Below are 230,686 nucleotides of genomic sequence, written 5' to 3' on the forward strand. Positions count from 1 at the left end.
GATCGCCTTTACTATATAGTAGCTCAAGCACTGCAAATTCAGTTGGATTAAGTCCATAACTTTTTATATCCTCTTCAATACGCTTAGTAATTGCCTGTGCTGCCCTTGATAATGTAACAAATAACTTTAAAGATAAGCTCTCATCATTAATCACACTCATAATTACCAATCCTTTACAAGTTATCTTGAATTCGAGATTTATTATATTATCGTCTAAATATTATGTCAATCATTCATTTTAGCTTTATCAATCCATTTATAATTTATTTCTCAACATATGACATATGGAATTAGAAGAAAACAATTGTTAATATATAAGTATCTCAATTACGTTATTTCTTTTAAAGAGAGCTTGTATTCTAACGCAAGTTCTCCTTTTTTATATTCTAAATTGAATCCGGACAAAGTTCACATATTGAGTCTGCCCATGTATATGATATAGTTTTTAAACAAAGATTAGAGCCCTCCTACAAGAAGGAGAGCTCTAATCTTTCATATAAATATTCACCATTTTTATCATTGCGGGGACATCAAAACTTTAACTTGATGGGGATATGGGACTACCCCATCGCCATCAAGCTAAGATTTTGAGACACCCCCATAACGAAATTTTTCCCTTTACAGTTATTTGTGAGAATTTAGCCTCTATATAAAAAAACCACTCCTTACAATAAAAGAAGTGATATTCCTAAATTATATATTTCATTAAAATCAAACTATTATAATATAGTTCCATTCAGCCATCCGTTTATGGCAATAAGGTCCATCAATACATGTAATTCTGTACCTATTAAAGCAGAAATAAAAATAATTTTTAATGAAGAGCTCTGTTTATAAGTAAACAGTTTCATTAATCTAGGTATTGTTTTAAGACCTATCATAATTAGTAAAGTCAAAACTAAAGCGCAAGCTAGTCCACCTATAAAACTCTCATCTACCGCTCCTCCTGGTATAAGCGGTACCTTTCCAATGAACATGCTTATAGCGTCTGGAATCGCCATACCGAAAAATAAAGTTGTGATATTTAAATGTTTTTTATATACTAATCCTACAGTTGCTGTAACTACTGTATGTCCTATAACGCCAGCCATATGAATCCTCCGTAATATTTATATTATTTTTTAGTTAGTTTTCACCTTTTTTTAGGCTTATTATTTTATAATTGATAACGCTTCTAAAAACTGTGAATTATCTTTTCTACTCTCAATAATCTTTTGAAATTCTTTCTCCACTTGTACTGATTTTTTATCCTCGGTATCAACAACTCCATGATTATTTCCATAAACTTTGTTAAGTTCAAAAATTCCCATATAGGTTTCTTGTATAGGAATTTGAGTAAACATAGAATTATTGACAATTAAAATACACTGTTCATAATTCGAGTTACGATAATGCCCAAACCAAGTATTACTATCATATTTTACCGGTATTTCCTTGTCAGCAATTACTATTTTTTTTATATTTTCACTTTTTTCACCCGCGAATAACACAGCAGTATCATTTGTTATTGTAGGCATAGACTTTATTGGATCTGAAATCGGTGTAAAATGATCTTCTCCCTCTCGTAATATCCCTTTTTTTATTACGGCTTCACCTGTTTTTTGATCCATAATAAATACTGATTCTCCATTATATTGTGCTGTTTTAACTTTATATAAATCGATAGACTTAATTTCACTTTTATTTTCACTTCGTATATCTTGTAAAGCTTGTTTATCTCCTAACATCAAAATTCCATTTCTTGGTTCTTTAGGCGTGAACGCCAAGTATAAACCAAATAAGAGGGCTCCAATCATACATAGGTTAATGATTTTTCTCATTTCTAATCTCCTTAGAATTATTGTTTAAAGGTGGTTTAACTAGTTAAGATAATTGCTGCAAATCATCTATACGTATACCGTTTCTTTAATTCGTATTTGCTCCTTATATAGAATAATTGTTTTATGGAATTTTACATATTCATTTACCTTTCATTTGTATTACATTTATGTAAGGTAAAATTATTAGCAAAATACAATTATCGGAATAGCATCCTACTATTTCTATGGGCAACTGATCGCGATCCTACTCTGTTCGGCTACTATGGTTCAAATGCATCAATTACTTCTTATGAAAAGAAACAAGAACTGAGTGAATATAAGGTCATATATAGATTAAAGATTATTTTCTTCTTATTTATCAAGCCATACAGAAAAACACCTAATAGCTATCAAAGGTGTTAATTCGCCTGTTCAATCTCCTATAACAAAACGGACGAAAATCTCATTGGTATGAGAGGAAAACAGTCTTTGATATATTAGGTGTCGTTTACAATTGTACCAAGTCTAATAATTAAGCGGATTAATTAGATTTAAAAAAAGATTTCTTTTTCTTTACTCGTAATAAGTCACCTGTCCATCCTTTGAATCGCATATACATATACATCCCCCCTGTTGTGAAAATAATAAATAAGAGAGCGATTAAATAGCTATATTTCCATTCCAGTTCAGGCATGTATTTAAAATTCATACCCCATAATGCTCCTAAGGCTGTCAAAGGCGTACTCACAGCAGTTAATACAGTAAGAGCTTTCATAATTTCATTCCCACGATGAGAAGAAACAACTTCTTGCAAATGAATCATCGTGTCTAATTCTTCTTGGTACTCTTTAACAAGTTGTAATCCACGCTCTAATTTTACGTGTGTTTGTTTATAACAAAGGGTGTTTGTTAGTTTTTCTAACCAAGCTTCTTTTAGGCCTTGTAACACTTCTTGTATTAAGCGAAACACATGTGTGTTCATAAATAATTCATGACGAATATGATAAATCCTTTCTAAAACTGCTATGTTATTATGATGATAAAAATCCCATAATACATTTCTGAAATTGTTTTCAAAGTAGTCAACCTTTCGCAAATAATGAGATATAAACATTGATAAGATAGCACATAATCCTTCAGCAGAACTATTACAATTTTTTGTACCCATAGGGATATTATGTATTAATTTTTGGAAATCCTCTTCCTCCTTTTCCTGAACTGTTATCAGTATTCCATGAGCTACGAAATAATGAAGAAATTTTTGAATTTTGGCGTCCTTTTTATCTTGATCATATAAAAACGAACCATATACACAAGTTTGACTTGGTGATAACGTATAAACATATAATCCATTTTCACAAGGAGAACTTATTTTCTTTACAAATTGAGAGAAATAAGATGTTACATCACGAGGGATTATAGAAGAAAGTTTTTCAAGCTCACTAGTTTTCACATGATACCAACTCCATTTCGTCATTTTTATGCATTCCATATTATTCTTCCTTTCTAAATAGTTTTATGTTTGATCGAATCATATCCGTAATACGAAATTTGTATGTAGGTATTCATGTCTTGAAGGAAAAGTTTTTAGATCATCTAAATTACAAAATAAATGACGTAGGAGGTCTTATTCTTTTAAAAGGAAGACCCCCTATATATTAGTTATTTTTATTTTCAATTTTAAACATTTCCTCTATACAAGCACTTTTTATCTTTTCTTATAAAGAATTTATTATATGTGGAAAAGAAGCTACATAATTTGGCACGTCTATTCAACGAACTCCATTTCAGTCGTTATTATAATTTGGATTCATATGCAGATTGATTGGTGATGTCGTCAAATACTTGACTCCCAATAATGTAGTATCCATGAAGTGCAGCCTCTTTCGAAGCGTCTACCATACGGAAAGAAGAAATTTCACTTTGCATTTTTTCAATTCGTTTTTTGTGGAGATCTACTATTCCTCCTGTCCAAATGATAGTATCATACTGTTCTAACGTAAATTGTTCTTGTAATACACGTATGACGTCTTGGAAGTGTGCATCCAACTCTTTTTGAATCAAAGTATGAACCTGACTTGTCTCATGATTTTCTTCTCGACATTCATATCCTTTTTCTAATATGTTTGGCATGTCGTTAATATGCAATTGATTACTTTCACCCTCATGATTCTGCACGATATTCTTAATATTTTTCAAAGGCTTGCTACATCCTAGTTCCGTCTCATAATGATTTAAAATGAGATTCTGTTTCATATCTGTCATTTCTAATGTACGAAATCCACCATCAATAATTAAGATGCGATCTCGTTCCTGAATGATTCCCTCTTTTAAGAGATAGGCATGTAAAGCGACCGGTTGCTGAAGAATCAAAGCATTTTCCACCGTAATATTAATAAATTTCCCATCAATTTGCACGGAAGTTTCTTTTTTTAGTGCACGTTGTAATTGCTCATGCTGACTACCAAAACAAGTGATGGGAAGCCCGGTAACAACTAGAGGTAACACGACATTTTCTTTATAATCCTTTGCAATGCAACCAAATATTTGTTGTTTAAACTCTTCGCTTTCATAATAATTTTCTATTTCATCGTCAAATGGAGGAAGAAATGAAGCGTCAGATTGATGTGCTTCATTTCCCATGTAGTATGCAAAGTCTAAGTCTATAAAACTTACCTTTGTTAAATCTTCACTTTCAGCATGATTAGGTACAGGGGCTAGTGTGGAAGCTTCACTCTTGACCGTCATCTCAGAATCTACATCCTGTCGATATGCCCTTTTGGTAAAGCCAATTCCTACATCAATTGCATACAGAGATTTCATACTTTTTTCCTCACTTTCTATTTTTAGAGTTAAATCTAGGCACTCTCTTCTTTCCCTTCTTTCACATATTTCTTTTCATTTTTCGTTTTTTCCCCGTCTAAGTTCTTACTATTTTCATTTATTTCGTAATCCTTTTCACCTGTTTTCTTTTTATTATTTTCGTTTTCTGTTAAGTCTTTAATGGTAGAAATGACAACTGGTGTGGCTGTAAGCAGTTGTGGTAATGTTTGTTTTGCAACATTAGCTGCAGTTACAGAAAATTGTTTACTTGTCTCAGTTACCTTCTCCAATGTTTCCTTTATGTTTCCTTCTTGTAGTTTTTCTTTTACGCTTTTTCCTTTTGTTTGTATAGCTTTCCGATTTTCTTTTTTTAATAGGGAGACTATGACTCCGGTCGTAATTCCAATCACAGCATATTTAAATATTGTATGTTTCATTTTTCTCATCCTTTTCTATTTTTATTTTCTTCAATGCTACAACCTAAAATAATTACCTTACCTATTTATCAGATGTTGCAATCTATTAGAGAGAATGATAGTTTTGCGGCTGCCTATCACTCGCCGTTAGTGTTTCATCTGTTACTAGGAGTAAAATTCTCCCTTGATCTAGTTTTTCTTCATATAAGTTAGCTTCCTCCTTCGACAACCCCATTTCCTCCATTTGATTTCGGAGCTCGTCCCCTTTTTTGGAGAAAAAGTTGATAATACTTGTGCCCAATCCTTGTTCTTTTACTCCAATCGTATTTGTGTTTGTATCATCCGCAATCCTTTTTGTTATATGTTTTTCATGTGCTAAAACATAAATGTCATCGTGGCGAACCCCTTGCAATTCTAGCTCTTTTACTTTCATAACTACTTCCTGTTCATTTTGATATTCATAAACTACCGTTTTTCTTTCATTCGTATGCATGGTATCTTTCCTCCTTTAGATTTTTTATTTTTTTATTTAGTTGTTATGTAATATGTAATACACCTATTTTAAAGATGTTAAACCTAAATTTTCGAAAAATTTTACACAATAGGTTATTCATGTTTTTAATATCAAAGAAATGTCACAAGAACTTTGCTTTGATAAAAGCGCTCCAAATAACGATTTGTTTGGAAGGTAAGCACATTGTTTTATAGAAATCATAGAAAAATAAAAAAGCACTCCTTTTCAAAGAGTGCTAAAAAAAACATATAACCTAATAAAAATATTTCTATTTTGATTACAGAAAGAAAGTCTTTATTAAAACATATGGTTGCTAATTTAATTGCGATCTGCCTTGCACCCAAGCAGCAATATCATTTATAACATACTCAGGTATATTAGCAGGACTATAATATTCATCCGGCTTACTTATTTCCCCATCGCCCTCTGTAAAGAAATGATTTAACTTTGGATATAGTCGATAATCAACGTTATTTCGTTCTTTTAATTGTTCTTTCCAAAGAGGAATTTCGATTTTTGATTGAACTTGATAGTCTCTTTCTCCTTGAATAATAAGAAGTGGTGTCTTTTGTTCTTTTGACATTTCTGCTGCTTTAATTTTCCGAATAGAATCCCAAAATACTGCTGATCCTAAGTAAAAATCTTTTGGAGGATTCTGACCAGAGAAATTTGGATCATTTAATAATTCAAATTGCGATTTGTAGAATTTATATTGCTCCTGGTTCATTGCTCCAATAGAGAAAAGGTACTCAAATTGATCTAAAACAACGTCTTGGATCGTACGAGCTGGCCCTCCCATTACAATTGCTCCAGCAATATTTTTATTTTGGTCTTTTTCAATCATTTTCGGAAGCATCATTCCACCTTGACTATGACCCAAAATATAAATTTGATTTTTATTTATTAGAGGCTCATTTTTAAGAAATTGAGTTACAAGAAGAGCATCATCTGTTGTCTCTTTATCAACTGTATAAAAGGGACTAAATTGTGTTTTCAACCCATGTTCATAAGTTCTTTTATTATAGCGAAGGACAGCAATTCCCTTCGATGCAAGACCTTCAGCTAAATCGCGAAACGGTTTTAAAGCAAACGCTGTTTCATCCTGATCAGTTGCTCCTGATCCTTGAACAAGAATAACCGCTGGAAAAGGACCATTTCCTTTTGGAACCGACAATGTTCCTGGTAATGGAAATGCACCACTTCCAACTACTACTTCTTTATCAACAAATGATTCAGGCTTACTATATGACGGACGCTCAGCAACAGGACTAAACGACATGCTGAGTTGAAAATCGTCTATTTTTCCAGATGGATCTAGTTTAATTAGTAAAGGTACAGTCATTTTTTCAAAAACTAATTGAATCTCCACATTTGTATGAACAGGATTTGTCTCTTTTTGTGTAACCTCTCCAATTTCTATAAAAGAACCTGCTTGTAATTGAACTGGGAGTCCCTCCCAATAGCTCTTCAGCCATTCTTCGGATATTATTTTCTGTAATGACCTTGAGGTTAAATCAAATGCAGATTTATAATCTTCACTATTCATATGGCGAATAAATGAAAGAGTAGTAGATATAATAGGATTTTCATCATCACTATTGTCTATTTTTTTTATATTTGTGTTTACTTCCTTTAATTTTGAAATAAATTGGTGGTTAAATGGATTATTATATGTATTAGGATATAAATTTGTTTTCAAAATTTCCGTATTCCGTCCCTCATACAAACTTGAAGAACTCGTAAACTTTTCAGGTGAAATTACTTCCTCCGCATATGAGACTGAGGGAATTGCTATTGTAAAAATTGCACTGATAAGTAATAACTTATTACTTATTCTTCTTTTCTTACCCATACTTATTAATTCTCCCTTCAAAATTTAAAATTTCTAATACAATATGCCAACTATAAGGAAAATAAAAATTACCAAAGAGATTAATAATCTATTTTACGATCCCCCTCTCAAGTTAAAAATCTATCATTAACAAACTTCAATAAAAAACGCCTTCCCCCTCTTTTTTTATTGTTGGATTTTCCAATGACCTAGAAGCACAGCACGAAATTACATGTAACCTACCCATGAGATTCTCTGTTTCAAAAGAAAAAAGCACCCCACTAGATGCTTTCTTTAATTGTTCTCACTATCATTTATTTAGGTAATTCTCTTATTACTGTAAGATAAATTCATTCTATTTCCTAAATCTCACTTATTTCTTAATTCACTCATACCAATATAAAACCTAATAACCTACCATCAAAAAATAAAGAAAACAGGTTATTTGGCTATTCATTTCGTAAACTTAATGCTCAAATTAGTTTTTTTCACAAAGTTAAACTTTATTAAGAAAAACTTAAAGAATTTCCCTCTATATTCATAAGAACTTTTTTCTATACTCAAAAATGTAAATAGACAAAAGGAGAAACGATCATGAAGAAATTTGTAATTTGCATACTAGGAATAGGCCTCCCTATATACTTACTACCTTTCATATTACGTGGAGATTTAGACAGATTTAATCCGATTGCTGAAGAAAAAAATGTATATGCCGTTGCGAAAGGATATGGTGTTCCAGATTATCATCATAAAGGAAAAGCTATGTACTCACTAAAAGCTGTTGACGAATTAAGTAATGAAAAAGAATATACAGTTGGAACGAACACGCCTAATGATTTTATAAGAAAAACTTACTTAAAAATTCATGTGAAAGGAAAATATGTGTATTCTTACGATATTATTTCTAAAGAGGATATTCCGGAGAAAATAAGGGGACAATTGGAGATAGCAAATAAATAAAAGAGCCAATTCATACGATTTGGCTCTTTATTCTCTCTCCCATCTACCGTTTGGATAATTCTTTCGGTAGATTTATTAAATTCGTTATCATTGTTCCAATAACCATTGTTCAATTACTTTTACTGTTTCATCTCGTTGTGCTTTTGCCGTAATTAAACTCGCATTATCACCTTTTTGCTCACCATACATGCCAAAATGAGCATGATTTCCTCCTTTTATCATGTGCATAGTTGTATTCTTTGACATGAACTTTTTATTGTTCTCTATTTTTTCTACAGTTGCTAAAGCATCTACTTCCCCATAAATTGATAACATCGGAATCGATTTTGTAGAAAAGTCATCTGCAGGATACGAACCTAAGAAAATAATCCCGTCTACCTTGTCTTCATGTTGGAAGGCATACTTAGAAATCATAGCTCCTCCCATTGAATGCCCTGCAACATACCATTTTTGAACTTCCGGATACTTTTCAATTACACTGTCTACCTCATTTATTCCAAGTATCGCTAAATTTAATGGTAACTTAGGCATTACTACAAAGTGCCCATCTTTTGCAAGCGCTTCTCCTAAGTAACTATAAGCCTCAGCTTCTACTTTAGCTCCTTGATAAAAAATAACCCCTACTTTCGCATCTTTCGCTCCAAAAACGATATTATCTTCATCTTTTTTATCATCTACTAACGACAAAGCCTCTTTCGTCGGTTTATAAGTAAACTGAGACCAAGTCAAAAAAGTAAAACTTCCTATAATTAAAATAGCTAGTAAAGAGTACAGCGTAATTTTTATCCATTTCTTCACAAAGATGACCTCCATAAGATGTATATATTCCATATTTCGGATTATCATTAACACACATAAAAACTCGAGCATTTTTATTGTGCTCAAGTTTTTAGTTCCGTCTTTAATTTATACTATAAATTGTCCAAGATAAATATGTAGCAAATGCAGACCATAAAAAATATGGTATTAGCAACCATGTCGATACTTTAGATAATTTGGAAGAAACCGCTATGAGAAGTAACGTAGTAATAGCGACAAGTAAACAATCTACTGTTGCTAAAAACAAATTCTTTTGGCTAAATTGAAAATAGCTGAACGCTTGATTGAATATATAATTTAAAAGGAATAAAAACCAAAATGTTTTTGGCTTGAATCCATAGTTGTTGTAAATAATTGCAACTGATAATGCAATAAGTCCAAATAATACAGCCCATATCATTCCGATTGTCATACCAGGAGGTGTCCAAGACGGCTTTTCTAACGCATCATACCAAGTACGATCAATAGGGAATAAAACACTAGAAACATAAAACAAACCATATGTTAGTAAAAATACTATAATACTAGATTTTTTCATAAACATTCTCCTTTTTACTAGAAGATTATAGAAACTTTATATGATTAGTATGCCCTTGTAATGGATAAAATTCTAATATTTAAATTCCAAATACATATTGTTTAACCTATTTTATACAAATTCTTTCATACTTTTATATGCACAAAGGGCTCTCTCGCGTGCTGCCTTATGATCAACAATCGGATAAGGATATGTATCCCCAAGCTTTATATTGGCCTTTTGTAAAATATGCGCAGGCGCTTCCCATGGTTTATGTATATATTTATTCGGTATATCGCTTAATTCTGGTACCCATCTTCTTATATACTCTCCATTTTTATCAAACTTTTCTCCTTGTGTGATGGGGTTAAAAATACGAAAGTACGGTGATGCATCTGCCCCACTTCCAGCAACCCATTGCCATCCCATTGTATTATTTGCAATATCAGCATCTAGTAGTGTATCCATAAACCATTTTGCTCCTTCTTGCCATGGAATTAACAAATGCTTTACAAGAAAAGAGGCTACAGCCATTCTTGCCCGATTATGCATAAAACCTGTTTGCCAAAGCTCCCGCATTCCCGCATCAATAAACGGATAACCAGTTTCACCCTTCTGCCATACGCTTAATAACTCCTCTTCCTTATCCCACGGGAAATTTTCAAAGCTCTTATTAAGAGGTTTAGATACTGTAAATGGATAATGATATAGTAAATAATAAGAAAACTCTCGCCAAATTAATTGACGTATAAAGCTATTAACTTGTTTTTCAAAAAGACTACATTGTCTTTCGGTACTTTTATTTATTAAGTAATGAAACATTAGCTTTACTGATATTTGACCAAATGAAAGATACGGTGCCAACATCGAATGGACATTTTGATCTGGAAAATCTCTTCCTTCACTATAAGAGGCTAATTTGCTAGAGAAAAATTTCTTGAATGTTTTATATGCCCCTTCTTCTGTCGGATCCCATATTGCTTCCATATGAGATGTCCACGGTATAGTCGGCAACAAGTGTAATTCTGAAACAGATAAGCTTGCTGGCAAAGAGCTTCCCCACTTTATACTCTGCACTTTTCTAATAGGTTTAGGTATTACCTGCTTTTGAAATGCATTATAAAAAGGCGTAAAAACCTTATATTCAGTGTTATCCTTCTTTTTTATAATCCACGGTTCTAATAATAAATGCGAATTAAATTCCTTACAGATAATACCTTTATCCTCTAACATCATTTTCATTTTTTGATTAGATTGTACTCTGTCCGGATCATAACAAATATTCCAATATACAGCCGTTATATCTAATTGTTCTATGAGAGAAAGTATTTCTTCTTCCGTACGTCCTTTACGAATTATTAAAGTAGAGCCCAATGCCTCAAGTTGCTTCTTTACATCTTTTACAGCATGGTGTAACCACCACTTTGCCGCACTTCCTATTGAAAAAGTTTCATCTTGTATATATACCGGAAGAACCTCACCAGACTGAACAGCTTCAAATAGAGCTGGGTTATCATATAAACGAAAATCTTTTTGAAACATAACAATAATTTTATTTTGCATGGCTATCCCTTCTTACTCTTAAAACATAATAGATTCTTTATGTGAATAATCCTCTTTTTTACTTTTGCATTATTATATTAATAATTCTTTGTAATCGTAAACAAACGTTTCCATAGTTATTGGACTTCTATCTAGTAAATTCGATAAATCTGATGCGACTTTTTTAGCTAACCCTAATTTTGCAGTTGTATATATTCCAATCATAACCCAAATAAAGTCACTGTTAAGTCCCTTTTGAATCATTCTTTTTCTAAATTTAAATATACTTGGATTTGTATAAATAATATCTTTATTTATTATTTTTGAAATAATAGCAGCAACTTCATAATATGTTAATGCCTCATTTCCCGTTAAAGAATAAGCTTTAAATTCATGTCCCTCTTCGGTTAATATCTTAGCTGCAACTTCTCCAATATCCCGTACATCTATAAAACTTGTTTTCCCTTTACCAGCAGGTACTTCAATTATTTTTTCATTTCTTAATTCATCACCATGTTGTGATAATAAATTTTGCATAAAAAAACTCGGTCTTAGGAATGTGTAAGGGATCCCAGAAGCCTTTATCATAGCTTCAATTTTAGCATGAGGTACTATCGGATTTTTTTCTACACCTAATAAAGATAAAAATACAATGTGTTTTATACCTATTTCTTTTGCGGCATCTACAACAGGCTGGAAATACTTTTTTGCATCAGCTAGATGTGGTGGTCTTATTAGAAAGACTTTAGTAACACCTGTTAAAGCCGCCTTTACAGATGAAGGGTTTTCAAAATCAAAATACACTCCTTCAGTTTCTCTACTGCGCGTTGTGACTTTGAAAGTAGCATTTCTTTTTATTAGGCATTTTACAACCTCTTTTCCTACATTCCCTGTAGCACCTGTTACTAAAATCATTTTAATCACCCTTTATTTTTTTGTAAATTTTGAATCATACTTTGCAAAACTCGAACTGTATTTTCTACTTCCTCTTTAGGAATACTAGCTGTAGCATTTTTTATAACTTCATCGCTTACATTTTCTATCTCCTGTATTAATGTCTTAGTTTCATCTGTTAAAAATATTAAATGTGACCGTTTATCTTTAGGATTATGTTTTATAAGAATCCATTCTTTTTGCAATAATCTTTGTATAATTCCGGTTACTGTTGGACGGTCTGCTAAGAGCCTTTCAGCAATCATAGCTGGGGTGGTTCCATTTGGATAAAGAGATATATCCTTTAACACAGACCATTGCTGAGCTGTTATTTTATATTCTTTTAATTGATTTGATAATTCTGTTTTCGTCATTATACTTACCTTGTGTAATAAATAGCCTAAATTATTCATATAACCTCCAATATAGTTAGTACACTAATTACATAGTTAGTATACTAACTATAATGTGTAATTGCAAACTACAATTAATAGTTTATATATAAAAGATGTATCAAATTCTTATTTTGTACTATTTCATATTATATTTAAAATCTTCTTTAATCCTGTTTTGCATGTATTGTACACTCTATATACAAAGGTTATTCCTTGCTGTTACTTTAAATAAGTATTTACAATTGTATCTAGCATAGGTATTTCTTATTATCCGATTAGTCATATTTATTCTTAATTCTGCAAAATAAAAAAGAAAATGGAGCGAAAGATGAAAAAACAATTTGATAAACAATCAAACTTAAATACATTTATTGATTCAACAATCCTATGGACTTTTCAAAACAAAAATGCTATAAATACACGTTTGAATGAAGGTAAGCTTATAGCCAATCCTATTTTTGTTAGTAAAGAAGATTGCACAGCATATAAATACATTGTAAGACACATGAAACAGAAAGGTATTGACTTTACTATAGATTTCCCCATTTGGGCATGGCATTCATGCAATGGTTACCAAAAGAAGCCTACTTTTGAGACTGCAAGGGAATTACTATCAGATATTCAATTAGAGAAAGAAATATACCTCATCGAATTCACATGCCCTAATTTTTTATTTATGTTAACAAACTATAGCGGATGGTGCGACATTTATTTTAAACTCACTGGCAATCCTAAAGCAAGTGTAACAAATGATGAAGAAAAATACTTATTTAACCTTTATCCTACCATTGAGGAAGAATGGGAATATCATCATATCCAAGCAACTCTACCCTACCTAAAAAAAGAATGGATTATACAAATAACAGAAATTAGTAAGATGAATGGGTTTAACAAATAATATTGTTTATAAATGCTTTATTTAAGCATTCATAAACATAACAAATAGTCACATTAAACTAATACATTTAAAATAGCGTTTTTTTTACAATGGAACCCTAAATAAACTCGTTACTACTATGATTTTGCATACATGTAGCTTACTCATTTAGTTTTGGTCTAGTTTGTAAATATAAATTCAAATCCGGACTTGAACCGCTAATAATTATATCTCGAACAATTTTAGAAAGCACCATACTATATACTAATCCATTATCTCCATACGCATAGATAAAGTGACAATTTGGAAACTCTTCATACATTCCAATTATAGGTAAACCATCATGAGTACCACCATAAAAAGCACTTAAATAAAATTCAGGTTCAACTGTTATATTGGGAAAGAGCTTATTAAATTCATTTACTAATTTCTCTTTTTTATGGATTAATTTTGAATCTCTTTCTTGAGCAATGTTTGTATCTTCATCTAACCCACCTATAATAATCCTGTTATCTGCAGTAGTTCTCATATAAATATATGGTCTCGCAGTTTCCCAAATGAGAGTACGTTTATACCAAGAAGATAAATCTTCTACAGGATTAGTAACAACTGCATATGAGCTAATCAGTGTAGCGTTCTTTTCCTTTTTAAATTCCAACCCTTCATATCCTGCAGCCACAATTACTTTATTGGCAGTAATAGAATTGCCCCCCTTTGTATAAAAGATAGCACATTCTTTCTCTAACTTTTTGCCAACAATCTCTGTATCTTCATAAATTTGAACTCCTTTATTAGCAGCTTGTTCTAATAAACTATGTGTAAATTTATAAGGATTTATTTCACCATCATTATACGTATAAATAGCTGCACGTTTTTTAAATGGATATCTCTGTCCAATTTGTTCCTCTGATAGCCAAGTCGCTTTAAAATCATGCTTATGTAAATAATACAGTTCTTTTTCTAATTTCTTTATATCCTCTTCATAAGTTGCATAATATAAACTGTCACGTCGTTTAAAATCAGAGCAATAAGGCAAGTTTTGATCAGCATATTCAATATCATTAATAGCTTGTTCACACAATTTCATATGCTTAACTGCATACTCTTCTCCAAATGTATTTACAAGTTCAAAAAACATCTTGTCACCTAAATATTGAATAAGTGCTGTATTTGTAAGGTTACTCCCGTGTCCTACCTTTCTTTTATCAACGACAACAATATTTAAATCTGATTCACTCAAATAGTATGCTGATTGAGCACCTGAACTTCCTGCTCCTATTATTAGTACGTCACATTTTATATCTTCTTCCAACCGAGGATAAGAAGGTGTATTAGAAAAAGTTGTGTTCCAATATAATTTCCCTTTCTGTAAATCCATTTAAAGTGCACCGTCCTAAATAAAATAGTTATATCCCCATCTGTATCTCCAAATCATTCTTACTATATACTTCTTATCAAATTTATTTTTGCTACCATTAGATTATTAATGCAATATTTTGTTCACCCATATATAGTATTAAACTAGGCTTATAAAAAGTTAATAGTATATATATTATTTATTTTCATTTAGAAATTTAAGAACTTGGTTAAAAGCTTCTTCACCTGCTGAAGTGTTCATTTTAAATTGAAATTCATGTGCTAACTCGCCAGAGATATTTTTATCAAAGAAAAGTGTATCTACAGGTACTCCTTTATTTTGTAAAGTAGAAGCTAATGCTTTACCTTGCTCTTCAAATGATGCAGTATTTCCATCTGTGATGAACGTTGGTGGGTAATCTTTTGTAACGTGTTTATAAATAGAGGCGATTTCCATTTCAGGTAATGTTTCAAATTTCTTTTTCCCAAAGTAAGCCCAGCCAGTAGTACGCATAAAGTCTTGCACTTCTTTGGATGTTTCCATTTTAGCTAATGCAGGCATATTATACGGGCCGCAAAATAGCAGTATACCTTTAATTGTAGAAGGAGCAACAACAGCGTCAATCCCGGTTAATTTCGCATAATCTGGAGATGTTTGAATAGTAACAAATTGTCCAGATATTTGCGCTCCCGCAGAATCTCCTGCAAAATATAGGTCATCTAGTTTTACATTATATTTCTTTGCATTTGCTTTTATATATTCATAAGCCTCACCAAGTTGTAGTACTGGTGTAGGATACTTTCTTTTAGGAGCAAGAGCGTAATTTATATTTATCACTGTATAACCACGAGCAGCTAATTCTACTGCATAACCAGTAATGTCTGATTTATCTCCACCTACAAATCCACCCCCGTGCACCCAAAAAATAACAGGTGTTTTCCCTATAAAATTTTTGGGATAAATAATGTCTAATGTACCATCAGGAAATTTAGAATTATAATTGATATCTTTAACAATTCGTGTCTCTTTTAGAGCGTTTTTATAATTATTAGATTGAACAAACATTCCACCTTCAAATGCTTTTTTTATGAGAAACGCTTTCGGAATAGGTGAAACATTCCAAAAAACAACCCCCGCAATAATCAATCCGAAAACAATAAAAAGAGTTAGCAACATTCTTTTTTTCCATATCACTTTAGGTTTTAACTGTTTTATTCTCATAATTAAAGAATCTCCATTCTTTTTAGTAATAATCTTGAAATAAATCACAACATAAATTTTTATTTTCCGCCTGCTAATCCGTCCTTAAAATTTTATGCAAAAAGTTATATATTTTTATTATGTACATATTAGGTATCTCCTATAAAACACATTAAAAATTCAAACAAAAAGAGCAAAAGATCCCCATTTATAGAAGATTTCTTTTGCTCTTTGTAAAGGACACAAGTCCAAATAAAAGTTGCTTATCTATCGATAACTTACACATAAAAATCCATTTGTTTCAGTACTTTATTAGCAGAAACTTTAACAACCGTTTCTTTTTCACCCGTTCTATCAATTATGAAACCATGAACTTCAATATCAGAAGGTACTAATGGATGATGACGGATCATATCTATACTCTTTTCAATATTTTCACTAACATTTTTTTGTCCACTCAGCCATTGATTAAGGCTACCACTTGAAAATTCAGGCATGCAATTTTTAAAGAGATAGTCTAATTCTATATTATCTTTTATGAAATCACGTTGAGTTTGTAGATTAACTGAAGAAGTTTTTTTATCCTCTATTCCGACAACAAAAATTTCTTTAACATTTTCTTGATAAATAGCAATAATAATAGATCTCATTATATCTCCATAAGGATGTACAATTACAGAATCATAGCTGTGTATAGTCAACATGTTTTCTTGTTGAATGTTAGTTACTTGTTGGATACTAGGCTCTATTCCGTGTTCAATGTCTGTTAATAATAAAACTTTTTTATTCTTTGAATTCATATGGAGCACCCTTTCTTCATTATTGTATTTATGAAACTTTTAAGCTAGTAACAATAATAATTGTTACCAGTTTTTCCAGCTTCCCTCTGGATCAACACTTGCAAGTCTAACCCATCCATTTTGAACTTTTTCTCGAAATGTGAAATCATTATTTAACAAACGTTCTATATATTCAATAGGTGCTTGAATGACAATTAGTAAACGAAGTGGTGAATGATACGTCTCACTATCTGACTGCATAACGGATTGCCAAGGTAAGCCTGGCAACAGGTCACTAGCATTCCCTTGCATAACACCGAGACCCGCCGTTACGGTTTGGGTTGTTTTATTTCCACTACCATAATAGTGAGGAGCTACAGTTGATGCGTAATATTGTAGATTTATCCACTGCGCAACAGTTCCTGGTCCTGCAATAATATTAGCTAATATATCTCCACTTTCATCCTGTTTCCAATCATAATTATGAAGGAAAGCCCTACCTTCTAAGTCACAATCTTGAGTTAATTCACGCTTTCCGATAATAAAAGATGCATTACGCGCTAATCCCCATTCTGGACGTATTTCACTCCAATCTTCTGCAAATCGATGCGCCTCTTTACTCGGATTTTTTATTTTCGTTTTAAAATTAGGTAATTGCGTTAAACGTTCTCTATTTGCATGTTGGCTCACATTTGGCATAATCGTCTCGATACAATCAAACGCTTCTTGCGCAGTTTTCGAAAGTTCTGGGACGTAAATCCATTCCAATTCGTCCACTGTTGTTTTATGTTCAGCTGCTGCAAAAATGGTATCCTCAGGAATGTTAATGCCTTCAGCAGACAACGCCTCTCTTACTTCTGGAAGATTACATAAAGTAGCGAAAACTCTTGCATTGAATCCCCCTGCTGCGCCTCCACAAGCACCACACTCAAGTGCTGCCGCATAAGGATTGTTCGTACTTTGACTACTATGTCCACACATTACAACTAAAGGAGCAAATTTTTCTGTCAGTCCCACCATTTTTAAAGTTTGACGCACATAGTTCACTTTTTCTTCTTTCGTAAAACCGATAGGTATCTCACCTTTTGTGTCATGAACATAATTAAGCGAGAATGTTGTATCAGGTTTTTGTAACATAGTTTTACGAAGTTTACGAATGAAACCACCAACTCCTCTTGGGACAAAGCTTCTTGTCACCATCTGTAGACCAAGTAAAGGACCACTTAACTCAGGTAGCGCCATACTTGTCAGTACGTTCTGTTTCATCGTTTTAAATGTATAACGCACCGAACTGCCTACCCTCTTACGTTGCTCATAAGATTTAAATTCATTTTCATCTGTAAGCTCTTTTATTTGATGCTTCGGTTTCAGTATAACTGGCAAAGAAGGATGGCTGTCATTACTACCTAGTTCACTAGTCGCAATTGGTAACCCAAAGAAACCAGCTATTCCAAACGTTTCAAACGGACCTAGTTTTTCTAAGTGGCGACGAAACGGTTCTGAACGTACATCAATACAAAATGCTAATTGAGCTAATACACGCTTTTTATCATTGGTTGCACGTTGTTTAGAAGCAATCTTCTCTCTTAATTGCTCTGCATGCGTTTGTTCCCAAGCTTCCAGCCAAAGTTTCCTGCGAATATTTTCATCAAAACGATATGCAAATGCTAACAATTCGCTTTGTTCAGCTGCAGACATTTGTGACCATTCCCGTGTTGAAATATTCCCCCAATAGATCCAAGAAGCTATAAGTGGGACGATCGAAACTTTTTTCTCAACCTTTTGATTTTTTAAAGGTAAATAAGGTTTTGCAATAGCCAGCTCCATAGAAATTCGAACTGCTAAATATTCTATTAAAAGCCCCTGTTCCTGAATTGATTGTTGTGAGCGCCATCGTATCATTCCTGCCCACCCAGGTAAAGAAAGTAAGTGCCCTTCAAGATAAGCTTGTATGTTAGATTCAGAAATTCCTAGTTCAAATAACGCTCTCGCTAAAGCTACTTCGGCATCTTGTGGCCAATCTTTTAAAACTTTACGCTCATTTTTACTGAGCGCTGGATCAAATGTAATAAGGTGTTGCCATGCACGATAAAAACCTTTCTCTCGATTTGGCATCGTCCAACTTGATCCGGAGTCATCAAGATATAATTTACACCATTTAATGATATGATAATTAAGAATATCAGATAGGTTTTCACTATTTTGATTCTCTATAAGCGAACTTATTGGCTGCATAACAGAGGCTTTCATACTCCCTGTATTTATATAACTCATTTCGTCTGCCAGTTTATTTAATTCTGGCGATGATAATAGACTAGAAGGTAATTTTTCTAACTTTAAAGCCGCTTGGCAAAATCGCTCTGCTTTCTCTCGCGGAATATGAAAAGATTGTGAATCCAGCCAACGAGACAAACTACTTTGTAAAAATGATTCCTCAATCTCACCTTTCGCTTTTGCCGAATGAATCATGGAAGTACTAGGATACATATCCACATTACGAATTTCTTTTAACCAATTTGCGACTTGTTCAAATGATTGCTTTTCAAGTCCCATCCAAGGGTGATGAGCTGCAAACGTAGAGATAGGCCAAAGTGGTGCAATAACTCGGCTAGCAGATGCAACTAAATCATTTATATTATTTTCTTGCATATCAATGTTTGTATCTTTCTTTAATATTGACGATATGCTCATCACGAATTACCTCCCTTTGATACATAATGTTTCAGATAGCCTGGGTGACTTTCTACTGACTTTCGTCTCGCCTCACCTACTCGAACTAACCAAAGATAAAGTACAGCGAATAAAGTAGAAGATTGATGACGAGTAACGAAAGTACTAATAACACTACTAAATAGTAAAATACATATAACAAAGATAACGGCTGGAGCTGAAGGTTGAACACTTTGATAAATATCAGTATGCAACCATTTATAAAGAGAATTATGAACAGTAAAGTAAATGAGAGAACATCCAATCAAAACAATTACGCCAGCAATTCGTCCCATTCTTCCCTCTCCAAAAACAACAAGCTGTTTCCATGAAAAGTATAGTGACCAGCCTAAGATTAACGCACTAACTAGTTGATACCCCTCTCCAGAAGTCATAAACCAGAAAGTAATTGCTATAAATAATCCTAAAACACGCCCGACTATAATCCATAGATTGGCCATCTTTTCATTAGACTGATTCACTACCTCAAAACGTTGCACTGAAGAACCAGCTTGTAAAAACAGTGTAGCTTTAAACAAACCATGTAAAATTAAATGAATAATAGCCGCTAAATAAGCACCTAATGCACATTGAATAAGCATAAATCCCATTTGTGCAATAGTTGAACCTACTAGCTGACGTTTATAATCAACTTGGACTAAACTAATTCCTGTTCCGATTAAGACAGAAATACTAGAGAAAATAAGTAAAATGATATGTGCAATATCATCATGAAAAAGAGGTGAAAATCTAGTTAACATGATACCGCCAGCATTTACTAAACCCGCATGCATAATAGCTGAAACAGGAGTTGGAGCAACAGCAGACTCAATTAACCATCTTTGAAAAGGCCATTGTGCTGCTGGAATCATCACCGCTAATATAATTAATAAGTTAATTCCTGTTCTCTCCAATGTTCCATGTAGCGCTACATTTTCATTCGTTAAAACTGATGTTAATTGCCACTGTCCAGTTACTTGAAAAAGCCAAATGATAGCTGATAGCAACGCAATCCAACTTATTATAAATAAATAGCCAGAGATTTTAGTTGCTTCACTAACTACTTTCCACCCTTTATTTAGCCCTATGAGTAGAACCAATCCTATAAGCGTTGCTCCCCAACAAATGATCATGAAACGAAGATCGTCACTTAACCATGCAACCGAAGATACACCTGTAGTAAATGTAAAAAGTGCAAAGTATTTTCGATATGAGCGGTCTCCCATTAAGTAACGTACAGAAAAACGCTGAATGATTAAACCAATTGTAAGAACAAAGAAAGCCATTAACCAAGCTAAAGTATCTAGATGCCAAGGCCCCACAACTCTATCTCCATTGTTATTAACAAGTGCGAGTAAAGAAATCAATGAAGGCAAGGCAGCGATACCAATATGGATATGAACAAAACGTAAAGGCATCCTTGCATTTAAAAACAATAATCCACTTAGCCAAGAAGCACTAAGCGCCATAAAAAATAATGTTAACAGTGTTGATGAACTCAGCGAAATTAACATGTTAAATACTCCCTTCTAAGCGAAAATAGCCTATAAAAATTCCTTTTAATTACGATAGTTTTTTAAATTTCAATTTTCATTCACTCTTTTTAGTGCATCGTTTTTTCCCATAAAAAAAAACCGACAACTTCCATAATTCAATGATTTTATATCATCATTGAATTATGGAGATTGTCGGTTTCACTTCAACTAACTTCAATAAAGTTTTTTGAAGAGCTCCCATTTTATAGAGGATAGTAATGTATGTATTACTCCTATTAAAAATAACAGTATATCTCTGATCTCCTAGATTATGCAATCAATATATCAATTTATGTTATGCGCTATCTTTCAATTAAGAAACTTTTTCATTTAGTCAATATTACATATTAAAAAAATGCTAAAGCCTTAATTATAGCAAACAATTAAAATAAGCATCTATTAATTTTTTAAAACAATTATAAGATAAACTATATTAAGCAGTTTGTCAATTTATTTATCGGTTTTTTTGAGGGTTATTCCAATCAAAATTCATTATACGTAAATAATTTCAAGTTTTTAATTATTATCATGTTAATAAATTTAAATAAAGTGCAAAACTTTTAGGTTTCTTACCTATCTCTCACTAACCCTACGGTGGTTTTAATTTTTAAAATTCTCCCTCAAGATTATGAAACAATTTAAAAATCATTACTCGTTCACCAGTACGAGAGCTTATATCCGTATGAAAGCTTTTCACTTTTTCTCCAGTTAATTCTAGTATAATCTCTTTCAAATCTTCAATTCCAGATTCAACTAGCTCCGAACGATTTTTCTTTATCGTTAGCATACCGTCTTTTGTTTCGCAAACACTATATTCAGCCGGCGTTAAAACACCTTGTAAATTTACGATAATCATATCCCGTAATATATCTGTCTTAACGGATATAGACCCGCGTCCTAGGTAATCCTTTTCCCAGTGAGTAATTGCTTTACTTATCTCTGATTCAATCGAGCCTTTTGAGCTTTTCATCTATGTATCCTCCTTCAATAAAATAAATTTACAATAACAATATAATAATCCGGATTGATTTTATTTTCAATTATTGAGAAGAATTTATTGGGATTGCAAAAAAGAACTCTTATAAAATTAAGAGTCCCTTTTATATTAAATACACTTTTCCTCAGTAATGTAACGCAAAATAGCACTTAGGCATTTGTAGATTTATACAACATATTTCGAAGCAGAATACAAATAAACCCTAATACTAATGCAAACATGCCTACAAATAAAATATATTTCGTTCCAATTTGTGCAATAATTATCCCTGCGATCCCAGTACCAATTGTAGTCCCTAAATTACAAGAAGTTAAAAATAATCCATTAGCGAAATCTGGTGAATTAGGTGCTGAAGACATCATCCAATATTGATTGACATTACCACCAATCCCGCCAAAAATACCCCAAATTACAATAAAAATTGCAGTTGGTATCGCAAGATCTGATACAAAGAAAAAGGAAAAATATAATATCATTAGAGCAATGGGATAAATGATTACCGTACGGACAGGAGCTATTGTCAGTAATCTCCCTGCAAGAATATTCCCGATAATATTTGCTAACCCATAAACAAATAGCATGATACTTATCATATACGGCGACATTTTCGTAACTACATCTAAATATTCGGCTAGATAACTATAAATTCCAAATACCGCTCCATTTAAAAAAGTTACAGCAAGTATGGATAGCCATGTGATACCTTTCGTTAAAATCTTAAGCTGCGAACCATAAGAAAGCTTTTCCTGAACAGGCATAGAGGGAATAAATACGATTGTCATAATAAACGCAAAAATATTAACAAGTGCAAAAAATGTTAATGATATTTCAAGTGTGAATACATTTGCTAAAAAGTTGACAATCGGTACACCTAAAACCATACCAGCTGAAACCCCAATAAACACTTTGGCAACTGCTTTTGGAGCTTCTTTTGCACTAACTGAAGTTGCTGCTACTGATAAAGCCATCGATACGTACACTGGATGAAAGAAAGCCGGAATTACTCGTGCAACTAAAGCAATTGTAAAATTCGTTGTAAAAATTGAAATAACGTTGCCGATAATAAAGATTGCTAGTACGAACAACATAACCGTTTTTCGATTTACACCCGAAAAAACTAAAGGAAGCGTTGGAGCCGAAATGGCAATGGCGAGCGCGAACAAACTAACCATTAAACTTACCTTCGAAACACTTACATCAAAATGATCTGATAATGCCGGAAGCAAGCCAATATATCCCATTTCAGTATTAAGAATACCGAAAACCCCTACTGCTAATATAAAAATTAATACACTTTTTGAATTCTTCATAAAAAACACTTCAACTCCTCTTTCACTTCTTATCAATGCTTTTGGTAATGTGATTATAAAATGGTATTATTGAGATAACAAATACCTATATTGAATACATTCCTATAATAAATAGGCATACGAAGGAGAAGAGTTTTTTGGACATACGTGTATTACGCTACTTCATTGCGGTAGCAACGCAAGAGAATATATCTGCTGCTGCAAATGCATTGCATTTATCTCAACCTACATTATCAAGACAGTTAAACAACCTGGAAGAAGAGCTTGGAACTACTTTATTTGTACGAGGAAATCGAAAAATCACTTTAACAGACGAAGGTATGTTTTTATTAGATCGAGCAAAAGAAATTGTGGATTTAGTAGAAAAAACAGAAGCTAATTTTAACCAAAAATCTGAAATTATTAGTGGAGAAATTCATATTGGAGCTGGAGAAACAGAGGCAATGCAGTTCATTGCACAAACTATAAAAAAAGTTGTTTCCCATCACCCTAACATTAAATTTCATTTATATAGCGGCAACGCTGATGACATTACAACAAAATTAGATAGTGGTTTATTAGATTTTGGTATCGTTATTGAGCCAGCAAATAAACAAAAATATGACTACTTAAAGTTGCCAGCTACTGATGTATGGGGCGTACTTATGCGAAAAGACAGTCCCTTAGCGGAAAAAGCTTATATCCATCCAACAGACTTACTAAATAAACCTCTTATCATATCAAGACAAACGGCTGTAAGTAATGAATTATCAGGATGGCTTGGAGAGGAAATTGAAAACTTGAATGTTATAGGTACATATAATTTACTCTATAATGCATCCTTACTCGTAAAAGAAAATATAGGCTACGCACTATGTATTGATAAGCTTATGAATACGTCTGAGGAAAGTACACTTTGCTTCCGCCCCCTATCTCCTAAGCTAGAGGCTGGACTAAATATTCTTTGGAAAAAACATCAAACATTTTCAAGTGCTACAAAGATTTTTCTAACATATTTGCGAGGAGGTATGTAAATATTTTTGATAAACTGTATAGACTTATTTCTAGGACACATCTAGCTAAAAAAGAAAAAATCTTAAATTAATTCTTTTTATAGTTCGATGGTGCTCCCTCATCACCATCGAACTATAAAAAGCAAATACCCCAAAACGAAAAAACAAGCCATTGTCTGTCAAACACACACTGGATTTTCGTTCTGGGGTGCTTATAAATGTTTTAAGTTGATAGGTACGGGGGCTACCAGAAAAAGAAGCCTATACATGTACCACAAGCTTTTTATCTGTTGGCAGTTTGTTTGATCAATTCACTTTTACTATCTGTTTGCAGCATAATTCTCCCCACCGCTATAAGAATGGTAATAATTGAAGTGCAAAGAAGAATATTCATATCGTGTGATAGATTTCCCCCACCAAAAATTATTGTTTGATATCCGTCAGCTACATAAGTTCCAGGGAAAAGAGAACCGACAATTTGGTAAAAATCGGATAGTAACACTTTTGGAACAATTACTCCACAAGTAACTAATTGTACTGACAGCGATATGATATTAAACATCATACCAGCAGGACCGAATAGAACGATAAACATTTGCGTTACGCTTAAAAAAGAGAAAAAGACAAGAGTTTGGAAGATCCATGTTTCAAACAAGCTTGTATTCAATTTAACGTTAAATACGGTCATCAATAATAACGTGATAATAGCTAAAATAACAGATACGACAATATTAATAACTTGTCTTGAGAAAAATATAGACCATTTTCCGTGCGTATTTTTTAATATTGTTGCAACAATATTAAGATTTAAACTCATAAGCATCGCTCCAACCCATGAAGCAAGAACAATTAAAAATGGAATCATGGTTGCTGCAAAGCCATCTGTATTGTTTGTTTTTTCGACAGATGATTGCACAGAATCAATGTTTAATGAACTCATAGCTTTCGTAATGTTTTCTGATAACTTTTGGACCAATTCTTCTGACGGCATCACTGTACTTAGTTCGTTAGATAGGTTAGATGAAATAAGCTTTTGTTTATACGCATATACATTTTTATTAACTGTTTGCGTAATATCCTTTGCCGCGCCTTCCATAATCTGTTTTGCCAAAGATGAGTTTGCTTGATTGATGAAATAGTTAATCTCTGTAGTATTATTTTCTTTCAATAGGCTTGAGAAATTTGCAGGAATTTGAATAACCATATCTAAGTTCCTGTTATCCATATCTTTTTGGGCGTGCGTTACCGAGCTATAGCTTTTAACTTTAAAGGGTAGATTTTCCTTCAAGCTTTTTTCAATATCGGTTCCCATTTGATTATCTTCATTAACTAATCCGACTTTTAATTGGTTTACCCGATCCGTAACACCATCGTATGCAGTCATCCACACACAAAAGAAAATTAACAGAAAGGCAAATGCTGTTGCAATTCCAATGAATGTTGGAGGGAATTTAAAGAAATTTTTTAAAGTTTTCATTGTCGTACTCCTTGTTGTTTTATTATAGCAAGTACTTACTTGCATTAGGTACAAAAAAAGACCTAGGGAGTTAGCCCCCTAGAAAATAGTTGGACACTATGTTTTAAAAAAATCTCTTTTGAATTGGAAAATAAATTGTCACCAAAGCGTGAGTTAGAAAGAAAGTAACCGAAATTCATCCAAATAAAGTTCATCGCCTGAGCTTCCATATCAGTTTCAATAAGCTTTCCCTTTTCTCTCATCTCAATGAAATATGAAACCAAATTATCTTTTAATTGTTTAGGAATTAATGCAATTTTTTCTTTGAGCTCTGGAAACATTTCAGCTTCCTGAAAACTAATCAAAATTAAATCCTTTAACTTTTCTATATATGCAAGATATCCTTCTGCAATAGATAGCAAGTCATCTTCAAGATTCCAAGTCATCTCTCCAGGCATTAATTTATTCAATTCCATATCACGCGATAAAGATTCGACAGCTTTTTCCATAATATTCTTTTTGCTTCCAAAATTCCGAAAGATCGTTACTTCGTTTACGCCCGCTAGTTCCGAAATCGAGCGTGTCGTCGTTCCCTTATAGCCATGAGTGCGGAATAATTCTAAAAAAGCCTCAATAATACGTTCTGATGTATTTGTCATTTCATTCACGTTTCATCCAACTTTCACATAATCTTTATCCAAACCCAAATGTAAGTATTCACTTGCACAAGTAGAATAAACCTTTTTGATCCAAAAGTCAACTTTATAAAAAAAGACGATTTCTTTATTGTATAGGAAATCGTCTTTTGGCTTAATTATTGATTTAGTAATAAAAACACCTTTTTAAAATAACTATGTTTATACTATAGACGTTGATCTTTTTGGAAGTTTAGACGAAAATGATCCTCGTCATTATATACCCCAAATTCATACCCTTGCTCTTTATAAAATTTAATAATTTCAGGAAGAGCTTGTAATGTTTGCGCCTTTTCATGCATTAATACAACTTCAACTTCTTCTGTTGTCTGTTTCTTTACATTTTCGATAATCTGAATGGGATTATCTTTTAATTTCCAATCATTTGAATCTATCGTCCAATCCCAAACTTTTATTCCTGCTTCTACAATTTTGTTACGAATGTCCTCGCCCTTTAATCCTGGTGCAGATCCATATGGGGGACGGACTAGTTTAGGAGTTGTACCCGTAATATTATGAATAAGAACTAACGTTTCTTTCATCTCCGTTACAAATTGTCCTTTTTTGTATAGCTTATCACTATTATGTGTCATACTATGAGCACCAATATAATGTCCTTCTTTTACCGCTCGTTTTACGTTTTCCTGAAAACCTGTATTTTGTAAATTGCTACCTTGCATAAAAAATGTCGACGCAACATTTTGCTCTTTTAGTACATCTAAAAACTTCCCAGTTAATTCGCTAGGACCGTCATCGAATGTTAAATAAACAACCTTTCCTACCGGTTTTCCATCAGGTCTTTTCTGTTTTGCCGGTGGTGTTTCTTTTTTCTTTTCTTGTTGTTGCGTGTTAACTTGATTACTACTTTCGTTAGCTATTCCCTTCGCTGGGATAGAGTTCCATTTTCCAATTAAAAAGAAGGTGAAAAAGGTCGTTGCTAAAACAACTCCTAGAGATATTATTACCTTAGTTAGTCGACTTGTTTTTTTCTTACTTTGTGATTCTTTCATTATTTTTCGATCCTTTCCCTATTAATTTTTATATTCATTATTTATACAGCTGAGCATTAACTCCAGCTGATGTTTACAATAAATAGATTAATAGAGGAAGGTGAAGATAAAATGCAGATAATGTCGAATTTAGTTAAAGAATAACGTATGGCATCCACTCTTTAAAAAAATATTTGTTTCTCTACTACAGTTAAATTTGAAAACTGGATATACATCCAAAATAAAAGATACTACTCTTTCTAAACAATATTTTTATATCAAGATAACAACATACTGGTATAAAGATAAAATACAAAGATAGCCGTACTATTGAAATTCTATTATAATTTTGTAATTGGAATTCATTTGAACCAAATGAAGAACTAGAAGAAATATTATTATGTGGAGGTGCCCCGATGAACCTTGTAATTAGAGAGTTAGAAACAAATGATTTAGATAATCTCCCGGAGATTGATGACAGTTTTATAGTGAATGCTCGGTTAATTCTTTCTCTTTCCAAAGGAAATAAACGTATAGAATATACAGTAGAAGACGTTCCAAGTTATGAAAAAAGTTATTTACAAAATCAAGATGATAATGAAGAACTGGCTTACAATGAATATATAAATAAACCTAATCAAGTCATTTACATAGCACTGTTACATAACCAAATCATTGGATTAATGGTATTGAAAAAGAATTGGAACCACTATGCTTACATAGAAGATATAACGGTAGATAAAAAATATCGTACACTCGGAGTTGGTAAAAGATTAGTTGATCAAGCAAAGCAGTGGGCAAAAAAAGGAAATATGCCAGGTATCATGCTTGAAACGCAAAATAATAATGTCGCAGCATGTAAATTTTATGAAAAATGTGGATTTGTAATTGGTGGGTTTGATTTTCTTGTTTATAAAGGTTTGGATAAGACAAGTGATGAAGTTGCAATTTATTGGTATATACATTTCAAATGATAATAGTTTATAACGTAAAAAACTCAAAATAAAACCCCAATTTCTCTATACTAAAATCGAGAAATTGGGGTTAAGTTATTTAAAACAAATAACTAATTAATAATCCTGCTGACAACAAGAAGCCGAAAATCGTATTTGTCATCGCTGTTGATTTCATTGCGATGCGCATATATCCAGGATCCTTTGCCCCTTTTTGGAAACTTTGAATCGCAGAAATTGGCTTTCTCAAACCTAGGAACATAACTAATGCCCAAGGGCTTATATAACCCATTAATACAATTACGGCAATCCATAAATACGCAATGAAAAAGGCTACCGCTAGTGTTACTACAGCTTTTTCTCTCCCAAGGAGGATTACTAATGTCTTTCTTCCACCTTTAATATCTTCTTCGATATCTCGGATGTTATTTGACATATTGATTGCACCTACTAAAATTCCAATTGGAATGGAAATCAATACACTTTCAATCGTTACAGTATTCGTTTGAATAAAGAAAGCAATGAGTACAAAACATGTCCCCATTAACAACCCAGAAACTAATTCTCCAAACGGAGTGTACGCAATTGGTAATGGACCGCCTGTATATAAATAGCCAACTGCCATCCCAATTAAACCAATGACAACTAACCACCAGCTGCTATTCATACAAATATAAATGCCAATAAATGCTGCTACGACATATAATAAAAGCGCAACTGTTAACACATTTTTTGGCTTCAATCCATGACGGACAATTCCGCCACCGATGCCAACGGATTCAGCGGTATCTAATCCACGTTTAAAATCATAGTACTCATTAAATAAGTTCGTTGCTATTTGCAATGCTAAACATGCAACCATCATCGCAATAAATAACAGCCAATCAATTTTGGCAACATAAAGTGATGCCACTGTTCCTAAAATTACAGGAGAAAACGTCGCCGTTAATGTATGTGGGCGCGTCATCTTCCATATTAATTTAGCGGAACTAATTTCTTTTTCTGTCCCCATAACTCTGTTCAATCTCCCTACATTTTAAGTATAAATTACTAGCAGTATCTTTCTATCTATTTCCTGCCACGCATCCATTCATTATATCAATAAATGATTATCCTTTCTAACAAATCAACTTTTAATAAAGTAAAAATTATAAAATGAAACTTTACCATCTTCACATAATATTCTGTATTATTTCTAAGAGTGGTTTTAAAGCGATGCGATAAGTAAATGAAATACATAATAAAAAAGAGCCAATCCCCTATAAGATAGAAGATTGACTCTTTCCTTTATTTACTCCCCTGTTTCAGAAAATCGCTTTATACGTTCACCAATTTCATCACGAACACGTTGAAATTCGGACCACTCTTTTCCTGCTGGATCATCAAATCCCCAATGAACACGATTTACATGCGGCGGAGTAGATGGACAAACAGAATCCGCATGACTACACAGCGTAATGACTAAATCAGCACTATTTAAAATGTTTGCATCAATTATATCTGATGTTTGATTTGTTATGTCGATATTTACTTCGTTCATTGCTTTAAATGCATTTGGATTTACTCCATGTGCTTCGATTCCTGCAGAATACACATTCCACTTATCTCCTAAAAATTGTTTGCCCCACGCTTCTGCCATTTGGCTTCGGCATGAATTTCCTGTACATAAGAAATAGATTGTTTTTTTGTTTTCCATGTTGTTTTCCGCCTTTATTTTTAAATTTAGACTGGTTGGTCATTAAAATATTTACGTTTAAACCAAAAAGCAACGTTTACAAGTGCAATCATTACAGGCACTTCCACTAACGGTCCGATAACAGCTGCGAATGCTGCGCCTGAATGAATACCAAACACACCAACTGCTACAGCAATTGCTAACTCAAAGTTATTACTACCTGCTGTAAATGCTAACGTTGTCGTCACCGGATAGTTTGCACCAATTTTTCTTCCCATAAAGAAAGAAACAAAAAACATCACAATAAAATAAATGAGTAATGGAATCGCTATTCTTACTACATCTAGTGGTACACTAACAATCATTTCTCCTTTTAAAGAGAACATAATGATGATTGTAAATAATAATGCAACTAATGTAAGTGGACTAATCTTAGGTATAAATACCTTTTCATACCACTGTCTTCCCTTTAACTTAACGAGTACAAAACGTGTTAACATACCTGCTATAAAAGGAATTCCTAAATAGATAAATACTGATTTTGCTACTTCTATCATTGTAATATCGACAATAGCACCTTCAATTCCTAACCATTCTGGAATTACCGTTACAAACACGTATGCATAAACTGAGAAAAAGAGCATTTGGAATACCGAATTAAAAGCCACTAAACCTGCCGCATACTCTTTATCACCATCAGCAAGATCGTTCCAAACAATTACCATTGCAATGCAACGTGCTAATCCAATCATAATGAGACCAACCATGTATTCTGGTTTATCAGGAAGAAAAATAATTGCTAACACAAACATAAGTACCGGACCAATAATCCAGTTTTGTACTAAAGATAGAACTAACACTTTTACATCTTTAAATACTCGGCCCATTTCCTCATAGCGAACTTTCGCTAATGGTGGATACATCATTACAATTAAACCAACAGCAAGTGGAATAGACGTCGTTCCAACCTGTAATGTATTTAGTCCGTCTACTACACTAGGAAACACAAACCCTAAACCAATCCCAACAGCCATCGCTAGAAAAATCCATAGTGTTAAATATCGGTCTAGAAAAGATAAACGTTTCATTTTATTTCCCATCTCCTATTAACAACAAGAATTTTTAGCTACCTCATTTGAAGTCGTGCAACAAGATGACTCTTCTATTTTGTAAACATCACTATCTGCTTTTGTATAAAAGAACTCCCACTCATTACCATCGGGATCCGTTACCCAAAACTTATCTTGTACTGCATAGCAACAAGTCGTATCCATCTCATCACGCGCAAAGAAACCTTCTTTTTCTAATCGTTCTTTATGTAATGTAATTTCTTCAGCTGTATCCACTTGGAAACCAAAGTGATTTACCTGATTTCCATTCACTTCATCTCGTACGTTCAGCGTGAAATTAAGACCTGGATTTTCTAATAAAAATTTTGCATAATCCGTTTTCACTTTAACTGGTGATACGCTAAATACCTTTTCATAAAATTCAATAGACTTCTCTAAATTCGTAACGTTTATACCGACGTGAACATATCTCATACCTTATTCCTCCTCTTTATATGTCATTAATCAATTTTTTTTGATTAATAGAGTAAAATTTTAACAACAGCTACCTTTTCCTGTTTTTCTAAAGATACAGCACAATTCTTCTGATAATAAATTATTCACTTCCGCATCATTTAAATCATAATAACTCCACGTACCTTTTGTTTCTTTTACAATTAAACCTGCATCTAATAAAATCTTTAAATGATAGGACAACTTAGATTGCGTCATTTCAAAAACTTCAGTTAAATCACATACACACGTCTGGCCTCGCTGGCAAAGTTCATACATAATTTCTAAACGCTTCTGATCAGCTAATGCTTTAAATTTTTTCTCATATAACTGAAAATCTTGTGCCACTGTAGTTCACTTCCCTTCATCAACTTTTTTTGATGTTTATAGTATATACGCTAGTGAGTTTATTATGCAACTTATTAATCAAGTTTTTTGATTTAGAAAAACTTTCTCCCATTATATCTTTGCTACAACTAAAAAGGACCCTAGCCTTTTCAAAAATGAAAAACTACGGTTCTTTTTACAACTTAATAGTTACAATATTTCCGAGAAATGGAGTCTCTATAACTATTTTAAATTTTAATTTGATCATTATAAAGTAGTGCCCCATCACCATCAATCTAAGAAAAACAAATACCCCAAAATGAGAAAAATCGATATAACTCTTCGGCAAATAAAGATAATTCTTGTTTTTGGTGCATATTCATAAAAAGCACATCACCCTTTCTCATTAACATAAGAGAATAGTAACGTGCTTTTAATTTCAAAAATAGTCTAAATCCTTAAGTTGATGGTTGTGGGGCGGGCCCCAATAAGAACGGTATCTAAGATTGTATGAAAGGTGTTAGTTCCATTCAAAAGGCCTCAGCCGACGATTAACTCAAGTACCGGTTTCGGATGATTCCCATGTGATGAAGTTCGTGTCCTGCGATGCCGTACGCGAGGGCGCGTGCCGTAATGCTTAGGTTGTTGGCTGTGCCCTTACGATTCCATGCCTCAGCCGGTAGCCCGCGCAGCAATGTGATCGTTGATTGCCTTACGGCCCGGTAGTCTTCGGCCAATTGCGCGGTTGTCCAGCTTCCGAAAGGAGGTAGGAACAATTCCTGATCGAAACCGGTCAGAGGCGTCTGGTCCTCTCTTGCGAACCGGAGCAGGCGGTAGGTCATGACGCGTTCCGCGTCTGCAATGTGGCCCACGACTTCTTTCAGCATCCATTTTCCTTCCGCATACCGATATGCGGCCTGGCTTTCGGTCAACGATGCCAGGAGCTCAGTCATTTGCTTTTCCTGGGCGAGCAGAATGTTGATGATGTTACCGTCCGGCACCAAACGGATATATTCACCGGAGTTCCCGGCGTATTCTTCTTCTGACGGTCTTTGATTCATGCGTAGTCACCTCTTTATGTAAATATAGAAAATTATAGCACTCATCTATGTCTAATAAATTCGCGAAATGATAGAACTTCCCTTCTAATAATTGAGGAGAAGCAACTATTTAGTTGGTCGGTCGCCACACTATCCTGATTCGTTAGCACAATAAAAATTATCTGTTATACAATATTTCGAAGTTATTAATATATATAGGTAACCCCTTCTTTTTTTAATTTAAAGATGAATTTCCAATTATATTTTGAAATGAATTGGAGTAAAACACACTAGTCTAACTACTTTTTTATACAAGATTTTATGCGAAAAAGAATAGCGAAGATCCCTAGAATCTCCGCTATATCAATGATGTATAAAATCTTGTATAAGAGATAGATAGACATAGAGACAAAAAATTTAGTAAAAATAAGGATGCTATGAAAAACTTGCTACCGACAATGAGACGTTATGTTAACTTCAAGTGTATAAGGTATTCATACGAAGAGTAGATAGCTTCTCCCCTTTAAAAAGGTTTATTACATGGTGAAAGAGAATATTATCCATAAAAAAAGGAGTTAATTTATGAATAAAAATATATCATTTCTGACCTTATCATTATTCCTATATTTATCCGCTTGTTCGACTGAGACAAACACTGGTAGTACATCTACTACTGAACAACCAAAAGTAAAAACTGCCTCAATACAACAAGAGGAAAATCGCAAACAAATTTTCTTTCAAGGAAAGGAAATAAAGAAAATTGAGCTTATATCAACTAAGGTAAAAAATAAAAAAACAGCTATAAATCTAGAGTTTGATCAAATTATTAAATCTATGGAACATGCAGGAATAGATAAGGATCGAGAAAGAGTTATTCCTCTTTTGCTAGATGATGAGGCCAAAGCAAATATTGATTATCAAATGAATGTAAATTACCAAGATAGTTCCAGTGAAACATATTTAATTTGGCTAGAGAATAAAAAAGTTGTAATTGCTCGTCAAGACAATGAAGAACAAAAAAATCTCGAACATTATATAATAAGGGATACAGATGCTCAACAAATATTAAGTTTATTTAAGAACAATATAGAATAACTTCCAATAACGAGAATTATGTATATAAGCTGCCCATATGGACAGCTTATTGTATTTTTGCTTAGCGTGCAAAATTCTTATCTTGTTGGCGGGACCCCATTGCCATCAAGATAAGAAAAGCAAATACCCCCAAGATGAAAAATTAGTTGTTTTCTGTAAAAAATACACAAAATTTTCATCTTGAGGGTTTAAATTCTTAAGTGATGGGCACATATGGCGACCCCTAATATGAAAAATAATATAAAGATTTTAATTTGATCCTATATATTATTTACAATTCCAAAAGTAGATTCCCTATTTTTGGTATAATACACAGAGACTATATAATTTCTTATGGATATTCTTGAAAAGGGAGTAATGCTATATGAAATCAATAAATGTAAATGGCACTATATATTATATTGAATCTGTTCCTTTTGAAGATAAGAGTGAGCAGGATGAAGAGGGATATTACGAATATTTTTACAAAGGAGTCAATTTATCGTTTCACTCGGACAAAGAAATAATTACAGCCCGAATCTATGACAAGGAAAAAATAATATATTTCTTAAAAAATCCATCTCTCGCTTTTGGTAAGGATTTTGAAGCGATAAAGATATATATAATTAAAGAATTTGATGTAAATACATTCAAGATTCCAGGTGGAGAAAAAGCCTATATAGAATTATAGCCATAACCGATTTCTGTCTTTACTATAATATATAAAAAGCAAACAGTAGGTAAGTATATGCTTGATAAAACTGAACTAAATACTCATAAGTAATTGTAAAGGGATATTCTTTGTTCAGGAGGATTTTATAACCGTAGCTTACAAGTGATGTAGTGCTACACCTATTCCATCTAACTTGCAACACGTTTGCGGTATTCTTGCCCTATCCCATCTAACTTGCAACACGTTTGCGGTATCCTTATCCAAATCACAATAACCAGTAGCTTAAGACTTTTAATATAATATTAAAAAGTGGATATGCTTAAACACATATCCACTTTCAACTACGAATATTTTTCACCTTAAACATACTTTTTTCCTATTTATATACTTACCTTCGCTTCTCCAATATCCTGCTTTTTAACTAAATCTAAGTAAAAATGTGAGACAGTTGTGTTGTAATAAGGAGAAATAAAAATAAATGATAGATTAAATGTAAACATTCCGATAAATGCTGCTAATAAAAACCAACCTATAAATGATAACCAAAGAACAAATAACTTTAGCTTTTGTCCTTTCATTATTCTTTTACTTTCTCTCAATGCTTCACTTGCTGTATAATCAGGATTCTCAACTAATATGTAATACGACATGGAATAAGAAAAATATTTAATAATACCTGGAACAATAAATAATAGGCTCCATAAAAAAATAAAGATAGCTTGCATTAAACCTAACTTCATTGATTTAAACAAATTCTTCTTTTTAAATCCTGAAAATACATCGTCTACCTTAACTTCTTCTTGTTTCCCTAAGTGTAAAGTAAAAACAGAATATCCATAATTAAAGATACCTTGAATGACACTGTAAATTAGGAAACATACCCCCCATAAACCAATATAACTTAGAATAAGTGCAGCAAGTGCTACCGGATCTACTTGTGGTTGCCCACCTATTGAATAAATAAATAATGCATCAGGACCAATTATCCCGATAAACAGTACAAATATTAAATACATAAAAAAGGCGATTGCTGATGCACTTAAGGTTGGTACAAAATAGAATAAAGCTGATACTCCTATACCTACCCCCCATTTCCCATCTAACGAATTCAATGCTGCTTTCTTTAAGTTTCCGATCATACTCGTGTCCCCTTCTTTTTTCTTATTTTCCTTTACTGAAAAAATAAAAGAACTTGTAGCAAGGCCCCGCTACAAGTTCTTTTAGCCAAATACTTTAGCTCATCGAAAAATTATTTATTCTACACAATCGGGGGTAATGCCTAAAATATAGTTTGTTAACATCATTATATAACATATTTATGAATTTTTGTTAAAAATTCTATATTTTTAGACAAATCACCCTCCACTTTTTTACTTATTTTTTATTTTCATGTAGCTATCGTATTGTAAACGTAGATGACATGAGGTTCGAAAACGGAAGACAACGTAAACTAACCAAAGTTTACATACGTAAAAAGGGTTGTTTTTGTTAAACAAGCGACCTGATTAATTACCATAATCCTTCTTATAAGAAGGACACTTTAAATGTTTTTCTTATTTTTTAGTAACATATTTAATTCTTTAGCATCTTTTTTTGTATTTAAAAATGATATTAACCAAGAAAATACATATATTAAAACTATACTTTCAAGAAAATCAGCAGTTGGGAATATTTCTATCCAATGGTTATATGTAGATATAAGAAAGACAACTATAATCATCATGAAAAAATGGATTACCAAGGCGAACAAATAGCTGATTTTTTCAATATCAAAAATGAATGTAAAAATGCCTGCACAAGCTGAGATTATAAGAACACTTATTATCTCAGCTCGTGTAATAGATATGTTATAGTTTCTTGATAGTAAAACTATCATGTATATAAATGAACCAGTTCCTAAACCTGTATACAGTCGTTTTTTTAGTTTCAATAAAGTCTTTCCCTTCTTTTTTTATGATTTTAAGATAAGGTTATTTAATTTTGATTGTATATAAAATGTGTAGAATATTCCGCCAAAAAATAAACCTACAGATAGTCCACTTATGGCAGAATAAATTATATTAAACGAAATATCATCATAAAATGATGCATACATTCCTAAAGTTACATTTAAGAGATATTTTACAAAGAAATTAATCAATATAATTATTAATGGAAGGTAACATTTCTTCCTGAAAGTAACCGTCTCTTGTTTGAAGAAAATTTGATATTTTACATATAACAAATATCCAATCATAATACCTGGAAGAATGAAAATCGTATAGCTTATTAAACAATATCCTAAGTAAGAAAATTTAGTGATAATTTTATCTAACCCCCATATCATAAAAATCATGGGAACAAGGAACATTTTAGATAAATTAATTGGTCTTTCTTGAGAAATAGCAATACCCCTTTTTATTAAAATGAATAATAATATCCATACACATAATGGAGTTCTTATAAATACTTCTTTAATCATAGTATACATTGTATATCCTCCTTTGTTTTTATTAATATTTACATCAAAGGAGATATAAAGAAATGCTTTTAAACATAAGTGGTAAAAATCAATACATAAGTGGTTATCGGGAATGGTTTTTTAGCTGTTTTTTTAATGAAGAAACATATTTTCTTGATACAATTACTTTTTCTCTGTTTGAAAGCAGTGCTTCCAAATTTCCGTTTGCTTTAGCGGAGAATTTGTTTAAAAAATGAATATTGATAATTATAGTTTTTGAAATTCTAGTGAAATTATCTGGAAGTTCAGATTGTAATTTATATAAAGGACTTTTTATCTCAAATATATTTTCTTTTGTATAAACAAAAATTTTCCTTTCAAGATATTCCAAATAAATAACAGTTGAGCAAGAAATTTTTTCTTGTTCACCTTTGTGAGTAGAATTAACTATTAAATAGTTATCAGAACTATTCTCTAGTGTTGATACCATATCTAGAATAAAAGATGTTACTTTGTGAATGTAGAAGGTACAAGATTCTTCTTTAAGCTTTTCAATAATTTTAATATTTGCTTTCATTTTCTACCATATTTCCCTTTCTTTAAAATAAATTTTAATGTTTGTTTGAAACAAAGTTTAATCTAAGTCAAAATAGTATTTTATATGAATATTATTAAAAAATCTATTAACATATTTCTTCGCATATTTTTTATAAACATCGTAACATTATTTTTACCCCTCCATAATTGCCATCAATTTGAGAAATGTATTCTTCTCAAAAATGAAAATCACCCTAAGATCCTATGGACAACTATGAAAGGATGAAATTTTCGTTTTGGGGATATTTCAGAAGTTTAGCTTGATAGCGATGTGGCGGTACCCCATTGCCATCAACCTAAGCTTTTGTGATCCCCCTCATAACGAAATTTTCACCTTTTTACAATTATTTATGAGAATTCAGCTCATTTTTTCGTTTTGGGAACAATCAATTTCTTAAGTTGATGGGTATGTGATAATGCTTCCATTTGAACAAATTTTCCTTTTCCATACCGATCACACATCTTTTGTAGAGTAATAGTATCAGCATATCCCAGTTTAAGAGGTTACTTACAAAATATTTAAAATTTTTCCACGAGAATCCTCCGAAATGTAATACGGACTTTAAATATTTTCATTTATAATTCTTTATTTGTCTATACTTTTCATACCGCTGTTGTATAAGCTCTTCTGAGGATAATAGTATCAATTTTTTTAGAGATAATTCGATTACAGATTCAATCATTTTTGCCTGTGATTTTATATCATTTTGTGCTCCACCTTTAATTTCAGGAATGATTTCATCAATAATTCCTAAATGTTTTAAATCTTTTGCTGAAATTTTCATATGTTCAGCAGCTTCTGGAGCATACTTAGCGTCCTTCCATAGGATAGATGCTGCTCCTTCTGGCGAAATCACCGAGTACCATGAATACTCTAACATATGGATATGGTTACCGACACTAATGCCAAGAGCTCCACCACTTGATGCCTCTCCAATTACAATACAAACAATTGGCACTTTAAGTGTAGTCATTTCAAATAGATTTCGAGCTATCGCTTCAGAAATTCCACGTTCTTCAGACCCTATCCCTGGATAGGCGCCTATTGTATCAATAAATGTAATAATAGGGCGATTAAATTTATCAGCTTGTTTCATAAGTCTTAGCGCTTTTCTATAACCTTCTGGATGTGCCATTCCAAAATTTCTTTCTATACTTTCCTTTGTATTTCTACCTCTTTGATGACCAATAACCGTAACGGGCATTCCTTTAAATTTTGCAATACCACCTATCATTGCTTTATCATCACCATATAATCGATCACCATGAAGTTCGAGAAAGTTTGTAAACAATAAAGGTATATAGTCCAATGTCGTGGGTCGGTTACGTAGCCTTGCAATTTGAACTCGTTGAAAAGGTGTAATATTAGAATAAATTTTATCTTGCATTTTATTTAAACGTTTTTCTAATTCATGAATTTCTGACGATAAATCCACATTATTTTCTTTCATAATTTTCTTTAATTCATCAAATTTCTCTTTTAATTCAATAATAGGACGTTCAAAATGCAAACTCATTTTATCCTCCAAATGTTATGACTTACCTCACTCTAATCAAAAGACTTAGAAATAGAATCAATAAATAATTCAAAACCATCCACAACTATTTTTTGTTCTGATTCTGATAAATTATTGAGAATACTTTGATAAAATGTAATGGATTGCTCTCTTAAGCAATTAACAGTTATGTGACCTTTTTCTGTGAGGTGCAGAAAAAGTTCTCTTCTATTTTTTTCATTTACTTCACGATAAACAAGCCCCTTTTTTACTAACTTATCTACCAATCTACTTACAGTTGAAGTCTCTAATCTAAGTTTATTGGATAGTTGCCAAACAGTTAATTTTTCCACCTCTAGTTCCTCTAACGCCATCATTTGAGAAGTTGGTAAAGGTTTTTCAAATGGTCCATTGGGCAAATTTTGAGATTCAAAAACCCCAGTTATTATAATCATTTTCTTAATATCCGTTCTTAGTTTTAAGGCATCTTCTCTTTTCAAATAGGTCACCCTCCTACAACTAATGCATCATACATCAATTGTATTATACATGAATATGTTTTTTTCACAAGCTTAACGTAAGCCAATATTACAACATGGACGAGATATTTCTTCTTGTTAAAATGGTATAAGTGGATTGTTTTCTACAAATGGCAGAACATCAATTATGTATCAGGGGCCTTTATGGGGTACCGCTCATCGCCATCAAGCTAAGAAAATAAAACTACCCAAAAACGAAATTTTGTGATAACTTGTAACAAAAAACTCATAATTTTTTTGGGGAGTTCTACATTCTTAAGTTGATGGGCATGGGGTAGCACCACATGCCCATCAACTTAAGGTATATTTTTATACAAAATGCGGTCTTTCCATATAGCTTTTTATTATCTTTTATAGATTTTATAAAAGTGGGCATATCAAATAAACCCTGACAGGCTTCAATTTTTTACTATGCTACATGATGAGTAGAAGTGGTATAATCATACACAACACCCAAAATATCAAAGACTGTCTTTTTCTCATATCGATGAGATTTTCGTCCGTTGTGCTGTAGGAGGTTAAACAGACGAAGGAGAACCTTTGATAATTCTTGGGTGTTTTTGTGTAATGCTTGGTAAAAAAGTGAAAAATAATCCTTAATTATGTACATCGCTTTATATTCACTTAGCTCTTTCTGTTTCTTCCGTAACAGGAGTTCTCGCATTTTAAACATGGTAGAAGAACATAATAGAATACTAATGAGTTGCCCATAAAGGTGACATTCTAATCGTTCTTGTTTAATAGATTTACAACGATGAATTTGAAACCAAGATTTCCATATTTTAAATAACAGTTCAATTTGCCAACGTAGTGAATATAAATCATAGATTTTCTCTTTTGGTACCCATTCCGTAGGAATGTTTGTCATATATACCGTAATACCTTGTAAAAGCTTCGTACGCTCTGTATAAGTAATTCCTTTTTTCTTTTCGCGAATAGCTCGGTCACGTAGGCGTTTCTGTTTTTGCTCCTCGGTACATCTATAAACCACAATGCGAGTAGGTAGTTTGTCTTTACTCCCTACATAAACATCATGTAATTCATACACTTGGCCAGGTTGTAATTGTGTCATGATGTCTTCCAAATGAATTTGTATATATACCGGTCTCAATTGAGTGGGCTTTGTTTTAAATACAACTGTTTCGAACTTTTTTCTGTATATTTTAGTTGGTAACTTAAGACGTGATAAATAATATCCTTGCTTGTCTTGAATAGACTTAAAGTCTTGTAAACGAAAATATCCTAAGTCACGAATATATAGTTCATTCTTTTGTGCCATACCTGTTCGAGTCGCACTATATGCCTGATCACTTCGTTTTCCTGGTTCAATTTCCACATCAGAAAATTCCCCACTCAACAAGTCATACTCTAGTTGAATTTTCACACCAGCTTTATGACTGCATCCTCCGGCACCAGGATAAGTAGCTGCGAAGGTTGTAGAATCAAGGATGCGAATGCGCTCAAAGTAAGCTGAAAGAGAATGAGAAATCTTAGATAAACCTCCAATTTTAGCTTGTAGAAGTGTAGTAAATGCAGTTCGAAAGAAAGCTACAGAGGCTGAGTTAAAGCGTCGATTAAGTCCCTCCGGACTTAATAAAATTCCTGTTGAGGTTTCTAACTGACTACAAAGTTGAGTAAGAGAGGTAGTAGCGACTTGTTGATTTAACCATACACACAAAGATAAGAAATGGTGCCCATGGCACTTACGTTTTCGTTTCATCCCGCCTGCTTCTATAGCTAATTGATTAAGTGTAGCGGGAGACATATATCGATATAACTCTTCGGCAAATAAAGATAACTCTTGTTTTTGGTGGATATTCATAAAAAGTACGTCACCCTTTCTCATTAATATAAGAGAATAGTAACGTGCTTTTAACTCCAAAAATAGTCTATATACGGATTTGGAATAAAGTCACGAAGTTTAAAAAAGACGTGTTGTTTTAATAAGGTGCAACGCTTTTGCTCGAGATTACTTATCTAGAGCTTGTTTTATTGAACTACCAGGGCAGGTTACTTCAATAAAAAGAGGGGTTTTAGTGACAAAAGCTAATTCTTATTGCTATAAACAATTATATAGGGGAGTATTTACATTGATAAATTTTTTTAAATATAACTGGCAAGTAAGAGACGAATGGTTTGAATGGTGTAATCAACTATCAAATGAAGAGTTGATAAAAGAGCGAACTGGAGGAGTAGGAAGTATTTTATATACCCTTTTTCACATTATTGATGTTGAATATAGTTGGGTTCGTGGTATTCAAGGCAAAGAAGACATAGTAGTTGAATTTGCTGATTATGATACACTTGAAAGGGTTAAATCTCTTTCAGATAGATTCCGGAATGAAATAGCTGAATTTCTCAAAAAAAATTTAGATGAATTAAAAGAGAAAGCTGTATGTGTTGCTTGGGATGAAGATAAATATACTGTTGAGGAAATATTACATCATATAATTGCTAATGAGATTCACCACATTGGTCAACTCTCTGTTTGGTCAAGAGAAATAGAACTCAACCCTGTACCTGCTAACTTTATTGGAAGAAAGTTTAAATCCATTCATTCTTATTAAACTAAATGGTGCGTTAGTGGTATAAGGAAAATTAAATTAATCAGACTTTTTTATGAAAAACAGTTCTGGAAAATAAAAGAGAGCCATCGTTTTGTTCAATTACTGTTTAAAACAATGGCTTTTTATATGCATTGAAATTATGGGTTTAGAATGATTTTTTAACCAAACTTTATTTTAAACCAGCACAAAATCCTTAAGTTGATGGATGTGGGGTAGCACCACATCGCCATCAAGCTAAAATTTTATAGCACCCCCAGAACGAAATTTTGTACTATCTTGTAATAAAATGCTCATTTTTTCGTTTTGAGGTATTTGCGTTTCTTAGTCTGATAGTGATGGGGTGGGCCCCCACACAGTACGATTTTATTTCAAAAACACAACGATTTTACTACACACTTTTTATTTATCCCAAACTCTCATCTGCTAGTATTACTATTTTTCATTACTAATCTTGCCGTTTCACTCGGATGGCTAAGAGGAAAATGATGGCCATATGGAACAAAATCAACCTTACCAAGATACGATGGAGCAGAATAACCTCTGTCATAATCCCCCCAAATAATGTGAAGATTATACTTTGTTACTTCCTTGAAATCACCTTGATCTTTTTTCAGTAGTAAACTGTTAAGCTGAACCGTAGTATTTAAAATTCTAGGAGAAGTAAAACTTTTACTTATCTTTTCAATATAATGTTCAGGGATGCTCTCCGTACTTTCAAACAAACCATTACTTAATAAATAACGCCCTATCAAATTAGTAGTTGCTAATTTTAATGTCCATTTGTTCATAACTTGAGGAACATTTAGCAATTTAGCATTTTTTTTAGCAACAGGTGGCTGAAGTAAAGTGATTGAATACTTCTTATCTATGTACTCTTGTACCAATGCTTCCAGAAGAATAAACGCACCGAATGAATGACCAATTAGATGTGCACCATTCGTAGCTTTCTCCAATAACTTTTTCACTACATTCAAATAAATATCTAGAAGATTTTTCTCACGTTTAAAAGGAGAACGTCCCAAACCTGGAAGATCCAAGATCCATACAGGTTGACCAGTTTTTTCATGAAGCTCTTGTGCTAAAGGAAATAAATCCTCTCCATCACTCAATAAACCATGTAATAAAATAAACGGTTTACCCTCTCCTTGTAATTGGTAAAGGGTAGTGTTATCGCATAATGTTCGTTTAAATAAATGATTATGCTGGCCATTTTGATCTATCATTCGATAATCCAGATCAGCTACTACGGCAGGGAGAAATTTCATTACACTCGTCTTCTTAAACCAATCCCCTCCCATAATTTTTTTCGCTGAAACATTTGAAAATTTTCGTTTTGTAATAAAATTCAGTCCATCAGAAGGAATTTTTGTTATTTTACTTACTCCACTATTCATAATTGCTTTCATAAGTGGCATTGGGACAGAGATTTTTGGTGCCCTCATATTCATACTTTCTGACATAATACTTAATAACTCAGCAATGTTCTGATCGTGCTGTTTGTCTTCAACAAGTGTATATGTTTGAATAGTCGGTTGCTCTAATCTGAAAACCTGCACAATAAACTTCGCAAGCTCATCGTTTGAAATAAGTGGTAACCTATATCCCTTACCTCCAGGAATCATTGGCATGAGCCCTCTTCGCATACTCATCACAAGCAAACCTAATCCTGCTATCTGCTCTGTACTCCCTGTTTTACTACTACCGACTACAGTTGGCGGATTAATTACAGAAAGCGGATAACCTACTGCTGATGCCTGCTGACGGATATAAAGATCTGCTAAAAATTTTGTTCTCTCATATGGATTTTTTATTTTCAAATAATTATTTCCTTCTTGAAACACATCAATTGCAATCTTGCTATTTTTATCATTAAAGGGACTCATATAACCTACAACATGAATAAATTGTTGCAAGCCCTTCAATTGATGAATACTTTTAGCTAAGTCACTAATATGTTTGGCACCATGTAAAAATACGGAAGCTGCCTCTTTACTTGTCGCTTGAATATCCATGGGGCCTCCTGCGTGAATAATCACATCCGTTTTCAATACCCTCTCCTTATCTTCAGCACTTAGACCTAAATCTATTTTCGTCAAATCACCTTCAATAAAGTGCATAACTTCCTTTTTTAAGTTTCCTCTTTCTTGAAAAAGGCGTATTGCTTTACTTTTCGACCTTACTAAAAGAAGAATTTTAACATCCTCTTTGGCTAATTCTTTCACTAATTGCTGTCCAATAAAGCCTGTTCCACCAGTTAAAAATACTGTTCTCATATAAAATTCCCCTTTTAGTACTAATCAGTACTAATTTGATTTAAAAAAAATGCTTCTTTTATCGAAGCAATTTTAAAAAATGATCTGCTGTTTTCGTGATTACAGTTACATCCTTCAATGTTTCTGAAATAAATAACGCTCCTTCAAGATTTGTAATAAAAAGTGATGCAACCTCATCAATATGAATCGTATTTCTAAATTCTCCATTCTCTACCCCTTGTTTAAGTAATAGAGAAACTTTCTTTTGTAATCCTGTAAAAAAAAGACCTATTTTTTCTTTTATTTGCGTGGCCTGTTTAGGACTTTGAATATAAAGAGTAATAAATGGACAGCTCCCCTTATACTCTCTCGACTGAACTCCTTGTGATAATTGCTTTAAAAACAGTTGGATACGATCTTCAACTAAAAATTGGTTCTGAGAAAGTACGTCATCAATTGCAGATTGATACATTTCAATCCAATAATCAACGACCCCTTCTAATAATACTTCCTTATTAGAAAAGTGATAATACACATTAGACTTTGAAACTTTGCTTACACGTACTAATTCATCCATACTTGTATAAGCAAACCCTTTTTCTAAAAATAATGTTGCAGCTACTTCAATCACACGTTTTTGATTCATTAATTTTACCTTTGTCATAACTAGAACTATATAGTACTAATTTAAACATTGCAAGTATTTATGTTAATTTTTAAATTAGTTTGATTAAAAAAGTTCCACTAACATTGATTTTACTGCAAAAAAATCTTATTTTGAATAAAGTTGAACTGAACCCCGAAATTGTTAATTCACTATCGTCTAATAGAGGTCACCATACATACCCATCAACTTAAGAAAAAGAAATGCCCCCTTATTCAAGTTGCCTAGCCAAAAAATCACGTTTTAATAGACTTCTTTAGCATGCCTATCTTTCTATAAATTACCAGATATGAAACAAGGATCGTTTCATATCTAGTAATTTACTTGATTAGCTTGATGGGTATGGAGTAGTGCCCCTATAAACAAAACCCTCCAGAAACATCTAAAATCTGCCCTGTTATCCAGCGGCTATCAGCAGAAGCAAGGAATGCTACTGCATCTGCAATATCTTCAACTTGCCCTATTCGTTCGAACACAGATGAATTCGTAGCAAAATTTCGTATTTCCGGATCATCTAGCAATTTCGCATTTATATCTGTCTTCGTATATCCAGGCATAATTGTATTCACTGTTATACCTCTTTCTCCAAGATGTTTAGCTAGAGGAAGTGTCATCGTATTTAGTGCACCTTTACTTAAACCGTATGCAATGGACCCTGTAAAACCAAGTCTTACTTCCGCTGATGAAATGTTAATAACGCGCCCTTCTACTCGTAGTAACGGTAATGTTTGCTGAATTAAAAAGAATGGCGCCTTAATATTTACGGCCATAATTTCATCAAAAATTTCTTCTGTCGTATTTTCAATCGTCCCTTGTGTACCTATCCCTGCATTGTTTACTAAAATATCAATCTCTGATGTACCAACTCTTATTTGTAATTCATTCTTCAATTGTTCTACTAACTGTTTGACACCATCCATTGAATTGAGTTCTGCTTCAATTAAAAACGCTTTTCCTCCATTAGATTCAATCTCACTAATTGTTTCATCTGCAGCTGCCTTATTTCGGCCGTAGTGAATCGCAACTAATGCACCGTCGTTTGCCAATCTCATCGCAATCGCACGACCAATTCCTCGACTCGCCCCTGTTACTAACGCTACTTTCCCATCAAGATTCTTCATATATTTCCAACCTTCCTAAATTCCCTTTTGATAAATCCTATACTTATATTTTCATGCAAAAACCAAACATTTTAAATACAGATTTATAGGTAATTTAGTTCGTTCACTTATGATATTATAGTTATAATTTGTGATTCACTTTAGAAAATAAAATAAGGAGGCTACACAATGCAAAACACAGTAAAACTGGATGAAATCGATCATAAGATTATGAACTTGTTGTATGAAAATGCGAGAATTTCTGTTTCAGAAATAGGACGGATTATATCCATGACGCAACCTGCTGTAAAGGAGCGTATGAATAAACTTGAAGATCAAGGAGTTATAGCGGCTTACCGAACGAAATTTGAGCCTTCCAAAATTAATAAAAGCATTCAAGCATTCATCATGTTTAAAACGAGCCAATGCTCTGATTTCATCCAATATTGTAATGCCGCTCCTGAAGTAACTGATTTATATCGAATTAGCGGGGAATTTAATTATATGATGAAGGTCATGAGCGATTCGATGGATTCCCTCGCTGCGTTTTTAGACTCGTTAATGCAATTCGGATTATCATCTCCTTTAATTGTTTTAAAGAGTGAGTTCGAGGAGAAATTATCATTCTAATAAAGGGATACGTATTATCCTCACTAACAGTAAAATTTTCTCTTTCTTGAGAAAAACCAACAAAATCAATGACTAGCAAACAAAAAAGAACATTGATTTTTCAATGTTCTTTTTATATCTCTACTTATTAATTAGATTGCTCTTCGAAAAGAGCGCCTTAATCCCCTTACCCCTGATTCCTCTGTGCCTCCCTAAACTCCTCCTTCATCTTCTCTAACAACCCTTCTTCTGTAATTAATCGATACGCTGTATTCGCTAATGCTTTTGCCGATGTAATTAATGCTTTATCTCCTAGTTCTGAACGTGCTGCTTCTCTAAATTCATTCGTATGCGCAATTAAGTCATCTGGACCAATTTTAATGTACGGATGAATTGTCGGCACAACTTGGCTGACGTTTCCTGCATCGGTTGAACCAATCCCTACTCTTTCTTTACGATTTACATCTTCACCTAATAGTTCTAGTTCTTCCGCTACGATATCGTTATATGTTTTTGTTACGAGTAATTCATCGATTTCATTTTGGAATTGATGGATTTTTACTTTTGCACCTGTTGCTAACGCTGCTCCCTCAGCAATGTTTCTTACTTTTTCTGTTACTTCCGCGCATCTCTTTCGCGTTGCTGCACGGATGAAGAACCTAGCCGCGGCATAGTCAGGAATAATGTTAGGTGCTTTTCCGCCTTCTGTAATGACGCCATGAATTCTCACGTCTGACGGAAGTTGTTGGCGAAGTGCGTTTATACCGTTATAGAGCTGAATAACCGCATCTAATGCATTAATCCCTTCTTCTGGTGAAGCTGCAGCGTGAGCTGTTTTTCCGTAAAAATGAAAATCAAGTGGATCGACTGCTAGTGAAGGACTCGTTGTCGCTGTTTTTCCGCTCGGATGAATCATAAGCGCCGCATCAATGTCTTTAAATAAACCTGCCTTTACATAACTTGATTTCGCGCTACCATTTGGCCCACCTTCTTCTGCTGGTGTACCAAACACGACAACTTCCCCGCCAATTTCTTCAAGTGTTTCTGATAATGCAATTGCTGCTGCAACGCTAATTGTGCCAATTAAATTGTGACCACACGCATGGCCTAATCCTGGTAAAGCGTCGTACTCCGCTAAAAATGCAATTGCCGGTCCTTGTTTTCCAGAACTTTTTCGCGCAATAAACCCCGTTTCATGTCCAGCTATATTGTGCTGCAACTGAAATCCTGCACTGCCTAGCAATAAACTTAACGTCCTAGATGCGTAAAACTCTTGGTTACCAATCTCTGGATTCGCATGAATATCATGACTTGTTTCTATGTACTTTTCCTTATTTCTTTCGATACTCTCTTCAATTGTTTTTCTTTGTGACGTTACTCCTGTCGCTCCCATTGTTCTTCCTCCTTTTATTTTCACGTAAAAAAGCCTCTTTCTAAAAGATAGAAAGAGGCTTCTGTATATACAGTCAAAATGAGCTTCTTTCTTATCTTTCAAGTTACCTTGCTGGAATTGGCACAGTATTCATAACGAATCCGCTGCCGAGGTATCATAGGGCCAGTCCCTCCACCTCTCGTGATAAGAATTTTCATAAAATTATATTAAATTATTTTTTATTCTAAGTTCATTCCAAGTAAAAGTCAAGGAATTCCTATCCGAATTTACCGAATATCTAAAAATCCTTTTAATACACCAATTGTCTCAGGTGCTTGCAGTCTTGCACATACGTACGGAAATTCCGTACTACCTTCAAATATCATTTGAGATGTAAGCGGTGCGCCTGCCCAGAAGATTTCATCATCAATTACTAAGAATGGGAATGCTTTATTTTGTCTTTGTAACTTTACATTTTTCAGCGGAACTGATCCATCACTATAAACTGTTATTTGTGCATTTGTACGCATTAACGCTTGCCATACTCGTTTATCTACTTGTTTCGTACTTGGCAGTGAAATAATAATTTTTCGTTTTGCGGCTAAAATATCTTTTAATAGCCCTTTCGGCTCTTCAAGATTCATTTCCATAAACCAGCGTAAACGTTTCGAAATTTTCCGTTCCCACAATTGTCTTGATGTCGTGCGATCATACACATCTCCGTGACGTTCTATATGAGCTGTTAATTGTGATAACGCTTGTTTTCTAGAAAGATTTTTACGCATATAATGGCAATCTGATAATTGAATGAACTTCCCTCTCGCCCTTGTCACTGCTACATTGACGAGGCGATGATTTTTATGGTCAAAGAATAACACGCCAGGTCGTTCTTGCGGATAACTGTCAACCGTATCAAAGATCATCATATCTCTTTCAGAACCTTGAAACTTATGAACTGTCGCCGCTAAAACTGGTATGTTTTGATATTTCGTTCTCTGCAACATTTCTCTAATATACGTCGATAAAAAGCGTGACTGCGCCCTGTAAGGTGTCACAACACCAATCGACTGAACACCGTCTAACAATCCGATTAACATCATTTGCATCGCTACTAAACCAGACATAATGTTAAAACGGGAACCAGAAGCAGCATCTTTTAACGAAAAAGCTCCCATTTGGCTCGTATCAAATAAAACACTCGCTTCATTTGCGAACGGCTGCAATTGCGCAAGTTCTTTACGCTCTGAAACAGACGGATGATCGTATACTCTATTTTTATAAATAAACGAATTCGTAAACTTCGATATATCCGCATGCATACGTCTTTGTTCCTGCAATATAAATAGGTTTGGGTGTGCTTCTGATTTATTAACAGACTCAACAATCCCAGCATGGTAAAACATATCTTCCCCAAGCCATTTGCGAACGAGTTCATGGTTCGCCATCGCAATTGGAGGTAACTGTAAAAAGTCACCGCAAACGACGATACGTTTCCCAAGTGAAGCAGCTAATGCGATTTGCGGAACGAACGCCATACTCACTTCATCTACGACAACTAAATCGAATGTACGCTCATAAATAAGTGAATCAATGGCACATTTCGATAAAGTTGCACCAATTACTTTCGCATTTTCAATATATTCTTTTTCTACTTCTTTAATTTTCGCCTTTTGCTTTCGAAGCTCACTTTCAATCTCTTGTATACGCTTCTTATCAGCAGATGTTGCTTTATACGATAAGATTTTTTCACGAAGATCTTGGCGTGTCTCTTCTAAGTAGAGTCTTTCCTCACCCCATGATCCGTTCGTCGTTTCAACTAATTTCGATGCAAGTAACGTTCCATGATTTCGTATATGTTCATGCTGACTATAACCGTAACGAACAATTTCGCCAGGCGTCCATTTCTTTTTCTTTTCAATTTGCTTCGTTACTTCACTCATTAATACGTCTACTGCCGCGTTACTATGAGCTAACACAAGTACCGATTTTCCTTTTTGATAATGAGCCGAAATAATACGTGATAAATTGTAAGACTTCCCTGTTCCAGGTGGTCCCCATACGTACGTTGTCGGATTGTAAAATGCGCGATATGCCAGTTCATTTTTCGGATTTTTCATCTTCTCAATATGTTTCGGACTGCTCGTCCCATCAACGAGACGCTTTATACGATTACGTTTTAGCTTATCTTTACGTGCTTCTTTCAATCGCTCTTGCAGTTGCTCTAAAAGTTGCCACGGTTCACTGTATAAAACCGCTTCTCTTATTTCACCTTGTATATAATCATTTAATTTCAGTTCTATTTCTAATCCATGTACAGATAATACTTCTCCTGTCGCTTCCTCACCATCGAACTCAATTCGAATTGGTGAACCTTCAGGTAAGCTTACTTCCGAAATAAGCTGAAATACATACACTGTATTCTCATAATCTGTATATAAAAAACGACCGTTCATGATAGAAATTTTACTACCACCTATCGTTTTCCAATGTTTAATTTCATATGCTAATGCATAATGCCACTCTTTCATCGTTTCTGATAATGAAGGAGTTTGAGTAGGTGTATTCATCGTATAATCTCCTTCCTTCTCCCCAAACATACTTTCTCACTATACCATACAACACGCTAAAATTTGTAAGGTTTTTATCTTGCTTATTTTCTTAATTTTCAATAATATATTGTATATAATTTTCAGAAAGAAGGAATCTACATGCCAGTTAGAAGAATTGAACACGTAGGACTTATGGTTGCAAACTTAGAAGCATCTATCTCATTTTATGAAGAAGTAGTCGGCTTACAGCTCCTTCAACGTATGGGGCACCCGAATCCAGACTTAAAACTCGCTTTTTTAGGTGTGGAAGAATCGAAAGAAACGCTACTCGAATTAATTGAAGGCTACAATTCTTCCTTGCCAGCAGAAGGAAAAGTACATCACATTTGCTTTAAGGTAGATTCATTAGAAGATGAAATCGAGAGACTAAAGAAACACGCAGTAACCTTTTTACTAGGAGAAGAAATCGAAACATTACCAGATGGAACACGTTACATATTCTTCGCTGGTCCTGATGGGGAGTGGATTGAGTTTTTTGAAACGGAGAGATAATCTGAAGAGACTTTTTACTTCAATAAAGTATAATAAAAGCCGTAGGAGTTTAATGCCTACAACTTTGTAAAAGGATCTTGATTCACTATAAAATATCCTCTATAGGTTTATTCTTAAAATTTACTTTTAACTTGATATTGATGTGACGTAACCTTAAATATGTAGAAATTTAAAAAGCCCCCTAATATTGTTAAAGGGGCTTTACTCATACGAATGATAATTTTTATAAATAATTGCTAAATAGTGAATTTACATAAATGCTTTTAGAAGCTCTTGAACTAATGGGATTGCTCCACCTATAAATTTTAAAACTGCCATTGCGATTTCCATATTATTTCCTCCTCTTTTGTTAGTACTGGGATGTGATTAAACTTTATACACTTATTATAGTAAACGCTTACATTTGTAACAATACATTTCTGTATGCAATATTGCATATTTATACGTTTTGACAATATTTGACCTCTATTAGCCATTCTTTAATGGTACCATAACGAAGTGAGAGTCTTTAAGGGTTCGCCTTAATAGGAGGAAATATGGAAAAAGTTCAAGATATTTACAGTAATATAAAATTTAAGAGTTGGTTTAAACAAGTATTAGCTGTAGGAGGAATATTAGGATTCTGCTACTTGGTGTTATATGGTTTCTGTTTTTTAGTTGATATGTAAATATTATACAGCTACACTAGTGGAGTCTTGCCTACAGAGGTAAGACTCTTTTATTGTACTTGAGATGAACAAACTACATACAATAGTTTTCAGGTTCTTCAGATTTCTCTATATGTTTCCTTGTTCCTCTATGTTCTAGACCCACTATTTCCTATCATTGAAAATAAATAAACTTCCGTTTATATTGAAAATACAATTTTATTGATGAAAAATGTCTTTTTACTAGATACATATTAAAAAGAAAAGTATAAGTTTTATTCCATTTCGGTACAATCTTTTTATCTTTGAAAAGGACTTAAATCTTATTAATAGATTTGAGTCTTTTTGTATACGTCCATTTCTATATAACCATATAAATATAATATATTAAAAATAATTTAAATGCAAGAATACTTGTAGAGGAAGCGCCAGCACTTCGGAAAAATCAAGCTAAGCCAAAAAATACAATAAGCTGTCCATATGGGCAGCTTATTTACATAATTTTCTTTATGGGAAGTACACTTAAGGCCATTTTTAACTTAATAGGAGTCTAATATCTCAAGTTTCTTAGCTAATACCCAGCTATTTAGGCCTAAAGATGCATAAATATTGTAATAAAAATAATTCCCGTTTATCAATGTTTCCTATAATTCTTTAATATCTTCATAGAACATAGGCCAACCTTGCATTAAGATATTATATATATATTCCTTACTACAAATATGGACGGTATTATCCTTGTTGCAGTTTTAATTTTAATCAAGTCTATTGTAATTACACAGATTGAAATATCTATTCAATTTCAAAAATAGTAAAGTAAAGGGAATGTATATGAAAAGATCACTTGTCTTAGAAACAAGTGATCTTTTCATTAGATATACTGCAACTTGCTAACAGCAGGTAATTGTTATCCTATTCATCTGTTCAATAGATATTATAATACATTTTTTAGTTATATAGACGAAATTGTTTCTAATGAAATGAGACCAAAAATATTTCAAAAGGTACCATAAATTATTTAGTGCTTTAAAAATGCAATTTTGAACCTTTCGAAGCACTAAATCAGGTAGATTTTAATAAACTTCAAACTTTGTCTGCATCAGGATCTCACAATTGAGCCTGAGTAATTAATCCTGTCAACATAACAAAAAGAGTCCTGATTGAAACAAACTCTTTTATGAGTTTTTACAAGAGTAAACTTTTAAGCACATAATTACATTTCTATTATTTATTTTACCACTTGTACAGATGCTGGTTTCCACCCCTGATTCTCTACCCAATCAATATTAACCTTATATTTTTTATTACTTTGTTTATCTCGTACATTACCGTAGGCTTTATTATTACCATTATTTCCAATAAAATCGAAAATCAATTGGCTCTCTGGAACATCAACAGCATAAGAGATTGCTTTTTTCATCTCACTCCAATCTACTGTTCCTTCTTTAAATTTCATATCAGGTTTTGCTCCTTGCTCTGTACCAATTGGCTTCCATGAAGGATTAGTTTGAGGATCCTTTTCTTGAGATACCGTTTTTTCTTCCTCTTTATTTTCAGTTCCGTTCGTTTTTACCGATTTTTCTACTTTTTGTTTCCCTTCTAACTGTGCTGCTTCTTTATCTTCGCTTTTCTTTTCTTCTATCTTTGCCATTTCTTTATCTTCAGTTTTCTTCTCTTCTATCTTTGCTGTTTCTTTATCTTCAGTTTTCTTCTCTTCTATCTTTGTTACTTTCTTTTCTTGAGCAATTGCTTTCTTTGATGTATTAGAAGGGGTAAACAACTGGTATGTCACTATACCAACTGTCACTAATACCAAAGTAAATGCAATATTAAAAATTGCCTTTTGACGACGATTCTGTTGTTTTTCTTGAAATCTGCTTACTTGTCCCATTCTTCAAACCTCCGTTTTTACTTTCTCCTCTACTCTTTATGTATTATCCCTAAAATTCTTAATATTTTTATTAAACAATAGAAATAAACTACACTTTCCATACAGGATTTCATATCATAATATAATTTGTGTTTTTTCAAGTATCTGACATATGTTATTCAAAATAGTTTAATACATTAAAAATTGATAAGCTTCTGCACTTAAGAAACCTTCAATTTTATTCAAAGGTGATTCCAATTACGTCCACATTAGATCTCCTGTAGAAAGCTTTTTAACAATTAAGCCTCTTCTTCCCTTATTTATAATTTTTAAATTAAATTTCCCTCTATAGTATAATAAAGATGTTTCGTTTTCTAATGGGGTATGTCGTAAAATCAAAAGAGATTTTATCTCTTTTACCTTCTTTTCAGAGTAAATTTCACCACTAGGAAATTCTATTATTCCTAATGTAATCTTTAATTCGCTCTCATCAAAAGTCCACTCTTTATTAAGTTCTCTTATCTTTTGTATAAAGCTTCTTTTGGTTTGTCCTATATAGAGCAATGTTACATTCTTAGCATATACTCTAGAGATTGCAAATATCCCCTTCTTAGAAGCTTCTTCCCTATTATAAAAGTCATTTATACTATACATGCCATACCACTTAATATGTACTGTTTCTATGAATCTCACCTCGTTTTTAGACAATATTATAATTTCTGAATGTTCAAATTATTATAGGTACATATGCTTGATTACTTGAATTATAAATTGTGCTTTTCAATAATACATTTTATTATTACTAATTTCAATAATGAAGAAAAAATATAATACTATAGTTTAATTACAAAGCTATATAAAAAACAAAGTGATGTCGTGCCACATATTTTCTTTTTTTACAATATCAAACTATCGTGAACAAAATTTTAAAAGTTATGGAATGAAAATACAATGTGTATGTACATACATTTCTATTAATTGAAGAAACCTTCTTAATTGAGGTCGTACCCCAATTAAGAAGAAAAAGAGTAGAAATTTAATCTCTCTACGCTGTTAAAATTATTCAACTCCCAAAAAACTGTACATCTTCTAGAGATACTAATTTTCTAGTTTTGATGTTTTTATAGTGCTTGAGAGTGATATTATTCAAGTTTTTTCATTGAGAATGCATAAATACAAACAAAACCAGTAATACATCTTTTCTGTACCGTACTGGTTTTGTTTAAGATCATCTTAAATTATAGCTAGTTCACCGAGATTGCAAATTCCGATTTCGGTGCCCCAGCGAATACGATTGTTCCGTTCTTCGGAAGTTCCACCTTGTTATTGCCACTCACAATGGTGAAGTTGACGCAAACTCCCTTCTCATCATACACCGCAAATGAACCATTTGATGGCAGCGTTACGGTCATCCTTTTGTCTGTTGCCGCTTGTGGAATTGTAAACCATTTCGCATGTCCATTTGCATCCAACGTAACTTTGGATGATTGGCCTACATCAATTGGTTTTACATTAGATTCACTTACGTATAACAATCCAGCCATCTCCATATATTCATTGCCGCCTTCTGTATAGAAATGCGTTTCCGTCGTATCACGACCATTCATCACGGGTACTTGGATCTGATGCACCGCGGTGTTCGGACCTGTAATTTTTCTGCCATCCCAATAGCCTGCTGGGCCTTCCTTGCGAGTAATTTGAGTACTAAGAAGTTTCGGTTGAACGAGATATTGAATAGAACTAAATTTCTCGTTCACAAGATAAAACTTGACACCTTCCCTCTTTGCCCATGCAGCAGCGGTTTTCTTCGAAAGCACGTTGTCTTCTAGTTTCTCAGCTAAATAGTGGGTCATCACACTTTGCCCTAAACCTGGATGCGATTTATATGCGCTCTCCTTCAAATAAGTTCTTCCATTCTTCTCGGTTACGAAGTTGAGCTTGGAAGTACCCCCCTCATTAATAAAGCTTCCATCAGCAGTATATACATATTTTTCTTGTGGATTAGATGGTAAGAATAGTTCACCGTTCTTCGTAATTTCAATCTTGAAATGAGTTTCGCTATTACCATAAAATCCAGCTTTCTTTGCTACGCCTTGAGGCATTTTGACTTTGACCGGCTTGCCAAAGGATTTGTTCGGCTTGATGTCCTTAATAGTACCTTTTTCTTTAAGCGTGGCGAGTAGCAATTCAGTTGCCATTAGTTGATTTGTAGAGCTCCGTCCACCAGATGACAATACAGCCGCTGCTATTTTCTGTTCCGGAAGCACGACTAATATAGCATGTTGCAGTGCCGTATCGCCGCCCTTAGTCAAAGCTTTGATCCCATATTCACTGAATGGGTATAGTTTCACACTATCCCAGCCAAGACCATAGTTAAAAATATTATCACCATCCCCCGGCCACATTCCTTTTTTATATTCATCTTGCTCCATCGCCTTGACTACCTTATCAGAGAGGATTCCTTTTCCCTGTCCCATAAATAGTTGTGAGAATCGCACCATATCTTCTGCCGTAGAAGATATGCCTCCCGTACCAATAACATTCACCGATTCAATTGGAAGTTGTCCTTGGTACGCCGGGAAATATAGTCCAGCCCGATTTTCATCCCTCCATTTGTCCTGCGGCGTTTTCGTATGATTCATCTTTAAGGGTCCTGTAAAGCTTTGATGTAGATATTCGGTAAAGCCCATACCACTAACTCTTTCCACCAAAATTTCGGCCAGCGTAAAGCCATCGTTACAGTATACCGAGAAAGCACCAGGGTCCGCCTTCAAGTTTTGATTTGACAATTGTTGTAACAAGGTATCATGGGCATAGGTATCATTATCGTTAAATAAAAATGCATTACCTAACGTAGAACCTTGCAATCCAGAGGAGTGGTTCAATAACATACGTGGTGTAATACGTTTATATCGACCGTCTTTCATCTTAAAATCAGGAACATAGCGGACAACAGGAGCATCTAAATCGACTTTTCCTTCATCGACCAATTTCATTACAGCCGCTGTTGCATACATTTTACTGACTGAACCAATCCCATATTGAGTATCTTTGGTTAGCGGCTTTTCCCCTTCCAAATCATTCTTGCCAGCCTGACCCGACAAAATAAGTTTTCCATTATCAATTAGCGCATACTGCACGCTATTCGCTTCATAAGACTTTGTAAGTAGCTCCGCCTTCTCTGCTGCAATCTTCTTCAGTTCCTGACTAGCTACTTCTTCACCAGTTACAACTGTAGTCTCACTTTCAGAAAATGCTTTCACTCCTGTTGGTAGAATCATAGTTACCGCTAATGCAGTGGCTAACACACCAGTTAGCTTATTTTTCATCACGGAATTACCTCCTTAGATAAGTGACCGTTTTCATCATTTGTTTGTTCCACTATGAAAATATGATAAAATTTATCCGTTCTCCTCTTTGACCTACTTGCTAAATTCAGCAAGTAAAATATTTTTAAAAGGATCAGGACTATCAGCTTTAATACTGTTTAAATTGACGGCCAATGTATGCTTGCCTCCAAGTGTGCCCCCAGCAAAAGTTAAAAAGCCAGGAATGGTTCCTCCATGCCCCCATATCGATTCACCGTTTGAAAGCTTCATTTTGAAAATTCCAAGCCCGGAATCGCCAAGCTCATCTACTCCTGTAGGGACTGTTGTAAGCATTTGCTTTAGTTGCTGTTCTTTCAATAATTTGCCCCCAAGTAAATAAGAAAAGAATTTGTTTAAATCATCAGCTGTAGAAATCATATCTCCGGCCGAGCTCCCCATACTTGGGTTATAATAAGTAACATCTTTCGGCTCACTTGCTCCGTCTAATTGGATATATCCACGGGCATGCTTGGTTCCTGGAATGACGCTTGAATTTCCAGGTAAGAATGTATTCGCTAATTCAAGTGGTTCAATAATTCGATTTTCAATCTCTTCCGCATAGCTGTTCCCAGTTACTTTTTCAATAAGAATTCCTAGTAATACATATCCTGTATTTGAATACGACCAGCTCTTTCCTGGAGCAAAATCTGGAGGCATGGATATTCCCATCTTTACTAATCCTTCAGCAGTATAGGATTTTTTTGTATCCATCATATTAAAATCCTTTGACCTTGTGTAATTAGCGATACCACTTGTGTGATTCAATAATTGCCGGATAGTAATTTGTTTATCATCATATCCATTCCCTTGAATGACACCAGGCAACCATTTTTCAATAGAATCGTCTAGATTTAGGCGGTTTTCTCCTGCTAATTGAAGCACAACTGTTGCAGTGAACGTCTTTGTCACGCTGCCAATCCGAAAACGAAAATCTGTTTTCATTGCTTTCTTGTTACTCAGATCAGCTACACCAGCCGCATAACTCCATGTTTTTCCACCCTCAGAAGTTTTAGCAAGTATCCCTGGATATCCAAGTTTCAATGTATCCCGCATGGCCTCTTTGACGGAATTTCGATTTCTTTGGTTGCTTGTTTGTAACGAACTAGATACATTTTGAATGGACTCCGCTTTTACACTTGAGGTTGGAGTTGTATAAAACAGGGAACCTCCAGTTATTAAAAGGGCTAAACCTGTACATGTAATTTGACGATGCTTTTTCATCAAAATAATCCTCTCCCCTATTCATATTGTATAAATGGTTATTTGCTGTTTGGAACTAATCACACAGCTTTCTTCTTAACCCACTGCAAAAGGACGACATTGAATCTGTAATGTCTCTTTTCCTCCAAACAAGTCTTATTAATTGATTTGTTTTTTATAGAAATATATAGTATTTTTCTCCTCTCACTCTTCTTTCCATTTTCATCTTACACAAGGAAAATCTCTTTTTTCTTACCTCTTCCTTACAAATTCCTTACGTTCAAAATCACTTTTATAATTGATTATTTTTTATGTGAGCCCCCTTACCATCAATTTAAGAATTAAAAAAAGAGGGGATTATCCCCCTCCTTTTTACGCTTGCTCCAACTGTCGAAATTATTTAATATACCCACGATTCAGTTCCGTTAATTTTTCATTGATGTTAAAAATTCTTACTCTAATATCTTTAACACCAGCTGCTTCAAGTCTGCTCTTGTGCATTTCCGCGTATTTTTCAGCATCTTGTTTTTCTTCAAATATATAAATGCCTCCAGCTTCTTTTGTTTCTTCATTCTCAGTCCATATTTTCCAGTGGAATCCTTCTTCTTCGTTAATACTATTTGCTAAATCCCAAAATCCTTTTTCCATTTCTTCACCAAAAGGACCTTCAAACGGAAAATCAACTTGTAATAAATATGCCATTTTCACTCACTCCTATTTTTAATATAAAATTCATCGGGAATTCCTTTGTATAAAAATTCTTCCCATTCTTTTACTGATTATGATCCGAATGATCGTAATGTCTAAATTCGTATTGCTATTATTATTCAAGCACTAATTGGAGAATCCCCCTATTTGTAACATAATCACAAAACGATAGTAACTTGAACGCATAAAGTGAAAGTTTAATAGTTTTCAGTTATGTTTAAAAAATGTGATACAAACTTATCCCTAAACTAAGGACAAACAAAACAAGTGCAGGTATTGCTTTCTTAAAGGGATCTCTCGCTAATACAATTAGAGTTAATGCGGCTGCAAGCATCGTACCGCCTAATAACAATCCTGCTAATAAAGCTACTGTTGGAATCCAAATTCCTATCAACATTCCAATCGCTCCTACAATCTCAAAAGCTCCAGTTAAGAAATTAAAAAACGAAGGTAAACCAAATCGTTTGAATTCATCTGCCATTTTCCCGGATATAATTTTCGTTCCTGTCATTAAAAAGAACAGAAACAACACTACTTTTACAATATTGATGAAAATTAAAATAGTAATCACACCTTTCTTATTATTTGATAAAAACTCAGTATTGTTCAGGTAGTAGTCACTACCTTTACCCTATTTCCTGAGATTACCCGTATGGAAGTCGCTTCAATTTACATTACCCTTCTCAATATTAAAGGGCCGAAAATTATATGCTATAGCATATATAATACAAAAATTTGACTGGTACTAGGCAAAAAAGTGACCCTGAATCAGATATCATACAAAATAAAGTTATCTTCCCATTCGTCCAAACAAAAATTATATGCTATAGCATATGTAATACCTAAAACAAAGTTTGTTCCTTATGAATAGCGTAGCATCAATAAGGAACAAATATTAATAGTGTGTATCATACAATTTGTTTAATAACGATTGTAATACTTTAATTTCTTCCTCGCTCAAATTACTCGTAACGAAATGGTGAGCGTCTTTCACTACAGGCAAGATTGTTTTCTTTAACTCGTCACCTTTTTCAGTTAAAAATAGGTTATGTGAACGCCTATCTTGGTCATTCAAAGCCTTCTTTACAATCCCTTTTCTCTCCATTGACTGTATCATTCTAACAACAGTAGTTTGATCTTTATCAATAGCTTCCGCCAACTCTTTTTGAGTAGTGCTCCTTTGGCTACAAAGAACACTAATAATCCCCCACTGCTCTGGCGTAACTCCATAAGGCTTTAATTTCTTCGTAAAATAGTTGGTCATTTTCACATCAGTACGATGAACAAGATAGCCTATTAAATCATGTAAGTTCATATATCACCTCTATAAATTAAGATATAAAAGGATATAGCATACCAGTCAATCATTCACAATGAATGTATTTGTTTCACCATATATATGCTATGGCATATATATTAAAGTAGATTATTTTAATTGTCAAATGATTTACCTATTATTTTTCGAAAACAAAAACGTCCCCTTAGATTATAGAAGGAATGACTAATTTGACGTATTTCTCTGGCGATTTCTCCCCTGTCGTTTTATGATATGCTAATAACATTTGATAAAATATGGTATATACGGACAGTCAAAAACTTTTAAAGATACCTCGTCCAGTTTTTGCTGTTGCAAGATAAACAGCATATAATCCGTTAACCACCCACATTAGTAACGAAAACATAAAGAAAAGGCATTCCAAATATGAAACACCTTCTTTCGTTTTATAAAACCATCCAACACGCTGAACTTTTCAATTTAATATAATCACTCGTTTAACTAAAGAAATTGATTACGTGCATAACGCTCTTCTCACTTTTCTTGCAAAATTTAGTGGATCATCAACGTCTTCGATATTAACGTAAATCAAATTTGGATCATCACATAACCACTCATTGTGTATAGACGAAACGATTATTCCTTGTTTAATAATTGTCGCCACAAATTCAGTGACTTCTTTTTGTAAGAGTGCTACTCGGCCTAGGCATAATGCCCATCCAGTTTTATTGTCTCGTGATTCGAATGAAAAGGAAGTTGTTACTCTAAAACGTTTTCCTAAGATTGTTGCTCGTATTTCATCCCTGTTTATTGTTGCCACGCATTTCCCACCGGCGAATCCTTCTTGCCCGCCGATAATTCTTGCAAACTGTTGACAAATTAATTCATCATTAAACGCCATACCTTTAATCATCCCCCCTTTTACTGTTAAGTTATGAATGAATACATAGGTCTGAAACGGTAATGAATCTAATCTATTAAAAAAATGATGGCAATCTACCGAGAGCTATTAGCTCAATTATTCTTGATTATTTAAATTAACTCGGCTATATATGTTAAGACATTTTTAAAGAGCATAAAAAAGACACCTTAAGGTGCCATTCTCCGATTTGAGAATCATATCTATGTATGGAGAAATTTAGAAAAGAGAAGCTTCTAACTATAATTTATAGAGCTCTGATGCCATGAATTACTTACATATTTCCTTATTTACCAGAAGAAGAATCTCAGTTACATTATTTTCTCATTAGTCTCGTTAAAGCCATCCCAAGAAATCCAATGCCCATTCCTATTAGCCATCCAGTTTGGGCATTACCTAACATAGATCCCACTCCTCCACCAAGAAACATACAGCCAACGAATACTAATCCTCCAATTCCCCAATTCGGCCGTTCCATAATTCAATCACATCCTTTCAATAAAATATATGCGATTAGCTCCCTCAACTTTCTTCCATAGGATAGTTCATTATTTTACTTAGGTTTAGCACTTCAGGGCATTCAAAAGATACGAAGCTTGAGTCATTTATATAGATTGTAGAAGTATGGAGATTTTCCACATTTTAAAATAGTAAAGTATAAACATGAAAAAACTCCTAACAAATTTTGTTAGGAGTTTTTTCAAATAAGCGATATTTATTTAATCTTCATTATTGAGTTCTATTGTACCTGTTCTAGCACTAACTTTTAAAATATTTAACAGATTATCAGGTGTCTTGATTTCCACTTCATATTCAAATTTTGATTGTGCTAAGTTGTCATCTTCTAATTCAAATTCTTTTTTCACATTAATAATTTCTCCATTTGTATGAGCTAAAGAAATTTCACGAACTTGTTTCTCTGTGTAGTTTTCATTCTTTTTTGCATAATTGTAACCCATACCATAATATCCACCAACAATAGCAATACCACTTACTAAAATAGTAATTACACTTATAATTATTTTCTTTTTATGTTTTAACATTTTCATCCACTCCTTAATGATTAATCCTCTATTCCAAATCTTGCTTCAAGTGCATTTTCTGCTTGCTCTAATTGATCTTCCAGTATATCGTGTTCTTTTTCTTGCGTTTGATATTGCTCAACAGTTATCGTTCCAGCGTGATAATCTGCTTCTAGCTGATTATCAGATAGATCTATCTTGTCATCCAATTGGTCAATTTCTTTTTTTGCTGCTAAGTACGTATTTAAGTTATCTTCTTTTGCTCCAACTGGTTTCGTGTTATTTGCTTTTTCTACAATAGATGTGACTTCGTTTTTGAAATCTTGTGTTTGCTTCGTATCATTCGTAGCAGGCCCTATTTTGTTTGGTTCTTGTTGTAGTTGAGCAACTTCTTTTTGTAATTTATCATTTTCCACTTTCAGTTGTTGTACTTCTGTATTGTTATCAGCTTGAGTAGAACAAGCTGTTAAGAATAAACAGGACATTGCTCCAATCAGCATCCATTTTCCCATTCTGTTTTCCTCCCTTTACAGGTGCACCTTATCCTTGCCTTTATATTACTGAACAAACATTAAAGGAAGATTAATGTACAAAAAAATAAAGTGAAGGCTTTTACAGGCAGTTAATCCCTACCTACCTCGCATTCACCGAATTTTGAGGGAGTAGTCGTACTGCCCGTTAATGCGGGATAAAATGATATAATTAACTAGTTTCTAATCTTTCTTTAATGTTTTGAAATTATAGTGATACATATTAATAAGAAGAAAAGGAGAATGTTAATGCGAGTTCTTATCGTCGAAGATGAACAAGACTTACAAAATATATTGGTGAAACGATTAAATGCAGAACATTATAGTGTCGATGCATGTGGGAATGGAGAAGATGCCTTGGATTATATAAACATGGCTACCTACGATTTGATTGTGCTTGACATTATGATTCCCGGAATAGATGGTTTACGCGTATTACAAAGATTACGCGCGGACAATAATGCAACTCCTGTCTTGCTTCTTACAGCTAAAGATACAATTGATGATCGTGTAACAGGACTCGACTTAGGTGCAGATGATTATTTAGTAAAGCCGTTTGCTTTTGATGAACTGTTAGCAAGAATTCGAGTGTTAATGCGAAGAAAAACAGGAAATACATCTAATGTGTTTGAAATCGCTGACCTAGTGGTAGATTGCAATATGCATAAAGTAACAAGAGGAGACCAAGTTATCACTCTTTCCAGTAAAGAATTTGCTATTTTAGAATATATGATTCGTAATAAAGAAGTTGTGCTGACACGAGATAAAATTGAGCAACATGTGTGGAATTACGACTATGAAGGCGGATCGAATATTATTGATGTTTACGTCCGCTATCTTCGTAAAAAAATTGATAGCCAGTTTGAAACGAAGTTAATTCATACAGTGCGCGGAACTGGTTACGTATTGCGAGTAGAATCATGAAAAGACTATCAATAAAAATGAGAGTGACCCTGTGGTATACGGGGCTAATTGTAATTATTATGGCACTCGTGTTAGCTTTTATTTTAACTTCTTCAGATAAAGTTTTGCTTTTTAATATGAAAGATCAATTGAAGAGCACAGTAAAAGAAAGCATGGAAGATATCAAATATAAGCATGGGCAGTTAAAGATTGACGATGATTTTGAAACCTTAGAAGATGGAGTAAATATTAGTATTTATAGTAAACAAGGTGAGCTGTTGGTAGGACATAGTCCAACAAGCTTTAATAAAAAGATATCGCTTAAATCCGATGAAATACAAACCATTAAAGACGGCAATAAAGAATGGATTGTATATGATTTTCTCCATAATGCAGGCGGCGATGAGCAAGTCTGGGTTCGTGGAATAATGACTATGAACCAATTATCCTCAACGATGAATACGCTTATTGTGGTAACAATCATCTCATTCCCATTACTTATTCTCATTGCGGCAGTCGGGGGATATTTTATTACGCAAAGAGCGTTTCGACCTGTGCAACAAATGAGTGATTCAGCCAGTAAAATTGGTGATGGTAAAGACCTTTCGAAGAGAATTAATTTACAAGGTTCACCGAAAGACGAAATGTATCATTTAGCACAAACCTTTGACAAAATGTTTGAGCGATTGGAGACATCATTCGAAAGTGAAAAACAATTTACATCTGACGCATCTCATGAATTAAGAACACCAACATCTGTTATTATTTCGCAATGCGAATACGCTTTATCGCAGAGAAATAATCCGAAAGAAATGGAAGAATCGTTAGAAGTAATTTTAAAACAATCACGTAAAATGTCCGCTTTAATCTCACAACTCTTATTATTAGCACGAGCTGACCAAGGAAACCATAATACTTTCCAATTTGAATGTATCAATATGAGTGAATTAACGGAAATCGTTGTAGAAGAGCTTTCATTAATGGTTCAAGAAGCTTCGATTGATATAACAACTAATATAGAGGAAGACCTATTTATTAAAGCAGATCAAACATTGATGATGCGTTTATTAATGAATTTACTAACGAATGCGATTGCTTATAGTAAAGCGAGCGGAACTGTGCATATGCAACTATTCCGTGATGAAACCAACATAATAGGTAAAGTCTCCGATAATGGCATCGGCATCAGCGAGCAACATATTACAAAAATATGGGACCGCTTCTATCGAGTTGACGCAGCACGAACATCTTCAAACATCGGAAACACAGGTTTAGGATTGTCGATGGTAAAATGGATTGTCGAACTACATGGAGGAGAAATTACGGTTGAAAGTAAATTAGGAGAAGGCAGTACTTTTACATTTAAACTACCAATTGAAAAAAGAGCATAATTTATACGTGTCTGTCGCTTCAGAATAAAGATTGATTCAAAGGCTCTCTACAATCCTTATGTAAAAATAACTGACGCATTTTAAACATCATCGATTTTATCATTTTGGACAACCTATTCTGTTAAATTAATATACATGCGAAAAAACTATCAAAATAAAACCCCAGAAATCCAATGGTCTCTGGGGCTTCATTATATATTTAGCTCTTTTTGCTTTTTGTTTTGTTTATGTCTATACAGTAACTTTCGACTTATTAGAGAAATCACTAATAAGGTCAGAATTAATAAGATAAGTTGCATAAATGATAAATCAAAATATTTAGCACCTGTAACGATTAAAAGTGTAGAAATCGTGCCTTTTACAACGAAAAAAATAATAACCCATAACCCGCCTTTTTTCCAGTTCATTTTATATTACCCTTTCCTACGTTTAAATTCTTAAAATATTTAATAATAGTTCGTAAATATGACAACTTAATAGAAATCTATTATATTAACAAAAAATTCATGTCTAATTAAATGCGACGATTCTATATTAAGTGAAAATGATATTCATTGTCAATTTTATTGATTATTTGAATACTTATTCTTAATCTCTTTCTACTTTGTTTCTTATAAGCAATACACTCTTGTATTCAAACAAAAACACCTCCATTGCATTTGCACACTTAGTATGCGAATGCAAGAGGTGTTTTTTCATATACCATCAGATAAGATTTCCTGCTTTGTTTATTTCTTGATACGTAGCTATTTTCTAGTACACGATAACTGGATCATACGTGTTCAAACTATCATATACAGTTTTTGCAACATTAGGAAGAAGGTTCACACACCCACCTGATCCACCTGTTAAATAAGCATTATTTGCCCAGTCTTTTCGCCAGCCGGCATCGTGGAATCCTTGACCGCTATTTGTGAATGGAACCCAGTAATCTACTTTAACCGCATAATCAGCTTTCCCTACTGCGCTACCTCTTAGCGTGTATGGTGTTCGTTTGTATAGGACGTACCAAACACCTGGTGATGTATCTTCACCCGTGCTATGTTTACCCGTTACTACATTTGTTGTAACGACTAATTTTCCATCTTTATAAATCCAAATTTGTTGCTCTGCAATTGAAACTTCCGCATACGTGTCTCCGATGCCATTATTCGCTGTTGTTTTATAACCGATACCTTCCTTCTCCCAACCATTTCCGTGAATATTAGAAGCAGAAAGCGACTTTTCGCCTTTCTCAAAGGCTTGTTGAACTTGTTTAGTTTCTTTTTCAACATCTAGTGCCCAGCCGTATCCTTGCCCTTTTACTGATATGACTGAACCGGAATGCGTTTTAAATGAGAAATCTTTATTTAATGTTGATTTGGCATTATTAATTTCAGTAATTTTCTTCTTAATGTCACTCGCATCAATTGTAACTTTCATATCCTTTGACATAGAGGCATTTTGAATTAAATCTTTCGCTTTTAAAGGATAAACTTCATCCTGCACTTTATACTCAACAGACTGCCCAAGAAGATTCTGTAGTGCTTTCTCCTCTTTTTTGACAATCGGATCGTCTTCTTTAATAGGTTTTATGTATGCAGACTTCAGATGAATTTCGCTTTTATATTTTTGCTTATCGTAATCTTTCAGTAGACTAGTAACATCATACTGTTTTCCTTCAACACTTTTCGAGATAACAATTTTCCCTTGTTCTAGCTTCGCCATAGCATCTTGAGGCGCTTTTAATTTTTCATTCATAGAGATGAGCGTTTCTTCTACAAGTTTCTTCATCGTTTCACTACGATACTGATCTGCCTTCTCTGGTAGCAATGAATAATTTTCTCCCTTTGAGGAAGGGAAAAATGTCCACTGACTTTTTAATAGTTTCTTAACTTGAGGCAAATCTTTTTCCGTAAGTTCCGTTTTTGTATCTTTTTCATCTAAAATTTGTTGTTGATCAACATAGACTTTGTTTGCTAGTCCAGATGTCTTTAATTTCTGTATTGCCTGATCAGCGCTCAGACCACCAACTTTTGTGTCATTAATTGTAACATTCGAATTGAAGTGAGTTGCCTGATAATAACTCATTCCCCCAATAAGAAGTGCAATTACACCAATACCCGCTGCGATAAACTTCCAATTTGTATAACGTTTTTTTGATCTTACTCGTTTTTGATCAATTTCTTCAACTGATTCATTTGTTGTATTGTTGTTCATCAATCTTTCCCCCGTATGCATTAACGTCAAACGATTTTTAACTAAAATCATAGACTAGTGTACCTTATTTTTCCTAAAATTTCATTATTTCCGACCACATTTTATCGCAATTTAATGATTTAATTTAGATTTTTTAATAGTACGATGCATTGAACAGCCCTTTACAAGTCATAAAGTGAAACTTAAATTAACCGTCACACCAAGAAATTTAGCTTAATATTCTAGGGGAAAATTTTTCTCTTTACGTAAAATACGAATTATATTATCCATTTTTATGAACATCAACCCCTAATTTTGTCAAAAAATAAACGATAGTCCTTCTACATTTTTGATAAAAGGACTATCGTTTTTTCAGTTAGAGTATTTGTATAATCGTTTAACTTTTTATTTCCTGAAGGTCAAACTTGATGAAGATGATGAAATTTCATCTCATAGCCTTTAAATGAAAACATTATGTTTTTTATGGCAACCAAGTTTATTTTTATAAATTAAACCCTTAGCTTGATGCCTCCCATATATCCAGCAGCCTAAGATTAAGTAAGAGTCCATTCAACTAGATTTTTTCTAATATTTTTAGGTGCATCTTATTTCGCCTCGTCATATTTCACTAATTGAATTTAAAACACATCCGTATGCTATTTAGTAAAATTTACGATTCGAGACATAATTATTGCAGTAACCAAGATAATAATAGCGGTTATCAAGCCAGATTCTCCAATCCAAATCTCAGTTTGATATCCTGTACTTGCACGTGCGAAAGGTCCTTGAATAATGGCATTCCAAGTAGTATGGATGATAACCGAAGGCCAAACGCTACCTGTGATAAGTCGTAAATAGGCTGTAATATAACTGAAGGGCACAATACAAAAATAGATGCCAAGTACTGAAAGTAGGACAGATGATCCCTCTACATATAGACCAGCAATAACAATTGGAACATGCCACGTTGCCCAAATCAATCCACTAATAAGGATAGGCCGTGAAAACTCTGCATCGACTAGCCTTGTAAGCATATAACCTCGCCAACCCATTTCTTCTCCTAAAACTGGGATTAAGTTAAGCAAACTTCCTAAAACGCCGCTCAATACTACTAGATAAATAAAACTGAATGGTTCCGGTACATACTGAAGTCCAAGTATATTGTAGATTGGTTCTAACATACCACCTTCGGGATGCTGAAACCCCGCAATTCCGCTCAACCAGGCGATAGAATAAGTAATTCCACAAATAATCATAGGTATTAGCAGAGCAAACCCAATCCCCTTCCATATCTTTAAGTTACCGAGACTAAAAGATACATCTTTAAACCCTTCTTTCAGTATTATGCGAGTCAAAATAGAAGAAAATGCTGGGGTAAACATATATACCACAATAAGCGGCATACTTTTCGTAATTATTACTACTACATTTAGGATAATAGAAGTAATGATTAAGACACTCAAAAAGAGTTGAAGTCCTATTTTAGCACGTTGGATTTTATCTTTATTGTGGAACGATTTTGCGTGTAATATCATTTTAATCCGCCCTTCCCCTTTCATTCACTTGTTTATCGAATTTACTTCTTGTCATTTCCACAGACACAACTTAGAATAAAAATGTTTTTGTATACAGATTCATTCATCTTTAAAATCCCTCCCCAATTTATAGTCTAGTCTTACTTACGACTCATCAATGTAATTATTATTTATAAGTTGTCATAACCGATAGTACAAAAGTGTAATGATTAGTCTATGACCTGTGTCAATTAACCTTATGACAATATGTAACTAGAAAATATGATATGGAATAGATAACAATTGAATTAAGGCAATTGATTCATGCAAGTACAATGAATCAATCTTGCTTTACAAATAATTCAATTGAGGTGGAAAAAATGAATAAGAAAAGCATAATTGCAATGGTTAGTACAGCTTTATTAGTCACAGGATGCGCGGAAGTAGGAAAGGCTCAAACAGTAGCAGTCGAAAATTCAGGTCAATCAATACAAAAAAATATAGTTAAATCCATACAATCACAGGCTTACCCATTAAAAACGATAGAGCCGTCAAAATCATTTGAGGATTTAAAACCACTTAAGAAAATGATTGGGAGCGCACAATATGTAGGATTAGGAGAGAATACTCATGGAAGCTCTGAAATTTTCACTATGAAGTTTCGCCTTGTGAAATATTTGGTTACTGAGATGGGTTTTACAAATTTCACAATGGAAGAAGATTGGGGAAACGGCTTAAAACTAAATGAATATATCCAAACAGGAAAAGGAAACCCTAGGGAATTTTTAAACTTGTTATATCCTACTGATGAAATTATAGCCATGATTGAGTGGATGAAAGATTATAATGCTGATCCATCCAATAAAAAAAAGATCCAATTTATTGGGCTCGACTTAAAGGAGTTGGACCAAGGTTGCTTTAATAAAGTGATTGATTATGTAAGACTACATCGACCAGATTTGCTGGCAGAAGTAGAAGGAAATTATAAAGAATTGTCGGCTTTTAATGGAAGTACAAAGGAATATATGGACCTTGCTCCTGAAATAAAAGAAAAGTTCAAAGCAAACGCTGAGAGAGTAGCCCAATTACTAAAAGATGAGAATGGGCAAGCCAACACAGAAATAGCTTCACCCGAGTACATCTGGGCGCAAGCAACGGCAAGTGCAATAGAGAAATTTACCACAATGCTAATTCCTAACGACTATCCAAGTATGTTAAAGCTACATGAGCAATACTTGGCCGATCATGCAATGTGGGCACAAGAAACATTTGGTGGTAAAACGATGGTATGGGCACACAATATTCATATAGCTAAAGGAATTATCGATGAGAAATTATACCCTTATGTTGCGGGGCAATTTTTGAAGGAACGTTTAGACAATAATTATGTCACAATTGGTAGTACAACTACGGAGGGGAATTTTACCTTATACAGCGAATATGATCCTTCCACTGGAGGTAAGATTACAACCGACACTATTCCACAAGATGTAAAAAGTTTCAATTATACTCTCGGAAAAGTACCATATAACATGTTTTTATTGGATAACCGTCACCTTAAAGGACAAGCAGAAAAATGGGTTAAAGCAAAAAGACCATTACTAAGTATAGGGGGACAAATCTTCCCGAACGAATCGGCATACTTTGATACGTCATTGCTTGAGCAATTTGATATTATGTTTCATATTCGAAAAACAAGTCCATCTCATATTAAATAAAAGTATAAAACAATCCCGTTCTTGCATCTGCAAGAACGGGATTGTTTTATGGTGATTGATATAAGCATCTTTTTTAACCAGAAGTAGGTTACTCTCCCCCTTTTTATCATCATTTAGAAATGTCATATGACACTTTTACACTAGTGAGAATGACAAAAAAAGCAGTACAATTCGGTTATTACATAGATAGGAGCGAGAACTTTATGAAATCAAGATTCATCCAGAATGGTTATTTTTTATTGCTAACTTTCGTTACAGGATTTTTTTATTTTTGTTTTTATCTAATAGCTCTGCTATTCAGCTTCACCCTTTCATTTACGGTAATTGGAATTCCACTAGTTATACGCGTACTACAGACTACTACACCTTTTATCCAATTCGAGCGTATACAGACGAAAATTTATACAGATATTTCAACAGACCCTTATGATAGAAGTATAACAATAGATACATCGAACTGGGCTCAGGTGAAATTAGTGCTTACTGATCGTCGCACTTGGTGTGCTGTCTATTGGTTAATGCAGAAATTAGTAATTGGCATTTTCAGTCTCATTAGTGCAATCATTTTTTATGTAATGCCACTTATGTTGCTATTGGCACCACTACTGTATCAATACATTGAAATGAATATTATATTCATACAGATAGATACGTTTGCCAAGTCACTCTTTGTAATGTTTATGGGTATAGTATGTATCGCCATAAGTATTAGAATAGTAGATGGTTTGACAAAGAAATTTGGGGGCTATACACGTATCATGATTCGGCAACTAAATCGATAGAAGTTTGCAATCTGTGAGTAGTATCGCAGTTTTAAATTTAAAAGTATAATAGGCATGAAGAATTAAATTATAATATATGAAGTAAAAAGGTAGGCTACTTAGGGGGTAAATGACTTGTTAGATATGGTTAAGTATTGGTTTTGGTACGATTGGATTATGTTAGGAGTCCGTATACTTGTTAGTGTCTCTATCGCCATAACCACATTCGATTTTCAGGATAGTTTAACATTGCCACTTTGGATTGTTATTTTTTGGGAGGTTGTTGCCTTCTCGATTCCATGGGTAGCCTTACTGTTCAATTACAAATATTACTTGTTCACAGAAATACTGCTATATGGTGGACTGTGTATATATTTAACCTCTTTATTTCCGGAAGCTAACGTTACATTTCTGATATCGGCTTTTCTAATTGCTGCGAATAGTAAGCATTTGTCCTATTATTGGACAGCTCCAACAACAGTTTTTATAACAACTGGAATTCTCTATGCGGTTGCGCCAAGTAATAGCTATTGGATTTTAGTTACCTACTATGGACTTGCTTATGTAATGGGCTTCGCTTTCCATTTATTAATCGTCAATCATAAGCAAAATGAAGCGATTCGTAAACAAAACGCGGTACTTGAGCAATATATGTCTCAGATTGAACGCATTACACTGGCGGAAGAACGAAACAGACTGTCGAGTGAGCTTCATGATACAGTTGGTCACGCTTATACTTCTATTATTATGGGGATGGAAACGTTGCGTACCGAAATTGCTACTGAAATGGGTATACAGAGGCTAGATTCTCTGCTTGAAATGGGACGTAAAAGCATCGAGGATGTGAGAGGTTACTTACATCAAATGGAGTCTCCGTGTCAATCGCCTTCCTTGATTCAATCTCTACAAAATCTTGGAGTCGAATTTCAGGAGCACGCTCAGGTAAATGTAAGTTTTAGGACATTCGGAGAGGAATACCCACTGTCTCGGCAAGCGAAGATCGCATTCATTCGTTGTTTACAAGAGTCCCTTACGAATGCAGTACGTCATGGTCAGGGAACTGAAATTATAGTTTCATTGCAGTTTGAACAACAATATACGAGACTAGAAGTTCAAGATAATGGAAAAGGAAATGTAGAATGGCAGGAAGGCTTCGGTCTGAATGCGATGAAAGAACGAGCAATGAATTTACAAGGGCAATTGTCTGTATATACAAAGCCAGAGGAAGGAATGCTTGTTACATGTACCATACCGCGACAAACTGAAATAAAAGATGGACTTATTCGTTTGTTAATTGTAGACGATCAACCATTTGTTCGGGAAAGTTTGAGGACACTACTCGATAGATATGAAGATTTAAATGTAGTCGGTTTAGCTGAGGATGGCAATCAAGCCATCGATTTGTGTGGACGTCTTCAACCCCATGTTATACTTATGGATTTAGATATGCAGCACATGGATGGAGTTGAAGCAACCAAAAAGATTAAGCAACAATGGCCACATATCCGCGTATTGATTTTCACAACTTTTCAGGATACCGAACAGGCGTTGGAATCGCTTCGCAACGGTGCGGATGGCTTTTTACTCAAATCCATTGAAACATTGGAGCTAGCTAATACGATCCGACTTATTCACAAAGGTGGGACACTAATTGATCAGGGAATGTCTCACAAAATATTTGAGAAGTTTGATGCGCAAAAAGAGACACCACAATCAAAAGCAACCGCTTATGAGCTAACAGCTAGGGAGATAGAAATATTGCAGCTAGTAGCAAAGGGACTTCGATACACTACCATAGCATCAAGGTTATATTTATCGAATGGTACGGTCAGAAATTATGCTTCCACAGCTTATACAAAGTTAGGAGTCCGTAACAAAGAAGAAGCTGTTCAAAAGGCTCTAGAAATTGGAATTATTGAATAAGAAAAATGTTTTTTTGTTTCTTTACAGCAAAGTAAACTGTAGTTACAAGATGCAAATTTTCTCCTAAATTTAATCCTCTTTCTATTTACAATATATTGAACTATCCCCACTTTCACTTCGTTTAGAAGTGGGGATTCCTTCATTCTTTATAATGATAAAATAAAATAGGCGAAATGCTGGACACATCCCGTTTCATAACTGCTACTGTCAAGGTGGTTGTTATTATGCATTATCTTTTTCTTTTAGACCCACGCTTGTACTTTGGTCGGTGAAGCGCGGGTTTTTTGTTATCTTTTTTGCATTTGCTATCTTAATATGTAGGCTGAAAGCTCACGCACAACTGCTCCGGCAATTTCTTTTAAAAGTTCAAACAATAATTCCTTGTTATATCGCCTCCTTTTCTTCCGAATGGATAGAAGGGAGAATTATTTATAGGGAGAAATAATAAGTTAAAAAAAGCAATAGGTGTTTTTACTGAAACGCATTGATTACTCTTATTATTCATTACAGCAAAGTTTATTCAACTGAATATATTATGTTTTTTTATAAAATAATACAAACCCTGATACAATATGACTACACTGTATCAGAGTTAATTTTTAATGTTGCACCATCTTCTAATACATATGATAAATATAGTATAAAATGATGGAGATTATTTAGGCCAAGACCCGGTCCACGCATCGTGAGCACTTTCGGAATAATGTTACAAATAGTCTACTAACCATTCACAGCCGCGAATTGGCTGTTATACAGATTGGCGTAGTACCCACCCTGCTCCAGCAGCTGCTCATGACTCCCGCTTTCGACGACATCCCCGTCCTTCATGTAGAGGATCATATCTGCCTCACGGATCGTCGACAAACGGTGAGCGATAACGAAACTCGTTCTGCCTTCCATCATCTTCAGGAACGCCGCCTGGATACGAATCTCCGTCAGCGTATCAATGCTGCTCGTCGCTTCGTCGAGAATTAGCATAGGCGGATCAACCAGCATAACCCGAGCGATTGTCAAGAGCTGTTTCTGTCCCTGGGACAGGCTGTCGCCGGAGCCGTTGATTACTGTATTATAGCCCTTCGGCAGCCGCCTGATGAAGCTGTGGGCGTTAGTTGCCTTAGCGGCTGCTATAACCTCATCCTAGCTAGCATTCCGTTTCCCATAAGGCGATATTGTCATGGATTGTCCCACCAAACAGCCAAGTATCCTGTAGCACCATCCCAAAAGTATGGCGTAAGCTATCACGGGCCATATCGTTAATATTAATACCATCTATCGCAATCTCACCGGCATCAATATCATAGAATCGCATTAACAAATTCACTAATGTTGTCTTGCCAGCACCCGTCTGTCCCACGATTGCGACACGTGTTCCTGGTTCAACAACTAGGTTCAAATCGGTAATAAGGGGACGGTCAGGCTGGTAAGCGAACTTCACATGATGGAATGTAATCGTCCCCTGCTTAGCTGGGATATGAACTGCATCTTCAGCCTCCGGTGACTCCGCCGATTCATCAAGTACCTGAAAGATACGTTACGCCGAGGCCGTAGCTGATTGCAACTGTGTAATTACTCCGGTAATCTCGTTGAACGGTTTAGCGAACAGATTGGCATAAATCAGGAAACTCGATAATCCCCCGACCGATATTCTAGACATAATGACCATAATACTCCCAATTAAGGCGATGATTGAGAAGGTAACATTGTTCACCAAACGGGTGGATGGATTCGACAGAGAGCTGACGAATTGTGATTTTACCCCTGTGTGATACAATTTATCATTTCGCGCTGTAAACTCCGCAAAAGAGTGATCTTCATAACGGAAGGCCTGAACATCCTTCTGCCCGCCGATCATCTCCTCGACATAGCCATTCAGTCCACCCAATATGCGGGCCTGATCACGAAATAGCTGCTGGGAGCGCATCGTGATGAACCGCGCTACGAAGAAAGTCACTGGTGCAGATAACAGCACGACGACGGTCATGAGCGGATTCGTATACAACATGAGCGCAATCGTCCCTGTGAAGAGCAGTGCCTTCTGCGGAACGATTCCGATCTCACCGCGTAACTCATGTAGACTATAATTCCTTACATCAATTCCATTGACGAGTATTTGTCCAGAGGTAGCGTCATAAAATCTCGGAATCAAGTTCACAAATGTAGATTTGCCTGAACCAGTACCACCGATAATTCCCACAGTCTCGCCACGTTTTATCTCCACCGATATATCTGTCAGTGCCGGTTCACTCGTTGTACAAAACCAACATCTCTAGCAAGATCCCGTAAGGTATTTGGAGATAAAAAACTTTGAATCTCTTGAGCAAATAGTTGTAATTCGTCAGACACAGAAACAGACATAAAAAACGCCATCCTTTCCTATGATTCTACAGAAAGAATAGCGCATTTTTCATTTAAAAGGTACTATATAAAGAGACTTCACCCTTTCGACTTACCATGTACTTCAACGACTACTAGCTACTTCCTAAACGTTGTTCCTCATTTACTAATATATTTATGCTTTTTTTAAATTTGCAAAGGACCAACAATATTTTCATATTACTTATTAACCATTATTGGCTGGATTCTCTCCTGAATTCCCATCATTACTTGGTTGCATTGGCGTTCCATGACCCTCCCCATTGCTTGGTGGCTTTGTATTTCCTTCTCCACTACCGTTGTTTGGCTCACTTTGCTTTTGATCTTCTGGTTTCTTTAATTCTTCTTGTTTCTTTTGCTTTTCTTTTTGCTTATTTTCATTTGGCTGTTCAGTCGTATTGGCTATTTTCGCATTTGGAGAAGTATCACGCTTCTCACCTTTAATACGTAATTCGCTATCTTCTTGAACCACACTGTTCGGCATTTTAAATTGCGATTTATCTGTAGCAAACTTACTCATCATTTCTTTAAAAATCAATTGAGCAATTTTCGTATTTTTACTACTAATATAATCATCTTTACTATCCTTTGTATATCCGGTCCATACAGCCATCGTATATTGTGGTGTATAACCAGCAAACCAACTATCACGATTAGCACTTTCTGGTAGATTATATTGTGCTATTTGTTCTAAAGAATAGTTTGTTGTCCCTGTTTTACCGGCTACATCTAAAGAACCTATATTAGCTGCTGTACCCAATCCAGATGAAACAAAAGTACGAAGCATATCAGTAATCATATATGCTGTAGAATCCTTCATAACTCGTTTTGGCTTTTGCTCAAAGCTTTTTGATTTACCATCTGGATAAACGATTTTCTTAACAAAATGTGGTTTCGTGTACTTACCATCATTACCAAATGCCGCATAAGCGCCTGCAATTTCAGTTGGTGACGCTTCATTTGTACCAATCGCTGTTGATTCGGTCGGTGCTACATTAAATGTAATACCTAGCTTTTCAGAGAAAGCTTTTGATTTATTAATTCCTACTTCTTTTGCAGTTTTAATAGCCGGGATATTTCGGGAAGTTTTCAATGCATCACGCATTGTAATTGGTCCTAAATGCTTTCTATCTGCATTTCTAACTTCTTGTCCTGTTGAATACTTATATGGAGAGTCATCAATTTGATGGTAAGTAGCCCATTTTAAATATTCAATTGCAGGAGCGTAATCAAAAATTGGTTTCATCGTGGAACCTGCTGAGCGATTTAATTCAATTGCAATATTATGTCCTTTAAAAACAGCTTTATTTTCACCACGTCCACTACCAATTGCACGTACTTCTCCTGTTTTCGTATCCATAAATGTGAAAGCCCCTTGGAATTTCTCATTTGGATAATTAATAATACCGCTATTTAAAAGCTTGTCCGCAAAATCCTGTGCCTTTGGATCTAATGTTGTATAAATTTCTAAACCGTCAGATCCAATATTTGCATCTGGCATTTCTTTTTCAACTTCTTTCACAACCGCATCCATAAAAGCAGGATATGGCATTTCTTTTTGTTCAGTTGCTTTCTTAAGTCCTTCTGTTACTGGAATTTTTGATGCGTCTTCCATTTCCTTTTTTGTAATATAACCATGTCGATTCATTAATTGAAGTACAACATTTCTTCTTTCTGTTGCTTTTTTGATATTTTGTTCTTTCGTTGGATCATAGTTATTAGGCGCTTTCATTAAGCCAGCAAGCATTGCAACTTCTGGTAGTGTTAAATCTCTCAATTCCTTACCATAGTAATTTTGTACTGCTGTTGCAATTCCGTATGAACGGTTACCTAAGTAAACTTTATTTAAATACATTTCTAAAATTTCATGTTTTGAATACTGTTGTTCTAGCTTATACGCTAAATATATTTCTTGTGCCTTTCTCTTTGACGTTTTTTCCATCGATAAGAAATAATTTTTAATAACTTGCTGCGTAATCGTACTTCCACCTTGAGAGCCGTAATCCCCTTTTAGGCTGACTAAAACTGCACGTGCAGTACCTTTAAAATCTACGCCACTGTGCTCGTAAAAACGTGCATCTTCTGTCGCTAAAAACGCATTTTCTACTAACTTAGGAATTTGACCATACATAATATTCGTTCGTTTTTCTTTCCCATATTCATATATCAATTTCCCATCTTTATCATAAATTTTTGAGGATAACGGATTAACAAGTTTTGCTTTCTCGAGTTTTGGCGCATCCTTGATCATAACGAAAAAAGTAGCAACCCCTGTGACTAACCCTACAATACCAACTAATAAACAACTAATTAAAAACTTACGAAAAAATGATGTCTTGCCTTTTGGTTTTTGTTTTTTAGCTGCTGGCTGTTTGTTCTTTTTAACTTGTCGTCGCTCCTCTCGAGAACGATAATTTTCTGACATGCTATATTCTCCTGCCTTTCAATTCTCCTTTTGATTTACTTAAAATTATTGAAGTCACTTTAAGAAATATATTCATATTTAAAAAGGGTACTAAATAGACAATTTAAGTAATAAATTTGTTCCACTTTAAGATGAGGAAGAAATTTGAGCTTATCTGATAACGAAACAGAAACGGTAATAGTGGCACAACAAAAAAATGGAATTTCATAGAAAATCCATTTTTAGCTTGATGGGCATGTGGTGGTACCCCACATCCATCAACTTAAGGATTTAGACTATTCTTGAAGTTAAAAGCACGTTACTATTCACTTATGTTAATGAGAAAAGGTGACGTGCTTTTTATAAATATTTATCAAAAACAAGAGTTGTCTTTATTTGCTAAAGAGTTATATCGATATATGTCTCCCACTACACTTAATCAATTAGCTATAGAAGCAGGCGGAATGAAATGAAAACGCAAGTGCCATGGGCATCATTTTTTATATTTGTGTGTATGGTTAAATCAACAAACCGCTACTACCTCTATTACTCAACTTTGTAGTCAATTAGAAACTTCAACAGGAGTTTTATTAATTCCCTCAGGGCTAAGCCCTGCCGCTGCATGAAGCCCACTCATAATCGAACCAAGGAATCACTTGCCGCCCGTTGACTAATCCAAATGAAAATAGCAGCTAATTCTGATCCAGAAAACTTAAGTCTTCGCCTTATAAATCCTATTTCCCTTGCAAGTTCTTCTAAGAATACAGGTGTAACATATCGTTGTAATTATTCTGCAAATGGTAATAATTCATCTTGAATCGAGAGATTCATAAGAAAACATCATCCTTTCTAATTTAGCTTGTTTAGAAAAGATAACGTTTTTTTGATATTTGAGGGTATTAAAATCACCTGAGTTGATGGTTATGTATGGTGACCCCATAGCCAAAGAAGTAAGAAGATATTTAGAAGTGTATTAAATTTTGAGGCAGTGCTTGTGAACCGTATCATAAATAAATCAGGTTGTGTATGTTCGATTTTTAAATAATACCCGAGAAGGAGTGGGTTGCAGTTATAGTAATACTCTATTTTTTGTATTTCTATAATAGATATTTTTTTAAAAAACAGAATTATCTTGACAGTTATTAAATGGATTGATAAGGTTATAAAAAAATATTTCTTATCCAGAGAGGTGGAGGGACTGGCCTTATGAAACCTCAGCAACAGGTCTGCTTAAGTAGACACTGTGCTAATTCCAGCGGGTGATAATCCTGATAGATGAGAGCTTCCGTTTTTATTTGTCAGTAACGCCCTCTTTTTTAGAGTGCGTTTTTGTTTTTTCTGGATAGTAACTAAAGGAGAGTAGAAATGGAGAACAAAAATGGGAGAGAATTTCAAAGAAAAATGCAAGCACGTCATTTAGTCATGCTATCACTTGGTGGGGTGATTGGAACTGGCTTATTCTTAAGCTCGGGTTACACTATTCAACAAGCTGGCCCGTTTGGAACAATTCTATCCTATCTGATTGGTGCGCTAGTAGTTTATCTAGTTATGCTATGTTTAGGCGAGCTTTCCGTACATATGCCTGAAACGGGCGCATTTCATAGTTATGCAGTTAAATACATTGGACCTGGTACAGGGTATACAGTAGCCTGGTTGTATTGGTTAACTTGGACTGTTGCTTTAGGGTCTGAATTTACAGCCGCAGGATTACTTATGAAGCGATGGTTTCCATCGGTTAATATTTGGGTATGGAGTGCTCTTTTTGCCATTTTGATCTTTGTATTAAATGTCCTGACTGTTAAATTTTTCGCCGAATCCGAATTTTGGTTTTCATCGATAAAGGTTATAGCTATTGTGATTTTTATTGTTTTAGGAGTAGCGGCAATGCTAGGGTTTCTTCCAATGACTCATTCAAAAGCAGCACCATTCTTTTCTAATTTTACAAGTGGAGGTTTATTTCCTCATGGTGCTACGGCCATTATGATGACCATGCTTGCGGTTAATTTTGCTTTTTCGGGAACAGAATTAATAGGCATTGCAGCTGGAGAAACAGCGAACCCAGAAAAAATGATACCGAAGGCCATTCGAACTACTCTGTGGAGATTGATCATCTTTTTTGTAGGAACGATTGTTGTTTTATCTGCGTTATTGCCTATTTCCGATGCAGGGGTATTAGAGAGCCCTTTTGTTGCAGTTCTAGAACGAATTGGGGTGCCATATTCAGCTGACATAATGAATTTCGTTATCTTAACAGCCATTTTATCTGCGGCAAACTCAGGCCTTTATGCCTCTTCTAGAATGCTTTGGTCGCTTGCTAATAAGAATACGATATCCCCGATTTTTGGGAAAATGACGAAGCAAGGTGTTCCAATCAACGCCGTCATTTTCAGTATGATGGGTGGAGCTTTGGCTTTGCTCTCAAGTATTGTGGCACCAGATACTGTCTATATCGTACTTGTTTCCATTTCCGGTCTAGCAGTAGTTATAGTTTGGATGAGTATTAGCGCTTCCCAGTTCCTATTTCGCAGACAATTTTTGAAAGAAGGAAATTCTGAAAAGGACTTGATTTATCGCACACCACTATATCCATTAGTACCAATTGCTTCTTTTATCCTTTGTCTGGCATCGTGTATTGGAATTGCATTCGATCCAACACAGAGAATTGCCTTATATTGCGGCATACCGTTTATTTTGTTTTGCTATGGAAGTTATTATCTAACAAAAAATCTAAAAAAGAGGGGTGTAGATTATGTCGAACAAAATCAACCCAATTGATGCTATTTTATCCCAACATTCCATTATGCTTCTTGACGGAGCATTAGCTACTGAATTGGAGGCGCATGGATGTAATTTGGACGATCCCCTTTGGTCGGCACGTGTGTTACTAGAAAACCCGGAACTAATTTATCAGGTGCATTCGGACTATTTTCGTGCTGGAGCAGACTGTGCCATAACAGCAAGCTATCAAGCTACTATTAGTGGGTTTTCCGCGCGTGGAATACAAGAACAGGAAGCTTTGGAATTAATTAAGAAAACGGTGTTACTTGCAAGAAAGGCAAGAGATGATTTTTGGAAGGAAAATACGCAAACGAATAGGCCTAAACCATTGGTTGTTGCATCAGTTGGGCCGTACGGAGCTTACCTTGCAGATGGTTCAGAGTATGTAGGTAACTATGTTGTGACAGATAAAACATTAGCAGACTTTCACCGTTCGAGAATGTCTGCGTTAATCGAAGCAGGTGCAGATCTATTGGCATTTGAAACGATCCCTTGCCTGCAAGAAGCAAGAGTATTAGATACATTATTGCGTGAGTTTCCAGAAACATATGCGTGGCTTTCCTTTTCGCTAAAAAATGAGAAAGAGATTAGTGAAGGTATGAAACTAGTGGAGTGTGCACGAGTTTTTGAGAAAAGTGAACAAATTGTAGCGATAGGCATCAATTGTGCACCCGTAACTGTTGTGACTGGTGCAATCCAAGAGTTACGGGCAAACACAAAAAAACCAATTATTGTTTATCCAAACTCTGGTGAAACTTATAATCCAGAAACAAAAACATGGCATGGTCATGAACAATGTAACACGTTGGATATTCAATCTGAAGAATGGTACCAAGCAGGTGCACGTTTAATAGGCGGATGCTGCAGAACGACACCTTATCACATTGAGGAGATATCGAACAAGTGGCGTTCTTCCGAGTTTTTCTATTCGAACGAAGCAAAACAGTAATGTAATGGATGATAATCTAACTTTGTGTGTATTTTCATGATTTTTCTTGTTCAGGAATCTACAGTTACGTCTAGTGGCACAAAAAGTCTTTTTAGAGACACAAATGTGGATAGTAGCCTCGGGAATCCAGTGGACTTTTGGGTACCTTAGGTATGGAAAAGAATTAGGGAAAATAAAAACTGTTAGTTTAATAGACATGGTAGACAACATGCTGAATCTTTTAATGAAGATGTAGTTGATCCAATTGAAGGTGAAGGGGACCATTTATTCGTAATTAAAGTTAACGAAAAGGTTAATTTAGTTATTCAAAAAATAGTTCAATAACTATATGAAAATTTGTTGTAGTAGTAAATGTGGTCATATTGTTGTAAAAAAGGATAGATGTAAACAGGTATACTCTCCTGTTCAACTATCCTTTCCTTTTTACATACAATATTAAAATCCAAATTAGTTCCTTTTAGGAAGGTACCAATATAAACAAGACATTTAAATACATTTTAATCTTCTTTTGTGCAGTATTTTATATTGCAATGGTTTGTAGGATTATTTATATAAACTTTGTTCAAGATCATTTTATTCCTCCAAGCAGGAAATCTAAGATTGAACATAAACATTTATAATTAGGTATAAGGAGAGCTGTACAAGATACTCTTGATTTCCCAAGATTATGAGGATAATATTTTTGATACTGTTTAGCTTCATCTAAAATGAAGAAGAACATCACGTTTACACATTCTTTTTCTACCCAATCCATATCATAAGTTTCTATACTATAATGTTTAAAATAATCATCAATGTCATTAATGAATCTTTTTTCTCCATCCGTTCCAGTAATTCGTTTATATTGCAATTCTTTAAACGATTTCATTTCAAGTCGGCAAGTTTCTTCTAACCACTCATATCGTTGCTTAACTGCTTCCGTCTTATTTTCATACCAATCCTCATGCCCTTCATAATATTTCTTCATACATTCAGGTCTCTGTTTATTTCTTAAATAGCTTGGCAATTAAACCAAATTTACGTTATTTCTTTGCGGAAATAGGTTGAAACCAACTATCCCTATCATTTAACTGAACTTCAAAAACATATATAGGCTGTGAGAAACCTTTTGTATCAGTATAGTAATCTATATTATATTTTGTAATGAATAATGTATCACCTGCTTTGAAGGATCCTATAGGATCAAACTCTCCTTGTTTCAATTTTTGAAATGCCTCCTTTGGAGAAAGAATTTCAACATCTCGAATATGTGATTTTTTTGTACCATAATATTTGTAAACAGGCATTTTTTTCCCTTCGTCTTTTAACTGTATTGATGTTTTCATAGTAACTTGAGACATATCATTTTTTGTAATGGGATCAATAGGCATATTTCCAAATTCCTTCATTTGATACGAAATCATTATTCCTAGTGCGACGAAACTTACTGTAATGGGAAGGTATAAATATTTGATTATTTTGGTATCTGTTTGATTTTTTTTCAAAAATATAAGAACTATGTTTAACACAGAATATCCTAGCATCATGCCTAAAGTATTATGAAGTAAATCCGCTAGTTCCATACTTCCTCGTTGCAGTGTGAATTCAAGAATTTCAATCAATAAACTTGCTATAATTGAGATGATTAACATCCATTTTGTTTTTTGAAAAACCTTACTAAATAATGGGAATAAAATTCCTAAAGGAAAAAGCATACCTATATTCACAATGATATGGAAAAAGGAAGTAAATGAAAATGTATTCCATGCTTTTTTATAAACACTAAGTACGTCAAAATCAATGGTTCTTACAAAGGCCATATCATCTGAACGACCAAATGAAGTAGCTGATAATGCAAGGGAATAATATCCTGTTATTAAAACAAACAATATAATTTGTTTTACAGTAAGTTTTTTTTCTCCTTTACATATCTTTTTGTATAATACAAAATAACTAAAAACAAATAAAAGTAGTAACAAGAATGTGAGTAGAATCGTAGTAATCGCATAGCTAGCGATTAGATTAAAAATAGTGTTCATTTTACACCTCTGTTTTTATGAATATAATTTTGTACAGTGATTACTAATTCAACAATCGAGCTTTGGACCTTCAAAGGCTCGCAAAAGATATAGGATTTATTCGTTAGGGAAGTAATTTTAAACAAGGCTGAATAAGATAAAATCGTCATGCCGTTCAAAAATACGAGCTAAATTTACATAAATAACTGTCAAGAGATAAAGTTTTTGTTTTGGGGTTCCTGAAAATATTAGCTTGATGGGCATAGGGTACAGCCCAGTAATTGAAAAATCGCCTTTCTTGTTTTTCTCTCTATTTTTTTGTTGCTTACATTAGAGATGCTAAACTGTATAATGACTCATATTAAACTTATAAATAGACTTGTTAGTAACTTTTCATACTAATTATTCCTTTCTTCATGCTGTAATACTTAATAGACAACCTAAACAATAAAGTTGTTCCACATTTACAAAAAAAATAATTAAATATAAGATGAAATAGGCTACATAAGGGAGGGTTATATGTTACATACAAAAAGATGGAGATTTTTTGCGGTTCTTTCTATTCTAGGTTTGATTTTACTAATTTTATTAAAAATCAACTTCATTTCAATTACTATCGCAACTTCTTCAGCTGAAAGAGGAAAGATTTTTGATCAAAATGGTGCAATACTAGCTACAAATAAGAAAGTTAAGTCTCTATATTGCACTTCTAATAATGAAAAGCTATCGAAACAAGACACATCAAACACATTAGCTTTTTTTAATCAATTTTCAAGCGAGTTTCAACATGATATTTCTACAAAGAACATAAAATCTCAATTACAACAATCTTGTAAAAAGCAGACTATGAATGATATACCGTTATACTCTGATATAACTGAGAATGAACTTGCATTCATAAACAAAAACAAACCCAATAATGTAATAATTAATGATGAATGGATTCGATATTATCCTAAACACGAAATTGGTTCGCAGGTAATTGGGTATGTAGAAAATGACCTTAAATCAAAGCATATGCTTGTTGGAAAAAGTGGGATTGAGTTGCAATATGAAAATGATTTAAAAGGAAAACCAGGAAAAACTCTTATTTTTAAGATTGGTAATAAAAAGTTCTTCTGGAACATTCAAAACGTACAAAAAGGAAAAGATGTCCGGCTATCCTTAGACTCTAAATTGCAGCAAAAAACAGAGGAAGCATTAAGATCCCAAATTAAGAAATTACCTGATGCTAAAGGTGGTTATGCTGTAGTGAGCGATGTAAAAACTGGTGCAATTTTAACTATGGCCAACTCGGCAGTATTTAATCCAAATACATATGTATCATCTAAAAATGAAAACTTTAAATCACTTTCGCAAAATAAAACAATTCAAAAATTAAAGTATGGTGAATCTTATGTAAATATGTCCTCTACTATAAAACCTCTTACTATTTTAATTGGATTAAACGAAAAGCTTTTTCAACCTGAAGATACTTATTTAGATAAGGGTACCTTTCAGTATGATAATCAAAATAACATTTCGAATGCACCTGGAACGCCAACAGGTGAGATTACACCAAGGCAGGCTATCATTAATTCATCTAACACATTTATGACAGCAAAAGTAGCTCTGCCCTTATTCAACCAAAATAATGGGAATATAGAAAAAGTGGCACATATATGGACAGATTATTTAATGCAATTCGGCCTACGTTCTAAAACCGGGATTGATTTACCCTTTGAAGAAGACGGACAATATGAATTCCATCCATCTAATACGTTTGAAAAGGGGCTCTCCGCTTTATTAAATGCCTCTTGGGGAGAAAATGAAGTGCATACCCCCCTTCAACTCGCTCAATATGCAGCAACTTTGGCAAGTAAAGGTGATAAATATAAACCTCAAATTGTAAGTGCTATTATTGGTCAAGATGGTAAAGAAACCAAAAAGTTTAAACCCCTTTTAGAAAGTTCAAATCGTTATCCTATGGAATTTTGGAGTGTCGTGCAAGGTGGAATGGGTCAGAATATAGAGGAGATTAAAAATTTACCCTTTCATGTCGCAGGTAAAACGGGTAGTACAGGTTCTCCTAATGAGCAAGAAAGAATGATAAATCATTCTCTTTTCATTTCATATGCTCCTACCGAAAATCCACAAATCGCAATTTCTGTCGTTATTCCGGGTAGTAATTCAGAAAAAAACATCGCTGCTCTCGTTACAGCAGAAGTTTTAGAGTTCTGGCATACACTTCAATAAGAAAATAAAAACAAAGAGGAAGGTTCATTAAAGTGAACCTTCCTCTTTTACCATATAGAATCTATATTTATTATTTTCCACATACCTTCATGATCCTTTTCGAACACAAATGAATATTTAATATCCGTTAAAACATATTCTTTTTGTACATACCCAGTATTACCGTTAAATGTCGATATTTTTATATATTCCTCATTCTGTACTTTTTCTGGAATCCAAGCTTTTACCATTTCATTAGTTACTTCGTATAAAACATGTGCTTCTCGTTTTGGTTCAGCTAAAATCTTCGTTTTATTTCCAGTAACAGTTGCATATATATAATGCGCCTGCTTTGGTTGGTCACTTTCTGTCAATCCACTTGGTACTTTATATATTTGCTTTGTATCATTTGCAAACTCTCCCCCCATTGTAAGAGCGACTTGCAACTCATGAAAAATATCTTCATTAAACTTCAATTCATCCTTCTTATAACTCTTCCCTTTAAATAGAACTTCCTCATTTAATGCTCTATACAAATCATTTTCATTTTTTGAATTTGTACTTTGATATAAATCATTCATAAATTGTTTCAATGATGCATCTTGAGCAGATTCATCTTTTGTTTTCGGCTCAATTTGAGTACTACTTTGTACCGGTGATTTATTATCATCAAGCCAAGGTTGTTGAACAATGAAAAATAACATTGTACAAACCAAAACAACTACAACAGGCAATGCTTTTTTTCGAAATGGTCTCTTATATGTTACAGAATCTACTTTACTATTTTGATATACCGATTGCTTTATTTTATCAATATATTCTTCTTCATCTTTCCGATGCTCCATTGGTCCTTTTTTCAATTTACTATACCAGTCAGGATTTTTTTTACTGTTCATCACTTCTACCCTCCCCTATTAGTTTTGAAACTTTACTTCTCGCTCTACTTAATCTAGATTTGACTGTTCCAATTGACACACCTAATGTTTCAGCCATTTCTTCATAAGATAATTCATATTTTGCGTCTAATATTAGTATTTCACGGTGTTTTTTAGGTAGTTTTAATACAACATCCCACACTTCATTTAGTTCCTCTTGTTTAAAAAACTGTTGTTCTGCCGAAGAAGACTGCTTGTCGTCACTAAAAAATCCCACTAAAGATATCCTTTTAAAATAAGCGGATTTTAAATAGTTTATTGCTGTATTTCTTGTGATTTTTAATATCCACGTTTTAATAGATGAATCCTTTCGAAACGAATGCCAATGTTTAAAAACCTTTATAAAGACATCTTGTGTGATATCATCTGATAAGTGTGGATCTTTTGTAATAATAAATGAATAATTCCATACATCTTGCCAATAGTCTTTAATAACATAGTCGAGCTCGTCATGATTACATTTTTCAATAAACTTCTGTCCCATTTCTACACCTCAAACTCATTTGAATAAACATAAAACTGCCCTCACTTTTAATATGGTTTCAATATATAGACATGATACAAGTTTCATTTGTTCCATACCGCTTTTTTCTATATAGCTACGCTTTCTTTATTTCCTCTTAACGTTACGTAGCTCTTCTTGCGCCCTTTGTATTTTGGTCCTGGTGCAAAAACAACGTAAAAGAGAATAAAACATATATATTCCTAACGAAATCGTATTTTATGTTACAAGTCCATCTACTATATTATTCAATTACTTTTGTTGTCTAAGTTGCTTACTATCAGGTATGCCTTTTTCTTTTTTCAACTACTCAATTGCTATAGAATAAGCCGGATTCTTATCGATTGTTATTACACGTGGCTTCGAAACATGAAAAGGCCGCAGCGCTATATAATAAGAAAATTCCGGATTCAAACTTTCTATTTTGAGTACGTTTAATTTATAGAAAACAAATAACAACATAATTTTCTCAATAAGTAATATTCTTATTTCAATACAAAATTCTTACAATTGATGCTATACCTGTATCAAGGGGAGCGTTTTAGTTAATTAGGGAGAAAAATTGTAAAAATGATATGGGAGGAACAAAAAATGTCATTGAAAAAGAAATTAGGTGTTGGAGTGGTTTCAGCCGCTCTTGGTATGTCTTTAATTGGTGGGGGAACATATGCATATTTTAGCGATCAAGTTGTGACAAATAATACATTTGCTGCAGGTACATTGGATTTAGCTATGCAACCAACTACTTCACTTAACTTAGAAAATTTAAAACCTGGGGACAAAATATTAAAAAAATTCAATTTAAAAAATAGTGGTTCCTTAGATATTAAAGATATCATGATGAAAATAGACTATACTGTAAACGACTTAAAACAAAATAATACTACAGAAGATTTCGGTAAACATATTAAAGTACAATTTCTTTGGGATTGGGATCCTGCAAAAAGCCCTGCATACGAGACAACCCTTGCAGAACTAAAATCACAAAGTTCAGAGATTGTCTCCAAAAAAGTATTTCATTCTAAGTGGACTGAAACAGGGGGGTTAAAACCTGGGAAAATGGATTGGTTTTGGATAAAGTTTGTATTTGAAGACAACGGCACAGATCAGAACGTGTTCCAAGGGGATAGTATTGCGTTAAAAATGGAGTTCCAAGCCAATCAAACAGAGGGAAAAGAAAGATAATTTTACAAAAATATCGTTGGAAAAATGTAAAACTGAGCTTGTAATTTTTTATAATTTGTCAAATTGACCATCAAATTTCCATATAAAAAACCAGTGATACTAGTACATGTGTAGGATATCACTGGTTTTTTTGAGTTTAACATTTTGTATGTTTTGTAAAACTATTTTTCTTTCGGAAGTACAATTCTTTTATACAATTGAACTGTAATCAAGTAGTAAATCGAGTAAATCACTACGAAAATAATAATTGGTAGCCAAATACGAAAGTACGGATCAGCCAAAAGAACGCTGAACATGTTTATACCAACTAATACGTGAACAATACCCACAATTGCTGGGACTAAAAATACGAAGAATAACTCTTTATAAATCGATTGTATTAATAACTCCCTGCGAACACCGATTTTACGAAGCATTTGATAACGTGTACTATCTTTGGATGCACCGGATAGAATTTTAAACATTAAGCAGCTTGCCATCATTGCTAAAAATGCAACTCCAACGAAAAAACCCATAAATATTAGTCCGCTGGCAAAATTATGACTCACAATATACGCTTGATACTTACTATCCAATTCTTCCGCTCTCACATTTTTATATTTTGCCATCTGTAATTCATCAAGTTTTTTCCATTCTTTTATGTATGATCCAAAATCATCTGTTCTCCCCATAAACACAGTACTTTCTTTACCCTTCATACCATCGTATATGTTTTGATCTACAATTTTCATTTCATAATCAGGATACATATAATCTGGCTGGATCGTTCTGAAAGCCTGGATCCATTGTTTTGTGTTCGTCTCTCCTTGAACCCGTTTTATTGAAAATGCACCAATGGGTATTTCCTCTGAAACTTTCTCTATTTTCATACCTTGCAAGAAAGGACGATTTTTTTCTACATCTTCTTTAAGATAATAAACATACCTATCATCAACTTTGTAATGATATTCATGTTTTTCTTGAAATAAGATACCACCCAAAATTTTCTTTTCTTCCGCTGTTGGATTATGAATGACTGAATCGTAAATTCGCATTTGATCTGTCGTTTTTAGGATGTTGTTTTTAAATGCCATACCACAAGCAATTCCACCAGCACCAAGAGCCACTAAGATTGCTACTGTTGCAAGCACATTTGTTAGACCATTAATGCGGAAATTTAATTGTGCAAAAGTAAAAGCATTTAAGCCTTTTTCACTATGTTTTTTATTACTCTTTAGCTTGTTAATCATAACTGGGAGAAGTGATCCAAATATAAGGTAAGTACCAACGGTTGCTGTGATTAATCCAACGGCCATTAATCCCAAAGCAATTAGCGGATTTACATATGACATATAAATCAATGATGCATAACCAATACCCAATAAAAGAATACCAAGGAATGCAACTACAACGGTCATTTTTCCTTTTACGGCGACACGTTCAGTTTGTGCATCTGCATGTACAAGTTGCAGTACAGAAATACGCGATAATTTAATACTATTCATAATTGCTGATAATATAAATAGTACAAAGAAGTAGACGCAAGTAATAGTTATTGATGGTAGATAAAATGCTTTATAACCTTCACCAGCAAACTCGAGTTGTTTCATTAATAGTTGACCGATACCTTCTGCAAGTCCTACACCAATTGTAATTCCAATCGCAAGAGACACAGCGCCTAATACGATTGTTTCGATAAACATAAGTAATGTAACTTTATGCTTTTTTGCTCCTAACATCATATACATACCAAATTCTTTTTGACGAAGAGCTGATAAGAAAGAGTTTGCATATAAAATATAGAAAAATGTGATAACCGCTAACAAAAAGGAACCAATTTTAAAGACAGCCACAATATCCCTAATAGAAGAATTAGATTCAAGGAACGTTTTATTGGATGCTAGCGTTTGAAACATATAAAAAGTTGAAATAGAGACAATAAGACCAACAAGTAAAACAATGTAATCTTGCAACTTACTTTTTAGGCCTGACATAGAAAGTTTAAATAACATGATTGAACTTCCTTCCTTACGCTTTTTGTGTGCCTAAGTTTGCAAGCACGTCTAAAATTTCTTTATAGAATTCTTCACGGGTACCACCGCGATGAATTTCTTTATATAACTCACCATCTTGAATGAATAAAATACGCTGACAGTAACTTGCGCTGTAAGGATCATGCGTCACCATCATAATGGATACACCTTGTTCTTTATTTAAGTTTGTCATCGCATCCAGTAAACTTGTTGCATTTTTAGAATCAAGCGCTCCTGTTGGCTCGTCCCCTAAAATAATTGCTGGCTCATGCACTAACGCACGTGCTGCTGCTGAACGCTGTTTTTGTCCACCAGATACTTCAGATGGATACTTTTGAAGGATTGCTGAAATTCCTAACATATCAGCTACCTTTTCTACTTTCTGTCCAATATTTCGTGATGGGACACCCTGAAGTGAAAGTGGAAGTGCAATATTTTCGTAAATAGATAAATTTTCTAATAAGTTAAAGTCTTGGAAAATGAATCCTAATTTTTGCGAACGGAAATCAGAAAGCTCACCTTGCTTCATTTTCGTAATATCCGTACCCGCAATTTCAACAACACCGCCTGTCGCTTTATCTAACGTTGAAATTACATTTAATAATGTTGTTTTACCAGAACCAGATGGCCCCATAATTCCGACAAACTCCCCCTCATGAATTGAGAATGAAACACCTTTTAACGCGTGTGATTGGTTATCACCTTTTTTACCGTAAACTTTTTGGACGTTTTTCACGTCTACAACTGGTTTCGTCATATATATCCTCCTACGTTTGTTTTTTCATTTCTTTAAAATAAGTTGCTATTCATATTTGCTACTAACAAAATAGTCATGTTGCATCTACCTTTTCCATAAGGCTGTCACGATGTATCCACTTGGAAGCTGTAAAGAAAATTTTATTTTAATTTCTCCACTCACCTCATCGCTTTGAATACATACATGATAAACTATAAAAATTAGGAAACACCCTGAAAAAACCTTAAGAATTCTTAAGGTTTATAAAAAAAAGCTTATGGAACCTGTAATTCCATAAGCCAATCTATTCGATTGGATGTTCAACAATAAAGGATATCCAACCTTCTTTATATTCTGCATGTATATTACCATGATGAAGTTCAACAATTCTTTTTGAAATAGCAAGCCCCAGTCCATTTCCTTGATCATTTTTTCTTGCCTTATCACCCCTGAAAAACCTTTCAAACAATTTATTCGGATCGCTAACAGGCGGTTTCTCGACTTTATTTGATACTTTCAAAATTGCCTTGTTACCTATTAGTTCAAGACATATAGATAATTCGGATGGTTTCATGCTGTACTTTATCGCATTCATAAACAGATTTTCATATACACGTACCATTTTTTCTGCATCTATGAAAATAGGTATTGTTTCTTGTGTAATTGATTTTTGAACGATTAAGCGTTCCTTTTCAAATATAGGAATGTATTCTCCAACTATTTGCTCCAACAAACCTGATAAATCGACTTCATTAAGATTTAACTTAGCATCTACGCCTGATAAACGAGTATATTCAAACAGCTCATCAATTAAATATTTCAGTCTCTGTGCCTTTGAATACGTGGTTTCAAGGTATTCCTGTAATTGTGTTTTACTATTGTATTGCCCTCGTTTTAATAAATCTATATAGCCAATAATAGATGTTAACGGTGTGCGTAAATCATGAGATACGTTCGTTATAAGTTCATTTTTTGTACGTTCTAATCGTCTTTCTTGTTCAAATGTATTTTCCAATTCCTTGGACATATAGTTGATATTTTGAGCAAGTTGGGTCAATTCGTCCTTCCCCTTAATCCCAATTGTCAAACCCAGTTTTCCATTGGCAATATCATTTACATTATCCGAAATGAGCTTCAAATATACTATTTTCTTTCGAACCAATATCAAAAAAAGTATGATAAAGGTAAAGATTGCGAACGCGAATAAGAAAAACAATGCCAAATTGCCTTCAAACATACCAAATTCTTCGTGTTTTACAAATAATGGATCTATGACGTATACCAAAATGAGGATTGTTAAACCAAATGAAATAAAAAAACTAATTGCAACAGCACCAAGAAGTTTTGTAATGATCTTATTTCTGAAACTAACATTCTTCATATTTTATACCCAATTCCCCAAACAGTTTTAATGTAAATGGGATGTTTAGAATCCTCTTCAATTTTATCTCTTATTTTTGTAATATGCACCATGACGGTATTGTCTGATTTATAAAAAACCTCTTCCCAAACTGCTTCATATATTTTTGCTACACTCAGGACACTCCCTTTGTTGCGGGCAAGTAGTTCGAGAATAGCAAACTCTTTTGGAGTTAACCTTGTTTCTTTTCCTCTTATCCATACTTGACGTGTATCTGTATTCACGGTTAAGTCACCAATTTCTAGAATGCTTTTATTATGTTCTATTGATGAATTGTATTTTTTAAACCTTCTTAATTGGGATTTTACCCTAGCGATTAATTCCAAGGGATTAAACGGTTTTGATAAATAATCGTCTGCACCAGAGGCTAGGCCCTGAATTTTGTCTATATCCTCAGATTTTGCAGATAGCATAATGATAGGCATATTGCGATCTTCCCTAATTTTCATACATGCTTCAATGCCATCCATATTCGGCATCATAATATCTAAAATAATCAAATCAAAGTCCTTTTCTTCTAACAGTTGTAAAGCTTGTATAGCATCTTCTGCCTTTTGAGTTTTTAGGCCTTCATTTTCCAGATATACCGAGATAAGATTTCTAATCTCTTTATCATCATCAACAATAAGAATTTTCGACTCCATTTTATTCCTCCACATTAAATGCAATAAGTATTCAATAAAGCATATATTTGTTGTTACTTAGTTAATAAACTTAATAGAGATGGTTTCTATCTTCTTTCTTTACTTAAGACGATCTTTTGTAAAATACACAAAAAGACCGTCACAGTATTGTGACGGAAAAACAGGAAAATTTCAATAACTAATACTATTATTATTTATTTTTAGCTTTTAAGACACCCAGCGCTATTTTGGTTGCTTCTGCAATAAGCTTATCATCGTATTTAGCATCCTCTTTATCATGATTAGAAAGTATCGCAAGAACAATTGGCTTTTTATTTGGTGGCCAAATAATTGCGATATCATTTCTGGTTCCATAAGATCCCGATCCCGTCTTATCAGCTACTTCCCATCCTCCTGGAACTCCAGCACGAATTAAGTTGTCTCCCGTAGTATTCCTTTTCATCCAATCTATTAATAAATCCCGTTTCTCAGTTGAAAGTACATCTCCTAGCGCAAAAGACTGAAGACTAGTAGCTAATGCCTTTGGGGTACTAGTATCATGTACGTCTCCTGGATGCACTTCGTTTAACTCTGGTTCAAAACGTTCAGGATTTGTAACGGTATCTCCTATTTCTCTCAGTGATTTTTTGAATTCACTAGGTCCACCTAATTGTTTAAGAATAAGATTTTGCGCAGTATTATCACTATATCGAAGGGAAGCATCTGCAAGCTCTTTCAGAGTCATACCCCTATCAACATACTTTTCTGTAATTGGATTGTAATTAACAAGATCTTCACGAGTATACAAAACTCTTTGATTTAGATCTTCTATTGATTTCTTTTGTAAAAGTACTCCCACAGCTAAAGCTTTGTGGGTAGATGCGTATGCAAACCGTTTATCTGATTGATACGTAACGGTTTGATTCGTATCAGTGTCCAATGCATAAATACCGAGTTTAGCATCAAATTCTTTTTCAAGTTTAGCAAAAGAATCATTACCAGTAGTTTCTTGTTTGGTTTGATTTGTTTGTTTTGTTTGTTTAGGTAATTCAGATTGAGTATTACCATCGGAACAGCCTATAAGCGTTGCACATGAAAGAAATACTACAGGTACCATCTTTTTGTAATGTAAAATGTTAAAAAACTTGTTTAAGACTATCATACATTTTCAACCTCTTTCAAGAATATATAGTTTTTCTAGGTGTTATACATATCGATACAATTAAAGAGTGTATCGGATATCACTCTTCTTGCATCTCACTTTTCATAAAATGATTGAACTATCATGAACACCTGTTTTATACGTATACTTAATAGACAACCTAAGTAACAAGTTTGTTCCATTTTTATCAGTAGTCGTATCTAGAAACCTAAAAAAGTCCATTTAGAAGATTTAAATGGACTTTTTCACTCATATAATACTATCTATAGTTAAACAAATAAGATTAAATACATTTAAATTTTCTTGTTTTATCTAATAAACTGTTTAGGCATTTCTTTAACGTGCTTATCATCATCACGCCAATCATAGGTTTCTTTCTGCGAAAAATATAAAGTTTGATCTCCAATTCTAACAATATTCTTATTTACCCATTCAATATATGGATCGGTATCTGGATAATTCCAATATATATTTTTCTCTGAATCTGTATCAAGGTTAACTAATTCACCCCTAACAGCATCCGCACTTAATGATCCTGCATTATGAAAATAAATCTTGATGAGATATTTTCCATCTGGAGATTTCACTGTTCGAATTAATTCCCCTTTTGGAACACCTTGCAAACTAAAAAGTTTCCAATATCCAAATCCAATTATAATTACGAACATAGTAAGTATAGTTAGTAATACTTTTCTTTTTGTTTTTTTAATTTCACCTTTTGTATTTATAATACTCATTCAACTCCATTCCATAATATATCAAAAATGAAAATTCCCCTTTAAGAAAAATATAAAAAATCAGACAGTATACTTGAATTGCTCTTCGCATGAGAATATACTAATAAAGCAGGCTATGACGTTCCTTCCTTCTAACTTCTTTGGCGAAATAGGGATGTTACTTTCCTGCTAAACACATAGGCTATGACAATTCTTCCTTCTTTGTAGAAATTTCAAATTGTTTTAGAGTTGTCAATTTCCTATGAAAATAATTAGACTATAAAACCTCTTTCTTCTTTGGGATTGAATAAACTTTAGTTTATCAACCATTGATGTAGAGGTTTTCTTTTCTTAATTAACAAATTACCACTTAACAACTAAATGTTATACCTCTAATTTTTCACTAAAAAATAACTATGTATCCTCTGTGCATTTCTCTACAATTAGTGTCTTTATGCATGTAAAAATAAAAATCTACCACTGAAAGGAGGACAGTCGGACTATTCCCCCTCTTTTATAAGGAGTGAATAGCTGGCGTTCTCATGAAAAATTCTATTTACATAAGAAGAAGTTTGAAAGTAATTATAAAAAGAGAAGAAAATAAACTACCGAACATGTATTTAGCCACTGTTTTAAAAAACTTGGAAAGTTTAGGATTTATTTTTTCCGAGCCTTTAATAGAAGAGTTGCAAACACTTTCGGTTGATGCATTCACATCGTTTTACAAAGAGTTGGTAAAACATTTAAAAGAAATGGTTGGTGCACATATTCAGTTTACTCCTATGTATCCAAACTTTCCGCAACAAATGATGGATTTAAGTGACGCTGATTTATACATCAATGCCGTTATTCATTATGTGACGTTGTGCCTACCTGTATCAAAAGTAGAAGAACGACTTCCTCTTTTAGATAGCGTTGATTTGAAAGTTATTGACTTAGGAAGTGAAGAAGATTTCAATCAAATGATTTCTCAATTGATTAGTGCAAACAGCTCTATTTCCTCAACTGATAAGACAGATGTAGAATGGGCTATTACACACACTGAAGATGTTTCCTGTTTTCTACCTAATGTAATTCCTCATAAGGAAAATATGTCTTTTATACTTGGGGTTTTATTAATAAACAGAAAAATATCAGCCGATGCTGCTGCAAAGTATTTTAAAACAGCAACTGATGTTCTTCGCCTTGCAGTTGCTTTATCTGAAGGTGATGTGAGTTTAGCATCCTCCGTTCGATTCAAGAAGTTTAACCGAGTAGAAAGACGCTTCCTTTTAGGATTGTTAGAGCAATGCGGAAACATTACCGAAGATATGATTCGATACAAAAAACGTTGGATTCGTTTAGGTGAAATTCTTCATCCAGCAGAATATCATACTCGTTTCCCAAAAACCCACCGAGCATTTGAGATGCTTCGCAACAACATTAAAGTTGAAACATTTAATGGAAAAATAGAAGCAGCTTTGTTGAATCGTGATATCATGACAGCAAAAAATCTTTTAAAAACTCGCCCGGGGGAATTTGCCAGACGCTTGGATCATTTAATCCGTTTATGTAGTGATAAGTCAACAGATGTTTTCAATATTCTCGAAGATTTTCTAAGTATAATAGGAAACGTTTCTACTCCTGTATTACTTCAACTCACAGCTCATTTTAAGCATCGAAATGATAAAAATGAATTTCGTACCTTTTTTCCAAAGGGAAATGTAGCAAAAGCTATAGGTATCGAAAATACACTTCCATTTATCTCAGAGGATATTTGTTTAATGATTGTAAAAATGTGTGAAGATACTTTAAAAAATCGCTTCGCAGAACTTCCAAGTCTCGGAAAAGTATTTTTGGATGAACAGTTAAAAAATCACTTAGTTCCCTTCTCTCAACGTTCAGCCAGCAAAGCGCTTCGCACATTATCTCGAGGAAGTAAAGTAGATTTGCCAGAAGGAGATACGATTCGTTTTTTCCTATGGTGGAAAGAAGGCTATGTGAATGGACAACATACAGGACGTGTTGACATTGATTTGTCTGCTGCAATGTACGACGAAGATTGGCAATACAAAGAACATGTATCCTTCACGAACTTACGTTCAAAAAATTTCAAAGCCTACCATAGCGGAGATATTACTTCTGCACCAAAGGGAGCATCTGAATTCATTGATTTCGATATTCCGTCTGTGCTGAAATATGGTGGACGCTATGTAGTTATGACTTTGCTTTCTTACACAGACCAACCATATAAAGATTTACCAGAATGCTTTACTGGTTGGATGGTTCGTCAATATCCTGGTTCAGGTGAAGTATTTGAACCTTCTACTGTTCAAGATAAAGTGGATATTACTGCCGACACCCAAATCTCTATTCCAGTTATTTTAGACTTAAAGGAACGAAAATTGATTTGGACAGATTTGTCTCTTACAAGAGATCTAACTTATGATAATACCATCGAGGCTAATCAAAAAGGTATGATACTAGTTGGAAAGGCTTTAACTAATTTAGTTAAACCGAATTTATATGACTTGTTCCGATTACATATTGAAGCTAGAGGTGAACTCGTTCAAGAAATCGAAGAAGCAGAAAGCATTTTTTCTTTGGATAAAGGGATTACTCCTTTCGATATCGAAAAAATAATATCTGATTTTATTGCTGACCCACAAGACTAACTACATTACAAACATTGATAATGTGTGGAAAATATCCATGTATAATGTCTATGTGAAACAGGACCTGATAGATGAATATCAGGTCCTGTTTTTTATTTAGTAGATACTAAATAGTCCGGTTAATCACTATTCATCTAAATACACTATACTAATAAAGTGAAATTTATTCGAAAAAAATTCATTAGTTAATACGTAACTAATTAAGAAACATTCATATACCAGCCCAAACATCTTTTCCATATCGCCCTTCATCTTGCACACGATCCAACCAATTTCTTGCTTCTTGTTCACTGACTTCATGAATTTCTTGATACGCTTGACAAAGGGTATCTTCTACATCCGGAGCCATTTTACTTCCATCACCACATATATAAAGATGAGCTCCATTATCTAATAACGAAATTAAATTGATTCTATCTTGTTTTATTAAATGCTGTACATATGTTTTTGGATGTCCCTCTAGACGAGAAAAAGCTGTGTGTAAAGAGATTAATCCATCTCTTTCATCATTTTCTAGTTCTGTACGATAGAGATAATCTTTTTCAGGATGACGACAACCAAAATATAGATGCGCTTGTCCTAAGTTAATACCTTTTTGCTTTTGAACACGACGCGCTTGCAAGAATCCACGGAATGGTGCAATTCCAGTACCTGGCCCAACCATAATAATTGGTGTTTCTGGATCTTTAGGCAATTCAAAGTTTGATTGTGGCGTTCGAATGAAACAGATAATCTCATCTTTACTATGACGCTGAGCTAAGTAATTAGAAGCGACGCCTTCATATGTCCCTTCTCCACTCCATGCAGGCGCATTAACAACACCGACCGTAATGCTCAGACGATTGTGTGCAACGAGTGGAGAGCTTGAAATAGAATAGTAACGCGGTTTGAGCGCAGGAAGAAGTTCTAAAAAGCGTTCAAATCGGATTTCACAAGCCTCATACTTTTCAAGAAGGTCCAACATTGAAATCCGTTTCTTTAGTATTTGTTCATGGTAAACTCCTTCTTCTAATAATGCTTCCAATTCTTTTTTATGAGGAGGACATGCTGTGAATGTTACCATTTCTCGTATTTGTGCTCGAGTGGCAGCTTCTTGAACTTCAACACTATAACTAAGAAGGTCCAATAAACTAACAGGACTGTCTAAAGGTATGTGATTTATACTTCGTCCACTTGCACTCAGTATAACTTGATCCTTCCCATTTAATCCAAAACGTTTTAAAATTCGGTTGATATTTTTCTCGCTATTAACTGGCAACACTCCAAGGTGGTCTCCTTCTTTATATGTAGCGCCTTCTGGCAAAGATACCTCGATATGTCGTGTACTTCTATCACTGCTGGGTGATTGGAGTTCACGATTTTCTAGTATAGATGCATAAACTGCTTCATATGTTCGTGCAAGAGGAGATCCTCCAAGACGACTAACAAATTGCAGACTCAAAGTACTGCGCTCTTTTTCCATATTTTTGTTGAGCTCCAATCCAAATGCCTTCATCGCATCAGACCACATGTTTTGTTTCCATTGCTCAAGCTGTTCCTCGAAATCACCACTTGCATCTGCTTCTCCGCGTTTAGAAAATCTTGTTGCTCCTTTTTGAGCCATCTGCTCATCAATGTATCTTGGAATCCGTTGGTAGGTACTAGCCCAATTATGATCTCCACAACCAAAAACTGCGTATTGAACCCCTTTTAGCTCATCTGGTTTTAGTTCCTCCAACCATTGCACAAACTGCCCTGCATTACTTGGCGGTTTTCCATTATAAGAAGAAGTCACAATAAGTACCGCTCCTTCTTTTGGCAAATTTCCAATTCGATCGTTAAGAGCTACCACTTCCGTTTGAACTCCTTCTAAACTAGCTGTATCTGCTAATTCTCTTGCAATACCTTCTGCTACACCTGTATCCGAGCCATACAGAACAAGAAGTGAAAGATTATCGGCCCCAATAATAGAAGGTGTCTTCTGGACGTGCTGCTTAATTTCATCGTTTTTCAGCTTGTCCTCTGTAGGTGCAAGAACAGTAGGATGACTAATAGTTTGTTTTCGGGGTAGAATCCTAATCTTAAAATCACCGGGCTTTAGCGTTAATGTTTGTTTTACGTCCAGCTGATAGTTTTGATAATCGATTAATTCAAAATGTTGAAGAAGCATTCCCATTACAAGAGTCGCTTCATGAAGTGCAAATTGCATACCGATACATGCTCTCTGGCCATTTCCAAATGGCTTATAAGCATGATGAGGAACCTTATCCAGCTCTTCAAATCGTTCAGGTTGGAATTCTTCTACATTGTCTCCCCATGCATCTTTATCCCTATGTAGCTGTGGAATAAGAACAGAAATACGATCTTCTCCTTTCTTAATTGGGTATTTCCCGCCAATCACTGTATCTTCTTTTGCATAGAGACTGAATGCTGGAGCGGTAGGCCATAGACGTAGCGATTCATTTAAAATCATCCGTATATACTTCAGTTTCATAACTTGTTGGTATGTTGGAGTAGGATCCGTCAAAACACGGTCTACTTCTTCATAGGCTTTTTTCAACTTATCCGGATTCTTTAATAAAAAGTAAATTGCAAAAGATAACAATCCACTTGTTGTCTCATGTCCAGCTATTAAAAAAGTGATAATTTGGAAACGAATGTTTTCATCATCTAATTTTTCACCAGTTTCCGGATCCTGTACATTTAACATACGGGAAAGTAAATCATTTTCTTCCTGATTTCCACTACTTTTACGTTCAGCAATAATATTATCTACTAAAGAAAACATAGATTGGATATCATGTTGAAATTGACGTTTCGTTCTCCACATGAGTTTGTCTTCTATATCTAGCCGCTGCAATTGGTGCATCGCCTCATCTAGAGCACGGCTCATGCTAGTGATAAAAGGATGAGGGGTCTCACGATAAAAGCTATTAAATCGGTAATTAAAACCACATAGACCAATTGTATCTAACGTAAGACGAGTCATATCCTCCGGAACATCTACGTTTTCATTCGGATTAAGCCGTGCCCATTTTTGAACGAGTTGTACAGCAAGATCGACCATCATAGCATGGTAATCTTTCATTGCCCGTTGGCTAAATGTAGGCATCAAAATATTATGAGCTTTTTTCCAGTTAGGCTCGTGAGTCTCGCTAGTAAATAATCCGTCCCCAGCAAAGGCACGAACTTTTGCTAAAGCACCCTCTATACTTTTATCGAACCGTGTTTCATCACAAACTTCTGCTACCAATTCATGTCCAGAAACGACAATGATGGTATCACTTAAAGTTTGAATTTGAAAAATGGGACCATACTCTTCCGCTATCTTGATAAAGGATAGCGTCGGTTTATCTTTATCGATTAATGGGAGATTACCCAGCGGTCCATATGTTTTCGGCTGAGGAATGGCAGATACTTTTTTTTCCATTTAAAACACCCTTTCAAAAAAGCATGAAATAAAGTGAAACTTTAATCAGTGGGGGTTTTGTTCATCCCCCACTGATTATTAGTTGAACCAATCGGGCTTTTACGGGCAGTTGGTCCCCCACCTAACTTCTTTGCTTCCGCTAAATTTTGAGGTGGGGGTCTTACTGCCCGTTAATGCGGGATAACATATCCCATTTAATAAAGAAGAAATAGCAACTAATCGCCTGGGATAAAGATATGTAATTGATTACCTTATTTTATCTTTTCCCTAACTATTCATGATTATGATATTGAGTATAAGCTTGGCAATTAGATTTATAACTTGTAGAAAAATACTAAATTAAAATGAAGCGAATAAATATAATTGGAGCCTTTTAATGTTGGTGTTAAAAGATAATCTAAACTTGTAATGTTTATGAGAAATTGCAAACGGATCTCATCTCTTGTATTTGTTTATAAAAAAGATTATTTTGATTCATTTTCTTCTAAAACACCCAAAAATAGAGAAGTTGACGAGCTTAAGATTGTAGTATTCGAAAAATCAGTAGTTTAGTTAAACCAATACGATAAGCAAGTATACCTTGTTATTAATGAAAGAGGACCTGATATGAACATCAGGTCCTCTTTTACTATATAATTATTTCCCTGCTTCTTTTAGTTTTTTCTAGCTTTAAATACCGGCGCCTTAGCAGCAAAAAAACTTGTAGGAATCTTTATCTAGCGTTTTATTCTTCTCTACCGATTTAACTTCTCGACAGCCTCCGCACTTGTATCTACACGTTTAACGAAAAAAACTAATAGTAGTGCAACAACATTCATGCCAAGCGCTACATAAAATGAATATTGAATTCCAGATAATAAAGCCTTCTGAGTTACTATTGCCTTCGTAGTTTCTGTAAAGGTTGTTGGATCTATATCAGACATTAAACTTTCAGCTTTTGTTTTTGTTACAGAGTTCATAATCGTAACAAGGATAGCAGTACCAATCGAACCGGACACTTGTTGAGCTGTATTATTAACAGCTGTACCGTGCGGATTTAAACGAGTTGGTAATTGATTAAGACCATTTGTCATAAGTGGCATCATCACCATCGCCATCCCAAACATCCGCAGTGTGTAAATAAGAATAATATGTGTGTGACTAGAGTCGAGTTGCAGGTTTGCTAGCATATAAGTTGAAACAGCTGTAATGGAAAGCCCCACTATGCCAAGAATCCGAGGACCATATTTATCAAATAGTTTACCTGTAATTGGTGACATAATCCCCATTATAACCGCACCTGGAAGCATCATCAGCCCAGAGCTCAGCGGCGAAATACCACGGACGTTTTGTACATAAGCTGGTGTTAAAATCATACCCGAAAACATGGCCACCGCGTTAACAATTGCAATTACAGACGCAAGTGCAAACATTGGGTACTTGTAAACACGTAAATCCAATAACGGCTCATCCATTTTTAATTGACGAATAATGAAAGCAATTAGGGCAATAGCACCTATGATTAAGGTTGTTAAGACAACTTTATTTGTCCAACCATCGGAGCTTGCAGAACTGAATCCATATAACAAACCGCCAAAACCGACAGAAGATAATAGTAATGAGAGATAATCAAGTTTTGCATTTTTGTTTTGTTTCATGACATTCTCAGATTTCCAAATCCCTAACAGTAAGCTAATGATTGCTAACGGTAAAATCATTTCAAAAAGCAAACGCCAGTCATAATACTCTACAATATAACCTGATAGTGTCGGTCCAATTGCTGGAGCTGTAATCATAACTAGTCCAAAAATCCCCATTGCTGTTCCCCTTTTTTCTCTCGGAAAGCTTACTAGCATAATATTCATTAACAAAGGCCCCATAACTGAAGAGCCTGCCGCTTGAACCATCCGACCAGTAAGTAATAAACCAAAATTCGGCGCTACAGCCGCTAAGGCAGTACCAAGAATAAAAATCACCATAGAGGTAATAAATAGGCTTCTATTCGAGAAACGCGTTATTAAAAATGCTGATGCCGGAATTAATATACCACTTACAAGCATATACCCTGTAGAAAGCCACTGGATCGTTGAATAATCTTGAATGTCTAAATCTTTCATTATTGATGGCAAGGCTACATTTAAAAGCGAGTTATTTAGAAATGAAACAAATGCCCCAATAAAAAGAATTACAAGCATTAAATATGGTGGTTTTCTTTTATGTAATGTTTCACTCATATATTTAATTGCCCCTTCATTATAAATTTCATTGATTCGTTTAAATCGTTTACATATTTGCACAAGAAAACATTACCCTTGCAGTATTTTGCCAAACTCTTCGAATGGATATTCTCTTTTTAGCAATTCCACTTGCCCAACATAACATTTTAAAATCTTTTTGTTGATTAAACCTTTATAAAAATGTTTGTTAACGAAATTTAAATTAGGCTGAAATATATAAAAGAAGCAACTGAAAATACCCTTCTAAAATAAAGTGAAACTTTAAATCAACAAGTCCACACACCCATTCCTTTAAATACAGGCTTGTAGATCTAGTTATGTAACCATCCATAAAAAGGAATATTACATAGGCTAAGTCTAACATTACATTTTTAAAGTGAGGAGAATAAGCGTATGCACCAATATTGGTATTTGAATTCAAAGGGAAACGGGGAACAATATACTAACCAAATTTCATTATATTCACAGCCCGAAATAACTAAATCTGAGGTAATGAATGATTTGAAGCTTCCTGAGAATTGGAGTTACCGAGTCTATCCAGTTAGTTGGGATTCACCAGCCAATTATACGGGGTTCAGTCCCCAACCCCCTCCCTTCTCTTGGGGGCAGCCAATCAATTATGCAGGGATGATGCCCCAAGGACATCCCGATAATTGGACTCCACTACCAGGTCATGAAGGTTTTAATTTTCAAAAACCTTCCTTCCCCTGGGCGCAACCATTCAATCATACAGGGATGTTCGCACAAGGGCATCTTGCCGCTTTACTATCGCCGCCAACTAAGCCTTTTCATTTCAATACCAATAACTCGGGTGTTTTTGGAAACCCTCCAGGATGGGGTAGTCCGTGGGCCCCAATGGGATGGGGAAATAACGGAGGTAACGGTCAGCCAGGAATGCTTGGAAACTTACTTACAGCAGGAAAAGGCACCATGAGTGGAATAGGAATGATCAGTAGTCTAATCGGGATGGGGAAGTTCTTCTTTTAGTTAATTAAAGTGATAGAATTGGTCCGCAGCTCAGACATTCCAACAAAATATTTCATTTTCCATTGATTTAATGTTTTCAAACATGTACTCCTCAATATATTTATTGTGTGCTTCCAATACTCCATCCAAGTTCGTCTCCTTGTCTTTCAATTTATAAAAAAATCTGTTGCAACTCTTTAGACAACAATTCCAGTTCATAAAAAATCGATAAGTTCATAACAAAAACGCCATCTCTTCCTATGATTCTAGGGAAAGAATAGCGTTTTTGTTACGTAACAATTAAGTTGTTTCATTCTTGTTTATTCAATAATTTCATTGTCATTTCTCTGCATTTTTAGCCTGATAGCGATATGATCATAACCCGTAAAATGCCATTTCTTTTACTTATGCTTTGCTAAAAATTCTGTTATGCGACGATATACATATATTTCATTTTCTTTTTTTGAAAATCCATGCCCTTCATCGTCTAATACTAGGTATTCTACATCTACTCCTTGTTCTTGCAACGCGTGAAAAATTTGATCCGATTCTTCCTTTACAACTCGTGGATCATTTGCCCCTTGGATGATAAGGAGTGGTTTATTCATTTGATTTAAGTAAGTAATTGGTGAATCTTGTATAAGCTTATCTTTATCATTATTAATATCACCTATTAAATTAACTGCGAGCGGTTTCCAATTTTCAGGCATAGATTCGATAAAACTAAATAAATTGCTAGGTCCAAAAATGTCAATGGCTGCACGGAAATACTCTGAATGACGCCCGTGAAGCAATAAGGTCATATATCCTCCATAACTACCGCCCATAACAAATAATTTATCAGGAGTTGATATCCCCTGTTCAAATAACCATTCGATCCCTGCTACACAATCTAAACGCGGTGCTTCTCCCCAATCACCTTCAATCATTTTTGTAAACGTTGAACCATATCTTGTACTACCTCTAAAGTTTGGCGCAAAAATATTATATCCCTGCCTTAATAAATATTGAAATAATGCTCTGAAATCTTTCGTCTCAGCACTTTGTGGACCACCATGAGGCCAAAATATTGTATATCCGTTTTGTACTTCTCCTTTCGCCCGGAATAATAATGCTTCTATGTTTAACCCATCAAAAGAGGTATATGTTATAACATCCGGTTCAACAAAAGAAGATTCAGATAGACCAATAACATAGTTTTTTGTTAATGCTTCCCATTCTGTATCTCTATTCTTCTTGTAATAGATGTTTGCTGTTTTCGTCGCACTTTCACCTAGCAAATATAAATTTTCCGATTTTGTAATTTCAATTTGACTTATCGTATCTACCGGAGAATTCAATAGAATTAACTCTTTTTTATCCCATACAAATTTATATAACCTATCTGTAACACCTTTCGACGAAACAATGTAGCCATTTTTTGTTTCAGCATGCCATTTTATATCGGAAATATCTTCCTTCTCTATTTTACAGATTGGTTTGAATTCCTGTTTATTTAAATCAAAAGAAGCTACATAGGAAAACTCTTCTTCATAATTTGTAACGAAAATCACTGTATTTTCATCAATATAAGAAATGGAGCCTACAGTATGTTCTTTCTCAATGGAAGGTACTAAACAAATAAGTTCTTCTCCTTTTTTTACATATCCTACATTATATGTATTACTATATGACTTTAAAACAATGTAACTTGATTCATTCGGACTTACTGCCTCTACATATGTAGGTGTCTCCACACCAGTTAACAACAGCGTATCTTCTTTTGTGCGTATATTATAACAACGAGAGTTTAAGAACATTGGGTTATCTTTACTTGTGACATAGTATAATCGTTCCCCATCCTCTGTTAAATGCACAAAGTAATCCTTTTCTGTCTCTCCTGCTGGAATCAATTCAAGCAATCCACCACCCTCTGGTTTTAATGCATAAATATGATAATTTTCATCCCCATCTTTATCAAATCCAGCTAAAATAAATCGATTTAAAGAATCCATTTTAATAAAATTGCTTGATTGATTACAATATGTTAAGGGATAAGGGGATAAATTGGGTAAATCCATCGCCCATAAATTAGAATGACCATTTAAGTTTGTACTAAAAATTAATTTTCCTTCATCTTCACTAACTGTAAACCTACCAATACTATAGGATCTAAAAAATTGTTCAGCATCTTCCATAGGAAATTGAATCATCTTTCTTCCTCCACTCTACCTTATATCTAAAAATTCAGAACATCTTATATATAAAGATTCTACATTTTCCTATTTATCCCTTTTGGGTTTTATTTAGATTTACTTCTACCTTCTACTTCTTCTTATTAACATTACATAACGATGCGGAGAGTTTTTTAAACAACTCTTCTTTTAGCAGTGAATATATTCTTTACTATTTCACGATTACTTCTCATTCGATATTTCTCACTAATTATCCCTCAAAGCGAAAAATAAGCGGGGAATTAGAGAGCAAAATCTACCATATACTTTTATTCAGCTAACTTCTCACCAGTAACAATCTTCATAAAAGCAGCTGCGTCTTTCTCTGCTAATTGAGCGTACTGATTATCCCCCTCCATTATTTCTACTTTATCCTTATTAGGACTAATCCACATTTGATATAAAACAGCTTTCGCTTCTATTTTCGGATTTTTAAACTGAAAAACAAACTGATAATCAGCTGAACGAGACATTTCCACCTTTTTATTTTCAAAGTTAGTATCATTTAATATTTTCTTTACTTGCAATACTTTATTCTTGTCTGTAATTACCTTCAAATCCTCATAATGATTATCACCAGCATGTTTTTGCACTTCGATTGTTTGATTATGATTTCCTATATTATTTGAACAGCTGGTTACTACAAATAAACAAATCACGCTGAAGACTAAATACAAATTTCTAATTTGCATAGCGCTCTCCGCCTTTAGTGTATATAATAGTTCACTTCCATTACGCTTTTAAAATGTAAAATAAGAATACACCCCATAAGCCACAAATAAGATTAATAGAATAGAAATGCCGAGTGCCGTATATATAATCCATTTTAAATTTGAATTCATATCATCCTCCTACCTTTCGGTAATTCCAGTATATAACAAAAAAAGCATTGGATACCCAATGCTTTTTACACTTACGCAAATAAAGAAGTATTCGCATATAAAGCTGGTGAACCACCTGAATGTACGAATAAAATATTGTCTTCCTTATTAAATTTACCTTTTCTAATTAAGTCGATTAATCCCGCTACTGCCTTACCTGTATACACTGGATCAAGTAAAATACCTTCTGTTTTCGCAAGTAACTGAACTGCCTCTACCATTTCCGGCGTTGGTAACGCATAGCCTGGTCCTACATATTCATCAAAGCACGTAACAGCGTCGCGCGGGATAAAGTTTGGAATACCAACGTGTGCTGAAGTTTCATCTACAAGTTTTGCTACTTTCTCTTCTTGCTCAGCTTTTCCTCTACTTACGTTAATCCCGATTACAGGAATATGGCTTTGCGTTCCAGAAAAACCAGTAATTAAACCCGCATGCATACCAGCGCTACCGCTTACGCAAACAACTGAACTGAAATCAATTCCTTGCTCAAATGATTGCGCCATAATTTCTTGGGCACAAGCAACGTATCCCATTGCGCCCGTAGGGTTTGATCCACCAACTGGAATTACATATGGTGTACTACCTTTTTCACTTACTTCTTGTGCTACTTTATGCATCTCTTCCATCAGGTCTGCTCCGTTCGGTACAACAATGACGTTTTCAGCACCTAATAAGTGATATAAGAAATAGTTTCCGTTAAAGTCTCTCTTCTCTTCTGGCTCAAGCCCTTCCTCTAATACAAGAATACATTTCATTTTTTCTTTTACCGCAGCAGCAAGTGTCAGGCGGCAATGATTTGACTGAATACCACCAGCTGTAATTAACGTATCTGCACCCTTTTCCTGTGCATCCGCAACTAAAAATTCTAACTTTCTCGTCTTATTACCACCGGCTGTTAAACCAAGTAAATCATCTCGTTTAAAATAAATAGTCGGGCCACCAAGTGCTTCTGAAAAATTGTTTAACTTTTCAATTGGTGTATATGATTCTGTATATTTTTTTCTCGGGAATTTAGCTAAATTCATTGTAACGCTCCTTTTGTACTTCTTTCGCAATATATGTAACGTTACTATTATTACATGTAAAAATGGTGAAGTCATCTTTATGGGTTAAAAATGTATTAGAATTTCATTTTGATAAGTAAAACCGTATTAATGATTTTAACTTAATTACGGTACATGAAATTTATATCAACGATTTTTTAAATATATCGTTCATTACTTACAATATATCAACGATTTTTCAAATATATCGATCGTAACTTGCAGTATATCAACGATTTTCTTAATATATCGATCTATCGACAAAAAACGACAGACAGGCAACCCCTTTCTCATCAACAAAAAAAGAGCCCACACATTCAAATGCAGACTCCCTCCAATCACTTATTTACCGAAAAACGAAGTAACTGCGTTAATCCCGGCTCTAAATTCATTTCACCTTTATGACGTACGTATACAGTTTTATCTCCATCAAATTTCTGAGGATTTGCTTGACTATACGTATGCCACTCATTCGTTCCTTCTATAGAATACTCCATATATTCATTTGCACCGACAATTATATTTTTACGATCATCTGCCGTTACATTTGGTGCCATCTGCGCAATTTTTGAATCACTAATTAATAACTTCTTTATATCCTTATCACGTTTGTAATCGTAAGCTGTCACAATTACATCGTTACCATATGCTTTCACTTGTAACCCTTGTTTAAATGAATAGCCATCTGGAGCAGTTTTCTCTCCTCCATTTGGCCCTGCTGACATCCAGCCTGTTTCAATCCCGCCCGTATTTACAACAGTGAAACCTTTTTCATCTCCGCCTGTAATTTTCTTTTTACCAGCCCAGTCAGGTAAGTTTAAATCCCAATGTGTATGACTCGTGAAGAAAACAACCTGCGGATAGTCTTTTAATATATCGTACAATTTATCCACGTTTAAATAATCTTGTAAATATGGTGATTGTCTTGATCCAGATACTGTATCAGGTAAAACGTGATGAGAGAAAATAAAGATTGGCTTATTTTTATCTTTTTGACTATACTCTTCTAAATTTTGTTTTAACCAACCTAATTGCTCATCACTCATATATACTTCGTCCCACATTTTTGAATCGTGGTATTTCATATATTTTTCAGTTCCTAAAAATAAAAGTGGATAGCCATCTAATTCTTTTTTATGATATACCTTTTCTTGTCCACTAAATTGTAAGTAGCGACCAAATAGTGTTTCTTCCGTTACACCATTTGGCCATGTACTTTGAGAGAGTTTCCCATCCGCTGTCCATTTACCAGCATAAAACTCATGATTCCCAACAGTAGACCATACATTTTCTGGATGCTTATTTTTATTTAACACACGCTTTACATCCTCATATTGTGACTGTTGTCCAGTCGGCGTTATATCCCCATTCATAATAAGCGCTCTAGAAAGTGGCGTCACTTTGTTCATATCTTTTAGCACATGATCAAAATCCCCTAAATCACCTTGAATATCACTAATAACATTAAAAGTTGTAGCTGATTTTCGCGCTTGCTCTTTCCCTTCCGCATGCACTGAAAACGTCGGTAATAATGCCGCCATAACTGCTAACGAAGCAACTGTCTTTTTCATACAAATTCTCCCCCTAATAATAGAATGTACAAACTGACATGTTCTGCTTTCTCTTAGGTGCTTGTCCAATTCACATTATAAGGAGGGATTGTAAAGATAGATGGAATAAAAAATTAAGTGTTTTTTAAGAGATTTTGTCTTTTTTTCACACTCCACAATTAGTAATTCGCGCCAATCTAGCTTTCTAGTCTTTAACATTACATAAATGTAAATGAATATGATGAATCTCTTCGTTTGATATGTTGTCTTTTTAATCTTTGTTATATAACCGCCACAAAATACGCTCTCTTTTCAAGTTCTCTTCATTTAATAAACGTTACTCCCCTTCTAGTTCGCTTTAAAATTATAAATCGGCTTAATAATATGTTTAATATCAATTGTTTCTTTTGTATTCTTAATAATTTCATCCATTGGCTTATATACCATTGGTGCTTCATCTAAAGTACTTTCTGCAACAGATGTAGTCCAAACCTCTGTCATTGTATTTTGAAAATCCTCTAAGTTAAGTACTTCTTTCGCCTTCTTACGGCTCATAATACGTCCTGCTCCATGAGGGCCAGAAAAGTTCCAATCTGGATTTCCTTTACCAAATGCAATGATAGAACCGTCTCTCATATTAATTGGAATGATTACTCGTTCATCTTTCTGAGCTGAAATAGCACCTTTTCGTAGAATCATATTTTCCATATCGATGTAGTTATGAATTGTAGTGAATTGATCGGTTACATTCCAATCCATTTTAGTGACGATTTCATCAATCATTGCTTTACGATTTAACTCCGCATATTTTTGAGCAATTTTCATATCATTCATGTAATCTTTAAATCCTTGTCCTTCTAAATAAGCTAATTCTTTGCGAATCACCGGTTTCTTAATTTCACGTAAAGCTTCATGTATTTCTTGTTGTCTACCTTCTTTCGTTAAACGTTCAATGATTTCTTCTTTAATAGATTTAACGTTTATAAGTTGCTCGTAAGCAAAGTTTTGATAATACTCTGCTACCTGTTTCCCTAAATTACGCGAACCACTATGAATGACAATGTATACATTCCCTTTATCATCCTCATTCAGTTCGACAAAATGATTGCCCCCGCCAAGTGTACCAATACTTTTTTGAGCACGTTGCAATGTAAACGGGGCTCTTACACTATCAAAATCAATCATTTTTGAAAATCTATGTTCCTTATCTCGAATACGAAAACCACTTGGGACAAATTTACGTATCGTTTCGTCTAAGTGATCGAAGTTGATTTCCTCTTTTTTCTTATTAATCATAACAACTTCCATGCCACAACCAATATCGTACTTACCTCTCAGTTTCCTGAAAGAGTGGACTATACCTTCTCTACAGTCATCGAGATATGCAGTCTCTACTGTAGGCTCACCGTATTAATTATTCCTCTTCAATTCAAAATGGATGAGGAATAATTCTGTACCTTAGTCTGCTAACATGGTACAAGTCTCTGAACCATTCGATTATGTCACCATAACCACTGGCTGCTGATTGCCCTCGCCTTTTATCGTTAGGGTTCCCAGTCAATTGAGTGAGTAGTTTAAAGTCTGAGCCGATTAGTTAACCCCGACTAAATTAGGAACAATCTTATCTTGAATTGTCATTGTTGTCCCAATCGTACAACCTGCGCCCGCATGTGTATCTGGCATAATACGGATCTTGCTATCCTTTACGAATTGTTGGTTACAAAGATCAATAATTTGACCTGCTGCAGTTTTTTCTACATTCGTAGTAAACACTTTTGCTTCATTGTATTTCCCTTGTAATTTCAACATCTTCTATTTCCCCTTTCCTTTAGTTTCTACAAAACATTAATTTATAGATATTATATATTTATAATTATATTTTCCACCACTACAGCTCATTTCCTTTTTTATAAAGAAAGACACAGAGATTCCTCCCCATGCCTACTAATTTCCTACCTTTTTACCGCATGTACATAATGTACTGTCTCAAAAGCTTCTAAATAATCGTTTCGTCCTTCAAAATATAATACATCAATATCCTCTGGTGATAAATGCTCATAAATGAGTAAGCCCGCCTTCTCTAACAGTGCTTCCATTTCAGCATAAGAATAACATGATTTCATCGGTTCTCCGCCTACCGCAGCCATTTTCACCATATTTTCAACTCGATTGGACAGTCCTTTTTTCGTAAATAAGTTTTCATCGGGATAATCGAAAACGATAGAACTCCCTTCTGGAACCATAGCGAATAAACATTCTATTAAACTAGAAAACTCTTCTTTTGTTAAATAATACGAAACACCTAAAAGACTAAAGAAAGTCTTTTTATTTTCAAATCCTTCATTGCGTAACTGTTCATAGGAAAATTCTTTCGTAAAATCCATTGAAACAAAATGAAGGTTATTTGGAACTTCAAGTTCTGCTTCTTTTATTCTTTCCTTCTTAGACGCTTGCGTAGAAGGATGATCCACTTCAAATATTTCTATTTTATTTTCTAATTCTCGGTGTCTAAGACTGAACGTATCTAAGCCTGCACCGAGTATGACGTATTGTTTTGCTCCTAATGTAATTTCATGTAAGAATACTCTTTCACAATATGCCGCACGTGCTAAAGGTGTTGGTGATAACTGAACTTGTGTAATCCATTTTAATATTTCTTTTGGATTGTCTTGAAACTGCTCTGCGATATCTTTATTGAAAAAGTGTATCCCTTTAACCATGTTCGTTTCAATATCGTTACGTTCTTTTTGTGAAATGAAATCTTTAGCTACATAATCATCAAAGATTTTAGAATTATCAAAGTCACTATGATATACTCTGCTGAAAGCCGATACTAACGACGTTACACTTGCTTCACCTTGTTTCACGCACATACACTCTCCTTCATTTTCACAACAAAAATAGGGTTCCCCTGGCCAGGAGAACCCTATTATACACCTTATTTTTATATTGGTAAATTATAGCATAAATAAGTTTTTTTGTCAAGTTTTCAGCCTACTAACGCTCCAATAATTTGTGTAATCTCTAGCAGGAAGATTTCGATCTACACCGAATATTCCAGTTCATAACAACACAAATGGAGGGCGTCATGAAAAGATTAGTCATCATTACAGTTGGAAAAACACACAGTGGAAAAACTACATTTGCAAGAGCATTAGAAAAAGAGTTACCCCACTCTTTCGTTATGGATCAAGATAATCAAGCTGAATTTATTAACACGCATTACGAAAAATTACAGCCGGCTAAAGGCCCTAATACATTTAAGCACGGTCTTTCAAAATTCATTGTTGATTATGCGAAAGAACATTCAAATTTACACCTTATTATTTGTAATTCCAATCGCAGTAAAAACGGAAGATTCTATTTACTAAACGAATTATTTCCACAGAATGAATATGTACGCATATTAGTTCATTTTGCCATTCCAGATGATGTACTTTATGAAAGAGTAGGCCTTAGTAAACGAAGTACAAATATTTTTAGGGGAAACTATTCCAGTTTCAAAGAAGTACTCCATCGCCAACAAGTTAAATCACTACATGAAGACGTAGTAGATCCTATAGAAAATGGAGCTGATTATTTGTTTGTTATTCGTAACAGTAAGGATGTAAACTCTACTATATTAAAAATTGTCCATCTTGCTAAAGAGTTCTCCCCTACTCCAAAATAAGAGACTATAAAAATTACATAATCATAGATTATTATGCAAATACTTCCTCTAGACGGCGCAGATGGTATATAATGATGGAAGAATCTACTTCTATATGCTCATTTTTACACAAAACAGCTCATGCATATGAAAGAAAAGAGGTACAAAAATATGAAAACAAAACAAACAATCGCTGCGTCTACACTAGCTTTAGCAATGATTGCTGGCGCAAACTCTGCTCATGCAGAAGTAAATGATGCTACTCCTCAGCAAAGTACGGGAGATCGATTAGCTGAAATTAAGCAACATAAACAAGAGTTAGATGCGAAATTACAGCAACACAAAGAAAACGTGGATCAAACATTAAATGAACTTAACAAAGTTAAGGAAAATGTTGATACTAAGGTGAATGAACTACATGAACGTAAACAAGTTGCTGATGAAAAGATTAACGAAGTTAAACAGCATAAACAAGAACTAGATGCAAAACTTCAGCAAGACAAACAAATCGCCGAAGATAAAATTGCTGAAATTAAAGAGCATAAAAAACAAGTAGAAGATAAAGTTGCTGAAGTAAAAGAGCATAAGCAAAATATCGATAACAAAGTTAATGAGATTAAAGAACATAAACAAACTGTCGATGAAAAAGTGAATGAAATGAAGCAACATAAAGAGAACATTGATCAAAAGGTTAATGAACTTAAGGAAGTTAAAAAACAAGTAGATGAAAAATTAGCTGAGTTAAAGAAAGCGAAACAAACTGCTGAAGACAAACTCGCTGAACTAAAAGAAAACAAGCCGAATACTGGTAACACGTTAGAGGAACTTAAGAAAATTAAAGGCAATTTAGACAGTCTTTCCGCTAACTTAGAACTAGCTAAACAAGATGTAAAAAACAAACTAGCTGAATTACAAAAGGCTAGAGAAGATTTACTAAATAAAATTAACGAAATTAAACAATCGAAACAAACTGTTTCAGACGATTTAACAAAGAAAAAACAAGACTTAGATATTAAAATCAACGACTTTAAGCATACTGAGAAAAAAATTGACGACAAATTAGCTGAGTTACATACAACGAAGCAAAATGTTGATAACAAGATTAATGAAGTATCACAGTCTAAACAAACGCAAACAGATAATGGTACTAAAAGCAATAACGCTAAAGAACTTCCTAACGCTGGTAGCGAGCAATCAAACAATATGGCTCTAGGAATGCTATCTGTATTAGGCGGGATTTTATTACTTACTCGTAATAAAATTAAAACGTTATTCTCTAAATAAATCCATTAAAAAAAGGAAAACCGCACATACAGGTACGGTTTTCCTTTTTTTATATTAACTGTCCATCTCGAAGCGTCAATATACGATCACATACATCAAGCATTCTTTCATCATGTGTAATCATAATTGCTGCTTTTTGGCTCTCTTTCACTTCACGTTTCATCATTTCAACAACTTCACGTGCGCGTTTTGAGTCTAAGCTTGCCGTTGGCTCATCCGCTAATATTAAATCTGGGTTGTTCATGAACGCACGAGCAATTGCTACCCTTTGTTTTTCCCCGCCAGATAGTTGATTTGGATAATGATTCTTTCTTTCTCCTAATCCAAATGCCGCTAATAAATGATCTGCACGCTTTTCGGATTCTTGTTTACTTTCTTTTTTTAGCTTTGCAATGTAAAGTAACTGTTCTTTCACATTTAAATATGGAACAAGGTTTGCAAACTGGAAAATGAATCCAATTTTTTTCAAACGAATGTCTGTCATTTCCTTTTCTGATAGCTTCGTAATATTTTGCTCACGAATGTAAATATCTCCTTTTGACGGTGATAATAAAGCACCCGCGATCGATAATAACGTACTTTTCCCTGATCCAGAAGGGCCAACGATTCCGATAAATTCTCCAGCTTTCACATCAAGCGACATCGGATGAAGGGCTGTTACTTCCGTATTTCCTTCTCCATACACTTTACTTACTTTGTCTAATTTTAATAATGAAGTCATTACATCCCGCCTCCAATTGCTTCTAATGCATCAACTTTTAATACTTGGTATAACGAAATAAGTGTTCCTAAAATACTAATTACGATAAAAATTGCTGCGTATTGTGCAATCATCGGTGTTGTTAATAAGAACGGCATACCCGCTGGTAAAATTTGTTCTAACCCTTGTACAAGAACGATACTAATTACCATCGCAACGACTGATAAGAATAACGCCTGTACGACTAAGCTATTTGCTAAATACGAGTTCTTCGTACCAATTGCTTTTAATACACCTAGTTGCTGTGTTTTTTGCAGTGTAATGACGTAGAAGAATACACCAATTAGTAATGCAGCGATTACAAGTAAGAACGCAATAATCATCGTTAACGTTCCTTGCTCTTCTTTAAATCCTGGAATACTTTGCAGTACTTCTTTTTTATCGATAACGTGAGCATTTTTAATTTCTTTATCTGTGTTAAGTGCGATTGCACTATAATCTTTTTGGTTTGGTTGTGAAATAGCGCCCCATACGTCTTCATTTACATAAACGACTGGTGTATGGCTAAACATTTGATCTTTCGTAAATCCGACGATTTTAAATTCTTTCTTTGAAACAGGATCGATAATTGTATCCCCAATATCGATTCCTTTTTCTTTAATTGATTCATCAGCAACCATTTCGTTGTTTGCTGTACCTAACTTCTCACCTTTTACAATGTTCGGTTCTAAAAATGTATCGCGTTCACTTGAGAAAATAGCGATATCAACCTTTTTCGAACTATCTTTCTTTTCATATGTTGAAACTTTCACACGAAACGGAACTGCCTCTTTCTCGCCTACTTGACTTACTACATTATCTACATCGTCTTTCTTAATTTGTGAACGAAGTAATTTATTTTCCGCATCATCTGCTAAAACGAACTTATTTGCCTCCATATTTTGAATCGATGAAGCATTATCATATGATAATCCATTTGCTAATCCTGAAATAACAAGGACTAAAAATGATAGTAACACCATAATGAGTCCGATTAATCCGTATCTTAATTTTGATTGTTTCAATTCGCGCAGAGCTAAAAACATTTCGCTCGCTCCTTCCTCTTTCTTTCTATGCACTAATCATAAAAAAGAAATATGAACGGAATATGAACAGAAGATTACAGAGTAAAAAAATAAATTTTCTGAAAGTATTGAAAATAAATAGAATCCTTGATACAATTCAGTCAAATAATATTGACCGAGTAATTTAATTCAAGGAGTTGATCATGTTGAAGCCCGTATTAACACTAACTACTTATAGCCAACTAAAAGCATTAAGCGATCCATTACGTGCCGAAATGATGATACGTCTATGCGAACGTCCTTATACTGGACAATTACTATCTGAGAAATTCGGCATTTCAAGGGCGAAAATTCATTATCATTTAAAAGAATTAGAAAAGAATGGTCTTATAGAGATCGTTTATACAGAAGAAAAGAATGGGATTGTTCAAAAGTTTTATCAATCTGTCGCTAAAGGCTTCACCCCTGCTACAGATCTATTACCTCATTTAGAAATATTAAGCGAATCAGGTCGCCAAATCTTTTTACAAATGATAGAAAGAACGAAAAGCCAAATTCTCGCTGCACCAGAAGAAGCTTTTACATTACGAAATGCAAGTGAAGATCCAGCTAAGTGGAATTACGTTTCATCCTGCTGGGAATTTGATGCTACGCCAGAACAATTTCAAGTGTGGGTGAAAAAGTTTCATCAATTGATGGCTGAATTAAACGAAATTACAAAAGGTGCAGATAAAGATCCGAATAGTAAACCTTATTATATTTCTACTACTGCACTTCAAATCGCTGAGAGAACAATGCAGCAATTTATTAAAAAAGAAGAAAAATCGTAATACGATTTTTTTTACATAAACGGTCAAATTTATTTTACCGAATAAATTTATTATAAAGGAGTAGATAAAGTGGACATATTAAAAAACCGGAATTTCCTCTTATTATTTTTAGGAAGAATTTTCACCAACATAGGAGATAGTTTGTATTATGTAGCCGCAATGTGGCTCGTATACAAATTAAGTGGTAATCCTTTTTATTCTGGATTGGCTGGTTCCCTTACGTTATTACCTTCTGCATTACAATTTCTTACTGGTCCATTCGTTGATAGATGGTCAATAAAAAACACCCTCGTCATCACACAAGTTTTGCAATGCATTCTTATTTTAATCATTCCTATTACACACTACTTCGACCTACTAACAGTCCACCTACTACTCATCATCATGCCAATCGTAGCCTTTATTGAACAATTCGCCTATCCCGCACAATCAAAAGCTTTACCACTTCTACTGCATAAAACACAATTATTAAAAGGAAATTCACTCTTCTCATTTGCATATCAAGGCATTGATTTAATTTGTACGACTCTTTCTGGAATATTAGTAGCACTATTTGGCACCATTACTTTATATGTAATCGACTCCTTTACATTCGCGATTACTGCCCTTTTGTTCTTTTCATTAAAAATGCCAAAACAAACTGAAGCAGACACAACACTTTCAACTAAACAATATTTTACTGATTTAAAAGAAGGGTTTTCAATCGTATTTCGTTCCTTAATGGGCGTCTTCTTAATCGGTTCCGTTGTCGCTAATTTTTCAATCGGTATGACGATGGCAATACTCCCTTCTTTCGCTGATTCTTTAGGTGGTGTAAAATTATATGGTTTCTTTTTAGCCGCTATATCCGCCGGTTGTTTAATTGGAGCACTATTCAGTTCATGGGTTGGTAAACATAATGTTGGCCGTGTCTCCATTATTAGCTTTGCGACTGGCGCTTTCTTTTGGTTTCTCTCAACGGTTGTACCATTTCAATGGCTATCCATTTTTTTATTCGGCTTAGCTTGGATACCAATTGGTGCGACCAACATATTATTTGCGACTATTGGTCAAATTGTAATTCCAAACCAATATCTTGGGCGTATCAATTCAGTCACACGAAGCATGGGCACAATTGCTATGCCACTCGGCTCTTTAATTGGCGGATACACTGCGAATGTATATAGTAGCCAACTCATTTTCGCGCTTGCTAGCATTGGGATTTTATTCATTTCCCTCGTATGGCTACTTCATCCGAAATTACGGGCTTTTCCAAAAGCTGATGAAATTACAGCGGATACTTTTGAGCTTCGATTTAAGGAAGAACACGGGAAAGGTGCGGCTTTATAGCAAACCAAACATAACCCCGTTCTAAATTAGGGACGGGGTTAAAAATATAATTATTTCATTTTGGATGTAAAATACTTCACTAAAAATATAACAATAAAGTCGTTTGAATATCTAAAATTTATTCAACAATAGCACCAACTAAAAGGTTCCGTTAACGCTTTGATGGCCATGCCCCCTGCATTTTCCTTAATTGAATAATTTGGCCTGTATGATAAGCATCATGAAGCATGATGTCCAGTAATTTACCTTCAAGTGAATTTTGTTCAAGCTCTCTTTCAGAAATTGCACTTAACACCTGTCTTAAATTACGCTGAGCATTTTCAGAGCGTTCAACGACTTCCTTCCATTCCGTATCATTATTAGATTGCTTAGTAAGATAAAAGGTGTCATTACCGTCAAGATTATGTGTCCATTCACGTCCTTCCAAGTTTGCAGCAAGTCTTTCTTTGTAATAAGTGAGATGATTAACATTCTCCCAAATGGTATTTGTTGTCTCTCCAGCTGGTTTCCACATAGCCTGTTCGGCTGTAAGTCCTTCTATAGCATGTTTAAACGGTGCATACCAACTCTCTTTATCGAATGTTGAATCTAGTACGTTTAATAACAAGTCAATTCGTTTCAAAGTAATTTCCTCCCTACACAGTTCAAGTTTTAATACACTCCCTCTAACTCTGTAGAGATTCTACATTTTTAAATAAACTTCCTCCTAATCCCACTCCATAAACTCATCCGATTATGCAATTAAAATGACTCATATTTTTTCATTTTACACGTATACTAGCGACAAAAAAAGAAGAGGCTGTTCCCAAACAGCCTCTTCTATCTATTTAGGAAGCTCCACCCGAACAGTCGTCCCTTCCCCTTTCGTGCTATATACCGAAACGGTCCCTTTATGCAGTTCAACAATCTTCTGCACGATTGATAATCCTAAACCGCTACCTTCTACGTTTCTTGCCCTTGCTGTATCTACTTTGTAAAAACGATCAAAAATACGTTCCATCTCTTCTTTTTCCATTCCGATTCCGTTATCGGATATAGAGATAATGACACTAGACTCTAACTCTTCCACGAAAAACTCAATCGTTCCAGCATCGTTTGAAAACTTAATACTATTCGTAAAAATATTACTCCACACTTGATGAAGCAAGTTTTCATCACCTTTAATTGTAATGTCCGGCACATCAAACTCAACAGCGATATCTTTCTCACGCCATTTCCACTCAAGCATAAAAATGACGTCTTTAATTTGCTTCTGCAAATTGAATTCTTTTATTTGTAGAACTTTCTCTTCTTTATCTAGTGATGCAAGCGTGAGTAACTGTTTACATAAACTAGACATTCGCTTACTTTCACCCTCAATAATTTGTAAGTAATGGTTTCTTTCTTCCACGCTCATCTTTTCTGTTTGCAACGTCTTCGAAAAACCTTGTATAGAAGAAAGCGGCGACTGAAATTCATGTGAAACGTTCGAAACGAATTCTTGTCTCATTTCATCTAGTTCTTTAATACTTTTCGTCATCTTTTGGAAGCTCGTAGATAACGTTCCTATTTCATCTTTTCGTTTTACGTCTAATTCAATTTTATATTCCCCACTCGCAATTTTTTGCGTAGCCTTCGTAAATTTACGGATTGGGCGAACGATATAACCTGCTGCAATCGCTATAAAAATAATACTTAATAGTACGATAAACCCAAGTAATACCGCTAAGAAAATTCGCATTTCGCCAAATTGGTTCTGAATGTCAGGACGAATAAATAAAGCGTACTGTTTATCACCGTGTTGCACTGGTACACCGACGCTATTAATTAATTCATTATCGAAAAACCCTGTAATAAAGAGACGAGTTGGATAGGTGGAAACACCATTAAACGTTTCTCCTTGCAATACTTTATGAACAGTAGCATCGCTAATAGACGTCTTACGAAACGCATTGCCAATACGCTTTCCATTCTTTTGATCATCGACAATATAAATTTCATACCCTAACTTTGCGATAGAATGTAAGTACGCCTCTTGATTTTCTTCACTTTGCTTTTCATATAACGATTTAACTTCTTCAGTATACTTTAAAATCTTTTCACTGTTATACGGTTTTAACTTCACTTGATAATATACGTTCGTTAATAAAAAGCCGATAATACTACTAAGTAGCATAATGCCGACCGTCATAAATACAAATCTAGAATATAGTGATTTCATCTTATTTCAACTCCAACTTATACCCGAGGCCGCGCACTGTCGTAATTTGAAAATCATCCGTTCGTTTTGAGAAACGATCTCGTAGTCGCTTCACATGAACATCAACTGTTCGTTCATCTCCTTCAAAATCCATTCCCCATACTAATTCAATTAATTCTTCTCTTGAAAATGTTCTTCCAGGATAACTAGCAAGTTGTGATAATAGCTCAAATTCCTTTAAAGGAAGCAAAATTGTTTGACCGTTACACTTTACTTCCACACCTTTTCGATCAATTGTCGTTCCGTGCAACGTAATAATATCTGCACTCAGCATTTGATAACGACGTAATAAAGCTTTCATACGAAAAATCACTTCAGCTGGTTCAAATGGTTTCACAATATAATCGTCTGTACCAGAAATGAAGCCTTTTTCTTTATCCACTAACTGGTCTTTCGCAGTTAATAAAATAACAGGAATATCATGATACTTCCGTATTTCTTCACATAACGTATAGCCATCAACAAATGGCATCATAATGTCTACGATCGCAAGATGAATATTTTCCTTCTCTAATACGTCTTGCGCTACCTTTCCATCTTCCGCCTCAAAAACTTGAAATCCCTCTTTTTGTAAATGATAATGCAACAACTCTCTAATATGTTTATCGTCATCAGCTAATAAAATATGTATCATCTTCATTAAACCCTCTCTCGTTCATCCTTCTACATCACTACATTAAGAAACAATTGAATTTTTTGCAAGAAAAAGAAAAAGAATCTATTTTGAAAAAAGATTATTCAAAATAGATTCTTACGTTTTAGTATTAAGATTATTTTAATGAAAAATAATTTCTATGCTTTAGAAATATCAACGAATCCTTCTCCAAATACGTCACGAACATCGTGTATAGCGATGAACGCAGCCGGATCTGTAGTTTGAACAATCCGTTTTAGCTTCACTACTTCTTGCTTATTAATAACAACATAAAGAATTTCCTTCGGAGTTTTCGTGTAATAGCCATGACCTGAGTACACAGTAACCCCTCTGCCCATTAAGGTAGTTACCTTCCCGGCAATTTCATTCGGATTATCAGAAATAATCGTAATGGCTTTCTTCGGATTTAAACCTTCAATTACAAACTCCATCACTTTCGTTGCTACATATAACATAATAATTGTTATCATCAGTTTTTCTGCACCAATGATGAAATACGATGAAAACGCAACAATTAAATCGAAGAACAGTAGACCGTAGCTAATGCTCCATCCTAAATATTTATGTGTCATCCTTGCTAAGATGGTAGTACCTGCAGTTGTTCCGCCAACACGAATGATTAGACCAATCCCGCATCCAATAAATATTCCTCCGAAAATGGCATTTACGAGCATTTCATCCGAAGCGATCGTCCAACCTTCTGTCAAATGAAGAAATAGTGAGTTTGTAACTACAGCAATGATTGTATAAATTGTTGTAATCTTATTTAAAAATTTATAACCGGCTATTAACAAAATCGCATTTAAAATTAAGTTAACTAAACCCGGTGACCATTCAAATAAATAGTACGTAATAATCGTGATACCTGTTACCCCGCCCTCACCAAACTCATTCGGGATAACAAACAAATTGACACCTAACGCAAAAAGAAATGCACCGATAATAATAAAAATAATGTCTGTCGTTCTTTTTTTCATACAGTACCTCACTTCTTATGTAAATATTTATTCTGTCATAAACTCTCACCATTATATCGTGGAATATTCAAATCGAACAGTGGTTTGTTTTTATTTTAATATAAGATAAAAAATCAACATTATTTATTATGTACTGCAAATAAAGTTTTGATTTCACCCGTAATTTACTCTTAAAAAGAAATGCTGAACATTGACTTGCACAAATTTCAAATAAAAAAGTACCCACCTAATTGTCATACGCAATGATAATTAGATGGGTACTGCATGATACATTTAGTTTTTACATGTATTGTTTGGAGAAAATTGCAAATAACGACTTATACTCGCCTTATTAAGACCAAATCCATACATCATCATTATTTTCAACGTTCGTCTTTGCTTCATGAACTTTTTCAATATGGTCAACTGTGTTCCAGTTAATAGAACTTCCGCCCCACCCTACATACTTCATATCAATTTTCACTTTCTCACCCACATTAAATACTTGTCCCTTTGTTAAGAGAACATCAATAATATCTTTCTTCCCGTTTAGCGATGGATACTCAACTACAACATATTTAGTAGCACCGTCTCCCTCATCTTCCATCGTTCCTACTTTTGATACTTCTCCAATTACATAATCGGGCGAGCCATCTTCTTTCATGTGCATACCTAACTTGTTTGTTGTATTTTCAACTGCAGTTGCAACCATGTACTCTGTAAAATTACGCATCATAGATCCAGTAGCTTTTACTTCATCTCCTACTTTCACGTTTGAAAGTGAATCAATATACACACTAACAGGTTCCTCATATTGCTTAGATTTTACAACAATCACACCGTTATCTACTTCTACTACTCGTCCTTCTAACGTCGAGAAATTCGATTCAATAGAAGCTGCACTCGCTTTTGTTAGTTCTAATCCTGGTACATTTGTTCCTGATAATGCTGCGATCCCTAAAGCACCTGCTAAAATTATTTTTTTCATACCCATATGTAACATCTCCATTCATGATAATTTTATTTTTTTTGATTGGTATCGACCAACCTGTAATCATTATAGTTACAGGTTGTAAAAATAACAACCGTTTTCCTCATGCAATGATGCATACTGTGATTTTCAAATATAAATTTTAGCAAAAAATATTTGTAAATTATTCCTATATTCAGCACTAATACTAAATTCTCAAATTACAGCAGGTGAACTTATTGAAGGCGGAGAAACTAATGTCATGTACAATGTTCTTCAACTCTACGGTTTGTATAGCCGTAGTTCATTAAATTATATAGGAGCGGGATTCATATGTTAATAAAGCCAAAGAGATTACAGCCAGGAGATATCGTAGCAACAGTAAGTCCTTCATGGGGCGGTGCAGGTGATTCTGAAATAAGATGGCGATATGAACAAGGAGTAAAAAGATTAGAAGAAGTTTTTAGTCTTACGGTTATCCCAATGCCAAATAGCTTAAAAGGTAGCGAATACCTTTATAACAATCCAGAGGATCGTGCGGAAGATATAATGACAGCATTTAAAGATACACGCGTGAAAGCAATTATCGCGAATATTGGCGGTGAAGATAGCATCCGGTTACTTCCCTATATAGATTTTAATGTGATACGCGAAAACCCGAAAATTTTTATGGGGTACTCTGACGTTACTATTTCACATTTATTTTGCCATAAAGCAGGGCTTTCCTCTTTATACGGTCCAGCAATTTTGACCGACTTTGCCGAAAATGTAGAGATGGATCCATATACAATTGAAATGGTAAATCGTACTCTCTTTTCAAATGAAACGATTGGAGAGATTCAACCAGCTTATGAATGGACAAGTGAGCATTTAGAATGGATTGAAATAAATAAGGATACAAGACGTACGATGCAGCAAAACAATGGATATGAGCTACTTCAAGGCTCTACCACTGTACAGGGGCGCTTAATTGGTGGTTGTATTGAAGTATTGGAATTTGCAAAAGGAACGGAACTTTGGCCTGAGAAAAAACATTGGGAGAATAGTATTCTCTTCTTTGAAACTTCTGAAGATCATCCAGAACCAAGTTATATAAAATATTGGTTACGAAATTATGCAGCACAAGGTATTCTGCAAAAAGCAAAAGGAATCATTTTTGGTAAACCGAAAGATGAACAATACTATGAAGAATATAAACAGGAAATATTGCAGGTTATGAAGGAACATAACTTAGAAGATTTGCCGATTCTTTATAATTTAAATTTTGGCCATACTGAACCGAAGTTTATTTTACCTTACGGTGCAATGGCAGAAATTAATTGTGAAAATGAATCTTTCTCTATTTTGGAAAGTGGCGTGGAATGAATAAAAACACTCCTATGAGATATGTCTGTGAATTGGTACTTTTTAAAAGTATATAATTGGAGGGAGATTACGTGTATGGAAGTAACATTTACAGTAAGTAAATGGGATGAAAAACCAATTGATGATACTAGAAAAGATTTCCCTTTTAATATTGCTCATGTCGAATATGATATTGATGGGGAATTAAAAGGAAAGGCTTTTGTTGAATACTTATTATATTATTTAGACTCAAATATAAATGATGGTCACTTAGCTACTGCTAAAATTTCTGGATTTTTACACTTTGAAGGGATTTATAAGGGGCAACAAGGGACATTTACAGCTCTAGAGCAAGGAATATTTGATAAAGGAAATTTAGATTCCCCAGGAACAATTATTAAAGCTACCGGTAACTTAGAAAACCTGAGAGGATCCTATAATTATCAGTTTACAGGTCAAACTAGTAAACTAATTTTAGAGTTTGAATTTCAGCAAAATACCTTATAATTTAGTGGAAAGGACATTTCTTGTAATACTAGGAATGTCCTTTTTGTTGACGAGTTTATTCAAGTTAAAAATGAACAGAGTATATTATCAGTATTCAGCAATGTATAAAATTTCTTCATGGGGGAATTAAAAATCTACACCCTAGAGACATCATGCCCCCACCTATTCATTTCTTTTCTTACTAATTAAAGAATAATCCCCGAAAAACTCCCCTTCATAACTTCCTTTTCAAGTTGATTCCTACATATAAACGTCGCAATAATTTTTGTACGATTTTTTTCATCAGGCTCAAATTGTTCAATAGTTACGTCACAACGAATGGTATCACCACTAAAAACAGGACGTAAAAATTCAAAACCCATTTTGCGAGCTAGTACGTTATAATCACCGCCAATTTTTGTAGGCAATGTTGATGTTAACAGCCCTTGTACAACAAATCTTCCCTGCTCATCTGGTGTAACATGATGAACGCCTTCATCTTTCGATACTTCTGTAAATAACGCAACATCCTCTTTCGTAAAAGTTCGTTCAAAGGTGATTTTTTCGCCTACTTGCAATTTCATCCATACCCCTCCTCAAAAACACTTGTAAAATAAGAAAAACCGAAACTAAAAATCATTTCGGTTTTTCTAACTAAAGAAGTCTATTTATTTTAAAGAATGTACAAACAACCCGCTACGCAGTTTCGGTTCAAACCACGTTGATTTTGGCGGCATGACTTCTCCGGCATCTGCGATTGCTAATAAAGCTTCCATTGATGTCGGATATAGTGAAAACGCCACTTTATATTCACCGCTATTTACAAGACGTTCTAGTTCTTCTAATCCACGGATTCCTCCGACAAAGTCGATGCGTGAATCAGATCGCGGATCATGTATTTCAAGCACTTGGCTTAATAAATGATCTTGCAGGATAGATACATCTAAACCTCTAACAAGATCATTCGCATCAAACGTTTCCTCTTTCACAGTAAGCTTATACCACTTCTCATTTACATACATACCAAATGATTTGGGCTCATTTGGTTTATACGGAGAAACAGTTGCTTCTTCTACATAAAAGTACTGCGTAATTTGATTTAAAAACTGTTCCTCTGATAAGCCATTTAAATCTTTCACAACTCGGTTATAATCCCAAATCGATAATTCATCATGAGGGAATAGAACCGATAAGAAGAAATTAAATTCCTCTTCTCCTGTGTAATTTGGATATTGTTCTCTTCGCATAAGTCCTACTTTTGCAGCTGATGCAGAACGGTGATGCCCGTCTGCAATATAAAGATTAGGAATATCTTCAAATGCGTTTACTAAAGTCGTAATTACATCTTCATCTACAATCTTCCACACAACATGCTTAACACCGTCTTCTGCTGTAAATGTATAAATTGGCGTATGTTCTTCTTTCCAGCTCCTAATTAAATGCTTTACTTCATCTTTTGTACGGTACGTTAAAAAAATCGGACCTGTATTTGCGTCACACACATCTACGTGGCGAATACGATCTAGCTCTTTTTCATGACGTGTTCTTTCATGTTTTTTAATTGTATCATCTTCATACTCATCAATAGATGTACAAACGACAAGGCCTGACTGCGTTCTTCCTTGCATCGTCAGTTCATAAATATATAGCGCTGGCTCTTCATCTTGTATGAACACTTCTTCTCGTATAAATTGCTTTAAATTGTCGCCCGCTTTTTCATACACGCGATCATCATACGGTGACAGTTCAGGATCTAAATCAATTTCTGCTTTATCAACATGCAAGAAAGAATATGGATTCCCTTTTACAACTTCCCTTGCCTCTTCACTATTTAATACGTCATACGGTAAAGCTGCCACTTGTGCCGCTTTTTCCTCTACTGGACGAATGGCCCGAAACGGTCGTATTTTTGCCACATTCCTCTCTCCTTTACACAATCATTCGAACGGCTACAACACCTGTAATTTTGCTTATATTTTCTACAATATTCTCTTTTATTATATCATCAATTCCGTTATCGATATCAATCATTGTGTATGCCCAAGAATGTTTACTACGATTAATCATATCGGCAATATTAATATGATGTTCTGCTAAACATCCTGTAATTTGTCCTACCATGTTTGGAACGTTTTGATGCATAATTGTAATTCGTTTCTTTCCGATATACGGCAATTCTACGTTTGGATAGTTTACTGAATTACGAATATTTCCTGTCTCTAAATATTCACGTAATTGACGTGCTGCCATTACTGCACAATTTTCTTCTGATTCAGACGTAGATGCACCAAGGTGAGGCGTCGCTGTTACATTTTTCATCTTTATTACATTTTCATTTGGGAAGTCCGTTACGTAATGTGTAATAATATCTTCTTCTAATGCTTTTTGAAGAACCTTTTCATCTACAAGTTCTCCTCTAGAGAAATTAAATAGACGCATCCCTCTTTTCATCTTCTCTACAGCGTGTTCCCCAATAATCCCCTTCGTTTGATTCGTAAGAGGAATATGCAGTGTAATATAATCACACGTTGCAAAAATTTCATCAAGGCTAAATGCTCTTTGCACATGTGTAGAAAGACGCCAAGCTGTTTCAACTGAAATATAAGGATCATATCCGATAACATCCATCCCTAATGCTAACGCATCGTTCGCAACTAAAGCACCAATTGCGCCAAGTCCGATAACACCTAGACGTTTCCCTGCAATTTCTGATCCAACAAATTGTTTTTTTCCTGATTCAACAAGCTGTGGTACTTCTTCACCCTCTAAGTTTTTCGTCCAACTTACACCATTAATAATGTTACGTGAAGACATAATAAGACTGGCAATAATGAGTTCCTTTACAGCGTTTGCATTTGCCCCCGGCGTGTTAAATACTACAATTCCTTTTTCTGTACATCGCTCGACAGGAATATTATTTACACCAGCGCCAGCTCTTGCAATCGCCTTTAAGTCTTTTGAAAACTCTTCTTGATGTAAAGAGTAGCTACGAAGCAAAATCCCATCTGGGTGATTGATTTTATCCCCTACTTCATAACGTTCTTCAGTAAAAACTTGTAAACCTTTTTCTGCAATTTGATTTAACGTTTGAACACGAAACATATCCCCATCTCCCTATCTATTCTCAAGCTCAAATTCCTTCATATAATCTACTAATTGTTGTACGCCGTGTGCTGGCATCGCATTATAAATACTTGCACGCATACCGCCGACTGAGCGATGTCCTTTTAGCGTAACGAAACCGCGTTCCTTCGCCTTTTGTAAAAACTCATTATTAAGTTCTTCTGACGGTGTTGTAAATGGAATGTTCATAAGTGATCGATACGCAGGGTCAACTGGTGAAGTAAACAATTTAGATTCATCTAAAAAATGATAAATAAGTGAAGATTTCATTTTATTTTGTTCTTCAATCGCAGATACTCCGCCTTGCTCTTTCAACCACTCTAGTACAAGTTTTGTTACGTAAATACTAAAGGATGGCGGTGTATTATATAAGGAGTTATTTTTACTGTAAGTTTCATAATTTAACATTGTCGGACAAGAGCGATCTGCTCCCCCAATTAAATCTCTTTTTATAATAGCAATCGTTAAACCCGCAGGTCCTAAATTCTTTTGCGCCCCCGCATATATAAGACCAAACTTCGAAACATCATATCTCTCTGATAAAATATTTGAGGACATATCCGCAACGAGCGGCACTCTTTCTACATGTGGAATTTCCACATATTTTGTCCCCTCAATTGTATTATTCGTTGTAATATGTACATAATCTAGTTTTTCATCACTTAATAAACCGTCCAGTTTAGGAATCGTAGTAAACTTCTCTTGCTCGGAAGAAGCAATCACTTGTACTTCCCCAACTTTTTCGGCTTCTTGCAATGCCTTTTTAGACCATGAGCCAGTTAGTACGTATCCAGCTTTTTTATACGTATTCATTAAGTTCAACGGTATCATAGAGAATTGTAATGACGCACCGCCTTGTAAAAATAAAATATCATACTCATCAGGGATGCTCATTAATTCACGAAGTAAGTTACTCGCTTCCTCTATAATACTTTGAAAATAAGAAGATCGATGACTCATTTCCATAATAGACATGCCTGTCCCGTTATAATTTAATAGCTCCTTTTGCACTTTCTCTAAAACTGGCAAAGGGAGTATTGATGGTCCTGCTGAAAAATTATAGACTCTCTCCATTACCCTCATAACCTCCCTATTTCTCATTGGATTATTTTTTAAACTTTCTGAATTATAACCTAAAATATAATATGTGGTCAATTTGTTTTCTATTATTACGGCGCAAGACGCGATGGAATCGCTTGCAAGTGCAGACTTTTTTATGAACATATAAAAAAGTGTTAAGTACATAATCGTACTTAACACTCTAATAATGAAAGAATAATAGCTAATCGTTCGTAAAGAACCGATCAAAAATTTGATAAATAGCAGAGAGACCAATGAGCCAATAAATAGTGTCCACAAGCGCCGGCATAGAACCAAACCATTTCTCAACTACATTGTAATCTAACGCTACAAATAACCAATTCAAACCGCCAAGAATCACCAAAATTACTGTAAGGTAAGACAAAAATTTCATTATGATTGCCCCCTAGGTGATAAGATGGTGAAAGGCCTTTCACTAGAAATATATGTAGTAAACTTTAAAACTTACCTATTTTATAAAATTTATTTTCGGTACCACCCGTTAATAACTGCCTCTGCTTCTTTACTATGTATTTGATACGGATGTGTACTATCATTAGAGCCAATAAACCAAATTGAAAAACCTTTAAAATATGGTTTCGGTTCTAATACATCGCGGTAAGCACGCCATCCATTTAATTGTACATCTTTCGAAAACACATTTGAAACATCTGGATTCCATGGATTTTGTAATCCAAGTTCACGTGCTGGAACGTTAAATCCACCGAAGTAAACTGGCTTTCCTGTTGCATTATGTAATTGTTCCAATTGCTGAACAACATTTTGCCCACGATTATATACTGTTGTCGCAAATAAACTTTGTTTCACTTCTTCATATGTTGGATTCCTTTTTCCTGAAACTTCAAACCAACTATCTATGCTAACAATATCCACCTTTTTTAAATACGGGCGATTGATTTTTTCTTTAAACTTCGCTTCATAAGAAGAGTCCCAACTTGCTGTTAACCACCAGTTCATTTGATACAAAACATTTCCTTTATACTGATTACGAACAAAATTAATTGTATCGCTCCAGTATCCTTCTGCATACTCCATATTCACGAAATTAGAAGCAATCTTTAGTCCATACACATTGTATTTACTTGTAATGGAATTAAAAATATCTTGCAGAATAACCGTCTTCCAATTCCAGAAGAAATCATTAATGTTACTTGGGTTCCATTCTGTCTCTCCAACATTCCCCTGCTGAATATACGGGAACGGTTCCACTATAACTTGAATATTACGCTTTAATAATTCTTGAATTAAAATAATAGCTTGTTGCTTTTGCGCTTGATTAATTACCATATTCGTAGAAGTCACATTCGGGATATCCACTTGAATCGGTACATTTACTGTATTTAAATTTAAGCGCTCCACATCCGCTAATACTTTCGCTACATTTCCAACTTCCCATACTGTTACGTTTCCTGATTTGATTTTTCCAGATTGAACAGTATTTACATCTGCCTGTACATTTCCTTGAAAACAAAAAGAAAACAACATAATAAACACTCCTAAAAAACTTATTAAACTCTTATTTTTCTTCACAACTTTCCCCCTATAATTTTTGGCTTTCTTGATTATTTTATACAACGTTTCATATATATTCCACAAAAAATCCAATAAATTTTTATTGATAAAAATGCTATTCATCCTTTATTCACATCTTACTCATACTAAGCTCCTAAAAATAGTAAGATAAATAAAAAAGGAACGGATTTCTGCTCCTTTTTTATCTTTTTACGATTATCAATCCATTTCCCTTTTAGGCTCTACCAACATGATGTGGGATTCCTTTTCAGTGAAAGGTTTATGCTCAACGCCTCTCGGGACAATAAACATCTCGCCCTTAGAAATTTTCACCTGTCCATCACGGAAATCGATGAACATCTCCCCTTCAAGCACAATAAATAGCTTATCCGTATTAGGATGCTCATGCCATATAAAATCTCCATTAGCTTTAAAAAGCTGAATTTGATCATCATTCATTTCACCAATCACTCGTGGATACCAATAATCGTTAATTTTAGATAACTCGTCATTTAGTTTAATAGGTTGGTAATGGATAATAATCCCTCCTCATTTTTAACTTCCACTATATTACAATAATCTAAGTAAAAAAGTCGTCATTACGCTTAAAAAGAAAATGCTCCGGCCAGAACTTTTCATTCAGATAGTACAAAGGAGTGATTTCAATGAAAGTTCTTTCAATCCAATGTTTCCTTTAACTCTCCATAAGTATAGAACAGTGATTTTCAAATAAGAATGGACCCCTGTTGACATTAGTATGGATTATTGATGAACTTCTCGCGATATTTAGTAGGCGAAATGCCAACTCGCTTCTTGAAAACTCTACTAAAATAAAAAGGGTCTGCGATTCCAACAGCCTGCGCAATTTGTTGTACAGGCACACCACTTGTACATAACATTTTTTGAGCCATCTTTATACGATAGTTCAATACATATTCTGCTGGCCCCATACCTGCATGCTTTCTAAACACGTAAGAAAGACGATTTCGATTAACATTATTTTGTTCTGTAAGCGTATGTATTGTAATATCTTTATAATAGTATTTACGAACGTAACTAGATATTCGTTCGAATAAAGTATGCGACTCATAGTTGTTTTCTCTATTGACAACACTTAATAAAGCTTCATTCAACGCTTCGCGAAACAGCATTTCGGTCTGAAGCATCGAAATGCCTCCACGCTGATTATACACATCCCAAAGACGCATAAGTAATTCGACAAGACGAGGAGATTGTCCTGTTAATAATTCAAAATGCTGATGAGTAAAGCCAGAGTCTTCTCGTTCTGAATTGCTTATCTGATATAAAACAAGAATATATTCCCAGTTTATTTCACCAAGCATTTTATGGGCTAATGTCATTTTTGCACCCCCATGTATAACTTTTCCTGGGGAAAGGATATACGGCGTACCATTAAATTGAAATTGCGTCTTCCCTGTAAGTGGAAATACAAATCCTGGGAAAGAATCTGTAGACTCAGCACAAGGCACACCTGGATTTTTAGCATAACGATATACTCCTTCTACTCGGAAAGGATTATTGGCAAGATACTCTGCTAACTCATTCACGTCCAACTTCACAATGCACGCCTCATTTCAATAATAGTTTTCTTGTAATTCGCGAGATTAATTGGTGTACATTCTGGGCAACGCTAAACTAAAAATAGTACATACGACTTAACAAGATCTGGTTATTAACCTATAAATATATTGTTTTTCATTTATTGACAAAAGTATCCTCCCTATATTATTGATAATGATTTTCATTGTAGTTTGATAAAAAAACATTTGTCAAGTTGGATGGCGTAGAAAAATGACGAAACAAGGGGTACAGAGGGACCGTTCTGTTGCAAATAATACCTGGTCTTTGTTAACTAATTCCCCTCAAAACTGGAATAATCATGTTAATAGTTGTAATGGCTTTATTTGTTACAGCACTTGCAGCATGTGGAAATAATCGTAATCCTGAAGAAGTTGCTACAGCGTATTTCGAAGATGGAAACAGCCTACTATCAAATTAAATGATAGTAGGCTGGCTGTTAAAATTATTTAAGAACTGGGTTATGTTCTAAATGATAAGCTTTCATTATCAAAAAGATTATTACTAGTCCCTCCACAAACAAAAACACCCTATCACTTCGGTTCTAAATTTAGCACCTTCCCCTCTATTCCCTCCGTATTCAATGTAGTCGTATGATACGTTCCACTTACCCAATCATCTATTTGATCATGATACCAATCGCTTCTAAAATGTCCCGATTGTCCTGGCCCTACGATATGATAACCGTTTGACATATCTTTCGTATCAATAACAAATCGCCAAGAAGCCCCGTGATTTACAATGCCGTTATCGCCGTAACTCGCTGCTTGAACGGTAACTTGACTTCCGCCAATTGGAACTGGTTTCTCACGATTAAAAGCGAGTAACGCTAACATACTAGATGATTTCGAAATTGGATGTGTAAAAGCGAGTTGATGATAATCGCCCCACTTCCAGGCCCCAACATCGGGTCCATATTCCTTCTGCAATTTCTTCATTACATTCTCGTACGATGTATGCACAACTTTTGTGAAACCTCCGTACTTAGAAAACCATGCACTATTTTCTCCTGCTACTTGTTTCCGGATTAATTCATCCACAACTTGTGACTTCCCTTTAAATAACTCCATTACATCTTTCGGTATTTCTTTTGAAAATAACGTATTTGAAATCTCTTTCATTAATAAATGGAATATTAATGGTGCCGCTTCATCTTTACTATCGTAAAAATTCCACTTTGTTAATTGGTTTACACCTTCTTTCTCTACCTCATTTAAAGATGCTTTATTTAACTCTTTTAAAAATATAGGAGTAAACTCTTTCCCGTATAAATTCTTTTGATCCATCTGTAACTCTTCTAAATCTTTCACCGTATACTTTTCCTTCTCTTGCAAAAATTCTTGAATACGCATTTGCCTATATGGCTGTGCCCACGTATTGCTAATATGGTACGGATAATCATCATCAACAATTTTATTATTCGCAGTTGAAATAAAACCTTCTTTCGGATTTATAACTTTCGGCAGCTGATCAAATGGAATATATCCTTCCCATTCATATTCATCTGTCCATCCTGGAACAGGCAAGCTACCATCGCCTTTTTTACGCACTGGTATATTTCCATTCGCTTTATAAGCAATCGTGCCATCGTTTGATGCAAACACAAAGTTTTGCGTTGGTGTATGGAAATCTTGAAGAGCGGTTTCAAACTCCGTCCAGTCTTTTGCTTTGTTCATATTTAATACAGCTTTTAACTCAGCTGACGGTTCTAAAGCTGTCCACTTTAAAGAGAATACGGTTTTCGTTTTCTCCTTCCCCTTATTCGCAAACTCTGAAATTACTGGTCCATGCCTCGTAATTGTAACGTTATAAGGAATTGTCTTCCCGCCTTTTACTTTAATAGACTCGTCTACAACGGTAGCTTTCTCCCATTTATCGTTATACAGAAATTCATTTTCATTATTAGGATTTCTCTTCTCAATATATAAATCTTGCACATCAGGCCCTGTATTCGTAACGCCCCACGCTATTTTGTCATTGTGTCCTAATATAACACCTGGTACTCCAGCGAAAATAACGCCACTCACATTTAAACCTTGCATTTCAAGTCTCGTTTGATACCAAATAGAAGGCGTCGCAAGAGATAAATGAGGATCATCTGCTAAAATTGGCTTACCTGATGCACTCTTCTCACCGCTCACAACCCAGTTATTACTACCGTTAAACTCCGGCGGAATTATCGTTTTTGAAAAACTTTGCGCTACGTCCACATTTGTATTTTTCAGTTCAGCTAGCAATCTAGGAGCATCTTTCGGATATTTAGGAAATAGCTCATTTGCTTGCTCTTTCGGAAGGTTTTTCAGCGCCCAATATCGAAACGCCTGTCCATGCCAATGTCCTCCTAAGTCAAACGCCATATACTTCCCGATCGTTAAAGTATCAACAATTGACCACTCAGCAGGTTCATAACCTAATATAGTAAACTCAACTGGTAATTTCTTTTCCTTTTTCGCCTCACGTATAAAAGCGTTCACCCCATCAGCAAATGACTGCAGGGCATATTTTGCTTCTCCATCATATTGACTAACTGAAGCTTCTGCCGCTCGCCGTAAACCGAGTGTTCGAAACAATTTATCTCGGTCAACAGCTGCTTCCCCAACAACTTCACTTAACATACCAGAAGCTTGTCTTCTACTTAAATCCATTTGAAACAACCGATCTTGCGCTTGTACATACCCTTGTGAAAAATATAAATCATGTGCATTTTCCGATTTAATATGCGGGACACCTTTACTATCCCGCTTCACCGTAACAGCGTGTTGTAAATCCTCTAGCTTTATCGTTCCATCTATCTTTGGCATAGATTTCAGCGTATATATATTCAAAAAAATCGCAGCGGAAATAACTAACAAGAGAACGATACTACTAGCCCAAATAAAAATTCTTCTTCCCCTTTTTCGTTTCTTCTTTATAACTACCTCCATATAACCACCCCTTTCTCACACTATTCGCTTCTTTTTGAGAATGAACCTTTTAAAAACATTAAAAAACCCCCTTCATTTTCCTACCAATGAAGGGGGTCTTTCTTATCGTTTGCTACGCCAACTTTCATTATGCCCAAGATTTGCACCTGTCGCTACTTGCACATCATATAACATTTCACTAAAGAAGCGTTTATCTACTTCTTTTGGTACAATGCGTCTTTCATCATCAATTTCATCGTACTCATATGAACCACGATTTACTGTACCTGCTTTATAAAATTGAATGTCAAATACACATACATCTTCTTCATCTTCATAACCAATCAGCGCTCCGCTAAATGACAATTGCACTCCTAATCCGTTACAAGTATCTTCTTTGTAAAATGTATAATACACACCGCCATCTTGAACAGATCCACGGATCCATCCAAGCTTCGTCATCTTACCGAATAACGAACGACCATTTAGTAAAATACCACCAAATCTCTCAATAGCACTCTCATCATTCTCTTCTACTACAAACATTGGACGCTCAATTTGTAGGAACGGCTGAACAATTCCCGCACTTTCTAATTGCTCTTTCCATAATTCCTTCTCCGCCCCAGACAATTCTAACGGATGAACGAAACCAATAACAGTGCCAAATGAAAGTTCATAACTCTTCCCTTCAATTGTACAGAACACGCCACCTTCTGCATAACGGAATGCGTTCAGCAACTTCCCTTCCTTATACTCACCCCAAATGAGTGAAATAGAAAATTGCTTCATAATTGAATTATCCATAAATACAGACTTCCATGCATTATGTGACCAATAACGCTTTAACGAAAGTGCCGCTTCTAATCGTTGTTTTTGCATTGAAAGAGTAGTTCGGAGCTCCTTCTTTAAAGAGGCTAATTCTTTTTTAGCCTCTTCAGCCTTTTCTACATCATCTTTTGCATTCGGCTTTGGAAGTGACTTCATACGTTTTCCTTCCTCTGTCTCTAATTCAATTTTTGACTCTGTAGTTAAAATGGCAGTAAAACTTCGATTCCCGAAATCAATTATCTTTTCACCATGTATAGTAAAGCCAAGGTCCGGCACCAATTGATCTTCCAGCTCTTCCTCTGTTATACCACGTGTTTTCGCAGCAAGACTTAGGGCTTCTTTTGCTGCATTACGTACTTGCTTATGTTTATATTTAAATGCTATTGCATGAATAGACATAAGTGCAAGCTTAGATGAAGACAAACCTAAAGCACGAACGGCATCCGCTGCTATCTTTCCTCTCATTTGAAGCACCCATTCATCAATTTGCTTTATAAGTATGTCGACCATTTTGTCGTCACTATACATTCCGTATAACGAAAGAATTCCACGCTTCTTCACATCTGCGTCTTGAGAAATCCATATTTGATATATTGTTTGCACATATTCTTTTAAGTCCTCTTCATTTAAAGCTCTACCAATTACTTCTGCCGTTTCTTTCTTCTCAATAACAGCATCTGAAATATACTGTTGTAAATAGGCTAACGGAATTGCAGCATCAGCAATTTCATTAGAGTCACGTAAACGGATTTGTGGCTCATCCCCAATCAATTGCAGAAGTGAATTTCTTGTTTGTTCCGTTAAAATACGTGCACATAGTTCTTCGATCTTTTCTTCCTCCGTTTGAAATAAAAACGACAATTTTCCTGCGAAAGATGCATTTTTACTTTCTTGCAAAGCTTCCTGTACAAGTTTCGTATATTTTTCAAGCTTATACTCTATTAGTATTTTCATCACATTTTCACGAACAATCTTCTTTTTATTATGAAGTTCAACTGCTACATCTGCTGCAGCTTCTATATCTTTTGAAAGCAGTTTAACTACAGACTCACGCATTTTTTTAGATGAATCTCCTAAGCTTTTAATTAAAATCGGACGCATTTTAACCATGTTATCCTTTGCTAACTCTTCTAAAATATATGCTTTTGCCATAGCAGAATACTCATCAAACCGTTCAATTATATATGCTTGTTCTTTTACAATTACACAAACAAGCGCTTCCTTCGCCTTATTTCTCTCTTCACTGTAGCATGCAGCTTCTTCAACTGCATAAGCGATAAGTTTTTCCTTACTTAACCCATACGAAAGCAGATCTTCTAATACTTGTTTCGGCTCTACTCCTCTGACAGAACATTCGTAAAGAAGTTCGTATAAATTAACACTATCATCATCTCCAAACTGTAGTGTAAGTACAGCTTCCCTTTTCGCTACATCATCTATATCCCAAAGAAGCGCAACCTCTAACACCGGCATACCCCAATACATACTTCTATATTTCGGATTTTTAAGTATTTGCTCCATATCCTCAAGTGACAACTTCCCTAGTAAATAATCACAATATGTATCCCGCACTGTAGACAATTTAATTTGCAAAGCAGCAACAAAAAATTCTTCTCGCATTTTCCCTCTATTTAGCTCATATCCTTTTTCGGCTAGCGTTCGTGCGATGATGAGATAATTCATTTTACTTACATATTGCAAAGTTTGTTGAATAAATTCAGGGTTTTCCTCCAACATAAAGCATAGCAATTCATATTCATACGTCTTACAAAAATCCTCACTATTCAAATCATGTTGCCTTAGACGATGCGCAAAAAATCTTTCCTTAGAAATCCAAAACTGTGTACAAAAACTTTGAATTTCTTCATACGTTTCTCTATTTACACTACCAGTTTTTTTGTGGTTTTGAGACTGACCGAGAGTGTGACACATATAACGTGTTGCATAGTTTATAAAACCCCAAACATTTTTCTTCGCCAATATCTCAATATATCGCCTCGCAACATTCGAATGTTTATGAACACAAAATAATAGCCGCCAAATATGTTCCGGTAAATTCCCACCTATAAATACTTCACTATCATCTTCACCTTTTAAATACCGTTTAACTGCTTCAACCTTTTCCTTTTCCTTTTCCCCTAGCAGTTTCAATATAAATTCTGTATGTTCTTCTAACCTCTCATTCAATAAAGAACTATATGTACGAAACTTTTCATACTCTACATCAAACATTACGAGAAGTAATGTTAATTGCTGTTTAGTTGGTAAAGTATGTAATTGTTCCTCTATATAGTTCGGTTTCTCTTTTGTTAACTCTCTAAGAAAAACATCTGCTTCATTGACGTAACTTGAAATACTAGATAAATACCTACATGCAATTGCTACAAGTTTGTCCAAAGGTAGTGCACTTTTTTCTAAATAAACCTTCATTTTAGAAAAACTGACATGCGCAAAACGGACTACAAGAACATTTAATAATTGCTCCTCGAGTATATGATAAAATAACCGAAAGAAACCCGGATCTTGTTTATGTACTTTCCTAAAATCGTTTATAAATCGCTCCGCAAAATCGCTTCTTTTTTGATCACGAATCGTCGTTAGTTCAATATCTTTTAAAATCTCTTCTTCTTTTGTCTGTAAATATCGTAGTGATAATTGTTCCTGTTCTTCTGTCATATTAATATATTGAAACAACTCAGATGTACTAGTAGTCAAACTTTGTACCCCCCGCATCTTTTTATCTATTATAAAAATACCCTTATTTAATGGTAGTATAGCATAAAACCCACGAAAAACGAACGTACATTCTACATTAAATTAATGTAAATTAAAATACACTACTCAACATACATTTCCTTCTCTCTAAACTTCCCATTACACACTTCTCCCCACTAAAATCCTTTAACTTTTTGCTACACCAATTCCTCAAAATCCCCTTCACATAAGCTAACGTTTTCTTATTATTTTCAAACGCAATTTTAAGTGCCTCTAACACTTTCTCTCCAGAAAGTCTTTGTATCCAATTCTTCAATTCTTTCACAATATATGGGGATAAACTACTAATATTTTGTTCATAAAACTTATAAACTTCACTATTTGGAACGTTCTCTTCTATACTTTCTACCTCTTCCGCTTCTTCTTTCTCTTCAATAACTACTTGTGAACTACTATTATCCTCTTCTTTTGGCATACCAAAATGCTGCAATAATAATGGAATCGTGTATTCTTCTTCAAGGCATTTACGTAAAAAGATATGTATGAACTCATTACTTTTTACAGTCTTTAACTCACGTAATACGCACTTTTCTACATTCGTATTTGAAATAGGGTTATAGTGTAACCAGTTTATTATGAATACCTCTTTCGTTTCCGTATCATATAAAATCTTTCCATACTCAACAAACCTGTTTAGCAACTTCTCAACAGTCTCCATACTATAACCTGTTTCAAGCTCTGCCACACGCTTCGGTAATATGTAAATACCACATTGCTTCGTTTTCGTACCAGTTAACAAATATATGTAAAAATAACGCTCCTCTGGCGTTAAATCTAATATGAATTCATCTTGCCAAAAGTTCACCTGCACATTACGGTATACCGCCATATGTTTCCCTCCACTCTTTGCTAGTAAATAGGAAGATTTTAATCCTTCATTATAAAAATAGGAATGCGGGAATGGTTTTGGCATTCGAATTACAATTTTTTTTACTACTACAACGCCGGTTTCATTTTTTCGTGCTTGTTTTGTTCTTGTAGTTGTTTTTGTTTTTGTTTTTTCTTAGTGATTTATTACTTGGTAGGGACTTATGAGGGGCTTGGAAGGGCATTCTGCATTACAATCTATGAAATACAATTTGTTCTTCCTACTAAATAGGAGCTATTCCAAATTATTATTTTGGATAGCTCCTTTCAAATTCTTCTTATTTTTTACTTCTACCAATGTCAGCTTCTACATACAATTTATTCTGCTATTTGCAGGCAGTAAAACCCTCATTTCAAAATTCGGTGAATAAACTGCTCGATTGCAACGCGAGTGGCCCCACTGATTAAAGTTTTATTTTTGCATTGAATCTAACATCTTCACAATAAAAGCAGCTGCCTGACCACGAGTCGCTGTACCTCGGGGATCAAACTCATTATTTCCAACACCATTAACTACCTTTAAGCTGTATAATCGTTGAACCGATTCTTTATATGTTATTAAATGCTTATCTGTAAATGGTAATGCTACTAACTCACCTGGAATTCCTTTGTATCGTAATGCTTTGTCAATCATAATAGATACTTCTTCACGAGTAATTGGTGAGTTAGGATCAAAAACCCCTTCACCACGACCATTAATAATTCCTGCACTTGCACAACGTTTAATACCGTCATGAAGTGATGGATGTGCCTCATTAATATCTACAAATGACTTATTTCCCTCTGGTAGTTTAAGAGCATTCGAGATTAATTTCGCAAACTCCGCTCTCGTTACATTTCGATATGGCGCAAATACACCATTGCCTTCGCCTTGCATAATACCTAGACTGTTTAATTTACGAATATGCCCTTCAAACCAGCCACCTGTAATATCATCTTTTGGTTTTTGTACTTCTTCCTTAGGCTTTTGTACCTCTTCCTTTGGTACATTGTAGTTAATTTTAATCCAACTTGGGTCATAGAAAATCCATTCTCCATTACCTACTTTATACCAACCATTTTTAACCGCTAATACTTTGTAACGATCTCCGTTTGAAGCTTTACGTACAACACGATGTTCAATACCCGCATCACTACGTACATTGATGCCACTACCATTTACCACTAGTTCCATGCTAGGTTCAGCTGGATTATTTTCATTTGGATTAAATGAGTCATTTTTATCTTGTAAAGGAGTATCAATCTGCGCATTTATATTTGCATACCACTGAATTCCTTGTACGAAACCAGCCCAATTACCACGTGAAATTAAAATGTCAGGACATTTTTTCCCGCTCCATTGTTGATGCTTGTAAATATGATCTGCACCAATTCCTTCTTTGTTCATTAAATAACCCGCAAGTCGTTTTGCATTTTCTAAAGCTTTATTGTAATCACCGTCTTGGTTAACCGCGATCTCGATACCGATAGACTCCCTGTTTCCTGATCCATCTCCATCTCCTGCATGCCAACCGTTTTCGTTTGTTGGTAAGTGTTGATAAATTTGTTTATCGTCTACTGTAAAATGCCATGAAGCTGTTCGGAACGTCCCCTCTGTTGCTTGTTTATACAAATATTTCGCATGATTTTCAGCATTAGCACCAGCGGCCGTATTTGCCGTCTCATGGATTGTAATGTAACGTGCTTTCATCGGATTTGCAGGACGAATATCAGAGTTTCCTGCTGGAACAATCCACTCTACAAATGGAACTCCTGCAAGTGTTCCATATTTCTTCGTACTCGGTGCACTATATTGAATACCTCTTGGCTTTGCAACAGGTTTCATTTGACGATCAGATCCATCATTTCGACCATCTACAGATTCAAATGCCTTTTCAATATTTAAAATAGCTTCCTTTTCTGCTACTTGCCCCTTCTTTGCATCTTTCATTTTGTTTAATTCTTCTGTTTCATCATGTTTATGCTTATATTCTTCTAAAAGCATTTTTTCATTTTCAGACACTTCTGCTTCGTTAACTTGTACATAATCAGGAACTTCCAACTTGAAATTAGAATAATTTAATCCGCTCGTTCCATGTTCTCCTTGGGCAATATTTAGTTGATCAGTTTGAGCTTTGTTTATCTCTTCTGCTGATGCTGATAAAGGTACACTCCCTAAAATCACTAGACTTGTTGATAGTGCGATTACTTGTTGTTTGATTGTCTTATTCATTATTATAAATAGATATACACACATTTTCGCCGTGTATATATCTCAACCTCCTTTTGTTGTCACATTAATTTTAAAAATACAAATCTATTATGTACTTCTAATATATTTTCTTTTTATTTATATATTTAAATTATATTATTTTATGCCCGTTAAGAAAATATTTATATGTCATCCCTACAAATGAATTTCATCTAACATACTTTTTACAAAATCCGTCAACAAAAATTATTTTACAACTAATTACCAATACCGTCAAAAGCATTTTCAACAATCCACACTTTAATAGCTATAGTAAATGCTATTTCTTTCACATTATATACTATTACAAATTACCTTTAACTTGTCCGACAATTTCGTTTATCGTATTTCGATCAAACTTATCACTAATTTCGTATGGCTCACGATCTCCTACGAATTGCACGCCTACAATATCATTGCGATCCTTACCGTATTGCACTTCAATAATAGATCCACGCTCTATTTGTTTCCAAATGAGACCTACTTCATCTTTATTATCTAAAATAATGCAGTCTTCAATATTTTCATCAATCCCAATTAACTTGTTATCATCTATATATCCAATCTCGTATTGTTGCCGTTCTTTCGCTTTTCCGCTTACTAGTATACCTTTGCTACCATATGAGTAATCCGTATAGTCCTTTTTCTCCTTTTGTACCCCTTTCGGCTTTTGTGCTTCAGCTTTTTCAGCAGCTCCACAACCTGTAATAAGACTGATTGGCATAACCATAGTTAATACTACTCTAGTAAATTTCTTTATCATTTATAACTAACCTCACATACTTAATTTAAAATGCTATTTATTTCCTTATTATAAAATAACATGATAATACAGAGAAAGAGCCAAAGATAAAATATTATTTACATCCGTATTGTCCCTCCCTTTACATTAATATAGTACCCTCATAAGTATGAATAGCTAGGCTTTCAAAATTAATACGGGAATATTATAGAAAGTAGACATCCTACTCACATACGATTAGTATTAGAATTGAAAATATATAAACTAGATGATTACTTATATTAAGGAAGGAAGTGCACAGCTATGGATTTTAAAACAGTCATGCAAGAGCTTGAAGCCCTTGGTAAGGAAAGAACAAAAAAAACATACATCTCTAACGGTGCACACGAGCCGGCTTTTGGCGTAGCTACAGGTGCTATGAAACCAATCGCTAAGAAAATAAAAGTAAATCAAGAGTTAGCTGAGGAACTTTATGCTACAGGTAACTACGATGCTATGTACTTTGCAGGCATTATTGCAGATCCAAAAGCTATGAATGAGTCTGATTTTGATCGCTGGATGGACGGGGCATATTTTTATATGCTATCTGATTATGTGGTAGCAGTAACTTTATCGGAGTCAACTATCGCCCAAGACGTTGCGGATAAATGGATTGCAAGTGGGGATGAGCTACGAATGTCAGCGGGCTGGAGTTGCTACTGCTGGCTTTTAGGAAATCGCAAAGACAATGAATTTGCCGAAAGCAAAATTTCCGATATGCTTGAAATTGTAAAAAATACAATTCATGCTGCGCCAGAACGAACAAAATCTGCTATGAATAATTTTATAAATACTGTAGCAATTTCATATGTGCCACTACACGAAAAAGCAGTCGAGACTGCAAAAGAAGTTGGTATAGTTGAAGTAAAACGTGATAATAAAAAAAGCAGTTTGTTAAATGCTTCCGAAAGTATTCAGAAAGAAGTCGATAGAGGAAGAGTTGGTTTCAAACGTAAATACGTTAGATGTTAGATTATTAAAAAAGGTGTCAATCAAGAAAGATTGGCACCTTTTTTTAATGTAGAAGTAGAAAATGGACTACCTCCCTAAAAATCATTCATTTCCCTCTTTACAACTTATATGTTAGAAATTTCTTCTTTCACTTTATACACCCTATCTCTTTTCTCATCGTTTTTAACAAAAGTAAGCTTTCCTTCTGTAACAAAGCCTTCCAACGCTAAGCATACTTGTCCATATGCTTTTGGCTTATTCGTTGTAAATCTTTCGTCTGATATTTTACCAGATCGTATTAACTGTTCGCATAGCTCCAATGCACTTATTTCTTCAGAATCCATTAATTCCAATATATCTTTTTGCAATGTTGATAAAGGTGCAGGTATCTCGGCTACCTCTACCTTTTCTTGTTTATTTTCTTTTTCGTCTTCAAATAAATCTTCAAATGAAATTTGATTCATTACATCTTTTCCTTTCTCACAACGAATTTGCTTAACATGAACTGAACCCTATATGTACTAGAACTTTTACATTTAGTTATTGTTATGTAGTCCTTACCTCTTTACATAGATTTTATAACTCATGTACATTATTTTAAGTAGTATATTTCCATTATACCAAATATACGTTCTGTCATCTATTGTAGAATTCGTTATTACTGAACTGAAATCAATAGTGAATATCCGGTGCACAAATCATGCAAACAAAAAAATGCTAATCGCATTGTTTGAACTACTTCCACATGTCTATCAAGCTAAGAAAAACGAACATCCAAAATAAAAAAGCGAGGTTACTATTGTAGTACCTGAAAAGCAGGCAGTCTTTAAGGCTTAGTTAAGTAAGTATTCTATGTTGTGAATGAAAAAGGATCTGATATGAATATCAGATCCTTTTTCATTGCTTCTTTTATAAATGTAACTTTTTTATACATACATCGTTTCACACGATAACTGGTTCATACGTGCTTACATTATCATACACTGTTTTCGCAATTCTAGGAGGAAGATTAACACACCCTCCAAATCTGACTTTTTAATAGAATCAAAGTGTATTTTTACTTACCAGACTTAATTTTTTCGTTATATTCTTCTAAAGTTAACCCTTTTTCTTTTAGATAAACAGCAACTTCTTTTCCTACATAACGATAGTGCCATGGCTCATACTTAATGCCAGTAATATTCTCTTTATCTTTTGGATAGCGGAGAGTAAATCCATACTCTGCAGCATTCTTATCTAACCATTTGAATGCATCGGTAGTTTCAAATTTTGCATTTAAATCTTCTACAGTATTCTGCCATTCAACTGAAATAATGTCTAACGCTAATCCAGTATGATGTTCACTTGCACCAGGATACTGAAGATATTCCAATGCTTTAGCACTAGCTTCTTTGTCCGACAAACCTTGAGATTTATAGCTTTTAACTGAAGCATCATAATACGTTTGTTGTAATTTTATAGCTCGATAACCTGATCTTAAATAAAGATTGATTCCCTCTTTTTTTGCAGCTGCTACCATATCCTGATAGGAAGTTGCAATTCTACTATCTATTTTCATATTCGGCTTAGCATTTTGGGTAATACTTGTTAATTCAATTCCTAGTTCCTTTGATAACATATGCTCTCTATTTACAAGAATAATTCTCCAATCATTAGGATCAGAGATAGGTAAAACATCTTTTTTATTCGCATGTATCTCTTTTTTATTTTTATCGTTATTATTAGTAGTTTCCTGAGATGTTTGCTTTCCACTACAAGCAGCAAGACTCCATCCCATTGCCAATACCAATGCTAAAATTATAAATTTTTTAATTGTATCTCATTCCCTTTTTGTTTATTAGTCTTTATACCAATTTCCCAACACGTCTCTAGGAATCTCCTTGAAATCCTTCAAAGAAACGGGGCCGACAAATTTTTTAATTCCATGTTTTTTAGACTCTTCATCCGAATAATCTTTTAAAAATTGAATTTTAAATTGTTTCTTACCATCAGCGTAGTCGGTTACTGTCGGTACGATTGCCGCTTGTCGTATACCAAAAGTTTTATCTTCATACTTGACGAATTGTATATAAGATAGTCCTCCAACCAATGTTTCTAATTTTTCTTGCGCAGAAATAAGATTTCCAAGAGAATAATAGATTAGCGTTTCATGTCCATCTTTATTTTGTTTCCACTCAATTGGTTGAATTACATGTGGATGATTTCCAATTACTACATCTACACCTAAATCTGTTAAATATTGAGCAACTTCTTTTTGTTGCTTTGAAGGTGTTGAGGTATATTCTACTCCCCAATGCACCATAACAATCACCATATCAGAGCTACTCTTTGCCTTTTCCACATCATTTTGTATCGCTTTTTTATCAATTAAATTTAAAGCCCAAGACTTATCAGCTGGAATTTTAATTCCATTCGTACCATATGTATAATTTAGTAACGCAAAGCGAATACCATTTTTTGTAATCGTTTTTATTTCATTACGCTCGTTTTGACTCCCATTAATGCCTACTGGGATAACATCCGGATATTTCTTCCAGTATTCTCTTGTATTCGCAACACCTTTAATACCCATATCCATAGCATGATTTGTCGCTTGAGTCACTATATTGAATCCAGTGTCCACTAAAGATTGGCCTACTTCTTCAGGTGTATTGAAAGTCGGATATCCCTGTACTTTTAGATTATTTCCTGCAATTGGAGTCTCCTGGTTCACGATAGCAAGATCACTTGATTTAACAGCTTTTTTGATATTTTCATAAATATAGTTATAATCATATGAACCGTCTTTTTGTTTGCCATCTTTAATTACTGCGTCATGATATAAATTATCACCCGTTGCTATTAAATTCACAACCGATTTTACTTTTTTATCTTCCGTAAAATTAGGAGACTGTTGGATAGGACTCTTCTCTACCCAATTTGGTGCTTTTAATGATGTATCTATATTAGATTCAGCCGGTGGTAATGAAGCTTTAGATGTCTTAACATCTGTATTACCACAAGCAGTTAAAAGCACTAAAAAAATAAGGCATAATAAAAAAAACTTTTTACTTCTCTGTAAAGTATCTAACATGTGATCCTCTTTTCTGTTTTATTACTTATAACCAGTTCTAACAAATCATTCTTTAAAACAACGTATTTTGGTTTTACCCTTAATTATGGAAGGACACTCTGTTACATCTGCTTCGGAATATACAGATAATCATTTTCCATTCTCTAGCAATCTATCAATTCCATCAGGATGTCGACTAGTTTCATATACCTGTTCCAATTGCAGTAACTCGTTTAATCTAAACAAGATAGAAGAATAGTTCATATAGCCTCTTCTCTTGCTTTACGTTTGTGAGTGGCTCCAAAAAGAGGGGATCGTTGCTGTACCCCCTTTAAATATTATGGAATCTTTGTAACTAATTTCTTTACGTTAAGCGACAAACATTATACCGATAACAATAAGTAAGACCCAAGAACTTATTTTACCAATATACGAAAAAAGTAGCAATCTTTTGACCCATATAATGAAGCCAATTAGGAGAAATGAAAGGGAGATTCATTTTAATTAATTCCTTCCTTCATTGATTAATAAAAAAACAAGCCACCCAGCTATTGGATGGCTCTATACGATAAAGAGAATTTGTTATTGGATTACTTCAATTTCCCTTCAAAAACAATCTTCCTACCGCACGGCTCAACTACTGTTTTGCCGTCTTTCTTTACTTCATGAAAGATCGGCTCTTCCATACGACGAGACGGAGCGTAGCCTTCTTGTTCCATACGTGCTAAGCAGTCTGTAATTGTTTCATTTTCAAGTACTTCAAATTTCTTTTTATTAGGTTGTTTTGTCATGCCCTAACCTACTTTCTATTTTTCTTGATGCGAATTGATTCTTCATGTAGACCATGTATAACATTGCTAGAATTCCCATTATAATCATAACCGCAATAAAAAAGCTTGTATACTGTATTTTTTCTATAAATACGCCGCCTAATACAGGCCCCATAATACTTCCTAAACTAAAAGCGATTCCGGATAATATATTACCTGCCGGTAGTAAGTGTCTCGGTAATAAATCAGTCATAAATCCAAGCCCTAAAGAGAAACACGATCCAATAACCATACCCGCTAAAAGCATGCAGGCAAAGACGATCCAGTAATATTGATCAAATACGGCGGCAAGTAGAAAAATGCCCGTACTTATGCTAAACGTCCAGGTTAATATACGATCCCTTCCGTATTTATCACTCAATATACCGAGCGGAATCTGTGTAATAATACCCCCAACTGCAAATGCTGGTAATAAGAAGGATACATCTGAAACAGACCACCCTTTACGAAGTGCGTATACTGGTAAGTTACTATTTAACATCGCCTCAAGTACACCGTATGCAAGTGGTCCTAGTAACGCAATCCATCCTAATCCAACAACTTGTTTATAACGAGAAAATGATGATTCACTCTTCACTTCTCTTTCATCTTGCGCTGGGAATGCATTTTTTGTTGGTAATAGTAACAGCCAACCTATTAGACAAAGTATAGTAGATATAATAAATGGCGTTGCAAGACCGTACTGTACAGTGCTTGCTAAATACGGACCAACGGCAAAACCAATTCCGAAGAATACACCGTATATCGATACTTGTCTCCCTATTTTACTTGGGTCCGATGTTGTCGTAATCCATGTTTGTGTTCCGACATGAAGCATATGATCTCCGACTCCAACTAGAAATCTAAGGATAAACCATACCCAAAATGAAAATGTTTGTGTAAAAAAGAATAATGAAATAATAACGAGAAACCCACCTATAACAATAATTGGCTTCATTCCAAACCTTTGCATCGGTTTTTCAAGAAACGGCGAAATAACTAATATCCCGATGTACAATGCCGTCGCATGAATACCGTTAATACTTGAACTAACCCCTTCTTGTTCAAAAATCATTGCAATGGCAGGTAAGAGCATTCCTTGTGATAAACCAGAAATTGCTACAATCCCAACCATAATCCAAAATGTAAAACGCATTGACATCCTTTGTCCCTCTCCTTCTCACGCTTCCACTTTTCATTATAAACTGTTTCTGCAAATGCGTGTACGAATATTCGCAATAAAAAACAAGCTAAAAGAATGAATCTTTTAGCTTGTTACCTTATCCTTCCCAAACTTGTGCTTTCACATTGTTATGAAATTGCTTAAAGTATGGATGTTTATAAAAAGCAGTTTCATATAAGTATTGCTGTGCGTTAGCGATTGGTGGCTGCGGATATTGCATTTGTAAAGGAACTACAGCTGGCGAAACTTGCATATACAGCGGTTTTATCATCATTTTTGTATATGCGTAATGATTATATGGCGAATAAGCGATGAAAAATGGTTGATGCATTGATAATCTCCCCTTTAACATACAAATGTTATAGTATATGCAATACTGTTCATTTCGGGGATTATTTCTGTTCTAACCAATTCTCTACATGTTTTATAAATACATCTAAACAATCAATAAACGGCGAGTGTCCGCAATCTTCTAATACCTTCAACTCTGCATTTTGCAAATGTTTCGCTAATTCCTCACCGACTACTTGCGGAACGACATAATCTCTATCGCCTTGTATGACGAGTGTTGGCGCTTTAATACGATGAATTTGCTTACTTCCCTCTACAACCCCATTATATTCATCTGAAATATTAAATGTAATGAGCGCATAATTCACATCTACGAAATTACGTTGCGTTAACATATCATCTAAATACTTTTCATAACGGTCCGGTTCAGGTTGGTTATGCGTATATATTAATAGATTCCATACTGTACGGTAATATAGTTTGTTCATATTTTTTATCGCGTCTAATACTGGAGCGATTTGTACTGGATCTTGTGCAATTTCTTCTTTCGTCTTTACTAAACTTGATACAATCGGCTGCCCATTCGTATCTTTTTTAAAGATTGGGTAACCTTTCATTCCTACTGATTCTACTAAAATTAACTTTTCTACAAAAGTTGGGTGGTTCGCTGTAAATTGCATCGCAACGCCACCGCCCATTGACCAGCCCATTAATGAGAATTTCTCTAGCTTTAACTCGTCGATAAATAATTTTACATCTTCTGCAAAGTCTTGTAATGAATCTATCGATTGATTATACGTTGATTGTCCAAACCCTCTTAAATCAAGAGCGTAAATATGGTATTGATCTTGCAACTTTTCAATAACTAAATCCCAATGTTGTGACGATGTCATGTTCCCGTGAATGAGTACAAGAATATCTGTATTTCGCCTTCCAACTTCCTGATATGCAATCGTTTCTCCGTTCGATAGTGAAACAAACTCCATTGTTGCAGGCTTAATCATCACAAGTTCCCCCATTCTATTTAATAGAAAGAAAATTCTTTACTTAATTAAAGAATAGCACGTAGAATGTACGTTCGCAACATAAAACCTATAAGAATTTTTTACATAAATCAACATGTCTATTACTAGACAATTATTATAAAAAAGTATATAGTTAGCTAGGTAACTAATTTGAAAGGATCAAAATACATGGACGAAAAACAACATTTTTTTCACATCGTCAGCCAGACTTCTCGAAAGTTTACGAAGAAATTTAATGAACGTGTATCTCCAACAGGGTTATTTAGTGCGCAATGGGCTGTTATTTTCCGCATTAATCAAACTGGTTCTTGTACGCAAACAGAATTGTGCCAGTATTTAAATGTTGAATCACCAACGATGACTCGTACGTTAACACGTATGGAAACGATGGGATGGATTATTCGTACAGAAGGTAAAGATCGCCGTGAGAAGCTCATTTCTTTATCCGAAACAGCGATAAAGATGATTCCAATATGGCAAGAAGAAGTTGATACTTTCGAAGAAAAAACGCTAGAAGGTATTAACGAAGATGATTTACATCAAGCATTTCAAGTGTTACAACAAATTATTAAAAATTTAGATTAAATTGGAGGGATGACGATGCAAAGTGAGAAACTTTGGACGAAGGATTTCCTCGGAACTTGTTTTAGTAGTCTATTTCTCTTCTTAACATTTTACATGCTTATGACTACTCTACCTGTCTATGTAATAGACGGCCTAAAAGGAAAACCTGAGGAAATTGGTTTAGTTGCAACTGTGTTTCTTATTTCTTCTGTTTTATGTAGACCATTCACAGGAAAATGGCTCGATGATTTAGGAAGAAAGAAAATATTATTTATTTCACTTTCATTATTTTTAGCCGCTACTGTTATGTATTTCGGTGCGCAAAGTTTATTCTTATTACTTGCCCTTCGCTTCTTACACGGTATTGGGTTCGGGATGGCAACGACAGCTACTGGTACGATCGTAACTGATGTTGCGCCAGCTCATCGACGAGGCGAAGCACTTGCATATTTCGGCGTATTTATGAGTCTGCCGATGGTAATTGGTCCTTTTTTAGGTTTAACAATTATTTCTCATTTTTCGTTTACTGTGTTATTTATCGTTTGTTCCGTATTTTCATTACTTGCATTTTTATTAGGACTACTTGTAGATATTCCACACGAAGCACCTGTTAGCAAACAAAAACGTGAAAAAATGAAATGGAAAGACTTAATCGAACCATCTTCTATTCCAATTGCACTTACAGGATTTGTTTTAGCCTTTTCTTATAGTGGTATTTTATCCTTTATTCCTATTTATGCGAAAGAACTCGGTTTAAGTGAAATTGCAAGTTACTTCTTTATTTTATACGCACTTGTTGTTGTCATTTCTCGTCCATTTACAGGAAAGATTTTTGATCGCTTCGGTGAAAATGTACTCGTTTACCCTGCTATCATTATTTTCACAATCGGAATGTTCATATTAAGCCAAGCACAAACTTCATTTTGGTTCCTTGGCGCAGGTATGCTAATCGGTTTAGGTTACGGAACATTAATTCCGAGTTTCCAAACGATTGCGATTTCTGCCGCTCCAAACCATAGACGTGGTTCTGCGACAGCTACGTATTTCTCATTCTTTGATAGTGGTATTGGCTTTGGTTCTTTCATTTTAGGTATTGTCGCAGCGAAATCCAGTTATCATAATATGTATTTTATCGCAGCTATTATCGTTGCGTTCACTTTACTTTTATATTATGGATTACACGGACGAAAACAAAAATTCAAGAAACAACCTACAGACGGAAAAATTTCCGCTTAACGTTAATAAGGAAAGTAAACTTCCCCGTTTACTTTCCTTATTTTGTATTTCTTTCAAGACGAGCGTATACTTATAGTAGAAATAAAAAGGAGGGCCATATATGAAACTAAAAAAATCTCCCCTACTCTTACTTATACTAACATTCATATTTGTAATTACAGGGCTTGGGTTTACTTACTTCAAACAAAATAAAACGACCCCATCAAAACATAATGTGACAAAAGAAAACTGGTTAAATGACCCTTACTTACGTTGGTCATATACCCATATGAAAGAATTCACTTTAGTTAATAACGTAAAAAACAATCCTGACCAAACTGCTCACTTCCCTTCCGCATTGCAAAACTTAGACGATTTTGCTGTGGAGCGTAGATTCGGAAATACAACTCCTCTAAAAAAACTTTTAGACGATAACAAAACAGATGCTTTTGTCGTTGTACATAATGGACAACTTGTTTATGAACGATATTTCAATGGGTATAAACAGAATGAACCTCATGGTATGGCATCATTAGCAAAAGTCTTTACCGGGGCAATTATACAATCTCTCGCTGAAGAGAATCGTATTGATTTAGAGAAAACAGCTGACACTTACATAAAAGAATTAAAAAATACACCGTTCGGAAAAGCGACACTTCAGCAATTAATGGACATGCAAGTTTCAGCAGAATACCCGACCCACGGATATGAGCAGCCTGGGCTAGAAAATCAAGATGCACAATTATATTTAGCTAGCAATATTTTACCCCGCGGCAAAAATTACGACGGTCCGATGAAAATTTATGATATGTTACGAGAAGCCGAAGAAACTGCACCGCCTGGTTCTTCCTTTTCTTACAATAACGGATCAACAGAAACGCTCGCTTGGATTATTCGAACTATTACTGGTAAATCACTAGCTGAAAATGTAAGCGAACGAATTTGGTCTCAAATTGGTATGGAAGAAAACGCGTATTACGTTACAGATGAAACGAAAATAGAACAAGCAAGCGCTGGCTTAAATGCAACTGCTAGAGATATGGCGAGATTCGGGCAATTACTATTAAACAACGGGGAATATAACGGAAAACAAATTCTCCCTTCTTCTATTACTGGAGATATAAAAAATGTCCAAGAAGGTGAACTTGCAATTGGCCCTGGAGCTTCCATTTCTTATCATAATCAATGGTGGATTCCCCACAATGAACAGGGTGCTTTTGAAGTGTTAGGTAGTTACGGACAAACACTTTACATCGATCCGAAAGCAAATATGGTAATTGTCCACTTCTCTTCTAACGCTACGCCAAGTAATGAAATACATTCAGTTTACTCAAATATGTATGTTGATATTGCACATCATTTGGAGAAGCTTCCACGGTAGTGGAAGCTTCTTCTTATTGCGTTGTTTTATTTGAAACCACTACCCTCATCACGGTTATTCATAATGAAACTTTTTATTAGCAATCCAATAATACGTTACGAAGAGTGTCAATAAAATCCACACTATAGTTAGTAATCCAGTAATTATTGCGTTTGAATTTACTACCCCCGTGACTAACGTTTCCATTGCATACTTACTCATACCGGCTGGATTAAGCTGATCCATTATTGGATTCAAACCGACGATTACTCTGCAGGCTAAAAGGAATACAATTGAAATTAATGCAATAATACCTTGACTGTGAAAAATAGCACTTATCATTGTTGTGAAAGATACGATAAAAAGAACCCAAATTAGATAAAATAGTAATCCAGTAATTAGGTGTGCAAATGGAACGGCAGTAAAAAGAAAATTTACATATAGATAAGAAGCTACGTATCCAATTGTTACACTAAACGCTACCATTAAATAGTTTGACACTATTTTCCCACCTACATATGAAGTAACAGTAACGGGCCTTGTTAAAATAAAGGCCAACATACCATTAGCTTTATCTGTTTGAATTGCACCCATCATAGAAATCACTAGAATCATAAGTCCAAGCTGATCAAACTGGGATCCCAAAGTACTCGCTAATACTTCGCCCCCTTTTTGCGTTGCCATACTCGGATCAATGGTAATTCCCTGTCCTCCACCTAACGCTTCTAAAATTGATGGCAAATAATGAATTACTATCGGTTGTGTTGCGCCTAAAAATATAAAAACAATTGGTAGCCAAATAATCTTGAAATCACGTAACATTTGAACACATTCTTTTTTTATCAATACAATTGAGTTATTCATTTTTGCACCACCAAATTCAAGAAGATTTCTTCTAAAGTATCGTTGCTCATTTCAAATTTAACGATGTTCACTTTCTGTTCGAGTGCATTTTGCAATAACATATTTTTATTTATTTCAATACTTTCAACCTTCACTTTGATTTTAAGCCCAACCACTTCAACGTCCTTCACATACGGTAATTTTTTTACAATTTCAATCCACTTTTGATCTTTTGCTGTTATTTCAATCATTAATTTATTTTCACTATTACGATGTAAAAGTTCCGTAATCGTTGTATCTTCTATTTTTGTTCCATCTTTTATAATGACAAATCGTTCACAGATTTCTTCTGCATCGCTTAAGATGTGGGTTGATAATAAAATGGTTGTATCTTTTTTTATTTCTTTAATCAGATTCAATACTTCCCGCCGGCCGATCGGATCTAATGCGGATACTGGTTCATCCATGACAATAAGCGAAGGTTTATGCAATAATGCTTGTGCAATACCAAGTCGTTGTTTCATTCCACCAGAAAATGTACTAACCTTTGCATTTTCTTCTTCCTTTAGTCCAACTTTCTCCAACATTTTTGGAATCGACTTTGACAATTCTTCTTTTTTCAACCCCGAAAGTTGGCCCATAAAGGTAAGTGTTTCCCTCGCTGTCATCCAATGAAAAAAATTAGGATATTGCGGTAAATAACCAATTTCACTTTTCATTTTTGATATTTTTATCCCATTCAATAAAACTTCACCAGCAGTTGGATGAATAATATCCGAAATTACTTTTATTAATGTGGATTTCCCTGCTCCGTTCGGTCCAATTAATCCGACGCATTCCCCCGCTTGCAGTTCCATCGAGAAATTATTCACAGCAATTTTTCCTTTAAATGATTTTATTACATTTTTAATCTCTAATTTCATAATTTCTCACTGTCCTTTCTCCCTATAACAAAGTACAAGATAGGTCCCAATATATTAACGAAAAGAATAATTAACGTCCATACAAGTACATTTTTTCTTGTTTTCCTATGTCGATATAAATCAATGAATGCAATTAAAACTAAAAGTGCTCCCACTGCAATAACTGGTAATATAATGGGTAGAAAAGCCATAATATCAATGTCTTTAAGATCATTCAATCCATAATGTATTTTCATTGTCATCACTCCTTTTAAATCTCATTATCATTATTGATAATGATAAAATAAAAACGGATGGATTGCAATCATTATTCTCATTATTTATAATGAGAATAAAAAACAATACATAAGGTGATATAATGAGTAATAAAGTTGAAATTTTAATGCATCCGGTAAGAATGAAAATTTGCCAAGTGTTAATGAGAAATAAAGAAGATGGGTTAACACCATTAGAAATGGTAAAAATCATTAAAAATGTACCACAAGCAACACTATATAGACAGCTACAAACTATGGTTGATTCAGGTATCGTTCATGTAATTAAAGAAAAAAAGGTAAAATCTGTTTCTGAAAAATATTACGCAATCAATGAAGAAGATGCAAAAATTGAAGGAAGTGAATGGAAAGGATTATCTGATGATGAAAAGTTAAACTACATTTCCTATTATCAGTTATCACTTATGACACAATATCAAAGTTACCTTAAGAAATTAGAGGAACAAAACAGTCAAGAAGATAAGGCTACTTTTTCTGTAGTAGAATTAAAGCTAGATGAGGAACACTTTGAAAAATTTCAAAACGAACTTAACGAATTAATGATTAAATACTACAATAACCAAAGTAAAGATGACGAAATAGAGGCTCCGATTCGGACCGTTGCTATTACAATTATTCCAGAAACTTAAATTTAATCGATATAAAAATGCAAATCAATAATCTTAACTAAATCCTGAAAACAGGATACTTCTCAAAACATCTAAACCATCTGCTTCCTATATTCTCTTTAGGAGCTAGGTGGTTTAATTTTTCTTGAATTCGCACACAAATGTAGTAATGAATGTATTATTTTTGTTATCTTTTATAAGTAGAAAGCTTCATCTTTTTAATGAAGCTTTCTATCACTTTATTAAAAAGATAATAAATTAATCGTTTCCTTTAAAACACTTCCCTTACAAAGATTGTCTGTTCATATTGGTCGAAAATTTCTTCTATAGATGAAAATAAAGTTTCTTCAGGGATGATGAACTTTATTTTTTGACCATTTTGCAACAGTTGCTTTGAAGCCAGCTAGTAACCTTTCTCTATACTTATCCTTATAAGTGCTACCCCATTTCCAACCGTTTTCTTCTAGTATATTAAAAGCAGAATCTGATACAAGGCTCTATATCAACCTATCAATAAATTACCACTCTATAAATATCTGAATTTTCTTTACATTAAAGGTTATCTCCCAAACAACCTCGAATAATTTTAATACATATACATAAGGAGGTTGATCTATTTTGTTTCGTTCCTTTACAAATGGTTGCGTCGCCTTAGTGCAACGCTTCTTGCCAGAACCGTTTATTTTATCATGTTTACTAACTGTTTTCGTTATCTTCTTTGGTATGTTTGCGACTCACCAAACACCTGTAGAAATGATTAATCACTGGGGTAATGGAATTTGGGGACTCCTCGCCTTTTCTATGCAAATGGCGCTTGTACTCGTGACTGGATCTGCTTTAGCAAATGCTCCTCTTATTAAAAAAGGATTAACGAAAGCTGCCAGACTACCAAAAACGAATGGCCAAGGCATTATTGCCATTTCAATTGTAAGTTTACTTGGTGCATACATAAACTGGGGCTTTGGAATTATTGTATCTGTTTTATACGCAAAAGAAGTGGCAAGGCAACTGGACGGATTAGATTATAGACTAGCAATTGCCTCTTCTTACTCTGGATTTCTCATTTGGCATGCCGGTCTTTCTGCCTCTATCCCTCTTACGTTAGCAACAGGCGGTGAAACGTTAATTAAAACGACTGCTGGAAGTATTAAAGAGGCGATTCCGATAACAGAAACGTTATTCTCACCATACGCTCTCGTTCCAGTTATTATTTTTCTCGTTACGATGCCTCTCATTAATAAAGCGATGCATCCAGATGAAAAACATACGATAACTGTAGATCCTAGCGTGTTCCATGAAGAAGCTGCTGCTCAAGAAGTAGAAAATAATACGTTCGCTGAAAAGATGGAAAATAGCATTATTATTACACTTTGCGTTGGATTGTTAGGTCTCATTTATATTTTCAATTACTTTTATACGAAAGGTTTTAACCTTACTCTCGATATCGTGATTTTTATGTTATTAATTGCCGGTCTTATTTTCCACCGTACTCCGATTCAGTATATTCGCGCTTTTTCAGACTCTACGAAAAGTGCTTCTGGCATTTTACTTCAATTTCCGTTTTACGCAGGAATTATGGGCATGATGATTGGAGTAAATAGTGAAGGACTTTCACTTGGAGGAGCTATTTCTAATTTCTTTATTAGCATTTCAAATGAAACGACTTTTCCGCTCTTTACATTTTTAAGTGCTGGCATCGTTAATATTTTCGTTCCATCTGGTGGCGGTCAATGGGCCGTGCAAGCACCAATTATGATTCCAGCTGGCGCTGAACTTGGTGTACCTGCTGCAAAAACTGCAATGGCCATTGCGTGGGGCGATGCTTGGACAAATTTAATTCAACCTTTCTGGGCATTACCAGCATTAGCGATAGCTGGTTTAGGTGCTCGTGATATTATGGGATTTTGCGTTGTGAACTTACTATATGCAGGTTTTATCATTAGTCTATGCTTCTTATTTATTTAAACGAAAAGCTAGTTTTATACTAGCTTTTTTACATAATAAATCATTTATTTCCCATGCAATTTATAACTGTATTCCACTCTATGTCCTTAAGATGTAGTGACTCAAATGCAAAAAAATCTTCGCAAATTTTTCCAATCAGGTGTGGATGTTCCCTCAAAAAATTCCACTGTAATACTTTAGGAAGAAAATGCATTTCATATTCTTTACTTCCCCGTACTACCTCATCAACTTCTCTTTCACAAATTCCCCTTATTAAATAATCATTTCTTAACTCTATTTGAATTTGTTGAAATGTATCGCTGCATTTTTTCAATTGAAGTAAACACGTAATATACTTCCGAAAAAGTTCGTTATCATACTGACAACAGTTTATAATACGATCGACTTCATTCATAATGTACGAGCCTTTTCTTCTATTTGTAATAACCATTTTTCGCGCTTTGATACTTTACTCGTTTTCACAGATTGAAAAACTGACCGTTTTATATCACGAATGCCACAAAAACGTAAAACACCTCTCTTCATCATAATCCAATCTGCTGATCGATATAACAATGCGACGTACCATAGAGGCGAGTCTAACGTATTAATAACCCACGTTTTTTTCCCTTGCAATAATCCTTTCGGCAGAGCCCCTTCATATTTATAAGCAAATCCAGCTACGAAAATACGGTCAATAAAACCTTTTAAAATAGCTGGCATCCCCCACCACCATATCGGATATATAAAGAGAAGTGTATCTGCTTCTTCCACTAATTTTCTATACCGCGCTGTCTCTTCTTCATTTATTAAATCACGTCTTTTCTTCTCTTCATTGAATACAAGTACCGGATCAAATTGTTCCTTGTATAAATCAAGCAACGTAACCGAATGATTTGTTTCCTGTAGCCCTTTTTGCACATGCTCTAAAATTGCCCCGTTAAAACTTGAAGGATTAGGATGAGCGTATATAATCAGTACGTTCACTACAAAACAACTCCCTCTATCGTTAAAGTTATCCCTTCTTTAATAACTTCTCTACAATTTGTACGTTTTTCGAACTTTGCAACAGTCGATTTAATACAGTAAGTAACTCTTCTTTTTCTAAATCTTTCAGTTTCTCTTTAACTGCACTCTCACCAGCACCTTGAATATCATAAACAACTGCCGCCATATGTTTACAATAATTTTCATACGGACATTCGCAACTACTTTTTGAAAAATCTTCGAGATCGATAACTACTTCATAATTCCCTGCATTTCCAGTAACGAAAGCAAACACTTTTTTATCTTGTATTTCAACATCTTCTACATGTCCATCTTCATAATATTCATATCCCTTATCTACAATGTACTTTGGGATCCATTTCGTTATATCTTTTAATAAGTAAGCGTACATAATTGTACCCCTTCCTTTAATTCCCTTTTGACTTCAAAAATCCTGCATGTTATTCTAATTACTGTTAAGTAGCAAGTCTACGTGACAAAACGACTGACACCTATTCGGCGAAGGTGTCTCTTTTCATTTGCAGCCGATACGAATTGCCTCTTTCAGGCACATTCAATTTTTGACACTACACACTCAACACCATTCCCTGTATCAGGCTGCTTAAGCAGTCTTTTACTCTACATACTCCGTTATTTTAAAAAAAAGAGAGCTTAGCTCCCTTTTCTCGCCTTATAAAATACCCCTTTTTCAGTATAGAGATATTCATCAGCTAATGTAATTTTCCCATCCAGTTTCAGTTCATCTAATAGTCTTGATAAATAAAATTGATGTAACATCTTTTTCGTGAATTTTCCTTCATGATGCGAAACGATATGTTCTTGAATATCTAACAATGATATTGGCTTATCTTGCTCTATCATATATTCATAAACTGTACTACGCAGTTTTACGTATTTTTCGAGTGTCACAGCAATGCGCAACCCCTTTCTTCTTAATATAAATTTTCGTAATCGGTTTTTTTGCAACAAAAAAACCTCTCCGATAAGAAGAAGTTACGTATATATCTTCGTCTTATCTCCCAGAACAAATATGTTCTGCTGGAATTAGCACCTGCATCGCGGTTGCTGGGTTTCATCGGGCCAGTCCCTCCACCTCTCTGGATAAGAAAATATTCACTTAATTCTTACTATACGTAATTTCATTTTAATTGTCAAACAAATATAACAAATAATATTTTCTTCTTTACTGTTCATACTATACATATATGAATATGCAAGGAGGATTATGAAATGCATCAAAATGCTCGCGGATATGTACAAGATTCTTTTCAATCATTACAAGAAGCAAAACATTGTTTAGAAGAAGCACTACAGACTGTTGAAAAAGATTTTAATCGCGCTCGTATTGAGCAATCCCTTTATGCGATCGAACAAGCTATTCAACGCTGCGATTACACCGTTCACATTTTAGAACAAGATTGAAAAAACTTCCCATCATAAGGTGGGAAGTTTTTTCAAATGGCATACTTCATAATTATTGCCGTTATGATTAAAAAATATACAGAATTCACAATTTCTAAAATCCCTACTTTTATAATAGAAATTTTTTTGCCATACAATATAATGGCTCGAATGACACTTGGTATAAAAATAAGGGAGCACCACGGATTAATTGCAAATACAATGATTGTTAATAGAATATGATAACCCCAAGATATAAAACGATACTTCGGATTATTTTTCTCACGTATCATCGTTTTCACATAAAACGTACTACCTAAAAAGTATAAGAATGAAATAAGTGCAATGAATAATGCTGTATGATCGATTTGTTTCATTGAAAAATAATAACTAATTAACCCACCAACACAAAACACAATGATCGCACAAATATCATTTAATAGTGCTCTTTCATTTTTTTGACGAGCGTAATACATATTCACTATAAATAATGGAATCATTACTATTACGAATAAAAGAATTCGCCACTCATATAATAAAGAAATCATCCCAAATAGGAACGCGATAGTAAAGTAAACAATAGCAGCATGTAAAAATTCTTTTTTTCTTCTTTGCTTTATGTACGTAAGAAATGGATACGTGGCTAAATAGATAAAGAACCATGCTATAAACAATGGAATATGATAAATAGTAGGTTTCCCAAGTATGATACTTAATAGAAAAGGTATAACAAGCATAGCCCATGCACCATGTTGCTTCGGAATAACTAACTTCATTAACTATACACCTCCCTTTTGAAAAGAGTTCTCACGTACTATTATACAAATAATTTTATATAATAGCGGATGCATATTGAATCTATTTTTTGACAAAAAAATGCTCCTTACAATATGTAAGAAGCATGAAAGAGGCAAACGAATATGTAAGTCGCGACCCTACCTTATATGAGTATGCTTTTCTATGCTATGTTATGCTTATCTAATATACCGTATTTCTTTTTAAATCTTGTGAGAATCGTAATCCAAGACGTACTAAATAGTAGTAAGAAAATAACATTCGAAATCGCATGACTTAAATCAAAGTAAAAACTTGCGATGTAATACGAAATGACAGTTTCCCACGTTGCTTCTCGTATAAAACCGAGAAGGCCCCAGAAATTCATAATCCAACCAAATAAAAAACCAACAATTACTCCGTAAAGAAGTCTCCCCCATAGCTTTTTCATTAAAAATGTATTACGCAATAATCCAGCTATAAAACCAATCATACCCCATGAAAACATTTGCCACGGCGTCCACGGACCTTGCCCTAAAAAGATGTTAGACACAATCGCTGCTGTTGCACCGATCATAAAACCCGCTTCACTTCCAAACACAATTGCAGAAACGATAATAACAAAAGAAGTTGGTTGTACACTCGGTAAAATAGAAAATGGTACGCGGCTAACTGCTGCAATTGCCGCTAATACAGCGACGAGAACAATTTCACGTGAAACAAACGCCTTCCTTTCAAAACGAATATAGAAAGGTAACATAATAACAACTAATAAAAACAAACTACTTAACATGTAATAACCGTCCATAATAAGTGTAGTAAAGAGTAATGTGCCTATTATTACTGCAAAAATACCTATTATGAATGCAACATATCGTTTGGACACGCTTCGTACACATCCTCCCACGTTAATGCATATGGCAATTCTTTTCGAATGAATCGATTAATAGATGTTGTATAAAAGAAGTTACCACTAAAAAATTCTTTCGGTGCATCATTCATAATAACTGCTCCATCAAATAACATCATACATTGATCCACGTATTTCGCTGCAAACTCAATGTCATGCGTTGCCATTACAATTGTTGTACCTTCTTTTTGCAGCTCCCTAAATAGTTCTCCTACTCTTTCTTTCTTCCATGGATCTAACCCCTTTGTCGGTTCATCAAGTAATAATAAAGTTGGCTTTGATAATAATGTCGTACATAACGCAAGTAATTGTTGCTCTCCTCCGCTACAATCGTGCGGATGGCGTTCTTTAAGCGAGTACAACCAAAACTGTTTTAGCGTATCTTCTGCTATTTCTTTTCCTTGTTCTCCGTATAATTCACGTGCACGTTCATACACCTCATCCCACACTGTATCAAATGTAAAATGATAATATGGATGCTGCGATACATACCCAATACTTTTAAACCGTTCTTTCGAATCAATTTTATGTATCACTTTCCCATTCCACTTTACTTTCCCTCTTCTCACTTTTTGCAAACCAGCTAAAAGCGTTAACAGTGTAGACTTCCCTGTCCCATTCTTTCCAACGAGCGCTACCCATTTTCCTTTTTCAATCGAAACTGATAAATCACGTAAAATAAGCGGACTATTTTTTTCGTACTGGAACGAAATATGCTCTGCGCTTAAAATTACCTCTTGCTTTTCACTTTGTGCTATTAGCTCATTTACATATGATATCGCTGAAAAATTATTCATTTTCATTTGCGCCTCTCGCACCGTAAACGGAATATCTCTCACATTCCACTCTAAAAATAGCCTTGGAATTTGCGGAATAAATGGACGGAATGTTTCTACTCCCCACATATTCGTAATAACAGTTTTAGGACTACCATCATACATAATACAGCCATTATCCATACAAACAACGCGTGTTGCAAGCGGGATAACTTCATCTAAACGATGTTCACTTAAAATAATCGTAATTCCAAGTTCTTCATTAATCCGTTTTAATAATCCTAAAAACTCTTTTGCAGCAATTGGATCTAACTGCGCTGTCGGTTCATCTAATAATAGCAATTTCGGCTGCATAACTAATACCGCAGCTAAATTAACAAGTTGCTTTTGCCCACCAGATAACGTGTGAACAGATTGATGCAATAAATCTTGAAATCCTAAAAAGCTAATAAGCTCTGCTATTCGTTTTTGAATAATATGTGATGGTAACCCAATATTTTCTAAAGAAAATGCTAATTCTTGAATAACTGTATCCATTACGAGTTGATTTTCTGGATTTTGAAATACCATACCAATTTCTTGAGCAGATAACAAATCAGGTACATTTTCTAATAAAGTACCATCATAATATGTATCCCCAGTACGCTTACCAATTGGAAGTAATTCTTTTTTAAAATGTTTTAATAAAGTCGTCTTCCCGGATCCTGATCCGCCGGCAAGTGCAATAAACTCTCCTTTTTGAACAGAAAGAGAAATATGCTGTAACGCTTTTTCGTTTTCATCAGCATATACAAATGATAAATTGTTTATTTCTGCATGCGCCACCATAACCATTCCCTTCCTTCCATTATAATTGGTAAACTAATAAACATCGTAAATACGATAAACATCATCCCATCGTATTGCTGAAATAAAATAGATTCGACTTTCGGATAAATGATTAACTTTCCTCCGCCATACGTACTACATATGATAGCAATTATAAATAGAATACTTAAATAACTGAGCGTATACCAATCTCGTTTTTCCATTCTATAGCGAATATATGTCGTACGTTTCGTTACACCAAATCCACGAGCTTGCATAGAATCTGCCGTTTGCAGTGCATCTTCCAATGAACAAATTAATAATACTTGCAGCAATTGCATACCATTTTTGACGCGTTCAATTATCGAACCTGAATCTACCTGCACACCTTTCGTCTTTTGAACGAGTGTGATTTTCTTTAATCGCCTTATAAACAAAGGAACAAATCTCACTGTAATCATCGTTAACAATGCAACTTTCGGTGAAATTCTTGAAAACAAATATAAAAATTTATGACTGGAAATAATATCATTGTATGACGCAAACGTAAACATAACTGCAACTAGTAATAACCCCATTACTATTCCAAACATAATCGCCTCAAGCTTAATACGGCTATCACCTAACCAAAACAACGTAGTTCGACCTCTATGCGTTAATAACGAATTAAATAAAATTACCATAAAAAAGAAAACAATTGTGCTCGGTAGCATCTTTCTTATCTTTTCGCTATTTCCTTGCATCACATTTAACATAATAATTAATACTATTGCTCCAATTAAAAAAAGAGGATGAAGACACATCATACATAGTATCATCACCCCGATATAATAGAAAAAATTCACAAAAGGATGTAAAGAAGAAAAACTTATTTTCATAGCCCTTTACCGAATGCCTTTCTTATTGTAATACGTATACCCACTCAATTGTATCTCCTGGTTTTACCGTAGCTACACCAGCACTATGGTTTGGAAAAGCACCGTTCACACGATATTTCCAACCACTAGTATCCGAAATATCTTTTTCATATAAATCATTAATACCTTTTACATAAATACTATCTCTAGATCCGCTTGCATCAACATCTAATCCTGTACGTTGCAATACTTTATACACTGTATCGCCTTCTTGTACATCCATCTTTTTCGCACCCATTATATATCCGTTATTTCCTTTTACCGAGATTGTTACTTGTTTTGCTTGTGGTTTCGGTACTGGTACTGGATCTGGTTTTGGTGGTTCAGGTTTTGGTACTGCCGGAGTCGGTATCGTTTTCTCCGCTTTATTCGGATCAACTTTTTGCTCCTGCTTCGGTGTTTCTTTCGGCTGATTCACAACCTTTGCTTCTTCTTTTACTTCTGGTGCTTTCGGTTGTTGTTTCTCTTCTTGTGCTTGTTGCTGCTCTGGTTGCTTATTTACAGCCGGCTGTTCTTTCGGTTGTTCCTGTTGTTTCTCTTCTTTCTTTACCTCTGGTTGTGCCTGCGGCTTTTCCTCTTTCGGCTTCTCTTCTACTTTTTGTTCTTGTTTCTCTTTCTGCTCTTCTTGCTGCTTTTGCTCTGATTCAGCTTGCTTTTCTTCTGTTTTTTCTTCCGGCTTCGCTTCATCTTTTTGTTCTTCTTGTTTCGCTACCTCTTCTTGCTTCGGTTCTACCTTCTTCTCAGGCTTTACAGCTGCCTCTTCACATCCGGCAAGTAGCCCGAGCGAAAGCAGTAAAGAAATGAACCATTTCACCTTACTCATCCTATCTCTCACCTTTCATACGAAAATTAGGAGCAAATAATTGCTCCTAATTTTTTGTTAAGCTGCTTTACGTCTCCATAATACATATGCAGAAGCAATACATAATACACCCATACCTACTTCTGTTGCTGCACTATGAGAAGATGCTCCTGTTTTTGGTAGACTGTTACCGTTTCCGATTTTTTTATTCTTAACCGGTTCGTTATCTACAACTACTTTTAGATTTTCATCTTTTGTTTCTTGTTGTACTTGGTTTTGTTCTTTCGGTTCTTCAGTAACTTCTTTTTCTACTACATTATTTTCTGGTTCAACGACCTTTTCTGGCTCTTCAATCGGTTTTGGCTTAATTACATCACCAGCGTCTACATTAGACCAATCATAAATAGATTTTCCCATTTCTTTAAATTGAAGTAATGCTAAAAGAGCCTGTTCTGTAGCCATTCCGTTACCATTTTGATCACTTGGTAACCATTTAAATTCACCATTTGAAAGTTGATATGATAATAGGTTTTGCATTGCCTTATGAAGACGATTTTGATCTACATCTTTAACAAGTGATAATCCAATAATTGCTTGCGCAGTACTATTTGAATTTTCTTGTCCATCAGCTGAAAAACCGCCATTTTGCAGCTGTTCGTTATATAAATACGCAACAGCTTTTTGTATAGCTGGTTTCACATCTGATCGCTCTTGATAAGGAGCTAATGCTGATAAAACCATACCTGTTACATCAACGCTACTAGCACTATCTTTACTACCTGAACTATTATAAGTCCATCCACCGTCTGTATGCTGATTATTTAACAGTGCTTCCACTAGAGCAACTCTGTTCCATTTTGATTCAACTGGAATCTCATACTTCTTCGTATCAAATGCAAGTAAAGCAAATGCATAACCTGTAACAGAATTCACTTTATCTGACTCATACAATTTTTGAACTAAATTATGTCCACCTACATTTTTAGGGTCTGCACTCATTGCATTCATCATAATAATTGTTCTAGCTAAATCTGTCGCTGAAAAACGATTAATGCGCTTTTCTACTTTTTCAGTTACTGACTTAACATAATTTAATTTTGCCTCAATTGGCACATTCTTTCCAGAACGAGAAAGCGCTACAGCTACCCAATCACTTTCAATTCCATCTTGTAACATCTTGTCAGATGTTTTTGAGATTGCTTCCTCTAATTGCTTCGCTGGAATTTGAACATTCTCTTGCTTTGGTTGTTCTGGTTTTTTACCATTTTCACCTTCTGGTTTTGGCTCGACTGTCGGTTTACCATTTTCACCTTCCGGTTTTGGCTCGACTGTCGGTTTGCCATTTTCACCTTCCGGTTTTGGCTCGACTGTCGGTTTGCCATTTTCACCTTCCGGTTTTGGCTCGACTGTCGGCTTACCATTTTCACCTTCTGGTTTTGGCTCGACTGTCGGTTTACCATTTTCGCCTTCTGGTTTTGGTTCTTCTGTTTTACACGTTCCGAACTTATCTAACGTTTCTTTCAATGTTTCCTGGCTTATATTGCTCCAGTCTGAAACAAAACGAAAGACAACAACGTCTCCAGATTTTAATTTATAACTATCTGCTCCGACTTCTGCAGACTGATCATTTACATCATACAGCCAAGCACTTGTAGCCCCGGCCATTAAACCATCGATGCCTTTTACATATGTTCCAAACGACATCGTTTCAGATTCTACCTTGTCCCCCATGACCTTTTGCAGCAAACTTAAAGCTGTTTCTCCATCTTTAATTTGCTCTTCTTTCGGACATAACATAATGCCTTTTTGTGATTCCCCAATAATTGCAAGTTTTGCTGTATTTCCTTCAGCAAACGTAATATGTACTGTATTCGCAAAAGAAACAAATACAAGTGTCACTGCCATTAATGATGTAAGCAGCCATTTTTTCAACATTGCCATCCCAAAATTTCCTCCCTTACTACCATTTACACAAAAAAAGGCCCTTCAAGGGCGTGCGATTGACACTCTCTTTTTGTAAGTGTCGAACAAAAATGTACAACACCTCCTACCCGCATCATTCGCGGCTATATTTGTATAGGAAAAATAATTTTGTTTATGAACGTATCATTGTGATAACATTCACTTTTCTTGGCACAACTTACTCCCATTTAAGTTATCGTAAAACGATAAACCTATACATTCTGTAAATTTTAAATTTCTGTATTATTTTACTATTGACAAAGAATTTTGTCCATGCTTTATCGGATTTATTTTCTAAGAATAATAACTTATTAACTCTTAACTATGTAAACTCTTTTCACTAATAATGACGCCATCTTCATCCGCATAGACATATTCATTTGGATTCCATTCTACTTGTCCAAAGTGCAATGAAATATTTCGTTCTCCTTTTCCTTCTTTCACACTTCTATTTGGCATCGTTCCTAACGCTAAAATACCAATATTAATATTCTTTAGTTCACTAGAATCACGAACATACCCATTCACAATAATTCCTGCTAGCTTTCTTTCTTCCGCAATAGCTGCCAAATTATCACCGAGTAAAGCACAATTCGTAGACGCTCCGCCATCAACAACTAATACTGTTCCTTCTGGTAATGTTTGCAATCCTTCCTTCACTAGTACATTATCATCTTTCACTTTTACAGTTGCGATTTTCCCGCGGAATTGTTCTTTCTTCCCAAAAGACCGAAAAGACTGGCGACATATTTGTAATTCCTTTTCAAATTCATCACATAGATCTGTAGTTTTCCACATCTTGTTCCCTCTTTTCCTTTTTCTTTCTACATAACATATTCTTGGCTTATTATCGTTTCCCTGTCTAATATTGCAATAATTTGTATGTACGGGAAAGGATACAAAAACTATTGCCTTAAGAAGCTACCTTTATTATAATCTATTTCACAGATTAAATTCAGAATATTAAAAATTAACAAAGTGAAGAAGGAGGGATTTTATGCAAATACAAACTGAGGCAAAAAACAACCTAGTAAACCAAAGTTTAAAATGCCTGATGCGTACGTACTACTATTTTTTATTGCCTTACTTTGCGCCATTGCTACGTATTTCGTTCCTGCTGGAGAATTTAAAAGGGTTACCAACGGGACCGTTACAACAACAATACCAGGTAGCTACCATTCTGTTCCGCAATCACCCGTAGGATTTGTTTCTTTTTTTACCGCTATTGAAAAAGGAATGACACTTGCTGCTCCTATTATCTTTCTAATTTTATTTACAGGTGGAGCCATTGCAATTCTTGAAAAAACAGGTGCTCTTGACGGTTTAATCTATCATGTTATTAACAAATTTCGTAATCAGCAATTACTTTTCATTTGTATAGTTGCTTCGCTTTTTTCTATTCTTGGAACGACTGGTATTATCGTTAACTCAGTTATCGGTTTTATCCCCATCGGCATCATCGTTGCACGCACATTAAAATGGGACGCTATCGTCGGTGTAGCAATTATTTATTTAGGCACTTATGCTGGTTTTAATGCTACTATTTTATCTCCCTCACCTTTAGGCATTTCACAAAAGATCGCAGAACTTCCGATGTTTTCCGGGATTGGTTTACGCACCGCAATCTATATATCTTTTTTACTTGCCACTATCCTTTATATAAATTGGTATGTAAAACGCTTGAAAAAATCAAATAAAGGAAGCATTCTCGGCGACAACTGGTTTCCAAGTAACGCTCTTTCAAACGAAAAAGAAACAGAGAAAAAAGAAGTTCCTTGGACGATACGTCATAAATTAATTTTACTCGTTTCAGCTTTATCATTAATTGCATTTTTAATAGGCGCTTTTCGTCTACATTGGACGGACGCAGAAATGACCGCTACTTTTATTTTCATTGCAATTACAGCAGGAATAATAGGTGGCATGAAAGCAAACGATATCGCATCCACTTTTCTAACTGGCTGCCAAAATCTTATCTACGGTGCTTTAATCGTCGGAATGGCTCGCTGTATTTCAGTCATTTTAGAACAAGGCAAATTACTTGATACAATCGTTAACCAACTCGCACAAGCTCTCGAAGGACAAAGCCCTGTATTTGGTGTTATCGGCATGTATGTGAGTAGTGCCGCATTACATTTCCTCATTTCATCCGGGACAGGAGAATCGGTTATTTTCATTCCGATATTAGCTCCATTAGCTGATTTCATGCACATTACACGCCAAGTTACAGTACAGGCTGTTATGCTTGGGGAAGGTGTAGTAAACTGCTTAAATCCAACTTCTGGTGTTTTAATGGGCGTTCTCGCAGCGAGCGGGATTTCTTATGGAAAATGGATTCGTTTCATGGCTCCACTTGCACTCATTTGGTTTATCATTGGACTTGTTTTTCTTATTGTTGGGGTGAATATTGAGTGGGGACCGTACTAAAATACCCATATATAATTAACTTGATAAAATATCTATCCTATTCTCCTCTTCAATCCTATAAAAATCATTTATTCTAGTAAAAATATAAGAAGGGATTGATCATAATGATCAATCCCTTCTATCAAAATATAATACCTTTAAAAATCTTAGTTCCAAATTTTATTTACCCATTCAGGATGATCAATAAAAGGATTGCGGTTATGTTGATATTTTGTAAAAATCACTTCATTACGCTTTCGCTCTAAATCATCGACCGGGTCTTGTTCATTCCATTTTAATAAAACCGATAGTTTCCCCATGTATGGATCTTTATTGTTATTCACTTTTTCATTTAGTTCTAAATCTATTTCGCCGTTGTCCCCCTCGTAACGAACAGCCATATAAAACAGCATTCTAGCAATATCTCCTTTTACACTATCACGAGGTTCCCAAGAATCACTATCATATTTACATTCTGTCGCTTCAGAATGATTCACACCACCATTATCAAAATCTAAATTCCCTCGTGAACTATTTACAGATACATCCGTCGCTCTTAAATGATGTAGATCTGTTCCAGGTCCTGCAGTCGTTCCAAAGTCACCGTGAGATTTTGCCCAAACATGCTCACGGTTCCAGTTATTTACTCCTGATCCATTCGTAAGCTTCCCTTGCGAACGACCAGTATATAAGAGTATCACATTATTTTTATTATTTGGATCTTCATCAGTATCTCTTAGTGCTTCCCAAACCGCACTGTATGATAACTTTGTATGATTATCAATAATATTATGCAGTTCCTTCTTTAATTCTAAGCCCGTTTTTCCTATTGCGTTATTATAATATGTATCGTCATAACTTTTTACAATAATCTCTTGTGCTGATGCAGGAGCTACTTCACCGTGTATAGTATCTGTGAATGATAGAGATGCAGAACCTAAAATAAAAAATGAAGATAGTGTAACCATAGCAATCTTTGTATTTCGAAACTTCATATACCCATTCCCCTTTAAAATATAATTTGAAGCTATTCACTAAAAAATGCTTTCTAACCCCCGAAACCTTTTAGAAACCCATTCCCCTTTTCTGTTTATTTAATACAAGACTCTATCCAGTCTGTATCACTTCTAAACTTTTTGTTTATTCACATTCCAAACAATTTCACTTTTTACAAGGAATATCCTTCTCTTATAAAGATTATTAACATATTCTTTACAACTAAAAAGTAGTTTAATATTAACTTATAAATTTAAATTTATTTATGCAATAATGCATATTTGATAAATACTTTAAAAAACAGTTTGAATAAAAAGCATTCAAAGAAAACCGTGCAACAAAACAGATACAGTCTAAGACAGAAATAATAAAAATCAAGATGATAACTCGACTTTTCCCGTTTCCATAACTGTCTTTATTTTTGTGTAAAACCTTTCTTTCTCTGAATAATACGTACAAAAATAGATTGGATACCATGTAGGCACCAATCTATTTTAATTAAAGAAACTGTGTCAATTCTGAGTTCACAATACGTTGTGCAGTAATGATAACACTGTCAGCTGTTAGTCCATAAACACTATATAGTCCACCAGGTTGATTAGGAACAATTTGAACTTCATATTCAAATGCTTGTCCAAGAGCAGGATGAACTAAACTTAGAGTTGCAAAAGTAGAAGCATTAGAATTCACATTGAAGTTTACCTGTTCAATTAATACTAATGAACCGTCAAGTCTAAAAACTCTAGCTACTCCAGTAAGCGGGCCCGCAGTACGGTTAAGGATCTTCACCCTAACTCTATTTGCATTAGCAGGTTGATTTCCTACGTTTTCAATTGGTCCTGTAGTAAGAGCCATATAACATCACCTCCATTATATTATTATGATATTCAACGTTATATATTGATGTTATAGTTTAATTACCCAATTTATTTTAAATAAAAAAGCTTGTTTCTTATATTTTCTATAAGAAACAAGCTTTTCTTTTTCAACTACCATTCCTAAGACAAGTTTATCCGTCTCGAAAACATTTACAGTTACAGTTACTTGACGTTTATGCTGGAACAGAACTACTACTATTTACTTTGCATTGAATCTATATATTTTTTAACTACTTCATATACATATTCTTGATTTGCCGCTGCTGTATTTGGGTTATATTTCCCACCGTTTGTTTTATTATTAGATAATACTCGAATCCCTAAAAACGGGACGTCATAAGCTTTTGCGATTTGAGCTGCAGCAGCTCCTTCCATTTCTTCTACAGATGTACCGTATTTTGTATGGAACCACTTAATTCTATCAACTTCGTTATTCCAAACGTCTGCTGAACCAATCGTACCTTCAACTACTTTACCTTTTGTATATTTATCTTTCACTGCATGAGCCGCTGCAAGTAATTCCTTATCTCCTTCGTAGTATCGGATTTTCTCAGCATTTGGATCTTCTCCTGCACTTCCTTCAGAAGCCATTAAGTCCATAGATATCCATTTTGTCGGCTCAATTCCTTGGTTCTCATCCATATTTGTTGTTTTTAATGAACCTATATTTGCAACTTGTTTTCCTAACACAATATCAAATACATTTAAATTTGGATCATGTCCACCTGATGTTCCTTGGTTAATAATTGCTGTAGGTTTATATTTTTCAATAGCCACCGCTGTAGCAGCTGCTGTATTCTCCATTCCTTTACCTGTTTTCGCAACGATTACAGGATAATTGTCGACAGTTCCTTTATAAAATACAAAAGTTCCAGACTTTTCTTCTTTCACATTTTTTAGCCTTTTCGCAAACTTTTCTGCTTCTATCGGCATTGGCCCTTGAATTAAGATTGGTTTTTGATTGCTTTTTGCCTCAACTTGTTTCGGACTCGCATCACATCCCGCAAGTATCGAGAATGACAATGCAACAGTAGTTACTAGGGTAGCACATTTTTTCAACGTATTCTTCTTCATAAATAATCTCCTCTTTCTCTTGTTGTTTTCTATACTCGATGCTTTTGGTCCAAACAAAAAAGTTCTAGAAATTGTAGAAGATTCTCTACTTTCTAGAACTACGGTAGTCAAAGTTAATTAAGCACATGCAAAATTATAAATCGGTAGCGCACATTACATAGAGCGCCCGAATACTTTAACCCGTAGTCCAGTTCTTTCATTGGGAACTAGGTAGAAACGCTCGGACCATATTACCGAGTATATACGAGTGATGTTATTCAAAATTATTATATGGATAATATAACAAACTACTAGTATATGCGCAAGAAAAAAGTGAACATTTTCGATTGAACAACTTAAAATGTTCGTTTTTAAATGAAAATTAGATAAAAAAACCTATCTCTTAACAGATTTTTTTATTAAAAACTTTTATATACTAAACTAGATTCCCACTCAACAACCAATCTTTTACAAGCAGTTTCTTTCTTTCCCAACTTCCTCACCTAATTTTGATGTAAAAGCTTTACTGCCCGGGATAAAATGTGCTTCCATCCAATTCACAATTATTTCTTCCAACTCTGGATGAAGTGGCTTTCCTGCCCCTTCTTCATAATTCTTTTTAAACTCTAATGCTTTAAGTTCACCTTCAAAACTTTTTAAACTATGATCCATATTTTTTACTACACGTACTTCAGAATCACCCTTCACATACTCACCGATCCGCTTCGCTCTTTCAGGGTCAGCCTGAATATCTTTATCACCAGCAATAGCTAGTACTGGACATGTTACTTGTTGTAAGTCTTTATAGATGTCATGCTGAAAATGCTCTCTAAACCACTTTGCATTCATCGGTTTAAAACCAACTTTAATCGTATCTTTTTCTGTGTTCATCATTTTCTCTTTTATTTTTTCCATCTGTTTTTCTCCGCGTTTCTCTACATTAAGAAGACGCATTAGTTTTCCTTTTATTCCTTTCTGCTCTTTTAGTTCTTTATAAGCAATTTCTCTTTGTCTTTTTGTAGCTTCTTCTAATGATTCTGCAGCTCCTGTAATAAGTATGAGTCCATTAACTGGTGTTCTTGCGTTTACTACAGTGGCTAACATACACCCTTCACTATGACCAGCTAAAATGATATTTTCTGGATCAACAAATGGTTGTTCTTTTAAATACGTTATCATGGCCTCTATATCACTAACTAAATCCCACATTCCAGTCTTCAGAATTTCTCCGTTACTCTTTCCTACTCCGCGCTTATCGAAACGGAGCGTCACTACTCCAAGTTGCGCCATTACATGTGCTAAATCTTTATATATGTTCGACTCAAGCTTTAGTGGTACTATCGTTCCATCACGATCAACTTCTCCAGATCCAGCGATAATTACAACAGCAGCATACTTCCCACCAGCTTTTGGCTTTGTAATCGTACCTTGCAAAGTTAATTCACTTTTTACCGCTACTTCATATTCATCAAAGATCATTATATTAATCCTCCTTCTATTCCGTTATATCTAATTTGAATTTCAAACTCGCTATTATATTTTTGTACTCTCTTACATCTTTCATCGGAACGAAAACCGGGTTCTCTGCAATGCTTTGTAGCATGCTTCGCTTTATAATCTCTTCATTTCTAACTGTTTTAGCACCAAGTGGAAATTCTGCAAACCATCCATCAATCGCATCAAAATAGGAATCGCCGTGTAAATGCAGGCTATTTACTGTGAAGCTATTCGTACAAACCGCTGCATATTTCCGTAGCATTTCTAATGAACCTTCAAAATTCCCTTGCATGCAATATACTTGTGCAGCAGCATAGTATACTTTTAAAGTCATATTGGGATGTAACGTTTCTAATTCATATATATCTATTAATATAAAAGCTCTATTTAAAATTACCTCTACTTTTTCAGCGCTTGAAGCATTTACTACTACATAATTCGGTATTGTCCCAACGAGTTGTATTAAATGTTGATACATACTAATTTGCATCACTTCATTTGCCTTCTCAGCATTTCCAAGCATTTGATACGCCTGTGCGATTAGATCTCCCTCTGGAAAGTTAGGACGTATCGTTTCGCCAAGTAATTGAAGCACCTCATTTGGTCTATTAAGTATAAGATAGCAAGTTGCTTGAAACGATGCCGCCTCTTTCACAAGAGAAACATCGTCACTTTCTTCCTGCACTCTGCTAAAGAGATTCATTGCCTCTTCTAAAATTTCAATTCCTCTATCCGTGTCCTCTGTTAACATGTGATGATTAATAAAAAGTATTCCTATTTGAATTAATAATGGAAAACAAGAATAATATTTTTTGATTATTCCCCTGCACTCCATTATTACTTCATCAAACGGTTCTTCACTAAAAGCTTCGGCTAGTCGATGATATAAATTTTTAATATCTTCCTGCTCCATTTGTGGTGTATAACTAATTAGTTCATCAATACTTATGTTAAAGTACGATGCTAATAGTGGTAAAAATGTAATATCCGGATAACTCTGCCCCGTCTCCCATTTGGAAACAGATGCCTTCGTAATACCGATATACGCCGCTAACTCTTCCTGCGTAATTCCCTTTTCTTTTCTCTTATTCGCAATGATTTTATGAATATGAATCTCTCTCACTGTATCACCTCATACTTTTATTATATGTTTTATATTTCACACAAAATATGGATTTAAATTCGACTTTCATTTACAAAATCAACTGTTAGGAAACATCTGTCTAAAATCAAAGGCAGGAACATATTTGATATGTTCCTGCCTTTTTAATGTCGGTACCGCTACATAGCCATCTAGCTAAGATTTTGAAGTGCTTCAAAATCAAACATTTCATCTCATCACAGTTTTCTATGGGAATCCAGTGAACAGCTTATTTACATAATTTTCGATATTGGAAGTAAATTTAAGTTGTTTTTAAAGTAGGTATACCTAGTAAAAATTGTTGAATTGTGCCCGTTTGTTAAAGTTTAATTTTCATTATACTTTTTGTACTGAGTCCAGTGCTTTTTTTAATTCATCTGATTTTTGAGTGCCGATTACTACTGTGTTATATTGCAACTTTAACTCTATACCTTTATTTCCATTCATGTTATAGGCTTTTTCATTCTTAAGGTTAAAACGAATTCCCCATCCTCCAAATCGTTTTATTGGACTGTAAGTAATGCATTCATAATGATGTATATCTTTGAAAAGGTACTGCTTATATTGAAAATGAAAAGGAACAAAGCGGACATAAAGACCTTTTTCACGGACCTCAATGATCAGTTTCAATACTCCAAGCATTAATACAGGAAAGGCAATCCCGAACAACCACATAACAATTAAGACACCATTAGAAGCTGGTTTATCTCCAAACGGGATATCAAGAATAATTTGTTGAATAAATCCATACCACATCAGCATGGAGATCCCTAATATGAGTATCCATACCCAAATTGGGGATCGCTGAACCTCACGAAAGATAACTTGTTCTTGTTGTTTCATTAATGATTATAACCTCCTAAAAGGTTTATTTTTTCTCACTCATTTTAAGCCGTTTTGCACTTCCAAAAAATGCGCTCCCAATTATGAATATAACGGAAGAAAGATACATTGTTATCCCTGAGTATTTATTATCAAAAATTGTGAAATTAAGTAAATTAATGAACATCATCAATATAAGTGCTATGTACAATCCATTAATATATTTCATTTATCCCCCCCCTTTACTTTTTTGAAAACCCCTATGTGATAAATAGTGGTTTCTAAAGGTATTATTCAGAATGCCCTTTTCCCTATTTTACCATTTTATAGAGTTGATATGTTGTTTGTTTTCGGTTGAATATTGTATAAACACTCGGTTAACATAACGTCTCATGATCAGTAGCAAGAAAAAAGGATAATCCGTCCTCATAATGGACTAATTATCCTATAAATCTTTATCTAAATTTAATAAAACAAGAACTTCTTTTCCTATGTATCATTACTTCGTTACCTCACCAAACTGCGCTCTCGTCACTTTCGCCAAGTCATCTACTTTAAGCTCAATTTGTATACCGATTTTCCCTCCACTTACAATCATCGTTTCAAGTGATTGGGCACTTTCATCAATACATGTAGAAAATAGCTTTTTCATTCCAACTGGTGAACAACCGCCGCGAATGTATCCTGACACTTTCGTAATATCTTTAACAGGAATCATTTCAATTTTCTTTTCACTTACTACTTTTGCGGCAGCTTTTAAATTTAGTTCCTCATCTACCGGAATAATAAACACATGATAATTTTTACTATTCCCTTGAGCGATTAACGTTTTATATACTTCTCTCACTTCTCGTCCAATTTTCTCGGCTACTGATACGCCATCAATTTTCCCATCGTCTGGATCATATGACATCATCGAATATTCAATTTTTTCTTTATCTAATATTCGCATCGCATTTGTTTTATCTTTTTTCATAACGTTCTCCTTAAAACTTTATTTCATATCATTAAGTTTTCCTTTATTATACACCCTTTTCCATTTCTCCTACATAACTTCACGTATTTTTCAAAACTAAAAATATTGATAATTCAAAAATCATCTGATATAATTTGGAAAAACTTACGTTAAGGAGAGATTTGCAATGCGAAATGTTAATACTTCTTTCCAACTTCATCATCAAACGTAACGCCGTGTATCCGAAGAAAAATTTTTCTTCGTGGGTACAGGGCTTTTCCTGTTGACCCACGAAGCGTTCATAAAGCTATGTGGGTATTTTTATACCTGCATAGCTTTTTTTAATTTGAAAAAGGAGTGATTATGATGGAAATGAGAAATGTAAAAGGAACGAAAGACTATTTACCAGAGGAGCAAGTGCTGCGAAATAAAATTAAAAGGGCTTGTGAAGATACGTTTGAACGATACGGATGCAAACCGTTAGAGACACCGACGTTAAATATGTATGAGCTTATGTCTTACAAGTACGGCGGTGGCGATGAAATTTTAAAAGAAATATATACACTTGAGGATCAGGGAAAACGTGAGCTTGCCTTACGATACGATTTAACTATTCCATTCGCAAAAGTTGTGGCAATGAATCCGAATATTCGCCTCCCTTTTAAACGTTATGAAATTGGGAAAGTATTTCGAGATGGGCCAATTAAACAAGGAAGATTTCGTGAATTTATACAATGCGACGTTGATATAGTCGGTGTAGAATCAGTCATGGCAGAAGCAGAACTCATGAGCATGGCGTTTGAGCTGTTCCAAACATTAAACTTAGAGATAACGATCCAATATAATAACCGAAAATTGTTAAATGGTATTCTTCAGGCCATTAACATCCCTACTGAATTAACAAGTGACGTCATTTTATCATTAGACAAAATCGAAAAGATTGGGATTGATGGTGTACGAAAAGATGTATTAGAGCGCGGCATTTCTGAAGAAATGGCTGATACAATATGTAATACTGTATTATCTTGTCTAAAGCTTACAATTGTTGACTTTAAAGAAGCTTTCAATAACCAACTCGTTGCCGATGGAGTAAACGAATTGCAACAATTACAGCAATATTTAATCGCTCTCGGAATAAATGAAAATACGATATTCAATCCGTTTTTAGCAAGAGGACTCACAATGTATACAGGGACTGTATATGAAATCTTCCTAAAAGATGGCTCAATTACATCTAGCATAGGTAGTGGCGGCCGTTACGATAACATTATCGGAGCATTCCGTGGTGATAATATGAACTATCCAACAGTCGGCATTTCATTCGGTTTAGACGTTATTTATACAGCACTTTCGCAGAAAGAAACATTATCATCTACAGCGGATCTATTTATCATCCCACTCGGAACAGAATTACAATGCTTACAAATTGCCCAGCAATTACGTTCTATCACTTCCTTAAAAGTTGAACTTGAACTAACAGGACGCAAATTAAAACGTGCCCTTAATTATGCCAATAAAGAGAATATCCCTTATGTGCTTATTATTGGTGAAGAAGAACTTAGTACAGAAACCGTTATGCTAAGAAATATGAAAGAAGGTAGTGAAGTGAAGGTCTCCCTTTCTTCTTTAAGTAGTTATTTATAATACGAACCACCCTCGTTTGGGTGGCTTTTCTATTTTATAGATAATCAACAATTAGTTTACATAAAATAATTACAAGCTACCTAAAACTAAAAATATATAATATCCAATTACCTGTTATTTTTAGTAATATATAGATGTATATTGTTTTAGGAGGATTCACTTTGAAAACCTACATACAAGCACTAAAGTGGACTACAGGGATCTATCATCTTTTATTACTTCCTTGTTATTATGTATTTCCAAGTCTTGTTAACCTATATGGGATACCTTTACTTCTATTGATTGTGTTACATATCACTACTATTTTATTAGCTAAAAAAGTAGACATGAATACGTACCCTCATTATATCGGCATTATCGTTACTCTAGTTGCCTTCTTTCCTTATATAGTAATCGTTCTACATATGATAGCAGCCATTTTTCTTTTATTAGATGCTGTTTCTATGAATGCAAAAGAAGTGTATGATTCATAGATGGATAAAATGAAACTTTAATCCATAGAGTTTTGAGATAGGTTGGCAAAAAGGATTTACTTTTTAAGTAAACCTTTTTTTCATTTTTAATTACTTTCCTTACTCAAGACTAATAAAAGAATATTCTGTTTAATTTTTATAAATTTCTAAATATTTATAATATATTCAAATTAACATACATTTTAGTTATGTAAAAAATCTAAGTTTTAAGGAGATGAATCCATGCTGAAAAAGTTGGTAGCAGGTGCATTATTAACTGTTTTGTCGTTAACTGGAGGACTGGGATCAGTATCAGCTAGTACCGAAAAAGATTATACGATTTCCTCTTTCGAATATGTAACTGTAGATGAAAAGACTGTTGATTCGTTTAACAAATTGAGTGCTCCATTAAAGGAAGACGTAAAAATAACGTTAGTTCTACCGAAACAAAATCAAAATGGAGACTGGTTATCTTATGGATTTTCGAGCAAAGAAAGTTTAGAGTCTTTTATTGAAAAAGATAAACAAAGGTTGAATAATTCAATCACTCCCCTTGGTGTTGGAGGAAGCGGACCTGGTAGTACAGACTTCTATAAACTCACAAATCAAGGTAGCGAGTATTTTTCTCTAAGTAGCGGTTATAAAAACTTGTCTGCTGGTTGGCAAAATCAAATTGTTTCTGTACGTACAGCATCCCCTACCGCTAGCTATTCAACAACACTATGGGAACGTACTTCAACTGAAGGATATGGAAAAGGTGTTGTTTTTAAACATGCTGATTGGTATGGTCAAATTGCAAACTTAAATAACTTTCCAACTTCAGCAGTTGAAGTTAAAAAGTAAAAATATAGAAATAAAAGGTGTTTTCACGTATGGAAACACCTTTTATTTCTACAACTATTTCACATATCTCGTCTATACCAATTTCAACTCTTAATTATTATCTTTCGTATTCCTACTCTCCAAAACCTTCTCCATATTATGAGTTGCCCATTCCATCATTAATAGAATCATTGGACGAAGAGATTCACCAAGATCAGTTAATGAATATTCTACTTTTGGCGGCACTTCACGGTATACTTCGCGATGTATGATGCCATCTGCTTCAAGTTCTCTCAGCTGCAGTGTTAACATTCTTTGTGTGATATTTGGTTTTAATCTTTTTAATTCATTAAACCGCTTTGTACCATCTAATAAATGATACAAAATTACCCCTTTCCATTTCCCTCCAATCACCTCAACCATAGCTTCAACTGGACAAGAATATTTATTTAAAAATGGGTAATTTATATTATTTTCGTTTGGACAATCCATAATAAATCCCTTCCCTTAACATTAGTATCTTTTTTGATACTATACCACATAAATGTGCGTACTTGTATCTATGTTACTTTAAAAATATAATTTACTTACAAAAATAAATTCATGAAAAGAGGAACTTTTATGACAAATACAAAAGAAATTACAAAAGAAAAAATTATGGAGGCTTTTCATTTCAGACATGCATGTAAAGAATTCGATCCTATGCACAAAATTTCAGAAGAGGATTTCAAATTCATTTTAGAAACAGGCAGATTATCTCCTTCTTCTTTTGGATATGAGCCTTGGAAATTTATTGTCGTACAAAATAAAGAATTAAGAGAAAAACTACAACCGTATTCATGGGGCGCTGGTGGGCAACTTGCAACAGCTAGTCATTTTGTTATTGTTCTTTCAAGAAACATTAAAGATATGCATTATGATGCAGAGTATATTAAATATATGATGAACGATATTATTGGATTGCCTGAAGACACTCAAAAAATTAGATATGAATTCTTCAAAAAGTTCCAGGAAACAGATTTTAACTTATTACAATCCGATCGTGCTGTATTTGATTGGGCATCCAAGCAATCTTATATCGCTTTAGGTAATATGATGACGAGCGCAGCTCAAATCGGTATTGATTCTTGTCCAATAGAAGGATTTGATAAAGAGGAAGTAGATTCTTTACTTCGTCAAGAAGGCATTATACAAGGCGATAATCTTGAAGTATCAGTTATGGTTGCCTTTGGTTACCGTAAAGAAGAGCCAAAGCGTGATAAAACAAGACAGACTATGGATACAATTGTTGAATGGATTAAGTAATATAGCACAGACAAATAATGCTCCTAATAGCTGTATACTCATACTAAAGAAGAATCAATTGTTTTCTTACGTATGAATTTGGTTTTTCATGGAAAGATATGTTAGTATGTATACAGTTTGAGTGCTCTATTTTTAGAGTCGAACAGGAGGAGAATGAATATGTCTGATATTGAAGTTGGCGAAGTGTTTACTCTTAGTGATGAGAATAACGAAGAGCAAGAAGTAGAAGTACTTGGAGCGATGGATGTCGAAGGCGCAGAGTATATTGCAGTTGCCTTTGTTGAAGATATCCAAACAGAAACTGAGGAAGACATTGATATTTTCTTTTTAAAAGTAGAAGAAGATAATGAGTTTTCATACATTGAAAATGATGAAGAGTTTGATAAAGTATCTGCTGCTTTTGATAAGATTTTAGATGAACAAGAACAAGAGTAAACACGAGGGGGATGCATATCCACCCTCTTTTTTTATTCATCACTCATTCAGTGATTTATGCAGTAACTCCAGTACATCTTTCATCGCAAAAGGTCCATCTTTTTTAACATGCTCCGCAAATTCTGAAACGAGACGTAATGTTCTCACACTTTCGATTGGATGTTCTCCTGATGCACTTTCAGCTGAAAGCATAACTGCATTCGTCCCGTCCAGTACAGCTTGAAACACATCAGTCACCTCTGCTCTTGTTGGAATAGAATGATCTACCATAGATTGAAGCATTTGTGTTGCTGTAATGACATATGTATTCGTTCGATTACATTCCTGAATCATCATTTTCTGTAAAAGCGGAATGCATTGATACGGTAACTCTACTCCTAAATCGCCCCTTGCAATCATAATTCCATCTGCTTCTTTACATATATCTTGAAAATTCTCGATTGCTTCCATCGTTTCTATTTTTGCAATTAAATTAGGTGACGTTTCTTTATACTGTTGTATAAAATCTCGTATTTCTTTTATATGACTAGGTTTTCTTACGAAAGAACATGCGATAAAATCAACATTCTCCTCTAAAAGAAACTGAATATCTTTTTTATCTTTCTCTGTAATAGCTGGTAAACGAACAGCCGCATCTGGTAAATTAACTCCTTTATGAGATGAGATATTGCCACCTGTTTTTACCTTCGTTTCTATTTTGTCCGTACTTATCTTTTCAACAATTAATTCAACTTCTCCATCATTAATTAAAATTCTACTGCCTACTTTCACATCATTCGTAATTCCTTCATAATCAACACTCGCTTCTGTATTACTCCCTGTAACTGGTTGTGTATGTAAAATAAAAGAATCTCCTGCCTGAAGTGTAATTTGCCCTCCTTTCACTTCACCTAATCTTATTTTAGGTCCTTGTACATCACCCAAAAATTTAATAGAGTCATCTAATGATTTCACTAAACGAATGATGTCTTTATGACTTTCATGCGTGCCATGCGATAAATTCAGTCGAACAATTTTCATACCATTCTTTATTAACTGTGCTAATGTTTCTTTATTATTACTTGCGGGTCCAATTGTACAAATTCGATCGATTGTCATTTTTGTCACCATCCTTTTTTTAATAAGTTTCCCATATGAACTTAAAAATAACAGAGATTCTGACATGAATAGATTTAAATTTACATGAATTTCATAAAATTAAACCTGTATCCCTTGCTAGCTAAGCATTAGAAGATATATTCGCTTTTTTGCAAATGAAAACATGTTGAATCGAAAGTAAAAGAAAAGTTAAGTATGGGATAAACCATTGAGAGTTTCGAAATTTTCATATATTGTATGAATTGAGTTCGAACTCAAAAATTTAAAAAGGTGGGAAAATTAGTGAATATGAAAAAATCTTTATCGGTGACAACTTTAGGGTTAGCGGTTTTAGGTTTTGGTTTTACTAATAACGCAAGTGCTTCAGAGGTCGATACTGTAGACAGGCAGCCCGTTTTAGTTGACTTTGATACAATTCAATCAACAAAAACATCTAGTGTTCCTAGTTTGACTGTTGCAGCTGCACCTAAGAATGACTCTAACATTAGCGTATATACTCCCTTTTTTGGTAACCCATATGCAGTTGCGAAATCGAAATCAACTACGACCGAAGACTATGTTTATGCAAAAGCAAGAACTTTCAATGGCGATGGCTCATTAGTAAATACGAAAAGTAATAGTGCAAAAAAATCATCCTTTGTAAGTGCTACAGCGACCAACACAAGCATTTATTATGGAGATGATTACGCTATCGGTAATCATACCTATAAATTAAGTGGTTATAATGATGTGAATCACGAAACAAAAGCCTTCTGGTAAGAAAGAGAAAAAAGATATGCATCTTGCATATCTTTTTTCTCTAATACTTTACATATATTGAGGTGCTATTTATGAAACAAATATATATTATTATCGGTGTTTTACTCATTTCATTACTTACAATTTATATTTTGTTCAATACTTCAATCATACAACCTCATCCACCTTCTAAAGAAAATAAGAGAGAGCAACAAACCAATACTATTTCTTACGGATTGAAGGATAATCAAGGCCAACATATTAACAACGGTAGTACAATTACTAGTGAGGATAATAAAATTAATGTATCATTATCATTCGTACATACTATTAACGAAAACCGAAAATATGGATTAATTGTTCTAGAAGATTACGAACAAAAACCTTTTAAAATAGAAGATACTACTAATGAAATATCACACTATTTTTTTGATATGAAGCCAAACAGTTCAATGACTACGAAAATCTCTTTACACACTTCTCCTAATGCAAGTGAATTAACCTTTTTAATAATTAAAAAACCTGAATACAAATTAAAAGATAATAACTTAAATAAAGCAGCTATTTTAGAAGACATTCTAAGTATGCGATACTCAATGCATCCTCCTCAGAAAGAAAGCGAAAAAATAAAACTCTCCCTTATAGATCCAGATGCTATTTTAAAAGATGGTCTTTACGAACCATTATTTGTTACGAACCGTGAAGAGAACTTACAAACTGTCTTCTTTGAAAAGGAAGGCAAGCAATTAACCCTATCAAACGGTAATGAAACGAATGATGAAATGACTTACGCAATCGTGGCTTTTAAAGATTGGAAACAAGTTGAAATATTTAACAATAGAAAAGTCGTTTATACTAAAGTTGCACCTGAAACGAGGCAAATCTTTAATTTCATATTGCCTTCAGTGGATCAGGAAAGTAATTTTCAACTCGTCGCTTTTCCATTTCCTTTTAAAGTTAGCGAAGAAGATTATGTCAGTCAACAAGCATTCAGTTCTTTTCGCATCGTAATTGAAAATGAAAATAAATAAGTTATACTATGCACAGTATAACAACCAAAAAAGCCTACTGACACGAGTAGGCTTTTGAAACTACGAAAGTTTCGTCAATAACTGATTTAAATCTTTTTTCGTTTTCGTCGTTAAAGATTTCATTTTATTAATATCGATTTTTTCTTTCTCCGCTCCTACAATTAACGGATACATACTTTGACCGATTGTTTTAGAATCCGTCGGATGTGATGCCTCTAGCTCTTTTTCAATCACATCCCACTTTTCATTAATTTGTTTGCCAAGCTTATTCACTGTTTCCAATTTCGGATTAGCAGCTAACTGCTTGTCCAAGCTATCAATTAATGCTACAACTTCTTTAACATTCGTTTTCACAGCAACACTTTTCTTCGGATCTTTCGTTGTCTTTCCGTTATTGTTTGTGCTTGTACTTGTACTTGTGCTTTGATCTGTTGTTTTCCCGCTAGTCGTTTGATCATTCGTTTTTCCTGTCGTCTCTTTTTCTTTTGTTTTTACATTTTCGTTTTGAGTTGACGTTTTGCCGTTACTTTCTGTCCCTGATGATTCTTTCGTATTTTTTGCATCCTTATCTGTTTTTTCATTTGAAGAAGTATTTGTTTCTTTTTCAGTATCTTTCGTTGTTTTTGACGCTTCATCTGCACTTGTCGTTTTTGCTTCTCCATCATTTTGCGCAGTTACTTGCTCTTTCTTTTCCGTTTCTTTATCTGCTGAAGGACTACAAGCTGCCATAGTAAGCATTGTACCAATTGTTATCGATGCGATAGCGACCTTTTTCATTTTCATATAAATCCCCCTATGTTTTACATAATTTATCCTCCCCTTTACGATTCGATTCCCCCTTAAAAAATCCCTTTTCATACGAATTATCATCTTTCCGACAGTAATCTTCATAATAATACGTACAAAAACTGATAAACTCATTTTAATATTCGAGTTTCTTCTACTTCATTTTTCTACTTGCAAGTAAAAGAAAAAGAGTATATTGTCACATTAAGAATTACTATCTTCATATGACGATATACTCTTCTATCAAATTTTTATCTTTCTTGACATTTTATTTATACAAAAAAATAAAATTTTCTTTCGTTTTTTGTTTCTCAACATTTGTTAACATAATATTTTTATGAATAACCACCATTCGAGTGAATGACTTGCCCAGTAACCCATTTCGCTTCTTCACTTACTAAAAAAGAAATTAAGCGCGCAGCATCCACCGGTTCTCCTACTTTACCTTGCGGGAACTTCCATACTAAATGATGCTTCAGCTCCTCTGTAATCCATCCTGTATTCGTCGGTCCTGGATCTACAGCATTCACTGTAATCCCCTTCTCCATCGCAACTGGTGCTACTGACTTTGTAAATGCTTCAATTGCCCCTTTCGTTGCTGCATATGCTAGTTCATCTGGCATTGGACCTACTGACTGTCCTGAAGTAAGATTAATAATACTCCCGCCCGTTTTAAGTGAATAATGTTTTATAAACAATGAACTTAATAGCATAATAGCCCGAACATTAACTGTATAATGTTTATCCAACTGCTCTACATCTAATTCCTCAATTCTCGTATGAGTAGAATATACTGCATTATTAACTAGAATAGATGGATCACCTAACCGTTCTGATACCATATAAAACAAACGATTTGGCGAATAAGACTGCGATAAATTGATTTCTGCCATTTCACATCGAACATCGTAACTTTCAATTTCCTTTTTCAGCAAAAAGGGTTCTTGATCACTCATTCCCCATGGCATCGCTTTATCATACTTTGGCCAGTACGTGAAAAAAATGTCTATCCCCTTTTGAGCAAGCACCTTGCATACAGCTGCACCAATTCCATTCAGACGAGTTGCCCCTGTTACAATTGCTATTTTCTTCACCTTTTTCTCCTCCATCTATACACAGATCCCCTGCATGAATACAGAGGATCTATCTTCTTATTGAATATTTGACAGTATACGTTCAGCACCTAATTTTAACATTTTAATAAAGATATAATTTACAATCGTAAACATTACAAATAAAACGATAAACATAACCCACAGTCCGACATGAAGGAAGAAGTATAATACACTTACTCCCCCCACAATAATTAAAGCTATTAAAATATTAGCTAAAAAATTCCATAAAGTTGTATATCGACTTTTAAATAATTTCTGCTCTGTATCCCAATGAATATCTGCAGTTTGTGCGTCCCAGCGTGTTCCAATTAAATTAATTAACAGTAACCCGTTCGCACTTAGTAAAAACCACAGTATCATAAAGACTGGAGAAATCCCAGCTACAACTGCCATCGTAATACCGAATACTGCTAAAATGATTACATTAATTAACCAAGCAGTGATTGCTTTCGCAAAAAAGATATCCGCAGCCTTTACTGGTAAATAACGATTCACAAACCAAGAGTTTCCATCTCGCGAAAATGACGTTGTTGCAATGACGTTACTCCCCATTAAAAATAACGATGCACAAAGGCCAACACCTATTGCAAATCCCGTTGTCTCTGGATTGTTAATATACTCTGTAATAAACTTTAAATTTCCATCTTGCACAAATAAAATAAAGAACAACATAATTGGCATAACGAAAGTTTGTACAATGCAATTTAAGAAAAATTGTGGTGTACGGAATAACGTTTTAAATTCTTTTTTCACATACGCTTTTAAATGCGAACTTTGTACTGTTGATTTCTGTAAACCTTCCGCCGAAATAACTTGTTTCTTTGCTGTACTCGTTGAAAGTCCAATAACCCCTTTTAAATATGTACGCTCTGCTATGTAATAAAACAACACAAAGAAGACAAATGAAATAACTGCAAAGATTATTACATATAAAGGTCCCTTCCAATTTGCATTTTCTACTAATGCCACTGCTCCAAAATATGTAGTTGGAAAATAATTTGTCATTTGTACTAAAAGAGAAGATTGATTATTTACAAGGTATTCCGCAGCCCCATCTCCAGAAAACGCACTTTTATTTCTCCACTGCATAAATACGTTAATTCCTACAATAAATAATATACTTACGATTCCAATAAATATATTTCCTCGATCTTTATTTTTCGCTATATTTGTATACCTCATAATAATTGTCATCAGTAACGAAGCTAATACTAACGGCACGATTGGGAAGAGTAAGTAAATAAAAATCATATATATGTAATATGTAATAAATGCGCCACTTTTTAAACCGTACGTAATGAAGATTGGTAATAAAATAAATGAACTCATTACGTATTGTGTAATTAATACCGTTAAAAATTTTGCCGAAATAATTTGCGCTGGTTTTAATGGTAACGGCAGTAACATTTCAATATCATTGCTGTAGTAAAATACAGTTAAAATGTTCGTTATACTCATTAAAAATACCCATATACTCGCAATCGCAAGTCCCATTGCAATAATCATTCCCGGCCCTTGCCCTAATTGTTTCAAACCTTCATACATTCCGTGCGTCATCGAACCAAATATTAAAAATCCAACAAATAAAATAGCTGCAAATGAAAATAAATACGCCCATCGCTTCTTCTTATCTGCTATAAAATCTGCGTAATTTAACTTTAATAGTACCTTCGTTAACGTCCAAATTTTACTCATTGCCCGTCATCTCCAAGAACATTTTTTCAAGTGATTCATTGGATTTAAAATGATCTCTCATTTCATCTAAATTTCCTTTAAACTGCAAATTCCCCTTATTAATAATAGCAACCCGGTCACATATTTTTTCCGCTACTTCTAATACGTGCGTAGAGAAAAATACAATCTTTCCTTTATCCGCATGTTCTCTCATCATTTCTTTTAAAATATATGCAGATTTCGGATCAAGCCCTGTTAACGGTTCATCTAAAATCCATACATCTGGTTCATGCACGAGCACACCAATAATAACGATTTTTTGTCTCATACCGTGCGAATAACTTTGAATTTGATCAGATAATGCATTATAAAGATCAAACTTCTTCGCTAAAGACTCTATTCGTTCTTGTCTTACTTCCTTCGGCACTTCATACATATCAGCCATAAAGTTTAAATATTCAATTCCTTTTAAACGTAAAAACATATCTGGGCTATCCGGCACATAACCAAACGTCTTCTTTGCTTCCATCGGCTCTTCCATAATATTTTTTCCATTAATCGTAATAGTCCCTTTGTCCACCCCGTGAATGCTAGTAATCATCTTAATTGTCGTGGATTTACCCGCACCATTTGGTCCTAAAAATCCAAAGATTTCGCCGCTAGGTACAGATAAACTTAAATCTTTTACTGCATAAGTAGACCCATTATAACTTTTTGACACATTCGTAATTTCAATCATTCCATCCAATCCTTTCCTTAATTACCAAATAACTATATTGATATTATAGCATACTTCCATTTTAAGATTTTTACATTTTTCAGTTTATTTAACCTTTAAAATAAATATACACCCCTAATCCAACAACTAAAACGACAGCTAGTATAATATAAATCATTGTTAATCGTTTAATATTCCCCTTTGTCGCTTTGCTATAATTTGCATCACCATTCCGCCCAATTAACACCGTCGCAATGACAGTAATCACTACAAGTAATACAACGATCATGATCCAAGTTAGCATTTCTTCCTCCCCCTCCTTACAACCATTTTACAATATTATCCTCTTTATTTCGCAGCATATTTCCTCTTTTTACTATTATTATGAAGCAAACTGGAAAACTATTATTACCATTCCTATCCAATTGTGATATATTTGTAACATAACGTAACTTATTTCTAACAACGTAAGGAGGACCTATCATGAAAACAACTTGGATAAAATATTTAGGATTTCTCGGTTTCTTCGGTTTCCTCGGATTTTTTTATGAAAAAGGATTGTTTACTATGTTCTGTTTCTTCTCCTTTTTCACATCGTATAGAACAGTTCAACACGATGAACTGTTTGAACAAATTGTCAATAAATCGTGTCGCAATGCATTTATCGTTACATTACTAACTACCGCTATCATTATATTTATTGAAATGTTATTTCCAAACCCGGCGCTACAAGAAATTGATATCGCTCTTATTTTCGGCACACTCATTCTTACGTTCGGTTTTTCTATGTTCTTTTATGATAAACCTGTTGATGAAATGGAAGATGCACCATGGCGTTCGTAACGAAGATAAAAGAATACCGCGCAAAATTGAACATGACACAAGAAGATTTAGCGAAGCAAGTTGGTGTACGGCGTGAAACAATTAGCCACCTTGAAAAAGGTAAGTATAATCCTTCATTGCAACTCGCTCACGATATAGCGAAGGCACTTCATAGTACGATTGATGAGATTTTTATTTTTGAGGATAAATAAAAAATACCGTCATTCTTTCCAAGAAGAATGACGGTATTTCTCATAGATTATCCATATAAAACCGCATGAAATACGCCTAATAGTAAGTATTGATCCTCCATGTAATCTCCATCATATGCATTCATCTCGATGTAATACATATCTTCCTCAAGACGAATGTTCCAATCTGCGATTAAATAGCCTTTTCGTAATAATTTTCCCATTCCAAATGAAGTTTTATGAACAACATATTCTTCTGCCTTATATGTAAAGGTAAATATAAAATTTGCATCCAATAACTTTCCGTCACATACAAGTATTTCATGCTCTGCATCATTATTATCGATGTACGTTACTAAAATCTTTCTTTGGCGCTGCCTACTTACATCCTTTGCAATGACGCGAATATTGCCCTTACTATCCTTTATTTCATAAATGATATTACTACCAATTTTCGGAATGAAGTCCAGCACTCTCATCAACGTATTTTTATAATAACCCCGTACTACGCCTACTTGCTCACTTCCATTATAAAACTCTATCGGCGTCGTATCTGCTTTGCTATCACACGGTCGTTTGTAAGAGAGCTGCATCATTCGCTCTCCTCTTAAGTACTGATCAAACGTCACAGGATATTCTATCATGCGCAGTTCTTTATTTAGCTCATACAAATAGTGTTGAACACTCTCTATTAATGTTGTAGTAGATATAAGCTCTTGAAGTTCAAATTCTTGCCAGCTGGAAGAAACATTCCATTGATTATGATCCTCTTCATAGAAGAAACCAAGAATTACCTCTTCACGGTCAGCCGTTTCATATTTCATAGGTACGTTCTGCCCGTGTTGAACTTGTTCCATCCACTGACCTAAATAAATGCCCAGCTCCGCAACCTTCACACATGATTTTTGAAAAAATACGCTGTCACTCGCGCAAATCGTTACATCTCCTTCGATAAAGCCCTTTGAATAAGCATCATACCGTGGCTCATCCTTCTGCGGGAGATTCTTGTCTAACTCAAATAAAAACTTTAACATTCTTTATTCACCTCTAGTTGTTACACTAATCATACATGACATCGCATCACGCTAGGAAACTATTTATATACGCATATTTAATTCACGCATTATAACACGTGAATGACCTTGTATAGTAGCTCTATTTTTTTGTTCTATATCTTAGTATATGAATTTATATGAGCGATTTTTCAAATATATCTATCGCAACTTACAATATATCAACGATTTTTCAAATATATCTATCACAACTTACAATATATCAACGATTTTTTCAATATATCTATCACAACTTACAATATATCAACGATTTTTTCAATATATCGATTTTTCGACAAATATCAGCATGATTAAAATGAAGCTACCTTTTCTTCCGCCACTTCTACAATTTCTAAAATTTGTAGAAGACTCTCCACTTCATAAGTCGGGTTAACATCTGTCCCGTTTTCTTTCAAACTCGGATTATACCAACACGTATCAATGCCGTAATCTTCTCCGCCTTTCATATCAGAAGTTAACGAATCTCCAACCATTAGTACGCTTGATTTATCAGTAATCCCAAACTTCTCAAACGCATAATCAAAAATCTCACGTGCTGGTTTTTGATGACCAACTTCTTCAGAAATAATAATGTAATCAAAGAAATTACATAAAGGCGAATTTCCGATTCTTGATTGTTGCACCTTCGTATATCCATTCGTAATAATACCTAACTTGCAATCTTGTAGATTTTCACATAATTGTACTGCGCCTTCTATAAGATGTACTTCCTTCCCTAAATTTTCAAGGTATACATCACTAAATTGCTGCGCATCTACGTCTATATTATGAATTGCAAATAATTGTCTAAATCGCTCTACGGCTAATTCACTTAGCGTAATCATTTTATTTTCTAAATCTCTCCATAATCCATTACTAATCTCTTTATAACTTGCAAGATAATCATTATACCCTGTAGACATACCAAACTGTACAAACGCATTATGTAATGCGTGTCTTTCCGTTTTTGGGAAATCTAATAATGTATCATCTACGTCGAATAATATAACTTTGTATTTCATGATGTTTTTCTCAACTCCTATATTCTCATAGCTTAATTATAACAACAATAAGAAAGGGAGGCTAATTAAAACCAGCCTCCCTTCTTTTTACTTTTCTTCCAGCAGTAACTCTTTCATTTCCTCTAACGACTCTTTCGTAAAGCCAAGAGCCCTTTCAGCGTATGCTTCAACTGATCCGTATTGCTTTTGAATTTCACCAATCGCAGCTTGTAAATATTCGGCGCGCGCTTCAAACATTGCACCTAATATCGCTCTGCTCTCATCGTTTTGTAATTTCGCACCTAAAAAGGCCATCATTTTTTCATTTAACTTTTCACGGAATCCGTTACTTAATAAGTAATCTTCCATTACCGTTTTTTCCGGTACGCCTAGTAAAAGTAATAATAATGCTGAACCAAATCCAGTACGATCTTTTCCAGCTGTACAGTGGTTTACTAACGGTAAGTTTTCCGGGTTTTGCGCTAAGTTTAAGAAGCTCACGAATGCCTCGTTGCCACTTACGAAATCTTGATTCATTTTCACAAGATACTCACCTGGTTTTCCTAACATAGAAAGGTCACCAACTTGGAAAAACTCATTTATATTTAAGTCTTTCGCTAAGTCTTGCATAACTGGTAAGCACACTTGACGAGCACCTGTAATTTCTGGATTCGGCTTATGCTTCACTTCAAAGTCTGTACGGTAATCACAAATTAACTTTAAGCCAGACTTTTGTAAATACGCAATATCCCATTCTGTTAGTCCTGCTAATTCTTCAGAACGGTATAATTTGCCCCATTTCACTTTACGGCCTTCAGTCGTTTCATATCCACCCATATCACGGAAGTTAAACGCACCTTGTAATGGCAATCTACGCTCAGCTACTGTCACTGCTTGTCCATTACTTCCTACTAGTCTAAAATATGGACGTTCATTTTCACTCGGGTTTTCAATTGTATATGATAATTCTCCATTTACAGTTGCAAGTAGTTCTCCATTTTCTTCAATACGATCTGGTGAAGTACTCCAATAAATACGAACTTCTTCTATATTATTTTCCCATTTTATTTGTAACGTATTATCTTCATTTCTCTCTACAGTTGCTTGTAGCCAATTTCTTTGCTGCTCCATTCTTTCACCAACGCTTTCTCTTATAGTCAAATCTTACTCTATTTTATTATAGGAATAACTACTTTGTCGTTCTCATTTTTCTTTTTATCTTACAAACAGGCGAAAAGTTCTTTTACTTGTTCAAAATTTGTACACGGGTTCCCACTAGATGTGTCCCAGGGTATATCTTAAAACTCCCTCACATACCGCTCAGTACAACTCAGCAGCTGACATCCATTCTTTTCAAAAACATCCTCCATCCACTCATTTTGCATATTTGTCTCACCAATATAATAAGATGCACCTATTTCCTTTAAGACAAACATCGCACCTGCAAATAACGCAGCTTCATATCCCTTATTACGCATATTTGGAGTAACTGCGAAGTACATAAGTTTCCCTTCTTCTAACGTACCTCTTTCAATATGCGGAATTACAATTCCTATCGGCTCTTCATCGACACTCGCTGTTAAGCAATGTTCTTTCCATTGCTCACCAATTTCTTGTAGCATCATATGCACAAATTGATCATGAGCAACTGGTTCTCCCGTCGCTTCATTCCACAGTGAATAAAAAGCCTCTTCCCCTACTTCTTCAATTAACTTAAAATCAATTTCACTTTCTACATCTTCTACTTCGTATATATCTTTAAATACAATCATGTTTTCCGTAACATATTCAAATGAATACGTTTCAAAACATTTTTTATACACATCATAATTTGGACTTTTTGAAGAGATTTCAAAATGTAGTTTTTCTAATCCACCTTTTTTAGCTTCGGCAACGCAATACTGCATCATTTCCTCTAATTGCTCTTCTGTAAAAATCTCTGCATTATTTTCTTTTATCATAATAGAAGAAGCACTTCTTCTTATTTTAAAATGTTTTTCTAACTGTTCTATCGTCGTCATATTCTTCCCTCATCTATATCATACTCGAATTTCTAATCGTTCTCCTTGCATGAGCAGGATTGTCCTTGAATATATAGAATACTAGAAAAGATCGCATCTTTAAAGTGCGGAGGAGGTTCTCCAGTGGATATTACAGCATTGCAACAACAGTTAGAGCTTATACAACAAAATGACTATACGCAACTGCAACATATAGACGTAAATGAGTTAACTTTGAACATGCTTCAGTATATCGGAACGACTGATAGCTACGTTCGTTACCAACTTATATATAAATGTTTTGCGCATTTCATTCATCATGAATTCCTTATGGACGATCAGCTGAAATTACTTCTGCAAACTTGTTTAAGTGATGAGTATTTATATTGTGACATTTACTCCCCACATACAGATGGGGTTTTCACACGTTCTTACACTGTTTCGTTAATTGCGTTAATACTCCAATTCGCTAATTCGCACTACTTTTGTACAGAGGAGGATATCGAAGAAATAAAAAATAAACTCATTACTTACACAAACTTAGAAACAGATTTTCGGGGCTATATCGAAAATAAAGGATGGGCTCATTGTCTTGCTCACGTATCTGATGCCTTTACTGAAATTGTTCATAATACGTATACCACTTTTGAATGGTACGAAGAATTAATTCATTGTTTATTAAATAAAATCTTTATTCCATCTGACCTTTTTCATAATAACGAAGATGAGCGCATCGTTACTCCATTACTAGCAATGCTGTATCATGATTTTCCTCAAAACGAGTTAATTTCTATTATTCAAAAAAAAATAAAAAGGCTTCCTCAAATTAGAAAACGCCTTTCGCTTACTGAGTATTGTATTTTATGTGCCAATATTAAAACCTTTTTACGCACATTATTTTTCAGAACGAAAGATGACCATAACTTAGCCTTTACAGCACGTAAAACAGAAAGAATGTTAAAAGAACTTCCTAACTATTATTAAATACAAGGAGCAATGACATGGGTTATATTGAAGATATGAGAAATCTAGTAGGAAATCATCCACTTATTTTAATAGGATCACACGCCATTATATTAAATGAAAAAGATGAAGTATTGCTGCAGTTCCGTACAGATTTTAACCTCTGGGGCATTATTGGCGGTGCCCTAGAATATAACGAAACGTTAGAAGATGCTTTAAAACGAGAAGTGTTTGAAGAAACTGGACTTATTATTAAAGAGCCAGAATTATTCCGTACATACTCAGGACCAGACTTCTTTCAAATCTATCCAAATGGTGATCAAGTACATGGTGTACTCGTTGTTTATATTTGCCGAGAATTCCACGGTGAGCTTGTATGCGATCAAAGGGAATCGAAAGAATTACGCTTCTTTCCGCTTGATGAGTTACCTAGTAATCTTCATCCAGTCATTGAGAAGATTCTTCGCGATTTTCATCAATCCAATAAAAAATAGAAATCAAACAACCTCATTTCCCGTCATTACAACGTGAAATGAGGTTGTTATCGTTCACCGTAAATCCCTATTTCCCCAAAATGATATTAACGCTCTCTTTTTACAACTTTATATCCCTTTATAAAAAGGATAGTTATATAAGAAACAATAAATGAAAGAATAGTATACATGCCCACCCAAAAGAAAAATGCTGGATCGTGCGCTGTAACATTTAACATAAGAAAAATAAGAAATGTTACTATTGGCATCACATAAAATGTACCTACTTTATATGCTCCAGCTATTGAAACAATACAAACAAGCAATGGATATATACAGAAAATAAAAATGATTTCACTCAACGTTATGTCCCCCTTTCTGCAGAAATAATAGGTTTCTCGTTCACATTTTGGGGAACAACAAAATTTTATTTTTTATCAATTATTAGTAAATATAATGTTAGATTGTTATCTCAATCTGATTTCCTTCAGGATCACTTACTACACTTTCATAATAACCATCCCCTGTAGTACGCGGCCCATTTAACACTGAGTATCCTGCTTCTCTTAATGTATTAGTTAATTTGTTCACTTTTTCTTTACTATCTACTGAAAAAGCAATATGCGCATATCCTATTGTTTGTGTTTGTACTTTCTCGTCTATCCCTACCTGCTTCATAAGTTCTAGACGCGCACCGCCTTCAAAAGTTATGAAATAAGATTTAAACTGCTTTTTCGGATTGTGATATAAGCTATTTTCTTCACCACCGAAGTACTGTTTATAGAAATCACGCATTCTTTCTAAATCATTCACCCAAATTGCTACATGCTCAATTTTCATAATCGACACCTTTTCTTTTATGTTATTCAACTGGCAATTGGATGCTTCATTGCCAGTACATTTAATTTTCTTTATTTGTTCTCGTAATCATAAGATCAAGTCCAAGGCTTTTTAACCCATATAAATAATCTTCTTTCCAGTTGCTCACTGTTATTTTCGGAATATGTTCTGCCGGAATGTACTGTGGACAACTTTTTACAATCTGATCTATAACAATTTGGTTCACTTCATCATCACAGAAGATGAATCCATGAGGGTTAATAATAGCTATACATGTAGCTATTAAACGAGTAATAGCATCTATATTATATTCCTCTGGATTATTCGAATCTTCACTTCTCAAAGCTTGCAAGAAATTTTTATTATCGTACTGCGGGACGAAAGATATCTCTCCTGAGAAAAATGTGCTTCCGCGTACGACATCTCCATTTACCATAATCCCCGCACCTGGGCCATTTTGACCTGAATACAAATATACAAGAGAGGAATTTTCATTGTTTCCAGTATTTTTATGATAGCCGAGCACTGCAGCATTCATATCGTTTTCTATTACTACTGGTATAGAAAACAGTTCCTCCAAGTGACTTTTCAAATTAAAATTTTGGAACTTTTCATATCCAGGAATATAGAAAATACGCCCATTATCGACAGCACCAGGAACACCAATTGAGATTGAACTTATCTTTGGAAACGTAGCTATAAGACTTTCTATATGTTCTGTCAATACACTTAGACCCGTATCAATTAATGCACTTGAAGTACTGCCTTGTTCTTTTACTTCCCCTAAACAGTTAAAAATTGTATAGTTCGTCTCATTTTTTTCTAAAAATATCGCTAAACCTAACATATATTCTGGATTATATTCATATCGTTTTGCTCTTCTTCCACCACTTGAATCATCTAAACCGGCTAAAGTGACTTCACCGTCTTGTTTCATTTTTTCTATAAATTTACTTATCGTTGGAAAACTGATTTCTAATGTATTACTAAGTTCAACTTTCGTTGCACTACCTCGCTCTAGAAGAGCTGTACGAATGCCGCGAAGGATCGTCTCTTTAATCGATTTTTGAGTAACAAATTGTTCACTCAAATCGCTCACCACCTTAATCAACATACTTATTAAACACTTTTAATAAGTTGCGTTGACAATATATCATACATCATTTTCTAAAGCAATAGAGATGATATATTTCTACTAGCGGCACTCCGTATTTAACTCGATGCATTCTCTCTCATAACAGACGATACAATTCCAGACAAGATAACAAATAATAAAACAGCTAGCAAAGCATTACGTATTCCGAATGCTTCTCCAAGTATTCCTAAAAATGGTGGTCCGACTAAAAACGCTGTAAAACCGATGATAGAAACTGCAGCAACATTAGAAGTCGCATTTTCACTGTCATCTCCAGCAGCAGAAAGCCCAATCGGGAAACCTAACGCGGCACCAATCCCCCACAGTACTACACCAAGTGCTAGAAAATATGAGTTACTCCCAAATATGACGATTGTCATTCCTATAATCGCCATCATAATAGTAGCACGCATAACCGCGATACGACCGAATCGATCAAGAAAATAACTACTGCACATTCGAGCTAATGTCATTGCCAATACAAAAATAGTGTACATAATAGAACCTGTCACTATACTTTGCTGATGTCCATCTACCATCACAATAGGTAGCCAATCATTTGCACTCCCTTCTGCAAATGCCATTCCAAGCACGAAAAGACCAAGTAAAAGCACCCTTCTTTCCATACGTAAGGAAGTATGCTTCGCTCGCTTTTTGTTTCGCGATTTCTCCTTCTTTCCTGTCCCATGCGGAAGAAAACGATACAACATACATACAAGTAATACAAACATGACCGAAATCGCAAGAAATTGATACAGAATTGGGATGTGAAGCGAGATGGCGGCAGAACCACTGAGCGCGCCTACTAAAGTTCCTATACTAAAAAAGCCATGGAATTTCGGAAGAAGAGTTGTTCCTAATTTCTGCTCAATGGCAGAACCTTCTACATTCAATGCGACTTCTGCTAATCCATATCCTACTCCAAATACTAGTAAGCTACCAAAAGTCCCCATACTAGAAACAAAATAAATAGTAATACCTAAACAAAGCAATCCAACAATCATAAAAAACATACTGCCTATAATAACGTCTCTAGCTCCCTTACCGTCAATAAAATGACTTGCACTCAGTAAACCAATTATTGAACCGACAGATAATCCGAACAAAATCCAGCCCATTTCTGCATTTGACACTGTTAAAATATCTCGAGTAGCTGCTGTTCTAGAAATCCATGTAGCAAATGCCACACCTGACAAAGCAAATAAGAGGAATAGAGCATTTCGAGAGGCAATTAGCGTCTTTGTATCATTTTCCGCAAAATCTTTCTTCATATGAAACACCTTTCAAATTGTCTATACGATAATTTATACTCTAATAAAAACACCTTTTACTCTTCTATCGTTTTAATAACTTTAGCTGGGTTACCACCAACAACTACATTATTAGGTACATCTTTTGTCACAACTGCTCCTGAAGCAATTACAGCGTTATCTCCAATTGAAATACCAGGGTTAATAATAGCTCCCCCGCCAACCCAAACATTGTTACCAATCTTTACAGGCTTTCCATATTCTTTGCCAGAATTCCGCTCTACCGGGTGTAAAGGATGTGTAGCAGTGTAAATGTGGACACCAGGTGCAAACATACAATTATCACCGATTCGAACTTCACAAACGTCTAAAATCACACAATTGAAATTTGCAAAAAAGCTCTTTCCAACATGGATATTGTAGCCGTAATCACAACGAAAATCAGGATTAATTTGGGATTTCCCATCAGCTGAAGAACCTAAAAGCTGATTTAACAACGTAAAACGCCTCTCATCTCCTGTCTCCATCGCCTCGTTATAAAGGCGTGTTAAACGTTTTGCCTCCACCCTATCAGCCACCAATTCTTCGTCATCAGCAATATACATTTCTCCTGCCACCATCTTTTCTTTCTCCGTTTTCATACAATCCTCTCCTTTTTTATTATATGGGATGCACTTATTAAATACCTTTAATAAGTGCCTTTAATTAAACTTATTAAACACGTTTAATAAGCAACCCTATATTAGCATACTTTTTCATATATGCAACTAATAAGTTCGGAAAAGAAGTGCGAACTCCTTGCTCTACGTATCGATATAAAGAATAATTTATATCGAAAAACGAGGGAACGCTCAGCGCCCCCTCTCAAATCCAATCCGTTTTTTAATTTCCGCTAAATTTACCTTCGCGATTTTTCTTGCTCGCTCAGCACCTTTTTCTAAAGCTTCGTATAATAAATTCGGCTCATTCATATACATAGTATATTTCTCACGAGGTCCAGCTAACTCACGATCTACAACGCGAAATAACTCTTTTTTCACATCGCCCCATCCGATTCCAGCCTCATACTTTTCACTCATCGACTGTATTTCATCTTCCGTCGCAAATTCTTTATAAATCGTAAATAACGTTTCTAGTTCTTTCGGTTCATTTGGAAGTGAAGAATCTGTTTTGATTTTAAATATTAACTTTCGTAGTTTTTCTTTCTCTGCAAATAATGGGATCACATTCCCGTAACTTTTACTCATCTTTCTTCCATCAAGTCCTGGTAATATTGCTCCTTCTTCTTGCACTACATACTCCGGAAGTGTAAATGTCGTGCCGAATGTATGATTAAAATACGTCGCAATATCACGTGCAATTTCAATATGCTGAATTTGATCTTTCCCAACTGGTACATGAGTAGCTTGAAATAGTAATATATCCGCCGCCATTAAAATCGGATACGTATATAATCCCATATTCACTCCTGCATCTACCTCTAAACCCGCTTCTTTATTTTGCTCCACCTTCGCTTTATACGCATGAGCACGGTTCATAAGACCTTTCGGAGTTAGGCAAGCTAAAATCCAAGCTAATTCTAGAATCTCCGGCACTTCTGTTTGCCGATAAAAAATAACATCTTCTCCAAGTCCAAGCGATAACCAAGTAGCTGCTACCTCTTTCGTATAACTGCTGAACTTCTCTGGATCATGAACAGCATTTAATGCATGATAATCAGCTATAAAGTACAATGCTTTTCCTTCATTATTCTTTGACATTTGTAATGCAGGTTTAATCGCACCAATATAATTTCCTAAATGCGGATAACCTGTCGGCTTAATTCCTGTTAACATTATTTTCTCACTCACACTAACTCCTCCTTTCTCAAAATAAAAAGAGCCTCTCATCCTTAAAAAAGGACGAGAGACTCCCGCGGTACCACCTTAATTAGCTATCATTATAGCTCACTTCAACTTCTTAACGTGAAGTAACCGTCTTTACCTACTCATTTCAGTTAGAAGCTCCAGAGCCCATTCCATATTCATCCCTTACTGATTTCCACCACACATCAGCTCTCTAAAAAGTTTCGAATATGTACTCTTCTCTTTCATTGCTTTTTCGTTATTTTTTACAGTTTATCACATTTCACTTCCAAACAAACCCTAATTTTCTATTTTATATAGCAGGAATTTCCACTTCAATTGTCTAATTTTATATAGGTTTGCAGAAATATTCGAAACAACTTTGGAGGTTTTTTCATGGTAAAATATATATCAATTTTAGGTTCAACAGGATCCATCGGCACATCTGCATTAGATGTCGTTTCAGCTCATCCTGAACATTTTAAAATCGTCGGTTTAACCGCAAATTATAATATCGATCTTCTTGAGCAACAAATCAAAACGTTTCAACCTCGTATTGTAAGCGTTGCGACAAAAGACTTAGCAGACAAGCTTCGTACGCGTATTTCAGCAAATACAAAAATCACACACGGGACTGATGGCTTAATTGCAGTAGCTACTCACCCTGATTCAAATCTTGTATTAAGCTCTGTTGTAGGTGTTTCAGGATTACTCCCAACAATTGAAGCATTAAAAGCGAAGAAAGATATCGCTATTGCTAATAAAGAAACTTTGGTTGCAGCTGGACATATCGTAACTGAACTAGCGAAACAAAACGGATGTCGCTTAATTCCAGTAGATAGTGAGCATTCAGCTATTTTCCAATGTTTAAACGGAGAAAATAATAAAGAGATTGAGAAGTTAATTGTAACAGCTTCCGGTGGTGCTTTTCGTGATAAAACACGTGAAGAAATGCAAACATTACAAGCTAAGGACGCTTTAAAACATCCAAACTGGTTAATGGGTGCAAAACTAACGATTGATTCTGCCACATTAATGAATAAAGGCTTTGAAGTAATGGAAGCGAGATGGCTATTTGATATTCCGTATGAAAAAATTGATGTAATGATTCATAAAGAAAGTATCATTCATTCTTTAGTAGAATTTATTGATGGATCAGTTATGGCACAGCTCGGTGCTCCTGATATGAGAATGCCGATTCAATATGCGTTTCACTATCCTGCTCGGCTACCTTCTTCCTATGAAAAATTAAATTTATTAGAAATCGGTAGTTTACATTTTGAAAAACCAGATTTAGAGAAGTTCCCTTGTCTACAATACGCATATGAATGTGGCAAAATCGGTGGTACTACTCCCGCTGTATTAAATGCAGCAAATGAAATTGCGAATGCACTATACTTAAAAAATGAAATTGCCTTTTTCGATATTGAAAAAACAATTTACAAAACAGTTGAAGCTCATCATAATGTAAAAGATCCTTCACTTGATGCTATATTGGAAGCGGATCAATGGGCGCGCCAATATGCAAATGAATTGTTAATAAAAAAGAGCTAAAACAGTTCCCACTGTTTTAGCTCTTTTTCTCATGTATTCAACTTAACAAATCTATAACCGTGTGTAACTAACACTTTTAATATCGCATATCCTGGAATGGCTAAAATAATGCCCATAATCCCGAATAAGTTTCCGGCAGTTAAAATAATAAATATGATTGTAATTGGGTGGATATCTAACTTCTTACCCATAACTTGCGGAGAAATAAATTTACCTTCTGCTAATTGTACAACCATCATTACAATAATTACCTTTAAAACCATCCCTGGCGAATCAATAAACGCAATAATTAACGCTGGTGTAATGGCGATAATTGGTCCTACGTACGGAACGATATTTACAATCATCGCTAAAATAGCGAGTAGTACTGCATATTTAATACCGATAATAAGGTAACCAATTAATAGCATAATACCGATAAACAAGCTAACTATAATTTGCCCCCTAATGTACGAACTAATCGCATAATGCATATCATCTAGTATTCTCATTGCTGCTGGTTGTCTTTGCTCTGAAATGAACTTTAAAAAGTGATTCGGTAATTGCTCACCATCTTTTAAAAGATAGAACAATATAAATGGAACCATTACAAATGTTAAAACAACCTCTGTAATAGTACTCAAAAATCCAGTTACATTACCAGTTACTGATGATAATGACTTTGTAAAATCAACTGTGTAGTCTTTTACAATATTCGCAACATCAATATTTAAATTCTCCTGAATTTTACCGAGTAAGTTACTTTCCCCAAATCTACGTGCTGCCCTTTCGATTTCATGACCAAAATATGGTAGATTATCTATCAATGCGTCAATTTGATCTTTGATAATAGGAATAACCGTTAAAACTAAAAACACAAATAATCCAATTACTATTAAGTATATTGAGGCTATCGATACGATTCTTGAAACACCTTTCTTTTCTAAAAGCGAAACGAATGGATGTAAAATATAGAATAGCACGCCCGCTAATAGTACTGGGAAGAAAATTGTTTTTAAAAATACGATAAACGGTGTAAAAACAAATGATATTTTTGTTAGCAATAAAATATTAATGAACAATAACGCAAATCCAAGTAATACCGCCAAATAATTTTGTTCTCTAAAAAACTTTCTTAACTTATCTCTTTTTCTTATATTTATTTTCTCCAATGAAACCACCTCTTCGAATGATGAAAAGCCCTTATTCAGGGCTCTTCATCATAATCTATATCTCTATTTCCTTGCAGCTTTCACTACAAATGATACAATAAGAATTAACACGATTGCACCTAATAATGCTGGCACGACATGAATCCCACCAAATGATGGCCCAAAGGATCCAAATAATCTACCACCTAACGAAGCACCTAATAAACCTGCGATAATATTTCCGAACATACCACCTGGGAAATTTTTACCCGTTATAGAACTAGCAATTGCACCTATAATAGCACCAACTATTAATGTGATAATCCATCCCATTTTTAGTCCTCCATTTCTATTATGGTGTATTTCTTTTTCATACTAAATTGTTATGTAACTATTATAATTATTATATCCAATAAAGAAAAATCTTGTCAAATCTATGAAAATACAGCCAACAAGGAGGTTCTTTCTCTATGATTCAAAAATTAATAACAACTTCTCACAAAAATGCTACTTCTATTTTAAGCATTCAAATACCAGCTTATGAAATTGAGGCAAAATATATAAATAGTACAGCTATCCCTCGCCTTTATGATACTGTAGCTGATATTCAATCCTGTGATGAAATTTTCTACGGCTATTTTTATGAAGATACACTTGCTGGGTTTATTTCTTTTAAAGTAGACGAAGAGGAAGTGGATATTCATCGTTTAGTAGTATCCCCTAATCATTTTCATAAAGGGATTGCAACAAAACTACTACTGTATGTATTTGACATGTTTTCCCCTTCCCAAACATATATTGTACAAACAGGGAAAGAAAACACCCCTGCTCTGTCTTTATATAAAAAACATGGCTTTATTGAAGTAAAGGATATCATATTACCCGATGGAGTGGTTTTAACCTCACTTAAAAAATCAGAAAACAATAAATAGTTTGACTCGTCAATTTATTTATGTTATCTTTTACTTTATAAAACCTTTTGCTGAGTCCAAATTTTGGAGCGGGGGAACCATTTTTGTAGCTATGCTACTTGGGGCGAATCTTTTTTAAGTAGGGAAACTCTCACTTCCCGAGTCCGACAGCTAACCTCGTAAGCGTAATGGGAGAGGAAGGTGCTTTTTGCCTATGTTACACATTTTGCCTCCTTAATTATAAATATGGGATCGATATCAAATAGTCACCTATATTTATAGAAAAGGAGAATGTATTATGTTACGTTTATCTGATCACGCAATAAAAATGATGGAGCAAAGACTACGAATTGAAAAACAACGCACATATCAAGCAAATAAAGTTGTAGATAACTTACATCACAAATACTTCTTTCAGCATATTTTTCAACCGAAAAGATAAAGAAAATGTTTATTTAATATTAAAAAACACAAGGTGTGTCTTACAAAGACATTCCTTGTGTTTTTTATATTCTTTATAAAATTCTCACTACATTTAAACTTGCTGTAATCGCACCTGCTATAGTAGTCACATGCCCTACACCTAACGGGCCATTTTGTAATATTAATGTTGAATTGGCACTCGTCACATTCACAAGAAGTGTATTTGAAATGGCTGGTTCGATTACTACAGTTGATGTCGTTACGTTTTGTATAAAACTCCCTGTTAGTTGCGTTCCATTTAATAGTAATCTAACAGATACTGTCTCATTTCCACCATTTGCATCCCCTTGGAAATAGTAGCTTACTAAATATATTCCTGGCGTCGCTACTGTGACTGTCGTAGCACTAGTTAAAGATACACCCGTTCCATATACAGTGGATCCAGAATTAATTGGAATGTTAGTATTTGCTGCAATTGTACTTGTTGATGTAGAAAAGAAATAGCCACCACCTGTAGATATAGCAGATGATCCTGTTGCTCCAGCTAAGCCCGTTGGGCCAGTAGCACCTGTTGGGCCTGTTACTCCCGTTCCCCCTGTTGCTCCAGTTATTCCTTGTATGCCTTGGATTCCGGTTGGTCCAGTTGCACCAGTCACTCCCGTCTGGCCGGTTGCTCCAGCCTGCCCTGTTATTCCTTGTGGACCTTGGATTCCTTGTGGACCTTGAGGACCCGTTGCTCCCGTCTGGCCGGTTGCTCCAGTTGGACCTGTTGCTCCTTGTGGTCCTTGGATTCCTTGTGGACCTTGAGGACCCGTTGCTCCCGCCTCGCCGGTTGCCCCTGTTGGGCCGGTTACTCCTTGTGGACCTTGGATTCCTTGTGGACCTTGGGGACCCGTTGCTCCAGTCGGACCTGTTACTCCGGTTGGACCGGTTGGGCCCGACTGACCGGTTATTCCTTGTAGACCTTGAGGGCCGGTTGGACCAGTTGGGCCTTGGGAACCTTGCACGCCTTGTATCCCCTGTATTCCTTGGGGACCGGTTGGACCAATTGGACCTTGTATTCCCTGTATTCCTTGAGGACCCGTTGCCCCCGCCTGGCCGGTTGGGCCTTGTGGACCTTGCACACCTTGTATTCCTTGAGGACCGGTTGGGCCTATACTTCCTTGTGGTCCCTGAATACCTTGTATTCCTTGAGGACCAGTTGGACCTGTTATGCCACTCGGACCTTGTACGCCTTGCACTCCTTGAGGACCGGTTGGACCACTCGGACCTTGGATTCCTTGTAGCCCCTGTAAACCAGTTGGACCGGTCGCTCCCCTTACTCCTTGCTCACCTTGTATTCCTTGTATTCCTTGCGGGCCTGTTGGACCAATTGGACCTTGTGCCCCTTGCACTCCTTGTTGACCGGTTGGGCCTGTTGCTCCTATCGGTCCCTGTACTCCTTGTAGACCTTGTAAACCCGTTGGACCGGTTGATCCCATTACTCCTTGTGGACCTTGAATACCTTGTATACCTGTTACACCTTGTAAACCACTACTTCCTAAATTTCCTTGAACACCTTGTATACCCGTATTTCCAGTTGGACCGGTCGGACCGATTTCACCTTGCACTCCTTGTATACCTTGTATTCCGATTGGGCCGGTTAGACCAATTTCTCCTTGCACTCCTTGTATACCTTGTATTCCTGTTGGACCTGTTTCTCCCATTGGTCCAGGTATTCCTTGTATCCCTTGAATACCTGTTGGACCAGTCGGCCCCCTTTCGCCTTGAATACCTTGAACACCTTGAATTCCCTGTGGACCTTGTTCCCCCATCGGACCTTGACTACCTTGAGCACCTTGTGGTCCAGTTAAACCAGTTGGGCCTGTTGAACCATTTTCTCCTTGCACCCCTTGCACTCCTTGTATTCCTTGTGGGCCGGTTGGACCGATTGGACCTTGTACGCCTTGTATTCCTTGCGGTCCAGTTGGTCCACCTAAAGCACCAGTTGGACCGGTTGGACCAGTGGGCCCCGTAATACCTGGCGGTGGAAAAGGAATAGGTGCTTGAAACTTACTACACTTATCTTGATTCTTCACAAGCATCTCCCCCGTTATAACTAACATATCAAACTATTTTTAATACATTTAAACTAGCTGTTGTCACACCAGATAATGTCGTTACATGCCCGATAGCTAACGGACCATTTTGTAAAGACAAAGTTGCATTTGAAGAAGTAACTTCAATGATCATCGTATTCGAAACTGCTGGTTCTAATATAAAAGTACCTCCTGTAACATAAAAAATAAAACTCCCTGCGACTTGTGTTCCATTTAAAGTAAGCCTCACTGAAATTGTTTCATTTCCGGCAGTTGGATCGCCTTGAAAATAATAGCTTACTAAATAAATTCCCGGCGTACTTAACGTTACAGTTGTTGCATTTGTTAAACTGACATCAGAACCAAAAACTGTAGATCCAGAATTAATTGGTATTAACGCATTCGCTGCAATTGTACTCGTTGAAGTAGAAAAGAAATAACCGCCCCCGCTAGGTAAGCCAGTCGCTCCTGTCGCTCCCGCTATTCCCAAGAAACCTATTGACCCTGCACTACCAGTTGCTCCTGTCGGTCCCACCACGCCATTTGGGCCCTGACTACCTTGTGCTCCAACTGGGCCTATACTACCACTAGCACCTGTCACCCCACTTGCTCCAATTGGGCCTTGCAACCCTTGAATCCCTTGTATACCTTGTATTCCTTGCGGACCCGTTGCACCTGTATTGCCTGTCGTTCCCGTTATTCCTTGTATTCCCGTAATCCCTTGAACACCTTGCACACCTTGTAGTCCAGTTGCCCCAGTTGCTCCTGTGGCTCCAGTTTCACCCGTTGCACCTGTAATTCCAACATTTCCTTGTGGGCCTTGTGGGCCTTGACTACCTTGCGCCCCTTGGACTCCTTGTGGGCCTGTTATACCGACTTCCCCTGTATTTCCTTGGGGACCTCTAATTCCTTGTGCACCTGTTGGACCGATAATTCCTTGCACACCTTGTATTCCTTGCACTCCTTGCGCTCCTGTTGGACCCGTTATTCCTTGGAATCCTTGAGGACCTTGCAAACCAATAGCTCCAGTCGGTCCTATTATTCCTTGCACTCCTTGAGGACCTTGGGCACCTTGTTTACCTGTCAATCCGGTAGTCCCTTGTATCCCTTGAACACCTTGAGGACCTTGTGTTCCAGCTGCTCCTGTTTCTCCTTGTATCCCTTGAACTCCTTGTATACCTTGTGATCCCGCAGGACCGGTTGCTCCTCGGATTCCTTGTGCACCTTGAGCTCCTTCCGCTCCTGTAACACCAGCTGGACCAGCTACGCCTTGTATTCCCACCATTCCTTGTGCACCTGTTGGACCTATTACACCTTGAATACCTTGAATACCTTTAGGACCTTCTGCACCTGTTGGACCCATTACTCCCAGCGGACCTTGTATTCCTTGAGAACCTTCTGCACCCGTTGGACCTGCTATACCTTGGTTACCTTGAGGACCTTGTGCCCCTTGTACTCCAACTGCTCCAACTACACCTTGGGAACCTTGTGCTCCTCTTACACCTTGAGGACCTGTTGGACCTGTTATACCTTGCACTCCTTGCGCTCCAATTGGTCCTCTCCCTCCGCTTACACCTGTTGAACCAGTCGCACCCGTCGGACCTGTTGGACCTCCTGGTGGACCGGGTGGGCCAGCTGGTCCAGTCACCCCACTAGATGGACCAATTGGACCTGTTGTTCCCGTCGGACCGCCCGGTGGTCCTTCTGAGCCTTGAATACCAACGCTACCCGTCGCTCCCGTTATACCTCTTATTCCTTTTATCCCTTGAAAACCTGTTGCTCCCGTTATACCTTGTATTCCTTGCACACCTTGTGGTCCTTGTAAACCTATTGCACCTGTTATCCCCTTTATTCCACTTATACCTTGGGCACCTTGCATTCCAGTAGAACCAGTTGGACCCACTTCACCTTGTATTCCTTGTGCTCCTTGCGGGCCTTCCTCCCCAGTAATTCCTTGTATCCCTTGGAAGCCGTCTTCTCCTTGTATACCAGTAGCCCCTTGCTCTCCTTGTATTCCTTGAACACCTTGAGGACCTTGTGGACCAGTTACACCCGAGACTCCAGTTATGCCTCTCTCTCCCTGCATTCCTTGTGCTCCCGTTTGTCCTCGCTCACCTATTTCCCCTTGTATTCCTTGTGTGCCTTGTATACCTTGACTACCAGCAGGGCCTGTAATTCCTTGTATTCCTTGCATACCTTGTAATCCAATATCGCCAACAGAACCTTGCTCTCCAATTAATCCTTGAGGACCTTGTAAGCCGACCGGACCAGTAATTCCTTGCTCTCCAGTATCACCAACGGGACCTTGTATCCCTTGAGCTCCTGTTGTCCCTCGGGGACCTTGTATCCCCCTGATACCTTGAGGACCTTGGGGCCCAGTTGCTCCCGTCGGTCCAGTCACCCCTGTAGGACCAACAGGACCTTCATGCCCTCCAGTTGGACCGATTGGACCACTATTACCTGTCGGACCCGTTGCTCCTATAAGCGGAAGAGGCAGTGCCACTCCAAATTTTTTGCACTTTCTATGATGACGCACAACAATCCCCCTTCCCCAAAATAATTACACCTTTTATATGAAATGCATTTTTATAAGAAAAGTACACCTTTGACCTCATTTTTTTAAAATAAAGAAGCCTATCATTTCATCTATTTGAAATGATAGGCTTCTTTTTATAAAACAATTTACTTCCTCGCCTTAATAATAAAAGTAGTTGGCACCATCCTAGCTTTATATAAAGAATAATATTTCGTAGACGGCTCAGCTAGTTCTCCATCAAGCGAGCTCGATGGTTCAGGCTCTTCTATTCTCTCAATTTTAAATCCCGATCTATTTAACTCATTTATGTATGTACTTATTTTTCTCTTATATAATGTCGCTTGTACATTTTCTCCTTTAAATGTTTCAAACGTAATGGGCGTTTCCTCATGATAAGAAGACTTTATAGCAACTTTTTCCGTACCATACTGTAAGTTTGAATATACTGGGTGCTCCCAACTAAAAATAAAACTTCCCCCTGGCTTTACATATGAATAAATCAGTTCCAACGTTTTTCTTAAATCTGAAGTCCAACCTAATGCATAAATGGAATATACAATATCAAAATACCCTTTCGGAATATCTCCTTCTTCTTCCATTGCTCCGCATACTAACTTTGGATTCCAATCCTTTAACGTCTTATTCGCTATTGCAATTTGTGCACTTGAAAGATCAAGTCCCCACAATTCCTTTGCCCCTTGTTCCGCCATATACTGCAACGAATGTCCACTTCCACACCCAATATCAAGTACCTTTTTATCTTTAATTGAATCGAACAAATGGATCTCATCTTCAGATGCCGTATACGGTCCGTATTTCGGTAAACAATCCACTTGAAAGAAATAAGGTGCAACTGTATCCCAACACTTTTTATTTGTAGCTAGCATTTGTGTGCCTTTCATATTATTCATTCCCCCCATCCATTTTTCTTTCTCTAATATTAATTACATATCATAACCAGATCGCCCTTTTCTCTTCGCCCGGTAGTTTTTCACTTTTGCAATCGTACCGCATGCTCTTCCTCCTTCTTCTCCAGCATACATACCGCACCATCTTTTACTTCCATTTCGCGAATAATCATAAAATACCCAGCGACAATCTGGACATGCTTTTAACCTTCCCCACACATTTTCTTGAATTGACATTAACACAATGCTTAACATTTTTGTATACACATTCTCTTCATATACTGGTTCATATGTAATACCTTTCATATCATCCTTTATATGTACATGAAATGGGTATTTCTCTAACCATTTTTGCAATGATCCTTCGCCTTCAATTGTCATCCGAATATCTTCTCGAAAACCTCTTAATTCCTCTATCGTATGAAATGGAAACTCTTCATCAAAATATTCTTTCATAAAGAGCTTTATATCTTCTTTTGTTTGCAGCAAATCAATTGGCTCTCTCGTATCGTTTGGTATTCTCCATGTATTTAAAAATTCCCGAATATATTCTAGTTCATTTGGAGCGTTTTGATTCAATTCGATCCACCTTCTTCTTAAAATTTACTTTTTTCTGACTTTATGTATAATTATAGTATAAAATAGTTAACCATCAAATGATTTTACTGGTTACATAATTAGGGGGATTTCTATGAAAAGTTTCTCAACACCGATACGTTTCATGCTTATTTCTTCATTTTTTATGTCTTTTGGATATTTTGCAGTATACGCATTTTTAGCTATTTATCTATTAACCTTTCTTCATTTTTCTGCTGTCCAAGTAGGAACAGTGTTGACGGTTATGACAATTACATCACGAGTTATCCCATTATTCTCAGGGTTAATTGCTGACAAAATAGGCTATATCATTATGATGATAGCTGGTTTATTTTTGAGAGGAATCGGATTTATCGCTTTAGGAATATGCTCTGATTTCTATACAATTTCTATTTCTTCTGCACTTATTGGCTTCGGAACTGCATTTTACGAACCTGCCGCTCGCGCTATATTTGGCTCACAGCCAGCTCATTTGAGAAAAAATTTATTTACATATTTAAACCTTAGCTTTAATTGCGGTGCAATAATCGGACCAATTGCAGGAGGGTTCTTACTCTTACTCGATCCACTCTACGCTTTCTCTCTAACAGGATCTCTTATGCTGTTATTTGCTTTTATCTTTTACTTACTTAAAAATCACTTCCAAGTCACTACTGAAAACACGTCTATTACATTAGGAATACAGGCCATCTTACAAAACAAGTCTTTCCTTCTGTTTTCCTTTATCATGATTTTCTTCTATATTATGTTTACTCAGCTTACTGTCGCACTTCCACTTCATATGAAAAACATTAGTAATAGCAATCAACTTGCTACACTCGTTATTACGATAAATGCGATAACAGGCGTCATATTTATGGTATTATTCCGAAAATTATTCCACAAATACAACACACTTTCGATTATTAAATACGGTGTTTTATTAATGAGTATTTCCTTTTTACTCATTCCTTTATTTCAACACCCATATTGGCTCTTTATTTGTGTAATTTTATTTACAATCGGTGAAACACTCGTATTACCTAACGCTGATATCGCTATTGCAAATTACAGTAATGAATCATATACAGCCACTTTCTTCGGATTTTATCAACTATCACTCGCATTTGGTTTTATCATTGGTAATTATACCGGTACATCTTTTACATCCAACTTAAGCGGAATGTATACACCATGGCTTATTTTTGGCGGAATAGGACTTATTGGTTTTATTTCACTACATATTTTGAATATAAAAAAAGTGGCCTCTAAAGAGGATATACACCTATGTAATACAAGCGACCTATAACGAAAAAGATTCGACCATCATATGTGACAGTCGAATCTTTTTATTGTTCATATTCAAGATGATTATGCCTTTTACAACCAAACAAATAGCACCCACCTATATGATAAGTTTCAAATTCTAACCCTGGAACATATCCAGATTTGATACGTTCTACCATTGTTTTATAACAATTATTCTCTTCTGTATATTCCTCAATTAACTCTTTCTTATCATTTTCTGTCCAGTTTTCTTCTACTTCTTCATTCTGAACATCTTCTATTTCTGCTGTTTTCGCTTCGATAGATTCCCGTATAACTTCATTTATACGGGAGAAATTATTCGTTTTATATAGAGCATACACAAATCTATCAATCCAATTAGGACTTTTCCAGCATTCTTTATATCCCTTTTCGAACCATTCAATTGCTTCTTTATAGCAATTCAACTCAACATATAAATCTGCTACATTAATTTCCCCTAAAAAATTATCAGATTCCCTGTTAAAAGTATCTAACTTCTCTTTTGCTTCTGTCGTTCGTTCTAAATCAATTAAACATTTTACATAGCTATACATGATATAGTCCGAATCCCCTGCAACTCGCAAGAAAAAGTCTGAAGCTTTTTCCAGCTCTCCAAGGTTATAATGCGCTACAGCTACATTATGATATGCTTCATCTGATGGTTGAATCGAAATAGACTTTTGTAATGCTTCTTTCGCTTCTGTCCATTTTTCTTGTTTCATGTAAATGTCCCCTAAGATGTTATAAGGAAAGTATGAAGAAGGATTCAACTTAACAACTTCTCTTATTAATTCAAGAGCTTTATCATCATTCTCTTCCTCATAAAAGTACATCCAAGCCAGATTATTGAGAGATTGTACGTCTCTAGATTCATGTACTGCTTGTTGAAACAGTTCCATTGCTTCCTCATATTTATTTTGTTCAAACATTTCAATTGCCTTCTCATTAATGTTCAAATAACTACCTCCGAAGTAAATGAATTCATCTATTCCCTATCATTATTGTAAAATGTAAAAATTATAATTTCTATAAAAAAATTTCTTTCTCTCGTCTACATTTCGATTGAAATAGAAGCTAAAACATACGAATTTACAAAAATCAGTAAATTTTTCATTCTCCCTCAAATTGGATATACATCCTGTTTCATTTTACATATTATGGTACAATTAAGAGGGTACTAACTAAACATTTACGCTCCACACTAGTAATCTAGCAATACCAAAATCAAAAATCACATGGAATTGAGGGATGTTATGAAACAGAAATTAGCTGTTCTTCTATTCACTGGAATCATATTATCAGGATGTTCAACTATAGCAGAGAATTCTTTAGAAAGCGGGAAAGGCAGTATGGAATTATTAACACCAACGATTACAGCAAAAGACAATGAATTAGAAATTAAAACTAAAGGCATTGATGAAAATAAAGTAACTTTTATTTATGTTGCTAATAAAAAAGTGTTGGAACAAAAACTAAAAAATGGTGAATCCTACAAACTTAACATTAAAGATATCGAACACGCTCATAGGACGGACTACAAACCAAAAGTTCAACTTTTACAAACGAAAGACGATGATGATGATGGAGAAATAGTAACCTTCAAACAAGTTAGATATACAGTTAAAAACTGATTTTAAAGTTGTTTCATTATAAATGTAACAAAAGAAAATATACTTTTAACAGTAGATAAATGTAGGGGGTGCTAACATGAAAAAACGATGGATTTCTTGGTGGATTGGTAACATATTTTGGATTATCGTTTTTGGAATATGGGCAGCTATTATTTGGCTACGAGATGTTGATGGGGCCGGTGTTACTCAAACACCCGAAATTAAATCAATATCACTTATCGTTTTATTAATCACGTTTATCATACCGGTATTTTTTCAAATTATATGGCTAATCATTAATTTGAGAATGAGTAAAAAAAATAATTATACGATTTAGCTTTTTGAATTAATAGATGAATATTTTTCATAAAAAAAGAGAGGAATCTACATCAAAATAGATTCCTCCCTTTTACATTTGGACTTATACTGCGCTTTTAATGCAGCACTACTCCTCTTTTTTACGATGCATGTTCATCTTTCTTCTTCATTAACGCTCTTTTCTTCATCGCCTTCGTTAAATATCCACCCTTAAACGAGCGAATTTCATACGAAGACATAAACGCTTTCGGTGCAATTTCATTAATGATTTCCAAAAGCTCTTTCTCTCTAGAACGCTTTGCAACGATATCTAAGCGATAACGGATTGAATTAATACCTTCACCTTCAAATACTGTAACTCCAAATCCAGAGTGACGTAATTCGTCTACTAATTCATTACAACGGTCTAGTAAACTAACTTGATACGTAATATAACCAATTGCTAATTTATTCTCTATATAACCGCCTAATAATAGTCCTGTACTAAAGCCAATGACATAGGCAACGATGTTCATCCAATTTGATAAATCTTGAAACACAATACCTAAACTGACAATGTAAATAGCCCCTTCTAACAATCCAACACCAGCAGCGGATCTTGTTTGATTCTTTACAAGCAAAATCGTACGGATTGTTAAAATGGGAACATAAATAATTTGAAGCACAAAAATAAGTAACGCTTGTAACATTGGTATCCACCTCTTTCAAAAAGTCTTTTGTCATAATAACATACATAACCTTTAGAAATCGATGGTTTTTTAAAAAATTTTTATTATTTTTCATACTATTGAAAAACACAAAAAAGAAGCGTATTATATTTGTCGTTAATTTGATTACTTGTATATTATCGCTAAACTAAAAAAGGAACCCCATTAGGTCCCTTTCATCATAGCTCTATGTTTTTCGAAGCATGTTCCCTTTGCTTCTCTTCTTCTTTCACTAACTGCATATTTGCATACGCTAAATTTGCAATCATTAAAAAGTGACCACCTAAAATACCTGTACCAAATGCCCACATTTCCATTTCATGCTCAATTTCATACATGATGATAGCTCCTAAAATAGCAGCTGCAAATCGGTTTAAAACTCCTAATCCAGGAGCCTTTTCCTTCATTACGATACTTTTCCCGAGTTTCTCCACTCTGCGAGCTAATAACCAAAGACAATAGGCGCTTACTGCTAATCCAATACCGAACCCTGTCACTTGTTTTCCAAACGGAGTAATCGTCCACATAAGTAGTAAACCACTAAAGATCACATACAATTGTAATCGATATACACGTAAGGCTTCTTGAATCAAAATATCCGCTCCTAAGTTCTCATTTTTTGTACTTTAGAAGAAAAGCAGCAACTTACACAGTTGCTGCTTTCTCTTCTTCTTGTTCTTGTTCCATCTTACGAATTTCAACACGTTTAATTTGGTAAGCGTCTTTTTCTAACACTTTAAATTCATAACCTTCCGCCTCAACGTGTTGTCCTTCTTCGATTTCATGATTTTGCATCATAATCCATCCACCGATTGTATCCACATCATCTTCTTCGATGTGTAATCCAAATAAATCTTTCACTTCTGAGATAAGCACTTTTCCATCAACAATAATATGTTGCTCGTTCACATGTTGAATTGGTGGTGCTTCATCTTCATCATATTCGTCACGAATTTCGCCGACGATTTCCTCCAAGATATCTTCAAGCGTTACAATTCCAGCTGTTCCTCCGTACTCATCATATAAAACAGCCATCGGAATTCGCTTCTTCTGCATTTGAAGTAATAAATCGTGAATTGGAGTCGTTTCCATCACTTCAATAATCGGACGCATATACGAGCGAATAGATGATAAATCTTTTTGATCCTCGGTCATATATCGAATAAAGAAATCTTTTACGTTGACCATACCGATAATATCATCTTTATCTTCTCCAAAAATCGGATAACGTGTGTATCGCTCATTTTGGATCACTTTCATGTGTTCTTCTACTGAATCTTCCAGGTAGAAACCAACGATTTCTGTTCGCGGTACCATAATCTCTTTTGCAATACGATTATCAAATTCAAAAATGTTATTTACATACTTGTATTCAGCTTGATTAATTTCGCCACTTTCATAGCTATCTGAAAGGATAAGACGTAATTCTTCTTCTGTATGAGCTACTTCATGTTCTGAAGCTGGCTTTAAACCGAATAAACCAGTTATCACACGAGCTGAACCGTTCAATACCCAAATAAATGGATACATTACTTTATAGAACATCATTAATGGACCTGCCAATAATAACGTTACCCTTTCAGCCTTTTGAATTGCCATCGTTTTCGGAGCTAATTCCCCTACTACAACGTGTAAATACGTCATAATCATAAAAGCAAGACCAAATGTTAATACTGATGAAATAGAAGGATTTAAGTTCCATTTCTCAAATAACGGGTGTAATAACTTTTCAATTGTCGGTTCACCTAACCAACCTAATCCCATAGCTGTAACTGTAATACCTAATTGACAAGCAGATAAATATTCATCTAAATTTGTTGTTACCTTTTTCGCTGCTAAAGCACCGCGTTTTCCTTCCGCAACAAGCTGATCGATACGGCTTGAACGTATCTTTACAATCGCAAACTCTGCTGCTACGAAAAATCCAGTAAATGCGATTAAAATCGCAACCATGACTAAATTAAATATTTCCAATGAATCCCCTTAGTTAAAAAACTAAGGTGTCCACCTCCTGTATACTATAATGTTTTCTTATTTGTTTGTTAGAAAACATAGCCCGATACAAAAATTAAAGAGGTCGGATTTCACTTATTCTATAATAATAGAGCAAGTGTCTGTATTAAAGCTGTCGTTTGACCAGATAAAGATTTCGATATTTTTTCACGTTGTGAATCAGTCAATCCATCTAAAAGCGGCTTTAACTCAGTAAGCTCCACTTCTAATTGATGAATATGGTCTGTCACTTCATCCACTTGTTTCGAAACGTGTTCATTGATACCGAGCAGCTTCTTCTTCTCCTCGATTTTCTCTTTAATCTCACAAAGCGGCATATGCATTTCTTTGCACTTCTCAATAAATTGTAATGTCTCAAATGCTGTTTCGTCGTAATAGCGATAATTAGATTGAGATCGCTCCGCTTTTAAGATACCTAGATTCGTATAATAATCAATCGTTCGTTTCGACACGTGAGCCATGAGAGCCAACTGTCCGATTCGATACACCTTCCCAACGATCTTCCCCCCTTGTTTATATTACTTACATCATACAACACATAAACTGTACAGTCAAACGTGACGGTTTATTATTCACAATTTATACAAAATTCCAATCTCCTCCTATGATGATTCAATACGAGTAATCTACACTTATACAATAAAATTACTAAACTACTACCTAATCACTACATTGTCTGCCACTTTTAACCTTTCTTATTTAAAAGCATATCCTACTAATAATGATTGCTTGTATAGGAGGGAATTAATATGAAAAAGACAATCATTTCTCATTTTTATAATGAAGAATACCTACTTCCATGGTGGCTTATGCATCACACGAAAATATTCGATCACGGCATTTTAATTAATAGGGGGTCTACAGATCGTTCCGTAGAGATTTGTAAACTATTAGCACCCCACTGGGAAGTACGAAATTCAAGATTTCTTGAGTTTGATCCAACTAATACTGATATTGAAGTGATGGAAATTGAAAGAGAAGTTTCAGGTTGGAAAATCGTTTTAAATACTACTGAATTCTTTTGTTGTAATAATACTGAAGAATTTTTTTCATCTCTTCATACACTAGGCCAAAACATGTATGCGATTAGAATGATTTTAATGATAGATAATCATAATTATAATTATTCAAAGCCTAGATATTCTATCCCCTTAGTAGAACAGCGATACCACGGTGTCTTCCCTTATAACCCAAATCTCGGATGTGCTTGGAGATTTATTCACAATCATCTAGACGGTGCATATTTACCTGGTAGACATCATTCGCGACACGGATATATAATTTATGACTATCCTTCATTTATTTTAAAATTTTATTTTAGCCCTTGGAATGAACAATCAAAGGCAAGAAAATTACAAATTACACCTACCCTTTCAAAAAGGGGTATTCAAATGGGACTTCAAACGCATTACGGTCAATCTCCTGAAGTACTGGACATACGTTTTTTAGAGCTTAGTAACCTAACACAAGACCTCCGTCATAACCCTGAATATCAAGAATTATTTCCAAAATTCAAACCGTAATATTTTCTGCATCGTCATCACCTCAAACATTTTCATTCACTTAATCAAAAACAATTTCATTTGCATAAAACATGAATACTGTATAAATAATAAATTTTTATTTTAGGAGGAAAAAATGAAAGCTGTTATTCTTGCTGGTGGGTACGGTACAAGAATTGGGGAAGAAACACATTTAAAACCGAAACCTATGATTGAAATTGGAACAAAACCTATTCTATGGCACATTATGAGTTTGTATAGTCATTACGGGATTACTGAGTTTATTATTTGCTTAGGCTATAAAGGATATGCAATTAAAAAGTTCTTTCTAAATTACAACTTACACATGTCTGATTTCACAATACAGTTAAACGATAATACAATTACTAGCCATTCTCATCGTGTAGAACCATGGAAAGTTACACTAATCGATACTGGTGTAAATACCGAAACGGGTGGCCGAGTGAAAAAGATTCAAAATTATGTCGGAGACGAACCTTTCTGCCTCACTTATGGTGATGGATTAAGTAATGTAAATATAAAAGAACTTATTACATTCCATAAAAAACATGGAAAAATGGCTACTGTTACTGCCGTACAACCTCCTGGTAGATTTGGTTCTCTCATATTAGATAAACAGTCTGTAACATCTTTTCAAGAAAAACCATTAGGTGATGGCGGATGGGTTAACGGTGGATTTTTCGTTTTAAATCCTGAAGTTTTCAATTACATTAGTGGAGATAAGTCTGTTTTTGAAACAGACTCTTTAGTTCAGTTAGTAAACAAAAATGAATTGGCCGCATATCAACATTCTGGTTTTTGGCATCCGATGGATACATTGCGCGATAAAAATAAATTAGTCGAGCTATGGGAAAGTAATAACGCTCCGTGGAAGGTTTGGTAATATGGCTTCATCATCTTTTTGGAATAAGAAAAAAGTATTTATTACGGGACATACTGGATTTAAAGGCTCCTGGCTCACCCTTTTCTTAAGTTCTTTAGGTGCAGAAGTAGTAGGCTTTTCTTCTCATCCCCCATCCATTCCTAACATTTTTGAACAAGGTAACGTAGCAAAAGAGTGCACGACAATGAAAGGCGATATTACAGATTACCATTCTTTATTTCATGCCATGAAGCAGCATAAACCTGACATAATATTTCATTTAGCAGCTCAGCCAATCGTAACCGCTTCATACAAAAACCCTATCGATACATTCAAAACGAATGTTTTAGGTACTGTTCACGTGCTAAAAGCAGCAAAGTCCATCGAAAGCGTACGTGCCATTATTAATGTGACAAGCGATAAATGTTATGAGAATGACGGTAGTGGCGACCGAGCGTTCGTGGAAAATGACCGACTAGGAGGTTTCGACCCTTATAGCGCTAGTAAAGCTTGCGCTGAAATAGTGGCAACATCCTATCAAAAATCATTCTTCCGCACTAATACCCAGAAACTCGCCTCAGTCAGAGCTGGTAACGTCATCGGCGGTGGTGATTGGGCAGAAGATCGATTATTCCCTGATATCATTCGGGCATATTTGCACAATCATACTTTGTGTATTCGAAACAAATATGCCATCCGTCCGTGGCAACATGTTTTAGATCCTCTACATGGCTATATCCTTTTAGCTGAAAAACTTTGGAGTGATGCTAAATATGCAGAAGCATGGAATTTCGGACCGATTAATGAATCTAGCAGAACCGTAAATGATGTCATTCAATCCGTAATGAAATTATGGAATAAACGACTCACAATCCATTCTCCCTCTACGAAAACTCCTTATGAATCACCAATTTTAACACTCAACAGTACAAAAGCAGTAAACAAACTCGGCTGGACTCCTAAGTTATCAACAGATGATTCTATCGTTTGGACTGTTGATTGGTATAAAAAATATGCATCCGGTGAAAATATAGAATCTTTCACACGACAACAAATCGATGCATTCAAAAATTTATAAGGGGGCTATAAAATGGAACAGAAAAAATGCCGTTTTTGCCACTCATTACTAACCAACACTTTTTTAGATTTGGGCGTTTCCCCTCTTGCTAATTCATTTGTAGCTCCTGAAAGCTCATATAAAATGGAACCTTTTTATCCGCTGCACACATTTGTTTGTAACTCTTGTTTACTCGTACAGCTAGATGAATTTGAATCTCCACAAAATATTTTTCATAACTATTTATACTTCAGCTCTTACTCCTCAAGTTGGCTACTACACGCTAAACAATATGTAGAAATGGCGATTAAGCGTTTCAACTTAACGAAACATTCAAAAGTGATTGAAATCGCAAGTAACGATGGGTACTTATTACAATACTTTAAAAAAGAAAATATCGAGACATTGGGAATTGAACCCGCGAAAAACGTAGCAGAAATTGCTATCAAAAAAGGAATTCCTACTCATGTGAATTTTTTCAGTAATGACTTAGCAAAAAAATTGCCACAAGCTGATTTAATCGTCGCAAATAACGTATTAGCACACGTTCCAAACTTGCATGATTTTGTTGCCGGTTTAAAAACGTTATTAAAACAAGATGGCACGATAACAATTGAATTCCCACACTTATTAAACCTCATATCCTTTAAACAGTTCGATACTATCTACCATGAGCACTTTTCCTACTTCTCACTTATAAGCCTTCAAAAAGTTTTAAGTTATCATCATTTACAAATTGTTGATGTAGAAGAACTTTCAACGCATGGTGGTTCCTTACGGATTTTTGTAAACCATCTAAGTGCCCAATCAACTATCCATTCCAATGTTACAAAATTAATTCAAAAAGAAGTCGACCACGGGTTAGATACTTTAGATTGCTATCTCCTTTTTTCTAAACGCATCGAACAATTGAAAATAAATATTTTAAAGTTTTTTATTGAAGCGAAAGCTTTAAACAAACAAATTATCGGTTACGGTGCTCCAGCTAAAGGAAACACCCTTTTGAATTATTGCGGGATAGGTAAAGAATTTCTAGCTTATACAGTAGATAAAAATCCTCACAAACAAAATCTCCTTTTACCAGGAACTCGTATTCCAATAAAATCTCCAGCAGAAATTAAACGTACAAAACCAGATTACATTCTTATACTTCCTTGGAATTTGAAAGACGAAATTATGAAAGAATGCTCTTTCATTCGTGAATGGGGCGGTAAATTTTTAGTGACGGTTCCAGAAATTGAGGTGATCGAGCCATGAAGAAAGTTGTTGTAACAGGTGGTAGTGGCTGGATAGGTAAATATGTTGTACATTCACTTATACAAAAGGGATATGAAGTGCACGCCACGTATAATAAAAATAAATCCTCTCACCTCCCTTGCCATTGGCATAAAGTAAACTTGCTTCGCGATGACGTAGTAAAACAATTCATTTCCGACGTTCAGCCTAGCCATCTCATTCACCTTGCTTGGGAAGCAGTGCCACCAGCATGCTATGTATCTATTAATAATTACTATTGGCTAAAGTCTAGTATTTCATTGATTCAATACTTCACAACATACGGCGGAAAGCGTGTTGTCGTTGCAGGTACTGGCGCAGAATATGAATGGTTTAACGGCGTATTATTTGAAGATTCGCCGCTTCTTTCTTATAAAACCCCGTATTCATTATGTAAAAACACACTGCACTCCTGGTTAGAAACGTATGCACAACAAACAGGCCTCAGCATGTGTTGGAGCCGCATTTTTCATATGTATGGACCTTACGAACAAGGTAATCGGCTCGTTTCTAACATTATCACTTCCTTATTAAAAAATGAGGAAGCACTATGTACACATGGAAAACAATCGAGAGATTTCCTCCATGTGAGTGACGTCGCTGACGCTCTCGTAACAATATTAGAACATGGCGTTACAGGCACCATCAATATCGCTTCAGGTCAATCTGTACAAATTAAAGAACTAGCTTCTATCATCGCTAAAAAAATAGGAAAAGAACATTTAATTAAACTAGACGCGATTCCTTTCTCTAAGGATGAACCTTTATTTGTCGGCGTTAGTGTAGAACGTTTAAAAACTGAAGTAAACTGGAAACCAACATACGATTTAAATACAGGAATAGAAGAAACAATTTTATGGTGGAAATCATTTATACAAAAACATAACGATATGCATCACTAAAACGTAAATCCTTTGTTCCTCTCGCTAATTCCTTATACCATTCTTCTAATCTTTCCGGCGTAATAATATGGTGCGTCCCCATTCCCCCATGCTTACTAGCTTCAGAAAGAGTCGGACCAATTTGTAACTTTCTCTTTCTCATCACATCGTTCCACGGACTAAATCCAAACCATAATATACAAGCAAGGGGCGGATAAATCATAGATTCATGCGCGGATAGATGTCTTCCAACCGTATAACTTCCATGTTCATGATTATGAATAAATCTACCTCTTCTCCATGACGGCCAATCTTCTGGTAAATAACCATGAAATCGCTGTTTCATTAAAGGTATTCCAAAGTTAAGGTCCGGATAGTTGTAGTTAGGATCATCAACCATAATAAGCCCGTCCAGCCAATACATCCTCCCTCCCAATTCATTTAGTGATTTCCAAAACTGATTTTTATCTTGCATGCAAAGAAACTCAGTCGTATTTAAAACCATTTTCCATCCTTGTACTTCTTGTTCTATCCTCATCACTTCATGATCTGTCGCATATGCATCAAACTTTGGATTTACAGAATCTCGCACTTCCCAATGCGGTGCGAATTTTTTACAAATCTCAACGGAACGATCTGTTGAACCTTTATTAATTAAAATACCATGATCAAACAGTTTCGTGTGATGCATAAGCCACCATGGTAGTAAATACTCTTCGTTATAAAAATGAGAAATAACGGTTCTAGTTATTACAATCTCCTCCTCTTTCTCTATTAATCTACTTTTTACTCTACAACCAATATACTCACAAACAAAAAATATGTGTCCTAATTATTAAACAAATAGTATTACTAATATTTTTGTAAGTTTTCCTTTGGTGTCCAGCCCTTCTCATCATCTGTTCCTTCTCACCAAACCCATCCTTTCCAGTTATACTTCTCTTCGTGATAAAACATCCAGTTTTCCCAGTCTTCTGGACCAACGTAACTCTCTATCATTTTCACTACACCCCTCTCTTCTAAGCGAATTGGATTAGGATAATTGCTAACATGTGATTTTATAACGATATATTTCATAAGAACCTCCAATAAACTGAAAATTAAGTTATAATATCATTATAAAATTATGAAGGAGGAATGCACTCATGTACTACAACACTTCATTCGAAAACGATCAACCTGTAGGCCGTCTATAAACTAAGACGGGCATTCATTTAGCACATACACTATGCCTCGTCTTAGGGAGCTCATATTACCCTAAAAATAGACGGAGGTATTTCAAATGAAACAAACAATTTTAGGAGCTATATACTTATCACTAGCAGCAAGTATATGGGGCGGTATGTATGTTGTTAGCAAATACGTACTCGATTTTATCCCACCACTAACACTCGTTTGGCTACGCTTTATTATCGCTTTTGTTGTTTTATATGGCATTTTGAAACTAGCTGAGAAAAAGCAAAAGAAAAAAGTAACCATTCGCAAAAAAGATTGGCTCCTATTTGCTTGGATTGGATTTATCGGCTATTTCATTTCGATCACATGCCAATTTATCGGAACAAAATTATCCGACGCTCATACAGGCTCGTTAGTTACATCAGCTACACCTGCATTTATGGTTATATTTGCAGCGCTCATTTTGAAAGAAAAACTAACTGCTCGTAGACTTTTATCTACTATAATAGCGACAATCGGTGTCATTATCGTAATCGGATGGGATATTGAAATCGGCTCCTATTTTATCGGAACAATCATTTTAGTTGGAGCCGCTATTACGTGGGCTTTACTATCTATTTATGTAAAAATCGCTTCAATCCAATTTTCATCCTTAGTTATTACAACGTACGCAATTTTCTTTTCACTCTTTTTTATTACACCTTTTATGATATGGGAGCTACAAGCGGCCTCTATCGGAACAGTAAATACGTACGTAATATTAGGCATATTATACTTAGGAATCGTCTCAACAGCAGGTGCCTTTTTCCTTTGGAATAAAGGATTAGAATTACTGGATGCAAGCATCGGCTCCTTATTTTTCTTCTTCCAACCTATCGTTGGATCGTTACTTGGTTGGTTGCTCTTAAATGAAACATTAAATAGTAACTTTTTTATTGGTGGTATTCTTATTATATGTAGCGTTTTAATTACTACTTTTGAAAAGAAATAAAAAGCAGGCAGAGATTCTTAGTCTCTGCCTGTTCGCATTATTGGATCTTGGTCGTGAAAACCAATACAAATCGGTATATATCATAATACTTCGCTTCTATTTGCTCTACTGCTAACGAAAAGACATCCTCTTGCATCTCTTCTAAATACTGAAATATCTCCACACTAAATACTCCTCACTCTTTACGCACTCCAATGCGATGGACGAGACAATAATTTCGGTAATTTCGTATGTTTGTCCCCTCTAGCAGCATTAACTTGAACTTGCGTCAGAAAAATACTATTAGTAAAATCAGCCCCGCGAATATCTGCATCTCGCAAATCTGCTCCGATGAGATCTGCTCCTCTTAAATTTGCTCCATTTAAGTTAGCCGCAATTAAGTAAGCACCCCTTAAATTTGCACCTTGTAAATTTTTCTTTTTCAAATTTGCTCCCATAAGATCTGCTCCGCGGTGAATGATTCGTTTCTTACGTGCAGTATTCATTTCCTTCCATACTAATTCGCTCGTTTCTAAAAGAAGAATGTTCACCTCTGCCCTATGCATTGGAACATTTATTTTCATTAACTCATCTGGATTTAAATTCGAAAGTCGCTCTGTCTCCTCAATTGCGTTCTCCAGCTCTTTATGAATTGGCTGTGTTGCCTTTAAAAGAATCGCCTCATTCAAATACCAAAGCATTTCATGAAGTTGATGCATAACTGGAAAAGCATCGTACATTTTTCTTGCATGCTTTGCATCTTTCCGCCAATCAATCCCTTTAAACGTACCCTGAGAAATCTTCTGTCCAGCACCGAAACACTCAAATACTGTACAACCTTTATAACCTTTTCCTCTAAGATTTTTATGTATACTACATTTAAAATCTGATTGTAAGTTGGAACATGGTTTACCACCATCTTTATTCACTGCAAAATCTACCGATGCTGCGAACGGTAATGCAACGCAACATAGACCGAAGCATGTTTCGCAGTTTGCTTTTAAATGATCGTTATGATTAGTCAAAATCTATACCCCCTGTTGTCTTTTGACTATTTCATAATATTCCAACTGTAATAAATAATCAATTTTAAAATAAACCAGCATCTTTCGTTTCAATTCATAACTTTATCATTCGATTTCCTTTCAATTGAAAAGGACTATTTCTATTTAATGAATTATAATTAAATTATAAATTTTCTAACTAAAAAGGAGACTTATTATGGCACTAGAAATGAAAACAAACTGTCAAATTTGCGATCAATCGCTCGAACAAGATTCTGAAGCATACATTTGTGTATATGAATGTACATTTTGCGCACCATGTACAGAAGAAAGACATAACGTTTGTCCAAACTGCGGCGGCGAATTAGTACGTAGACCGAAAAAGAAATAATAAAAAGCAAAGCGATATCGCTTTGCTTTTGTTTAGGCATCTGAAATTATATATTTAAAAACTTCACACAAACAGGCTCTGGCACAGCAACATCAGATTGTAAAAGTGTTAACTTACCTGTAGATTCATCTCTTGAAAATAACACAAGATTATGTGACTTTTCATTTGTAGCAACAAGGAACTTTTCAGTAGGATCTAATACAAAGTCTCTTGGCCAATTTCCTTCTGTAGATGTGTGTTCACCAAATGTAAGCTGACCTGAATTTTGATCTACGCTATAAACAGCGATACTATTATGACCACGATTACCTGCATATACAAAACGGCCGTCAGAAGAAATATGAATCGCACTTCCTTGATTATTTTCATCAAATTGTTCTGGAACAGTAGAAATATACTGTAATTCTGTAAAGGATCCTTCTGCAGGATTATATGTTAACACAATAATCTCTGAACTAAGCTCCGTCATCACATACGCATACTTTCCATTCGGATGAAAAGTAATATGTCTTGGACCACTTCCTGGATTTACAGATAAACGATTCACTTCTGTTAATGTACTATCTTTTACTTCATACGTAATTATTTTATCTATCCCTAAATCAACGCCCACTACATATTTTTCATCAGGAGTGTACCCCGCGTAATGTGCATGTGGTTTTTCTTGTCTTTCTTTATTCGGACCTGAACCTTCATGCGCCATAATAGATGAAGCAGGATTTACAGTTCCATCTTCTTCATTTATTTCAAAAGACTCAATCGTTCCTTTATGGTAATTCGCTGTAACTACTGTATGATTTCCAATATCAACACTAATATGACAAGGAGAAGCACCTTCTACTACTTGTCTATTTCTCGCTTTTAGTTCTCCAGTATGACTATCAATGGAATACGCAGCTACACCGCCAGATTCGCCTTCCTTAACAACAGAATAGAGATATTCATTATTTTGGTTAATCGTTACATATGTAGGGTTATCCAGCTTAGCGGCAAGTGTTACATTACTAATTTTTTTTGCTTCTGTGTCTAAAGTAAACTTATATATTCCTTCGCTTTTTTCTTTCGTGTAAGTTCCAACATATCCAATAAACTCTTTGTTATCCTTCATTTTCATAACCCTCTCTCCCTATATTTTACGTTCATCATGCTTCTTAAAATATTTTATGTTGAAAGAGTATCCAAAAAAATCGGAGTACTTCTTTATACGTTACCATATTTTCTTGGTAAATAGCTTTTAAACCCATTTTTTTTGATACGCTGCTATACTTTCATATTCTTCTTCCAATTGACGGGACAGACGAATATAGATTGGCGTTAAATCTTTATATTTTTCCACACTTTCCATGTTTGGCTCATGATGAAAATCTGCACCTACCATTTCAGAAACTACGGATAATGTATCTATTTCACCTAAACTATATAAACCGAGGATTGCAGCTCCTAAGCAAGAGCTTTCAAAACTTTCCGGAACATATACGTCTTGATGGAAAATATCCGCCATCATCTGTCTCCAAAGTTCCGACCTTGCAAAGCCGCCTGTCGCTTGAATTTTTTTCGGTTCGCCAATTAACTCTTTTAAAGCGAGAAGAACGGTATACAAGTTATAAATTACTCCTTCTAAAACAGCACGGATAAGATGTTCTTTCTTATGATGCAATCCGAGTCCAAAGAAAGATCCTCGTGCATTTGCATTCCATAAAGGAGCTCTTTCCCCTGCTAAATACGGGTGAAATAATAAACCGTCAGATCCAGGATTCACTTTTGCCGCTATTTCAGTAAGTACTTCATATGGATCTTTCCCTAAACGCTTTGCAAGTTCAATCTCTGAAGTGCCTAATTGGTCACGAGCCCATCTGAAAATCATACCGCCGTTATTTACTGGTCCACCGATTACCCAATGGTCTTCAGTTAACGCATAACAAAAAATTCTACCTTTCGGATCTGTTACAGGACGATCTGTTACAGCACGTATCGCACCGCTTGTACCAATGGTAACAGCCACAACGCCAGGATCTATTGCATTTACACCTAAATTAGATAGTACTCCATCACTCGCTCCTACTACAAAAGGCGTAGAAACAAGTACATTCATCTCTTTGGCAAGCTCTTCATCTAATCCTGTTAAACTGTGCGTTGTTGGAACAAGTTTAGAAAGCTTTTCATCTGTAATTCCCGCAACATGTAAAGCCTCTTCATCCCATTTTAAAGATTTTAAATTAAACATCCCTGTTGCTGACGCTATAGAATAATCAATTACATACTCTTTATATAACTTGTAAAAAACATATTCTTTAATAGAAATAAATTTATAACTTTTTGCAAACAATTCTGCCTGCTCATTCTGTAGCCAAACTAATTTCGAAAGCGGTGACATAGGATGAATTGGTGTGCCAGTACGAAGGTAAATTTCATGACCATTCATATCATTCTTTATTTTCTCCGCCCAGCTTGCACTTCTATTATCTGCCCAAGTAATACATCCCGTTAATGGATTCCCCTTTTCATCTACAGCAATGAGACTATGCATTGCCGAACTAAAAGAGACACAAAGAATATCACTTGGCTGTATACTACTTAATCGTACAGTTTCTTTAATCGTATTTATTACTGCACGAAAAATTTCTTCTGGGTCTTGTTCCGCTGTTTCAGGCGTAGGAGAATATAAAGGATATTCAATTCCATGACTAGCAATAACAGATCCATCAGTAGAAAATAGAACTGATTTTGTACTAGTTGTCCCAATGTCTACACCAATCATATATTTTGAGCTCACCATTTCTTCCTCCTAACAAAAAATCCCTATAGTATCCTAATAATATAAGAACCATAAAAATACATTTATTTTATCTATTCATAACGTTATGTGCTAAAGTTATCTCTCTACATTCATATAAAAATATCCTTATTTTAAACAAACATATCGAGTAGTAAAACTCCTCCAAAAGCGATAAATGAAAGTAACGTTTCTAATACTGTCCATGTTTTAAATGTTTCTTTCACTGTTAAACCTAGGTATTCTTTTACCATCCAAAAACCAGCATCGTTTACGTGTGAAAACATTAATGCTCCTGCACCTGTTGCAATAACGAGTAACTCTAAGTTCACACCTGTTGTATTTTCAACGATTGGCGAAACGATACCCGCTGCTGTTGTTAAAGCGACTGTCGCTGACCCTGTCGCAATTCGAATTAATCCTGCTACTATAAATGCTAATACAATTGGAGATAGTGCTAAATGCTCAGACATTTGAGCAATAGCATTCCCTACGCCACTATCGATAAGAATTTGCTTAAATCCCCCTCCAGCACCAATAATCGCAACAATTGAGCCGATTGGTAATAAGCTATCTTCTGTTACCTTCTTAATAGCCTTTTTATCGATACCTTGGCGAAATCCAAGAAAATAAAACGCCGCAAAACATGCAATCAATAGTGCAATGATAGGACTACCGATTAATGTGATAATCTTCATCAAAGTATTAGAAAGAGGCACATAAGGAGCTGCTGCAGCTAAAACCATTAACATAACAGGTAACAAAATAACTAAAAATGAAACTCCTATTCCTGGTAATTTCGTTGATTTTGTATTTACACGAATCAATTCTGGCTCATTTTCAGGAATTACACGTTTGTGAATCCATTTAGCGAATATAGGACCTGCAATAATCGCTGCAAAAAATGTAATAATGAGTGAATACAATAGTACCTTCCCAAGATTCGCTTTATAAATACCAATTGCAACGATTGCCCCTGGATGTGGAGGAACAAGGCCGTGTACGACAGATAGCCCAGCAATTGCTGGTAACGCTATCAATAAAATATTTTGTTTCGTAGTTTTATGAATTGAAATTACTAACGGCAGTAATATTAAAATACCTACTTCAAAAAACACCGGAATTCCAATAATAAAACCTGCAATTAACATAGCCCATGGTAAGTTTTTTATCCCAAAGGATTTAATAAAGAACTCTGCCACTTGCATTCCAGCACCTGACTCTGCCATCATTTTCCCTAAAATTGTACCTAATACTAAAATACCTACTAAATGCCCTAGAACACTTCCCACTCCTATTTCATAAGCACTCACTATTTTATCCATTGGCATTCCAGACATAATTGCTAAAAACAAACTTGCAACCGTTAAACTAATAAACGCATGCCATCTCCACCACGACACCCCTAAAATAACAATTACGATTGATAATAATGTAATCATTAAAAGGTACATATTCATACTCAATCCCCCTTTATGTAAACCCTTTCATAATTACTATATAATTAAAAGAACCTATATAGTTCTTACGTGAGTAAAAGATACCTTTACATATTGCTATACACTTAAAAGCATCTTCACATCAT

At 34.8% G+C, this 230,686-nt stretch carries 220 protein-coding genes, 8 pseudogenes, 5 riboswitches and 1 other annotated feature (1 of these 234 cut by a window edge); of the genes and pseudogenes, 61 read left to right on the forward strand and 167 right to left on the reverse strand.

Going from position 1 to position 230,686, the window contains the following annotated elements:
* The 3 genes from AC1Q51_RS19645 to AC1Q51_RS19655 form a co-directional block, all read right to left on the reverse strand.
* Positions 1-160, reverse strand: the beginning of a protein-coding gene (locus AC1Q51_RS19645) for a MarR family winged helix-turn-helix transcriptional regulator (protein ID WP_061660759.1). The gene continues 284 nt to the left of window position 1, outside the view; the window shows 160 of its 444 coding nt (coding positions 1-160); it begins with the start codon at positions 158-160; the stop codon falls past the left edge of the window.
* A gap of 559 nt (positions 161-719) precedes the next feature.
* On the reverse strand, positions 720-1,091 hold the full coding sequence (locus AC1Q51_RS19650) for a hypothetical protein (RefSeq protein ID WP_000929330.1): 372 nt from the start codon (positions 1,089-1,091) through the stop codon (positions 720-722).
* Positions 1,092-1,151: 60 nt separating this feature from the next.
* Entirely contained in the window at positions 1,152-1,820 is a 669-nt protein-coding gene (locus AC1Q51_RS19655) for a lipoprotein BA_5634 family protein (protein WP_075720177.1), read from the reverse strand.
* Between the two features lie 217 nt (positions 1,821-2,037).
* On the opposite strand from AC1Q51_RS19655, the pseudogene AC1Q51_RS19660 reads away from it, so the two are divergent.
* Positions 2,038-2,335: pseudogene (locus AC1Q51_RS19660) on the forward strand (IS4 family transposase); the annotation flags it as partial.
* A 5-nt stretch (positions 2,336-2,340) separates the two neighbouring features.
* Here AC1Q51_RS19660 and AC1Q51_RS19665 read toward each other — a convergent pair.
* From AC1Q51_RS19665 to AC1Q51_RS19685, 5 genes are all read right to left on the reverse strand, one after another.
* Positions 2,341-3,291 carry a magnesium transporter CorA family protein gene (locus AC1Q51_RS19665; protein ID WP_000388935.1) on the reverse strand — a complete coding sequence of 317 codons (951 nt, stop codon included), beginning with the start codon at positions 3,289-3,291 and terminating at the stop codon, positions 2,341-2,343.
* 305 nt (positions 3,292-3,596) lie between these two features.
* Positions 3,597-4,622: a ParM/StbA family protein gene (locus AC1Q51_RS19670; protein ID WP_000839448.1), complete on the reverse strand. Its 1,026-nt coding sequence runs from the start codon at positions 4,620-4,622 to the stop codon at positions 3,597-3,599.
* Between the two features lie 35 nt (positions 4,623-4,657).
* Entirely contained in the window at positions 4,658-5,059 is a 402-nt protein-coding gene (locus AC1Q51_RS19675; protein WP_000683216.1) for a hypothetical protein, read from the reverse strand.
* A gap of 85 nt (positions 5,060-5,144) precedes the next feature.
* On the reverse strand, positions 5,145-5,531 hold the full coding sequence (locus AC1Q51_RS19680) for a YflT domain-containing protein (protein WP_000557322.1): 387 nt from the start codon (positions 5,529-5,531) through the stop codon (positions 5,145-5,147).
* A gap of 334 nt (positions 5,532-5,865) precedes the next feature.
* Positions 5,866-7,404: an alpha/beta hydrolase gene (locus AC1Q51_RS19685; RefSeq protein WP_000516847.1), complete on the reverse strand. Its 1,539-nt coding sequence runs from the start codon at positions 7,402-7,404 to the stop codon at positions 5,866-5,868.
* Between the two features lie 573 nt (positions 7,405-7,977).
* Between AC1Q51_RS19685 and AC1Q51_RS19690 the strand changes: the two genes are divergently transcribed.
* Positions 7,978-8,343 carry a YxeA family protein gene (locus tag AC1Q51_RS19690; protein ID WP_000714887.1) on the forward strand — a complete coding sequence of 122 codons (366 nt, stop codon included), beginning with the start codon at positions 7,978-7,980 and terminating at the stop codon, positions 8,341-8,343.
* 87 nt (positions 8,344-8,430) lie between these two features.
* Here the strand turns inward: AC1Q51_RS19690 and AC1Q51_RS19695 are convergent, their stop codons facing one another.
* From AC1Q51_RS19695 to AC1Q51_RS19715, 5 genes are all read right to left on the reverse strand, one after another.
* Positions 8,431-9,141, reverse strand: coding sequence for an alpha/beta hydrolase (locus AC1Q51_RS19695; protein WP_000758821.1), 711 nt, complete (start codon positions 9,139-9,141; stop codon positions 8,431-8,433).
* A gap of 103 nt (positions 9,142-9,244) precedes the next feature.
* The gene (locus tag AC1Q51_RS19700) at positions 9,245-9,700 is read right to left on the reverse strand and encodes a TspO/MBR family protein (RefSeq protein ID WP_000749743.1); all 456 of its coding nucleotides are present in this window, start codon (positions 9,698-9,700) and stop codon (positions 9,245-9,247) included.
* Positions 9,701-9,811: 111 nt separating this feature from the next.
* The gene (locus AC1Q51_RS19705; protein WP_098235338.1) at positions 9,812-11,242 is read right to left on the reverse strand and encodes a cryptochrome/photolyase family protein; all 1,431 of its coding nucleotides are present in this window, start codon (positions 11,240-11,242) and stop codon (positions 9,812-9,814) included.
* Between the two features lie 72 nt (positions 11,243-11,314).
* On the reverse strand, positions 11,315-12,136 hold the full coding sequence (locus tag AC1Q51_RS19710) for an SDR family oxidoreductase (protein ID WP_097947008.1): 822 nt from the start codon (positions 12,134-12,136) through the stop codon (positions 11,315-11,317).
* A gap of 5 nt (positions 12,137-12,141) precedes the next feature.
* A complete protein-coding gene (locus AC1Q51_RS19715) occupies positions 12,142-12,567 on the reverse strand; it encodes a MarR family winged helix-turn-helix transcriptional regulator (protein WP_001061041.1) in 426 nt (141 codons plus the stop codon).
* A gap of 310 nt (positions 12,568-12,877) precedes the next feature.
* Between AC1Q51_RS19715 and AC1Q51_RS19720 the strand changes: the two genes are divergently transcribed.
* A complete protein-coding gene (locus tag AC1Q51_RS19720; RefSeq protein ID WP_097947006.1) occupies positions 12,878-13,447 on the forward strand; it encodes a DUF3841 domain-containing protein in 570 nt (189 codons plus the stop codon).
* Positions 13,448-13,586: 139 nt separating this feature from the next.
* On the opposite strand, the gene AC1Q51_RS19725 is transcribed toward AC1Q51_RS19720, so the two are convergent.
* The 7 genes from AC1Q51_RS19725 to AC1Q51_RS19755 all read right to left on the reverse strand — a co-directional run bounded on the left by AC1Q51_RS19725 (position 13,587) and on the right by AC1Q51_RS19755 (position 23,313).
* Positions 13,587-14,804, reverse strand: coding sequence for an NAD(P)/FAD-dependent oxidoreductase (locus AC1Q51_RS19725; RefSeq protein WP_492331666.1), 1,218 nt, complete (start codon positions 14,802-14,804; stop codon positions 13,587-13,589).
* Positions 14,805-14,978: 174 nt separating this feature from the next.
* A complete protein-coding gene (locus tag AC1Q51_RS19730) occupies positions 14,979-16,004 on the reverse strand; it encodes an alpha/beta hydrolase (protein ID WP_001220684.1) in 1,026 nt (341 codons plus the stop codon).
* Between the two features lie 257 nt (positions 16,005-16,261).
* Positions 16,262-16,783 carry a carbonic anhydrase gene (locus tag AC1Q51_RS19735; RefSeq protein ID WP_001086250.1) on the reverse strand — a complete coding sequence of 174 codons (522 nt, stop codon included), beginning with the start codon at positions 16,781-16,783 and terminating at the stop codon, positions 16,262-16,264.
* Between the two features lie 63 nt (positions 16,784-16,846).
* Positions 16,847-19,453 carry a DUF2309 domain-containing protein gene (locus AC1Q51_RS19740; protein ID WP_492331667.1) on the reverse strand — a complete coding sequence of 869 codons (2,607 nt, stop codon included), beginning with the start codon at positions 19,451-19,453 and terminating at the stop codon, positions 16,847-16,849.
* On the reverse strand, positions 19,453-20,985 hold the full coding sequence (locus AC1Q51_RS19745) for an NADH dehydrogenase subunit 5 (protein ID WP_492331668.1): 1,533 nt from the start codon (positions 20,983-20,985) through the stop codon (positions 19,453-19,455). Before AC1Q51_RS19745 ends, AC1Q51_RS19740 begins: the two co-directional genes overlap by 1 nt.
* Before the next feature lie 628 nt (positions 20,986-21,613).
* Positions 21,614-21,976, reverse strand: a complete 363-nt coding sequence (locus AC1Q51_RS19750) for a Na-translocating system protein MpsC family protein (RefSeq protein ID WP_097946989.1) — start codon at positions 21,974-21,976, stop codon at positions 21,614-21,616.
* 176 nt (positions 21,977-22,152) lie between these two features.
* Positions 22,153-23,313, reverse strand: a complete 1,161-nt coding sequence (locus AC1Q51_RS19755; protein WP_492331669.1) for an MFS transporter — start codon at positions 23,311-23,313, stop codon at positions 22,153-22,155.
* 137 nt (positions 23,314-23,450) lie between these two features.
* Between AC1Q51_RS19755 and AC1Q51_RS19760 the strand changes: the two genes are divergently transcribed.
* Positions 23,451-24,326, forward strand: coding sequence for a LysR family transcriptional regulator (locus tag AC1Q51_RS19760; protein ID WP_065229043.1), 876 nt, complete (start codon positions 23,451-23,453; stop codon positions 24,324-24,326).
* Between the two features lie 262 nt (positions 24,327-24,588).
* On the opposite strand, the gene AC1Q51_RS19765 is transcribed toward AC1Q51_RS19760, so the two are convergent.
* The 3 genes from AC1Q51_RS19765 to AC1Q51_RS19775 form a co-directional block, all read right to left on the reverse strand.
* Positions 24,589-25,782 carry a YhgE/Pip domain-containing protein gene (locus AC1Q51_RS19765; protein WP_097946985.1) on the reverse strand — a complete coding sequence of 398 codons (1,194 nt, stop codon included), beginning with the start codon at positions 25,780-25,782 and terminating at the stop codon, positions 24,589-24,591.
* A gap of 62 nt (positions 25,783-25,844) precedes the next feature.
* Complete coding sequence (locus AC1Q51_RS19770) at positions 25,845-26,429, reverse strand: TetR/AcrR family transcriptional regulator (RefSeq protein WP_001004645.1); 585 nt, start codon at positions 26,427-26,429, stop codon at positions 25,845-25,847.
* Positions 26,430-26,623: 194 nt separating this feature from the next.
* Positions 26,624-27,466 (reverse strand): polysaccharide deacetylase family protein, encoded by an 843-nt coding sequence (locus AC1Q51_RS19775; RefSeq protein ID WP_098235332.1) that lies wholly within the window; start codon positions 27,464-27,466, stop codon positions 26,624-26,626.
* A gap of 395 nt (positions 27,467-27,861) precedes the next feature.
* On the opposite strand from AC1Q51_RS19775, the gene satA reads away from it, so the two are divergent.
* Positions 27,862-28,419, forward strand: coding sequence for a streptothricin N-acetyltransferase SatA (gene satA / locus AC1Q51_RS19780; protein ID WP_001054993.1), 558 nt, complete (start codon positions 27,862-27,864; stop codon positions 28,417-28,419).
* A 79-nt stretch (positions 28,420-28,498) separates the two neighbouring features.
* On the opposite strand, the gene menA is transcribed toward satA, so the two are convergent.
* The 6 genes from menA to AC1Q51_RS19810 all read right to left on the reverse strand — a co-directional run bounded on the left by menA (position 28,499) and on the right by AC1Q51_RS19810 (position 33,023).
* Complete coding sequence (gene menA / locus AC1Q51_RS19785; RefSeq protein ID WP_000536385.1) at positions 28,499-29,410, reverse strand: 1,4-dihydroxy-2-naphthoate polyprenyltransferase; 912 nt, start codon at positions 29,408-29,410, stop codon at positions 28,499-28,501.
* A 279-nt stretch (positions 29,411-29,689) separates the two neighbouring features.
* On the reverse strand, positions 29,690-30,094 hold the full coding sequence (gene arsC, locus AC1Q51_RS19790) for an arsenate reductase (thioredoxin) (protein ID WP_000428341.1): 405 nt from the start codon (positions 30,092-30,094) through the stop codon (positions 29,690-29,692).
* A gap of 26 nt (positions 30,095-30,120) precedes the next feature.
* Positions 30,121-31,161 (reverse strand): ACR3 family arsenite efflux transporter, encoded by a 1,041-nt coding sequence (arsB, locus tag AC1Q51_RS19795; RefSeq protein ID WP_098400318.1) that lies wholly within the window; start codon positions 31,159-31,161, stop codon positions 30,121-30,123.
* 18 nt (positions 31,162-31,179) lie between these two features.
* On the reverse strand, positions 31,180-31,617 hold the full coding sequence (locus AC1Q51_RS19800) for an ArsI/CadI family heavy metal resistance metalloenzyme (protein WP_098235329.1): 438 nt from the start codon (positions 31,615-31,617) through the stop codon (positions 31,180-31,182).
* A gap of 60 nt (positions 31,618-31,677) precedes the next feature.
* Positions 31,678-31,983 carry an arsenical resistance operon transcriptional regulator ArsR gene (gene arsR / locus AC1Q51_RS19805; RefSeq protein WP_000046018.1) on the reverse strand — a complete coding sequence of 102 codons (306 nt, stop codon included), beginning with the start codon at positions 31,981-31,983 and terminating at the stop codon, positions 31,678-31,680.
* Positions 31,984-32,513: 530 nt separating this feature from the next.
* Entirely contained in the window at positions 32,514-33,023 is a 510-nt protein-coding gene (locus AC1Q51_RS19810) for a DinB family protein (protein ID WP_492331670.1), read from the reverse strand.
* A 561-nt stretch (positions 33,024-33,584) separates the two neighbouring features.
* On the opposite strand from AC1Q51_RS19810, the gene AC1Q51_RS19815 reads away from it, so the two are divergent.
* Both AC1Q51_RS19815 and AC1Q51_RS19820 read left to right on the forward strand, forming a co-directional pair.
* Positions 33,585-34,097 (forward strand): hypothetical protein, encoded by a 513-nt coding sequence (locus AC1Q51_RS19815; protein WP_061660777.1) that lies wholly within the window; start codon positions 33,585-33,587, stop codon positions 34,095-34,097.
* Positions 34,098-34,461: 364 nt separating this feature from the next.
* Complete coding sequence (locus AC1Q51_RS19820; RefSeq protein ID WP_061660778.1) at positions 34,462-34,767, forward strand: hypothetical protein; 306 nt, start codon at positions 34,462-34,464, stop codon at positions 34,765-34,767.
* 362 nt (positions 34,768-35,129) lie between these two features.
* On the opposite strand, the gene AC1Q51_RS19825 is transcribed toward AC1Q51_RS19820, so the two are convergent.
* The 7 genes from AC1Q51_RS19825 to AC1Q51_RS19855 all read right to left on the reverse strand — a co-directional run bounded on the left by AC1Q51_RS19825 (position 35,130) and on the right by AC1Q51_RS19855 (position 41,643).
* Entirely contained in the window at positions 35,130-35,888 is a 759-nt protein-coding gene (locus AC1Q51_RS19825; RefSeq protein ID WP_061660779.1) for a DUF975 family protein, read from the reverse strand.
* Between the two features lie 401 nt (positions 35,889-36,289).
* Positions 36,290-36,679 carry a DUF3021 domain-containing protein gene (locus AC1Q51_RS19830; RefSeq protein ID WP_061660780.1) on the reverse strand — a complete coding sequence of 130 codons (390 nt, stop codon included), beginning with the start codon at positions 36,677-36,679 and terminating at the stop codon, positions 36,290-36,292.
* A 21-nt stretch (positions 36,680-36,700) separates the two neighbouring features.
* Positions 36,701-37,219, reverse strand: coding sequence for a hypothetical protein (locus tag AC1Q51_RS19835; RefSeq protein ID WP_492331671.1), 519 nt, complete (start codon positions 37,217-37,219; stop codon positions 36,701-36,703).
* A 94-nt stretch (positions 37,220-37,313) separates the two neighbouring features.
* Positions 37,314-37,766 (reverse strand): LytTR family DNA-binding domain-containing protein, encoded by a 453-nt coding sequence (locus tag AC1Q51_RS19840; protein WP_061660782.1) that lies wholly within the window; start codon positions 37,764-37,766, stop codon positions 37,314-37,316.
* A gap of 592 nt (positions 37,767-38,358) precedes the next feature.
* Positions 38,359-39,303 carry an acetyl-CoA carboxylase carboxyltransferase subunit alpha gene (locus AC1Q51_RS19845; RefSeq protein WP_000052084.1) on the reverse strand — a complete coding sequence of 315 codons (945 nt, stop codon included), beginning with the start codon at positions 39,301-39,303 and terminating at the stop codon, positions 38,359-38,361.
* Positions 39,304-39,335: 32 nt separating this feature from the next.
* The gene (locus tag AC1Q51_RS19850) at positions 39,336-39,782 is read right to left on the reverse strand and encodes a MarR family winged helix-turn-helix transcriptional regulator (protein WP_002094076.1); all 447 of its coding nucleotides are present in this window, start codon (positions 39,780-39,782) and stop codon (positions 39,336-39,338) included.
* Between the two features lie 448 nt (positions 39,783-40,230).
* Positions 40,231-41,643, reverse strand: coding sequence for an IS4 family transposase (locus AC1Q51_RS19855; RefSeq protein WP_492331672.1), 1,413 nt, complete (start codon positions 41,641-41,643; stop codon positions 40,231-40,233).
* Positions 41,644-41,911: 268 nt separating this feature from the next.
* On the opposite strand from AC1Q51_RS19855, the gene AC1Q51_RS19860 reads away from it, so the two are divergent.
* Positions 41,912-42,388 carry a DinB family protein gene (locus tag AC1Q51_RS19860; RefSeq protein WP_492331699.1) on the forward strand — a complete coding sequence of 159 codons (477 nt, stop codon included), beginning with the start codon at positions 41,912-41,914 and terminating at the stop codon, positions 42,386-42,388.
* Positions 42,389-42,804: 416 nt separating this feature from the next.
* Here the strand turns inward: AC1Q51_RS19860 and AC1Q51_RS19865 are convergent, their stop codons facing one another.
* The 3 genes from AC1Q51_RS19865 to AC1Q51_RS19875 form a co-directional block, all read right to left on the reverse strand.
* Positions 42,805-44,661 (reverse strand): alpha/beta fold hydrolase, encoded by a 1,857-nt coding sequence (locus AC1Q51_RS19865; RefSeq protein WP_492331673.1) that lies wholly within the window; start codon positions 44,659-44,661, stop codon positions 42,805-42,807.
* Between the two features lie 58 nt (positions 44,662-44,719).
* Positions 44,720-45,286, reverse strand: coding sequence for a TetR/AcrR family transcriptional regulator (locus AC1Q51_RS19870; protein ID WP_141526204.1), 567 nt, complete (start codon positions 45,284-45,286; stop codon positions 44,720-44,722).
* Between the two features lie 374 nt (positions 45,287-45,660).
* Positions 45,661-46,425, reverse strand: a complete 765-nt coding sequence (locus AC1Q51_RS19875) for an SDR family oxidoreductase (RefSeq protein ID WP_065229047.1) — start codon at positions 46,423-46,425, stop codon at positions 45,661-45,663.
* 168 nt (positions 46,426-46,593) lie between these two features.
* Between AC1Q51_RS19875 and AC1Q51_RS19880 the strand changes: the two genes are divergently transcribed.
* Positions 46,594-47,034 carry an Lrp/AsnC family transcriptional regulator gene (locus tag AC1Q51_RS19880; RefSeq protein WP_001181724.1) on the forward strand — a complete coding sequence of 147 codons (441 nt, stop codon included), beginning with the start codon at positions 46,594-46,596 and terminating at the stop codon, positions 47,032-47,034.
* Positions 47,035-47,200: 166 nt separating this feature from the next.
* Here the strand turns inward: AC1Q51_RS19880 and AC1Q51_RS19885 are convergent, their stop codons facing one another.
* Together AC1Q51_RS19885 and AC1Q51_RS19890 are read right to left on the reverse strand one after the other, a co-directional pair.
* The gene (locus tag AC1Q51_RS19885; protein ID WP_000501366.1) at positions 47,201-48,406 is read right to left on the reverse strand and encodes a M20 family metallopeptidase; all 1,206 of its coding nucleotides are present in this window, start codon (positions 48,404-48,406) and stop codon (positions 47,201-47,203) included.
* 88 nt (positions 48,407-48,494) lie between these two features.
* Positions 48,495-48,596, reverse strand: a riboswitch (SAM riboswitch).
* Positions 48,597-48,672: 76 nt separating this feature from the next.
* Complete coding sequence (locus tag AC1Q51_RS19890) at positions 48,673-50,982, reverse strand: AAA domain-containing protein (RefSeq protein ID WP_492331674.1); 2,310 nt, start codon at positions 50,980-50,982, stop codon at positions 48,673-48,675.
* Positions 50,983-51,093: 111 nt separating this feature from the next.
* On the opposite strand from AC1Q51_RS19890, the gene AC1Q51_RS19895 reads away from it, so the two are divergent.
* Positions 51,094-51,486: a VOC family protein gene (locus tag AC1Q51_RS19895; protein WP_492331675.1), complete on the forward strand. Its 393-nt coding sequence runs from the start codon at positions 51,094-51,096 to the stop codon at positions 51,484-51,486.
* Positions 51,487-51,735: 249 nt separating this feature from the next.
* Here AC1Q51_RS19895 and AC1Q51_RS19900 read toward each other — a convergent pair.
* Positions 51,736-51,923 (reverse strand): annotated as a pseudogene (locus AC1Q51_RS19900) (hypothetical protein).
* 99 nt (positions 51,924-52,022) lie between these two features.
* Here AC1Q51_RS19900 and AC1Q51_RS19905 point away from each other — a divergent pair.
* On the forward strand, positions 52,023-52,154 hold the full coding sequence (locus AC1Q51_RS19905; protein WP_000416932.1) for a hypothetical protein: 132 nt from the start codon (positions 52,023-52,025) through the stop codon (positions 52,152-52,154).
* 1,207 nt (positions 52,155-53,361) lie between these two features.
* On the opposite strand, the gene AC1Q51_RS19910 is transcribed toward AC1Q51_RS19905, so the two are convergent.
* The 11 genes from AC1Q51_RS19910 to AC1Q51_RS19960 form a co-directional block, all read right to left on the reverse strand.
* A complete protein-coding gene (locus tag AC1Q51_RS19910; protein ID WP_061660834.1) occupies positions 53,362-54,024 on the reverse strand; it encodes a YrrS family protein in 663 nt (220 codons plus the stop codon).
* Positions 54,025-54,261: 237 nt separating this feature from the next.
* Positions 54,262-54,696: a hypothetical protein gene (locus AC1Q51_RS19915; RefSeq protein ID WP_002094078.1), complete on the reverse strand. Its 435-nt coding sequence runs from the start codon at positions 54,694-54,696 to the stop codon at positions 54,262-54,264.
* A gap of 551 nt (positions 54,697-55,247) precedes the next feature.
* Positions 55,248-57,332, reverse strand: coding sequence for a serine hydrolase domain-containing protein (locus AC1Q51_RS19920; RefSeq protein WP_090977659.1), 2,085 nt, complete (start codon positions 57,330-57,332; stop codon positions 55,248-55,250).
* Positions 57,333-57,425: 93 nt separating this feature from the next.
* Positions 57,426-58,592, reverse strand: a complete 1,167-nt coding sequence (locus AC1Q51_RS19925; protein ID WP_072939515.1) for a serine hydrolase domain-containing protein — start codon at positions 58,590-58,592, stop codon at positions 57,426-57,428.
* A gap of 375 nt (positions 58,593-58,967) precedes the next feature.
* Positions 58,968-59,273 carry a monooxygenase gene (locus AC1Q51_RS19930; protein ID WP_016512594.1) on the reverse strand — a complete coding sequence of 102 codons (306 nt, stop codon included), beginning with the start codon at positions 59,271-59,273 and terminating at the stop codon, positions 58,968-58,970.
* A gap of 223 nt (positions 59,274-59,496) precedes the next feature.
* Positions 59,497-59,847, reverse strand: coding sequence for a DoxX family protein (locus tag AC1Q51_RS19935; protein ID WP_033657524.1), 351 nt, complete (start codon positions 59,845-59,847; stop codon positions 59,497-59,499).
* Positions 59,848-60,174: 327 nt separating this feature from the next.
* Complete coding sequence (locus tag AC1Q51_RS19940) at positions 60,175-60,594, reverse strand: MarR family winged helix-turn-helix transcriptional regulator (protein ID WP_001048563.1); 420 nt, start codon at positions 60,592-60,594, stop codon at positions 60,175-60,177.
* Positions 60,595-61,069: 475 nt separating this feature from the next.
* Positions 61,070-61,468, reverse strand: a complete 399-nt coding sequence (locus tag AC1Q51_RS19945) for a DUF1259 domain-containing protein (protein ID WP_492331676.1) — start codon at positions 61,466-61,468, stop codon at positions 61,070-61,072.
* Between the two features lie 322 nt (positions 61,469-61,790).
* A complete protein-coding gene (locus tag AC1Q51_RS19950) occupies positions 61,791-61,952 on the reverse strand; it encodes a hypothetical protein (RefSeq protein WP_000441010.1) in 162 nt (53 codons plus the stop codon).
* A 241-nt stretch (positions 61,953-62,193) separates the two neighbouring features.
* Positions 62,194-62,517 (reverse strand): PepSY domain-containing protein, encoded by a 324-nt coding sequence (locus AC1Q51_RS19955; protein WP_000912137.1) that lies wholly within the window; start codon positions 62,515-62,517, stop codon positions 62,194-62,196.
* A 20-nt stretch (positions 62,518-62,537) separates the two neighbouring features.
* Positions 62,538-63,008: a hypothetical protein gene (locus tag AC1Q51_RS19960; RefSeq protein WP_000521297.1), complete on the reverse strand. Its 471-nt coding sequence runs from the start codon at positions 63,006-63,008 to the stop codon at positions 62,538-62,540.
* Between the two features lie 267 nt (positions 63,009-63,275).
* Between AC1Q51_RS19960 and AC1Q51_RS19965 the strand changes: the two genes are divergently transcribed.
* On the forward strand, positions 63,276-63,950 hold the full coding sequence (locus AC1Q51_RS19965) for a response regulator transcription factor (protein ID WP_001264528.1): 675 nt from the start codon (positions 63,276-63,278) through the stop codon (positions 63,948-63,950).
* Complete coding sequence (locus AC1Q51_RS19970) at positions 63,947-65,320, forward strand: sensor histidine kinase (RefSeq protein WP_072938990.1); 1,374 nt, start codon at positions 63,947-63,949, stop codon at positions 65,318-65,320. The genes AC1Q51_RS19965 and AC1Q51_RS19970 overlap by 4 nt, the downstream gene beginning before the upstream one ends.
* A gap of 191 nt (positions 65,321-65,511) precedes the next feature.
* On the opposite strand, the gene AC1Q51_RS19975 is transcribed toward AC1Q51_RS19970, so the two are convergent.
* The 3 genes from AC1Q51_RS19975 to AC1Q51_RS19985 form a co-directional block, all read right to left on the reverse strand.
* On the reverse strand, positions 65,512-65,727 hold the full coding sequence (locus AC1Q51_RS19975) for a hypothetical protein (RefSeq protein ID WP_001104104.1): 216 nt from the start codon (positions 65,725-65,727) through the stop codon (positions 65,512-65,514).
* A 346-nt stretch (positions 65,728-66,073) separates the two neighbouring features.
* Positions 66,074-67,519 carry a L,D-transpeptidase family protein gene (locus tag AC1Q51_RS19980; protein WP_001064063.1) on the reverse strand — a complete coding sequence of 482 codons (1,446 nt, stop codon included), beginning with the start codon at positions 67,517-67,519 and terminating at the stop codon, positions 66,074-66,076.
* 635 nt (positions 67,520-68,154) lie between these two features.
* Positions 68,155-69,033: a CPBP family intramembrane glutamic endopeptidase gene (locus tag AC1Q51_RS19985; RefSeq protein WP_492331700.1), complete on the reverse strand. Its 879-nt coding sequence runs from the start codon at positions 69,031-69,033 to the stop codon at positions 68,155-68,157.
* A 359-nt stretch (positions 69,034-69,392) separates the two neighbouring features.
* Here AC1Q51_RS19985 and AC1Q51_RS19990 point away from each other — a divergent pair, with 359 nt between their 5' ends.
* The 3 genes from AC1Q51_RS19990 to AC1Q51_RS20000 all read left to right on the forward strand — a co-directional run bounded on the left by AC1Q51_RS19990 (position 69,393) and on the right by AC1Q51_RS20000 (position 73,414).
* Positions 69,393-70,730, forward strand: coding sequence for an erythromycin esterase family protein (locus AC1Q51_RS19990; protein ID WP_016512591.1), 1,338 nt, complete (start codon positions 69,393-69,395; stop codon positions 70,728-70,730).
* 203 nt (positions 70,731-70,933) lie between these two features.
* The gene (locus tag AC1Q51_RS19995; RefSeq protein ID WP_097914605.1) at positions 70,934-71,512 is read left to right on the forward strand and encodes a sensor domain-containing protein; all 579 of its coding nucleotides are present in this window, start codon (positions 70,934-70,936) and stop codon (positions 71,510-71,512) included.
* Between the two features lie 114 nt (positions 71,513-71,626).
* Positions 71,627-73,414 carry a helix-turn-helix transcriptional regulator gene (locus tag AC1Q51_RS20000; RefSeq protein ID WP_098508543.1) on the forward strand — a complete coding sequence of 596 codons (1,788 nt, stop codon included), beginning with the start codon at positions 71,627-71,629 and terminating at the stop codon, positions 73,412-73,414.
* Between the two features lie 229 nt (positions 73,415-73,643).
* Here the strand turns inward: AC1Q51_RS20000 and AC1Q51_RS20005 are convergent.
* The 6 genes and pseudogenes from AC1Q51_RS20005 to AC1Q51_RS20030 form a co-directional block, all read right to left on the reverse strand.
* Positions 73,644-73,824: pseudogene (locus AC1Q51_RS20005) on the reverse strand (hypothetical protein).
* A 310-nt stretch (positions 73,825-74,134) separates the two neighbouring features.
* Positions 74,135-74,410 (reverse strand): hypothetical protein, encoded by a 276-nt coding sequence (locus AC1Q51_RS20010; protein WP_255259069.1) that lies wholly within the window; start codon positions 74,408-74,410, stop codon positions 74,135-74,137.
* Positions 74,411-74,425: 15 nt separating this feature from the next.
* Positions 74,426-74,542: pseudogene (locus AC1Q51_RS20015) on the reverse strand (hypothetical protein); the annotation flags it as partial.
* Positions 74,543-74,555: 13 nt separating this feature from the next.
* A complete protein-coding gene (locus AC1Q51_RS20020) occupies positions 74,556-74,768 on the reverse strand; it encodes an ATP-binding cassette domain-containing protein (RefSeq protein ID WP_257140145.1) in 213 nt (70 codons plus the stop codon).
* Positions 74,769-74,945: 177 nt separating this feature from the next.
* A complete protein-coding gene (locus AC1Q51_RS20025) occupies positions 74,946-75,632 on the reverse strand; it encodes an ABC transporter permease (RefSeq protein WP_276565559.1) in 687 nt (228 codons plus the stop codon).
* Between the two features lie 342 nt (positions 75,633-75,974).
* Positions 75,975-78,212 carry a transglycosylase domain-containing protein gene (locus AC1Q51_RS20030; protein WP_492331677.1) on the reverse strand — a complete coding sequence of 746 codons (2,238 nt, stop codon included), beginning with the start codon at positions 78,210-78,212 and terminating at the stop codon, positions 75,975-75,977.
* A 341-nt stretch (positions 78,213-78,553) separates the two neighbouring features.
* On the opposite strand from AC1Q51_RS20030, the pseudogene AC1Q51_RS20035 reads away from it, so the two are divergent.
* Positions 78,554-78,802, forward strand: a pseudogene (locus AC1Q51_RS20035) (IS4 family transposase); the annotation flags it as partial.
* On the opposite strand, the pseudogene AC1Q51_RS20040 reads toward AC1Q51_RS20035, so the two are convergent.
* A pseudogene (locus AC1Q51_RS20040) lies at positions 78,778-79,022 on the reverse strand (IS4 family transposase); the annotation flags it as partial. The pseudogenes AC1Q51_RS20035 and AC1Q51_RS20040 sit on opposite strands and share 25 nt — an antisense overlap.
* Positions 79,023-79,365: 343 nt before the next feature.
* Positions 79,366-79,473, forward strand: a riboswitch (SAM riboswitch).
* An 83-nt stretch (positions 79,474-79,556) separates the two neighbouring features.
* Between AC1Q51_RS20040 and mmuP the strand changes: the two are divergent.
* Entirely contained in the window at positions 79,557-80,966 is a 1,410-nt protein-coding gene (mmuP, locus tag AC1Q51_RS20045; RefSeq protein WP_000428531.1) for an S-methylmethionine permease, read from the forward strand.
* Complete coding sequence (gene mmuM, locus AC1Q51_RS20050; protein WP_098015682.1) at positions 80,941-81,918, forward strand: homocysteine S-methyltransferase; 978 nt, start codon at positions 80,941-80,943, stop codon at positions 81,916-81,918. The genes mmuP and mmuM overlap by 26 nt, the downstream gene beginning before the upstream one ends.
* A gap of 568 nt (positions 81,919-82,486) precedes the next feature.
* Here mmuM and AC1Q51_RS20055 read toward each other — a convergent pair.
* Entirely contained in the window at positions 82,487-82,885 is a 399-nt protein-coding gene (locus tag AC1Q51_RS20055; RefSeq protein WP_100910136.1) for a hypothetical protein, read from the reverse strand.
* Between the two features lie 55 nt (positions 82,886-82,940).
* Positions 82,941-83,936, reverse strand: a complete 996-nt coding sequence (locus tag AC1Q51_RS20060) for a VanZ family protein (RefSeq protein WP_305925778.1) — start codon at positions 83,934-83,936, stop codon at positions 82,941-82,943.
* Between the two features lie 498 nt (positions 83,937-84,434).
* On the opposite strand from AC1Q51_RS20060, the gene AC1Q51_RS20065 reads away from it, so the two are divergent.
* Positions 84,435-86,150, forward strand: coding sequence for a peptidoglycan D,D-transpeptidase FtsI family protein (locus tag AC1Q51_RS20065; RefSeq protein ID WP_100910134.1), 1,716 nt, complete (start codon positions 84,435-84,437; stop codon positions 86,148-86,150).
* A gap of 47 nt (positions 86,151-86,197) precedes the next feature.
* On the opposite strand, the gene AC1Q51_RS20070 is transcribed toward AC1Q51_RS20065, so the two are convergent.
* The 3 genes and pseudogenes from AC1Q51_RS20070 to AC1Q51_RS20080 all read right to left on the reverse strand — a co-directional run.
* Positions 86,198-87,025, reverse strand: a complete 828-nt coding sequence (locus AC1Q51_RS20070; protein WP_100910133.1) for an anti-sigma factor — start codon at positions 87,023-87,025, stop codon at positions 86,198-86,200.
* Positions 87,015-87,548 carry an RNA polymerase sigma factor gene (locus AC1Q51_RS20075; protein ID WP_000529862.1) on the reverse strand — a complete coding sequence of 178 codons (534 nt, stop codon included), beginning with the start codon at positions 87,546-87,548 and terminating at the stop codon, positions 87,015-87,017. Before AC1Q51_RS20075 ends, AC1Q51_RS20070 begins: the two co-directional genes overlap by 11 nt.
* A 273-nt stretch (positions 87,549-87,821) precedes the next feature.
* A pseudogene (locus AC1Q51_RS20080) lies at positions 87,822-87,953 on the reverse strand (IS6 family transposase); the annotation flags it as partial.
* Between the two features lie 204 nt (positions 87,954-88,157).
* On the opposite strand from AC1Q51_RS20080, the gene AC1Q51_RS20085 reads away from it, so the two are divergent.
* A complete protein-coding gene (locus tag AC1Q51_RS20085) occupies positions 88,158-88,751 on the forward strand; it encodes a TasA family protein (protein WP_000053759.1) in 594 nt (197 codons plus the stop codon).
* Positions 88,752-88,912: 161 nt separating this feature from the next.
* On the opposite strand, the gene AC1Q51_RS20090 is transcribed toward AC1Q51_RS20085, so the two are convergent.
* The 6 genes from AC1Q51_RS20090 to AC1Q51_RS20115 form a co-directional block, all read right to left on the reverse strand.
* The gene (locus tag AC1Q51_RS20090; protein ID WP_000897819.1) at positions 88,913-90,742 is read right to left on the reverse strand and encodes an FtsX-like permease family protein; all 1,830 of its coding nucleotides are present in this window, start codon (positions 90,740-90,742) and stop codon (positions 88,913-88,915) included.
* Between the two features lie 16 nt (positions 90,743-90,758).
* On the reverse strand, positions 90,759-91,520 hold the full coding sequence (locus AC1Q51_RS20095; protein ID WP_110497027.1) for an ABC transporter ATP-binding protein: 762 nt from the start codon (positions 91,518-91,520) through the stop codon (positions 90,759-90,761).
* A gap of 283 nt (positions 91,521-91,803) precedes the next feature.
* Positions 91,804-92,880: a sensor histidine kinase gene (locus tag AC1Q51_RS20100; protein ID WP_100910132.1), complete on the reverse strand. Its 1,077-nt coding sequence runs from the start codon at positions 92,878-92,880 to the stop codon at positions 91,804-91,806.
* A complete protein-coding gene (locus tag AC1Q51_RS20105) occupies positions 92,877-93,563 on the reverse strand; it encodes a response regulator transcription factor (protein ID WP_100910131.1) in 687 nt (228 codons plus the stop codon). The genes AC1Q51_RS20100 and AC1Q51_RS20105 overlap by 4 nt, the downstream gene beginning before the upstream one ends.
* Positions 93,564-93,753: 190 nt before the next feature.
* The gene (bla, locus tag AC1Q51_RS20110; protein WP_097822314.1) at positions 93,754-94,704 is read right to left on the reverse strand and encodes a class A beta-lactamase; all 951 of its coding nucleotides are present in this window, start codon (positions 94,702-94,704) and stop codon (positions 93,754-93,756) included.
* Between the two features lie 308 nt (positions 94,705-95,012).
* Positions 95,013-95,441, reverse strand: coding sequence for a DUF5412 domain-containing protein (locus AC1Q51_RS20115; protein ID WP_100910130.1), 429 nt, complete (start codon positions 95,439-95,441; stop codon positions 95,013-95,015).
* Positions 95,442-95,962: 521 nt separating this feature from the next.
* Between AC1Q51_RS20115 and AC1Q51_RS20120 the strand changes: the two genes are divergently transcribed.
* Positions 95,963-98,074 carry a TerD family protein gene (locus AC1Q51_RS20120; RefSeq protein ID WP_100910129.1) on the forward strand — a complete coding sequence of 704 codons (2,112 nt, stop codon included), beginning with the start codon at positions 95,963-95,965 and terminating at the stop codon, positions 98,072-98,074.
* 211 nt (positions 98,075-98,285) lie between these two features.
* Here the strand turns inward: AC1Q51_RS20120 and cypD are convergent, their stop codons facing one another.
* Together cypD and AC1Q51_RS20130 are read right to left on the reverse strand one after the other, a co-directional pair.
* Positions 98,286-101,483 carry a bifunctional P-450/NADPH--P450 reductase gene (cypD, locus tag AC1Q51_RS20125; protein WP_090977605.1) on the reverse strand — a complete coding sequence of 1,066 codons (3,198 nt, stop codon included), beginning with the start codon at positions 101,481-101,483 and terminating at the stop codon, positions 98,286-98,288.
* A gap of 734 nt (positions 101,484-102,217) precedes the next feature.
* Positions 102,218-103,696 carry a DHA2 family efflux MFS transporter permease subunit gene (locus AC1Q51_RS20130; protein WP_016098696.1) on the reverse strand — a complete coding sequence of 493 codons (1,479 nt, stop codon included), beginning with the start codon at positions 103,694-103,696 and terminating at the stop codon, positions 102,218-102,220.
* A 396-nt stretch (positions 103,697-104,092) separates the two neighbouring features.
* Between AC1Q51_RS20130 and AC1Q51_RS20135 the strand changes: the two genes are divergently transcribed.
* The gene (locus AC1Q51_RS20135) at positions 104,093-104,686 is read left to right on the forward strand and encodes a hypothetical protein (protein ID WP_000554433.1); all 594 of its coding nucleotides are present in this window, start codon (positions 104,093-104,095) and stop codon (positions 104,684-104,686) included.
* Positions 104,687-105,066: 380 nt separating this feature from the next.
* Here the strand turns inward: AC1Q51_RS20135 and AC1Q51_RS20140 are convergent, their stop codons facing one another.
* From AC1Q51_RS20140 to AC1Q51_RS20170, 7 genes and pseudogenes are all read right to left on the reverse strand, one after another.
* Complete coding sequence (locus tag AC1Q51_RS20140; RefSeq protein ID WP_151527193.1) at positions 105,067-106,857, reverse strand: S9 family peptidase; 1,791 nt, start codon at positions 106,855-106,857, stop codon at positions 105,067-105,069.
* Positions 106,858-107,147: 290 nt separating this feature from the next.
* On the reverse strand, positions 107,148-107,570 hold the full coding sequence (locus AC1Q51_RS20145) for a YhfM domain-containing protein (protein ID WP_001167093.1): 423 nt from the start codon (positions 107,568-107,570) through the stop codon (positions 107,148-107,150).
* 221 nt (positions 107,571-107,791) lie between these two features.
* Positions 107,792-108,787 (reverse strand): D-cysteate sulfo-lyase, encoded by a 996-nt coding sequence (gene cuyA / locus AC1Q51_RS20150; RefSeq protein WP_001046605.1) that lies wholly within the window; start codon positions 108,785-108,787, stop codon positions 107,792-107,794.
* 356 nt (positions 108,788-109,143) lie between these two features.
* On the reverse strand, positions 109,144-110,376 hold the full coding sequence (locus AC1Q51_RS20155; protein ID WP_492331678.1) for a DUF4073 domain-containing protein: 1,233 nt from the start codon (positions 110,374-110,376) through the stop codon (positions 109,144-109,146).
* 327 nt (positions 110,377-110,703) lie between these two features.
* Positions 110,704-111,663: an RtcB family protein gene (locus tag AC1Q51_RS20160; RefSeq protein WP_000454386.1), complete on the reverse strand. Its 960-nt coding sequence runs from the start codon at positions 111,661-111,663 to the stop codon at positions 110,704-110,706.
* Between the two features lie 285 nt (positions 111,664-111,948).
* A pseudogene (locus tag AC1Q51_RS20165) lies at positions 111,949-112,164 on the reverse strand (RtcB family protein); the annotation flags it as partial.
* 143 nt (positions 112,165-112,307) lie between these two features.
* Complete coding sequence (locus tag AC1Q51_RS20170) at positions 112,308-113,228, reverse strand: class I SAM-dependent methyltransferase (protein ID WP_492331679.1); 921 nt, start codon at positions 113,226-113,228, stop codon at positions 112,308-112,310.
* A 215-nt stretch (positions 113,229-113,443) separates the two neighbouring features.
* Here AC1Q51_RS20170 and AC1Q51_RS20175 point away from each other — a divergent pair, with 215 nt between their 5' ends.
* Together AC1Q51_RS20175 and AC1Q51_RS20180 are read left to right on the forward strand one after the other, a co-directional pair.
* Positions 113,444-114,025: an AAA family ATPase gene (locus tag AC1Q51_RS20175; protein ID WP_098508562.1), complete on the forward strand. Its 582-nt coding sequence runs from the start codon at positions 113,444-113,446 to the stop codon at positions 114,023-114,025.
* Positions 114,026-114,175: 150 nt separating this feature from the next.
* Positions 114,176-115,288, forward strand: a complete 1,113-nt coding sequence (locus AC1Q51_RS20180; RefSeq protein ID WP_072939030.1) for an LPXTG cell wall anchor domain-containing protein — start codon at positions 114,176-114,178, stop codon at positions 115,286-115,288.
* Positions 115,289-115,337: 49 nt separating this feature from the next.
* Here the strand turns inward: AC1Q51_RS20180 and AC1Q51_RS20185 are convergent, their stop codons facing one another.
* Positions 115,338-116,009, reverse strand: coding sequence for an ABC transporter ATP-binding protein (locus tag AC1Q51_RS20185; protein ID WP_000202606.1), 672 nt, complete (start codon positions 116,007-116,009; stop codon positions 115,338-115,340).
* On the reverse strand, positions 116,009-117,073 hold the full coding sequence (locus AC1Q51_RS20190; RefSeq protein ID WP_072939034.1) for an ABC transporter permease: 1,065 nt from the start codon (positions 117,071-117,073) through the stop codon (positions 116,009-116,011). Before AC1Q51_RS20190 ends, AC1Q51_RS20185 begins: the two co-directional genes overlap by 1 nt.
* 185 nt (positions 117,074-117,258) lie before the next feature.
* On the opposite strand from AC1Q51_RS20190, the gene AC1Q51_RS20195 reads away from it, so the two are divergent.
* Both AC1Q51_RS20195 and AC1Q51_RS20200 read left to right on the forward strand, forming a co-directional pair.
* Positions 117,259-117,882: an ArsR/SmtB family transcription factor gene (locus AC1Q51_RS20195; protein WP_072939518.1), complete on the forward strand. Its 624-nt coding sequence runs from the start codon at positions 117,259-117,261 to the stop codon at positions 117,880-117,882.
* A gap of 69 nt (positions 117,883-117,951) precedes the next feature.
* Positions 117,952-119,211 (forward strand): MFS transporter, encoded by a 1,260-nt coding sequence (locus AC1Q51_RS20200; RefSeq protein ID WP_098282897.1) that lies wholly within the window; start codon positions 117,952-117,954, stop codon positions 119,209-119,211.
* Between the two features lie 151 nt (positions 119,212-119,362).
* Here the strand turns inward: AC1Q51_RS20200 and AC1Q51_RS20205 are convergent, their stop codons facing one another.
* From AC1Q51_RS20205 to AC1Q51_RS20225, 5 genes are all read right to left on the reverse strand, one after another.
* Positions 119,363-119,833 (reverse strand): DinB family protein, encoded by a 471-nt coding sequence (locus AC1Q51_RS20205; RefSeq protein ID WP_000821001.1) that lies wholly within the window; start codon positions 119,831-119,833, stop codon positions 119,363-119,365.
* 201 nt (positions 119,834-120,034) lie between these two features.
* Positions 120,035-121,411 (reverse strand): sensor histidine kinase, encoded by a 1,377-nt coding sequence (locus AC1Q51_RS20210; RefSeq protein WP_098284693.1) that lies wholly within the window; start codon positions 121,409-121,411, stop codon positions 120,035-120,037.
* A gap of 1 nt (position 121,412) precedes the next feature.
* Positions 121,413-122,090 carry a response regulator transcription factor gene (locus AC1Q51_RS20215; protein WP_000781973.1) on the reverse strand — a complete coding sequence of 226 codons (678 nt, stop codon included), beginning with the start codon at positions 122,088-122,090 and terminating at the stop codon, positions 121,413-121,415.
* Between the two features lie 152 nt (positions 122,091-122,242).
* Entirely contained in the window at positions 122,243-123,082 is an 840-nt protein-coding gene (locus AC1Q51_RS20220; protein ID WP_000747488.1) for a YitT family protein, read from the reverse strand.
* A 331-nt stretch (positions 123,083-123,413) separates the two neighbouring features.
* Positions 123,414-124,055, reverse strand: coding sequence for an ATP F0F1 synthase subunit alpha (locus tag AC1Q51_RS20225; protein WP_090977594.1), 642 nt, complete (start codon positions 124,053-124,055; stop codon positions 123,414-123,416).
* A 309-nt stretch (positions 124,056-124,364) separates the two neighbouring features.
* Between AC1Q51_RS20225 and AC1Q51_RS20230 the strand changes: the two genes are divergently transcribed.
* Positions 124,365-125,396: a S66 family peptidase gene (locus AC1Q51_RS20230; RefSeq protein ID WP_000905881.1), complete on the forward strand. Its 1,032-nt coding sequence runs from the start codon at positions 124,365-124,367 to the stop codon at positions 125,394-125,396.
* Positions 125,397-125,471: 75 nt separating this feature from the next.
* Entirely contained in the window at positions 125,472-125,882 is a 411-nt protein-coding gene (locus AC1Q51_RS20235; protein WP_090977593.1) for a DUF3224 domain-containing protein, read from the forward strand.
* A 185-nt stretch (positions 125,883-126,067) separates the two neighbouring features.
* Here the strand turns inward: AC1Q51_RS20235 and AC1Q51_RS20240 are convergent, their stop codons facing one another.
* From AC1Q51_RS20240 to AC1Q51_RS20300, 13 genes are all read right to left on the reverse strand, one after another.
* Positions 126,068-126,445, reverse strand: a complete 378-nt coding sequence (locus tag AC1Q51_RS20240) for a hotdog family protein (protein WP_075720234.1) — start codon at positions 126,443-126,445, stop codon at positions 126,068-126,070.
* Between the two features lie 84 nt (positions 126,446-126,529).
* Positions 126,530-127,777 carry a DUF1015 domain-containing protein gene (locus tag AC1Q51_RS20245; RefSeq protein WP_001063081.1) on the reverse strand — a complete coding sequence of 416 codons (1,248 nt, stop codon included), beginning with the start codon at positions 127,775-127,777 and terminating at the stop codon, positions 126,530-126,532.
* Between the two features lie 13 nt (positions 127,778-127,790).
* The gene (locus AC1Q51_RS20250; protein WP_000490222.1) at positions 127,791-128,963 is read right to left on the reverse strand and encodes a 3-phosphoglycerate dehydrogenase family protein; all 1,173 of its coding nucleotides are present in this window, start codon (positions 128,961-128,963) and stop codon (positions 127,791-127,793) included.
* A 12-nt stretch (positions 128,964-128,975) separates the two neighbouring features.
* Positions 128,976-130,058, reverse strand: a complete 1,083-nt coding sequence (gene serC / locus AC1Q51_RS20255; protein ID WP_075720042.1) for a 3-phosphoserine/phosphohydroxythreonine transaminase — start codon at positions 130,056-130,058, stop codon at positions 128,976-128,978.
* Positions 130,059-130,266: 208 nt separating this feature from the next.
* On the reverse strand, positions 130,267-130,458 hold the full coding sequence (locus tag AC1Q51_RS20260) for a DUF378 domain-containing protein (protein ID WP_000670804.1): 192 nt from the start codon (positions 130,456-130,458) through the stop codon (positions 130,267-130,269).
* An 89-nt stretch (positions 130,459-130,547) separates the two neighbouring features.
* Positions 130,548-131,615, reverse strand: a complete 1,068-nt coding sequence (locus tag AC1Q51_RS20265; RefSeq protein WP_000739781.1) for a glycoside hydrolase family 113 — start codon at positions 131,613-131,615, stop codon at positions 130,548-130,550.
* A 201-nt stretch (positions 131,616-131,816) separates the two neighbouring features.
* A complete protein-coding gene (locus tag AC1Q51_RS20270; RefSeq protein WP_000997182.1) occupies positions 131,817-132,056 on the reverse strand; it encodes a cupin domain-containing protein in 240 nt (79 codons plus the stop codon).
* Positions 132,057-132,349: 293 nt separating this feature from the next.
* Entirely contained in the window at positions 132,350-133,177 is an 828-nt protein-coding gene (locus AC1Q51_RS20275; protein ID WP_061660427.1) for a helix-turn-helix transcriptional regulator, read from the reverse strand.
* A gap of 552 nt (positions 133,178-133,729) precedes the next feature.
* Positions 133,730-136,120: a penicillin acylase family protein gene (locus AC1Q51_RS20280; protein ID WP_065229095.1), complete on the reverse strand. Its 2,391-nt coding sequence runs from the start codon at positions 136,118-136,120 to the stop codon at positions 133,730-133,732.
* Positions 136,121-136,222: 102 nt separating this feature from the next.
* A complete protein-coding gene (locus tag AC1Q51_RS20285) occupies positions 136,223-139,642 on the reverse strand; it encodes a DUF4132 domain-containing protein (RefSeq protein WP_492331680.1) in 3,420 nt (1,139 codons plus the stop codon).
* A 112-nt stretch (positions 139,643-139,754) separates the two neighbouring features.
* Complete coding sequence (locus AC1Q51_RS20290) at positions 139,755-140,531, reverse strand: DnaD domain-containing protein (protein WP_000312097.1); 777 nt, start codon at positions 140,529-140,531, stop codon at positions 139,755-139,757.
* A gap of 450 nt (positions 140,532-140,981) precedes the next feature.
* Complete coding sequence (locus AC1Q51_RS20295; RefSeq protein ID WP_492331681.1) at positions 140,982-142,781, reverse strand: S-layer homology domain-containing protein; 1,800 nt, start codon at positions 142,779-142,781, stop codon at positions 140,982-140,984.
* A gap of 322 nt (positions 142,782-143,103) precedes the next feature.
* Positions 143,104-143,562 (reverse strand): hypothetical protein, encoded by a 459-nt coding sequence (locus tag AC1Q51_RS20300; RefSeq protein WP_492331682.1) that lies wholly within the window; start codon positions 143,560-143,562, stop codon positions 143,104-143,106.
* 282 nt (positions 143,563-143,844) lie between these two features.
* Here AC1Q51_RS20300 and AC1Q51_RS20305 point away from each other — a divergent pair, with 282 nt between their 5' ends.
* Positions 143,845-144,552 (forward strand): DNA alkylation repair protein, encoded by a 708-nt coding sequence (locus AC1Q51_RS20305; protein WP_400513670.1) that lies wholly within the window; start codon positions 143,845-143,847, stop codon positions 144,550-144,552.
* 104 nt (positions 144,553-144,656) lie between these two features.
* Here the strand turns inward: AC1Q51_RS20305 and AC1Q51_RS20310 are convergent, their stop codons facing one another.
* The 7 genes from AC1Q51_RS20310 to phaZ form a co-directional block, all read right to left on the reverse strand.
* Complete coding sequence (locus AC1Q51_RS20310; RefSeq protein WP_001071899.1) at positions 144,657-144,995, reverse strand: DUF3895 domain-containing protein; 339 nt, start codon at positions 144,993-144,995, stop codon at positions 144,657-144,659.
* Between the two features lie 593 nt (positions 144,996-145,588).
* Positions 145,589-146,320, reverse strand: coding sequence for a M15 family metallopeptidase (locus AC1Q51_RS20315; protein WP_000241993.1), 732 nt, complete (start codon positions 146,318-146,320; stop codon positions 145,589-145,591).
* 48 nt (positions 146,321-146,368) lie between these two features.
* Positions 146,369-147,604, reverse strand: coding sequence for a CapA family protein (locus AC1Q51_RS20320; protein WP_072939055.1), 1,236 nt, complete (start codon positions 147,602-147,604; stop codon positions 146,369-146,371).
* A gap of 569 nt (positions 147,605-148,173) precedes the next feature.
* Positions 148,174-148,374: an NETI motif-containing protein gene (locus tag AC1Q51_RS20325; RefSeq protein ID WP_000166303.1), complete on the reverse strand. Its 201-nt coding sequence runs from the start codon at positions 148,372-148,374 to the stop codon at positions 148,174-148,176.
* The gene (locus tag AC1Q51_RS20330) at positions 148,358-149,554 is read right to left on the reverse strand and encodes an MFS transporter (protein WP_000062798.1); all 1,197 of its coding nucleotides are present in this window, start codon (positions 149,552-149,554) and stop codon (positions 148,358-148,360) included. The genes AC1Q51_RS20325 and AC1Q51_RS20330 overlap by 17 nt, the downstream gene beginning before the upstream one ends.
* A 118-nt stretch (positions 149,555-149,672) precedes the next feature.
* The gene (locus AC1Q51_RS20335; RefSeq protein ID WP_000554159.1) at positions 149,673-149,906 is read right to left on the reverse strand and encodes a hypothetical protein; all 234 of its coding nucleotides are present in this window, start codon (positions 149,904-149,906) and stop codon (positions 149,673-149,675) included.
* Between the two features lie 61 nt (positions 149,907-149,967).
* A complete protein-coding gene (phaZ, locus tag AC1Q51_RS20340) occupies positions 149,968-150,870 on the reverse strand; it encodes an intracellular short-chain-length polyhydroxyalkanoate depolymerase (protein ID WP_000594883.1) in 903 nt (300 codons plus the stop codon).
* A 189-nt stretch (positions 150,871-151,059) separates the two neighbouring features.
* Here phaZ and AC1Q51_RS20345 point away from each other — a divergent pair, with 189 nt between their 5' ends.
* The 3 genes from AC1Q51_RS20345 to AC1Q51_RS20355 all read left to right on the forward strand — a co-directional run bounded on the left by AC1Q51_RS20345 (position 151,060) and on the right by AC1Q51_RS20355 (position 154,051).
* Positions 151,060-151,476: a MarR family winged helix-turn-helix transcriptional regulator gene (locus tag AC1Q51_RS20345; RefSeq protein WP_000343675.1), complete on the forward strand. Its 417-nt coding sequence runs from the start codon at positions 151,060-151,062 to the stop codon at positions 151,474-151,476.
* Between the two features lie 15 nt (positions 151,477-151,491).
* Positions 151,492-152,691, forward strand: coding sequence for an MFS transporter (locus AC1Q51_RS20350; RefSeq protein ID WP_001190318.1), 1,200 nt, complete (start codon positions 151,492-151,494; stop codon positions 152,689-152,691).
* Between the two features lie 100 nt (positions 152,692-152,791).
* Positions 152,792-154,051, forward strand: a complete 1,260-nt coding sequence (locus AC1Q51_RS20355; RefSeq protein WP_098352381.1) for a serine hydrolase domain-containing protein — start codon at positions 152,792-152,794, stop codon at positions 154,049-154,051.
* 54 nt (positions 154,052-154,105) lie between these two features.
* Here the strand turns inward: AC1Q51_RS20355 and AC1Q51_RS20360 are convergent, their stop codons facing one another.
* Genes AC1Q51_RS20360 through AC1Q51_RS20370 form a run of 3 tightly spaced genes read right to left on the reverse strand, consistent with a single transcriptional unit; the run spans position 154,106 to position 156,032 of the window.
* On the reverse strand, positions 154,106-154,894 hold the full coding sequence (locus AC1Q51_RS20360; RefSeq protein WP_061660432.1) for an ABC transporter permease subunit: 789 nt from the start codon (positions 154,892-154,894) through the stop codon (positions 154,106-154,108).
* Positions 154,891-155,796, reverse strand: coding sequence for an ABC transporter ATP-binding protein (locus AC1Q51_RS20365; RefSeq protein ID WP_000763099.1), 906 nt, complete (start codon positions 155,794-155,796; stop codon positions 154,891-154,893). The genes AC1Q51_RS20360 and AC1Q51_RS20365 overlap by 4 nt, the downstream gene beginning before the upstream one ends.
* The gene (locus AC1Q51_RS20370) at positions 155,793-156,032 is read right to left on the reverse strand and encodes a PLD nuclease N-terminal domain-containing protein (protein ID WP_000690914.1); all 240 of its coding nucleotides are present in this window, start codon (positions 156,030-156,032) and stop codon (positions 155,793-155,795) included. The genes AC1Q51_RS20365 and AC1Q51_RS20370 overlap by 4 nt, the downstream gene beginning before the upstream one ends.
* Before the next feature lie 122 nt (positions 156,033-156,154).
* On the opposite strand from AC1Q51_RS20370, the gene AC1Q51_RS20375 reads away from it, so the two are divergent.
* Complete coding sequence (locus AC1Q51_RS20375) at positions 156,155-156,700, forward strand: transcriptional regulator (RefSeq protein WP_000066851.1); 546 nt, start codon at positions 156,155-156,157, stop codon at positions 156,698-156,700.
* Between the two features lie 597 nt (positions 156,701-157,297).
* The gene (locus AC1Q51_RS20380; protein ID WP_000490008.1) at positions 157,298-158,644 is read left to right on the forward strand and encodes a short-chain fatty acid transporter; all 1,347 of its coding nucleotides are present in this window, start codon (positions 157,298-157,300) and stop codon (positions 158,642-158,644) included.
* A gap of 40 nt (positions 158,645-158,684) precedes the next feature.
* Here the strand turns inward: AC1Q51_RS20380 and AC1Q51_RS20385 are convergent, their stop codons facing one another.
* From AC1Q51_RS20385 to AC1Q51_RS20400, 4 genes are all read right to left on the reverse strand, one after another.
* A complete protein-coding gene (locus tag AC1Q51_RS20385; protein ID WP_001006466.1) occupies positions 158,685-159,038 on the reverse strand; it encodes a hypothetical protein in 354 nt (117 codons plus the stop codon).
* Positions 159,035-159,610 (reverse strand): NAD(P)H-dependent oxidoreductase, encoded by a 576-nt coding sequence (locus AC1Q51_RS20390; protein ID WP_001101578.1) that lies wholly within the window; start codon positions 159,608-159,610, stop codon positions 159,035-159,037. Before AC1Q51_RS20390 ends, AC1Q51_RS20385 begins: the two co-directional genes overlap by 4 nt.
* A 28-nt stretch (positions 159,611-159,638) precedes the next feature.
* Positions 159,639-160,022 carry an SWIM zinc finger family protein gene (locus AC1Q51_RS20395; RefSeq protein WP_000271532.1) on the reverse strand — a complete coding sequence of 128 codons (384 nt, stop codon included), beginning with the start codon at positions 160,020-160,022 and terminating at the stop codon, positions 159,639-159,641.
* A 260-nt stretch (positions 160,023-160,282) separates the two neighbouring features.
* A complete protein-coding gene (locus AC1Q51_RS20400; RefSeq protein WP_002094089.1) occupies positions 160,283-160,600 on the reverse strand; it encodes a hypothetical protein in 318 nt (105 codons plus the stop codon).
* A 40-nt stretch (positions 160,601-160,640) separates the two neighbouring features.
* A riboswitch (SAM riboswitch) is annotated at positions 160,641-160,739 on the reverse strand.
* 122 nt (positions 160,740-160,861) lie between these two features.
* Here AC1Q51_RS20400 and AC1Q51_RS20405 point away from each other — a divergent pair.
* The gene (locus AC1Q51_RS20405; protein WP_000554029.1) at positions 160,862-161,053 is read left to right on the forward strand and encodes a hypothetical protein; all 192 of its coding nucleotides are present in this window, start codon (positions 160,862-160,864) and stop codon (positions 161,051-161,053) included.
* A gap of 32 nt (positions 161,054-161,085) precedes the next feature.
* Here the strand turns inward: AC1Q51_RS20405 and AC1Q51_RS20410 are convergent, their stop codons facing one another.
* The 7 genes from AC1Q51_RS20410 to rraA form a co-directional block, all read right to left on the reverse strand.
* A complete protein-coding gene (locus tag AC1Q51_RS20410) occupies positions 161,086-161,808 on the reverse strand; it encodes a YwiC-like family protein (protein ID WP_072939075.1) in 723 nt (240 codons plus the stop codon).
* 182 nt (positions 161,809-161,990) lie between these two features.
* On the reverse strand, positions 161,991-162,692 hold the full coding sequence (locus tag AC1Q51_RS20415; RefSeq protein ID WP_071714306.1) for an ECF transporter S component: 702 nt from the start codon (positions 162,690-162,692) through the stop codon (positions 161,991-161,993).
* On the reverse strand, positions 162,665-164,326 hold the full coding sequence (locus AC1Q51_RS20420) for an ABC transporter ATP-binding protein (RefSeq protein ID WP_016512560.1): 1,662 nt from the start codon (positions 164,324-164,326) through the stop codon (positions 162,665-162,667). Before AC1Q51_RS20420 ends, AC1Q51_RS20415 begins: the two co-directional genes overlap by 28 nt.
* Positions 164,299-165,177, reverse strand: coding sequence for an energy-coupling factor transporter transmembrane component T (locus AC1Q51_RS20425; RefSeq protein WP_015055161.1), 879 nt, complete (start codon positions 165,175-165,177; stop codon positions 164,299-164,301). The genes AC1Q51_RS20420 and AC1Q51_RS20425 overlap by 28 nt, the downstream gene beginning before the upstream one ends.
* Positions 165,178-165,199: 22 nt before the next feature.
* Positions 165,200-166,039: a DUF4430 domain-containing protein gene (locus AC1Q51_RS20430; RefSeq protein ID WP_072939079.1), complete on the reverse strand. Its 840-nt coding sequence runs from the start codon at positions 166,037-166,039 to the stop codon at positions 165,200-165,202.
* A 57-nt stretch (positions 166,040-166,096) separates the two neighbouring features.
* Positions 166,097-167,959 carry a DUF4430 domain-containing protein gene (locus AC1Q51_RS20435; protein WP_336820398.1) on the reverse strand — a complete coding sequence of 621 codons (1,863 nt, stop codon included), beginning with the start codon at positions 167,957-167,959 and terminating at the stop codon, positions 166,097-166,099.
* 339 nt (positions 167,960-168,298) lie between these two features.
* A complete protein-coding gene (gene rraA, locus AC1Q51_RS20440; protein WP_144477148.1) occupies positions 168,299-168,778 on the reverse strand; it encodes a ribonuclease E activity regulator RraA in 480 nt (159 codons plus the stop codon).
* Between the two features lie 249 nt (positions 168,779-169,027).
* On the opposite strand from rraA, the gene AC1Q51_RS20445 reads away from it, so the two are divergent.
* On the forward strand, positions 169,028-170,407 hold the full coding sequence (locus tag AC1Q51_RS20445; RefSeq protein ID WP_492331683.1) for a YfcC family protein: 1,380 nt from the start codon (positions 169,028-169,030) through the stop codon (positions 170,405-170,407).
* A gap of 146 nt (positions 170,408-170,553) precedes the next feature.
* Here the strand turns inward: AC1Q51_RS20445 and AC1Q51_RS20450 are convergent, their stop codons facing one another.
* From AC1Q51_RS20450 to ybaK, 8 genes are all read right to left on the reverse strand, one after another.
* Positions 170,554-171,381 carry an endonuclease I family protein gene (locus AC1Q51_RS20450; protein WP_016512554.1) on the reverse strand — a complete coding sequence of 276 codons (828 nt, stop codon included), beginning with the start codon at positions 171,379-171,381 and terminating at the stop codon, positions 170,554-170,556.
* Positions 171,382-171,880: 499 nt separating this feature from the next.
* Positions 171,881-172,237 carry a hypothetical protein gene (locus AC1Q51_RS20455; RefSeq protein WP_001229424.1) on the reverse strand — a complete coding sequence of 119 codons (357 nt, stop codon included), beginning with the start codon at positions 172,235-172,237 and terminating at the stop codon, positions 171,881-171,883.
* Between the two features lie 218 nt (positions 172,238-172,455).
* Positions 172,456-173,334, reverse strand: a complete 879-nt coding sequence (locus AC1Q51_RS20460; RefSeq protein WP_072939085.1) for a 5'-methylthioadenosine/S-adenosylhomocysteine nucleosidase — start codon at positions 173,332-173,334, stop codon at positions 172,456-172,458.
* A 163-nt stretch (positions 173,335-173,497) separates the two neighbouring features.
* A riboswitch (purine riboswitch) is annotated at positions 173,498-173,601 on the reverse strand.
* Between the two features lie 180 nt (positions 173,602-173,781).
* Positions 173,782-174,792, reverse strand: coding sequence for an alpha/beta hydrolase (locus AC1Q51_RS20465; RefSeq protein ID WP_072939088.1), 1,011 nt, complete (start codon positions 174,790-174,792; stop codon positions 173,782-173,784).
* A 16-nt stretch (positions 174,793-174,808) separates the two neighbouring features.
* On the reverse strand, positions 174,809-175,933 hold the full coding sequence (locus tag AC1Q51_RS20470; protein ID WP_097822602.1) for a helix-turn-helix domain-containing protein: 1,125 nt from the start codon (positions 175,931-175,933) through the stop codon (positions 174,809-174,811).
* Between the two features lie 354 nt (positions 175,934-176,287).
* Complete coding sequence (locus tag AC1Q51_RS20475) at positions 176,288-176,794, reverse strand: DUF6141 family protein (protein ID WP_072939095.1); 507 nt, start codon at positions 176,792-176,794, stop codon at positions 176,288-176,290.
* A gap of 25 nt (positions 176,795-176,819) precedes the next feature.
* A complete protein-coding gene (locus AC1Q51_RS20480; RefSeq protein ID WP_000875160.1) occupies positions 176,820-177,002 on the reverse strand; it encodes a hypothetical protein in 183 nt (60 codons plus the stop codon).
* A 270-nt stretch (positions 177,003-177,272) separates the two neighbouring features.
* On the reverse strand, positions 177,273-177,749 hold the full coding sequence (gene ybaK, locus AC1Q51_RS20485) for a Cys-tRNA(Pro) deacylase (protein WP_072939098.1): 477 nt from the start codon (positions 177,747-177,749) through the stop codon (positions 177,273-177,275).
* Positions 177,750-178,094: 345 nt separating this feature from the next.
* Between ybaK and AC1Q51_RS20490 the strand changes: the two genes are divergently transcribed.
* The 3 genes from AC1Q51_RS20490 to AC1Q51_RS20500 all read left to right on the forward strand — a co-directional run bounded on the left by AC1Q51_RS20490 (position 178,095) and on the right by AC1Q51_RS20500 (position 180,667).
* Positions 178,095-179,372 carry a histidine--tRNA ligase gene (locus AC1Q51_RS20490; RefSeq protein ID WP_072939101.1) on the forward strand — a complete coding sequence of 426 codons (1,278 nt, stop codon included), beginning with the start codon at positions 178,095-178,097 and terminating at the stop codon, positions 179,370-179,372.
* 161 nt (positions 179,373-179,533) lie between these two features.
* Positions 179,534-179,845, forward strand: a complete 312-nt coding sequence (locus tag AC1Q51_RS20495; protein ID WP_072939105.1) for a hypothetical protein — start codon at positions 179,534-179,536, stop codon at positions 179,843-179,845.
* A 222-nt stretch (positions 179,846-180,067) separates the two neighbouring features.
* Entirely contained in the window at positions 180,068-180,667 is a 600-nt protein-coding gene (locus AC1Q51_RS20500; protein WP_065229113.1) for a hypothetical protein, read from the forward strand.
* A 90-nt stretch (positions 180,668-180,757) separates the two neighbouring features.
* On the opposite strand, the gene AC1Q51_RS20505 is transcribed toward AC1Q51_RS20500, so the two are convergent.
* Positions 180,758-181,138 (reverse strand): winged helix-turn-helix transcriptional regulator, encoded by a 381-nt coding sequence (locus AC1Q51_RS20505; RefSeq protein WP_000340576.1) that lies wholly within the window; start codon positions 181,136-181,138, stop codon positions 180,758-180,760.
* Positions 181,139-181,267: 129 nt separating this feature from the next.
* Here AC1Q51_RS20505 and AC1Q51_RS20510 point away from each other — a divergent pair, with 129 nt between their 5' ends.
* Positions 181,268-181,951, forward strand: a complete 684-nt coding sequence (locus AC1Q51_RS20510) for an NAD(P)H-dependent oxidoreductase (protein ID WP_000185605.1) — start codon at positions 181,268-181,270, stop codon at positions 181,949-181,951.
* Positions 181,952-182,104: 153 nt separating this feature from the next.
* Positions 182,105-182,386 carry a DUF1292 domain-containing protein gene (locus AC1Q51_RS20515; RefSeq protein WP_025118598.1) on the forward strand — a complete coding sequence of 94 codons (282 nt, stop codon included), beginning with the start codon at positions 182,105-182,107 and terminating at the stop codon, positions 182,384-182,386.
* A gap of 39 nt (positions 182,387-182,425) precedes the next feature.
* On the opposite strand, the gene AC1Q51_RS20520 is transcribed toward AC1Q51_RS20515, so the two are convergent.
* Positions 182,426-183,484 (reverse strand): pyruvate kinase, encoded by a 1,059-nt coding sequence (locus AC1Q51_RS20520; protein WP_071714311.1) that lies wholly within the window; start codon positions 183,482-183,484, stop codon positions 182,426-182,428.
* Between the two features lie 282 nt (positions 183,485-183,766).
* Between AC1Q51_RS20520 and AC1Q51_RS20525 the strand changes: the two genes are divergently transcribed.
* Together AC1Q51_RS20525 and AC1Q51_RS20530 are read left to right on the forward strand one after the other, a co-directional pair.
* The gene (locus AC1Q51_RS20525; RefSeq protein ID WP_001056360.1) at positions 183,767-184,243 is read left to right on the forward strand and encodes a hypothetical protein; all 477 of its coding nucleotides are present in this window, start codon (positions 183,767-183,769) and stop codon (positions 184,241-184,243) included.
* A 71-nt stretch (positions 184,244-184,314) separates the two neighbouring features.
* Positions 184,315-185,253 carry a hypothetical protein gene (locus AC1Q51_RS20530; RefSeq protein WP_000810149.1) on the forward strand — a complete coding sequence of 313 codons (939 nt, stop codon included), beginning with the start codon at positions 184,315-184,317 and terminating at the stop codon, positions 185,251-185,253.
* A gap of 60 nt (positions 185,254-185,313) precedes the next feature.
* Here the strand turns inward: AC1Q51_RS20530 and AC1Q51_RS20535 are convergent, their stop codons facing one another.
* From AC1Q51_RS20535 to AC1Q51_RS20555, 5 genes are all read right to left on the reverse strand, one after another.
* Positions 185,314-186,036, reverse strand: a complete 723-nt coding sequence (locus tag AC1Q51_RS20535; RefSeq protein WP_065382075.1) for a hypothetical protein — start codon at positions 186,034-186,036, stop codon at positions 185,314-185,316.
* Between the two features lie 338 nt (positions 186,037-186,374).
* Entirely contained in the window at positions 186,375-187,133 is a 759-nt protein-coding gene (locus tag AC1Q51_RS20540) for an SDR family oxidoreductase (RefSeq protein ID WP_090977657.1), read from the reverse strand.
* Positions 187,134-187,190: 57 nt separating this feature from the next.
* A complete protein-coding gene (locus AC1Q51_RS20545; protein WP_090977564.1) occupies positions 187,191-188,849 on the reverse strand; it encodes a putative ABC transporter permease subunit in 1,659 nt (552 codons plus the stop codon).
* Entirely contained in the window at positions 188,842-189,567 is a 726-nt protein-coding gene (locus AC1Q51_RS20550; protein WP_492331684.1) for an ABC transporter ATP-binding protein, read from the reverse strand. Before AC1Q51_RS20550 ends, AC1Q51_RS20545 begins: the two co-directional genes overlap by 8 nt.
* A gap of 88 nt (positions 189,568-189,655) precedes the next feature.
* A complete protein-coding gene (locus AC1Q51_RS20555; RefSeq protein WP_000958863.1) occupies positions 189,656-189,850 on the reverse strand; it encodes a hypothetical protein in 195 nt (64 codons plus the stop codon).
* A 179-nt stretch (positions 189,851-190,029) separates the two neighbouring features.
* Between AC1Q51_RS20555 and AC1Q51_RS20560 the strand changes: the two genes are divergently transcribed.
* Both AC1Q51_RS20560 and AC1Q51_RS20565 read left to right on the forward strand, forming a co-directional pair.
* Positions 190,030-190,389: a DUF3796 domain-containing protein gene (locus AC1Q51_RS20560; RefSeq protein WP_000859208.1), complete on the forward strand. Its 360-nt coding sequence runs from the start codon at positions 190,030-190,032 to the stop codon at positions 190,387-190,389.
* Positions 190,377-190,580 carry a helix-turn-helix transcriptional regulator gene (locus AC1Q51_RS20565; protein ID WP_000896294.1) on the forward strand — a complete coding sequence of 68 codons (204 nt, stop codon included), beginning with the start codon at positions 190,377-190,379 and terminating at the stop codon, positions 190,578-190,580. The genes AC1Q51_RS20560 and AC1Q51_RS20565 overlap by 13 nt, the downstream gene beginning before the upstream one ends.
* Positions 190,581-190,627: 47 nt before the next feature.
* Here AC1Q51_RS20565 and AC1Q51_RS20570 read toward each other — a convergent pair whose 3' ends face one another.
* The 4 genes from AC1Q51_RS20570 to AC1Q51_RS20585 all read right to left on the reverse strand — a co-directional run bounded on the left by AC1Q51_RS20570 (position 190,628) and on the right by AC1Q51_RS20585 (position 194,633).
* Complete coding sequence (locus AC1Q51_RS20570; protein ID WP_492331685.1) at positions 190,628-191,593, reverse strand: tubby C-terminal domain-like protein; 966 nt, start codon at positions 191,591-191,593, stop codon at positions 190,628-190,630.
* A gap of 329 nt (positions 191,594-191,922) precedes the next feature.
* Positions 191,923-192,633, reverse strand: coding sequence for a YjjG family noncanonical pyrimidine nucleotidase (locus AC1Q51_RS20575; RefSeq protein WP_072939111.1), 711 nt, complete (start codon positions 192,631-192,633; stop codon positions 191,923-191,925).
* A gap of 87 nt (positions 192,634-192,720) precedes the next feature.
* Positions 192,721-193,743 (reverse strand): tyrosine-protein phosphatase, encoded by a 1,023-nt coding sequence (locus AC1Q51_RS20580; RefSeq protein WP_098015245.1) that lies wholly within the window; start codon positions 193,741-193,743, stop codon positions 192,721-192,723.
* A gap of 167 nt (positions 193,744-193,910) precedes the next feature.
* Entirely contained in the window at positions 193,911-194,633 is a 723-nt protein-coding gene (locus tag AC1Q51_RS20585) for a GNAT family N-acetyltransferase (protein WP_098251469.1), read from the reverse strand.
* A 123-nt stretch (positions 194,634-194,756) separates the two neighbouring features.
* On the opposite strand from AC1Q51_RS20585, the gene AC1Q51_RS20590 reads away from it, so the two are divergent.
* Complete coding sequence (locus AC1Q51_RS20590; RefSeq protein ID WP_000355455.1) at positions 194,757-195,596, forward strand: DUF2785 domain-containing protein; 840 nt, start codon at positions 194,757-194,759, stop codon at positions 195,594-195,596.
* A 17-nt stretch (positions 195,597-195,613) separates the two neighbouring features.
* Positions 195,614-196,069, forward strand: coding sequence for an NUDIX hydrolase (locus AC1Q51_RS20595; protein ID WP_000540454.1), 456 nt, complete (start codon positions 195,614-195,616; stop codon positions 196,067-196,069).
* 86 nt (positions 196,070-196,155) lie between these two features.
* Here AC1Q51_RS20595 and AC1Q51_RS20600 read toward each other — a convergent pair whose 3' ends face one another.
* The 6 genes from AC1Q51_RS20600 to AC1Q51_RS20625 form a co-directional block, all read right to left on the reverse strand.
* Complete coding sequence (locus tag AC1Q51_RS20600) at positions 196,156-196,410, reverse strand: YbeF family protein (RefSeq protein ID WP_090977556.1); 255 nt, start codon at positions 196,408-196,410, stop codon at positions 196,156-196,158.
* 97 nt (positions 196,411-196,507) lie between these two features.
* Positions 196,508-196,888, reverse strand: coding sequence for a VOC family protein (locus AC1Q51_RS20605; RefSeq protein ID WP_090977554.1), 381 nt, complete (start codon positions 196,886-196,888; stop codon positions 196,508-196,510).
* A gap of 61 nt (positions 196,889-196,949) precedes the next feature.
* Positions 196,950-197,978: an ROK family transcriptional regulator gene (locus tag AC1Q51_RS20610; RefSeq protein WP_000003038.1), complete on the reverse strand. Its 1,029-nt coding sequence runs from the start codon at positions 197,976-197,978 to the stop codon at positions 196,950-196,952.
* A gap of 122 nt (positions 197,979-198,100) precedes the next feature.
* Complete coding sequence (locus AC1Q51_RS20615; protein WP_492331686.1) at positions 198,101-199,294, reverse strand: MFS transporter; 1,194 nt, start codon at positions 199,292-199,294, stop codon at positions 198,101-198,103.
* 56 nt (positions 199,295-199,350) lie between these two features.
* On the reverse strand, positions 199,351-199,914 hold the full coding sequence (locus tag AC1Q51_RS20620; RefSeq protein ID WP_097913441.1) for a maltose O-acetyltransferase: 564 nt from the start codon (positions 199,912-199,914) through the stop codon (positions 199,351-199,353).
* A 210-nt stretch (positions 199,915-200,124) separates the two neighbouring features.
* Entirely contained in the window at positions 200,125-201,123 is a 999-nt protein-coding gene (locus tag AC1Q51_RS20625) for a tryptophan--tRNA ligase (protein ID WP_098661731.1), read from the reverse strand.
* A 44-nt stretch (positions 201,124-201,167) separates the two neighbouring features.
* Positions 201,168-201,375 (reverse strand) — a binding site (T-box leader).
* A 138-nt stretch (positions 201,376-201,513) separates the two neighbouring features.
* Between AC1Q51_RS20625 and AC1Q51_RS20630 the strand changes: the two genes are divergently transcribed.
* The gene (locus AC1Q51_RS20630) at positions 201,514-202,671 is read left to right on the forward strand and encodes a 1-deoxy-D-xylulose-5-phosphate reductoisomerase (RefSeq protein ID WP_098834755.1); all 1,158 of its coding nucleotides are present in this window, start codon (positions 201,514-201,516) and stop codon (positions 202,669-202,671) included.
* Between the two features lie 29 nt (positions 202,672-202,700).
* On the opposite strand, the gene AC1Q51_RS20635 is transcribed toward AC1Q51_RS20630, so the two are convergent.
* Positions 202,701-203,822: an AI-2E family transporter gene (locus AC1Q51_RS20635; RefSeq protein ID WP_000411478.1), complete on the reverse strand. Its 1,122-nt coding sequence runs from the start codon at positions 203,820-203,822 to the stop codon at positions 202,701-202,703.
* A 63-nt stretch (positions 203,823-203,885) separates the two neighbouring features.
* Positions 203,886-204,134: a GlsB/YeaQ/YmgE family stress response membrane protein gene (locus AC1Q51_RS20640; RefSeq protein ID WP_000539733.1), complete on the reverse strand. Its 249-nt coding sequence runs from the start codon at positions 204,132-204,134 to the stop codon at positions 203,886-203,888.
* A 137-nt stretch (positions 204,135-204,271) separates the two neighbouring features.
* Here AC1Q51_RS20640 and AC1Q51_RS20645 point away from each other — a divergent pair, with 137 nt between their 5' ends.
* The gene (locus AC1Q51_RS20645) at positions 204,272-204,733 is read left to right on the forward strand and encodes a GNAT family N-acetyltransferase (RefSeq protein ID WP_000615105.1); all 462 of its coding nucleotides are present in this window, start codon (positions 204,272-204,274) and stop codon (positions 204,731-204,733) included.
* Positions 204,734-204,771: 38 nt separating this feature from the next.
* A riboswitch (cyclic di-AMP (ydaO/yuaA leader) is annotated at positions 204,772-204,914 on the forward strand.
* A 96-nt stretch (positions 204,915-205,010) separates the two neighbouring features.
* A complete protein-coding gene (locus tag AC1Q51_RS20650) occupies positions 205,011-205,154 on the forward strand; it encodes a hypothetical protein (protein WP_000945243.1) in 144 nt (47 codons plus the stop codon).
* Positions 205,155-205,227: 73 nt separating this feature from the next.
* On the opposite strand, the gene AC1Q51_RS20655 is transcribed toward AC1Q51_RS20650, so the two are convergent.
* The 4 genes from AC1Q51_RS20655 to AC1Q51_RS20670 all read right to left on the reverse strand — a co-directional run bounded on the left by AC1Q51_RS20655 (position 205,228) and on the right by AC1Q51_RS20670 (position 211,236).
* Positions 205,228-207,219, reverse strand: a complete 1,992-nt coding sequence (locus AC1Q51_RS20655) for a collagen-like protein (protein ID WP_492331701.1) — start codon at positions 207,217-207,219, stop codon at positions 205,228-205,230.
* Positions 207,220-207,241: 22 nt separating this feature from the next.
* Positions 207,242-209,749, reverse strand: coding sequence for a collagen-like protein (locus AC1Q51_RS20660; protein ID WP_492331687.1), 2,508 nt, complete (start codon positions 209,747-209,749; stop codon positions 207,242-207,244).
* 146 nt (positions 209,750-209,895) lie between these two features.
* Entirely contained in the window at positions 209,896-210,651 is a 756-nt protein-coding gene (locus AC1Q51_RS20665; RefSeq protein WP_000679202.1) for a class I SAM-dependent methyltransferase, read from the reverse strand.
* A 42-nt stretch (positions 210,652-210,693) separates the two neighbouring features.
* A complete protein-coding gene (locus tag AC1Q51_RS20670; protein ID WP_001072944.1) occupies positions 210,694-211,236 on the reverse strand; it encodes a CGNR zinc finger domain-containing protein in 543 nt (180 codons plus the stop codon).
* 112 nt (positions 211,237-211,348) lie between these two features.
* On the opposite strand from AC1Q51_RS20670, the gene AC1Q51_RS20675 reads away from it, so the two are divergent.
* Positions 211,349-212,542, forward strand: a complete 1,194-nt coding sequence (locus AC1Q51_RS20675; protein ID WP_016512534.1) for an MDR family MFS transporter — start codon at positions 211,349-211,351, stop codon at positions 212,540-212,542.
* Between the two features lie 40 nt (positions 212,543-212,582).
* Here the strand turns inward: AC1Q51_RS20675 and AC1Q51_RS20680 are convergent, their stop codons facing one another.
* Positions 212,583-213,497: a tetratricopeptide repeat protein gene (locus AC1Q51_RS20680; protein WP_090977540.1), complete on the reverse strand. Its 915-nt coding sequence runs from the start codon at positions 213,495-213,497 to the stop codon at positions 212,583-212,585.
* Between the two features lie 279 nt (positions 213,498-213,776).
* Here AC1Q51_RS20680 and AC1Q51_RS20685 point away from each other — a divergent pair, with 279 nt between their 5' ends.
* Together AC1Q51_RS20685 and AC1Q51_RS20690 are read left to right on the forward strand one after the other, a co-directional pair.
* Positions 213,777-214,172: a hypothetical protein gene (locus AC1Q51_RS20685; RefSeq protein ID WP_002041528.1), complete on the forward strand. Its 396-nt coding sequence runs from the start codon at positions 213,777-213,779 to the stop codon at positions 214,170-214,172.
* 76 nt (positions 214,173-214,248) lie between these two features.
* Positions 214,249-214,488: a DUF3923 family protein gene (locus AC1Q51_RS20690; RefSeq protein WP_000747683.1), complete on the forward strand. Its 240-nt coding sequence runs from the start codon at positions 214,249-214,251 to the stop codon at positions 214,486-214,488.
* A 121-nt stretch (positions 214,489-214,609) separates the two neighbouring features.
* Here AC1Q51_RS20690 and AC1Q51_RS20695 read toward each other — a convergent pair whose 3' ends face one another.
* The 4 genes from AC1Q51_RS20695 to AC1Q51_RS20710 all read right to left on the reverse strand — a co-directional run bounded on the left by AC1Q51_RS20695 (position 214,610) and on the right by AC1Q51_RS20710 (position 217,677).
* Positions 214,610-215,158: a DUF2179 domain-containing protein gene (locus AC1Q51_RS20695; RefSeq protein WP_000938441.1), complete on the reverse strand. Its 549-nt coding sequence runs from the start codon at positions 215,156-215,158 to the stop codon at positions 214,610-214,612.
* A 197-nt stretch (positions 215,159-215,355) separates the two neighbouring features.
* The gene (locus AC1Q51_RS20700) at positions 215,356-215,769 is read right to left on the reverse strand and encodes an ATP synthase subunit I (protein WP_000613876.1); all 414 of its coding nucleotides are present in this window, start codon (positions 215,767-215,769) and stop codon (positions 215,356-215,358) included.
* 52 nt (positions 215,770-215,821) lie between these two features.
* On the reverse strand, positions 215,822-217,150 hold the full coding sequence (locus tag AC1Q51_RS20705; RefSeq protein WP_000402258.1) for a hemolysin family protein: 1,329 nt from the start codon (positions 217,148-217,150) through the stop codon (positions 215,822-215,824).
* Between the two features lie 119 nt (positions 217,151-217,269).
* A complete protein-coding gene (locus AC1Q51_RS20710) occupies positions 217,270-217,677 on the reverse strand; it encodes a MerR family transcriptional regulator (RefSeq protein WP_075719021.1) in 408 nt (135 codons plus the stop codon).
* Between the two features lie 261 nt (positions 217,678-217,938).
* Between AC1Q51_RS20710 and AC1Q51_RS20715 the strand changes: the two genes are divergently transcribed.
* From AC1Q51_RS20715 to AC1Q51_RS20735, 5 genes are all read left to right on the forward strand, one after another.
* Positions 217,939-218,712: a glycosyltransferase family 2 protein gene (locus tag AC1Q51_RS20715; RefSeq protein WP_000750972.1), complete on the forward strand. Its 774-nt coding sequence runs from the start codon at positions 217,939-217,941 to the stop codon at positions 218,710-218,712.
* 115 nt (positions 218,713-218,827) lie between these two features.
* A complete protein-coding gene (rfbF, locus tag AC1Q51_RS20720; RefSeq protein ID WP_492331688.1) occupies positions 218,828-219,595 on the forward strand; it encodes a glucose-1-phosphate cytidylyltransferase in 768 nt (255 codons plus the stop codon).
* A 1-nt stretch (position 219,596) separates the two neighbouring features.
* Positions 219,597-220,652, forward strand: coding sequence for a CDP-glucose 4,6-dehydratase (gene rfbG, locus AC1Q51_RS20725; RefSeq protein ID WP_097924181.1), 1,056 nt, complete (start codon positions 219,597-219,599; stop codon positions 220,650-220,652).
* A 12-nt stretch (positions 220,653-220,664) separates the two neighbouring features.
* Positions 220,665-221,888 carry a class I SAM-dependent methyltransferase gene (locus AC1Q51_RS20730; RefSeq protein WP_000435776.1) on the forward strand — a complete coding sequence of 408 codons (1,224 nt, stop codon included), beginning with the start codon at positions 220,665-220,667 and terminating at the stop codon, positions 221,886-221,888.
* Positions 221,885-222,808 carry an NAD-dependent epimerase/dehydratase family protein gene (locus tag AC1Q51_RS20735; RefSeq protein ID WP_000758373.1) on the forward strand — a complete coding sequence of 308 codons (924 nt, stop codon included), beginning with the start codon at positions 221,885-221,887 and terminating at the stop codon, positions 222,806-222,808. Before AC1Q51_RS20730 ends, AC1Q51_RS20735 begins: the two co-directional genes overlap by 4 nt.
* On the opposite strand, the gene AC1Q51_RS20740 is transcribed toward AC1Q51_RS20735, so the two are convergent.
* The gene (locus AC1Q51_RS20740) at positions 222,777-223,589 is read right to left on the reverse strand and encodes a glycosyltransferase family 2 protein (RefSeq protein WP_078400293.1); all 813 of its coding nucleotides are present in this window, start codon (positions 223,587-223,589) and stop codon (positions 222,777-222,779) included. The genes AC1Q51_RS20735 and AC1Q51_RS20740 overlap by 32 nt on opposite strands.
* 107 nt (positions 223,590-223,696) lie before the next feature.
* Entirely contained in the window at positions 223,697-223,864 is a 168-nt protein-coding gene (locus tag AC1Q51_RS20745; RefSeq protein WP_000875292.1) for an SH3 domain-containing protein, read from the reverse strand.
* 205 nt (positions 223,865-224,069) lie between these two features.
* Between AC1Q51_RS20745 and AC1Q51_RS20750 the strand changes: the two genes are divergently transcribed.
* On the forward strand, positions 224,070-224,954 hold the full coding sequence (locus tag AC1Q51_RS20750; protein ID WP_000814761.1) for a DMT family transporter: 885 nt from the start codon (positions 224,070-224,072) through the stop codon (positions 224,952-224,954).
* A 37-nt stretch (positions 224,955-224,991) separates the two neighbouring features.
* On the opposite strand, the gene AC1Q51_RS20755 is transcribed toward AC1Q51_RS20750, so the two are convergent.
* Both AC1Q51_RS20755 and AC1Q51_RS20760 read right to left on the reverse strand, forming a co-directional pair.
* Positions 224,992-225,117, reverse strand: coding sequence for a hypothetical protein (locus AC1Q51_RS20755; protein ID WP_254904540.1), 126 nt, complete (start codon positions 225,115-225,117; stop codon positions 224,992-224,994).
* A gap of 19 nt (positions 225,118-225,136) precedes the next feature.
* Positions 225,137-225,958: a pentapeptide repeat-containing protein gene (locus AC1Q51_RS20760; protein ID WP_492331689.1), complete on the reverse strand. Its 822-nt coding sequence runs from the start codon at positions 225,956-225,958 to the stop codon at positions 225,137-225,139.
* Positions 225,959-226,154: 196 nt separating this feature from the next.
* On the opposite strand from AC1Q51_RS20760, the gene AC1Q51_RS20765 reads away from it, so the two are divergent.
* Positions 226,155-226,328 carry a DUF1272 domain-containing protein gene (locus AC1Q51_RS20765; RefSeq protein ID WP_001162788.1) on the forward strand — a complete coding sequence of 58 codons (174 nt, stop codon included), beginning with the start codon at positions 226,155-226,157 and terminating at the stop codon, positions 226,326-226,328.
* A gap of 46 nt (positions 226,329-226,374) precedes the next feature.
* Here AC1Q51_RS20765 and AC1Q51_RS20770 read toward each other — a convergent pair whose 3' ends face one another.
* The 3 genes from AC1Q51_RS20770 to gntP all read right to left on the reverse strand — a co-directional run bounded on the left by AC1Q51_RS20770 (position 226,375) and on the right by gntP (position 230,561).
* Positions 226,375-227,442 (reverse strand): lactonase family protein, encoded by a 1,068-nt coding sequence (locus tag AC1Q51_RS20770; RefSeq protein ID WP_492331690.1) that lies wholly within the window; start codon positions 227,440-227,442, stop codon positions 226,375-226,377.
* A gap of 120 nt (positions 227,443-227,562) precedes the next feature.
* Positions 227,563-229,104 carry a gluconokinase gene (gene gntK, locus AC1Q51_RS20775; RefSeq protein ID WP_492331691.1) on the reverse strand — a complete coding sequence of 514 codons (1,542 nt, stop codon included), beginning with the start codon at positions 229,102-229,104 and terminating at the stop codon, positions 227,563-227,565.
* A gap of 131 nt (positions 229,105-229,235) precedes the next feature.
* The gene (gntP, locus tag AC1Q51_RS20780) at positions 229,236-230,561 is read right to left on the reverse strand and encodes a gluconate permease GntP (RefSeq protein WP_492331692.1); all 1,326 of its coding nucleotides are present in this window, start codon (positions 230,559-230,561) and stop codon (positions 229,236-229,238) included.
* Between the last annotated feature and the right edge of the window lie 125 nt (positions 230,562-230,686).

It is taken from the genome of Bacillus sp. MT94 (genome assembly GCF_058792475.1).

What these genes read in the sequence shown, in the direction of transcription:
- AC1Q51_RS19650 (WP_000929330.1), bottom strand. Translation starts at nt 1,091, where the DNA reads ATGGCTGGCGTTATAGGACATACAGTAGTTACAGCAACTGTAGGATTA.
- AC1Q51_RS19655 (WP_075720177.1), bottom strand. Translation starts at nt 1,820, where the DNA reads ATGAGAAAAATCATTAACCTATGTATGATTGGAGCCCTCTTATTTGGT.
- AC1Q51_RS19665 (WP_000388935.1), bottom strand. Translation starts at nt 3,291, where the DNA reads ATGGAATGCATAAAAATGACGAAATGGAGTTGGTATCATGTGAAAACT.
- AC1Q51_RS19670 (WP_000839448.1), bottom strand. Translation starts at nt 4,622, where the DNA reads ATGAAATCTCTGTATGCAATTGATGTAGGAATTGGCTTTACCAAAAGG.
- AC1Q51_RS19675 (WP_000683216.1), bottom strand. Translation starts at nt 5,059, where the DNA reads ATGAAACATACAATATTTAAATATGCTGTGATTGGAATTACGACCGGA.
- AC1Q51_RS19680 (WP_000557322.1), bottom strand. Translation starts at nt 5,531, where the DNA reads ATGCATACGAATGAAAGAAAAACGGTAGTTTATGAATATCAAAATGAA.
- AC1Q51_RS19685 (WP_000516847.1), bottom strand. Translation starts at nt 7,404, where the DNA reads ATGGGTAAGAAAAGAAGAATAAGTAATAAGTTATTACTTATCAGTGCA.
- AC1Q51_RS19690 (WP_000714887.1), top strand. Translation starts at nt 7,978, where the DNA reads ATGAAGAAATTTGTAATTTGCATACTAGGAATAGGCCTCCCTATATAC.
- AC1Q51_RS19700 (WP_000749743.1), bottom strand. Translation starts at nt 9,700, where the DNA reads ATGAAAAAATCTAGTATTATAGTATTTTTACTAACATATGGTTTGTTT.
- AC1Q51_RS19705 (WP_098235338.1), bottom strand. Translation starts at nt 11,242, where the DNA reads ATGCAAAATAAAATTATTGTTATGTTTCAAAAAGATTTTCGTTTATAT.
- AC1Q51_RS19710 (WP_097947008.1), bottom strand. Translation starts at nt 12,136, where the DNA reads ATGATTTTAGTAACAGGTGCTACAGGGAATGTAGGAAAAGAGGTTGTA.
- AC1Q51_RS19715 (WP_001061041.1), bottom strand. Translation starts at nt 12,567, where the DNA reads ATGAATAATTTAGGCTATTTATTACACAAGGTAAGTATAATGACGAAA.
- AC1Q51_RS19720 (WP_097947006.1), top strand. Translation starts at nt 12,878, where the DNA reads ATGAAAAAACAATTTGATAAACAATCAAACTTAAATACATTTATTGAT.
- AC1Q51_RS19725 (WP_492331666.1), bottom strand. Translation starts at nt 14,804, where the DNA reads ATGGATTTACAGAAAGGGAAATTATATTGGAACACAACTTTTTCTAAT.
- AC1Q51_RS19730 (WP_001220684.1), bottom strand. Translation starts at nt 16,004, where the DNA reads ATGAGAATAAAACAGTTAAAACCTAAAGTGATATGGAAAAAAAGAATG.
- AC1Q51_RS19735 (WP_001086250.1), bottom strand. Translation starts at nt 16,783, where the DNA reads ATGAATTCAAAGAATAAAAAAGTTTTATTATTAACAGACATTGAACAC.
- AC1Q51_RS19740 (WP_492331667.1), bottom strand. Translation starts at nt 19,453, where the DNA reads ATGAGCATATCGTCAATATTAAAGAAAGATACAAACATTGATATGCAA.
- AC1Q51_RS19745 (WP_492331668.1), bottom strand. Translation starts at nt 20,985, where the DNA reads ATGTTAATTTCGCTGAGTTCATCAACACTGTTAACATTATTTTTTATG.
- AC1Q51_RS19750 (WP_097946989.1), bottom strand. Translation starts at nt 21,976, where the DNA reads ATGAAAAGCTCAAAAGGCTCGATTGAATCAGAGATAAGTAAAGCAATT.
- AC1Q51_RS19755 (WP_492331669.1), bottom strand. Translation starts at nt 23,313, where the DNA reads ATGAAGAATTCAAAAAGTGTATTAATTTTTATATTAGCAGTAGGGGTT.
- AC1Q51_RS19765 (WP_097946985.1), bottom strand. Translation starts at nt 25,782, where the DNA reads ATGAAAACTTTAAAAAATTTCTTTAAATTCCCTCCAACATTCATTGGA.
- AC1Q51_RS19775 (WP_098235332.1), bottom strand. Translation starts at nt 27,466, where the DNA reads ATGAAAGAATCACAAAGTAAGAAAAAAACAAGTCGACTAACTAAGGTA.
- satA (WP_001054993.1), top strand. Translation starts at nt 27,862, where the DNA reads ATGAACCTTGTAATTAGAGAGTTAGAAACAAATGATTTAGATAATCTC.
- menA (WP_000536385.1), bottom strand. Translation starts at nt 29,410, where the DNA reads ATGGGGACAGAAAAAGAAATTAGTTCCGCTAAATTAATATGGAAGATG.
- arsC (WP_000428341.1), bottom strand. Translation starts at nt 30,094, where the DNA reads ATGGAAAACAAAAAAACAATCTATTTCTTATGTACAGGAAATTCATGC.
- arsB (WP_098400318.1), bottom strand. Translation starts at nt 31,161, where the DNA reads ATGAAACGTTTATCTTTTCTAGACCGATATTTAACACTATGGATTTTT.
- AC1Q51_RS19800 (WP_098235329.1), bottom strand. Translation starts at nt 31,617, where the DNA reads ATGAGATATGTTCACGTCGGTATAAACGTTACGAATTTAGAGAAGTCT.
- AC1Q51_RS19810 (WP_492331670.1), bottom strand. Translation starts at nt 33,023, where the DNA reads ATGAATCAAAGACCGTCAGAAGAAGAATACGCCGGGAACTCCGGTGAA.
- AC1Q51_RS19815 (WP_061660777.1), top strand. Translation starts at nt 33,585, where the DNA reads ATGAATAAAAATATATCATTTCTGACCTTATCATTATTCCTATATTTA.
- AC1Q51_RS19820 (WP_061660778.1), top strand. Translation starts at nt 34,462, where the DNA reads ATGAAATCAATAAATGTAAATGGCACTATATATTATATTGAATCTGTT.
- AC1Q51_RS19825 (WP_061660779.1), bottom strand. Translation starts at nt 35,888, where the DNA reads ATGATCGGAAACTTAAAGAAAGCAGCATTGAATTCGTTAGATGGGAAA.
- AC1Q51_RS19835 (WP_492331671.1), bottom strand. Translation starts at nt 37,219, where the DNA reads ATGTATACTATGATTAAAGAAGTATTTATAAGAACTCCATTATGTGTA.
- AC1Q51_RS19840 (WP_061660782.1), bottom strand. Translation starts at nt 37,766, where the DNA reads ATGAAAGCAAATATTAAAATTATTGAAAAGCTTAAAGAAGAATCTTGT.
- AC1Q51_RS19845 (WP_000052084.1), bottom strand. Translation starts at nt 39,303, where the DNA reads ATGAGTTTGCATTTTGAACGTCCTATTATTGAATTAAAAGAGAAATTT.
- AC1Q51_RS19855 (WP_492331672.1), bottom strand. Translation starts at nt 41,643, where the DNA reads ATGAATATCCACCAAAAACAAGAGTTATCTTTATTTGCCGAAGAGTTA.
- AC1Q51_RS19865 (WP_492331673.1), bottom strand. Translation starts at nt 44,661, where the DNA reads ATGAGAACAGTATTTTTAACTGGTGGAACAGGCTTTATTGGACAGCAA.
- AC1Q51_RS19870 (WP_141526204.1), bottom strand. Translation starts at nt 45,286, where the DNA reads ATGAATCAAAAACGTGTGATTGAAGTAGCTGCAACATTATTTTTAGAA.
- AC1Q51_RS19875 (WP_065229047.1), bottom strand. Translation starts at nt 46,425, where the DNA reads ATGAAGAATCTTGATGGGAAAGTAGCGTTAGTAACAGGGGCGAGTCGA.
- AC1Q51_RS19880 (WP_001181724.1), top strand. Translation starts at nt 46,594, where the DNA reads ATGCAAAACACAGTAAAACTGGATGAAATCGATCATAAGATTATGAAC.
- AC1Q51_RS19885 (WP_000501366.1), bottom strand. Translation starts at nt 48,406, where the DNA reads ATGGGAGCGACAGGAGTAACGTCACAAAGAAAAACAATTGAAGAGAGT.
- AC1Q51_RS19890 (WP_492331674.1), bottom strand. Translation starts at nt 50,982, where the DNA reads ATGTTTGGGGAGAAGGAAGGAGATTATACGATGAATACACCTACTCAA.
- AC1Q51_RS19895 (WP_492331675.1), top strand. Translation starts at nt 51,094, where the DNA reads ATGCCAGTTAGAAGAATTGAACACGTAGGACTTATGGTTGCAAACTTA.
- AC1Q51_RS19905 (WP_000416932.1), top strand. Translation starts at nt 52,023, where the DNA reads ATGGAAAAAGTTCAAGATATTTACAGTAATATAAAATTTAAGAGTTGG.
- AC1Q51_RS19910 (WP_061660834.1), bottom strand. Translation starts at nt 54,024, where the DNA reads ATGGGACAAGTAAGCAGATTTCAAGAAAAACAACAGAATCGTCGTCAA.
- AC1Q51_RS19920 (WP_090977659.1), bottom strand. Translation starts at nt 57,332, where the DNA reads ATGAAAAATAAGCTAACTGGTGTGTTAGCCACTGCATTAGCGGTAACT.
- AC1Q51_RS19925 (WP_072939515.1), bottom strand. Translation starts at nt 58,592, where the DNA reads ATGAAAAAGCATCGTCAAATTACATGTACAGGTTTAGCCCTTTTAATA.
- AC1Q51_RS19930 (WP_016512594.1), bottom strand. Translation starts at nt 59,273, where the DNA reads ATGGCATATTTATTACAAGTTGATTTTCCGTTTGAAGGTCCTTTTGGT.
- AC1Q51_RS19940 (WP_001048563.1), bottom strand. Translation starts at nt 60,594, where the DNA reads ATGAACTTACATGATTTAATAGGCTATCTTGTTCATCGTACTGATGTG.
- AC1Q51_RS19945 (WP_492331676.1), bottom strand. Translation starts at nt 61,468, where the DNA reads ATGATTAAAGGTATGGCGTTTAATGATGAATTAATTTGTCAACAGTTT.
- AC1Q51_RS19950 (WP_000441010.1), bottom strand. Translation starts at nt 61,952, where the DNA reads ATGGAACGGCCGAATTGGGGAATTGGAGGATTAGTATTCGTTGGCTGT.
- AC1Q51_RS19955 (WP_000912137.1), bottom strand. Translation starts at nt 62,517, where the DNA reads ATGTTAAAACATAAAAAGAAAATAATTATAAGTGTAATTACTATTTTA.
- AC1Q51_RS19960 (WP_000521297.1), bottom strand. Translation starts at nt 63,008, where the DNA reads ATGGGAAAATGGATGCTGATTGGAGCAATGTCCTGTTTATTCTTAACA.
- AC1Q51_RS19965 (WP_001264528.1), top strand. Translation starts at nt 63,276, where the DNA reads ATGCGAGTTCTTATCGTCGAAGATGAACAAGACTTACAAAATATATTG.
- AC1Q51_RS19970 (WP_072938990.1), top strand. Translation starts at nt 63,947, where the DNA reads ATGAAAAGACTATCAATAAAAATGAGAGTGACCCTGTGGTATACGGGG.
- AC1Q51_RS19975 (WP_001104104.1), bottom strand. Translation starts at nt 65,727, where the DNA reads ATGAACTGGAAAAAAGGCGGGTTATGGGTTATTATTTTTTTCGTTGTA.
- AC1Q51_RS19980 (WP_001064063.1), bottom strand. Translation starts at nt 67,519, where the DNA reads ATGAACAACAATACAACAAATGAATCAGTTGAAGAAATTGATCAAAAA.
- AC1Q51_RS19985 (WP_492331700.1), bottom strand. Translation starts at nt 69,033, where the DNA reads ATGATATTACACGCAAAATCGTTCCACAATAAAGATAAAATCCAACGT.
- AC1Q51_RS19990 (WP_016512591.1), top strand. Translation starts at nt 69,393, where the DNA reads ATGAATAAGAAAAGCATAATTGCAATGGTTAGTACAGCTTTATTAGTC.
- AC1Q51_RS19995 (WP_097914605.1), top strand. Translation starts at nt 70,934, where the DNA reads ATGAAATCAAGATTCATCCAGAATGGTTATTTTTTATTGCTAACTTTC.
- AC1Q51_RS20010 (WP_255259069.1), bottom strand. Translation starts at nt 74,410, where the DNA reads ATGCTGGTTGATCCGCCTATGCTAATTCTCGACGAAGCGACGAGCAGC.
- AC1Q51_RS20030 (WP_492331677.1), bottom strand. Translation starts at nt 78,212, where the DNA reads ATGTCAGAAAATTATCGTTCTCGAGAGGAGCGACGACAAGTTAAAAAG.
- mmuP (WP_000428531.1), top strand. Translation starts at nt 79,557, where the DNA reads ATGGAGAACAAAAATGGGAGAGAATTTCAAAGAAAAATGCAAGCACGT.
- mmuM (WP_098015682.1), top strand. Translation starts at nt 80,941, where the DNA reads ATGTCGAACAAAATCAACCCAATTGATGCTATTTTATCCCAACATTCC.
- AC1Q51_RS20055 (WP_100910136.1), bottom strand. Translation starts at nt 82,885, where the DNA reads ATGAAGAAATATTATGAAGGGCATGAGGATTGGTATGAAAATAAGACG.
- AC1Q51_RS20060 (WP_305925778.1), bottom strand. Translation starts at nt 83,936, where the DNA reads ATGAACACTATTTTTAATCTAATCGCTAGCTATGCGATTACTACGATT.
- AC1Q51_RS20065 (WP_100910134.1), top strand. Translation starts at nt 84,435, where the DNA reads ATGTTACATACAAAAAGATGGAGATTTTTTGCGGTTCTTTCTATTCTA.
- AC1Q51_RS20070 (WP_100910133.1), bottom strand. Translation starts at nt 87,025, where the DNA reads ATGAACAGTAAAAAAAATCCTGACTGGTATAGTAAATTGAAAAAAGGA.
- AC1Q51_RS20075 (WP_000529862.1), bottom strand. Translation starts at nt 87,548, where the DNA reads ATGGGACAGAAGTTTATTGAAAAATGTAATCATGACGAGCTCGACTAT.
- AC1Q51_RS20085 (WP_000053759.1), top strand. Translation starts at nt 88,158, where the DNA reads ATGTCATTGAAAAAGAAATTAGGTGTTGGAGTGGTTTCAGCCGCTCTT.
- AC1Q51_RS20090 (WP_000897819.1), bottom strand. Translation starts at nt 90,742, where the DNA reads ATGTTATTTAAACTTTCTATGTCAGGCCTAAAAAGTAAGTTGCAAGAT.
- AC1Q51_RS20095 (WP_110497027.1), bottom strand. Translation starts at nt 91,520, where the DNA reads ATGACGAAACCAGTTGTAGACGTGAAAAACGTCCAAAAAGTTTACGGT.
- AC1Q51_RS20100 (WP_100910132.1), bottom strand. Translation starts at nt 92,880, where the DNA reads ATGAAGAATGTTAGTTTCAGAAATAAGATCATTACAAAACTTCTTGGT.
- AC1Q51_RS20105 (WP_100910131.1), bottom strand. Translation starts at nt 93,563, where the DNA reads ATGGAGTCGAAAATTCTTATTGTTGATGATGATAAAGAGATTAGAAAT.
- bla (WP_097822314.1), bottom strand. Translation starts at nt 94,704, where the DNA reads ATGATAGTCTTAAACAAGTTTTTTAACATTTTACATTACAAAAAGATG.
- AC1Q51_RS20115 (WP_100910130.1), bottom strand. Translation starts at nt 95,441, where the DNA reads ATGAGTATTATAAATACAAAAGGTGAAATTAAAAAAACAAAAAGAAAA.
- AC1Q51_RS20120 (WP_100910129.1), top strand. Translation starts at nt 95,963, where the DNA reads ATGAAAAATTCTATTTACATAAGAAGAAGTTTGAAAGTAATTATAAAA.
- cypD (WP_090977605.1), bottom strand. Translation starts at nt 101,483, where the DNA reads ATGGAAAAAAAAGTATCTGCCATTCCTCAGCCGAAAACATATGGACCG.
- AC1Q51_RS20130 (WP_016098696.1), bottom strand. Translation starts at nt 103,696, where the DNA reads ATGAGTGAAACATTACATAAAAGAAAACCACCATATTTAATGCTTGTA.
- AC1Q51_RS20135 (WP_000554433.1), top strand. Translation starts at nt 104,093, where the DNA reads ATGCACCAATATTGGTATTTGAATTCAAAGGGAAACGGGGAACAATAT.
- AC1Q51_RS20140 (WP_151527193.1), bottom strand. Translation starts at nt 106,857, where the DNA reads ATGATTCAATTTCCTATGGAAGATGCTGAACAATTTTTTAGATCCTAT.
- AC1Q51_RS20145 (WP_001167093.1), bottom strand. Translation starts at nt 107,570, where the DNA reads ATGCAAATTAGAAATTTGTATTTAGTCTTCAGCGTGATTTGTTTATTT.
- cuyA (WP_001046605.1), bottom strand. Translation starts at nt 108,787, where the DNA reads ATGAATTTAGCTAAATTCCCGAGAAAAAAATATACAGAATCATATACA.
- AC1Q51_RS20155 (WP_492331678.1), bottom strand. Translation starts at nt 110,376, where the DNA reads ATGAAAAAGACAGTTGCTTCGTTAGCAGTTATGGCGGCATTATTACCG.
- AC1Q51_RS20160 (WP_000454386.1), bottom strand. Translation starts at nt 111,663, where the DNA reads ATGGAAGTTGTTATGATTAATAAGAAAAAAGAGGAAATCAACTTCGAT.
- AC1Q51_RS20170 (WP_492331679.1), bottom strand. Translation starts at nt 113,228, where the DNA reads ATGTGCGTGAAACAAGGTGAAGCAAGTGTAACGTCGTTAGTATCGGCT.
- AC1Q51_RS20175 (WP_098508562.1), top strand. Translation starts at nt 113,444, where the DNA reads ATGAAAAGATTAGTCATCATTACAGTTGGAAAAACACACAGTGGAAAA.
- AC1Q51_RS20180 (WP_072939030.1), top strand. Translation starts at nt 114,176, where the DNA reads ATGAAAACAAAACAAACAATCGCTGCGTCTACACTAGCTTTAGCAATG.
- AC1Q51_RS20185 (WP_000202606.1), bottom strand. Translation starts at nt 116,009, where the DNA reads ATGACTTCATTATTAAAATTAGACAAAGTAAGTAAAGTGTATGGAGAA.
- AC1Q51_RS20190 (WP_072939034.1), bottom strand. Translation starts at nt 117,073, where the DNA reads ATGTTTTTAGCTCTGCGCGAATTGAAACAATCAAAATTAAGATACGGA.
- AC1Q51_RS20210 (WP_098284693.1), bottom strand. Translation starts at nt 121,411, where the DNA reads ATGAAATCACTATATTCTAGATTTGTATTTATGACGGTCGGCATTATG.
- AC1Q51_RS20215 (WP_000781973.1), bottom strand. Translation starts at nt 122,090, where the DNA reads ATGAAGATGATACATATTTTATTAGCTGATGACGATAAACATATTAGA.
- AC1Q51_RS20220 (WP_000747488.1), bottom strand. Translation starts at nt 123,082, where the DNA reads ATGAAAAAAAGAACGACAGACATTATTTTTATTATTATCGGTGCATTT.
- AC1Q51_RS20225 (WP_090977594.1), bottom strand. Translation starts at nt 124,055, where the DNA reads ATGGGTATGAAAAAAATAATTTTAGCAGGTGCTTTAGGGATCGCAGCA.
- AC1Q51_RS20230 (WP_000905881.1), top strand. Translation starts at nt 124,365, where the DNA reads ATGTTAATAAAGCCAAAGAGATTACAGCCAGGAGATATCGTAGCAACA.
- AC1Q51_RS20235 (WP_090977593.1), top strand. Translation starts at nt 125,472, where the DNA reads ATGGAAGTAACATTTACAGTAAGTAAATGGGATGAAAAACCAATTGAT.
- AC1Q51_RS20240 (WP_075720234.1), bottom strand. Translation starts at nt 126,445, where the DNA reads ATGAAATTGCAAGTAGGCGAAAAAATCACCTTTGAACGAACTTTTACG.
- AC1Q51_RS20250 (WP_000490222.1), bottom strand. Translation starts at nt 128,963, where the DNA reads ATGTTTCGTGTTCAAACGTTAAATCAAATTGCAGAAAAAGGTTTACAA.
- serC (WP_075720042.1), bottom strand. Translation starts at nt 130,058, where the DNA reads ATGGAGAGAGTCTATAATTTTTCAGCAGGACCATCAATACTCCCTTTG.
- AC1Q51_RS20260 (WP_000670804.1), bottom strand. Translation starts at nt 130,458, where the DNA reads ATGAAATTTTTGTCTTACCTTACAGTAATTTTGGTGATTCTTGGCGGT.
- AC1Q51_RS20270 (WP_000997182.1), bottom strand. Translation starts at nt 132,056, where the DNA reads ATGAATGATGATCAAATTCAGCTTTTTAAAGCTAATGGAGATTTTATA.
- AC1Q51_RS20280 (WP_065229095.1), bottom strand. Translation starts at nt 136,120, where the DNA reads ATGGAGGTAGTTATAAAGAAGAAACGAAAAAGGGGAAGAAGAATTTTT.
- AC1Q51_RS20290 (WP_000312097.1), bottom strand. Translation starts at nt 140,531, where the DNA reads ATGGCGGTATACCGTAATGTGCAGGTGAACTTTTGGCAAGATGAATTC.
- AC1Q51_RS20295 (WP_492331681.1), bottom strand. Translation starts at nt 142,781, where the DNA reads ATGAATAAGACAATCAAACAACAAGTAATCGCACTATCAACAAGTCTA.
- AC1Q51_RS20300 (WP_492331682.1), bottom strand. Translation starts at nt 143,562, where the DNA reads ATGATAAAGAAATTTACTAGAGTAGTATTAACTATGGTTATGCCAATC.
- AC1Q51_RS20305 (WP_400513670.1), top strand. Translation starts at nt 143,845, where the DNA reads ATGGATTTTAAAACAGTCATGCAAGAGCTTGAAGCCCTTGGTAAGGAA.
- AC1Q51_RS20310 (WP_001071899.1), bottom strand. Translation starts at nt 144,995, where the DNA reads ATGAATCAAATTTCATTTGAAGATTTATTTGAAGACGAAAAAGAAAAT.
- AC1Q51_RS20320 (WP_072939055.1), bottom strand. Translation starts at nt 147,604, where the DNA reads ATGTTAGATACTTTACAGAGAAGTAAAAAGTTTTTTTTATTATGCCTT.
- AC1Q51_RS20325 (WP_000166303.1), bottom strand. Translation starts at nt 148,374, where the DNA reads ATGACAAAACAACCTAATAAAAAGAAATTTGAAGTACTTGAAAATGAA.
- AC1Q51_RS20330 (WP_000062798.1), bottom strand. Translation starts at nt 149,554, where the DNA reads ATGTCAATGCGTTTTACATTTTGGATTATGGTTGGGATTGTAGCAATT.
- AC1Q51_RS20335 (WP_000554159.1), bottom strand. Translation starts at nt 149,906, where the DNA reads ATGCATCAACCATTTTTCATCGCTTATTCGCCATATAATCATTACGCA.
- phaZ (WP_000594883.1), bottom strand. Translation starts at nt 150,870, where the DNA reads ATGATTAAGCCTGCAACAATGGAGTTTGTTTCACTATCGAACGGAGAA.
- AC1Q51_RS20345 (WP_000343675.1), top strand. Translation starts at nt 151,060, where the DNA reads ATGGACGAAAAACAACATTTTTTTCACATCGTCAGCCAGACTTCTCGA.
- AC1Q51_RS20350 (WP_001190318.1), top strand. Translation starts at nt 151,492, where the DNA reads ATGCAAAGTGAGAAACTTTGGACGAAGGATTTCCTCGGAACTTGTTTT.
- AC1Q51_RS20355 (WP_098352381.1), top strand. Translation starts at nt 152,792, where the DNA reads ATGAAACTAAAAAAATCTCCCCTACTCTTACTTATACTAACATTCATA.
- AC1Q51_RS20360 (WP_061660432.1), bottom strand. Translation starts at nt 154,894, where the DNA reads ATGAATAACTCAATTGTATTGATAAAAAAAGAATGTGTTCAAATGTTA.
- AC1Q51_RS20365 (WP_000763099.1), bottom strand. Translation starts at nt 155,796, where the DNA reads ATGAAATTAGAGATTAAAAATGTAATAAAATCATTTAAAGGAAAAATT.
- AC1Q51_RS20370 (WP_000690914.1), bottom strand. Translation starts at nt 156,032, where the DNA reads ATGAAAATACATTATGGATTGAATGATCTTAAAGACATTGATATTATG.
- AC1Q51_RS20375 (WP_000066851.1), top strand. Translation starts at nt 156,155, where the DNA reads ATGAGTAATAAAGTTGAAATTTTAATGCATCCGGTAAGAATGAAAATT.
- AC1Q51_RS20385 (WP_001006466.1), bottom strand. Translation starts at nt 159,038, where the DNA reads ATGAATGAAGTCGATCGTATTATAAACTGTTGTCAGTATGATAACGAA.
- AC1Q51_RS20395 (WP_000271532.1), bottom strand. Translation starts at nt 160,022, where the DNA reads ATGTACGCTTACTTATTAAAAGATATAACGAAATGGATCCCAAAGTAC.
- AC1Q51_RS20405 (WP_000554029.1), top strand. Translation starts at nt 160,862, where the DNA reads ATGCATCAAAATGCTCGCGGATATGTACAAGATTCTTTTCAATCATTA.
- AC1Q51_RS20410 (WP_072939075.1), bottom strand. Translation starts at nt 161,808, where the DNA reads ATGAAGTTAGTTATTCCGAAGCAACATGGTGCATGGGCTATGCTTGTT.
- AC1Q51_RS20420 (WP_016512560.1), bottom strand. Translation starts at nt 164,326, where the DNA reads ATGGTTATGGTGGCGCATGCAGAAATAAACAATTTATCATTTGTATAT.
- AC1Q51_RS20425 (WP_015055161.1), bottom strand. Translation starts at nt 165,177, where the DNA reads ATGAAAATAAGTTTTTCTTCTTTACATCCTTTTGTGAATTTTTTCTAT.
- AC1Q51_RS20430 (WP_072939079.1), bottom strand. Translation starts at nt 166,039, where the DNA reads ATGAGTAAGGTGAAATGGTTCATTTCTTTACTGCTTTCGCTCGGGCTA.
- AC1Q51_RS20435 (WP_336820398.1), bottom strand. Translation starts at nt 167,959, where the DNA reads ATGGCAATGTTGAAAAAATGGCTGCTTACATCATTAATGGCAGTGACA.
- rraA (WP_144477148.1), bottom strand. Translation starts at nt 168,778, where the DNA reads ATGTGGAAAACTACAGATCTATGTGATGAATTTGAAAAGGAATTACAA.
- AC1Q51_RS20445 (WP_492331683.1), top strand. Translation starts at nt 169,028, where the DNA reads ATGCCTGATGCGTACGTACTACTATTTTTTATTGCCTTACTTTGCGCC.
- AC1Q51_RS20450 (WP_016512554.1), bottom strand. Translation starts at nt 171,381, where the DNA reads ATGAAGTTTCGAAATACAAAGATTGCTATGGTTACACTATCTTCATTT.
- AC1Q51_RS20455 (WP_001229424.1), bottom strand. Translation starts at nt 172,237, where the DNA reads ATGGCTCTTACTACAGGACCAATTGAAAACGTAGGAAATCAACCTGCT.
- AC1Q51_RS20460 (WP_072939085.1), bottom strand. Translation starts at nt 173,334, where the DNA reads ATGAAGAAGAATACGTTGAAAAAATGTGCTACCCTAGTAACTACTGTT.
- AC1Q51_RS20465 (WP_072939088.1), bottom strand. Translation starts at nt 174,792, where the DNA reads ATGATCTTTGATGAATATGAAGTAGCGGTAAAAAGTGAATTAACTTTG.
- AC1Q51_RS20475 (WP_072939095.1), bottom strand. Translation starts at nt 176,794, where the DNA reads ATGAAACAACAAGAACAAGTTATCTTTCGTGAGGTTCAGCGATCCCCA.
- AC1Q51_RS20480 (WP_000875160.1), bottom strand. Translation starts at nt 177,002, where the DNA reads ATGAAATATATTAATGGATTGTACATAGCACTTATATTGATGATGTTC.
- ybaK (WP_072939098.1), bottom strand. Translation starts at nt 177,749, where the DNA reads ATGAAAAAAGATAAAACAAATGCGATGCGAATATTAGATAAAGAAAAA.
- AC1Q51_RS20490 (WP_072939101.1), top strand. Translation starts at nt 178,095, where the DNA reads ATGGAAATGAGAAATGTAAAAGGAACGAAAGACTATTTACCAGAGGAG.
- AC1Q51_RS20500 (WP_065229113.1), top strand. Translation starts at nt 180,068, where the DNA reads ATGCTGAAAAAGTTGGTAGCAGGTGCATTATTAACTGTTTTGTCGTTA.
- AC1Q51_RS20505 (WP_000340576.1), bottom strand. Translation starts at nt 181,138, where the DNA reads ATGGATTGTCCAAACGAAAATAATATAAATTACCCATTTTTAAATAAA.
- AC1Q51_RS20510 (WP_000185605.1), top strand. Translation starts at nt 181,268, where the DNA reads ATGACAAATACAAAAGAAATTACAAAAGAAAAAATTATGGAGGCTTTT.
- AC1Q51_RS20515 (WP_025118598.1), top strand. Translation starts at nt 182,105, where the DNA reads ATGAATATGTCTGATATTGAAGTTGGCGAAGTGTTTACTCTTAGTGAT.
- AC1Q51_RS20520 (WP_071714311.1), bottom strand. Translation starts at nt 183,484, where the DNA reads ATGACAATCGATCGAATTTGTACAATTGGACCCGCAAGTAATAATAAA.
- AC1Q51_RS20530 (WP_000810149.1), top strand. Translation starts at nt 184,315, where the DNA reads ATGAAACAAATATATATTATTATCGGTGTTTTACTCATTTCATTACTT.
- AC1Q51_RS20535 (WP_065382075.1), bottom strand. Translation starts at nt 186,036, where the DNA reads ATGAAAATGAAAAAGGTCGCTATCGCATCGATAACAATTGGTACAATG.
- AC1Q51_RS20545 (WP_090977564.1), bottom strand. Translation starts at nt 188,849, where the DNA reads ATGAGTAAAATTTGGACGTTAACGAAGGTACTATTAAAGTTAAATTAC.
- AC1Q51_RS20550 (WP_492331684.1), bottom strand. Translation starts at nt 189,567, where the DNA reads ATGATTGAAATTACGAATGTGTCAAAAAGTTATAATGGGTCTACTTAT.
- AC1Q51_RS20555 (WP_000958863.1), bottom strand. Translation starts at nt 189,850, where the DNA reads ATGCTAACTTGGATCATGATCGTTGTATTACTTGTAGTGATTACTGTC.
- AC1Q51_RS20560 (WP_000859208.1), top strand. Translation starts at nt 190,030, where the DNA reads ATGAAAACAACTTGGATAAAATATTTAGGATTTCTCGGTTTCTTCGGT.
- AC1Q51_RS20565 (WP_000896294.1), top strand. Translation starts at nt 190,377, where the DNA reads ATGGCGTTCGTAACGAAGATAAAAGAATACCGCGCAAAATTGAACATG.
- AC1Q51_RS20570 (WP_492331685.1), bottom strand. Translation starts at nt 191,593, where the DNA reads ATGTTAAAGTTTTTATTTGAGTTAGACAAGAATCTCCCGCAGAAGGAT.
- AC1Q51_RS20575 (WP_072939111.1), bottom strand. Translation starts at nt 192,633, where the DNA reads ATGAAATACAAAGTTATATTATTCGACGTAGATGATACATTATTAGAT.
- AC1Q51_RS20580 (WP_098015245.1), bottom strand. Translation starts at nt 193,743, where the DNA reads ATGGAGCAGCAAAGAAATTGGCTACAAGCAACTGTAGAGAGAAATGAA.
- AC1Q51_RS20585 (WP_098251469.1), bottom strand. Translation starts at nt 194,633, where the DNA reads ATGACGACGATAGAACAGTTAGAAAAACATTTTAAAATAAGAAGAAGT.
- AC1Q51_RS20595 (WP_000540454.1), top strand. Translation starts at nt 195,614, where the DNA reads ATGGGTTATATTGAAGATATGAGAAATCTAGTAGGAAATCATCCACTT.
- AC1Q51_RS20605 (WP_090977554.1), bottom strand. Translation starts at nt 196,888, where the DNA reads ATGAAAATTGAGCATGTAGCAATTTGGGTGAATGATTTAGAAAGAATG.
- AC1Q51_RS20615 (WP_492331686.1), bottom strand. Translation starts at nt 199,294, where the DNA reads ATGAAGAAAGATTTTGCGGAAAATGATACAAAGACGCTAATTGCCTCT.
- AC1Q51_RS20620 (WP_097913441.1), bottom strand. Translation starts at nt 199,914, where the DNA reads ATGAAAACGGAGAAAGAAAAGATGGTGGCAGGAGAAATGTATATTGCT.
- AC1Q51_RS20630 (WP_098834755.1), top strand. Translation starts at nt 201,514, where the DNA reads ATGGTAAAATATATATCAATTTTAGGTTCAACAGGATCCATCGGCACA.
- AC1Q51_RS20640 (WP_000539733.1), bottom strand. Translation starts at nt 204,134, where the DNA reads ATGGGATGGATTATCACATTAATAGTTGGTGCTATTATAGGTGCAATT.
- AC1Q51_RS20645 (WP_000615105.1), top strand. Translation starts at nt 204,272, where the DNA reads ATGATTCAAAAATTAATAACAACTTCTCACAAAAATGCTACTTCTATT.
- AC1Q51_RS20650 (WP_000945243.1), top strand. Translation starts at nt 205,011, where the DNA reads ATGTTACGTTTATCTGATCACGCAATAAAAATGATGGAGCAAAGACTA.
- AC1Q51_RS20655 (WP_492331701.1), bottom strand. Translation starts at nt 207,219, where the DNA reads ATGCTTGTGAAGAATCAAGATAAGTGTAGTAAGTTTCAAGCACCTATT.
- AC1Q51_RS20665 (WP_000679202.1), bottom strand. Translation starts at nt 210,651, where the DNA reads ATGAAAGGCACACAAATGCTAGCTACAAATAAAAAGTGTTGGGATACA.
- AC1Q51_RS20675 (WP_016512534.1), top strand. Translation starts at nt 211,349, where the DNA reads ATGAAAAGTTTCTCAACACCGATACGTTTCATGCTTATTTCTTCATTT.
- AC1Q51_RS20685 (WP_002041528.1), top strand. Translation starts at nt 213,777, where the DNA reads ATGGAATTGAGGGATGTTATGAAACAGAAATTAGCTGTTCTTCTATTC.
- AC1Q51_RS20690 (WP_000747683.1), top strand. Translation starts at nt 214,249, where the DNA reads ATGAAAAAACGATGGATTTCTTGGTGGATTGGTAACATATTTTGGATT.
- AC1Q51_RS20695 (WP_000938441.1), bottom strand. Translation starts at nt 215,158, where the DNA reads ATGTTACAAGCGTTACTTATTTTTGTGCTTCAAATTATTTATGTTCCC.
- AC1Q51_RS20715 (WP_000750972.1), top strand. Translation starts at nt 217,939, where the DNA reads ATGAAAAAGACAATCATTTCTCATTTTTATAATGAAGAATACCTACTT.
- rfbF (WP_492331688.1), top strand. Translation starts at nt 218,828, where the DNA reads ATGAAAGCTGTTATTCTTGCTGGTGGGTACGGTACAAGAATTGGGGAA.
- rfbG (WP_097924181.1), top strand. Translation starts at nt 219,597, where the DNA reads ATGGCTTCATCATCTTTTTGGAATAAGAAAAAAGTATTTATTACGGGA.
- AC1Q51_RS20730 (WP_000435776.1), top strand. Translation starts at nt 220,665, where the DNA reads ATGGAACAGAAAAAATGCCGTTTTTGCCACTCATTACTAACCAACACT.
- AC1Q51_RS20735 (WP_000758373.1), top strand. Translation starts at nt 221,885, where the DNA reads ATGAAGAAAGTTGTTGTAACAGGTGGTAGTGGCTGGATAGGTAAATAT.
- AC1Q51_RS20745 (WP_000875292.1), bottom strand. Translation starts at nt 223,864, where the DNA reads ATGAAATATATCGTTATAAAATCACATGTTAGCAATTATCCTAATCCA.
- AC1Q51_RS20750 (WP_000814761.1), top strand. Translation starts at nt 224,070, where the DNA reads ATGAAACAAACAATTTTAGGAGCTATATACTTATCACTAGCAGCAAGT.
- AC1Q51_RS20765 (WP_001162788.1), top strand. Translation starts at nt 226,155, where the DNA reads ATGGCACTAGAAATGAAAACAAACTGTCAAATTTGCGATCAATCGCTC.
- AC1Q51_RS20770 (WP_492331690.1), bottom strand. Translation starts at nt 227,442, where the DNA reads ATGAAAATGAAGGATAACAAAGAGTTTATTGGATATGTTGGAACTTAC.
- gntK (WP_492331691.1), bottom strand. Translation starts at nt 229,104, where the DNA reads ATGGTGAGCTCAAAATATATGATTGGTGTAGACATTGGGACAACTAGT.
- gntP (WP_492331692.1), bottom strand. Translation starts at nt 230,561, where the DNA reads ATGAATATGTACCTTTTAATGATTACATTATTATCAATCGTAATTGTT.